Here is a 229,006-nt window from a genome sequence, read left to right on the forward strand (position 1 = left end):
GGCCTCGCGGCCAATGTCGTTCAGCCGTGGCACGGTGCCGAACAACGCCAGGCACAGGGCGTCGAGCAGGGTACTTTTGCCCGCCCCGGTAGGCCCGGTGATGGCGAACAGGCCGGCGCTGGCCAGCGGTTCGGCGGTGAAATCGATATCGACCGGGCCGGCCAGGGATGCCAGGTTCTTCAGGCGGATGGCGAGAATCTTCATGGCTGTTCCTCTTCCTGCTGCACGTCCTGCAACAGCAGGGCGAAGTCGGCCAGCGCCTGTTCGTCGGCGGGGTTGCCATAGGCTTGCTCCCAGGCGCGGCTGAACAGGTCCTGCGGGGTCATCTGGGCCAGTTCGACAAAGGCCAGGTCATCGTCTTCGGCATTGTTGCGGCCGGCGTATTCGGCGCTGATGCGGATCAGGCGCACGGCCTTGCCTTGCAGTGCGGTTTCGATCTGCTGGCGCAGGTCGGGTTGCGGCTCATCCAGTATCACCCGCACCTCCAGCCAGGGCTGGCGGTTGGGGTCTTCGAGCAGGTCGATCACTGGCAGCTCGGCCAACTGCTCCAGCAGTTCGCCCAGTGGTGCCGGGCCGACCCGTTGCAGGGCCACGGCGCGCGGTACCGGGCGCGGTTCGACGCTGACCAGGCCAGTGCCGTCCAGCTCCACTTCCAGCACTTGGTGCGGGTAGTTGATTTCGGCGAACGACAGCGGGATCGGCGAGCCGCTGTAGCGGATGCGTTCTTCGCGGTTGACCTTCTGCGGCTTGTGCAGGTGGCCCAGGGCGACGTAGCTGATGGCCTTGTCGAACAGCTTGGCCGGCAGCGCCTCGGCGTTGCCGATGATCAGGCTGCGCTCGGAGTCCTCCGACACCGCGCCACCGGCCATGTGCGCGTGGCTGATGGCGATCAGCGCCTGGTCCTTCTTGCGCTTCTTTTGCGCGGCGGCGATCAGCTGCTGGTGCACCTGGGTAATGCCTTGCAGGTAGTCGTCACCCAGTTGCGGACCGGTCACTTCGGCCGGGCGCAGGAAGGGCAGGGCCAGGCACCAGGCGGCGACCTTGCCGCGGCCGTTGGTCAGCGGAATCAGCAGGCGCTCGGCGTCCAGCTGGCCCTCGTCCAGCCAGTGCACACGGCCCAGGGCATGGGTGCGCAGGCGGCGCATCAGCGCCGCGGGCAGCTCGATGCGCGAGCCGGAGTCGTGGTTGCCGGCGATCATCACGATGTCCAGCTTCGGCTGTTGCTCGTGGGCCTGGACGATGAAGTCGTAGAGACGTTCCTGGGCTTTGACCGGCGGGTTGACCGTGTCGAAGATATCGCCGGCGATCAGCAGCGCATCCGGCTGGCGCAGGCGCAGCTGGCCGAGCAACCAGTCGAGGAAGCAGGCGTGTTCGAAGTCGCGTTCCTGGCCGTGCAGGCTTTGGCCCAGGTGCCAGTCGGAGGTATGAAACAGACGCATGGATGACCTGTTGGTGTCGAGTCGAGCAAGCGGGGGCTTGGCTTGGGTGATGGGTGTTCCGCAAGGGCGGTATGGTAACCCAAGCCTATGCGGCAAGGCAGTCGCTCCTGGCGGGTAAGTGCTTTCCTACAAGCAGGTCCGCGCACTGAACGCCTTGTTCATTGACGGCCTAACGGCGTTTTCCTAGCGTCCTTGGGTTTCAAGCCTCAAGGACGCAACAATGATCAAGGATCTGACCGAGCGCTCGCTGCTTCAGTCTTGTCGTTCATTCACGTTGCACAACTTGGCCGAACAGGAGTAACCCCTCATGTTCGAAGCGGCCAGGTTTGGCGACGAGATTTCACACACCGGCGCATTGGGCGGCTTTCTGCTGGGCGCTGCCCTGGGTATCGCACTGGTGGCCACGGTGGCCATCGCCACCTTCACCTGCGGGTTAGGCGTGGCTTTGCTGGCCGGCCTCGCAGCAGGTCTCGGGGGCAGCTTGCTGACCGCTGCCGGCGAGGCACTGGGAAGTCTGTTCTCATCCCCCTCAGGGACGATAACGACTGCCTCACCCAACGTGTTCATCAACAGCCGCAAGGCCGCCCGCGTCGAAAAAAGCATCGGCACCTGCGACAAACATCCTGGCCCGGTGCAGATCGCCGAAGGCTCGACCAATGTCTTCATCAATGGCGTCGCGGCGGCGCGCAAGGGCGACAAGCTGACCTGCGGCGCGACCATTTCCGGGGGTTCGAACAACGTCTTCATCGGCGGTGGCACTTACCGCTACCTGCCCGTGGATGACGAAGTCCCGGAGTGGCTGCGCACCACCGTGGATGTGCTGATGGCGATTGCTGGCGCAGCCAGTGGCCTCGCGAATGTGCTCAAGATGGGTACCCAGGCCGGTATGAAGGCCGCCCTACCTTGTGCCCTGAAATTCACGGCCGGCTTCATTGCCGGCGAAGTGGCCGCCCGCTACATGGTCGAACCCGTGGCACGCAGGGTTTTGGGTGGACTGGTTGGCAACCCGGTCGACCTCACCACCGGTCGCAAGCTGATCCCCGACGAGATCGACTTCAGCCTGCCCGGGCTGATGCCGATCGAGTGGTCACGTTTCTACGCCAGCGACCTTACCGTCGACAGCGTGCTCGGGCGCGGCTGGGTGCTGCCCTGGGAGCAAAGTCTGCGTCGGCGGGGCTCATTCATTTACCTCACCGACAACCAAGGCCGCAAAGTTCCGTTCGTGACCCTGCAACCGGGCGAACGGATCTACAACCCGCACGAGCAGGTGTACCTGGTGTGCACCGAGGGCGGCCACTACATCCTGCAAACGCTGGACAACCTGTTCTTCTACTTCGGCGAAGTGCCAGACACCAACACCGAAGTGCCGCTGCAACGCATCGAGAACGTTCTCGGTCACTTCCTGCATTTCACCCGCACGCCCGATGGTACGCTGACCGACATCAGCGCCACCGGCGGTACCCGCGTGCACCTGCACTACGACCACCCGCTGGGCCGCCTGACCGACATCAAGCGCGTGGTGAACGACCAGGCCGTCGAAACGCTCACCCAGTACCGCTACGATGAACACGGCCAGCTGAGCGCGGTGATCAACCGCAACGGCCACACCGTGCGCAGTTTCAGCTACGCCGAAGGCCTGATGGTGACCCACAGCAATGCGCTGGGCCTGGGCTGCCATTACCGCTGGGAAACCCTCGGCGGCCAGCCGCGGGTGGTCGAGCACTGGACCACCGATGGCGAACGCTTCCACTTCCGCTACGACCTCGATGCCCGTACCAGCTGGACCACCGACGTGCTCGGCCGCGAGCTGGAAGTGCAGTACAACCCCGACCACCGGGTGATCGCCAGCCGCGACTACGGCGGCGAACGCTACGCCGCCGAGCTGGACGACAATGGCAACATGGTCGACCTGACCTTGGCGGACGGTAGCTGCCTGCAATTCAAGTACGACGAATTCTCCCGTCTGCTCGAAGAGACCGACCCGCTGGGCCGCAAGACCACCTACGAATATCACCACCTGACCACGCTGGTGACCCAGGTCAGTTACCCGGATGGCAGCACCTGGCGGGCGCGCTACGACGCCAAGGGCAACCTGCTCGCCGAATTCGATGCCCTGGGTCAAATGACCGAATACCTGAACAGCGATGACGGCCTGCCGCACACCATCATCGACGCGACCTACAAGTCCAAGTACCTGTGGTGGAACACCTTGGCCCAGGTCGAGCGTTACCAGGATTGTTCGGGCAAGAACACCTGGTACCGCTACGACGAACGCCAGCACCTCGTCGCGGTAACCGATGCGCTGAACCAGACCACCACGCTGGAGCGCAAGCCTGACGGTGAGGTGCTGCGCATCAGTCACCCCGACGGCACGGCGGAAACTTTCACCTACAACGACCTTGGTCAGGTGCTCGACCACACCGATGGCAAAGGCCAGATCACCCGCCTGCTACGCACTTCCCGTGGTTTGCCGAGTAACCGCCGGGACCCGAAAGGAGGTGTGGTTCGTTACGAGTACGACAAGGCTTGGCGCCTGACCGGGTTGGTGAACGAGAACAACGCCACGTACCGCTTTGCCTATGACGCCTCGGACCGGCTGACTGAAGAAGTGCGGGTGGATAACCTGACCCGGCGTTTCAGCTACAACCTCGGCGGCCATCTGACCCGGCTGGATGAGATTGGTTATGGCGAAAATGCCGAGCGGCCGGAGCGGCATACGCTGTTCGAGCGTGACAGCATTGGCCGGTTGGTCGCCAAGATCAACCGCGATGCGAGCCAGACCTTCGCGTACGACGACGGAGACCGGTTGCTGAGCATCGAGCGGCAGCCGACCGGGATCGGCAAGCAGCTAGGGATCACGGAAGAGAAGCTGGAGTACGCCTACGATCTGCTGGGGCGGCTGACCAAAGAAATCACCCCCGACGGCACGCTCGGCTACGAGTACGATCCGCTCGGCAACCTGACTACGCTGACCCTGCCGGATGGTCGTAAGGTCAATCACCTGTACTACGGCAGTGGGCATCTGCACCAACTGAACCTGGACGGTCAGGTGATCAGCGACATGGAGCGTGATGACCTGCACCGCGAGGTTTACCGGACCCAGGGCAAGCTCACCAGTTGTTTCGGTTATGACGCGATGGGGCGCAAGGCGTGGCAATACGCATCGATGCTGCCGGCCGACAAGCTGTCGCAAGTGCACAACACTGGCATTAATACCTCGCTGTTGGTGGAGCATGCCTACAACCCGATTCACCGCCGTTATCAGTACGACCCGGCAGGTGAACTGGTGCGTACGCTCGACAAGCTGTGTGGCGAGATCAAGTACGAGTACGAAGCGAACGGCCAGTTGCGCAGCCGCGATACGGGCTCGCTGGTTGGCAGCGAAGAGTTTCGTTACGACCCTGCGGGCAACCGCCTGGATTTCAATGCCCGGCAATTTGCCAAGTCCAGGGACAACCGCATCACACACTGGCGGGACCAGGAGTACCGTTACGACCCGTGGGGCAACCTGATCGAAAAATGCTCGGAATATGGCAACCGGTTGCAGCGCTTCGGTTATGACGGTGAAAACCGGCTGGTGCGGGCGGAGACATGGGGCAATGGCAAGCTGGAGAGTGCCGGGCACTACCGTTATGACAGCCTGGGGCGGCGGGTGGCCAAGCTGGCTGAGATCAATGGGCAGGTCGAGCAGAAGCGCTTCCTCTGGCAAGGGCTGAGGATGCTGCGCGAGGAAACGCCCGGGCAGAGCATCCTGTACCTGTATGAGCCGGGTAGCTATGCGCCGTTGGCGCGGGTTGATCAGGCGGAAGGGGAGGAGCAGAAGCTTTATTATTTCCATACTGACCAGATTGGTACGCCGCTGGAGGTCACGGACAGTGACGGTAAGATCGTCTGGCAGGCGACGTATCGCTCGTGGGGGGCAATAGAGGGTCTGCCGATCAATGAGATCGAGCAGAATTTGCGTTTCCAAGGTCAGTACTTTGATAGCGAAACGGGACTGCACTACAACACGTTCCGCTACTATGATTCGGAGGTCGGTAAATATATATCGCATGACCCAATAGGCTTGTTAGGCGGAATAAACTTATATCAATATGCGCCGAACCCTGTTAGCTGGCTGGATCCTTTGGGATGGATTACCTATAATACGATGCCTGCGATAGATGGTTTCCAGAAGCATCATATTATCCCGCAGCAGCTATCTAATCATGCGGCCATGCAGGCGGGCGAGGTGAATATTCATAAGCTGTCCAATATTATTTATCTGCCTAAGTATGAGGAGAACCATCCGGTGCGAACGGTGCATCGTGGCTCTCACGCGCAATATAATTCGGCTGTAGAGAAGAAACTGGATATTATTCACGAATACGGCAAGAAAAATGGCTGGACCAAAGCGGACTACCAGAAGGCTATTCACGGAGTCATGGTTGATGAGAGAAAAGGTCTGCGTGCAGGTAAAACGATGCTGAATAAAAACTCTGTTCGGGGAGCGACTTGTGGCTAAAAATTTTATACTTTCTATTTCAGATGACTATCCTGAAAGTTATTGGCTGAAGACAAAGATGTTGTCTGGTGAGGATTCTGGGATTTTCAAAGAGTGCGTGGTTGTAAGCAAGGATATAAAAGTCTGTTTCGAGGGGTCGAAAAGGGTCAGTACTTCCAAGCTCCTTAGCTATGATTTTTTTTTCAGTGATGGGCCCAATTTGATTTCGCCGCGGCTCTACGAACTAATGAGGAGAGAAAGTATTTCTGGTGTTCAGTTTGTGGATGCGGATCTACTGATAGGTGAGGCTTCCTATACTGGTTACAAGATATTCAATGTTATAGGTAAATCACCAGCCTTTAACTTGAAAGAATCTGTTAGTGAGCCGTTACTTAGCTATATGCCAGATGGTCCGAGGTGGTTCAGTAAGATAGTTTTGGATAATGAGGCGGTGCTTTCTAGTGATGTCGTTAGGGCTGAAGAGGACAGCCCTACGATTGTGGTGACTGCTCGCGTCAAGTCTGTTTTGGAGAATGGCTTGGTGCGCGGGGTGCAGTTTAAGGATTAGATGCCTGTGCCGTCGAGTTTTCCCGAGAGTTATTTTCTGTGTAAATTTTTTGTTGTACGACTTTGATGGCGTGATCTTTAACAGTTAAAATAGACTGGCTCTGCCAAATTGCTGGCGGAGCCAAATATTTTTAGGGCAAATACGGTCAGCGCAACCCGCACGAGCAAGTGTACCTGGTGTGCACCGAGGGCGGCCACTACATCCTGCAAACGCGGGACAACCTGTTCTTCTACTTCGGCGAAGTGCCAGACACCAACACCGAAGTGCCGCTGCAACGCATCGAGAACGTTCTCGGCCACTTCCTGCATTTCACCCGCACGCCTGACGGTACGCTGACCGACATCAGCGCCACCGGCGGCACCCGCGTACACCTGCACTACGACCACCCGCTGGGTCGCCTGACCGACATCAATTGGTGAACAACGAATTTCTGATCGCGCCGATCTGGAAGCCTTGAGTGTTTCGTGACTTGGCTCTCGCTTTGCGGGAGGTATCAAGCTTGCCCTCAAAGGCATGCTGATTTACCCTCCGAACCGGCCATGATCATGGCTATTCGACACTCACGGACGACGATCACAGGAGTCACCAATGGAAGGCATCCCACAAACCCAATCCACCCCAGATAACCTCAAGCCAAAATGGCGGGAGCGTTTCGCTTTCTTCGATCAGTACGGCGCACCCACCTCCGAGCCCTACAAAGCCGCTTTCCGCGCCTTGCCATTTGGCAAGAAGCTGCTGATCAACAACAACTTCATCGCCTTTTTCTTCGGCCCGATCTACTGGTTCGTGCTGGGGCTGTGGAAGAAGAACCTGGTCATGCTGACCATCATGATCGCCATCGGCGTTCTCCTGAGCTACTACGAGATCGCGACGGGTAGCGAGATCCCGCGCCCGGTGGATAACGGCATCAGCATGGCGTTTGCGTTTCTGTACAGCTTCCTGACCAACCGTGCCTACTACCTGAAGCAGACCAAAGGGCAGCAGAGCTGGAACCCGTTCGAGGGGCAGCGGTTCATCTGAGCCGTCAGCCAGTTCAACCGGTGCTCGCAGGTTGATGAAGCCCTGATCACGGTCTCTGTAGGAGCGGCCTTGTGTCGCGAAAGGGCCGCAAGGCGGCCCCGGCGATTTTGCGGTGATGCGCAGATCCTGGGGGCGCTTCGCACCCCTTTCGCGACACAAGGCCGCTCCTGCAGGGGTCGCGCATGTCTTGGGGCTGTGTAGTCAGTGCCGGGTGATATCCCCGGTTTGCCGGTGCAACAGCAACTCGGCCAAGGCCTTGGTCATCTGTACGTGATGCACCGCGTTGACCAGCATGTTGATGCCGGGCTCGCCGGCATTGGCGCAGATGTATTCGTCCAGCGAGTCTTCGATGCCGGCCATCAGCTGGAGGGTGTGGATCAGGGCGTCAACCGAGGGTGTGTCCTGGTTGATGGTGTAGAAGGGACGGGCCGTTAGTTTTACGGGTGGATCGGGGACGATCCTTTTTTATGATTCAAACCCTTTGCTTGATCAGAGAATGCCACCACCGCAACCTTCTCACGGGTTTAGGTGGCAGCCGTGCGCGGGGTGAGAAACCGAGGAAGCAAAGGAAAACTCGGCCAGACCGAAGTCTGCCCGCGCGCGGCCGCCATGAAAGCTGACGGAATTTGCTTATCGTCGGGTTCTCACACCCGGTCACCGAAGCGCCCCGGAAGCTTTATCCGTGAGGTGTTTCCCCGACAACAGTGATAGTTCGGCAGCGCGCGTAGGATAATTCCTAAGCGGGTTGATCCTGAAGCATTGGGGGGCAGGTTCAGAAATATCTTACGGTGGCACCGGCTGCGCCGGTGTTCGCGGGCACGCCCGCTCCCACAGGGGGGGTGTAAGCAGCCAATGACTGTAGGAGCAGCCTTGTGCTGCGAAGAGGCCGGTATGACAGAAGACTGTCTGTGGCAGTCATGGCCTCTTCGCAGCACAAGGCTGCTCCTACAGGCCGGCGCGGTCACTGTGGGAGCGGGCATGCCCGCGAAGAGGCCTGCACAGGCAGCACATCACTTGGGATAGAGCGGCGGCAGGCTGCCGTTCTCGCCGGTCGGCAGCAATACCTGCTCAGCCGGGGGAATCGTACCGATCGCCCGCCACAAATCTTCACCCTGCCAATACTGCCCGCTCTCGCTATACAGCGCCCCATTCAACCCATCCAGTGCATCCGACAACGGCACGAACCGCGCCGCCATCTCGGCCAGGGTCTCCGGCTGCTGGCGGGCCCAGGCGTCCAGCGCCTGGCGGGTTGCCTGTGGGTCGTTGGCCTGGCACGCGCGCTTGAGATCATCCAGCAAGGTACGTGGGCTCGGCCCGGCCTGCGCGGCACGCAGCACCGCTGGCTGCGAGCGGGCGCGCCACCACAGGGCAAAGCCCAGCACGGTGGTGAGGGCGAACACCAGGGTGGCCAGCTGCCAGGGCCACAGCAAGCTGCTGGCACTGCTGTTGTCGCCGACCGGGGTGTCGGCGCTCAGCGCCGGGTTGTCCTGCACATTCAGCGTGCGCGCCGGCAGGCTGCTGTGCTCCAGGTGGTCTTCTCGGGTATTCCACCAGGCCACTTCCAGCGCCGGCAGGGCCAGCGCGCCGCTGTGGGTCGGCACCAAGGCTTCGCGCTCTTCGCGGTTGGCAATCATCCCTCGTTCGCTGATTTCGTTGCGCAGCAATGGCTGGTCGGGGTACCGGCGCAGGCCGGTGATTTCGGTGGCTGGCAGCGGTGGCAGCTGGGTGCTGGACAAGCCTTCGGCACGCAGGGTGATGTTGCGGGTCAGCGAGTCGCCAATCTGCACCTGCTGGTTGCCAGGGTCGGGGTTCCAGTGCTCTTCAAGTGTCAGGCTGCGGGCCGGTAGCCAGGGCACGCCAGCAGGCCAGGCCGCCGGAATCGGCCGCACGGCCAGGCGCAATGGCAACGAGCTGACCTGCACCTGGTGGCCGGCCCGGGCCGTGCCGTTGGCTTGCGGGGCCTCGTCCTGGCTGGCGGCGGCGGTGGCGGTGAAAGTCAACGGTGGGATGTCGAGGGTTCCGCTTTGTTGGGCATACACGGCATAGCGGGTTTCGATCACGCCGTGGCGGACGCCGTTGATTTCCTTTTCATAGGTGCGCGATTCACCCAGCGGTTCGACTTTGGCGTTTTCCAGTTGCAGCGGGCTGAGGCTGCTGTCGTCGTACAGTGCCACCGAATGGTAGATGCGCAGGGTGAGCACGGCCTGGGCCTGTACGTAGACCTCGCTGCTGTCGAGCGTGGCTTCGATGAACACCTGCGAGGCACTGTCCTGGCGGCTGGCATCGGCCTGCAGCACTTGCAGTTCGATGGCCTGGCTGTGCGACTGGCCCAGTTGCAGTTCGGGGATGCGCAGGCTGCCGCTGCGTCGCGGCAGCAGGGTGATGATCCAGCGGGTACTGGCGCGGGTTTCGCCGTCGAGGCTGTGCAGGCTGTTCAGCTGGCGCGTGCCGCGCACTTCGAAGTCACCCTCCAGCGCGCGCAGGTCGGGCTTGCCGAACTGGGTGACGTCCTGGCTTTCCAGAGTCAGCTCCAGGCTTTCGCCGGCTTCCAGGCGGGTACGGTCGACGCTGGCGCGCAGCAACGGTTCGGCCTGGGCCAGCACGGCCCACAGCAGACAGAGGAGAAAGACGCCGAAGCGACTCATCGTGAGGTTTCCTGATGCAATTGCTGTTCATACCAGAATTTGCGCCGCAGCAGCTCCGCCGGGTTGTCGGGGATCTCCCGCAGCCATTGTTCCAGGGCCTGGCGCTGTTCGGTATCAAGGCTGGTCGATACCGGGCGCTGCGGCGGCTGGATGACGCTGTCGTCCGCGCCCGCTTGGTTGCCGGGCGTTACCTGGCTGTTGCTGCTGCCTTCGCCGGGCTGTTCGGCGCTGGCCTGTTCGTCGTTGCCGGGCGTGCCCTGGGCCGGGCTGCTGGCCGAGCTGCTGTTGCCTTCGGTTTCGCTGCCGGGCGTGCCTTGGGTATCGCTGCTGGCCGGTTGTTCCTCGGCAGTGGCCTCGCGCTGTTGCAGCAGTTGCTGCACCAGTGCCTGGTTGTCCAGCGCCGCTTGCAGGTCGGGTTGGCGTTCCAGGGCTTGTTCGTAGGCGTCCAGCGCGGCTTCCAGCTCACCGCTGCGGGCCAGGGCGTTGCCTCGATTGTAGTGTGCGGCGGCGGTGTCGCCTTGGGAAAAGGCTTCGGCAGCGCCGGCATAGTCGCCGGCCTGGTACAGGGCCATGCCGCGCCATTGCGGGTCCTGGAACTGGCGCGCGGCGCTGGCCGGGCGGTTCTGCTCCAGCAGGCGCTGGCCTTGCTGGTCGGGGCGCAGCCACAGGTCGTTGAACTCGAAGGCCTGGCTGGGCTGGGGCAGGGCCAGCAGCAGCGGCAGGCAGAACAGCCAGCCGCGTCGGCCGGCACAGGCGGCCAGCAGCAACAGCGGCAGCAGCAGCCAGTACCCCTGGTCGGCCCAGCTGTCCAATTGCAGGGTCTGGCCATCATTGCGCCCGGTGCGCGGGCTGTCGAACAGGCCCAGGCCTCGCAGGTCGAGGTCGTCGATGCGAGCATGCCGGTAGCGCCCGCCGGTGCCGTTGATGAAGCCCTTGAGGCTGGCGCTGTCCAGGCGTGGCAACAGGATGCCGCCCTGGTCGTCCTTCAGGTATTCGCCATTGGCCTGGCGCACCGGTGCGCCTTCGCTGCTGCCGATGCCCAGCATCAACAGGCTCGGGCCCTGCCGGCCGAGGGCCTGGGCGATGCCTTCGCGCTCCGGGGCGCTGAGCGACGAGCCGATCAGCAGCAGGCGGCCCTGGCCCAGGCCGCTCTGGGCAAGCAGGGCGAGGCCTTTTTGCACGGCCAGGTCGGCGCGCTGGCCGGGCTTGGGCATGATCGATGGGTCGACCGCCTCGAGCAGGTTGCGGCTGGTGGCCAAGTCATCGGACAGCGGCACCAGGGTGTGTGCGGAGCCAGCGTAGACCACCAGCGCGGTCTGGCTGTCGCGGCGGTGCTCCAGCAGGTCGAGGATTTTGCGCCGCGCCTGCTCCAGGCGGTTGGGCGGGCTGTCCTCGGCGAGCATCTGCGGGGTCAGTTCGAGCAGGATCACCAGTGGGTCGGCCGGGCGCTGGCGGCTTTCTTCCACGCGCTGCCAACTCGGCCCGAGCAGCGCCAGGATCACCAGCACCCAGGCCAGGCCCAGCGCCACCCACGGCAGCTTGCTGGTGCTGCCGCTGCCACCGCCGAGCAGGACGCCATGGAACGCCGGTGGCAGAATCATCTGCCAGCGCCCGGCGCGCTTGCGCCGGTGCCACAGTTTGTACAGCAGCCAGGCGAGCAGGGGTACGGCCAGCAGCCAGAGCGGGCGCAACCATTCGGGCCACAGTTCGATCATCGCCGCCTCCTCAGGCGCAGGCGCTTCAGGCGCTGGCGCCATTCTGGGTGCGGTTGCAGGAAGCGCGGCTTGCGCAGCAGGCGGTGCAGCAGGTTGTCGGGCCATTGCACGGCCAGCACCAGCAGCACGCTCAGCAGCAGGGCAAGGGCCAGGGGCCAGGCATACAGGGCCTTGGCCGTGCGCGCCTGGGTCGGTTGCTGGGCCACCGGTTCGAGCTGGTCGAGGGTGTCGCCGATGGCGTCCAGTTCGGCGCCGTCATGGGCGCGGAAGTAGGTGCCGTGGGTGATATCGGCAATTTCCTTGAGCGAGGCTTCGTCCAGGTCCAGGCTCGGGTTCAGGCCGAGCAGGCCGGGGGTGCCACTGGCTTCGGGGTTGGCGCCGATGCCGATGGTGTAGATGCGCACGCCTTCCTGGGCGGCCAGGCGGGCGGCGGTCAGCGGGTGGATCTGCCCGCCGTTGTTGGCACCGTCGGTGATCAGCACCAGCACCCGGCTTTGTGCCGGCCGTTGACGCAGGCGCTTGACCGCCAGGCCAATGGCGTCTCCGATGGCGGTGTTCTTGCCGGCGATGCCGATCTGCGCTTCGTCGAGGAAGGTGCGCACGGTGCGCCGGTCGAAGGTGAGCGGCGCCTGCAGGTAGGCTTGGCTGCCGAACAGGATCAGGCCCACGCGGTCGCCCTCGCGCTCCTGCAGGAAGTCACCGAGCAGCGCCTTGACCAGGTCGAGGCGGCTGATTTCTTCGTTCTGCCACTGCATGTCGGGGAAGTCCATCGACCCGGACACATCCACCGCCACCAGCAGGTCGCGGCCGCTGGCAGCCACTGGCACCGGCTCGCCCAGCCATTGCGGGCGGGCGGCGGCGCACAGCAGCAGCAGCCAGATGACGACAAAGGGCGCCTGCTGGCGCCAGGTCGGCAGGTTGAGCCTTGCGCGGCGCCCGGCCAGGTCTTCCAGTTCGTCGAGGAAGCCCACCTTGAGCACCGGTTCGCCGCTGTCGGCGGCCGGCAACACCAGGCGCGCCAGCCACGGCAGCGGCAACAGGGCGAAGACCCACGGCCAGGCCAGTTCAAACATGCTTGCGAATCCAGGTTTCGACGGCTTGGCTGAGCCCGGCGATGGCCTTGTCGTCGAGCTTGCACTCGGGTTTGTAGGCGCCCTCTACCAGTACCATCCAGCGGGTCAGGCCGGCGGCCGGGCAGCGGTTGTCGAGAAACGCCAGCCACTGGCGGCCGTTGAGTGTATGGCTGTTGGCACCCGGGTAGTGGCTGCGGCACAGGCGCTTGAGCAGGGCGTTGATCTGTTGCAGCCACGCCCCGGCCGGGGCGCCGTCGTAGGGGCGCGGCAGGCGGGCCAGTTCGGCCAGTGCTTCCACGCGTACCGGGTCCAAGGGTTGTTCGGCACGCACGATACGGCGTTTGCCCGGGCGCCAGTGGCGCACCCGCCACAGGCCCCAGGCCAGCAGCGGCAGCACGGCCAGCAGCAGCCACCAGCCGGGTGCCGGTGGCCAAAGGCCGATCGGCGCGGGGGCGATCAGCGGCTGCAGTTGATCAAGCGGGTTCATTGGCCGCTGCTCTTCATGACGCGCTCCGTGGCCGCTGGGCGTTCAGGTATTCGCGCAGCTGCTCGATCATGTCGCTTTGGGTGCTCAGTGGCATCAGCAGCACGCGCAGCTTTTGCGCCATCAGCTCCCAGCGCTCGATACGCGCTTCGGCCTGCTGGCGGTAGGCCTGGCGCAGGTTGGCGTCCAGGGTGTCGAGCTCCAGCTGCGCGCTGCGCTGTGCGAAGCGCAGCAGGCCGGCGGCGGGCAGGGCATGATCGAGCGGGTCGGACACCGGCATCAACAGCAGGTCGCAATGGCGCGAGAGCATGGCCAGGTGCTGCTCCACCTGGGCAGTGAGCGAGCGCTCATCGCAGATCACGATGGCCAGGCTGCCGGGGCGCAGCACTTCGCGGGCGCGGCGCAGGGCCAGGCCGAGGCTGTCGGCACCGGGCGTGGCCTCGGTGTGCAGCGCCTGGTTGACCTTGGCCAGGCGGTTGAGCAGTTGCAGCAGGCTCTGCTTGCTGCGCCGGGGCTTGATTTCGTGGTGCTCGTTGTCGCCAAACACCAACCCGCCAATGCGGTCGTTATGGCCCAGCGCGGCCCAGCCGAACAGCGCTGCAGCCTGGGCGGCCAGCACCGACTTGAACATCAGCCCCGAGCCGAAGAACAGCCGTTGGCTCTGCTCGACAAGAATGAAGATGGGCCGTTCGCGCTCTTCGTGGAACAGCTTGGTATGCGGCTCCTGGGTACGCGCGGTAACCCGCCAGTCGATGTTGCGCACATCGTCGCCAGCCTGGTAGACGCGCACCTGGTCGAAGTCCACGCCGCGCCCGCGCAGCTTGGAGTGGTGTAGGCCCACCAGCGGGCTGCGCTGGCCGGGCCGGGAAAACAGCTGGATTTCGCGCACGCGGTGGCGCATGTCGATCAGCTCGGCAAGGCCGATGCGGATGCCGGGTTCGGCCAGCGATGCAGTGGGCATGGGCTCAGGCAACGGCGACGACGTCGAGGATGCGCTGGACCACGCGGTCCTGATCGATCCCTGCCGCCTCGGCCTCGAACGAGAGGATGATGCGGTGGCGCAGCACGTCGAACAGCACCGCCTGGATGTCTTCGGGGCTGACGAAATCGCGCCCGGCCAGCCAGGCGTGGGCGCGCGCGCAGCGGTCCAGCGAAATGGAACCACGCGGGCTGGCGCCGTAGGCGATCCAGTCGGCCAGTTCGGCATCGAACTTGGCCGGGGTGCGGGTGGCCATCACCAGTTGCACCAGGTATTCCTCCACCGCGTCGGCCATGTACAGGCCAAGGATTTCCTTGCGGGCGGCGAAGATCGCCTGCTGGCTGACCCGGCGCTCGGGCTTGGTCTCGCCGCCCAGGGCTTCACCACGGGCCTGCAACAGGATGCGCCGCTCTACCGCAGCGTCGGGGAAGCCGATTTTCACGTGCATCAGGAAGCGGTCGAGCTGGGCTTCGGGCAGCGGGTAGGTGCCTTCCTGCTCGATCGGGTTCTGTGTGGCCATGACCAGGAACAGCGGCGACAGGTCGTAGGTGCTGCGGCCCACGCTGACCTGGCGTTCGGCCATGGCCTCGAGCAGTGCGGACTGCACCTTGGCCGGGGCGCGGTTGATTTCGTCGGCCAGCACCAGGTTGTGGAAGATCGGCCCCTGCTGGAACACGAAGCTGCCGGTTTCCGGGCGGTAGATTTCGGTGCCGGTGATGTCGGCCGGGAGCAGGTCGGGGGTGAACTGGATGCGATGGAACTGCGCCTCGATGCCTTCGGCGAGCTCTTTGATGGCCTTGGTCTTGGCCAGGCCCGGCGCGCCTTCGACCAGCATGTGGCCGTCTGCCAGGAGCACGATCAACAGCCGCTCGACCAGTTTCTCCTGGCCTAGGATCTGGGAAGAAAGAAAGGTGCGCAGCGCGATCAGCGCTTCACGGTGTTCCATCGGTGACGGTTCCTGGTATGGGGCCGCAGGCGGCTGGAAGCAGCTGCCCTGGCAAGGGGTGATACTTTAATCCATCCGGGGGGGTGGCGACCAATGGCGGTAGGGAAATTTATCCTTGCCGGGGGCCATGCAGGTCCGGAAATGTCCTGTGTATCGCTGGCCATTGGCTGATGTTCCGCAGCAGCGTGCTGGCGCCTGCTTGTGCTTTTGGTACAAGCAGGAAGCACGACGATGGACCTGAACAGCTGTAGCACTGCACGCATCACGCCGGTCACCCTGCGTTTTGGCGTGTTCTTCGATGGCACCGGTAACAACCTGAGCAATGTGATGCCGGTGGATGCACCGGGGAACAAGGGGGGCAGTTATGCCAATGCCTTGAGCAATGTGGCCCTGTTGCATGCACTGTACCCGACGCAGGGGGCCAATGCTGATGGGACCATGGCGTTTCTGAAGCGCTATGTCGAGGGCGTGGGCACCCTGGCGGGGGAGGCGGATCATGCCTATGCCTCGGCCACCGGGTGTGGGCGTAGAGGGGCCGAGGCGCGGGTCACCGAGGCCTTGGCGGGGATTGCCGGGCAACTGCGGGACTGGCGCCAGGCGCACCCACAGGCAAGGCTCGAGCGGGTCGAGTTCGACTTGTTCGGTTTCAGCCGCGGCGCTGCGGCTGTGCGTCATCTGGCCAACCTGCTGCATGATGGCGGCAGCAGCCTGTTGGCTGTGCCCTGTGGCATCGTGATCAACTTCATCGGCCTGTTCGACACGGTTGCGGCAATCATCGCGCCGCTGCAGGGCGACTTCGATCCTGCCGACGACCGCCATGGTGGCTTGCGCCTTGGCCTGGGCGCGGGCATTGCCCGGCAAATGGTGCAGCTGGTGGCGGGGGACGAGCAGCGGCACAACTTCCCGCTGGTACGCAGCGGCCATGACATCGTGTTGCCAGGCGTGCACTCGAACATTGGCGGTGGTTACCCGGATACCACGCAGGAGCAGGTGCTGCTGTGCAAACCGCATTCTCAGCGGGTGCCGCTGAGAATGCGCGCCGAGCACACGCGTGTGCATGCCACAGTCAGTGCGTTGCTGGCGTCGTCGTTTGGCGAAATGGGCGCGCCCAGGCCGCGTGTGCTGGCCTGGGAGGTTCCGATTGCCGGTGGCCTGCCTAGCGAGGCGCAAAAACAGGTATATGCGGCGGTGTACCGCGAACGGGAAGTGGCGGGGCAGCTGTCGCGGGTGTACCTGAGCATCATGCGGGAGCTGGCGGTGCGCGCTGGTGTGCCGTTTGCGCAACTGGGCGGGCAGGTCGAGCACCGGCTGCCGGATGAACTGCTGGGCATCAGCCGCAAGTTGCATGCGTTTGCCCTGGGTGAATGCGAACAGCCTGGGTTGACCGAGGATGAGCAGCGATTGTTGCGAGACAGGTACGTGCATGCATCAGCGAACTGGAATGCGTTAAAGGGGTTGCACGGCAGTGTGCTGGATGTGTTGTTCGTCAATCGGCCGGGGGCAGGTGGGAGGGTGGTGCATGCCAATCCGGTCGCCTGAGTAGCCAGTGCGCAGATGAATCAATGGCCATGTGCTGTTCTGCTGGATCTGCCTTGCATTGCGAAAGGGCTGCAAAGCAGCCCTGGGGCTAGACAGGCTGTCGGTGCTTCCTGGCCAGGTAGGCCTCCTGTGCCAAGGTCAGCAGCACCGTCAGCAGCATGAACACGATCGATGCCACGAAGATGCCATGAGGCAGGCGTTGGTCGAGCATCCAGCCAAACGCCACCGGCCCGAGGGCACCGCCGATGCTGAAGCCGGTCGAGACCAGCCCGAACGCTTTGCCCTCGGCGCCGCTCGGTGCCGCCGCCTTCACCAGCATGTCCCTCGACGGGGCGATGATCCCGGTCAGCAAGCCAATGGCACCGAGAACCACCACCAACCCCCAGCCCCGAAGCAGCCCGAGGGCCACCAGCGTTGTCAACGCGGCAGCCAGGGCAAAGGCCGAGGCCGCCACCAGGCCGTGACGCCGGGTCCGGTCAGCCAGGGCCCCACCGCACAGTACACCTGCAGCGCTGCTGAGCAGAAAGGCCGTGAGTGCCGTGTTGGCCCAGGCCAGGGTCAGGTCTTGGCCCTGGACCAGGGCGGCCACGGAGAACTTCTCGATGGCACTGGTGCTCAGGTTGAGCAAGATGAACAGGACCGTCAGCAGCCCGAGCATGGGCGTGAACAGTCGCGCGCGACCTGCTGCAGTGGGGCCAGCGCCGCCTTTGCCAGGCTTGGCAACGTGGTGGATTCCATTGCCTGGAACCGATATCAACAGCAAGGCGGCAACCCCCGCAGCCGAGCCCGCCATCAGGGCAGCCTGCGTGCCGAATAGTGCAGCGATGCCGAGAAATATAGCTGGCGTTACCGCCGAGCCGAGGAAGCCGGCAAAGGTATGGATCGAGAACGCCCGCCCCAGGCGGCCTTGTTCGATGCCGTTGGCCAGCAGCGCGTAGTCGGCCGGGTGGTACACGCCATTGGCCAGGCCGGCCATGGCCATCGCCACCAACAGCAGGATGTAGCTGGGGCTGACAGCAACCAGCAGGAAACTGATGCTGCCCAGCAGCAAGCCCGCCTTGAGCACCTTGCGCGCACCGTAGTGGTCGACGGCATAGCCTAGCGGTGCCTGCACCAGGGCGGAGACGATATTGAACACGGCCAGGGCTGCGCCGAGTTCGACGAACCCTACCCCCAGCAAGTCGGGGAGCACGGGTAGCAGCGCCGGGATAAGCATGATGTGCACATGGCTGACGAAGTGTACGGCAGCAATTTGGGTAAGAAGCTTGGGGCCAGCTTTGGGCATGTCGATACCTGTTGTACGGCGTGCGCACCTGGCGCACGGCAGGATGGTGGAAAGCCCGCTTACCGGGAGAAGTGGCAGAAACCGGGTAGGCGGCCGTTCAGTACGGCATAGGCCAGCAAGCCAATGACCAGCCCCCAGAATGCCCCGCCAATGCCAAACAGGTTGATGTTGGCTGCCGCGGCCAGGAATGTGATCAGTGCCGCTTCGCGTGAACGGGCATCTGCCATTGCGTTGGCCAGGCTGGCGCCGATGGTGCCCAGCAGTGCAAGGCCGGCCAGCGTGGTGATGAAGGTGGCCGGCAGGGCCATGAACACACTGGCCAGGGTGACCCCGAATACCCCTACGAGGATGTAGCAGACACCGGCAGCGATGCCCGCGACCCAGCGTTTGCCCGGGTCTTCGTGGGCTTCCTTGCCAGTGCAGATGGCGGCGGTGATGGCAGCGATGTTGAAAGCGTGCGACCCGAACGGTGCCATCAGCAACGACCCCAGGCCAGTGACTGCCACGATCGGATTGGCGCTGGTCTTGAAGCCATCGTTGCGCAGCACCAGCATGCCTGGCATGTACTGACCGGTAAGGGTGATCAGGAACAACGGCAGGGCCACGCTCAGGGCGGCGTTGAGGGAGAAGGTGGGCGCGGTGAACAACGGCGTGGCGAATTCCAGCCTGAGCGCTGTCAGGTCCACCTGGCCCTGCAGTAGCAGGTAGCCCAGGCCCAGCAGCAGAATGCCTACTACGGCATAGCGGGCGGTAAAGCGTTTGAATGTTACATAGGCCGCGATCAACAGCCCGGCCAGGGCGGGGTCGACCGAGAGGCCGCCGAATGCACCAATGCCGAATTGCAACAGGATACCCGCCAGCAGGCCGGCGGCAATTCCGCCCGGGATGGCCCGCACCAGGCGCTCGAAGTAACCGGTCACTCCCAGCATCACGAAGCCGCCTGCCGACAGCAGGTAGGCACCGATGGCGTCGCTGTAGGGCACGCTGGCCAGCGCTGTGACCAGGAACGCAGCGGCCGGCGTGGACCAGGCGGTGATCACCGGCTCGCGGCTGTACCAGGACAGGACCAGGCCACTGAGCCCGACGCCGATCGACACTGACCAGACCCACGAGGAGGTCAGCGCCGGGCTCAGCCCGGCCAGCTTGGCGGCCTGGAACACCAGGATGAAGGTGCCGCCATAATTGACTATTACCGAAACGATCCCCGCCACCACGGGGTGAAGGATGTCTGTCAGCCGTATCGGGGTGGGAACAGTGTGTGCGGGCGTGTTCATCGAGGCCTCGGTCGTTCTGGCGCATAGGGTTGGAAAGGCTGGTTTTTATAGCGCTAGAATGGCCGGTATAGCCCCACCACTTTTCCACACATGGCCATACCAATGTTCAAGCATGCACAACTGGAGTCGGTGAAAGCCTGGATCGGCGACCCAGAGCGCGCGTCACTGCCTTTGCACGTAAGAATCCAGCGTGCGATACGCCAGCTTGTTCTCGAAGGGGCGTTGCCCGTGGGCAAGGCGTTGCCCGCCTCCCGTGCGCTGGCGGCCTCGCTGGCTGTGTCACGGGATACGGTCGAGGCTGCATATGGCCAGCTGCACGCCGAAGGCTTCATCGAGCGCCGGGTGGGCAGTGGCAGCTTCGTTTCACCCCGTGCGCAGTACCTGCCGGCCCAGCCCCGGGGCCGCAAGGTGAAAGCCCCGGACGAACCGCCGGCAATCAGCCGTCGTGGCCAGGCGCTGTGCCAGGAGGGCGGAGTGCACAATTTCTTCGTTTCTCGGCCGTTTGCGCCGGGGGTGGCGGAAACCCGCAACTTCCCGTTGCAGGCCTGGGAAAAGCTGCAACGGCAGGTGTTCAAGGAACATGGCTCCCAGGCATTGCAGCCCAGTAGCGCGCAAGGTACCGAGCCACTGCGGCGGGCTATTGCCGATTACGTCAATCTTGAACGTGGCGCACAGGCCACGGCTGACCGCGTGCTCATCCTTACCAGCTCACAGCAGGCGTTCAGCCTGTGTGCCCACGTATTGGCCGACGCGGGCGACCAGGTGGTTATCGAAGACCCGGCCTACCATGGGGTCAGGAAGGCGCTGGGTGCTGCTGGCCTGCATTGCATCGCCGTGGCCGTGGACACGGACGGCATGCAGGTCGAGCAGATAACACGGCTGGCTCCCCATGCCAGGGCTGTTTTCCTGACCCCTTCGCATCAGTTCCCTACTGGCGTGACCCTGTCCCTGGACCGGCGTCTGGCGGTGATCGAGTGGGCGCGGCAACAACGCGCCTGGATCATCGAGGACGATTACGACAGCGAGTTTCACTATGCCGGCAAACCCACCGCGTGCGTGCAAGGCCTGGATGCCCACGACCGTACGGTTTACATCGGCACGTTCACCAAGTCCCTGGTCGCCGGCTTGCGCATTGCCTACATGGTCTTGCCGCCGCAACTGGTCGAGCCGATGATCGCTGCGCGAACCTTGCAGGACGGGCATACGGCTTCGCTGGCGCAACTGACCTTGGCCAGGTTCATCGAAGGCGGGCACTTCGGCGCCCATGTGCGCTTGATGCGGGCGATCTATGCGGAGCGCCGCGATGCCCTGGCGGCATTGGTGCAGGCACAGCTGTCGGACTTTCTTGTCGCGCGTGTGCCCGCAGGCGGCATGCAGATGCCTTGTGTTTTCACCAGGCCGATGCCTGAAGAACAGGTCGTGAAGGCGGCGCAGGCCGCTGGTATCGACCTGCTGGGGCTAAGTGGCCTGTATGCGTCGACGAAAGGGGAGGCGGGATTGCTGATGGGGTTTGCGGCGCATACCCCTGGCGAGCTGGCGATGGCCGTGGCGAAACTGGCGAAGGTGTTGCGCCAGGTCGAGTCTGGCCAAGGGCGAGCAACGTCGCCAGGATGAAGCCCGGCAGCAAGACGCCGCCGGGCAGTTGTCACGGTCAGTCGGCCAGTTCTACCAGCATGCTCTTCAGGTAGTCGCTGCCTTGCGCATCCAGTGGTTGCAGGGGCAGGCGTGGAGCGCCGACATCCTGGCCGAGCAGTTTCAAACCGGCCTTGATGGTGGTGGGCAGGCCACGGCGGGTGATGTACTCCAGCAGTTCATACTGCCGGTAGAACAACGCGCGAGCTTCGGCCAGGTTGCCTTGCTGCACCGCGTCCCACAGCGCCAGGTTCAGCGCCGGGATCAGGTTGGGCGCGGCGGTGCACCAGCCGGTGGCACCGGCCACCAGGGCTTCCAGGGTGAGCGGGTTGCAACCGTTGTAGAAGGCCACCTGGCCATCGGTGGCCTTGAACAGGCGGTGCATGCGCTGGATGTCGCCGGTGCTTTCCTTGACCATGGTCACATTGGGCACTTCGCCGAGGATGCGCAGGATCAGCTCCACCGACAGGTCGGTACCGCTGGTGCCCGGGTTGTTGTAGAGCATGATCGGAATGTCGATGGCCGCGCCCACCGCCTTGTAGTGGGCGACCACTTCGGCTTCGGTGAGCTTCCAGTAGGAGATGGGCAGCACCATCACCGCCGTGGCGCCGCAGGCCTGTGCCAGGCGGGCGCGCTGCACGGTGCGTGCGGTGGTCAGGTCGGAGACGCTGACCACGCTGGGCACGCGGCCGGCGATGCGTGCCTGGCTGAAGCGCACCACCGTTTCCCATTCGCTGTCGGACAGGTAGGCGCCTTCGCCGGTGCTGCCCAGCGGTGCGATGGCGTGCACGCCGTCCTCTATCAGGCGGTCGATGGACAGGCCCAGGGCATCCAGGTCGAGCGCGCCGTCTGCCTTGAAGGGAGTGATGGTGTAGCCGATAACGCCGCGAATTACAGGTGTAGACATAACCAGGCACCTTTGCCGTTGTTGGGGAAAGAGTACAGCTTCAGTCAGCCCAGGCAGTCGCCATGGGCACGCAAGGCACGGCGCGCGTAATAGCTGAACGCGGCACCATGACGTTTGGGGGTGGAGATCCAGTCGTGGGCTTCCTTGCCCAGGGCATCCGGGATGGGGCGAATTTCACCGGCGCCCATGGCCAGCAGCTGCATCTTTGCCGCGCGCTCGAACAGCATGGCAAGGACGCAGGCTTCCTCGATCGAGCGGCCGGCGATCAGCAAACCGTGGTGGGAAAGCAGGATCGCGCGCTTGTCGCCGATCGCCCTGGAGATGATTTCACCTTCTTCGTTGCCCACTGGTACGCCGGGCCATTCCTTGAGGAACGCGCAGTCGTCGAACAGCGGGCACAGGTCCATGTGCGAGATCGCCAGTGGCACTTCCAGCATCGACAGGGCGGCACTGTGCAGTGGGTGGGTGTGGATGATGCAGTTGACGTCGGGGCGTGCGCGGTACAGCCAGCTATGGAAGCGGTTGGCCGGGTTGGCCATGCCGCGGCCTTGCAGCACGGTGAGGTCTTCGTCGACCACCAGCAGGTTGGAAGCGGCGATCTCGTCGAAGCCCAGGCCGAGTTGTTGCGTGTAGTAGGTGCCAGGCTGCTCGGCGCGGGCGGTGATCTGCCCGGCCAGGCCCGAGTCGTGGCCGCCGTCGAACAGGATGCGGCAGGTAAGGGCGAGTTTCTGGCGAGGAGTGTAGGTGTTGTCGGCCAGCGCCGTCAGCATCTGCTGCTGGGCGAGTTTGACGAGCTGATCCTTGGGGGTCTGCATGGTGGTCGTCATGGGCTGTACCTGCATGAAGGGCCTATAAAGGCTGATTGGCGCGAAGCGCTATCAGGACACAAAATCAATATTAATGACACAAGGTGTCATTTGCAAGCGATGTGTCATCACCACTGCCGCTCATGCGATGTGGTCCAGTGCAAACCGTTATGGCCTGCATACGTAACTGGTATTACTTGCTCCGACCGCACGCTGTTTAGCATCGACCGGGTCTTAACCGCGACGAGAACAACAACGTGAACCTCGCAACCCTAACCAGTCGAAGTGCAAGATACTGGCCTGAGCGCTTGGCGGTGATCGACCGCCACACCCGCCTCACCTTCGCGCAGCTTGAACAGCGGACCAATCAGTTGGCCTCGGCCTTGTTGGCCCACGGCATCACCAGCGGCGAACATGTCGCGATCCTGGCTCCCAACCGGGTCGAGCTGGTGGAGGCTGAGGTGGCTTTCTACAAGGCCGGCCTGGTCAAGGTCCCGGTCAATGCACGCCTGGCGCTGGATGAAGTGATCCAGGTACTGAATGACGCCTGCAGCGTCGCGCTGATCGCCGACCCGCAAGCTGCCGAGGCCTTGCTGGCGCGCAGGCAGGAGGTGCCTGCGCTACGCCTGATCGTTACCCTTGGCGAGCAGGGCGGCGATATCGGCTACGGCGCACTGCTGGCCCAAGGCAGCAGCCAGCCGGTCAGTTGCGATCTGCCTGACGATGCACTGGCCGTATTGCACTACACCTCGGGCAGTTCCGGTGTGCTCAAGGCAGCAATGCTCAGCGTCGGCAACCGCAAGGCGCTGATCCGCAAGAGCATCGCCAGCCCCACCCGGCGTGCCGGCCCAGGCGACATCATGGCCCATGTCGGCCCCATCACCCATGCCAGCGGCATGCAGCTGATGCCGCTGCTGGCGGTGGGTGCCTGCAGCCTGTTGCTGGAACGCTACGATGACCAGTTGCTGCTCGAGACCATCCAGCGCGAGGGCGTGACCCGGTTGTTCCTGGTGCCGGCCATGATCAACCGTCTGGTCAATTTTCCCGGGGTCGAGCGCTATGACCTGAGCAGCCTGCGCCTGGTGATGTATGGCGCAGCGCCAATGGCGCCAGCGCTGGTCAAGCGGGCTATCGAAGTGTTCGGGCCGATTCTTGCCCAGGGCTACGGCGCTGGCGAAACCTGCTCGCTGGTGACGGTGCTGACCGAGCAGGACCACCTGTGTGAAGGCGGCGACCACCGCCGGCTGGCCTCGTGCGGACGATGCTACTTCGAGACCGACCTGCGTGTGGTGAACGACGATTTCCGCGATGTCCAGCCAGGCGAGGTGGGCGAGATCGTGGTCAAGGGACCGGACATCATGCAGGGCTACTGGCGCGCACCGCATCTCACCGCCGAGGTTATGCGTGATGGCTACTACCTCACCGGCGACCTGGCCACGGTGGACCAGCAGGGCTACGTGTTCATCGTCGACCGCAAGAAGGAAATGATCATTTCCGGTGGCTTCAACATCTACCCCAGCGAAGTCGAGCAGGTGCTCTACAGCCTGCCGCAAGTGTTCGAGGCCGCCGTGGTGGGCGTGCCCGACGAACAGTGGGGCGAAGCGGTGCGGGCAGTGATCGTGCTCAAGCCTGGCATGCAGCTGCAGGAGCACGAGGTGATCGAGCATTGCGCCCAGGCTCTTGCCGGGTTCAAGAAACCGCGTGGGGTGGACTTCGTCAGCGAGCTGCCGAAGAACCCCAACGGCAAAGTGGTGCGCCGCCTGATTCGAGACGCCTACTGGCAAAACAGCGAACGCCGCATCTGACCTGAGGAATTGCCATGTACCAGCCAAGCGAAAAGGCCAAACAGATCATCGAGGCCATCGGCGGCTTCGTTCGCAACGAAATCCTGCCCCTGGAGCAACGCGCCGGCCTCAGCTGGGCCGAACCGCACCCGCGTGAGGTGCTGCAGCAGGTGTGGCAACGCTCGTGCGAGCAGGGCTTCTACAACATCATGCTGCCCGAAACGATTGGTGGTGCAGGATTGAGCGTGTCCGACCTGTGTGCGGTGAAGGAGGCCACAGTGCTGACGGGCTCTATGCTGGCGCCGCACATTCTCGGCGAGCTTTCCGGGCCGCCGCGTGTCGGCCACCTGTTCAAGGTGGCCAGCCCGGCCCAGGTCGAGGCTTTCCTGCAGCCGGTGTGCCGAGCCGAAAAGGCAGTGTGCTTCGCGCTGACCGAAAGTGAAGCCGGGTCCGATGCCACGGCGATCAGGACTACCGCTCGGCGCGACGGCGAGCATTACGTGCTGAGCGGGGCCAAGCGCTACATTTCCGGGGCGCCTTATGCCGATATCGCAATACTGCTCGCGGTCACCGGCCCCGGGCGTGGCGCCCAGGGGATCTCGGCATTCTTTGTCGAGCTGGATGCGCCGGGCGTGCGGGTGGAAAGCGATTACTCGGTCATGTCCGGTGGCGGCGCCCATGGCGACATCCTTCTCGATGAGGTACGAGTGCCGGTGGCCAACCGCATTGGCGAGGAGGGGCAGGGCTTCAAGCTGGCAATGGGGCGCATCACGCTCAATCGTCTGCTGCATTGCCCAACCATGCTGGGCATGGCGGGCCTGGCGCTGAACCTGACGGTGGACTACGCCCGCACTCGCAAGCAGTTTGGCCAGCCGATCGCGATGTTCCAGTCGATCAATCACATGATCGCCGACATGGCCACCGAACTGCATGCGGCACGCAGCATGGTCTATGCCACTGCCGCGGTGAATGACGCCGGTGGCGATATCCGCACCCAGGCGCCGATGTGCAAGCTGTTCGTATCGGAAACGGCCTTCCGTATCGCCGACCGCGCGGTGCAGATTCATGGGGGGGCCGGGCTGTTGCGGGGCAACCCGGTGGAGTGGATCTTCCGTGCGACCCGTATGATGCGCATTCTTACCGGGACCAGCGAAATCCAGCGCAACACCATTGCCAAGGGCGTGCTCATGCCCGAGCAGTGAAACTGCACGCCCGGCCTCGAGTGGCCGGGCTCTCCCACAAGAACAATAAGAGAGATCGACATGACTCATACTGACTCCCGCGCGCGTGCAGGCACGGCCTGGATGATTGCGGTACTGCTGGCACTGCTTATGCTGGTGAACTTCCTGGACAAGGTGGTCATCGGCCTTGTAGCGGTACCCATGTCCAGGGAACTGGGTTTGTCCCCGGCCGAGTTCGGCCTGGTGGGTGGCGCGCTGCACTGGTTCTTCGCCATCTCTGCAGTGGTCGGTGGCTTCATGGCCAACCGCCGGCCGACCCGCACCCTGCTGTTGGGCATGGGCGCGTTCTGGGCGCTGATCCAGCTGCCCATGCTGTTCGTCACCTCCCTGTGGGCGATTGTCGCTTGCCGGGTGCTGCTGGGCATCGGCGAAGGGCCGGCGTCACCGGTGGCAACCCATGCCTTGTACAAGTGGTTCCCCAACGACCGGCGCAACCTGCCGGTGGCGCTGTTGCATACCGGTAGTGCACTTGGGCTGCTGGTGGCAGGCGCAATGATTCCATGGATCAGCGTGCACTATGGCTGGCGCATGAACTTCATCGTGCTGGCTTTGATCGGCGCGGTATGGTGCGTGCTGTGGTGGGCATTGGGGCGCGAGGGTACTCTTGACCGCAGCCGCCCCGCCCAGCCCAGGGAAGAACAGGCGCACATCGCCTACCGCCGTCTGCTCGGCGACCGCACCGTGCTGGGCAATTACCTGTGCCACTTCGCCGCCAATTGGTCGCTGGCCCTGACCTTGACGTGGGTGCCGAGTTATCTGGAAACCGGGTTGGGCATCGACCCGATCATGACCGGTCGGGTGTTCGTGCTTTTCGTGGTGGTGACCACGCCGCTGAGCCTGTTCATGGCCTGGCTGTCGCAGCGCATGATGCGCGCCGGGGTGGCGACACGCTGGTCGCGCGGAGCCTTCGTGTCCCTGTGCCTGATTGCCAGCGGGTTGTTGTCGGCGGCATTGTTCCTGCCGGGCCTGGGGAATGTCGAGCGAATCATGAGCCTGACTTTCAGTGGCGGGCTGGCGCTGGTCATGTACTCGGTGGGGCCAGCCATGCTGGCGGAGTTCACGCCCAGCGGGCAGCGTGGCGGCATCCTGGCTATCGGCAATGGTATCGCTTCGCTGGCCGGGCTGGCGGCACCCGTAGTCACGGGGTTTCTGGTGCAGGGCGCCGGAGCCGACCACCCGGCAGGGTATGGCCAGGGCTTCCTGGTATGCGGGGCGGTGCTGGTCATTGCCGGGTTGACAGGGTTGGTATGGATGGACCCTCAGAAAACCCGCCAACGGCTGCTTCAGGTGGGCACGGCTGCGCTGGCCCGGGCCTGACCTGCGCTGCGTCAGAGGCTCTGCTGGGGGAGGGGGCACGCTCGATCAGGGTGCCTTTCCAGCGCTCGCTGCGCACCGCATCCACGAGCAGCCCGCGCACCAGGTCGCGCATGCAGGCGGCGGCGAACGACAATGGCTTGTGTTGCGAATGGGCCAGGGCAATCGTACGAGTGATGCGCGGCTCCACGATCAGCCGCGCGCTGGCCGGGGCGGCCAGGTCCAGCAATGGCGGCCAGTTGCTGATGGTCGCCGCCAAGCCGGCGCGTACCAGGCTGGCTATGCCGGGCGCAGACTGCTGTTCATAGCTTGAATCCAGGGCCACGCCGGTTTCCATGGCCGCCTGCTCGATGCGCCTGCGCAGGTGCAGGCTGCGCGGCGGCATTACCAGCCGGCTCGACGCGGCCTCGGCCAGGGTGATCGGTGAATCGTCCGGACCATGCGCAGGCAGGCCGACCCAGTACAGGTCTTCGGAGAACACGGGCTCGGCGACAATGTGCGCCAGCTCCTCGGCATTGGGCACCACACCGAAATCCACCTTGCCCAGCTCGATCGCCTGGCCGCCTTCGCGGCTAAGGCCGTCCCATACGGTGAGCTTGATACCAGGAAAGCGCGCCTGCGCCTGGGTGATGATGGCTGGCAACAACAGCGCCGAAGCCGTGGCCGGAATCGAGATGGCCACGTGGCCCTTGGGGTTGCCGCGGCTGGACTTGAGTTCGTCCTTCACCGAATCAAGCTTCTGTATCACCGAGCGTGCCACTTCGTACAGCTGGCGCCCTGCATCGGTCAGCTCGATGCCGTCATGCTGGCGCGCCAGCAACTGCATTTCCAGCTCGCTTTCCAGCAGTCCTATCTGACGGCTCAATGCTGGCTGGGCAATGAACGCGTGGCGCGCGGCGTTGGAGAAGCTGCCGGCTTCGACAATGGCAATCAGGTAACGCAGCTGTTTCAAAGTCATGGCAATTCTCAGGCTATGCCGAAGTGGTATGGCAACTATCGAGAGACGTTATTTGTTCAGCTCTAGTGGCCTACTTAGTATCGGGGAACACCGGATCGAGGATAACAGAAACTTTCACTTATTTACCCAGCCCCTTTTTACACAAGCCTTTGCGCCGTGTTTCGGCGCTAACTCGCAACTCACTCTCGAATAAACACAATAAGAGGTTAAGAGTGATGGCATTTCGTGCTTCTGGTCTTTCGGGACCGTTGTCGCTGCTTGCGTCGTCTGCACTTTTTTCTGTGCCTGCCCTGGCTGTTCAATTTAATCTGGGAGAGTTTGAAGGACAGTTTGATTCAGCGTTTTCGTTTGGCACCAGCATTTCCACTGCCAACCCGGACCCGGCTTTGCACAATAGTGCAAACAGTGATGACGGCCGCCTGAACTTTGCCTCGGGTGATGTATTTTCGGCAGTGTTCAAAGGTACCCATGATCTGGAGCTCAAACATGCCAACCTGGGTGTGTTCCTGCGTGGCACCTACTGGTACGACACGGCGCTGCGCGACCATGACCAGCGCTTCAAGCAGGTCGAGGACAACAACCGCAAGCGTTCGGCCAAGACCGCAGGTACCCAGCTGCTCGACGCCTTTGGCTACTACCTCTACGACATCGATGGCCAGCCAGGCTCGGCAAGGCTGGGCAAGCAGGTAGTGAACTGGGGCGAGAGCACCTTCATCCAGGGCGGGCTGAACGTCATCAATCCCTTCAACCTGGCGGCGCTGCGCCGCCCAGGTTCCGAGGTGAAGGACGCGCTGGTGCCGGTGAACCTGTTCTACTTCACGCAGAACCTGACCGAGGCGTTGTCGGTCGATGGCTTCTACCAGTTGGACTGGGACCAGACCCAGCTCGACAACTGTGGCACGTTCTTCTCCAACAACGACTTTCTGCCCGATGGTTGCGATGGCCTGGATGTGGGAGCCAGGTTGCTTGGCAACCCGGCTGCCGTGGCCGGCCTTGCACCGTTTGGCGTGAACCTGACCAGCGAAGGCGTGCGCATACCCCGGGGCAGTGACCAGGATGCCCGCGACGGCGGGCAGTGGGGTGTTTCGTTGCGCTGGTACGTGGCGGCGCTGGACACCGAGTTCGGTGCCTACGCAGCCAACTATCACAGCCGCACGCCTTATCTGGGGACGGTCAGCAGCCCTTATTTCGACAACAGCCGCTTCGCCCCCCAGTTGTGCGCCAACCTGGGTATCGGCCCGGCCGGCTGCGCCGGGTTCCTCGGCTCCGCTGCCGGTCAGTCGCTGGTCGGTGCATTGCGCCTGGGTACCTCCCAGTACCGTGTGCAGTACCCCGAGGACATCCGCATGTACGGGTTGTCGTTCGCCACCACCCTGCGCAGCGGTACGGCCCTGCAGGGTGAGCTGAGTTACCGGCCGAATATGCCCATGCAACTCAACGGTACCGACATCATCCAGTCGCTGCTCAACGTCGAGGGGCGTTCGCCTTTGCTGGGCGACGGGCTGCGGCCAGAAAGCGCCAGCACCCTGTTTGACGGCTACCGGCGCAAGGAGGTGACCCAGCTTCAGGTGACCGCCGTACATGCCTTCAGTCAGGTGCTGGGGGCCAACCAGATGCTACTGGTGGGCGAGGCCGGGGCCACCTACGTCGGCGGGCTGGAGGGCGGCGCAGGCCCGCGTTACGGCCGCTCGGGTACCTTCAACAGTGGCGAGCTGGCGGACAACAGCGTCTGCCGGGCGATTTCCAAGACGCCAGAGCACTGTAACGACCAAGGCTTCATGACCCCGTTCTCCTGGGGCTACCGGTTACGCGCGACCTTGACCTACCCCAACGTGATCGCCGGCTTCGACCTGCGGCCGAACCTGTCCTGGTCGCACGATGTGCACGGTACAGGCCCGGTGGAAGGCTCGGCTTTCAGCGAAGGCTCCAAGGCCATGAGCGTCGGGCTGGATGCGACGCTTGCCAGTACCTACAGCCTGAGCCTGTCGTACACCGACTTTATCGATGGCGACTATGGCACCCGTGGTGACCGGGACTTTGTCTCGCTGAGCCTGGGCGTCACCTTCTGAGGGCATGATGATGAATATGCGAATGGTGATGATCGGCCTGTTCTGGGCCAGCGGCGCGCTGGCTGCGACAGGCCTGCCAGACAACCTCACCCCTGTGGGCGCCGAACGCGCGGCCAGCCCGGACGGCCGTATCCCGGCCTGGCAAGGCGGGTTGAGCGTCGCCCAGCAGCGCCTGGGTGACAACGGCACGCCGCTGGATCCGTATGCCGCCGAACAGCCGCTGTACCGGATCACGGCGGCCAACTATCGGCGTTACCAGGGCCAGCTTTCCGACGGCCAGGTAGCCTTGCTCAAGCGCTTCCCGCACACCTTCGAGCTGCCGGTCTACCCCACCCATCGCAGTGTCGCGGTGCCTGCCGGCGTCGCCGCCTCGGCCGCCCGCAATGCAGCGCAGGCGCAGCTGGATGACCAGGGCAACGGCCTGCGCGGGTTCAATGGAGTGATTGCGTTTCCCCGGCCGGACAACGGGCTGGAAGTGATCTGGAACCATCTGACCCGGCACCGCAATGCCAGTTACATTCAGATGTCCGACAGCGTCACACCGTTCAAGAACGGCCGCTTCGTGCTGATGAGCGCGCGCCAGGATGTAGCCCGCCCGGAAGGCCTGGGTGGGCTGGGTGCAGGCAATGTGTTGTATTACTTCACCTACCGCATGACGGCACCATCACGGCTTGCCGGTGATGCCATGGTGGTTCACGAAACCCTTGACCAGGTAGCCGAGCCCCGCTTGTCCTGGGTCTACAGTGCCAGTCAGCGGCGTGTGCGGCGCGCGCCGAACATCGCCTACGACACCACGGGGCCTGGCACCGCAGGCCTGCGTACTGCCGACAGCCGCGACATGTTCAATGGCGCCCCCGACCGTTACCAGTGGAAGCTGCTGGGCAAGCAGGCCCTGCACGTGCCGTACAACAGCTACCGCCTGGCATCGCCCGAGCTGCGCTATGCCGAGCTGATCAGGCCTGGTCATGTCAATCCGGCACCCACACGCTACGAGCTGCACCGGGTGTGGGTGGTGGAGGCGACGCTGAAGCCCGGCGCACAGCACATCTATGCCAAGCGACGCTTCTATGTGGACGAAGACACCTGGGCCATTCTCGAAACCGACAGCTACGATGCTGGCGGCCATCTGTGGCGTACATCACAGGCCCACAGCTTCTACCACCCAGGCGGCGAGGTGGCGGTCAACGCAATGGAGGTCACCTATGACCTCAAGAGTGGCCGCTACCATGCGTCGGGGCTGATCAACGAGCAACGTCGCCCGTTCGACTTCAATGTTCGCACCAGCCTTTCGTATTTTTCTCCCGGCGCCCTGCGCAGCTTTGGCGTGCGCTGATGGACGCGTTTGAACCACGGCCGGACTGGGCTCGGCGTCTGCTGGGGCAGGGCGAGGCGCCCGACCCTCGCTTCACCTTGGCCAACGAGCGCACGTTCCTGGCCTGGATCCGTACCGCGCTGGCGTTGCTGGGAGGTGGCATTGCCATCGAGACCTTTGCCGGCCAGGCCCTGCAGGCGCCGCTTCGGCTCTGGCTTGTCGGCAGCCTGATGTTGCTGAGCATGTTGCTGAGCGCCGGCGCCTGCCTGCGTTGGCTGCGGGTGGAGCGTGCCTTGCGACAGCGCCGGCCATTGCCGCTGCCGGCGCTGGTGCCGCTGTTGGCACTGGGTTGCCTGATCGCGGCGTTGATGGCCGCTGTCGTGTTGTGGCCGCGCTGGCATGCCTGATCCGGGCTTGCAGGCCGAACGCACCGAACTGGCTTGGCGGCGTACCTGGTTGGCGCTGGTGGCGGTCGCGGGGTTGGCTTTGCGCCAGGGCGACCTGGCGCTGGCGGCAGTAGTCGGCTTCGCAACGCTGACGCTGTTGACCCGCCAGGGACGGCGCTACAGCGAGGGCCTGGCGATGTTGCGGGTCGAGCGCGGTCGGCCTGCGATTCTACCGGTAGTGGCACTGGGCAGCGCAGTGTGCCTGATGGCGCTGGCAGGGTTGTACCGGTTGGCGAACGGGGGCTGAAACCCCTCCCACAGGTACGATGTGAATCCAGACGCCATTGCGGTACCTGTGAGAGCGGGCTTGCCGGCGAAGATGCCGGCGCTCAAGGGGTCACGATGTTGAAACGCGAATCGGCGTTCTCCAGGCCGCCCATGAAACGCAGGAACTTCACCCGCTCACCTTCGATGGAGATCTCGCCCAGCGTGGCCTCCTTGAGGAACCCGGTCTGCTTCAGGGCAATGCGGTCCAATGTCTGTTTGCTCATGCTCACCTGCACATCGGCCTGGGCGTGACGAGCCAGGTCGCGATGGGTGAGCACGCCGTTGCGCAGGGTCAGGGCGTAGTCTTCACCCAGGTCGGTGAAGCGCCAGTTGATGCTCAGGTCGCTCTCCGCCGCCTTGAAGGCATCCACCCGTACCCCAAGGTAATCGAAGAACAGGCTTGGGGTCAGTGCCCGCACCATGTCGTCGGCATTGCCGCCACTGCCGGTGGCGGCGGCTATTCCGCCGCGCAGCTCCTGGGCGCCGCTGAGGTAGGCGTTGCGCCAGGTAGCGTTCTCGCTCTGGTAACCCAGCTGTTCCAGCGCATCGGCCTGCAGTTCGCGCGCTGCGGTATTGCCCGGTTCGGCGAATACCAGATGGTTCACCAACTGCGCGACCCAGCGGTAGTCACCTTCGGCAAAGGCTTGGCGTGCCTGGGCCAGCACCTGATCGGCGCCACCCATTGCCGCCACGTAGCGCTTGCCGGCAGCTTGCGGCGGCAGTGGGTCGAGGTTGGCCGGGTTGCCATCGTAAAAGCCCATGTAGCGTTGGTAGACCGCACGTACGTTATGGCTGAGCGAGCCATAGTAGTCGCGGCTGTACCACTTGCTGGCCAGGCGCGGCGGGAGGTTGGCCAGGCTCTGGGCGATTTCCATTGGTGTCTGGCCCTGGTTGATCAGGCGCAAGGTCTGGCTATCGATGAAGGCATACATGTCGCGCTGGTCGGCCAGGTACTCGCGGATTGCCGGCCCGCCCCAGGTCGGCCAGTGATGCTGGGCGAACACTACCTCGGCCTGGTCGCCGTAACGCAACAGCGATTGGTCCAGGTAGTGCGCCCAGACTTTCGGGTCGCGTACCAGCGCACCCCGCAGGGTCAGCACATTGTGCTGCACGTGGGTGGCGTTCTCGGCCATGCACAGAGCCTTGAGCCCAGGGAAGTAGATGTTCATCTCCGCTGGCGCTTCGGTGCCAGGGGTCAACTGGAACTCTACCTCCACGCCGCTGAGGGTCATGCGTTGCAGCGGCTGGCTGATTTCCAGCGTCGGCGCTATCAGGCTGACGGTGGCGTTGGCCGGCACCCCTTTGCCCAGCCCGGCATCCACCTGGCCGCGTGGCCCGCGGGGCAGGGGGGCACCGTACATGTACTGGGCGCGGCGCTTCATGGCCGGGCCGGCCAGCACGTTTTCGCCGATGGCATGCTCGAAGAAGCCTTCGGGTGCAATGACCTGGACCTTGCCGGCCTTTACGTCCGCCTTGTCGATCACCCCGCGCGCGCCACCGAAATGGTCGATGTGCGGGTGGGTGTAGATCAGCGTGGTCACCGGCTTGCGCGGGCGGTGCCGGAAATACAGTTCAAGGCCGGCCCTGGCGGTTTCGACGGCCAGCAGCGGATCGAGCACGATCAGCCCGTCCTGGCCTTCAACGATGGTCATGTTGGCCAGGTCCAGACCGCGGACCTGGTAGATGCCTTCGGTGACCTTGAACAGGCCGGCGATGGTGTTCAGCTGGGCGATGCGCCACAGGCTCGGGTTTACCGTGGCCGGGGCCTGCGTCGGGTCGAGAAAACGATACTGACCCAGGTCCCACACAGTCTTGCCATCGGCGGTCGCGACCGGCCCGTCGAAGCGTTCAAGCAGCCCGCGCCGGGCCGCTTCGAAATCCCCGTGGTCATCGAACGGCAGGCGTTGCAGCCATTGCTGGTTGCTGGCCTGGGTGGCCGGGGTGGCATCCTTTGCCGCCGTAGTGGCCAGGCTCGGGAGGGGCGCCAGCAGGGCGAGCGCCAGCATCGACAGTGGGAAGCGCATGGTGTGTCCTTGTTGTTATGGTGGCGGACCACTGTAGGGGACGGGTTCGGGCACCAGCCAATACCAGAGCGGCATGGTTGCCATCGCATTTGCTGATGGGCTCAGGCAGGCGGAAGCTCCATGATCTGCTCCACCAGCCAGGCCAGGGCGGGGTCGTGCCGACGATGGGTCAGGTGCACCAGTTCCAGCTCGAACGGCTCCAGGGCGAAGGGCAGTTCGTGCACCGCCAAGGGCAGCAACTTGGCGAACTGCTGCGCAAGTTGCCGCGGCAGCACCACGCACATCTCGGTGGCGGCTGCCAGATGCGCTGCTTGAAGGTAGTTGGGGGTGGTGTAGGCAATTTTCCGGGTCAGGCCTTGTTCGGCCAGCCATTGGTCGACCATGCCGCGGGTCTGGCCACCGTGTACCCAGATGTGCCGCAAACCAAGAAACGCCTGAAGATCCAGTGCCTGGTCCGGCGCCAGTTGCGGATGCTTCTGGCGCAGCGCGACTTGCAGGGTTTCACGCCTCCAGGGGCGGCGGCTGAAACGTGCCGGCACCTCATCGAAGCGCCCCAGCACCAGGTCGAGGTCGCCGCGGTCCAGCGCGTCGGCCGGCAGGTTGGGAGCCAGGTGCACCACATCGATGCGCAAGTGCGGGGCCAGTACCTGCAGGCGTGCCAGCAGCGGTGGCATGCACAACTGTTCGACGAAGTCGGTGAGGGCGATGCGCAGCTGACGGTGGCTGCGCCGTGGCTCGAAGGCATCGCCAGTGGCCAGGGTCTGCTCGATTTGTTGCAGCGCCGCTCGAATCGGCCCTTCCAGCGCCAACGCCCGTGGCGTAGGGCGCATGCGCCGGCCCACACGAACCAGCAGCGGGTCGCCCAGCTGGTCGCGCAGCCGCGCCAGGGCGTTGCTGACAGTGGGCTGGGTCAGGGCCAGGCGTTCAGCCGCCCGTGAGACGTTCTGCTCGCGCAGTAACATGTCGAAGACCCGCAGCAGGTTCAGATCGAAGTTGGAAATATTCATGGGCAGAATATATGGCATACGAAATTGAAATTTCAAAAATACCTGCGGCCTGCTTAGGGTGATGCCTGTCCTCATACCTACAACAAGCAGGAGCGTTGCGCGTGAATACCCCCTTTGCGATCAACCAGGTGGCCGTGATAGGCGCAGGTACCATGGGCCGCGGCATTGTCATCAGCCTCGCCAGTGCCGGGCTGTCGGTGCTGTGGCTCGACAGCAACGCATCAGCCCTGGACGCTGGCCTGAGCATGGTCAGCCAGGCCTGGACTCAGCAGGTGGAGAAGCAGCGTGTCACCCAGGCCGAGGCTGAAGCCTGCCTGGCGCGAGTGCAGGCGGTGGATGGCTACGCCGCCCTGGCCCAGGCCGATCTGGTGATCGAGGCAGTGTATGAAAGCCTTGAACTCAAACAGGAAATCTTCCGGGCCCTGGACCAGCACCTCAAACCGGAGGCGATCCTGGCCAGCAATACCTCGGCGCTGGACATCGACGCGATCGCGGCGGTGACCCGGCGACCGTCGCACGTACTGGGCCTACATTTCTTCAGCCCCGCGCATGTCATGAAGCTGCTCGAGATAGTGCGCGGCGCGCACACCGACCAGGCGGTGCTCCATACCGCCCTGGCGCTGGGCGAGCGCCTGGGCAAGGTGGCGGTAGTGGCCGGCAACTGCCCCGGTTTCATCGGCAACCGCATGCTGCGCAGTTATGTGGCCGAAGCGCGCAAGTTGCTGCTCGAAGGCGCGCTGCCGCACCAGGTGGATGCGGTGCTGCAACAGTTCGGTTTTGCCATGGGCCCGTTCCGCATGTACGACGTGGTCGGTATCGACCTGGAATGGCGTGCCCGCCAGCTGGCCAGGCAGGGCATGCACGATCCGCTGGTGCAAGTGGATAATGCGCTGTGTGATCTGGGGCGGCTGGGTCAGAAGACAGGGAAGGGCTATTACCGTTATGCACCTGGCAGCCGCCAGGCCGAGCATGACCCCGAGGTCGACGCCCTGGTGCTCAAGATTTCCAACGACCTGGGTTACCGACGCCGGGGCATCAGCGCCGAGGAAATCGTCGAGCGCTGCCTGCTGGCGCTGGTCAACGAGGGCGCGAAGATTCTGCAGGAAGGCATCGCTGCCAGCAGCGCCGACATCGACCGGGTGTGGCTCAACGGCTATGGCTTCCCTGCGGCCACAGGTGGCCCGATGCGCTGGGCCGATGACCAGGGTGCAGCATTCGTCCTGGCTCGGCTGGAATACCTGCAAAGCGTACTGGGCGAGCACTGGCGCCCGGCCGCTCTGCTCTGCACGCTGGTGGCCAACGGCAAGCGTTTCGAGCAGCAGGCGGAGGTTCAGGCATGAACTACCAGGCTCCCTTGCGCGACATGCGCTTCGTGCTGCATGAGCTGTTCGACGTTGCCGCCCATTGTCAGCAGCTGGGTATCGAACTGGACCGCGACACACTCGACGGCATACTGGAAGAGGCCGCGCGCTTTACCGGCGAGGTAGTCGCTCCGCTCAACCGCAACAGTGACGAGCAGGGCTGCCAGTTGGCTGATGGGGAGGTCATCACGCCCGATGGTTTCCGCGACGCCTACCGGCAATACGTGGCCCATGGCTGGGCCAGCATGACCGGGCCGCAGGCTTACGGCGGTCAGGGCCTGCCGCAAATGGCCTCGGCCAGCTTCCACGAAATGCTGATGGCCGCGTCGTTGTCGTTCCGCATCTACTCCGGCCTCACCGAAGGTGCCGTGCTGGCTTTGCATCGCCATGGCAGCCCGGCGTTGCAGCAGTCCTATCTGGCGCGCATGGTCAGTGGCGAGTGGGCCGGCACCATGTGCCTCACCGAGCCGCAGGCCGGCACCGACCTGGCCTTGCTGCGCACCCGCGCCCAGCCGCAGGTCGATGGTTCCTATCGCATCACAGGCAGCAAGATCTTCATCAGTGGCGGCGAACAGGACCTGACCGACAATATCGTTCATCTGGTACTTGCACGCCTGCCCGATGCGCCGGCCGGGGTGCGGGGCATCAGCCTGTTCCTGGTGCCCAAGCTGCTGCCGGGCGGCGAACGCAACGCGTTGGGCTGTGGCGCGCTGGAGCACAAGATGGGCATCAAGGGCGCCTCGACTTGCGTGATGAATTTCGACGGTGCCCAGGGATGGCTGGTAGGCGAGGCCAACCAAGGCCTGGCGTGCATGTTTACCATGATGAACGACGCCCGTTTCCAAGTCGGCCTGCAAGGGCTGGGCATTGCCGAAGCGGCCTTCCAGGGGGGGCTGGCCTATGCACGCGAGCGCTTGCAATCGCGCGCGCTGACCGGCCCGGCGGCGGCGGACAGGCCGGCCGATCCGATCATCGTCCACCCGGATGTGCGACGCATGCTGCTGACCCAGAAAACCCTTACCGAGGGCTGCCGAATGCTGGCCATCTATACCGCCCGGCAGCTCGACCTGGAGCACGCAGCGCCTGGCGATCAGGCACGCAAGGGCGCAACCCGGCGGGCGGCACTGCTGATCCCGATCGTCAAGGCGTTTTTCACCGATGTCGGGCAGGAGGTCGCCAGCCTTGGCGTGCAGCTATATGGCGGACACGGCTATATCCGCGAGTGGGGCATGGAGCAGTTGATGCGCGACAGCCGCATCACCCAGCTCTATGAAGGCACCAACGGCATCCAGGCTCTCGACCTGGTGCGCCGCAAGCTGCTGGGCGACGGCGGGGCCGAGCTGAACTTGCTGGTCGATGAACTGGCCCTGCATGTCGAGGCGGCTGGTGTCGGTGGTGGTCTGCATGCCATGGCGACAGCGGTCGGGCAGCGCCTGGAGGAATGGCGTGTGCTGGCAGGCCATGTAGTCGAGGCTTGCCAGCGTGACCCTCAGGAAATGGGCGCGGTCTCGGTGGACTTCCTGGCCTACTCGGCCTATGTGCTGCTCGCAGCGTTGTGGCTGCAGGCGGCCGTGCGTGCCGAGACGGCGCTGGCTGGCGGCAGTGCCGAAACTGATTTCTACCGGGCCAAGCTGCACGCGGCGCAGTTCTACTGGCGACGCGTCCTGCCCCGCGCCACCGCGCACCGCGAAGCCCTGCTGGGCGGTGCAGATTGCCTCATGGCACTGCCAGCGAGCGACTTCGCCTTCTGACGCAGGGCCAACGACGACAAGGAGAGCCAGATGCAGCCTTTCAGCTTTGCCACTACCGGGCAGATCCTCTGCGAAGCGGGCGCAGTGCAGCGCCTTGCCACTCTGTGCCGCGAGCGCGGCGCACGGCGCGTGCTGATCGTCAGTGACCCCGGTATCGCCCGCCTGGGCATGCTCGATGATCTGCTACCGGGATTCACGACGGCCAAGGTCGGCGTGGCGATCTTCAGCGAGGTTACCGCCGACCCCAGCGAAGCTTGTGTACTGGCAGCCACCCAGCGGGCCCGGCATATCGGTGCCGACCTGGTGGTGGGCTTTGGCGGCGGCAGTTCGATGGATGTTGCCAAGCTGGTCGCGCTGCTGGCCCACAGCGACTGCAACCAGCCGCTTGCCGAACTGTATGGCATGGACAAGGCCAAGGGCCGACGCCTGCCGTTGATCCAGGTGCCGACCACGGCCGGCACTGGTTCGGAGGTGACGCCGATCGCCATCGTCACCACCGGCGCCACCAGCAAGATGGGCATCGTCTCGCCGCTGCTGCTGCCGGACCTGGCGGTACTCGATGCCGTCTGCACGCTCGGCCTGCCCCCGGCGGTAACCGCCGCGACCGGTATCGATGCCATGGTGCATGCCATCGAAGCCTATACCAGCCGTCTCAAGCGCAACCCGCTGTCGAGCCTGCTGGCGCGCGAGGCGCTGCGGCTGCTGGCGGAAAACCTGGATCAGGCCGTGCACAATGGCGGCAATCTGGATGCGCGTCAGGCCATGCTGCTGGGCGCCTGCCTGGCCGGCCAGGCGTTTGCCAATGCCCCGGTGGCGGCGGTGCACGCGCTGGCTTACCCGTTGGGTGGGCACTTCCACATTCCCCATGGCCTGTCCAATGCATTGGTGTTGCCGCATGTGCTGCGTTTCAACCTGCCCGTGACGGTGACGGACTATGCCCAGCTGGCGGTGCCCCTGTTGGGCGCACGGTTGCAGCCTGGCGACCTGCACCGGCAGGCTGATCAGTTCGTCGAGGAACTGGCCGCGCTGGGCGCCCGCTGCGGTTTGCCTGGGCGGCTGCGTGATGCCGATGTTCCGCGCCTTCGCCTGCCGCAACTGGCAGAAGATGCCATGCAACAGCAGCGCCTGCTGGTCAACAACCCGCGTGAAGTCACCCAGGCCGATGCACTGGCCATCTACGAGGCTGCCTACTGATGAGCGTGCATCGGCAACGTGACTACTACCGGCACTACACGCCAATCGCCACCCGCTGGCATGACAATGACGCCTACGGGCACGTGAACAACGTGGTCTATTACGGCTTTTTCGACAGCGCCGTGAACCGCCTGCTGATCGAGCAGGGCGGACTGGATATCCACCATGGCGCGGTGATTGCGCTGGTGGTCAGTTCGGCCTGCGACTACCAGTCGCCTGTAGCGTTTCCGCAGGGCATCGAGGTGGGCCTGGCGGTAAGCCGGCTGGGCAACACCTCGGTGCAGTACCAGTTGGCCGTATTCATCCAGGGCCAATCCCTGGCTTGCGCCACCGGACGCTTCGTCCATGTATTCGTCGACCGGCAGGGCCGACGCCCGGTCCCGGTGCCTGCCCGCTTGCGGCAGGTGTTGAGCGAACTGCAGCCTTTACTCCCCGAGGAATTTCGACCATGAAAGACGCCGTGATCGTAGCCACTGCCCGCACACCCATCGGCAAAGCCATGCGTGGCGCCTTCAACGACCTGAAAACCCCCAGCATGACTGCCGTCGCCATTCGGGCAGCCGTCGAGCGGGCTGGTATCGAGCCGGCGCAGGTGGAGGATCTGGTGCTGGGTACCGCCATGCAGAGTGGTACCGCCGCGATCAACCCTGGCCGACTGTCGGCGCTGGCTGCCGGCTTGCCGCAATCGGTCAGCGGGCAGACCCTCGACCGCCAGTGTGCGTCGGGCCTGATGGCCATCGCTACAGCGGCCAAGCAGATCATTGTCGATGGTATGCAGGTGACCATCGGCGCCGGCCAGGAGCAGATCAGCCTGGTCCAGCAGGTGCACAACCAGCTGGCCAGCGAGGCCTATGACCCTGCCGTGCTGCGAATGAGCGAACACGCCTACATGCCGATGCTGCAAACCGCCGAGTTTGTCGCCCGCCGCTATGGCATCAGCCGGGAAGCGCAGGACGCCTACGCCTTGCAGTCGCAGCAACGCACTGCAGCGGCGCAGGCGGCGGGGTTGTTTGCCGATGAAATCGTGCCCGTCTCGGCACGCAGGAAGGTTGTCGACAAGCTGTCCGGTGCGGTGAGCCATGAGGAAGTCTGCCTCAGTCAGGACGAAGGAAACCGGCCGGCGACCACCCTGGCAGACCTGCAAGGGCTGAAGCCAGTTGTCGAAGGCGGCTGCGTGACGGCCGGCAATGCCAGCCAGCTGTCTGATGGCGCCAGTGCCTGCGTGCTGATGGAAGGCGCACTGGCCGCAAGGTCGGGCAAGGCGCCGCTGGGGCTGTATCGTGGTATCGCCGTGGCCGGACTGGCTCCTGAGGAAATGGGTATCGGCCCGGTGCTGGCGGTGCCCAGGTTGCTGCACCAGCACGGCCTGAACGTGGACGACATCGGTCTGTGGGAGCTGAACGAAGCGTTCGCCTGCCAGGTACTGTACTGTGCCCAGCGTTTGCAGATAGACCCTGCGAAGCTGAACGTCAATGGCGGTGCCATTGCCATCGGCCACCCCTACGGCATGAGCGGTGCACGGATGGTCGGGCATGCGCTTCTGGAGGGCAGGCGGCGCGGGGTGAAGTACGTGGTGGTGACCATGTGTGTTGGCGGCGGGATGGGCGCGGCAGGGCTGTTCGAAGTGCTGTAGGGCATCCGTCAGGCCAGCCCCGGCGCCTGCGGCTGGCCGCGGGGTGGCCTGCAAGTCAGAACGGCGGCTCGTTCGGGGGCTGCAGCCTGAGTCAGTCAAGGCGCGCCGAACAGCATCGTCCAGTACACGCCGTTATCGCTACGCGAGTTTTTGGCAAAGGCCGCCCCCACCTGGGTAAACATCGGGTTCATCAGGTTGGCGCAATGCCCGGGGCTGGCCAGCCAGCCTGCCATCGCCTTGCTCGGTGACCCTTGGCCTGCGGCAATGTTCTCGCCGATCTGCCGCCCACGGTAGCCGGCATCCCATGCCCGATCCGCGGGCAGATCACCGTCGAGGTCACGGTGCGCGAAGAAATTATCGTTGGCCATCGCCCGGCTGTGTCGCTGCGCCGCCGTTCCCAGGGCGGTGTTCCAGGCTAGCGGGCGTGCAGCGGCAAAGCGCTTGCGACCACACAGGCGTGGTTTCGCCCGTGCAGCGTTCACCTGTGCCAGCAACGCTTTGCTTGCCGATCGCCCATCGCCGAGCTGGGCATCGAGCAGGGGCCGAGCCAGCAGCACCCGCCACTCGTTGCGTGAGCGACTGACGCCGATATCGGCATATTGGCTATCGAGCAGGGCCGTGCAGTAGTCGCTGCGCAGCATGTCGAAGGCCTCCTCGGCATCTTGTGCGCCGACCAGACGGATGGCCCGCACCTTCACCGCCTGATACCCCGCAGCCTTCAATCCTTCCCGCAATGCCCCGCCGTAGCCGACCGGCAACGCCAGTTTCGGCTTCAGCACCAGCGGCGTCGAGCCCCGGATAATGCGCCGCTCGCAGCGTTGTGGCTGGGTGCGATAGTCGTTGATGGCTGCCACCAGTTGCCTTTCCCCGCTGGCATGGGCGGGGTTGGCGAACAGGTGGAAAAAAGGAATGAGGCAGAGCGAGACAAAGGGGGAGCGACGGACTGCGTGGCGCATGGGGTGAATGGCTCTGGTGAATGGCGGCGGCAAGGCCGAATTAAGGGCTCGGCTAAGACTGTGCGCCTCAATCCAGGTTCACTGGTGGCGGGTACAAATTTGTAGTTGGAGTTTCGGTACTCCAACGAAGGCAATCCGGGCCAAGGGGGCGTCCAAACTCTATCAAGCCGGTAACCCCGCCAACCTCAACCCTTCGGCAAATCGGGCCAGATCCTCATCGCGGTAAATCGGCAGCCACTGGCGCAAGGTCGACACCCTTAACCCTGGGTCTTGTGCCCGCAAGCGCTCCATCGCCCGGTGCGCGCTGTCCATCCGCCCACTCAGTGCATGGCTGGCCGCCAGCAGGGCCACCGCTGCCAGCAGGCTGGGCAGATTCCCCAGCGACTTCTCCGCCCACTCCACAGCCTCATCCAGCCGCCCGGCAAAGAAATGCGCCAACGCCATGCCCACCTGTATGCGAAACATCTCCGGGTCCAGTGGGCTCAGCCGTGTGGCGTGCTTGAGATTGTCGATGGCGGTCTGTGTCTCGCCGCGTAACGCCCTGAGTATCCCGCCCAGGTACCAGGCCGGCGCCAGGTTGGAGTTGAGCAGGCGCGCCCGGTCAAGCAGCGCTATCGCGCCGTCCAGGTCACCCGTCAGATGCCCCAAGGCATGGCCGCCGCGGGTCAACGCCACGGCATCGTCACGCCCCAGTTCCACTGCCAGGCGCGCAAGCCGGGCACCCTCGGTGATTTCCTGGGCACGATCATCCATCCAGCCATTGAGCTTGCGCCAGAAGTAGCACCACGCCGCCATGCCATAGGCCGAAGCGAACTCAGGGTCCAGTTCGATGGCGTGGTAGTACAGCGGTAAAGCCTGGGCGATGGCGTCGCGCGTTCCGTTATGCAGCTTGGCCGTGCCGCGCAGGTAATAATCGTAGGCGCACAGGTTGCCGGTGGGCTTGCGCTTGGCACGTTCGATCTCCGCCCTTTCCAGCTGCGGGGCGATGGCGCCCACCACGCTTTCGGTCACCTGGTCCTGCAACTCGAACAGATCGTCGAGCCGCCCCTCGAAACGCTCGGCCCACAGATGCTCGCCGCTGGTGGCGTCGATCAGCTGGCCCGTAATGCGTAGCCGCTTGCCAGCCTTGCGCACGCTGCCTTCGAGTACATAGCGCACGCCCAGTGCCTGGCCAACCTGCTGCACATCGATGCGCTGGCCTTTGAAGGTGAAGCTCGAGTTGCGGGCGATGACGAACAGCCAGCGAATGCGGGACAGGGCGGCGATGATGTCCTCGACCATCCCGTCGGCGAAATAGTCCTGCTCAGGGTCACCGCTGAGGTTCTGGAAGGGCAGCACGGTGATCGACGGTTTATCGGGCAGGGCGGGCCCACAGGCGACGGGAACAGGTTCTGATGGGGCCTGTGCCGCGCTGCTGGAAGGCTCGCGGACCAGGCCGACGAAGCGGTAGCCCTTGCGCGCGATCGTGCGTACCAGGCGCTGCTCTTCACCGGAATCGCCGATGGCTTTGCGCACGGCATTGATATGGCTGGTGATGGTCGATTCCGAGACGATCTTGCCGTTCCACACGCGCGCCAACAACTCGTCACGCCCCAGCACCTGGTCGCGGTGACTGACCAGTTGCAAGAGCAGGTCGAACACCTGCGGGCCGATGGCCACGGCCTTTCCGCACAGGGTCAGCTCCCTGCGCTGTTCGTCGAGCACATAGTCGTCAAACTCGAATGGCACGATGTATCCCCTCGCGCGCCCTAGGCTAGGTGTCCGAGGCGACTGTTCAGTGGTATGGGCCGATGATACGGCAGCGCAAAGCTGGCTGCATACGCCAGGGCGTGGATTGAACAGTTTGGACGGAAATTCAAGCACGCCTGGAGGCAAAACCAGCCGGTACGCAAGGACTCTGCACAGGCCGGCGGCGCATGCTTGAACCACCACGACGGCAATGGTTGCGGTCGTGAACGTGGAGACAGCCCCAATGAAAATCGTGGTGATCGGAGGCACTGGCCTCATTGGTTCGAAGCTTGTCGATGGCCTGCGCGAGCGCGGCCACGATGCCGTCGCGGCAGCGCCGAGCACGGGGGTGAACAGCATCACCCGCGAGGGCTTGGCAGAGGCGATGAACGGTGCGGATGTGGTTGTGGATGTGGCGAATGCCCCGTCCTGGGAGGACCAGGCGGTGCTCGATTTTTTCGAGACGTCCACCCGCAACCTGCTGGCAGCCGAGAAAGCTGCAGGGGTCAAGCATCATGTCGCGTTGTCTATCGTGGGCAGCGAGCGGTTGCCGGAAAATGGCTACTTCCGGGCCAAGGTCGCCCAGGAGGCGCTGATCAGGCAATCCGCGCTGCCGTACACCATTCTGCGCGCCACGCAGTTCTTCGAGTTCGTCGAAGGCATTGCCCAGGCAGGGACGGTGGGAGAGGAGATTCGCCTGTCGCCGGCGCTGTTCCAGCCTTTGGCCTCGGATGATGTGGTAGCGGCGCTGATCGATGTGGCGTTGGCGCCACCAGCGCTCGGCATGCTGGAGGTTGCCGGGCCAGAGGCCGCGCCACTGGATGAACTGGTGCGCCGCTTCCTGCGCCTGCGTGGAGATACACGCAAGGTGGTGGCGGATGTGCATGCCCGCTATTTCGGTGCCGAGCTCGATGACAAGTCGCTGACTCCCGGCAGCGGCGCGCGGCTTGGCAAGATCCGCTTCGAAGACTGGCTGGCTCGCCAGTGAGCGATTCAACCCCTATCCCGAACCGAAGGAGCATCACCATGTTCAGCCGCCCCCTCCTGGCCGCCGCGTTCACCGTGCTGGCCATAACCCCGCTAATCGCCGCCGAGCGGCCAGTCAGCAAAGTCACCGTGGTCTTCGACAGACCACTGCCCAACGTGCCAGGCAAAAGCATGCGCGGAGTGATCGTCGACTACGCCCCCGGGGCCGCGTCGCCCGCGCATCGGCACCCGAAATCCGCATTCATCTATGCCACGGTGCTGGAAGGCGAAGTGCGCAGCAGCGTCAATGGCGAGCCAGCCAAGGTCTACAAACCTGGCGAAAACTGGTACGAGGCACCGGGCGCTTTCCATGGCGTCAGTGCCAACGCCAGCGACAGCAAGCCGGCCAAGCTGATGGCCGTGTTCGTGCTCGACAGCAATGAGACGGTACTGGTCACGCCGAGCGAGAAGTAGGCCTTCGGCCCTGTTGGCAGTGCCATGCCACCAGGGCCGAATACAGGACAACGCATCATGAACACACATGAACCTGAGCAGGCCCGCGCGGCGGTGATGCCGCAGCCTGCACGGATGAAGATAGTGGGCGTCGTGCTGTGCGTGGCAGCCATACTGTTGCTGGCTGTGGGCTGGCTGACGTTGCGCTCTGCTGACGCCGCCTTTACCGACAACGCCTATGTGCGTGGAGATGTCACGTCGCTGGCGGCCAAGGTGTCGGGTTACGTGACGGCGGTGGAGGTCGGGGACAATCAGCAGGTCAGGGCCGGTGACGTGTTGTTCCGTATCGATGACCGCGACTACCGTGCGCACCTGGCCCAGGCGCAGGCCAACCTGAAGGCTGCCGAGGCGCGTCTTGGCGATGTCGACGCTCAGACACGCCTGTAGCAGGCGCAGGTCCGCCAGGCCGAGGCGCAGCGCCAGTCGGCCCAGGCCGAGCGGCAGCTGGCCAGCAAAACCCACGAGCGCAGCCGCAAGCTGATTCAGTACAGTGCAATCAGCCAGGCCTTGGTCGATCAGACCGACGCCGCCCGCAGCAGCGCCGAGGCCGCGCTGAAGGCTGCGGCGGCGACACTCGATGCTCAGCGTCAGCGTATCGCCGTGCTGGATGCCCAGCGCGAGGCGGCCGTGGCGGCTATCGCCCAGGCCAGGGCCGCGCGCGACCTGGCGCTGATCGAGCTTGAGCATACCGTGGTGCGAGCGCCGGTTGCCGGCGTGATTGGTAATCGCCAGGTGCTTCTACCCAGTGGCGTTGTGTTCATCGCCGTGCTGCTGGGGGTGGCGTACCTGATCCAGGTGCGTGGTATCGCGCCTTTTGCCACCGTGCCGTTTGGCATCCTGGCAATCATGGCGGCGATGTGGATGCTTTCGGGCTCGACCCGCGAGAGTGGCATGCACGACATGATGGCCGCGGTCATACTGCGCGGTGCCGGGCTGGGGTTGCTGTTTCTGTCGCTGACTCTGATTGCCTTTGGCAGGCTGGGCCGGCACAGCCTGGCCAGTGGTATCGGCCTTTTCAATACCGGGCGGCAGGTGGGTGGGCTTTTGGGGGTGGCAGGATTGCAGACGCTGCTCGACCAGTATGGCGTGCTCAATGCCCAGACGCTTGGTGCGCATGTGAGCACAGGCGCGACAGCGGTAAATGAACGGCTTGATTCGGTGACGTCGATGTTGCGGCTTGAGGGTATTGACCCGCCGGCAGCTGGACGAGTGGCCATGAGCCTGTTGTCGCAGGCAGTGACGGGGCAAGGGGCGGTGATCGCCTTCGACACGGCATTCATCGCTGTGGCGTTGCTGTTTGCCGTGGCAGCGCCGCTGCTGGTGTGCATCAAGTTGCTGTTGGCGCGCATGGCCGGGAAACAGGACGCCGGGCAATCTCATGAAGGTGAATTGCCGGTTTCACGTCGTGAGCTTTCGCTGTAAAACGGCGCTGTGCCTAATTTGAATGCAGCAGCAAGGTAAACCGCAATGACACAAGCTACCGATCAGGCTTTTTACGACCGCGCGGATGCGCATATCGAACTGGCGAACCAGCAGATCGAGAAAATCGAAGACCTGGGCAAGGTCAGTGCCTCACTGACCTTCGGCGCCTCGCGCTTCAATGCCTGGATGAGTGCCCGCAGTTTCAAGACCAGTGCCGAACTGGCTGCCGCGCGGGAGGAGCTGTTGAAGTATTTCTGCGAGCAGTACCGGATGATGCTCGAGGACAACCTGGACGAGCACATCGAGCATTTCGACCGGTATGTGCTGGGCAAAGGCGACTGAACTTTATGGGGCAGGCGGTCCCTTGTAGGAGCGGCCTTGTGTCGCGAACGGGCTGCGGAGCAGCCCCAGGACCTCAGCCGAAATGCATAAATTGCTGGGGCTGCTCTGCAGCCCTTTCGCGACACAAGGCCGCTCCTACAGGGTACGCGATGCGTGGATAAACCCGGTGACGGGCTATCGGGCCTTCTTCTCCAGAATCCGCGGCCCGGTACCTTCCTTGCCCAGCACATCCTCGGGGTTGCGCAGTGGGCAATCTTCCAGCGACAGGCAGCCGCAACCAATGCAGTTGTCCAGGCTGTCGCGCAACGCTTCCAGAGTACGAATGCGGGCGTTCAGGTCTTCGCGCCAGGCGGTCGACATCTCGCCCCATTGCGCTGCCGTGAGCTTACTGTTGGGCGCATAGCGGCTGAAGGCCTGCTTGATCTCGTCAAGCGGAATACCCGTGCGCTGCGCCACCTTGATGATGGCCAGCGTGCGCAGCACCAGTGAAGGATAGCGGCGCTGGTTACCCGCCGTACGGACGCTGGCGATCAGCCCCTTGGTCTCGTAGAAGTGCAGCGCAGAAACCGCCACGCCGCTGCGTTTGGCCACTTCCCCTACCGTTAGCATCCGTGTGTTGTCCGCTGCCATGCCTGTTGACCTCAAGTTAACTCGAGCTCTTATAGTCCTGCCCGATCTTCCCCGCAACCGCTTTCCCTGATGATCGGAGCACTGCATGAACAAAAGGACGTTACTGGCCTGGGCTGGCGCTGTTGCAGGTTTGCTGGCCGCTGCCTATGCATTGGTCGGCAGTGGCTCGGCGCCGCCGGCTGCGGCGGCATGGCCGGCGACCAAGGTGGCGCTGGCCACGGCCGAGCAAGTGAAGCTGGCACGGCAGAACTTTGCTTCGGGGGAGCTGGAGGCGGTCAACCAGGTACAGGTGGCGGCCGAGACGGCGGGGCGCATCACCCGCATCGCCTTCGAGTCGGGGCAATTGGTGAGTGCAGGGCAATTGCTGGTACAGCTGAACGATGCCCCGGAGCAGGCCCAGCGCGTGCAGTTGCGCGCCAGGCTGCGCAATGCCGAAGTGGTGCTGCAGCGCAGCCGCAAGCTGCGCGCGGTGAACGCCGTGTCACAGGAGCTGCTCGACAATGCGGCCACCGCCGTGGACGTGGCCAGCGGTGAGCTGCAGCATGTCGAGGCGCTGATCGCGCAGAAGGCAATTCGCGCGCCGTTTGCCGGCAAGCTCGGCATTCGCCGGGTGCATCAGGGCCAGTACCTGAGCGCCGGTGAGACCATCGCCAGTCTGGCCGACATCAGCCAGCTGCACGTCAATTTTTCCTTGGGCGAACAAGCCGCCCCCGAAGTGCACGTGGGGCAACTGCTGGCGCTGACGGTGGATGCGGTGCGCGGGCAGGACTTCCAGGCCCGGGTGGTCGCGGTGGACCCGGTGGTGAGCAAGGCGCGCCTGGTGCAGGTGCAGGCGGCCTTGCCGAACCCGGGCGGGCAGTTGCAGCCGGGCATGTACGCCGGCGTGCGCCTGGATGCCGCGCAGCCGTCAAGCGTGCTGGCCGTGCCGGAAACCGCGATCACCTACACCGCCTACGGGCAGACGGTGTTCGTCGCTACCCGGGACCCTGAACAGGGCACCCGGGTCAGCCGGGTGCGGGTGACTACCGGTGAGCGCTGGCAGGGGCGGGTGGAGATCACCTCAGGCCTGGCACCCGGTGACCAGGTGGTGGTTTCCGGCCAGTTGAAACTGAGCGACGGCATGCCGGTCGAGCCAGTGGCTCAGGACAGCCTGCAGGCCAGCCAGGGAGGGCGGCAATCGTGAAGTTCACCGACCTCTTTGTCCGCCGCCCGGTGCTGGCGCTGGTGGTCAGCAGCCTGATCATCCTGTTGGGGCTGTTTGCCATGGGCAAGCTGCCGATCCGCCAGTACCCGCTGCTGGAAACTTCCACCATCACCATCAGCACCGAGTACCCGGGCGCCTCTGCCGAGCTGATGCAAGGCTTCGTGACCCAGCCGATCACCCAGGCGGTGTCGTCGGTCGAAGGCATCGACTACCTGTCCTCGTCGTCGCAGCAGGGGCGCAGCCTGATCACCTTGCGCATGGTGCTCAACCGCGATTCGACCCAGGCGCTTGCCGAGACCATGGCCAAGGTCAACCAGGTGCGCTATCGCCTGCCGGAAAAGGCCTACGACCCGGTGGTGGAGCTGTCGGCAGGTGACTCCACGGCGGTGGCCTACGTGGGCTTTGCCAGCGAAACCTTGTCGATACCCGAACTGAGCGATTACCTGTCGCGGGTGGTGGAACCGCAGTTCTCCGGCATCGACGGTGTGGCCAAGGTGCAGTCGTTCGGCGGGCAGCGCCTGGCCATGCGCCTTTGGCTGGACAGCGAACAGATGGCCGGGCGCGGGGTGACGGCTGCCGACGTGGCACAGGCGGTGCGTGCCAACAACTACCAGGCGACGCCGGGGCAGGTGCGTGGGCAGTACGTGCTGGCCGATATCCAGGTGGACACCGACCTGACCCGGGTCGAGGACTTCCGCGAGCTGATCATCCGCAACGATGGCACCGACCTGGTGCGCTTGCGCGATGTCGGCACCGTCGAGCTGAGCGCGGCGGCCACCCAGACCAGCGCCACCATGGACGGCAAGCCCGCCGTGCACCTGGGGCTGTTCCCCACCCCGACCGGCAACCCGCTGGTGATCGTCGAGGGTATTCGCCAGCTGCTGCCGCAGATCCGCCAGACCCTGCCACCCGGGGTGGAGGTGGCGCTGGCCTACGAGACCGCACGCTTCATCGACGCCTCGATCGACGAGGTGCTGCGCACGCTGGTGGAGGCCATGGTGATCGTGGTGCTGGTCATCTGGCTGTGCCTGGGCTCACTACGCAGCGTGGTGATCGCGGTGGTGGCCATCCCGCTGTCGATGCTCGGTGCGGCGGGCCTGATGCTGCTGTTCGGCTTCAGCCTGAACCTGCTGACCTTGCTGGCGATGGTGCTGGCCATCGGCCTGGTGGTGGACGATGCCATCGTGGTGGTGGAGAACGTGCACCGTCATATCGAAGAGGGCAACTCGCCGATTGCCGCGGCGCTGGCCGGGGCGCGGGAAATCGCCGGGCCGGTGATCGCCATGACCCTGACCCTGGCCGCCGTATACGCGCCGATCGGCTTGATGGGCGGGCTGACCGGCACGCTGTTCCGTGAGTTTGCCCTGACCCTGGCGGGGGCGGTGATCGTGTCGGGCATCGTCGCGCTCACCCTGTCGCCGGTGATGAGTTCGCTGTTGTTGCAACCCGGCCAGCAGCATGGCGCCATGGCCAACATGGCCGACCGCCTGTTCGGCATGCTGACCGGGGTATATGGGCGAGTACTCGCCTACACCCTGTCGCATCGCTGGATCAGTGGTGGTGTGGCGCTTGTGGTGTGCCTGAGCCTGCCTTGGCTGTACCTGCTGCCGCAGCGCGAACTGGCCCCGCCCGAGGACCAGGCGGCGGTGCTGACGGCCATCAAGTCGCCGCAGCATGCCAGCCTGGATTATGTGGAGCGCTTTGCCCTGAAGCTGGACCAGGTGATGAAGTCCCTCGCCGAAACCACCGACACCTGGATCATCAACGGTACCGACGGCCCGGCCGCCAGTTTCGGCGGCATCAACCTCAGCGCCTGGCAGGCCCGCGAGCGTTCCGCCGCGCAGGTGCAGGCGCAGTTGCAGCAGGCCGTGGCGGACATCGAGGGCAGCAGCATCTTCGCCTTCCAGGTGGCCTCGCTGCCGGGTTCCAGCGGTGGCTTGCCGGTGCAGATGGTGTTGCGCAGCGCACAGGACTACCCCGAGCTGTACCAGACCATGGAAATGATCAAGCAGCGCGCCCGCGACAGCGGCCTGTTCAGCGTGGTGGACAGCGACCTCGACTACAACAACCCGGTGGTCAAGGTGCGCATCGACCGCGCCAAGGCGGCCAGCCTGGGCATCAGCATGCAGGCCATCGGCGAGTCGCTGGGTGTGCTGGTGGGTGAACAGTACCTCAACCGCTTCGCCCTGTTCGGGCGCTCCTACGACGTGATCCCGCAAAGCATCCAGGACCAGCGCCTGACGCCGGCAGCGCTGAACCGCCAGTACGTGCGCGCCGAAAACGGCACCCTGGTGCCGCTGGCCACGGTGGTGCACCTGGACATCGAAGTGGCGCCCAACCGCTTGCTGCAGTTCGACCAGCAGAACGCCAGTACCCTACAGGCGATCCCGGCGCCCGGTGTGTCGATGGGTAATGCCGTGGCATTTCTCGAACAGCTTGCCGCCGAACTGCCACCTGGCTTCAGCCATGACTGGCAATCGGAGTCGCGCCAGTACGTGCAGGAGGGCTTTGCCCTGATGTGGGCGTTTCTCGCCGCCCTGGTGGTGATCTACCTGGTGCTGGCCGCGCAGTACGAAAGCCTGGTGGACCCGCTGATCATCCTGGTGACCGTGCCGCTGTCGATCTGCGGTGCGCTGCTGCCGCTGGCGCTGGGCTGGGCCACGCTGAACATCTACACACAGATCGGCCTGGTGACCCTGATCGGCCTGATCAGCAAGCACGGCATCCTGATGGTGGAGTTCGCCAACGAGATCCAGGTGCGTGACAACCTCGACCGTGCCACCGCCATCGTCCGCGCCGCGCAGATACGCCTGCGGCCGGTGCTGATGACCACGGCGGCGATGACCTTCGGCGTGCTGCCACTGCTGTTCGCCAGCGGTGCCGGGGCCAACAGCCGCTTTGGCCTGGGGGTAGTGATCGTGTGCGGGATGCTGGTGGGGACCTTGTTTACCCTGTTTGTGCTGCCGACGATCTATGCCTTGCTGGCGCGAGACCATCGGGTGACCACGGTGCGGGGGCAGCAGTTGGTGGAGGCTGAGCGGGTGCTGGACATGTGAGGTAAACCTGGCCACTGCTTACAGGCATGCGCGATCCCTGTAGGAGCGGCCTTGTGTCGCGAAAGGGCTGCGCAGCAGCCCCAGGATTTCCGCGCAGGTGCATAAATTGCCGGGGCTGCTGCGCAGCCCTTTCGCGACACAAGGCCGCTCCTACAGGGATCGCGCAAGTTTTGGGATATCGAGCATGGCGCTGGTTTGATCAGCCAGGCGACCGGTCGCGGCGCATCTGGCTAACCAGGGTAAAGCGGTCATCCGGGTGCACCGTCTCGGACACCGCCATCAGGTCGCCGTTTTCCTCGCGGTAATGGCGAATGATCTTCAGCCCCGGCGCGCCTGTCTCGGCCTTCAGCACTCGGGCCATTTCCGCGCTCAGCAACACTGCCCGCACCTGCTGGTCGACCACCGCGATCGCCCGGCCATAGTGCTGCTCGATAAGCCCCGCAATCAGCTGGTCGGGGTGCTCGCGGGCCAACTCGATGACCTCGGCATGGTCGCGCTGCGCGTACACATCGGTCCAGCACAGCGGCGCCGCGTTGTGCACGCGGTCGACACGGATGCTCGACACGCAGAAGTAGTGCTCGCCTGGTACCAGCCCCAGCCGCGCCGCCTCGCTCAGGTCGGCGACGAAGTGGCGCACGTCCTGAATTTCCCGTTGCTGCGTTTCCGCCAGGTGCGCCAGGTCTGCCACGCTGGCCAGTGACTGCGAGTAGCCACCGCGCGGGCTGCTGGCCTCCACCCGGGTGCCTACGCGCTTGCGCCGCGATACCAGCCCTTGGTTGAGCAACTGGTTGATCGCCGCGCGCACCGTGTGTCGGCTCACATCGTACAGGTCGCACAGCTCGAACTCGGTCGGCAGCAGGCTGCCCACCGGGTAGCGGCCGCTGGCGATGCCTTCCATCAAGTCCTTGGCCACGGTGCTATAGCGCGTCGGGTTCATACCTTTGGTCTGTCTCGCGAATTTGTAACAGCGGCGGGGCGCAATGCGGCCCCGGAAATCAAGCCTGTGCGGGCAGGCTCATATGCAGCAAGGGGAACGGCCGGCCTTCGCCATCCAGCGGTGAACGGCCGGTCTGGATGAAACCATAGTGCCGGTAGAACCCCACCGCCTGCGGGTTCTGCTCGTTGACATCGACGCTCATCACGCTGTGCTTCTGGCGGCCGAAGTCCAGCAGCGCGCGGCCTACGCCCTGGCCATGGCGTTCGGGGGCGACGAAGAGCATTTCCACGTGGTTGCCATTGAAACCGATGAAGCCCAGCGGGCGGTCTTCGGTGTCAACCGCGACCCAGAGCTCGACGGCCAGAAGGTAGACGTCGCGCAATTGCGGCAGCAGCGCGTCGATGTCGGACGCTTGTAGAAAGTGGTGCGTGGCGCGCACGGCGCGCAGCCAGATATCGAGCAGTTGCGGGTGGTCTGCAGCGATACTTTGGCGAATGATCATGGAGTCATGCCTGGGCGGTGTATGGCCGGGGAGGCCGGGAGGAAGAAAAAGGGTACCCGGATTGTGTGGGGCGGGGCAATGGACGGTGGGGCAGGGCATCAGCTGATGTGTTGCCCGGGCCGGCCCTTTCGCGGGTAAACCCGCTCCCACAGGGTACGCGTACCGCTTGCGAATTCAGTTCTCTACGTGGCAGCGCAGCCCAACGCGCTGGGCAATCTGCCTGAAAAACGGTATCTAGATGCCCGCCTCCAGGCCCAGCAAGTCCTGCACCGTCTGCCTGCGGCGAATCATCCGTAGCGCTCCATCCTCGATCAGGAACTCCGGCAGCAACGGCCGGCTGTTGTAGTTCGATGACATCGACGCGCCATAGGCCCCGGCGTCGTGGATCACCAGCAGGTCACCCACCTGCGCCTGGGGCAGGTCGTGCGGGGTCAGTTCCTGGTCATCCTGGGTGAACACATCACCCGACTCGCACAGCGGCCCGGCCACCACGGTCGGCTGCCGTGGGCGATCCACCGGTTGGCCGTTGGCGTCGAGCAGGGTCATGCGGTGGTAGGCCCCGTACATCGCTGGGCGCATCAGGTCGTTGAAACCGGCGTCGATCATGACGAAGGTGTTGCGGCCCACCTGCTTCACGGCGCGTACCTCGGCCACCAGGTAGCCCGATTCCGCCACCAGGAAGCGCCCTGGCTCGATCTCCATGCGCACGGGGTGGCCCAGCATCGCTTCGATTTCCTTGCGGGCCACGGCCCAGGTCCGGGCGTAGCGTTGCAGGTCGACCGGCTTGTCGCTGCTGCGGTACGGGGTGGAAAGGCCGCCGCCAATGGAGAACGCCTCGATGTCCACGCCCAGGCGGCCGATCAGCTCGATCATCGAGCGGGCCACTTGCTCCAGGTGCTGGTAATCCACCCCCGAGCCGATGTGCATGTGCACCCCTACCAGGTGCAGGCCATGGGTTTTCACGCAGGCCAGCGCTTCGCCCAGCTCTTCGTGCCAGATGCCGTGTTTGCTGTTCTCGCCGCCGGTGTTGGTCTTGCGGCTGTGGCCATGGCCGAAGCCGGGGTTGATGCGGATCCACACGCGGTGGCCGGGCGAGCGTTCACCCAGTTGGCGCAGCATGTCGATGGAACCGGCGTTGACTTCGATCTTCGAGGCCACCACCCGCTCCAGGGTCGGCCGGTCCAGCGCGTCGCAGGTCAGCACCACGCCGGCAGGGTCGCCATCCACGCTGGCGCCCGCGGCGAAGGCCCGCTCCATTTCGCCCAGCGACACTGCGTCCAGCACCAGGCCGTGGGCGCGCATCAGGCGCAGCACATGCAGGTTGGGGTTGGCCTTCTGGGCGAAGCGCACGGTGTCGAACACCTTCAGCTGTTCGACACGCTCGGCGATGGTGCCGGCGTCGTAGGCCCACAGCGGCGAGCCGTGCTGGCGGACAGCCTCGGCCAGAAGAGTGAAGGGTGCAGTCATGGTGGCGCTACTCATATAAGGAAGGCCACGAGGATGAGCCAAAGCAGGAATTCAGAAAAATAGCTATTTTTCTGTCAGCCATTCATATCTGATATGACCATTGCCGACTTGCCAGGTGTTGCCCGTGAAACTGTCCGTCCGCCATATCGAAGTGTTCCGCGCCATCATGGCCGCTGGCAGCGTTACCGGTGCGGCGCGCCTGCTGTTCACCTCGCAGCCCACCGTCAGCCGCGAACTGGCGCGGCTGGAGCAGGTAACCGGGCTGAACCTGTTCGAGCGCGAAGGTGGCCGCCTGGTGGCGACGGCCCAGGCGCTGCTGTTGATCGAGGAGGTTGAGCGGGCCTACGTAGGGCTGGAGCGCATCGACCGCTTTGCCCAGGCCATCCGCAATTTCGAGCAGGGCCGGCTGGCCATTACCTGCCTGCCGCTGTTTTCCCAGACCTTGCTGCCCAAGGCTTGCCAGCGCTTTCACCAGCAGCACCGGGGCGTGAGCGTGAGTATCCTGGCGCAGGAGTCGCCGTTGCTGGAGGAGTCGCTGGTTGCCCAGCAGCATGACCTGGGCCTGACCGAGGTAGAGCAGATACCGCGTGGCGCCTACGGCGAATTGCTGTTCAGCGCCAACATGGTGTGCGTGCTGCCCGACGGGCACCCGTTGCAGGCCAGGGCCGAGCTGGAGCTGAGCGATTTCCACGAGGTCGACTTCATCAACCTGGCCAGCCTGGACACCTACCGGCAGCGCCTGGACCAGCACTTTCGCGCGGCAGGGGTGAACCGCCGCACGGTCATCGAGACCACCAGTGCTGCCTCGGTGTGCGCCATGGTGAGGCAGGGCCTGGGGGTGGCGATCATCAACCCGCTGAGCGGGCTGGAGGCGGCGCAGGGCGGGTTGCCGATCCGGCGGTTGCGGGTGTCGGTGCCGTACCAGGTGATGCTGATCAGGCCGGACCACCGGCCGGCGTCGGCGGCGGTGGAGCCGTTTTGCCAGGCGTTGCGGGTGCAGGCTCGGGAGATGCAGCAAGCGCTGGCATGATCGTTGTGGGGGAACTGCCTTGCACAAAACCTAAAAACTGGCGCGATCACTGTGGGAGCGGGCAAGCCCGCGAAGCAGGCGACGCGATGGATGGCACCGGCTGTGCCGGTGTTCGCGGGCATGCCCGCTCCCACAGGGGCAGCGCCGGTATTCAGTTTGTCACAGCTCGCAAACGAAGGTGCCGGTCCCGGCCAGGATGTTCTCCAGGGTTTCCTTCACTTCATCCATGTCACTCAACTCGCTGGTCAGGTTGATCTCCAGCACCTCATCCCCCTTCAGCGCATCCCGGTCGCCGGCCGCCACTTCGATCAGCAGGCGCTTGGCGCTCAGGGTTACTTTCAGGCCATCCAGCGTCGACGGCTCGTCATCCAGGGTCAGGTCGACGGTGTCTTCGTCCGGGTAGCGGGTCAGCAGGAACATCTGACCCTTGTCGCTGTGGCAGCACAGGGTCGCCATGTTGTCTTCCTCGTCATCGCAAGGGGTGGCGAACAGCAGGGCAGTATTGATTTGCATGGACAAGGCTCGGATCAAAGGAAACGGAAGGGAATTCTGACAGTCTTGCCGACAGGCATAAACGTAAAGTTACCCCCCCTTGACCGAAATTGTCGCAGCGCTGCAAGCCTTGATGACCGATCAGTCGTTAAGCTTCGGCGAGCCCTGGGCGTGCCTGCGCACGTTCAACGCCTGGTTTTACCGTCCGCCTTGCCACGGGTTGGCTATCGTTGATCCGTACACGGCGCACGCAGCGACGCTTCAATTATTACAAAGCCCAAGCGGAGTACCACAGATGGCGTTCTTCACCGCAGCCAGCAAAGCCGACTTCCAGCATCAACTGCAAGCGGCCCTGGCGCAGCACATCAGCGAACAGTCCCTGCCACAAGTCGCGCTGTTCGCCGAGCAGTTCTTCGGCATCATCTCTCTGGACGAACTCACCCAACGCAGGCTTTCCGACCTGGCCGGCTGCACCCTGTCAGCCTGGCGCATCATCGAGCGTTTCGACCCCGAATACCCGCAAGTACGGGTGTACAACCCCGATTACGAGCGTAATGGCTGGCAATCGACCCACAGCGTGGTCGAAGTGCTGCACCACGACCTGCCGTTCCTGGTCGACTCGGTACGCACCGAGCTCAACCGCCGCGGCTACAGCATCCACACCCTGCAGACCACCGTGCTCAGCGTGCGCCGCGGCGCCAAAGGCGAGCTGCTTGAACTGCTGCCCAAGGGCACCCAGGGCGAGGACGTACGCCATGAGTCGCTGATGTACATGGAGATCGACCGTTGCGCCAACGCTGCCGAGCTGACGGTGTTGGCCCGCGAGATCGAGCAGGTGCTGGCCGAGGTGCGGGTGGTGGTGGCCGACTTCGAACCGATGAAGGCCAAGCTGCGCGAAGTGGTGGCGGAGGTAGAGCAGACAGCCTTTGGCCCGGCGCAGAACGAAAAGGGCGAGGTCAAGGCTTTCCTCGAGTGGCTGCTGGACAACCACTTCACCTTCCTGGGCTATGAAGAATTCACCGTCAAGGGCGACGCCGATGGCGGCCAGATGGTCTACGACGAGCAGTCGTTCCTTGGCCTGCCGCGTCGCCTGCGCGTGGGCCTGACGAGCGACGAGCTGCGCATCGAAGACTACGCCGTGGCCTACCTCAACGAACCGCTGCTGCTGTCGTTCGCCAAGGCCGCGCTGCCAAGCCGCGTACACCGCCCGGCCTACCCGGACTACGTGTCGATCCGCCAGCTGGACGCCGACGGCAAGGTGATCAAGGAACACCGCTTCATGGGCCTGTACACCTCGTCGGTGTACGGCGAAAGCGTGCATGCCATCCCTTATATCCGGCAGAAGGTCACCGAAGTCGAGCGCCGCTCGGGCTTCGATCCCAAGGCCCACCTGGGCAAGGAACTGGCCCAGGTACTGGAAGTACTGCCGCGCGACGACCTGTTCCAGACCCCGGTCGACGAGCTGTTCAGCACCGTCATGTCGATCGTGCAGATCCAGGAACGCAACAAGATCCGCGTGTTCCTGCGCAAGGACCCATACGGCCGCTTCTGCTACTGCCTGGCCTATGTACCGCGGGAAATCTACTCCACTGAAGTGCGGCAGAAGATCCAGCAGGTGCTGATGGAGCGCCTGAAGGCCAGCGACTGCGAGTTCTGGACCTTCTTCTCCGAATCGGTGCTGGCACGTGTTCAGCTGATTCTGCGGGTAGACCCGAAAAACCGCATCGACATCGACCCGCAGCAGCTGGAACGCGAAGTGATCCAGGCCTGTCGTTCGTGGCATGACGACTACTCGGCACTGGTGATCGAGAACTTCGGCGAAGCCCAGGGCACCAACATCCTCGCCGACTTCCCCAAAGGTTTCCCGGCCGGCTACCGCGAGCGCTTCGCCGCGCACTCGGCGGTGGTCGACCTGCAGCACGTGCTGAACCTGTCGGAAAGCAAGCCGCTGGCGATGAGCTTCTACCAGCCATTGACCCAGGTCGGGGAACGCACCCTGCACTGCAAGCTGTACCACGCCGACACGCCGCTGGCGCTGTCCGACGTGCTGCCGATCCTGGAGAACCTTGGCCTGCGCGTACTCGGCGAGTTCCCGTACCGCCTGCGCCATGCCAGTGGCCGCGGCTACTGGATCCATGACTTCGCCTTCACCTACAGCGAAGGCCTGAGCCTGGACATCCAGCAGCTCAACGACACTCTGCAGGATGCCTTCATCCACATCGTCCGCGGCGATGCCGAGAACGACGCCTTCAACCGCCTGGTGCTGACCGCCGGCCTGCCATGGCGCGACGTGGCGCTGCTGCGCGCCTACGCCCGTTACCTGAAGCAGATTCGCCTGGGCTTCGACCTGGGCTACATCGCCAGTACCCTGAACAACCACACCGACATCGCCCGCGAGCTGACCCGGTTGTTCAAGACCCGCTTCTACCTGGCGCGCAAGCTCACCCAGGAAGACCTGGATGACAAGCAACTGCGCCTGGAGCAAGCCATCCTGACCGCGCTGGACGACGTGCAGGTGCTCAACGAAGACCGCATCCTGCGTCGCTACCTGGACCTGATCAAGGCCACCCTGCGCACCAACTTCTACCAGCCGGACGCCAACGGCCACAACAAGTCGTACTTCAGCTTCAAGTTCAACCCCAAGCTGATCCCCGAACTGCCTAAACCAGTGCCCAAGTTCGAGATCTTCGTCTACTCGCCACGGGTCGAAGGCGTGCACCTGCGCTTTGGCAACGTCGCCCGCGGTGGCCTGCGCTGGTCCGACCGCGAGGAAGACTTCCGCACCGAAGTGCTGGGCCTGGTGAAAGCCCAGCAGGTGAAGAACTCGGTGATCGTGCCGGTCGGCGCCAAGGGCGGCTTCCTGCCGCGCCGCCTGCCGCTGGGCGGCAGCCGTGACGAGATCGCCGCCGAAGGCGTGGCGTGCTACCGCATCTTCATTTCCGGCCTGCTCGACATCACCGACAACCTGAAGGACGGTGGCGTGGTGCCGCCGGCCAACGTGGTACGCCATGACGATGACGACCCGTACCTGGTGGTGGCGGCCGACAAGGGCACCGCGACCTTCTCGGACATCGCCAACGGCATCGCCATCGACTACGGCTTCTGGCTGGGCGACGCCTTCGCCTCGGGCGGCTCGGCCGGTTACGACCACAAGAAGATGGGCATTACCGCGCGCGGCGCCTGGGTGGGCGTGCAGCGCCACTTCCGCGAGCGCGGCATCAATGTGCAGGAAGACCCGATCACCGTCATTGGCGTCGGCGACATGGCCGGCGACGTGTTCGGCAACGGCCTGCTGATGTCCGACAAGCTGCAACTGGTGGCGGCGTTCAACCACCTGCACATCTTCATCGACCCGAACCCGGAGCCTGCGTCCAGCTTTGCCGAGCGCAAGCGCCTGTTCGACCTGCCGCGCTCGGCCTGGAGCGACTACGACACCAGCATCATGTCCGAAGGCGGCGGGATCTTCCCGCGCAGTGCCAAGAGCATCGCCATCAGCCCGCAGATGAAAGAGCGCTTCGCCATCGAAGCCGATCGCCTGACCCCGACCGAGCTGCTCAATGCGCTGCTCAAGGCACCGGTAGACCTGCTGTGGAACGGTGGCATCGGTACCTACGTCAAGGCCAGCACCGAGAGCCACGCCGACGTCGGCGACAAGGCCAACGACGCGCTGCGGGTCAATGGCAACGAGCTGCGCTGCAAGGTGGTGGGCGAGGGCGGCAACCTGGGCATGACCCAGCTTGGCCGGGTCGAGTTCGGCCTGCATGGCGGCGCCACCAACACCGACTTCATCGACAATGCCGGCGGCGTGGACTGCTCCGACCACGAGGTCAACATCAAGATCCTGCTCAACGAAGTGGTGCAGGGTGGCGACATGACCGAGAAGCAGCGCAACCAGCTGCTGGGCAGCATGACCGACGAAGTGGCCGGCCTGGTGCTGGGCAACAACTACAAGCAAACCCAGGCGCTGTCGCTGGCGGCCCGCCGCGCCCGCGAGCGGATTGCCGAGTACAAGCGCCTGATGGCCGACCTGGAAGCCCGTGGCAAGCTGGACCGTGCCATCGAGTTCCTGCCGTCCGAAGAGCAGTTGGCCGAACGCCTGGCCGCCGGCCAGGGCCTGACCCGCGCCGAGCTGTCGGTGTTGATCTCGTACAGCAAGATCGACCTCAAGGAACAGCTGCTCAAGTCGCTGGTGCCGGACGACGACTACCTGACCCGCGACATGGAAACCGCTTTCCCGCCGTCGCTGGTCAGCAAATTCGCCGAGTCCATGCGCCGCCACCGCCTGAAGCGCGAAATCGTCAGCACCCAGATCGCCAACGACCTGGTCAACAACATGGGCATCACTTTCGTCCAGCGCCTGAAGGAGTCGACCGGCATGAGCCCGGCCAACGTGGCCGGGGCCTACGTGATCGTGCGCGACATCTTCCACCTGCCGCACTGGTTCCGTCAGATCGAGGCTCTGGACTACCAGGTGCCGGCGGAAATCCAGCTGACCCTGATGGACGAGCTGATGCGCCTGGGCCGTCGTGCCACCCGCTGGTTCCTGCGCAGCCGCCGCAACGAGCAGGACGCCGGGCGCGACACCGCGCACTTCGGGCCGAAGATCGCGCAACTGGGGCTCAAGCTCGACGAGTTGCTCGAAGGCCCGACCCGCGAGCGCTGGATGGTGCGCTACCAAGGCTTCGTCGAGGCTGGTGTGCCGGAGTTGCTGGCGCGCATGGTGGCTGGTACTACCCACCTGTACACCCTGTTGCCGATCATCGAGGCTTCGGACGTTACCGGCCATGACCCGGCGCAGGTGGCCAAGGCGTTCTTCGCCGTGGGCAGCGCACTGGACCTGACCTGGTACCTGCAGGAAATCAGCAACCTGCCGGTGGAGAACAACTGGCAGGCGCTGGCCCGCGAGGCGTTCCGCGACGACATCGACCTGCAGCAGCGGGCGATCACCATCTCGGTACTGCAGATGGCCGATGCACCGGAAGACATGGACGCCCGCGTGGCGCTGTGGGCCGAGCAGCACCGGGTGATGGTGGAGCGCTGGCGCGCCATGCTGGATGACCTGCGCAATGCAACGGGTACCGATTATGCGATGTACGCGGTGGCCAACCGCGAGCTGGTCGACCTGGCCATGAGCGGGCAGGCGGCGGTGGTGCCGTCCTGAGCCATGAGCTGAAATGAAAAGCCCCGGCAGCGATGCCGGGGCTTTTTTATTCCTGTGCTGCTATCACAAGGCTTGAGCGTAGTGAGGCCCCTGTAGGAGCGGATTTACCCGCGAAGAGGCCGGTACAGGCTTACTTGAACCTGCGCTCCACCCCTTTCTCCACCAGGATCTTCGCCGAAATCTCTTCCACCGAAAAATGCGTGGAATTGATGTTGGGAATGTTCTCCCGGCGGAACAGGTTTTCCACCTCGCGCACTTCGAACTCGCACTGGGCAAAGCTGGAATAGCGGCTGTTGGGTTTGCGCTCGTGGCGGATGGCGGTGAGGCGGTCGGGGTCGATGGTCAGGCCGAACAGCTTGTTATGGTGCTTTTTCAGCACCGCCGGCAGCTGCAGGCGCTCCATGTCTTCCTCGGTCAGCGGGTAGTTGGCGGCGCGGATGCCGAACTGCATGGCCATGTACAGGCAGGTGGGGGTCTTGCCGCAGCGCGATACGCCTACCAGGATCAGGTCGGCCTTGTCGTAGTAGTGGGTGCGTGCGCCATCGTCGTTGTCCAGGGCGAAATTCACCGCCTCGATGCGTTCCATGTAGTTGGAATTGCCGCCAATGGAGTGCGACTTGCCGACGGAATACGACGAATGGGCAGTCAATTCTTGTTCAAGCGGGGACAAAAACGAAGAAAAGATGTCGATCATGAAGCCATTCGAGGTAGCCAGGATCTCACGGATGTCCTGATTGACGATGGTGTCGAAGATGATCGGGCGTACACCATCGCGCTCGGCCGCAGCGTTGATTTGCTGGACCATGGTCCGCGCCTTTTCCGGCGAATCGATGTAGGGACGGGTGAATTTATTGAACGGAATGCTCTCGAATTGAGCGAGCAGACTCTGGCCCAGGGTTTCGGCGGTGATGCCGGTGCCGTCGGAGATGAAGAACGCGGTTCGTTTCATTTGCGATCTGGGCCTTAAGCTGATGACGTTTCTTGGATATGATAAGTTCGGTTTGCCGAATGCGGCTGTCGGCATTCTCACTTATTTTCCAGGTACAGGCCACAAGCGTCCGGCCAAGTCAACGAAGGCAGGCGGGCGCCCTTGAGCTTTTCCAACACAGTTAGTGGAGAGATCACCTTGGTAGAGTACGTAGTTTCCCTCGATAAGCTCGGCGTCCATGATGTGGAGCATGTGGGGGGCAAGAACGCATCCCTGGGCGAGATGATCAGCAACCTCGCAGGTGCTGGTGTATCGGTGCCGGGCGGCTTTGCCACTACGGCGCAGGCGTACCGCGATTTTCTCGAACAGAGTGGTCTCAACGACCGTATCCATGCCGCGCTCGACGCACTCGATGTGGATGACATCAACGCCCTGACCAAGACCGGCGCGCAGATTCGCCAGTGGGTCATGGAAGCCGACTTCCCGGCACGTCTGGATTCGGAAATCCGTACGGCCTTCGCCGAAATGGCTGCCGGCAACGACAACATGGCCGTTGCCGTGCGTTCCTCGGCCACCGCCGAAGACCTGCCGGACGCCTCGTTCGCCGGCCAGCAGGAAACCTTCCTCAACATCCGCGGCGTCGACAACGTGATCCGCGCGGCCAAGGAAGTGTTTGCCTCGCTGTTCAACGACCGTGCCATCGCCTACCGCGTGCACCAGGGCTTCGACCACAAGCTGGTGGCCCTGTCCGCCGGCGTGCAGCGCATGGTCCGCTCCGAAACCGGCACCGCCGGCGTCATGTTCACCCTCGACACCGAGTCGGGCTTCCGCGACGTGGTGTTCATCACCGGCGCCTACGGCCTGGGCGAAACCGTGGTGCAGGGTGCGGTCAACCCTGACGAATTCTACGTGCACAAGAACACCCTGCAGGCAGGCCGCCCGGCCATCCTGCGCCGCAACCTGGGCAGCAAGGCGATCAAGATGGTCTATGGCGAAGAAGCCAAGGCCGGCCGTTCGGTCAAGACCGTCGAAGTGGACCGCGCCGAGCGCGCGCGCTTCTGCCTGACCGATGCCGAGGTCAGCGAGCTGGCCAAGCAGGCCATGATCATCGAGCAGCACTACCAGCGCCCGATGGACATCGAATGGGCCAAGGACGGTGACGACGGCAAGCTGTACATCGTCCAGGCGCGCCCCGAGACGGTGAAGAGCCGCTCCAGCGCCAACGTCATGGAACGCTACCTGCTGAAAGAAAAAGGCACCGTTCTGGTCGAAGGCCGCGCCATTGGCCAGCGCATCGGCGCCGGCAAGGTCCGCGTGATCAACGACGTATCGGAAATGGACAAGGTCCAGCCGGGCGACGTGCTGGTCTCCGACATGACCGACCCGGACTGGGAACCGGTGATGAAGCGCGCCAGCGCCATCGTCACCAACCGTGGCGGGCGTACCTGCCACGCGGCGATCATCGCCCGTGAGCTGGGCATTCCGGCCGTGGTCGGTTGCGGCAACGCCACCCAGGTGCTGAAAGACGGCCAGGGTGTGACTGTGTCCTGTGCCGAAGGCGATACCGGCTTCATCTTCGAGGGCGAGCTGGGCTTCGATGTGAAGCAGAACTCGGTCGACGCCATGCCCGACCTGCCATTCAAGATCATGATGAACGTCGGCAACCCGGACCGTGCCTTCGATTTCGCCCAGCTGCCCAACGCCGGTGTCGGCCTGGCGCGCCTGGAGTTCATCATCAACCGCATGATCGGCGTGCACCCCAAGGCGCTGCTGAACTACGCCGGCCTGCCAGCCGACCTGAAGGACAGCGTCGACAAGCGCATCGCCGGCTACAACGACCCCGTAGGCTTCTATGTCGAGAAGCTGGTCGAGGGCATCAGCACCCTGGCTGCGGCCTTCTACCCGAAAAAGGTCATCGTGCGCCTGTCGGACTTCAAGTCCAACGAGTACGCCAACCTGATCGGCGGCAAGCTGTACGAGCCGGAAGAAGAAAACCCGATGCTGGGCTTCCGTGGCGCTTCGCGCTACATCAGCGAATCGTTCCGTGACTGCTTCGAGCTCGAGTGCCGTGCGCTCAAGCGCGTGCGCAACGAGATGGGCCTGACCAACGTCGAGATCATGGTGCCGTTCGTGCGTACCCTGGGTGAAGCCAGCCAGGTTGTCGACCTGCTCGCCGAAAACGGCCTGGCCCGTGGCGACAACGGCCTGCGCGTGATCATGATGTGCGAACTGCCGTCCAACGCCATCCTCGCCGAAGAGTTCCTGGAGTACTTCGACGGCTTCTCGATCGGCTCCAACGACCTGACCCAGCTGACCCTGGGCCTGGACCGTGACTCGGGCATCATCGCCCACCTGTTCGACGAGCGTAACCCTGCGGTGAAGAAGCTGCTGGCCAACGCCATTGCCGCGTGCAACAAGGCTGGCAAGTACATCGGCATCTGCGGCCAGGGCCCGTCGGACCACCCGGACCTGGCCAAGTGGCTGATGGAGCAGGGTATCGACAGCGTGTCGCTGAACCCGGACTCGGTACTCGAAACCTGGTTCTACCTGGCTGAAGGCCAGGGCGCGGTCTGATGCAGTAAAACGCGGGGGTACGTCTGGCGTACCCCCGCCTGGTTTTTTCCAGGGCGAGCTCCAGCAATGGATCCCGCCCTTTTTTGTGCACCAAGCAACCTTATGCAAAGCAGCAGCACTCTATTCCCCGTGGCCCTGCTCAGTGCCGAACGCCGCGGCGACCTCAGCGAAGACGTGTACCGGATCAAGGCCGGCAACAGCCCTGACCCCAGCGTCGAGCTGGCTGTCACCCGCCTGGGGCTGGCCGATCAGGGCCAGGCCCAGGGCGTACCGGTCATTCTCCTGCACGGCAGCTTCTCCAACCGCCGCTTCTGGTATTCCCCCAAAGGGGTTGGCCTGGGCGCCTATCTCGTCCGCGCCGGCTTCGATGTGTGGATCCCGGAAATGCGCGGCCATGGCCTGTCGCCGCGCAACCATGACTGGAAGCACAACAGCGTTGCCGCCTATGCCCGCGATGACCTGCCGCTGATTGCCGCGTTCGTGCGCGAGCAGTCGGGCCAGACGCCGCACTGGGTCGGCCATTCCCTGGGTGGTACGACCCTGGCGGCAGCGCTGGGCGGTGGCTTTCTGCCTGCCGAGCAGGTGGCCAGCGTGGCGCTGTTCGGTACCCAGATCAGCCGCGTGTACTGGCCGTTGAAGGTGCCGCCCCTGGCCTGGGGGGCGAAGCTGCTGCTCAAGCGCTGGGGGCAGATTTCCGGGCCGCGTTTCAAGCGTGGGCCGGAGGATGAGCCGATCGGCCTGGCCCTGGAAAGCATGCGCTGGCATGGCCTGTTCGGGCGCTTTGGCGACAAACAGAGCGACTGGTGGGCGGGGCTGGCCAAGGTGGATGTGCCGCTGCTGGCCGTGGCTGGTGCGGGGGACTTCCAGGACCCGGTGTGGGCCTGCCGCAAGCTGTTCGAGCAATTTGGCGGTGAGCGCAAGCAGTTTCTGCGGCTGGGGCTCGAGGAAGGCTTCGACGCTTTCGGGCATGTCGACATGCTGGTGAGCAAGGCCGCGCAGGTGCAGGTGTGGCCGCTGGTGGAGCGTTGGCTGCGGGATCCGCTGGTGCCGGTGCATGAATCCACGGTGGTGGCGGAGCCTGTGCCCGCCAGTTGATTCTGCTGTATCTGTACTGGCCCTATCGCCGGCAAGCCAGCTCCCACAGGAGTACCACTAGCCTGAAGCCAGCGGGGTCCTGTGGGAGCTGGCTTGCCGGCGATAGGGCCGGTACAGGCAAAACATGACCGTTCGGTCCTGGATGACTGCAACGGGCTCTACGGTGTAGCCTTGGCCGATACCCGCTTTCGTTGTGACTGACAGGAGCTTCCCATGCAGCATTACGTTACGCCCGACCTGTGTGATGCCTACCCGGACCTGGTGCAGGTGCTGGAACCGATGTTCAGCAATTTCGGCGGCCGCGATTCGTTCGGTGGCCAGATCGTCACCATCAAGTGCTTCGAAGACAACTCGCTGGTCAAGGAGCAGGTCGAGCTCGATGGCAAGGGCAAGGTCCTGGTCGTCGATGGTGGCGGCTCGCTGCGTCGCGCACTGCTCGGCGACATGCTTGCCGAAAAGGCTGCCAAGAACGGTTGGGAAGGCCTGGTGATCTACGGCTGTGTGCGTGACGTCGACGTGCTGATCCAGACCGACGTCGGCGTGCAGGCCCTGGCCAGCCACCCGATGAAGACCGACAAGCGCGGCATCGGCGACCTCAACGTGCCAGTGACCTTCGCCGGGGTGACCTTCCGCCCGGGCGAGTATGTGTATGCCGACAACAATGGCGTGCTGGTCTCGCCAAGCCCGTTGAAAATGCCTGAGTAAGGCGCCGCCCGCGCTGATGGAGCTTTGATGTTCGAGGAAGACAACGCGCAGTGGGGGCTGGTGCACGCCCTGGTGCTCGATGGCAAAGGTGGCGCGCGCTCGATTGCCCGTACCGAACTGGACGACCTGCAGCTGCAACCCGAGCAAAGCCTGTGGCTGCACTGGGATCGCAGCCATCCGCAAACCCGCACCTGGCTGCTGCACGACAGCGGCCTGAGCGCGTTCGCCTGCGAGCTGCTGCTGGAAGAAAACACCCGGCCGCGCCTGCTGCCCATGGCCGATGAACAGTTGTTGCTGTTCCTGCGTGGGGTCAACCTCAACCCGGGTGCAGAGCCGGAAGACATGGTCTCGGTGCGTATCTTTGCCGAGGCGCAGCGGGTCATCTCGCTGCGCCTGCGGCCGTTGCGCGCCAGTGACGAGATTCTCCAGCAGCTGGAAGAGGGCAGGGGCCCGAAATCGGCTTCCGAGCTGTTGCTGCTGATGGGCGAACTGCTCACCGAAAAGGTTCAGGGCCTGGTCAGCGACCTGTCCGAACTGGCCGACATTGAGGAAGAAAAGGTTGAATCCGACGAACGGTATACCCCGGAGAACGGCAGCCTGCAGCAGATCCGCCGGCGTGCCGCCGGTCTGCGGCGTTTTCTTGCCCCGCAGCGGGAAATCTACGCCCAGTTGTCGCGCAGCAAATGGAGCTGGTTCGCCGATGCCGATGCCGATTACTGGAACGAGCTGAACAACAGCCTCATCCGCTACCTCGAAGAGCTGGAACTGACCCGCGAACGTGCCGCGCTGGTGCTGGAAAGCCAGGATCGCCGGCGTAGCGAGCGCATGAACCGCACCATGTACCGCTTCGGCATCATCACCTGCATCTTCCTGCCCATGAGCTTCATCACCGGGCTGCTGGGCATCAATGTCGGCGGCATCCCCGGGGCGGAAAACCCCTATGGTTTCCTGTTCGCCTGCATCGTCGTGCTGGGGCTTGCGGTGGGGCAGTGGTGGCTGTTTCGGCGGTTGCGGTGGGTATAGATGCTCATTGACCTGCACCGGCCCTATCGCCGGCAAGCCAGCTCCCACAGGTACACCACAGGTTTCAAGGCTTGTGGTACCCCTGTGGGAGCTGGCTTGCCGGCGATAGGGCCAGTGCAGGCAAGCGTCATTCATTTTGAAACACTCGTCCCAATGCGATGTGTGACCCATCGACCGGCCATCTCGTCTCTGACTGACACTGCGCGAGGTGCCCATGCACGATCCGTTTGAAGAATCCCTGCGCGACCTGCTCAAGGCGTCCCCCTCCGGCAATGACCGGGACGACCGGGACGACGCCGCTTGCCTGGGTCGCGTGCTGAAAACCGCCAACCGCCAGGTTGGCGCGGGCGATCTGTTCAGCCTGCTTGGCCGCTGGAGCCAGGCGCTGCTGATCGCCGTGAACAATGGCGCGGCGCATGTTGCGCCGGTGCGTCGACACTCTTCCCGCAACGCTGCCAACGGCAGCAAAGCAGATAAGGCCGATTGAATATGGAACTCGATCTCTGGACCCAGAGCCTGGTCACCGCCATGACTGCCCTTTGGACCAAGGTAGCGAACTTCATCCCCAACCTGTTTGGCGCGCTGGTCGTGGTGCTGCTCGGTTTCGTGGTGGCCAAGCTGCTCGACACGCTGCTGTCCAAACTGCTGGCCAAGTTCGGCCTGGACCGCCTGATGGCCGGCACCGGCCTGACCAAGATGCTCGGCCGGGTCGGCATCCAGGTACCCATCTCCACCCTGATCGGCAAGATCGTCTACTGGTTCGTGCTGCTCATCTTCCTGGTCTCGGCCGCAGAGTCGCTGGGCCTGGAGCGGGTTTCGGCAACCCTCGACATGCTTGCCCTTTACCTGCCGAAGGTGTTCGGCGCAGCCCTGGTGCTGCTGGCCGGCGTGCTGCTGGCCCAGGTGGCCAACGGCCTGGTACGCGGCGCTGCCGAAGGCATCGGCCTGGAGTACTCGGCAGGCCTGGGGCGTATCACCCAGGGCCTGGTGATCATCATCAGCATCTCGGTGGCCATCAGCCAGCTGGAGGTGAAAACCGACCTGCTGAACCATGTGATCGTGATCGGGCTGATTACCGTTGGTCTGGCCGTTGCGCTGGCAATGGGCCTGGGTAGCCGCGAAATCGCCGGGCAGATCCTGGCCGGCATCTACGTGCGCGAACTGTATCAGGTGGGCCAGCAAGTGCGAATTGGAGAGGTCGAAGGGCACATCGAGGAAATCGGCACGGTCAAGACGACGCTGCTGACCGATGATGGCGAACTGGTTTCGCTGTCCAATCGCGAGTTGCTTGAGCAGCGAGTCAATAGCCGCTAACCGCACAAAGCTGTTAATGTATGCCGCCGCGAAAATCGACCCACGGGGTCGCGCGGCGACATTGACCTGACTGTCGGCCAGATCCGTTTTGAATAAAGTTCATTCGCCGCCCATGCGTTATGACCCTCGCGAGCTCACCGACGAAGAGTTGGTGGCGCGTTCGCATGAAGAGCTGTATCACGTTACCCGCGCCTATGAGGAGCTCATGCGGCGCTACCAACGGACCCTGTTCAACGTCTGTGCGCGTTATCTGGGGAACGACCGTGACGCGGACGATGTCTGTCAGGAAGTCATGTTGAAAGTGCTGTACGGGCTGAAGAACTTCGAGGGTAAGTCCAAGTTCAAGACCTGGCTCTACAGCATCACCTACAACGAATGCATTACCCAGTACCGCAAGGAGCGCCGTAAACGTCGGCTGATGGATGCCTTGAGTCTGGACCCTGTCGAAGAGGCGTCCGAAGACAAGGCTCCGAAGCCGGAAGAAAAAGGCGGGCTGGACAAATGGCTGGTGCATGTGAACCCGATTGACCGGGAAATCCTGGTGCTGCGTTTTGTCGCAGAGCTGGAATTTCAGGAAATTGCCGACATCATGCACATGGGCCTGAGCGCGACAAAAATGCGCTACAAGCGCGCGCTAGACAAGCTTCGGGAGAAATTTGCCGGCCTCGATGAAACTTAGTGGCGTGCAAATATCTCTAACGAACCGGCGAGTTCTGCTAGACTTGCCGTCGAGTTGTCCCCCTTGTTTGTGGTGGGACTGCTTAACTATCACCAGATGGGGATTTAACGGATGAAATTGAAAAACACCTTGGGCTTGGCCATTGGCTCGCTCGTCGCTGCTACTTCGTTCGGCGTTCTGGCTCAAGGCCAAGGCGCTGTGGAAATCGAAGGCAACGTTACCAAGCAGTACTACGACAGCGAACGTAACTTCAAGAACGACGGCACCAATCCTGGTGTTCGCCTGGGCTACTTCCTGACCGACGACGTTTCCCTGGACCTCGGCTACAACGAGACCCACAACGCTCGTGGTGAAGTCTTCAACAAAGACATCAAAGGTTCCAAGGCCAAGCTCGACGCTACCTACCACTTCGGTACCGTTGGCGACGCTCTGCGTCCGTACGTTTCCGCCGGTTTCGCTCACGAGAGCCTGGGCCAGGCCACTCGTAGCGGCCGCGACCACTCCACCTTCGCCAACGTTGGCGCTGGCGCCAAGTGGTACATCACCGACATGTTCTTCGCCCGTGCTGGCGTAGAAGCCATGTACAACATCGACAACGGCAACACCGAGTGGGGCCCGACCGTTGGTGTTGGTCTGAACTTCGGCGGTAGCCCGAAGCAAGCTGAAGTCGCTCCGGCCCCAGTTGCCGAAGTGTGCTCCGACTCCGACAACGACGGCGTTTGCGACAACGTCGACAAGTGCCCTGACACCCCGGCCAACGTTACCGTTGACGCTGATGGCTGCCCGGCTGTTGCCGAAGTCGTTCGCGTTGAGCTGGACGTCAAGTTCGACTTCGACAAGTCGGTCGTCAAGCCAAACAGCTACGGCGACATCAAGAACCTGGCTGACTTCATGAAGCAGTACCCACAGACCACCACCACCGTGGAAGGTCACACTGACTCCGTCGGCCCAGACGCTTACAACCAGAAGCTGTCCGAGCGTCGTGCCAACGCTGTCAAGCAGGTCCTGACCCAGCAGTACGGCGTAGAATCCAGCCGTGTTGATTCGGTTGGCTACGGCGAAACCCGTCCGGTTGCCGACAACGCCACCGAAGAAGGCCGCGCTGTCAACCGTCGCGTTGAGGCTCAGGTAGAAGCCCAGGCCAAGTAATTGGTTTGAAGCTTCATGAAAAACCCGGCTTCGGCCGGGTTTTTCTTTGCCTGGGATTTATCCGGTCTCAAAGCCTGCACAATGCCTGTAGGAGCAGCCTTGCGCTGCGAAGAGGCCATTACAGCAACAGAATACCATTGCCCTTACCGGCCTCTTCGCAGCGCAAGGCTGCTCCTACAGGGATGGCGTTCAGCCCGCGACTGCGATCAGCCCCAGGGCCTGCTGTTCTCCAACCACCTCCCCAATCACCAAAATCGCCGGGCTACGCAAGCCAAACCCCCGCGCATCCTCGACCATCCCCCGCACATCGCTCCTGCATTCCCGCTGCTGCGGCAACGAGGCATTCTCGATCATCGCCACCGGCGTCGCCGGTGCCATGCCCCCGTCCAGTAACCCTTGGCGCACCTGCTCCAGCCTGGCCACGCCCATGTACACCACCAGCGTCGTCCCGCCCTGGGCCAAGGCCGCCCAGTTCAGTTCGCTGTCGTCCTGGGTATGGGCCGTGACCAGCGTCACGCCACGGCTTACGCCACGTGAGGTCAGGGAAATACCGCATTGCGTGGCGCCGGCCAGGCCGGCGGTAATGCCATTGACCACTTCCACCTCGATACCATGCCCCTGCAACCACAGCGCCTCTTCACCGCCGCGGCCGAAGATGCACGGGTCGCCGCCCTTGAGCCGCACCACGCAGCGCCCTTGCCGCGCATGGCGCAGCATCAGGCGCTGGATGAATGCCTGCGGCGTGGAGCGACAGCCGCCGCGCTTGCCCACGGCAATCACACGGGCCTGTGGGCAGTGCTCCAGCACTGCCGGGTTGACCAGGTCGTCGATCATCACCACAGCGGCTTGCTGCAAGGCGCGTACAGCCTTGAGAGTGAGCAGCTCCGGATCACCAGGGCCAGCACCAACCAGCCAGACTTTCGCATTCATCAGGGTTTCCTCATCGGCAAGGTGCGTTCAGCCCTTGAGCAGGGTGAGCAGCAAAATCAGGTTGAACAGCAAGGACAGCAGGGCCAGGGTGCGCCAGACCTTCAACGGTTCGCGCTCCAGCAACGGCCGTGGCCGGGTGGGCAGCTCCTGGCGGTCGCCACGTTCGAGCAGCAGTAGCCAGTGTTCGGCGGTTTCGAAGCGCTGCGCCGGGTCGGCTGCCAGTGCCTGCTGCAGGTTGTGCTGCAGCCATTCCGGCAGGTCAGGGCGGTAGCGCGCGGCGTTGACCGGCAGGCCGAAGCGTGGGCGCTGGAAGGCCTCCACCTCGCCGTAGGGGTAATGCCCGGTCAGCAGGTGATACAACGTCACACCCACGGCATACAGGTCCTGGCGTGGGTTGGGCGGCTGGCCGTCGAACGCTTCCGGGGCAATGTATGACGGCGTACCCGGCAACTCGTGCAGCGGGTCTTCGGACAGGCCCGGGCAGTAGGCCAGGCCGAAGTCCAGCAGGCGCAGCTGGCCATCGCTGCCCAGGTGCAGGTTCTCTGGCTTGATGTCGCGGTGCAGCAGGTTGCGCCGGTGCAATACGCCGACCGCCTGCAACAGTTGCCGGGCCAGCTCCAGCCACTGCGGCATGGGCAGCGGGCCATGCTCGGCCAGCAGCGCCGCCAGGCTCTGGCCGGGGTATTCGCGCATCACGTAGTACAGGTGCTGGCGCTGGCTGGCGGTGTGCAGCTCGGGGAAGTGCCGGCCAGCGACCCGGCGCAGGAACCATTCTTCCAGCAACAGCCCTTGCGCCGCACCGGGCTCCTGCCCGCGCGCGGGTGGCAGTGTCTTCAGCAGCCAGGCTCGGCCCTGACCATCGCGCACCCGGTACAGCAGCGACTGGCGACTTTGCGAAAGCAGCTTTTCGGCTTGCCAGCCATCGATTACCTGGCCTTCACGCAATGGGCCGGGCACCGGCCATTGCTGCAGTTGCGCCAGGGTGTCACCCAGGTTGGCAGTGCCCAATTGCTCGACCTGCACCAGCAAGGCACTGGCGTTGTCCTGGCTGCCGTTCAGGTGCGCGCTGGCGACCAGGGTATCGACGGCCAGTTGCAGGTCGGGTTGCTCGCGCAGCACCGCCTGGATGTGCTGGTCGCCCAGGCTGGCCCATACGCCATCGCTCAACAACAGGAAGCTCTCGCCTGGCTGCAGCTCGCCTTCCAGGTAATCCACCAGCAGGTGCTGGTCCAGGCCCAGCGCGCGCTTCAGTACATGCTGCATGCCAGGCTGGTCCCATACGTGATCTTCGCTCAGGCATTGCAGGCGCCCGGCGTGCCAGCGGTACACGCGGCAGTCGCCCACGTGGGCCAGGGTAAAGCGTCGGCCGCGCAGCACCAGCGCGCTGAGGGTGGTCAGCAGTGGCTGGCCACTGCCTTGGGCGCGCAGCCAGCGGTTTTGCGCCAGCAGCAGGCGGTCCAGTGCCTGGGCCACGCTCCAGGTCGCGGGGGTGGCGTAATAGTCCAGGGCCAGCGCCTGCAGGCTGGCACGGGCTGCCAGGCCGCCATCGGCACATTGGCTGACGCCGTCGGCGAGGGCGAACAGGTAGCCTTTGCTGGCGGCCAGCTCCGGCGCCGGGGTAACCAGGCGCAGGGCGTCCTGGTTTTCCTCGCGCGGCCCGGTGGCGCTGGCCTGGGCAAAGTTCAGTTGCAGGCTCATGGCTGTGCCTCAGACCCGTGCCGCGGTAACCGCAGCCGAGCCCCAGGTGGTGCGCCAGCGCTGTTTCACGCCGTGCAGGCCGAACCAGGCCAGCAAGCCCAGGCTGGCGAACAGCCACAGCCCCAGTTGGTAGTCACCGGTGTGCTGCTTGATGGTGCCAAGCCCGGCGGCCAGCAGGAAGCCTCCGATGCCGCCGGCCATGCCGATCAGCCCGGTCATCACGCCGATCTCCTGGCGGAAGCGTTGCGGCACAAGCTGGAACACCGCGCCATTGCCGGCCCCCAGGCCGAGCATGGCGCTGACGAACAGGGCCAGTGCGGCGGCGGCGCTAGGCAGGTTGAAGCCGACTGCAGCGATGCAGATGGCCGCCACGCTGTACATGCCCAGCAGGGTGCGGATGCCGCCGAAGCGGTCGGCCAGGGCGCCGCCGAGCGGGCGCATCAGGCTGCCGGCGAACACGCAGGCAGCGGTGTAGTAGCCGGCGGTGACCGGGCTCAGGCCATACTGGTCGCTGAAATAGCCGGGCAGGGCGCTGGCTAGGCCGATGAAGCCGCCGAAGGTGACGCTGTAGAAGAACATGAACCACCAGCTGTCACGGTCGCCCAGGGCCTTGAGGTAGTCGGCCATGGCTTTTGGCTTGGGCCGCTGCGGAGCATTACGTGCCAGCAGGGCGAACACCAACAGGGCCAGCGACAGCGGGATCAGCGCGAAGCCGAACACGTTGTTCCAGCCAAAGCCCGCAGCCAGCGCCGGGGCCAGCAGGGCGGCGAACACTGTGCCGGAGTTGCCGGCACCTGCAATGCCCATGGCTTTGCCTTGGTGCTGTGGCGGGTACCATTGCGAGGCCAGCGGCAGTGACACAGCGAACGAAGCGCCGGCAAAGCCGAGGAACACGCCCAGCAGCAGCGCTTGTTCATAGCTGCGCACGCCCAGGTGCCAGGCAGCGGCGAGGGCGACGATGACCACCACCTGGCCGATCAGCCCGGCGGTCTTGGGCGACAGGCGGTCGACCAGCACGCCCATGGCGAAGCGCAGGATCGCCCCGGCCAGGATCGGCGTGGCCACCATCAGGCCCCGTTGTTGTGCACTCAGCTGCAGATCGGCGGCAATCTGCACCGCCAATGGGCCAAGCAGGTACCAGACCATGAAGCTGAGGTCGAAGTACAGGAACGCGGCGAACAGCGTGGGCACATGCCCGGATTTCCAGAAGCTGGTACTCATCGAACACCTCACTCGGCAATGCAACGGAACGAAAAAGACGCCGCTACCCGCTCCACGTGCGTGGAGGGGAGAGCGACGTCTTTGTCGGGGATTAAGTGGGGCAACCGCCGTTGGCTACCGGTGATATTTGTTCAGCAAGAGATGGGCCAACTCTGAGAAGTTGCAGTCCCCTTGTAGGAGCGGCCTTGTGTCGCGATGGGCTGCGCAGCAGCCCCAGGATCTAAGCTTCGCGGCAGAGATTACCGGGGCTGCTGTGCAGCCCATCGCGACACAAGGCCGCTCCTACAGGGGACCGCTTGAAGCAGGTTGCTAGCCCAGCATCTCGTGCATGGCAATGATCTGCTCGGCCACCTGGATCAGCTTCTGCTGCCGGCTCATGGCCTGGCGGCGCATCAGGGTGTAGGCCTGTTCTTCGTTGCAGTCCTTCATCTTCATCAGCAAACCCTTGGCCTGCTCGATGCGCTTGCGCTCGGCCAGTTGTTGGTCGCGCGCAAGCAGCTGCGCCTTCAGCGCCTGGTCGCTTTCGAAGCGGGCCATGGCCACGTCCAGGATCGGTTGCAGCCGCGCGGCATGAATGCCTTCAACGATGTAGGCGCTGACCCCTGCCTGGATCGCCTGGCGCATCACCCCGGGGTCGTGCTCGTCGGTGAACAGCACGATTGGCCGTGGCTGGTCACGGCTGACCAGGACCACCTGTTCCATCACATCGCGGTCCGGTGAGTCGGTATCGATAAGCACCACGTCCGGGCGCACCGTTTCAACGCAGGCGGGCAGGTCGATGGTCAGGCCTGGGGCTTCGATGACCTCGAAGCCGGCCTCGCTCAAGGCCGCCTTGAGGCGGCCGAGTTTGCTCTGGGTGTCGTCGATCAGCAGGATGCGCAACATGAATGGTCCCCCTCACGCGCCGACACGGGCATCGGGCAGGTCGCCCAGCGCATGCAGGCTGAAGCTGCGGGCATAGCCGTAGGGGTCGCTGCCGTCCCAGCGGCTGCCATCTATCAGCAGGCTGCTGCGCATCGGCTGCTCGGGGCAGGCCACGCCGAGGCTTTGTGCCGCCTCGCCATACAGTGCCAGTTGCTGGACCTGGCGCGCCACGCCGAGGTAGTCGGGGTCATCGCGCAGCAAGCCCCAGCGGCGGAACTGGGTCATGAACCACATGCCGTCGGACAGGTACGGCAGGTTGGCCCGGCCGTGATCGTGCAGGCGCAGGGCGTGCGGATCTTGCCAGTGATTACCCAGGCCATCGTGGTAGCTGCCGAGCAGTCGCGGCTCGATACTTGCCAGCGGAGTGTCCACGTAGGCGCTGCTGCTGAGCAGTTGCGCAGTGCTGCGGCGGTTTTCCGGACTTTGCTCGATGAAGCGGCTGGCGGCGAGTACCGCCTTGATCAGCGCGCGGGCGCTGTTGGGGTATTGCTCAGCAAAGGCGCGGGCGCAGGCCAGGACTTTTTCCGGGTGGTCCGGCCAGATCGACTGGCTGGTGGCCAGGGTGAAGCCCTGGCCCGTGGCCACTGCGTCGGCAGCCCAGGGTTCGCCCACGCAGAAACCGTCGATGCGCCCGGCCTGAATATGCGCAGCCATTTGCGCCGGTGGTACCACCACGCTGTCGACGTCGCGCAATGGGTGGATGCCCTGGCTGGCCAGCCAGTAATACAGCCACATGGCGTGGGTACCGGTGGGGAAGGTCTGGGCGAAGGTGAGGCGTGCGCCATGCTGGTGCACCAGGCGCGCCAGTGCTTCAGGGTTGGTCACGCCTTTGCGCTGCAGGGCCGGGGACAGGTTTATGGCCTGGGCGTTCTGGTTCAGCCCCATGAGCACGGCCATGGCGCTGGCCGGTACACCGCCGATGCCCAGGTGCACGGCGTACACCAGGCCATACAGGCAGTGCGCCGCATCCAGTTCGCCGCTGACCAGCTTGTCGCGCAGCCCGGCCCAGGAGCCCTGGCGCTTGAGGTTGAGGGTAAGGCCGTGCTGCTGGGCGAAGCCTTGGGTGGCGGCGACTACCACCGAGGCGCAGTCGGTCAGGGCCATGTAGCCGATGTTCAGGCTGGGCTTTTCCGGCGCGTCGCTGCCGTTGACCCAGGCCAGGGGCGTTGCTCGGGGTGCAGTGTTCACAAGGTTCCTCGCCCGTACCGATAAGGCTGTGGGCTTTTCCGGTGCAACCGATGTGCCATCTGGCAGCATCCCTGTGGGGCAACTGCCCTGTGCCGCCTGCATTGGCCTCATCGCCGGCAGCCAGCTCCCACAGATACAGCACAGGTTTCAGCCCTTGTGTTGTACCTGTGGGAGCTGGCTTGCTGGCGATGGGCTGCGCAGCAGCCCCACGATTTGCTGTCATGCCGGCCCCACGCTGGCTATAATCGCCCCCTCATTCACCCCGAGCCTTGCCCGCCCATGTATACCCTGGCCCGCCAGCTGCTGTTCAAGCTTTCCCCGGAAACCTCCCACGACCTGTCCCTGGACCTGATCGGCGCCGGTGGCCGTCTCGGCCTCAACGGCATGCTGTGCAAGCAGCCGGCGGCTTTGCCGGTTACGGTCATGGGCTTGAACTTCGCCAACCCGGTGGGCCTGGCGGCCGGCCTGGACAAGAACGGTGCGGCCATCGACGGTTTCGCCCAGCTGGGCTTCGGCTTCGTCGAAATCGGCACCGTCACCCCGCGACCGCAGCCGGGCAACCCCAAGCCGCGGCTGTTCCGCCTGCCAGAGGCAACGGCCATCATCAACCGCATGGGCTTCAACAACCTGGGCGTTGATCACCTGCTCGGCCGGGTACGGGCTGCGCGTTACAACGGTGTGTTGGGCATCAACATCGGCAAGAATTTCGACACCCCGGTGGAGCGTGCCGTCGATGACTACCTGATCTGCCTGGACAAGGTGTACACCGAGGCCAGTTACATCACGGTCAACGTCAGTTCGCCCAACACCCCGGGCCTGCGCAGTCTGCAGTTCGGCGATTCGCTCAAGCAACTGCTCGATGCCCTGGCCGTGCGCCGCGAGCAACTGGCCGGCACGCATGGCAAGCGCGTACCTCTGGCAATCAAGATTGCCCCGGACATGAGCGACGAAGAAACCGCCCTGGTGGCCGCGGCGCTGATCGAGTCGGGCATGGATGCGGTGATCGCCACCAATACCACGCTGGGCCGTGAAGGTGTCGAAGGCCTGCCGTACGGTGGCGAGGCGGGTGGCCTGTCGGGTGCGCCGGTGCTGGAAAAGAGCACCCATATCGTCAAGGTGTTGGCGGGTGAGCTGGGCGGCAAGCTGCCGATCATTGCCGCTGGCGGCATTACCGAAGGCCGCCATGCCGCCGAGAAGATCGCTGCCGGGGCGAGCCTGGTGCAGATCTACTCCGGCTTCATCTATAAAGGGCCGGCGCTGATTCGCGAGGCGGTGGACGCTATCGCGGCAATGCCACGGGTTTGATCGGCAATAAAAAAGGGCCCCATCAAGGGGCCCCTGGGCCTTCGCCCGCCGCCCGGATAGGGCGTGCATGGTGAATCGAATTCAGTGTCCTCGTTCAGCCAACGGCGTGATTTTCGTTGAGTCTATGGATGCCAGCGGTGCCAGTCATTCCGTCCCAGTTATCACCGCGACCTTCACGCCAGCCGTTGATCCAGGCTTGGCGAACAGAAGGAAGATTGAAGGGGCAAAGTTCGCGGGATTTGCCGGTGACCCCGTATTGGTAGCCACGTGAATATGCTCTTTCCAACGGATCACGCTTAAGTCTTCTCATAGGGTGTTGCCCTCACTTGTTGACTGTAATGTCCCGTCGGCCTCTCCGAGGCCGGGCAGAGTCTTTCTGCCGGTGTGCGCTCGCTGCCGGCGTGGCGAGCTGAAAGTGCCACCTCGTTGCGAAGTGGCCTGAGACCAGTTCTATCGAATGCGAGTCACGGTGTGAATGATCGATTTGTCATAAGCACGTAACCTTTCCAAGGGTGAGGGGATAAGTAAATAAATGCGACTCAACCTTGTTTAGCGTTGAGCCCGCTATGATCAGGGTTTGCCGATCATTGACGTCATTTCGCCAGCGTTGCTTGCGGATGACAGAAATAATTTGAAATGCGACGAAGGGTCACATCGGCCCTGGTATCGCCAGAATTTTTCATACTGCCTGATGATCTAAGCTGTCTTTGCCACTGGGCCAAGCACAGATCGGTCAGGCGGCCCGGCCTTTCATCGCACGCTCGCGTGTCGGGAAGGGCCACCCGCACGCCTGCTGGAAAGGTGTGCGGGCAAACATCGCGGGGCGATGCGTCGCCCCGTCAGTCAAATAGCCCAAGGCGCTGGATTACTCATGTCGGACCGTTTCGAACTTTACCTCACTTGCCCTAAAGGCCTGGAAGGCCTGCTTGCCGAAGAGGCGCGGGGCCTCGGCCTGGATGACGTGCGCGAGCACACCTCGGCCATTCGCGGCGCCGCCGACATGGAAACCGCCTACCGTCTGTGCCTTTGGTCACGCCTGGCCAACCGGGTGCTGCTGGTACTCAAGCGCTTCTCCATGAAGAACGCCGACGACCTCTACGACGGCGTGCACGCGGTCGACTGGGCCGATCACCTGACAGCCGACGGCACCCTGGCGGTTGAGTTCAGCGGCCATGGCTCGGGCATCGACAACACCCACTTCGGTGCGTTGAAGGTCAAGGACGCGATCGTCGACAAGCTGCGCAACCGTGAAGGCCTGCGCCCGTCGGTGGAAAAGATCGACCCTGATGTGCGCGTGCACCTGCGCCTGGACCGTGGCGAAGCCATTCTCTCGCTCGACCTTTCCGGGCACAGCCTGCACCAGCGTGGCTACCGCCTGCAGCAAGGCGCCGCGCCGCTGAAGGAAAACCTGGCGGCGGCGGTACTCATCCGCGCCGGCTGGCCGCGCATTGCCGCCGAAGGTGGCGCGCTGGCCGACCCGATGTGCGGTGTGGGTACCTTCCTGGTCGAAGCGGCGATGATCGCCGCCGATATCGCGCCCAACCTCAAGCGTGAGCGCTGGGGCTTCAGTGCCTGGCTCGGCCACGTACCGGCATTGTGGCGCAAGGTGCATGACGAGGCGCAGGCGCGGGCACAGGCCGGTCTGGCCAAGCCACCACTGTGGATCCGTGGCTACGAGGCCGACCCGCGGTTGATCCAGCCAGGCCGCAACAACGTCGAGCGTGCCGGCCTGGGCGACTGGGTGAAGATCTACCAGGGCGAGGTCAGTACCTTCGAGCCGCGCCCTGACCAGAACCAGAAAGGCCTTGTCATCAGCAACCCGCCCTATGGCGAGCGCCTGGGTGACGAAGCCAGCCTGCTGTACCTCTACCAGAACCTCGGCGAGCGTCTGCGCCAGGCCTGCATGGGCTGGGAGGCGGCGGTGTTCACCGGCGCGCCGCAGCTGGGCAAGCGCATGGGTATTCGCAGCCACAAGCAGTACGCGTTCTGGAACGGCGCCTTGCCGTGCAAGCTGCTGCTGTTCAAGGTGCAGCCCGACCAGTTCGTTACCGGCGAGCGCCGCGAGGCGCAGCCTGAAGGCGCGGAAACCCGCCAGCAGGCAGCACCGGCCAGCGAGCCGGCGCGCCTGTCGGAAGGGGCGCAGATGTTCGCCAACCGCCTGCAGAAAAACCTCAAGCAACTGGGCAAGTGGGCCCGCCGCGAGCAGGTCGATTGCTACCGCCTGTACGACGCCGACATGCCCGAATATGCCCTGGCGGTCGACCTGTACCAGGACTGGGTGCACGTGCAGGAATACGCCGCGCCACGTTCGGTCGACCCGGACAAGGCCCAGGCACGCCTGCTTGACGCGCTGGCAGCCATCCCGCAGGCCCTGGGCATTTCGCCGCAGCGTGTGGTGCTCAAGCGTCGCGAGCGGCAGAGCGGCACGCGCCAGTACGAGCGCCAGGCGACCGAAGGCCGCTTCCAGGAAGTTAACGAAGGTGGCGTAAAGCTGCTGGTCAACCTCACCGACTACCTCGACACGGGCCTGTTCCTGGACCATCGCCCGATGCGCATGCGCATCCAGCGCGAAGCAGCCGGCAAACGCTTCCTCAACCTGTTCTGCTACACCGCCACGGCCACCGTGCACGCGGCCAAGGGCGGCGCGCGCAGCACCACCAGCGTCGACCTGTCGAAAACCTACCTGGACTGGGCGCGACGCAACCTGGCGCTCAATGGCTTCTCCGAGCGCAACCGCCTGGAGCAGGGCGATGTGATGGCCTGGCTGGAAGGCAACCGCGACAGCTATGACCTGATCTTCATCGACCCGCCGACCTTCTCCAACTCCAAGCGCATGGAAGGCGTGTTCGATGTGCAGCGTGACCACGTGCAACTGCTGGACCTGGCCATGGCCCGCCTGGCGCCGGGTGGCGTGCTGTATTTCTCCAACAACTTCCGCAAGTTCCAGTTGGACGAGCACCTGATGGCGCGTTATGCGGTGGAAGAGATCACGGCCCAGACCCTGGACCCGGACTTCGCGCGCAATAACCGTATCCATCGTGCCTGGCGTCTGCAGCTTCGTTGAGGCGACGAGGTACATTGCGCGGCTAATGGCCAATAGCTATAACTGAGGGCAGGGCAAGATAATCCGCAGGACGCTGACGTGACGAGATGGGTGTATGTCAAAGGGTGGCGTGCGTGCGCGGTTGCTTGGCCTGTGCACAGAGGCAGTGTCCGCCTGGGCGGTGGCCGTGGTCGCCCTGATCGTGGGTGGCCTGTTGACGGCCGTCCTGGCGTTAGCCACGCAAACCTTCTACAAGCAGCAACTGCGCCAGCGCTTCGAGCTGCTGGCCAGCGAGCGTTTCAGCCGTATCGCCGAGCGGTTTGATGAACAGCAGCAGCGCCTGGACGGGCTGCGGCGGTTTTTCAGCTTTTCCAACGAAATCACCCCACACGAGTTCGACGGCTACGCCCGGCCATTGCTGCAGCGGACCCTGGCCTACGCCTGGGCGCCGCGTGTCGAGGCCGCGCAACGCGCCGAGTTCGAGCGCCAGGCCAGTGTGCATTTCGGCCCGGGCTATGTGATCCGCGACCAGGATGAACAAGGCCAGTGGCACCCATCCCCCCAGCGCGACCATTACTTCCCGGTACTCTATACCCAGTCGGGTGAATTGCCCGGGCTGCCCTATGGTCTGGACCTCGCCGGCCAGGAAGTGCCCTTGGCGGCACTGGCGCGGGCGCTGGGGCCCGGCAGCATGGCGGTGTCCGAGCCACTGCCCATGTTCGATACCAGCTCGGATGCGCGTGGCCTGCTGATGGTGGCGCCAGTGTTTTCCGATGCCAACCCCCGCGGCGCGGCAATGGGCTATGTGATGGCCCTGCTGAGCATGCGTGAACTGGTCAGTGAGGGGCGCCCGGTTACGGCAGACGATAACCTGGTGGTGCGTATCGTCGACCCCACCGGGCTGCATGGCCCTGAGGTGATGTTCGATTCACAGAACCCGGTCGCACCTCTGCCGCTGGCCATCAACCAGTTGTTGCACCTGGCTGACCACCACTTCCAGCTGAGTATCCGGCCGAGCCTGGCCTTCGTGCGCGCCAACCGCTCCTCCGCGGTGCTGGCGGTAAGCCTGCTGGGCGGCTTGTTGAGCCTGCTGCTCAGTGTGTTGCTCTACAGCCTGTTCAGCCAGCGCCAGCGCGCCTTGGCCCTGGTAGAGCAGCGTACCGCCGAGCTGCGGGTCAGCGAGCAGTCACTGCGTGGTACCCATAACCAGCTGCGCAGCGTGCTGGATGCCGCAACCCAGGTGGCGATCATCGCCACCAACCTCAAGGGCTTGGTCAGCACCTTCAACGCCGGTGCCGAGCGCATGCTCGGTTACCCGGCCAGCGAGGCAATCGGCAAGCTGCGCCTGGAGGACCTGGTGTTGCCCGAGGAGTTGAGCCTGCGTGCCCATGCCTTGAGCCTGCGTTTCGGCCGGCCGATTGCAGGTGGCCAGGCCATGTTTGCCGAAACGGTGCAGGAGCATGGTGCCGAGCCGGGGGAGTGGACCTTGTTGCGCGCCGATGGCAGCCAACTGGTGGCCAACATGCTGGTCACCGCCATGCTTGATGAGCAGGGGTTATGGATCGGTTACCTGGCGATCTGCATCGATGTCACTGAACGGCGTCGGGTGCATGAGGCGCTGGCGGCGCGTGACCGCCTTCTGGAAAAACTCAGTGCCGAGGTGCCGGGCGGCATCTACCAGTACCGCCTGGATGGCAACGGCCATTCCTGTTTTCCGTACGCCAGCAAGGGCCTGTACGACATCTACGAAGTCGATCTGCAGCAATTGCGCGAGGATGCCACGGCGGTGTTCGAACGCATCCACCCGGATGACCTCGAGCGCGTGCGCCGCTCGGTGCGTTACTCGGCCGAACACCTGTCGCCCTGGCGTGAAGAATATCGGGTCTGCCTGCCGCGTGCCGGGCTGCGTTGGGTGCGTGGCGAGGCGACACCGGAGGTGGGCGAGCAGGGCTGCACGTTGTGGCATGGCTACCTGACCGATATCTCCGACCTCAAGGGTGTGGAGGAAGAGTTGCGGGCGCTGTCGGTGACCGATTCGCTGACCGGCATCCATAATCGCCGTTACTTTCAGGAGCGGCTCAAGCTCGAGCTGGAACGGGCCCAGCGCGATGGCCAGGCACTGGCGGTCATCATGCTCGATATCGATCACTTCAAGCGCATCAACGACCATTTTGGCCATGCTGTCGGCGATCGCGTGCTGCGCAGCCTGTGCCTGCGTATCAGCCAGCGTTTGCGCCGTACCGATGTTTTCTGCCGGTTGGGCGGCGAGGAATTCATGGTGCTGTGCCCGGGGAGCGATGCCGAGCAGGCGCGGCTGCTGGCGCTGGAGCTGTGGCATGGGGTGCGCAATGTGCCGGTGGAAGGCGTGGGCAGGGTGACCGCGAGTTTTGGTGTGGCGGGCTGGCGACCGGGGGAAGGGGCCGATGCCTTGCTGTTGCGGGCTGATGCAGGCGTGTATGCGGCCAAGCAGGCCGGGCGGGACCGGGTGGAGGGGGAGTTGGCCTGACAGCTTTCAGTTGCCAATGCCGGCCCGTTCGCGGCTAAAGCCGCTCCCACAGAGACATCACAGGTCTTGAACCCTGCACTGTACATGTAGGAGCGGCTTTAGCCGCGAAGAGGCCGGTACCGGCTAACGATCAGTTGGCCGCAGTACTGCCGGCCAGTTTCGGCTGGCGGTACAGGTCCAGCAGCACCTGGTCGAGCACCTGCGAGGCGCCCCACGGTTTCGGATCGTTGAGGATCGCCGCCACCGCCCAGGTATGGCCGTTGCTGTCGCGGCTGAAGCCGGCAATTGCCCGCACGGTATTCAGCGTGCCAGTCTTGATGTGCCCTTCGCCGGTCATGGCGGTACGCTTCAGGCGCTTGCGCATGGTGCCATCCATACCCACCAGCGGCATCGAGCTCATGAACTCGGCAGCATAAGGGCTCTTCCAGGCAGCCTGCAGCATCGCGGCCATCTCCCGGGTGCTGACCCGTTCGGCACGCGACAGGCCGGAACCGTTTTCCATTACCAGGTGCGGCGCGGTAATGCCCTTCTTCGCCAGCCACTGGCGCACCACACGCTGGGCGGCGCGGGCGTCGTCACCGTCGGCATCGGTGCGGAACTGCGCGCCAAGGCTCAGGAACAGCTGCTGGGCCATGGTGTTGTTGCTGTACTTGTTGATGTCGCGGATCACTTCCACCAGGTCTGGCGAGAAGGCTCGGGCCAGCAGGCGAGCGCCCTTGGGCACGTTCTCGAAGCGGTCGCCACCCTGGATGCTGCCACCCAGCTCGTTCCAGATCGCGCGCACGGCACCGGCGGCGTAGGTCTGGTGGTCGAGCAGCGACAGATAGGTCTGGGAGTTGCAGCCGTCACCCAGCTGGCCACTGACCGTTACGCTGATGCCATCGGCCTGCTGCACCGGGTTGTAGCGCACGTCACCCGAGCACTGTCTGGAGGCTACTGCCTTGACCTGGTTGTCGATGCGGATGCTGGCAATCGGCGGTTCGACCGCGATGGTGACCTTGCCGCCATCGTTGCGGGCCACGAAACGCAGGGCCTTGAGGTTGACCAGCAGCGAGTCGGGCTTGACCAGGAACGGCTTGTTCTCATCGCCACCGTCGTCGTTGAACTGCGGCAGGTTGGGCTGCACGAAGTGGCTGCGGTCCAGCACCAGGTCGCCGGTGATGGTGCGCACGCCATTGGCGCGCAGGTCACGCATCAGCAGCCACAGCTTTTCCATGTTCAGTTTCGGGTCGCCGCCACCTTTGAGGTACAGGTTACCGTTGAGTACACCGTTGCTCAGGGTGCCGTCGGTGTAGAACTCGGTTTTCCACTGGAAGGTCGGGCCGAGCAGTTCGAGGGCGGCGTAGGTGGTGACCAGCTTCATGGTCGAGGCCGGGTTGACCGAGACATCGGCATTGAACATGGTCGGTGTGCCGGGGCCGTCAAGCGGCAGCATCACCAGCGACAGGGCAGAATCCTGCAGCTTGTTGGCCTTGAGGGCCTGCTGCACCTTGGCAGGCAGCGTGGTGTTGACGGCGGCGGCCTGGCTGGGCAGGGCGAGTGGCAACAGCAGGCCGGCAAGAACGAGGGGACGAAGCGTTTTGATCATGATCGATAAATACCCTACGGCGAGGGAAAAGGGCATTGGGGCTGTAAGGAATGATGGCCCCAGGGTGAAAGAATACGCATTATGCCCCAAGCGCAGCGACGATGCGCCACGTTCGACGGAAAAGCACCCCCAATAAAAAAGGCCACCCCTGAGGGTGGCCTTTTCAGCGATCGAGCCGGGCCGGTATTACTCGGCCTTGTTGATCGGCTTTTCCGGGTACCAGGCGTCCAGCAGCGGGCTGACCTCGATCTTGGTCAGTTCGCTACGGCCTTTGAGCCAGGCTTCAACGGCTGCACGCTGTTCTTCGCTGACCGAGCCGCGTTTGACCGAGCACACCAGGCCGAAATCGTCACCGCCTACATAGTCCAGGCCATTGGCGTCCATGGCTTCTGCCAGGAACGCGTCGAGGAAAGCATCGATTGCCTGGTCATCCAGATCTTCCTTGAATTCCAGGTTCAGCTCGAAGCCCAATTCCTGAAACTCGTCGACACACAGCTTCTTGCGCAGACGACGGGAGCGGTTTGTGGCCATGAAACAATCCTCTTAGGTAATAACGCCGCGCAGTCTACCAGTTAACACGCCTGGCTGCCTGCCTGTGTGCAGGTACCTGTGGCCAGTTCCCTGGCCAGGGCACGTTCTACCCGGCACATATGCCGCGCCAGTGCCTGGCGCCGCAGGCGTAACTGGGTGGTAGGCAAGCCGCTTGCCTCGAGGGCTTCGCAAGCTTTCATCAGCTCGGGGGCTTCCAGCATCCGCGCGGCACTGAGCACCTTGTGCGCCTGTTCGGCAATGGCATTGCTGTCATGCTGCGGATGCAATGCCATCAAGGTGGCCAGGTCGGCCTGCAGGCTCTGCTGCAACGCCTGCAGGAAACGCTGGCGATCGTTCGGGTCATGCCCGACCACCGTCGCCAGGCCGTCCAGGTTATAGAGCTTGCGGCGCGGTTTCTGCTGGCGGCGTGGGCGGATACTGGCAAGACGCTGGCTGAGCGTGCCCAGGCTGATGGGCTTGAGCAGGCAGTCGTCCATGCCGGCGCTCAGGCACTTGCGGCGTACCTCCGGCTGTGCGTTGGCGGTGTAGCCGAGAATGGTGCAGCGCTGCCGCTTGCCATGGCGTTCCTCGGTACGTACGGCAGTGGCCAGCTGGTAACCGTTCATGTGCGGCATGTTGCAGTCGAGCACCAGCACATCGAAGTCGCCCGCCCGCCAGGTAGCCAGGCCTTCGCGACCGTCTTGGGCGCTGGTGTGCTCAAGCCCCAGGTAGCCAAGCTGCTGTGCCATCAGTTGCAGGTTGGCCGGGTGGTCGTCGATCACCAGCACGCTCAGCCGTGGGTCGGGCACGTCGAGGTTTTCGATCAGCGGGGCCGGCTGCGCTGCTGCGTCAACCCGCTGCAGCGGCATCTTCAGGCGCACCTGGGTGCCGACATCCTCCAGGCTCTTTATGGTCAGGCTGCCGCCCATCATCTCGCACAGGTTGCGACAGATGGCCAGGCCCAGCCCGGTACCTGCACGGGCGCTCTGGCTATGCGGGTTGGCCTGGATGAACGGGTTGAACAGGCGCTGCAGGTCGTCGGCGTGGATACCGATGCCACTGTCGCGCACTTCCAGCTCCAGCACTGCGGGGGTAGTGCTGCCGTCGTCCACCAGGCCGACGCATATGCGCACCTGGCCATGCTCGGTGAACTTGATGGCGTTGCTTACCAGGTTGGACAGGACTTGCTTGAAACGCAGGGGGTCGAGCAGGGCATGGCAGCGGGCGGCCGGTGCGATGATCACCTCCAGGGCCAGGCCTTTCTGCCGGGCCTGGCCCTCGAAAATGCGCCCCACCGACTCGACCAAGGCCGCCAGGTCAACGGCCTCCGGGGCGAGGGACAAATGCCCGGACTCGATGCGCACAATGTCGAGGATATCGCCGATCAGGCCCAGCAGGTCCTTGGCCGAATGGTGGGCCAGCTCCAGCGCACAGCGGTCTACACGGCCTTGGTCGGCGCGCTTGACTGCCAGCTCGAGCATGCCGATGACGGCATTCATCGGGGTGCGGATTTCGTGGCTGATGGTGGCCAGGAACGTGCTTTTGGCGCGGTTCGCATCATCGGCCTGCTGCTTGGCCTGGCGCAGCTCCATGACCAGATGGCGGCGCTCGCTGATGTCGATCCAGCCACCGATGATGCCCTGCACCTCACCCAGTGAGTCGCGGTACGGCAGAATCCAGTGGTAGATGGTCATCTCCCGGCCCTGGATCCGAAGTGGCCGGTCCATGATCAGCGGCGAGCCTTCGGCCATCACCTTCAGATAATCGGCGTGGATCTGCCGGGTCTGCTCGTAATCGGCGAACAGGCTCCCCTCCAGGTTTTTGCCGATGACCTCCTCGGAGCGGGCCTGCACGGCTTCCAGGTAGCTGTAGTTGCAGCTTTGCAGTCGGCCCTCGCGATCACGCACGTACATGGGGTGGGGCGTGCCGTTGAGGAGGGCGCGCATGAACGCCAACTGGTCGTTCAGCGCCCGTTCGGCGCGTTGCCGCTGGCGAATCTGCAGGCGCAGGCGGGCATTCCACAACAAGGCCAGCAGCAACAGCACGGCGGTGCCCAGTACCACCTGTATCGCCAGCCGGCGGTAGCCGTGGTCGTTGCCATCCTCGTGCAGGCTGAAGCCGCGCCAACGGTTGTTGATGACCCCCAGTTCTTCCGGCGAGATGCTCAGCAGCGCCTTGTCGAGGATCGACACCAGCGCTTGTGACGGGGCGCTGGTGGCCATGGCGAAGGTGGCGGGTTCGCTGCCGACGGTGGCCCGGATGACCAGTTCGGGATTGCCAGCCAGGGCGTGGTTGGCGTCGATCAAGGTGGTGATCACCGCATCGACGGCACCACTGTTGAGCAACGCCATGGAATAGAACGAGCTTTCGGTCTCGACCCAGCCGATTTGCGGATAGTGCCGCGACAGCATGGCGTCCATGGCACTGTAGCGGGTAATGGCGATGCGATGACCCTGCAGCTGTTCCAGCGAGGTGAAGGGTTGTTTGTCCTTGCGGCTGACCAGCACATAGGCGCTTTCCAGGTAGGGTTGGCTGATTTGCAGGTCGTCTTCGTTCATCCCGCCGCTGGCCAGTGCGGCAATGACATCGGCGCGGCCATCCTTGAGGCGGGCAATCATGTCGGCAAGGCCGCTGGCGCGCTGCACTTCGAAGCGCAAGCCGGTGCGCAGGCGAAGGAGCTCGAGCAGGTCGGCGGTGATGCCGCGAAAATGCCCCGAGCCGTCGAAATAGGAAACCGGTGCAGCGGTGTCATCGATTGCAACGCGCATCACCGGGTGTTCTTTCAGCCATTGTTCTTCGGTGTCGGTCAGTTGCAGCTTGCGGTCGGTCAGCAGCAGGTCGCTACCAGCACTCCAGCGCTTGAAGATGCTGGCGCGTATGGCCGAGGTCTGTCTGTCCAGGGTGGCGTTCACCAGATCCATCAGGACCCTGTCCTCGCGGCGCAGGGCAAAACCGAAGCCGATGGCCTCGTGCTTGCCGAAACTGGCCATGCGCAGGCGCGGCAGGTGGCCGCGATTGAGCTGGTAGTGGGTGGAAATGGTATCACCGATGAACACGTCGGCCTGGCCGAACGCCACGGCACTCAGGGCCTGGCTGGACGAGCCGAAGGCCAGAAGCTCGGCCTTGGGGTAGGCGCTGTTCACCTCCTGCCGGGGCAGGTAATGGTAGAGCATGCCCAGGCGCATGCCGCCCAGGCCCGTGTCCAGCGCCCGGCTTTCGTCCTCGCGCGTTACCAGCACCGGTTGGTCGATGGCATAGGGGGCCGACAGGGCCAGGCCATCGCTGGCCGCTTCGTAGCCGTTGGAGCTGCCAAGGAGGTCGATATCGCCCTGCCGGAGCGCCTCGACCGCCGCTTGCCGGCTGGAAAAGCGCAGCACCCGCACGGGCAACTGCAGGGCCTTGCCGATCAGGCTTGCGTACTCGGCGGTAAGGCCCTGGTAGTCGCGGCCCCCACTGGTGATGTCGAACGGCGGGTAGTCTGGTGCCGAGGTACCCAGCACCAGTTCCTGACGGCCTTCGAGCCATTGCCGTTGTTCGTCCGTGAGCGCTGGTAATGCCGGCCTGGCCGATGAGCGTGCCAGCAAGGTATAGGATGAAGCCTCGTGATGGGTAGCCTGTGCCACGCCGCTGAACAGGAGCAGGGTGAGCAGTAGGCGAGCGATACTGTGCGCCATGACTACCCTCAGACCAGCGCGTTGCGTTTGGCCATTTCAATCAGATCGACCAGCGTATTGACCTGAAGTTTGTGCATGAGGCGCTTCTTGTAGGTACTGACGGTCTTGCTGCTGAGGAACATGCCCTTGGCAATTTCCTTGTTGCTGCGGCCCTGGGCGAATAGTTGCAGCACCATCAGTTCGCGGTCATTAACCTGACGGAAAAGTTGCAGGTCGGCATCTACCGCCTGGTTATGCTTGATTGCCTGGCTGGGGAAATAGTTGTAACCAGCCAGCACGGCCTTTACTGCACTGAGCAGTTCGCTCAGGTCCTCCTGCTTGCACACATAGCCTGCGGCACCCGAGTGCATGCAGCGTACGGCAAACAATGCGGGAGATTGCGCGGTCAGTACCAGTACCTTCAGGGGCAAGGCCATGGCCTGGAACCGGGCAAGCACCTCCAGCCCGTCCAGTTTGGGGATGCTGATGTCGAGGATGACCAGGTCTGGGGCGGCTTCGCGAATCATCTGCATGGCGTCCACGCCGTTGTCCGACTCGCCGACAATCTTGTAATTCTGGTTTTCCAGCAACATACGAACGGCCAGGCGGATGACGGGATGGTCGTCGACGATAAATATGGAATGCATGTTCAACTTCCCTGCGGGCGATTGAGGGTGACAGGCGGCACCTTATCGCAGTTGAAAGTCATCGGGCATGCGAGGAAGGGCTATTAGCCCTATATGGGAAATGGCTTACAAGATAAAACAATTCGGGCTACGAAATAAGCGCGTTTAATTCATTGTCAAAGCGTGATTGGTAACTTTTCATTTACTTTTATTCGTGACGTTTAACTTGTCGCCAGTATATGTAGGAAGTTTCCCACAATGTGCGGTGCAGCTACGGGCGATGTCCGGGCTGCACCGGCAGGGCTCAGGTCGGGCTGGAGCGCCCGGTCATTTCCCGGGCCATTTCACTGGCATAGCTGTCGGTCATCCCCGCGATGAAGTCGATCATGCGCAGGAAGGCGCTGTGCAGCGAGCCGTGTGGGTCGGGGGCATTGTTGCCGATCAGGTCCAGTACCCGGCGGCTCTTGAACGAGGGCGTGCGTCCACCGTGCTGCTCGAGGGCGGCCCCGCAGAAGGTGTTCAGCAAGATTTCCAGCGTGGTGTAAGCGCCGATCTCGTGCAGGGTCTTGCGCTTGTCCTGGAAGATCTTGTTGCGTGCCATGTCCTTGGCCTGCAGCACGCAGCGCTTGGCCGGGCCGTGCATGTGTTCGACCAGGTCGCCCGCCAGCTGCCCGGCCAGCAAGGCCTGCTGCTGCTCGACGAAGGCACGGGCGGCAGCGTTGGTCAGGTGCTCGATGGCCTTACCGCGCAGGATCGCCAGCTTGCGCCGCCGGGAATCGCCAGGGCCGAGCTGGCGGTAGGTTTCCGGCAGGTCATCGCCGACCAGATCGAGCAGCAGGGCTTCGACTTCGGCGTATTGCAGCAGCTCCATTTCCAGGCCGTCTTCCAGGTCGATCAGCGCGTAGCAGATGTCATCTGCAGCCTCCATCAGGTAGACCAGCGGGTGGCGCGCCCAGCGCTGGTGTTCCAGTTGCGGCAGGCCGAGCTTGCGGGCGATCTGCTCGAGCAGCGGCAGTTCACTCTGGTAACTGCCGAACTTGTGCTTCTTGTAGCCCAGGGCGTCGGCGTGGCGTGCGCTCCACGGGTACTTCAGGTAAGTGCCGAGGGTGGCATAGGTCAGCCGGGTACCGCCGTCGAACTGGTGGTACTCCAGTTGGGTGAGTACGCGAAAGCCTTGGGCGTTACCTTCGAAGTTGAGGAAGTCGGCGCGCTCGTCGTCGCTCATGTCGTCCAGCCAGCCACGCCCGGCCGCCTGCTGGAACCAGTGCCGGATGGCGTCTTCGCCAGAGTGGCCGAACGGTGGGTTGCCGATGTCATGGGCCAGGCAGGCCGACTGCACGATCATCCCCAGGTCGCTGGGGGCGCACCAGTCCGGCAGGCTGTCACGCAGGGTTTCGCCGACGCGCATGCCCAGCGAGCGGCCGACGCAGCTGACTTCCAGCGAGTGGGTCAGGCGTGTATGGATATGGTCGTTGCTCGAAACCGGGTGCACCTGGGTCTTGCGCCCGAGGCGGCGAAAGGCACCGGAGAAGATGATGCGGTCGTGGTCTTTGTGGAAGGGGCTGCGCCCGAGTTCATCGGCGCTGTACAGGGCTTTGCCCAGGCGTTCGCGGGTGAGCAGGGTGTGCCAGTCCAAGGCGCGGTCTCCTGTAGGTCGAAGGCAGCAGCATATCCTGTAGGAGCAGCCTTGTGCTGCGAAGAGGTCCGTTTGATCGATACAAATTCCTTGCCGCTCCCGGCCTCTTCGCAGCACAAGGCTGCTCCTACAAGGATTGCGATGGTCAGGGGCGGCGGCTGCCTTGCAGGTACAGGCGCAGCAACGGCAGCAGGCTGGTGCCCAGGCGCAACAGCCGCGCCAGGTTGCCGCTGCGCACGCCCTTGCCGGTGAGGAAGCCCAGCGCCACCACGGCGCCAATCCCCCACAGCGGCGCATGCTTGATGCCCAGCCCGTCGTGCAGTGAGCTGCCCATGCCGCGCACGCGGCGCAGTGGCTCAAGCAACTGCGCGGACTCGTGGCGGATTTCCTGGCGGTGCATTTCCATGCGCAGGCGCAGCAGCGCCTTGCGCAGTTCCCGCGGGTTACGGGTGTTTGGCAGTTCTGGCAGGCTCATGGCAACAGGCGCTCCCGGTCCTTGGCAAGTTCCTCAAGGGTGGCGCCGAAGGGCGACGACTCGTCGAACACCGCGGCCTTCAGGCGCAAGCCGCAATACAGCGCGGCTATGCCGTAGAACACGCACAGGCCGATGATGCCGGCCAGGCGATAGCTATCCCACAGCAGCACCAGCAACAGCCCGGACAACGCCGTCAGCAGAAGCAGGGCGAACACCAGGGCGAGGCCGGCGAACAGCAGCAGGCTCAAGGTGCGGCCCTTCTGCTCCTGCAATTCGATGCCGAACAGTTCGATGTGGCTGTGCAGCAGCCCCAGGGCAGCCGCCCCCAGGCGTTTGCCCGAGGCGCTGGCGCCGTTGGCGTCGTTCTCCATGGAAACCCCTCAGCGCCGGTTGGCCAGCAGGCCGATCAACAGGCCGACACCAGCGGCAATGCCGATCGCCTGCCACGGTTTTTCCTGCACGTACTGTTCGGCACTGCTCAATGCTGCCTGGCCGCGTTCCCGCACCGAGTCCTGGGTCAGTTGCAGGGTTTCGCGGGCCTGGGTCAGGCGGTCGTGGATCTGTTCACGCAACTCGTCAGCCTGGTCGCCTGCCAGGTTGGCAGTGTCGGCCAGCAGCTTCTCGGTGTCGCGGACCAGTGCCTGGAAGTCAGCCATCAATATCTCTTGTGCAGTCTTTGCCGATTTGCTGGCCATGGGTATCTCCCTGTCGATGAGTGTTGGTAGTTCGAGTAATAGCACGCGCGGAAGGTTCAAGTACCGGCGCTGGTATGGGCCTTGCTAAGGCTTTGCCACGTTGCGGGGCGCCCTGGTCGGGTATTGCGCCGATTCAGGGCGTCAGCGCAGCGGATACCGATAAACCTTAACTCAATCCACGACAAACCCAAGAAAAAACCAAGCAGGCTCCGCCCGGTTCACCGAAACGGGGCAGGGAGCTGGCACCGATTCGGTGCAGGGATGCAGGTTCTTGAACTGTCCTGGTGCCTTTTTCAGCAGGTCTGCCTATTTCATGGAAAACATGCACAGCGCGATGGACTCTCTGGTCCACGGTTCAAACACCCTGTTCATTCTCATGGGCGCCATCCTGGTGCTGGCCATGCATGCCGGCTTCGCGTTTCTCGAAGTGGGCACTGTACGCCACAAGAACCAGGTCAACGCCTTGTCGAAGATTCTCAGCGACTTCGCTATTTCGGCATTGGTGTACTTCTTCATCGGCTACTGGATCGCCTACGGGGTCAGCTTCTTCCAGCCGGCGGCAGCGTTGGCGGCCGACCATGGCTATGCGCTGGTCAAGTGCTTCTTCCTGCTGACCTTCGCTGCGGCGATCCCGGCAATCATCTCCGGGGGCATCGCAGAGCGGGCGCGATTTGTGCCGCAGCTGTGTGCCACGGCATTGATCGTAGCGTTCATCTACCCGTTCTTCGAGGGCGTGGTGTGGAACGGCAACCTGGGCGTCCAGGCCTGGTTGCAGGCACGCTTCGGCGCGCCGTTCCATGATTTTGCCGGCTCGGTGGTGGTGCATGCCATGGGCGGCTGGCTGGCGCTGGCGGCGGTGTTGCTGCTGGGCGCGCGCCGTGGGCGCTACCGCGATGGCCGGTTGGTGGCGTTTGCCCCGTCGAGCATTCCCTTTTTGGCATTGGGGTCGTGGATCCTGATCATCGGCTGGTTCGGCTTCAACGTCATGAGTGCCCAGACCCTGCAAGGTGTCAGCGGCCTGGTGGCGATCAACTCGCTGATGGCCATGGTCGGTGGCACCCTGTCGGCCTTGCTGGCCGGGCGTAACGACCCGGGCTTCCTGCATAACGGGCCGCTGGCCGGGCTGGTGGCGGTTTGTGCCGGTTCCGACCTGATGCACCCGATTGGTGCGCTGGCCACCGGCCTGGTGGCGGGGGCGCTGTTCGTCTGGACCTTCACCGCGGCGCAGAACCGCTGGAAGATCGACGATGTGCTGGGTGTGTGGCCGTTGCATGGCCTGTGCGGCGTATGGGGTGGCATGGCCTGCGGCATCTTCGGCCAGGAGGTGCTGGGTGGCATGGGCGGTGTCAGCCTGGTCAGCCAATTGCTGGGCAGCCTGATGGGCGTGGTGGTGGCATTGGCCGGCGGTTTTGCCGTGTATGGTGCAATCCGCGCGCTGCATGGGCTGCGCTTGAGCCATGAGCAGGAGTTCCAGGGCGCGGACCTGTCGCTACACCGTATCGGCGCCACCAGCCAGGATTGAGCCAGGTCAGGTGCACTGTGGGCAGGACGGACCTAGAATAGGTTTCTCTCTGCCAAAGCGGACTTGCCCCCATGCTGCCTGAATGCCAACTGTTCGGCACCCTCGGCTGCCACCTGTGTGAAGTGGCCGAGGCCGTGCTGATGCCCTTCGTCGATCATGGCCTGCTGGTGGAACTGGTCGACATTGCCGAGAACGAAACTCTGTTCGAACGCTATGGCCTGATCATTCCGGTGCTGCGCCGTTGTGACAACGGCGCCGAGCTGCACTGGCCGTTCGATGCCGAACAGGTGGTGGCGTTTCTCGCGCAGTAATTGCGCAAGGGGAGGTCTGTCCCTGCTCCATGGGGTGTGCAGCGTTGTGATGATCCGCTGCCGGCACGTTGAGGCCGGCATCCTTCACCGGTCATCAGGAATCCAGCCATGCGCATTACCCCCCATTTCACCCTCGATGAAATGACTGTTTCGCAGCTCGCCGCCAGGGAAGGGCTCGACAACAATCCTCCAGCCGAGGCGCGTGCCAACCTGCAGTTGCTGTGCAATGCACTGGAGCAGGTGCGCGCGCTGTTCGGCGCACCGGTCATCGTCAGCAGTGGCTATCGCAGCCCCGCAGTCAACCAGCGTATTGGCGGGACGCTGACGAGCAAGCATCTGCAGGGGCTGGCGGCTGATTTCACGGTGATTGAAGTGACCCCGCGCGAGGTTGTGCGACGGATCAGCGAAAGCACCATCCCCTTCGACCAGCTGATCCTCGAATTCGATGACTGGGTGCACCTGGCCGTGTCGCGCGGCGTCCCTCGGCGCCAGGTGTTGACCATCCGTAAAGGCACCGGCTATCTGCCGGGCCTGCAATGAAGCGCATTGACGGCGGCAAGGGGATATTCGTATGCTGTATATAAATACAGTGTCGAGGTGAAGCCATGCTCAATGTCGAGCAACTCAAGTACAGCGTCAACCGCATGCCTGTCGAGCGGGTGGCCGACGCTGTTCTGGAACTGCGCCTCGAAGGCCTGGTGACCGACGACCGCACGCCGTTCGGCAAGGTCCACTTCAATACCTGCTTCGCCGAGATCGAGGCCCTGTTCCAGCGTGCCGGCTATCACCGCGGGCTGGATGTGGTGGGGTATCAGGGGTTGCTGTATGCCCTCTACGACCCTGGGCGCTGGGAGCCGGTGCAGGTGTTGCGCTGGCTGAGGGATCGCTGCGAGGCCATTGCCCAGGCTGGTTGAGGGCGCGGGCTTGGGGGATAATGCGCGGCCGTGAACGTTTCGAGCCCTGCCATGACCACGCCTTTCGACCCCGCCCGCCAGCAAGCCAGCACGGTGTGCCTGCCCCCCGGTAACTGGGCGACGGTGCTCGACTGCCTGTGTGACCATTTCAAGGCCATCGACCGCGCCCAGTGGCTCGATCGTTTTGCCCGTGGCCGGGTGCTTGATGCCGAAGGGCGGGCGGTTTCCGCCGAACTGCCTTACAAGCGCGGTATGCGATTGCACTACTTCCGTGAGGTGCCGAACGAGCGGCCGATCCCGGTGCAGGAGGCCATACTGCATGTGGATGAGCACCTGGTGGTAGCCGACAAGCCGCATTTCCTGCCTGTGACGCCGACTGGTGAATACGTCGAACAGACCTTGCTGCGCCGCCTGATCCGCCGCCTGGGCAACCCGCATCTGGTGCCGTTGCACCGTATCGACCGGCATACCGCCGGGCTTGTGCTGTTTTCCGCCAACCCGCAGAGCCGCAGTGCCTACCAGCGGCTGTTCCCCGAACGACGCATCGACAAGCGCTACCAGGCAATTGCGGCGGCCATGCCGCAGCACGATTTCCCGCTGGTGCACAAAAGTCGCCTGGTACATGGCGAGCCGTTTTTCCGCATGCACGAGGTAGAGGGGGAGGCCAACAGCGAAACCCTGGCCGAAGTGCTGGAGAAGAATGGCGAGCTCTGGCGTTATGGGCTGTCGCCGGTAACTGGCAAGACCCATCAGTTGCGCGTGCACATGGCGGCGCTGGGGGCGGGGATCTGCAATGACCCGTTCTATCCGCAGCTTCTCAACGACGAGGACGACTACCAGCGGCCGCTGAAGTTGCTGGCGCAGAGCCTGCGCTTTGCAGACCCGCTGAGCGGGGAAGAACGCTACTTCGAGAGCTGTTTGCAGCTGGATTGGTAGTCTGGACGGGGTCGTTGTAGGAGCGGCCTTGTGTCGCGATGGGCCGCGAAGCGGCCCCGGCATTTTTTGCATCACCGCTGAACTCCAGGGGCCGCTTCGCGGCCCATCGCGACACAAGGCCGCTCCTACAGGGCCCTAGCGGTTGAACCGCTCCACCAGCGAGTACTGGGTACCCGCCGTACTGGTCAGCTCTTCGCTGAGCAGCGCCGAGTGCTGGGCCTGTTCGGCAGTCTGGTCGGCCAGGTCGGCGATGGTGCTGATGTTGCGGCTGATCTCGTCAGCCACTGCAGTCTGCTCTTCGGTCGCTGCAGCAATCTGGGTGGCCATGTCGGTGATGTTGGCCACCGCTTCACTGATACCCACCAGCGCCTCGTCGGCCTGCATCACACGGTCGACGCCTTCCTGCGCCTGGCGATGGCCGGTTTCCATGGTCAGTACGGCATTGCTGGCGGTTTGTTGCAGCTTGGCGATCAGGCCGTGGATCTGCCCGGTGGATTCGGCAGTGCGCTGGGCCAGCTGGCGCACTTCGTCGGCCACCACGGCAAAGCCTCGGCCCATTTCACCGGCACGTGCCGCTTCGATCGCCGCGTTCAGCGCCAGCAGGTTAGTCTGGTCGGCGATGCCCTTGATCACATCGACCACGCCACCAATCTCGTCGCTGTCCTTGGCCAGTTGCGTCACCGTCTGGCCGGTTTCGCCCACCGCCGCCGACAGGCGCTCGATGGCCTCGCGGGTTTCACCGGCAATCTGACGGCCCTGGCTGGTCAGGCGGTTGGCTTCCTGGGTGGCATCGGCGGTGCGCTGCACGTGGTTGGCCACTTCCTGGGTGGTGGCGGCCATCTGGTTGACCGCAGCGGCAACCTGCTCGGTCTCCACTCGCTGGCGCTCCAGGCCCGAAGAGCTCTTGTGCGCAAGCGCGTCAGACTGGCGCGCCTGTTCGCTGAGGTGTTCGGCGCTGTCCTGCAGGCGGGTCAGGCAGGTTTTCATGCGCGCGTCCTGGCTGAGCATGGCCATTTCCAGGCGCGCCTGCACGCCCCGGCTGTCGGTGTACATCTGCGCGATCAGCGGGTCGGAGGTGGTTTGCTCGGCCAGGCGCAGCAGGCGCTTGAGGCCACGTTGCTGCCAGCTCAGGCCCAGCAGGCCCAGCGGTACGGAAAGCCCGGCAGCCAGGGCGAAGCCCCAGGAATGGCCCAGCCAGTTGCCGATCAGGAAGCCCACCTGGCTGATCAGGATGAACGGCAACCAGTCCTGCAGCACCGGCAGCCACTTGTCCCGGCGTGGTACCGGCGGCTTGCCCTGGTTGATGCGCTGGTACAGCGCCTCGGCGCGGCGGACCTGCTCGGCGGTAGGCTTGACCCGCACCGACTCGAAGCCGACTACCTGGTTGTTGTCGAAGATCGGCGTGACATAGGCGTTGACCCAGTAGTGGTCGCCGGACTTGCAGCGGTTCTTGACGATACCCATCCACGGCTGGCCCTGCTTGAGGGTTTGCCACATGTGGGCAAACACCGCTGGCGGTACGTCGGGGTGGCGCACCAGGTTGTGCGGCGCACCGGTTAGTTCTTCGCGGGTGAAACCACTGATCTCGATGAAGGCATCGTTGCAGTAAGTGATCACACCTTTGGCATTGGTGGTGGAGATCAACCGCTGCTGGGCAGGGAAAGTCCGTTCTCTCTGGGTAATCGGCTGGTTGTTACGCATGGGTTGATAGTCCGCAGGGCTTTCGACTGGTATCGGCAAGCCGCTGGTTTTATTGAATGAATAATTAATGTGCTTGACCTGTGGCAACTGGCCATCAGTCGATCTGGGTTAGCCAACGAGCACGTTCAAGCAATTTAGCGTCATTATTTCGTTTTTACTGCTGTTTCATGACGGATAAGTCGAATGATGACCGAATGGCTAGCCAAGAGCCAGCATCGGATAGCTGAACAGGGTGAAATGCACCAGGTTCAGGCCAAAATGGCAGAGCACCGCCGCCGCCACGCCGCCCCAGCGGTACGCCAGGCCGTAGCCGATACCGGCAAGGGTGGCCAGGTACATCCATTGCCAGCCGGCCCCCAGGTGTGCCAGGCCGAACAGCAAGGCGGCGGCGAACAATGCCAGCCCTTGGTGGCGCAGCAGCCGTTGCAGGCCGGCCTGGATGTAACCGCGGAACAACAGTTCTTCGGTCAGGCTTACCAGCAGCAGGTTGTTCAGCAGCCATAGCCAGGCCTGGTCGGGCCATTTCGGGGCCCAGCCCAGCATGCCCATTGCCCAGGCGCCTCCCAGGCAGGCAAGCAGGGTCAGGGGCAGGGCGTACAGCAGGCTGGTCGCCAGGCCCTGGCTACGCCACAGGAACAACCAAGGGCAGGCCAGCAGCAGCCAGGCGCCGATCAGCGGTTTGTCCAGGTTCAGGTACATCGTGAAGGGCAGGGCGCCAGGGCTGAGGACAACGCCGTCGATGACCTTGGCAGCGTTGAAGCCGGGCAGCCAGTGCAATGCCAGGGCGATGGCCAGTAGGATGAACAACGTGTGGCCGAGGGCTTGTTGCCAGCGCTGGGGGCGGCGAGCGAGCAGGGCGCTGGCAAGCAGGGCGAGAAAGGTGGGCAAGGTGGTGATGCCGAGGTTGCCGTGGCTCAGGGCGAGGGTGTAGCCGAGCGCCAGCAGAAGCAGGGTGAACAGGTTGGAACGGGGCACGAGTAGTCCTTCTCGGGTAAGCAGAAACGGGCCGCTACGCGTCGCTTGTAGGAGCGGCCTTGTGTCGCGATGGGCCGCATGGCGGCCCCAGATTTCAGCTCCGCCGCCGCTATCGAGCGGGGCCGCTGCGCGCCCCATCGCGACACAAGGCCGCTCCTACAGGCGATGGGCTGCACAGCAGCCCCAAGCATACGCGCCTCAACCAGCAATCAGCTGGCGCAACACATAATGCAATATCCCCCCTGCCTTGAAGTATTCCACTTCATTCACAGTATCGATCCGGCACAGCACCTCGATCTGCTCGTGCTGCCCATCCTCGCGGGTGATGCGCAAGGGCAAGCTCATGCCCGGGCGGATCTGTGTACCGTTCAAGCCCAGCACATCGATCTTCTCCTTGCCGGTCAGCCCTAGCTGCTTGCGGTTGTGCCCGGCCTTGAATTGCAGCGGCAGTACGCCCATGCCTACCAGGTTGGAGCGGTGAATGCGCTCGAAGCTTTCCGCCAGTACCGCTTTGACCCCCAGCAGGTTGGTACCTTTGGCGGCCCAGTCGCGGCTCGAGCCGGTGCCGTATTCCTGGCCGGCGATCACCACCAGCGGCGTGCCTTCCTGCTGGTAGCGCATCGCCGCGTCGTAGATCGACAGCTTCTCGCCACTGGGCACGTGCAGGGTGTTGCCACCTTCTTCGCCCGCCAGCATTTCGTTGCGGATGCGGATGTTGGCGAAGGTGCCGCGCATCATCACTTCATGGTTGCCACGCCGTGAGCCGTAGGAGTTGAAGTCGTGGGGCTCCACGCCCTGCTCACGCAGGTAGCGCCCGGCCGGGCTGTCGGCCTTGATGTTGCCAGCTGGGGAAATGTGGTCGGTGGTCACCGAGTCACCCAGTAGTGCCAGGATCCGCGCACCCTGGATGTCGGTGACCTGCGGGGGTGGCCCGCCGATGTCGTCGAAGAACGGCGGATGCTGGATATAGGTAGAATCGGCCTGCCAAACGTAGGTGGCCGCCTGCGGTACCTCGATGGCCTGCCACTGTGCATCGCCGGCGAACACTTCGGCGTATTCCTTGTGGAACATCGCCGTGTCTACCTTGGCCACGGCAGCGGCAATTTCCTGCTGGCTGGGCCAGATGTCGCGCAGGTACACCGGTTGGCCATCCTTGCCAGTGCCCAGAGGGTCGCGGGTCAGGTCCAGGCGTACGCTGCCGGCCAGGGCATAGGCCACCACCAGTGGCGGCGAGGCCAGCCAGTTGGTCTTGACCAGCGGATGCACACGGCCTTCGAAGTTGCGGTTACCCGACAACACAGAAGCCACCGTGAGGTCGGCGCTGCCGATGGCTTTTTCGATCGCTTCATCCAGCGGGCCGGAGTTGCCGATGCAGGTTGTGCAGCCATAGCCGACCAGGTCGAACCCCAATTGGTCCAGATAGGTGGTGAGCCCGGCGGCCTTGAAGTAGTCGGTGACCACCTTGGAGCCCGGCGCCAGCGAACTCTTGACCCAGGGTTTGCGTTGCAGGCCTTTCTCCAGGGCCTTTTTCGCCACCAGCCCGGCGGCCATCATCACACTGGGGTTCGAGGTGTTGGTACACGAGGTGATCGCGGCAATCACCACGGCGCCATCGCGCAGGGTGTGGGTCTGGCCTTGATGGCTGTAGTCGATCTCCCCGGCCTGGTCGGCATTGCCCACCGCCACGCCGCCGCCACCTTCGCTTTCCAGGCGGCTGACCTCTTTGGCCAGCGGTTTGGGTTGCAGTTCGATGAAGTGGTCGAAGGCCTGGCTGACCTGGCCCAGGGCTACCCGGTCCTGCGGCCGCTTGGGCCCGGCCAGGCTGGCCTCGACCTCTTGCATGTCCAGCGCCAGGCTGTCGCTGAACAGTGGCTCCTGGCCCGGCTGCCGCCACAAGCCCTGGGCTTTGCAGTACTGCTCGACCAGTTGCACGGTCGCCTCGGGGCGGCCGGACAGGCGCAGGTAGTCCAAGGTCACCTGGTCGACCGGGAAGAAGCCGCAGGTGGCGCCGTATTCCGGGGCCATGTTGGCGATGGTCGCACGGTCGGCCAAGGGCAGCTCGGCCAGGCCATCACCATAGAACTCGACGAACTTGCCCACCACGCCCTTCTTGCGCAGCATCTGGGTCACCGTCAGCACCAGGTCGGTGGCGGTGATGCCTTCGCGCAGCTTGCCGGTCAGCTTGAAGCCGATCACTTCAGGGATCAGCATCGACACCGGCTGGCCGAGCATGGCCGCCTCCGCTTCGATCCCGCCCACGCCCCAGCCGAGCACGCCGAGGCCGTTGATCATGGTGGTATGCGAATCGGTACCGACCAGGGTGTCGGGGAAGGCGTAGGTGCGGCCATCGGCCTCACGGGTCCAGACGGTGCGACCGAGGTATTCGAGGTTGACCTGGTGGCAAATACCAGTGCCCGGCGGTACCACGCGGAAGTTGTCGAAGGCGCTCTGGCCCCAGCGCAGGAAGGCATAGCGCTCGCCGTTGCGCTGCATTTCGATGTCGACGTTCTCGCTGAAGGCCTGCGGCGTGCCGTAGCGGTCGACCATCACCGAATGGTCGATCACCAGGTCCACGGGTGAAAGTGGGTTGATCCTCTGCGGGTCGCCGCCGGCCTTGGCCATGGCAGCGCGCATGGCGGCCAGGTCGACCACGGCCGGCACACCGGTGAAGTCCTGCATCAGCACCCGCGCCGGGCGGTACTGGATCTCGCGGTCGGAGCGTCGCTCGCCCAGCCATTGGGCGAGGGCGCGCAGGTCGTCGCCGGTGACGGTCTTGCCGTCCTCCCAGCGCAGCAGGTTTTCCAGCAGTACCTTCAGCGACATGGGCAGGCGCTGCAGGTCGCCCAGTTGGCGGGCGGCCTCGGTGAGGCTGAAGTAGTGGTAGGTCTGGTCGCCGACCTTGAGGGATTTGAGGGTATTCAGGCTATCGAGCGAGGGCATTGCCAACTCCTTCTGCGCCGGTGCCTGGCAAGATCTGCCGGTGGCACCGCTGTGTATCGATCCGCACGGCACGGACCTGGCTGAAAGGTCAGGTTAGACCGCTTTGCGCCACCTGACCCTTTTCTGGACCGGCGGGGCGTGTCGCAGGTTCCGATCTTCCTTTATCATCGCCGCCCTGCCGGCGCCTGTGGCGCGCCAGCCGTAGTGGAGTGAGAGATGAATACCCTGTTCATGCATTGCCGGCCCGGTTTCGAGGGTGAGGTGTGCGCCGAAATCAGCGAACATGCCGCCCGCCTGGGCGTTGCCGGCTATGCCAAAGGCAAGCCGCAGAGTGCCAGTGCCGAGTTTGTCTGTAGCGAGGAGGGCGGTGCCGAGCGCTTGATGGGGGAACTGCGCTTCAACCAGCTGATTTTCCCGCGGCAGTGGGCTCGTGGCGGTTATGTCGAACTGCCGGAAAGCGACCGCATCAGTGTGCTGCTGGCGCATCTGGCCGGGTTCCCGGTGTTCGGCAGCCTGTGGCTGGAGGTACTGGACAGTAACGAAGGCAAGGAACTGTCCACCTTCTGCCGCAAGTTCGAGGTGCCGCTGCGCAAGGCCCTGGAAAAGGCTGGCCGCCTGGTCGACGACGCCAGCCGCCCACGCCTGCTGCTCACCTTCATCAGCGGCCGCCGGGTATTTGCCGGTGTTGCTCTGGCCAGCAACAGTGCACTGTGGCCCATGGGCATCCCGCGTCTGAAGTTCCCCCGCGAGGCGCCCAGCCGCTCGACCCTCAAGCTGGAAGAGGCCTGGCATCAGTTCATCCCGCGCGAGCAGTGGGAGCAGCGCCTGGGCGATGACATGACCGGTGTCGACCTGGGAGCCTCGCCGGGTGGCTGGACCTACCAGCTGGTGCGCCGGGGCATGCTGGTGACCGCCATCGACAACGGGCCGATGGCCGAAAGCCTGATGGACACCGGGTTGGTTCAGCACCTGATGGCCGATGGTTTCACCTGGCAACCGAAGCAGCCGGTGGACTGGATGGTGTGCGACATCGTCGAGAAACCGGCCCGTACCACCTCGCTGATCGAGACCTGGCTGGGCGAGGGGCTGTGCCGTGAAGCTGTGGTCAACCTGAAGCTGCCGATGAAGCAGCGCTATGCCGAGGTACGCCGGCTGCTCGACCGCATGGAGGCGACCTTCAAGGCGCGCAAGATCAAGGTGTCGATTGCTTGCAAGCAGCTGTATCACGACCGCGAGGAAGTGACCTGCCATCTGCGCCGGTTGGACTTGAAGCGCTAGCACAGCGAACCGCTTTGCTCTTGCTTCGGCTTTTGCTTCTAAGCGCGCGATAGTTCAGGCGCCGCCGATTGCGACTTCAGGAGGCCGAGCGAAGGGACTGCGGAGGGAGGTGACGGGCATGGATGCCCGTCAAGCGCTGAGGCCCCATGGATGGGGCCTGCAGCGCGTACTCCCGGGAGCAGGCCCGTAGCGAGGGAACCCCGGAGCGCAGCGTAGGGGCCGGATGATAGGAGCCAGCGTTTTTTGGTTACTTTTTGTCGCGTTTGACAAAAAGTGACCCGCCGTAAGGGCGGAAAGGTGAATAAGCGCCACCTTCGAAAATGAATGTTGACCTTGTTGTTGATGCCCACGCTTGAAAGCGAAGAGCGAAGAGCGAAGAGCGAAGAGCGAAGAGCGGAAAAGTACTGGTCTTGATCTCGCGCATAGTCCATTTACGATGGCGACGCTTACTCACCTTTTCGCCCTTACGGCGAGTCACTTTTTGTCAAACGCGACAAAAAGTAACCAAAAAACGCTGCGCTCCCATCATCCGGCCCCTCCGCTACGCTACGGGGTTCCCTCGCGCCGGTCTTGCTCCCGGGAGTACGCGCTGCAGGCCCCATCCATGGGGCCTCAGCGCTTGACGGGCATCCATGCCCGTCACCTCCCTCCGCAAAACCTCTGCTCGGCCTCCTGAAGTCGCGAAGATCAAGATCAAGATCAAGATCAAGATCAAGATCAAGATCAAGATCAAGAGCAAGAGCAAGAGCAAGAGCAAGAGCAAGAGCAAGAGCAAGAGCAAGATCAAGATCAAGAGCAAGCTCAGGGCTTGTCTTCACAGGCGGTGCTTGGACCACGGCGCGCGATGCGCGACAATAGCGATCATTTGCGGAGTCCCCCATGACCGATTTCACCCCTGACGCCATCCTCGACGCCACCGGCCTGAACTGCCCGGAACCGGTAATGATGCTGCACCAGCACGTGCGCAACCTGGCCGCTGGCGGCCTGCTCAAGGTCATCGCCACCGACCCCTCGACCCGCCGCGACATCCCCAAGTTCTGCAACTTCCTCGGCCACGAACTGCTGCAGCAGCAGGAAGACGCCGGTACCTTCCTGTACTGGATCCGCAAGAAAGCCGACTGAACCGCTCTGGAACACGCCCGGCGTTGCGCCTACACTGCGTTCCCCAGACAGGAGAGCGCCATGCTGATAGTTGCCGACGAGAACATCCCGCTGCTCGATGCATTCTTCCAGGGTTTCGGCGAAATCCGCCGTTACCCCGGCCGAAGCCTCGATGCCGCCAGCGTAAGGGACGCCGACATTCTACTGGTGCGCTCGGTGACCAAGGTCGACCGACAGTTGCTCGAAGGCAGCCGCGTGCGCTTCGTCGGCACCTGCACCATCGGCACCGACCACCTCGACCTGAACTACTTTGCCGAAGCCGGCATCCACTGGAGCAGCGCACCGGGCTGCAATGCCCGCGGCGTGGTCGATTATGTGCTGGGCAGCCTGCTGACCCTGGCCGAGCTGGATGGCGTGGCACTGCCCGAGCGCGTGTATGGCGTGGTGGGCGCGGGTGAGGTGGGTGGCCGCCTGGTGCGGGTGCTGCACGGCCTGGGCTGGAAGGTACTGGTATGCGACCCGCTGCGCCAGGCCGCCGAGGGCGGTGACTACGTCAGCCTCGAGACCATCCTGCAACAGTGCGATGTGATCAGCCTGCACACCCCCTTGCAGCGTGGCGGCGACCACCCGACCTGGCACCTGCTGGGCCAGGCGCAGCTGGCACAGTTGCGCCCGGGTGCCTGGCTGGTTAACGCCAGCCGTGGCCCGGTAGTGGACAACGCCGCCCTGCGCGAATTGCTGCTGGACCGCGAAGACCTGCATGCGGTGCTGGATGTGTGGGAGGGTGAGCCGCAGGTCGACCTGCAACTGGCCGACCTGTGCACATTGGCTTCGCCGCACATTGCCGGCTACAGCCTCGACGGCCGCCAGCGTGGTACGGCGCAGATCTACCAGGCGCTGTGCCGCTTCCTCGGTGTGGATGAACAGGTGCAACTGGCCGACCTGCTGCCCCGGCCGCCGCTGGCGCAGATCGAGCTGGATGCCAGCGCCGACCCGGCCTGGGCCTTGGCCACCCTGTGCCGCGCGGTTTACGACCCACGCCGCGACGATGCCGATTTCCGCCGCAGCCTCAGCGACGACCCGCAGCAGCAGCGTGCAGCGTTCGACCAGTTGCGCAAGCAGTACCCGCCACGGCGCGAGATCGAGGGGCTGGCGGTGCGCTTGCGCGGGGAGTCGCCGCAGTTGGCGCAGCTGGTCAGTGCCTTGGGTGGGGTGTTGGTCTGACAGCCATTTGAACGCTGTGCCGGCCTCTTCGCGGGTACAGGATTCAGGCAAATAAAAACCCGGCGCAAGCGCCGGGTTGCAAGGAATTCGCCGATCAACCTTTGCGTACGCGCTCGACCCGGCTTTCTTCCAGGGCCTTGCAGGCCTGCTGGATCATCTGCTCGGTGATCGGTACTTCGCGCCCCTTCGCATCGATGATCGAACCGCACACCTGCGACGGTGGTGTGGTCCGGGGCTTCTGGTTGTCGCTGCCATGTTGCAAGCTCATGTATTGTCTCCTCATCAGGTTCAAGCGCAGGTTAACCCTGTGCCGTGACTGGCCTGTGACAGTACCTGCAGTGTCACGGCAGGCACAGTCCAACAGAAACGTCAGTAAAGCTCCATAGCCTGGTTAGACCGATAGGCTATAGCAACCCTGAAAGGGTTCCACAGGCGTGGATGAGTGGTAGGCTGCGGTTTCCCGCCAATGTGGTCAGCGCCATGCCCGAATCGGTTTCCCCGCGTCAACGCCGAGCCTTGCGCCTGGGTTGGCAGTTTGTCCGTCCGTACCGTCGCCAGGTGCTGCTGGCCTTGCTGGCCCTGGTAGTCACCGCCGCCATCACCCTGTCCATGGGCCAGGGCATCCGCCTGCTGGTGGACCAGGGCTTCATGACCCGCTCCGCGCATCAGCTCAACCAGAACATCGGCCTGTTCCTGCTGCTGGTGTTGGCCCTGGCGGTGGGTACCTTCAGCCGCTTCTACCTGGTGTCGTGGATCGGCGAGCGCTGCGTGGCCGATATCCGTCGGGCCGTGTTCGACCACCTGATCGGCCTGCATCCCGGGTTTTTCGAAGACAACCGCAGCTCCGAGATCCAGTCGCGGCTGACCGCCGACACCACCTTGCTGCAATCGGTAATCGGCTCTTCGCTGTCGATGTTCCTGCGCAACGCGCTGATGGTCATCGGTGGCGTGGTGTTGCTGTTCATCACCAACCCCAAGCTCACCAGCATCGTGGTGGTGGCCCTGCCGCTGGTGCTGGCGCCGATCCTGCTGTTTGGCCGCCGGGTACGCAGCCTGTCGCGGCAGAGCCAGGACCGGGTGGCCGATGTGGGCAGCTATGTGGCCGAGACCCTCGGGCAGATCAAGACCGTGCAGGCCTACAACCACCAGGCGCATGACCGCCAGCTGTTCGCCGGCACGGTCGAAGCGGCGTTTGCCGTGGCCCGGCAGAGGATTGCCCAGCGCGCCTGGCTTATCACCCTGGTGATCGTGCTGGTTCTGGGAGCGGTGGGGGTGATGTTGTGGGTTGGCGGCATGGACGTGATCGCCGGACGTATTTCCGCGGGCGAACTGGCCGCCTTCGTGTTCTACAGCCTGATCGTAGGCAGCGCTTTCGGCACCCTCAGCGAGGTGATCGGCGAGTTGCAAAGGGCGGCGGGCGCCGCCGAGCGCATTGCCGAACTGTTGGCGGCGCGCAGTGTAATCCTGCCGCCCGCCGTGGCGCAGGTGCTGCCGCAGCAGCGGGCCAGTGGGCGTATCGAACTGCAGCAGTTGGTGTTCGCCTACCCGTCACGGCCCTCGGTGGCGGCTGTCGATGGCCTGAGCCTGACCATCGAGCCGGGGCAGACCGTGGCGCTGGTGGGCCCGTCGGGGGCGGGCAAGTCGACCTTGTTCGATTTGTTGCTGCGCTTCTACGACCCCCAGCAGGGGCGCATCCTGCTCGATGGCCGGGCGATCACCGAACTCGACCCCGATCACCTGCGCCAGCAGTTCGCCCTGGTGGCACAGAACCCCTCGCTGTTTCGCGGCACGGTCGAGGCCAACATCCGCTATGGCCGGCCCGAGGCGACCCTGGCCGAGGTCGAGGCAGCCGCCCGGGGTGCCCATGCCGACGCATTCATCCGGCAATTGCCGCAGGGCTACCAGACACCGCTGGGCGAGGGCGGCATCGGCCTGTCCGGCGGGCAGCGGCAGCGCCTGGCCATTGCCCGTGCGTTGCTGGTCGATGCGCCGATCCTGTTGCTGGACGAAGCCACCAGCGCACTCGACGCACAAAGCGAACACCTGATCCAGCAGGCGCTGCCCAGCCTGATGGCCGGGCGCACCACACTGGTGATCGCCCATCGTCTGGCTACGGTCCAGCATGCCGACCGTATCGCGGTCATCGACAAGGGCCGGCTGGTGGCGGTGGGGACGCATCGCCAGTTGATCGAAGAGAGCCCGCTGTATGCGCGGCTGGCGGCCTTGCAGTTCACCACGGGGTAGCTTGTAGTGGCGTTGTAACATTTCTGTAGTATTTGCCTGAGAGTATCTAGCTCAACTGTTGCGTAAGTGCTCGACCTGGCTGCCATTGCTTGATGGCAGCCTTTTTTTGGCCTGCCCGCAACCGGGCTGCGTTGCGCCTTGTTGCCAGCTTGCGCGGCCCTCCGGTCTTCCTCCTGCTTTCCGAGATCCAAGATGTTGCGTAAATCCCTCAGAGTGCAAATTCTCTCCCTGCTCGGCGGCAGTCTGGTGGCGATGTTGCTGATCGCCCTGGTGTGCTTCCAGTTCCTTTCGTCCAGCGTGCGCGGCTATGCCGAGTTGGTCGATGGGCCGCTGCGGGCCTCGCAATTGATCGACGAAGCCAACCTGCAGTTCAAGATCCAGGTGCAGGAGTGGAAGAACGTGTTGTTGCGCGGGCGTCAGCCGGCTGACATGGACAAGTACTGGCAGCAGTTCCAGGCTCGCGAGCAGCAGGTGCAGCAACTGCTCGGGCAATTGATCGACAGCAGCGACGCCAGGCTCAAGGCGCCGCTGCAGCAACTGCGTGACAGCCACCGGCAGTTGGGCCAGGCCTATGCGCAGGGTCGCCAGGCATTCCTGGCGGCGGGCGGCGACCCGGTGGCCGGCGATCTGGCGGTCAAGGGCGTGGACCGCGCCGTCAGCGAGCAGATGAGCGAACTGGTCGAGCAACTGCGTGCCGAAGCTCGTCAGCACGCCGCCAGGCTGAGTGCCGGTGCCGAGCGCACGGTATGGCTGGGCCTGCTGGTGATGCTGGCCTCGGCCGTGTCGGTGGGGCTGCTCAGCCTGTGGCTGGTCAACCGCAGCCTGATCGAGCCGATCCGCCAGTTGATCGAGTATGTCGCGCAGCTGAGCCAGGGCCGCTTTGCCGCCCGGGTAGACAGCCGCCGTGAGGACGAACTGGGCCGTCTGGCGCGGGCCGCCAACACCCTGCGCGATTTCCTCGCCGACACGGTCGGCCGGCTGCAGGACAACGCCCAGGAACTGGAAGGGGCCAGCGGCCAGCTGCGCAGCATCGCCGGCGACATGGCCCGTGGTACCCACGACCAGTTCCAGCGCACCGACCAGGTGGCCACGGCCATGCACGAGATGTCCGCCACCGCCCAGGAAGTCGCCCGCCACGCCGCCGAGGCCGCCCGCGCGGCGGACGATGCCGATCACAGTGCCCAGGCGGGCGAGCAGGTGATGCAGCAGACCATCGACATCATCGGCGCGGTCAACCGCGAAATTGCCGGCACGGCGGCGGTGATTCGCGACCTTGAGCATGACAGCGCGCGCATTGGCAAAGTCCTTGAAGTGATCCGCGGCATTGCCGAGCAGACCAACCTGCTGGCGCTCAACGCGGCCATCGAAGCGGCCCGTGCTGGCGAGGCCGGGCGAGGTTTTGCGGTCGTCGCCGATGAAGTGCGCAGCCTGGCCCAGCGCACGGCGGCGTCGATCGCCGAGATCCACCAGATCATCGAGGCGGTGCAGTCGGGGGCGGTGGAGGCGGTCAAGGCCATCGAAAGCGGCCAGCAGCGCAGCGAGGAGGGTGCCGAGCAGGTGCAGCAGGCCGGGCAGATGCTGCAGCGCATCACCCTGGCAGTGGAAGCGATCCGCGACATGAACCGGCAGATCGCCACGGCGGCCGAAGAGCAGACCAGCGTGGCCGAGGACATCTCCTGCAACCTGATCGAAATCACCCGCATCGCCACGGCCAACCAGCAGGCGGTGCAGCATACCGAACAGGCGGGGCAGCGCCTGCATGGGTTGTCGGGGCAGCTGGGTGAAGTCACCTCCCGCCTCAGCGCCTGACGCCCTGTCATGCCTGACGCGGTCCCTGTAGGAGCGGCCTTGTGTCGCGATGGGCCGCAAGGCGGCCCCAATGTCTCGGCAACAGTGCTGATATCGCAGGGGGCTGCTTTGCAGCCCATCGCGACACAAGGCCGCTCCTACAAGGGCAGCGCAAGGCGGGGAAATCCGCCATTTCATTGCAGTGCATCCGGCCCCCCTGGCGGATTGTCGCCATGCTCCCCGTCGCCCGCCCCCTGTATTCACTGCTCCAGACCCAGTTGGCACGTTCCCTGCTCAAGGCGGCGCGCGTGTACACAACAACTGGATAACATCAATGAAGAAATTCCTGCTGACGTTCCTCTGCCTGGGCGTCATCGGCTGCTCCAAACCCGCGGAACCGGAAAAGACCGTCGACGTGCTGCTGATCGGCGGTGGCATCATGAGTGCCAGCCTGGGTACCTACCTCACCGAGCTGGAGCCCTCCTGGAAGATCGACGTCTACGAGCGCCTGGACCAGGTGGCCGAAGAAAGCTCCAATGCCTGGAACAACGCCGGCACCGGTCACTCCGCGTTCTGCGAGTTGAACTACACCAGTGTGGGCAAGGACGGCAATATCGATATCAGCAAGGCCGTGGGGGTCAACGAGCAGTTCGAGGTGTCCAAGCAGTTCTGGGCCTACCAGGTCGAGCAGGGCGTGCTGAGCAACCCGAAGTCGTTCATCAACAACGTGCCGCACATGAGTTTTGTCTGGGGTGACGACAACGTCGCCTTCCTGCACAAGCGCGTCGACGCCCTGCAGCACAGCTCGCTGTTCCGCGGCATGGAAATCTCCGAAGACCACGAGCAGATCCGCAAGTGGGCGCCGCTGGTGATGGAGGGCCGTGACCCGGGGCAGAAGGTCGCCGCCACGCGCATGGCCATCGGTACCGACGTGAACTTTGGCGAAATCACCCGCCAGTTGTTCGCCGCGATGACCCGCAACCCCAATGTGTCGCTGAACCTGCGTCATGAGGTGCGTGACATCGTGCGCAACGACGACGGCACCTGGCATGTGCGGGTGGTCGATCTGGCCAACGGCGGCGGGGAAAAGGCCGTCAACGCCCGCTTCGTGTTCATCGGTGCCGGTGGTGGCGCGCTGAAGCTGCTGCAGAAGTCGGGCATTCCTGAAGCCGAAGGCTACGCCGGCTTCCCGGTCGGTGGTCAGTTCCTGATGACCGACAACCCCGACCTGGTCGCCCGCCACCAGGCCAAGCTGTACGGCAAGGCCTCGGTTGGCGCGCCGCCGATGTCGGTACCGCACCTGGACACGCGGATGATCGATGGCAAGCAGGTGCTGCTGTTCGGCCCGTTCGCCACCTTCTCCACCAAGTACCTCAAGCACGGCTCGCTGCTGGACATGTTCGCCTCGCTGAACAGCCACAACGTGCTGCCGATGGTCAATGCCGGTATCGACAACATCGACCTCAGCACCTACCTGATGGGGCAGCTGATGCTCAGTTTCGATGACCGCATGAACGCGCTGCGCGAGTACTTCCCCAACGCCAAGAACGAAGACTGGAAGTTGCTGCAGGCCGGCCAGCGGGTGCAGGTGATCAAGAAGGACCCGGTCCTGGGCGGTGTGCTGCAGTTCGGAACTGAAGTGGTGGCGGCGCAGGACGGCAGCATCGCTGCGTTGCTGGGAGCTTCGCCGGGTGCCTCGACAGCGGCTCCGATCATGCTGACCGTGCTGGAAAAGACCTTCAAGGACCGTATCCAGTCGCCAGCCTGGCAGGCCAGGCTCAAGGAAATCGTACCGAGCTATGGGCAAAAGCTGAACAACAACCTGGCGCTGACCAACCAGACCCGGGCATGGAGCAGCGAGCGCCTGCAGTTGCTGTATGTGCCGGTGGAGGCCGAGCAAGCGTTATGACCGGTTGACGCAGCCCTTTGTAGGAGCGGCCTTGTGTCGCGAGAGGGCTGCGAAGCAGCCCCGGCGATATCAGCGATGCCGGAATCTGGGGCCGCTTTGCAGCCCATCGCGGCACAAGGCCGCTCCAGGGGGGGCGCGCTGGGGCGGGGCACTTTTCAATGCACAACAAAAAGCCCGCACTAGGCGGGCTTTTTGACGAGGATTTGGTCGGAGAGACATCGGCCGAACTATGTCCTACAAGCCCCGTACCTACTGACTTCGCTTAATGTGGCGCCTAGCATTTACCACGCTTTTTACCACTGGTCGGATACTGCCTGGGCTGGGCTAACTCGACCTTGGTCACTGTGGCGCCTGCTGATGCTACAATCAGTGGCACTGACTGGCTCATACCGTCATTGACGGGGCCAAAACAGCCACCAGCGAGGAGGAGATCAACATGGCTAGGAATTTCCTGGATTTGAAGACAAATCCAGAGCTGTTGTCTGCGCTCCGAGGGGCCGCGCAACACAAACAGACTGCTGCCGAGATGCTGGAACAGCGAGTGTCGTTCGTCTATGGGTCGGTGGACGCGCAGAACGGCGTAACGCGCGAGCAGATTCGCAAGCTGATCTTGGAGCAGGAAGGTGTCGAAGGGGCGAAACGTTGATCCTCTTCGAATTGTGCGGTAACACCGAGCATAATCCAGTCTATCAAGAACTGGAAGTATCCAATGGTAATCGGCAGTATGACTTCTTAAAGTCCATAGTGGGCGCTGCATTGGCTACGCAGCGCCCTTTCTTGTCGACCCACATCATCAAAGCATTGAACTTTCATGCGATCACTTGCCTGCATACCAATGCTGGCGAGTACCGTCCCTGTCCCGTCTACGTAGGCACCCACCAGCCCCCAGACCACTATCGTGTTGAGGCGCTCATGGATGATCTTGTGAACATGGTGAACAGGAACTGGGAGGTAACGGATGATGTGACGCTAACTGCATATGTGCTCTGGCGACTAAACCACATTCACCCGTTCATCAATGGCAACGGCCGGACTGCCAGGGCCGCTTGCTATTTCGTACTGTGCCTGAAATCAGGTGGCTGGCTACCGGGAACTACCATCCTCCCGGAGCTAATCCGTCGCGACCGACAGGACTACGTTGATGCACTGCAGCTCGTGGATGCGTCCTGGGCTCAAGGGGCGTTGGACCTAGGTCCGCTGCATCAGGTGCTATCTAAGCTCATCACCGAGCAACTCAGTACGCAACAACCCCTCGCTGGCCAGCAACCTTAACCTTCATACCTTTTCCTGGCACAGAATAGCCCCGCGTCGCCTTCCGATCTGATGCGACGCAGTGGTATGGTTCGGCTCCTACTGCTGAGGCAGGTGCTTCGGGTTTTCATGGAGATTCACATGAGCGTTGAGCAGCAAGTGTTAGAAGTTCTTATCAAAAATGGCAGCTTGGATGACGAGGACCAAAAGGTCCGAGGTATCGCCCAGCTGGCGGTAGACAAGGGTTACGAGCAATTGTCTGCCCTCCAACAAAAGGTGGTACAGCCTTTCCTGTCTCGCCCGTGCGACGGCGTAGAAAATCCGGGCGGATACCATAATGAGTGTGCAGTCACGCTTGAAGGAAAGGCTTTGGTTGAAGCCTTGAACAATGAGGCTTACTACGACGCCGCGCTGTGCGAAGACTGCGTTAACGAAGCCGAGCAATATGCCAGCGAATGGGCACGTATTCAGGCTGAGTAACGAGCTGTACCGGTCCAGCAGCAGCTGGCACCGATGCTAAACTGAAATTCGCGCCGATTTCCCATTTGCAGGGGCGCTTTCGAAATACCTGCTAAGTGTGGAGTGCCCCGCCATGCGCACCATTATCCCCATTCCCCTTCCCGACGACCAAGAGCCTAACCTTTTCGACCTGCCGCCCGGCCCTGCGCCTGAGCAGTTGGACCTGTTCGCAAAGGAAGAGCTAAAGGAGGTCGCACCGACGATGGACAGCCAAACGGAAAATTAGGTAGCTTTCGCTATTCCTCGCGACAAAAACACGGCATGGCATGCCGCCTAATGATAGTCACGGCCTGAAAATGACCCCAGAATATAGAATCGCAGTAGAAAAGCAGATCACATCCTACCTGTCAAAATATGACGTCAAAAATATTAAATATATGCAGGTTGAGCAAACATTCAGCGACTTGGGCGTGGAAATTCACGTTTGGAACGTGAAAGCAGAAGGCGGAAACTGGTGGGTTGTGGAAGGGGAAGGTGCCCCCATGAATCTCTATCCTCAGGACGCTTTTTATTTTTCCGCTGATGAGGCTTATTCTTTTCATATGGGTATAACCCAAAGACTACAAGCACGTCACCATAGTGAGTTCAAACATATAATTGATGAATTGCCATTAGACATTGACGAAATAAAATCAATCAGTCGAAGATTAAACCTAGCAGCGCAGGCCCTGAACGATGTTGCTGGCGTGGAAGACATTCAAAGTATCGGATTGACATGCAGAGAAAGCTTGATTGAGCTGGCTAAAGCGCTAGTAAGCGCTAATCCAACCATCTTGGAAGAGAATAATCTCAAAGCCGCAGATTTTAAAGGCATAGCAAAAGCAGTAATTTCAATATACGCAGAAGGGAAAAGTAACAGCAATCTGCGAAAGCATAGCCGCAGCATGGCAGAAATGGCTTGGGACTATTCGTCTGAAATTGTTCACTCGCCAAACAAAAATATTCCAGACGCCAAAATTTGCCTGCTATTTACATGCTCAATCGTTTCTATCTTCCAAAACCTTTACCTGAAACACTTGGGCTTTGATGCAGAGCCCAAATGCCCGGAATGCAAAAGCATGGATTTCAGCTTGCAAGCAACCGAGGATGATTCAATTGTCATCATGCTTTGTAATGACTGCGGCCACGAAGAAGCAGTGCAGGTAGAGAGCCAGGACGGTGAGTAAAACATAACAGCCTTATCACAGCAGATCGCGCCCGCGCCTGCTCATAATTGCCCGACATCGTTCACTAGGTGAAAGCTTGCGCGGCGCCGAACCTCCCGGTTGTTCGGCGGCAGAGCCCTGCCACAAGCGTGGCTTGATCGTCCGGCAAGCCGTAGTCGCCCAGGCGGATAGGCGTGCCGATGCTGGTAGGTGGCATGACTGCCTTGGCACTAACTGGTGTCAGCATGGGCCCCAGCTGCGCCTGTACGGCGTCGCTCAACTCCCCGAGGGGGTTGCACAGCCCTGGGCTAGAGAACGAAAAAGCCCGCACAAGGCGGGCTTTTTGACGAGGATTTGGTCGGAGAGACAGGATTCGAACCTGCGGCCTTCTCGTCCCGAACGAGACGCGCTACCTGGCTGCGCTACACTCCGATGAAGGAAATCCTACTGCATACTTTTTTTGCACGCAAGCCCTTGTTGTTAAAAGGGCCTTTGCAAAAAACAGGCTGCGATCAGAGCTCTTTGACGGTGCGGATCTGGTCCTTGTTCAGGCGCGTGCGCTTGCCGTCCAGCTGCTCGAATTCGTAGAAGCCCGAGTCTTCATCGTACTTCGGTGTGTCGGTGGCCTGAATTTCGCGACCGTCGTTCAGGGTAATGACGGTTGGCGATGCGCAGCCAGCGAGGGCGCCCAGGCCCAGGGCGAGCAGGAAGGCGGGTAGGGTCCGTTGAATCATCGTGTTTCTCCAGTGCGATGGTGCTAGATGACATTAAGACGCAGGGCGTCCACGCAAGTTCCGTCTACAGTGCAGCATAGCGGCAAACCTGTGGCATTGATCGAGGACAAGGGCCACGGGCGTCAAGCTGTGATGGGCGCGTGCTGTGTTATAACTGCGGCCATCCCATCTTCTTGTGACGGACCCCCATGAAAGCCAAGGCAGATACCCCCTTCGTGCCGCTGAACATCGCCGTGCTCACAGTCAGCGACACCCGCACCTTCGACACCGATACCTCCGGCCAGATGTTCGTCGACCGCCTGAGCGCGGCTGGCCATCGCCTGGCCGAGCGCGTGCTGCTCAAAGACGACTTGTACAAGATTCGCGCCCAGGTCGCCACCTGGATTGCCGATGACAGCGTGCAGGTAGTGCTGATCACCGGCGGCACCGGCTTTACTGGCCGCGACAGCACGCCCGAGGCCGTGGCCTGCCTGCTGGACAAGCAGGTAGAAGGTTTTGGTGAGCTGTTCCGGCAGATTTCCGTGGCCGACATCGGCACCTCCACCGTGCAGTCCCGCGCCCTGGCCGGGCTGGCCAACGGCACCCTGGTGTGCTGCCTGCCGGGTTCGACCAACGCGGTGCGCACCGGTTGGGACGGTATCCTCGCCGAGCAGCTGGATGCCCGCCATCGCCCGTGCAACTTCGTGCCGCACCTGAAGCAGGCAGCGGCCTGCGACAGCCGTGGCTGAGGTTACCCAGGCCCGGCCGCTGATGCCGGTAGAGCAGGCCTTGGAGCAGCTGCTGGCATTGGCCGAAGCGGCACCTATCCGTGACACCGAGAACCTGCCACTGGCCGAGGCCGAAGGCCGTGTGCTGGCCACCCACCTGGTGGCCTCGCTCGACCTGCCGCCTTGGCCGAACAGCGCCATGGACGGTTACGCCCTGCGCCTGGCCGACTGGCAGGGCGAACCACTGCCGGTCAGCCAGCGGATTTTCGCCGGCCATCCACCGCAGCCGCTGCAGCCGGGTACCTGCGCACGCATCTTCACCGGGGCACCGCTGCCCGAAGGTGCCGACTGCGTCGAGATGCAGGAAAACACCGAAGTGGCGGAGGATGGGCGGGTACGCTTTCTCGAAGCGCTGAAGACCGGGCAGAACATTCGTCCCCAGGGCCAGGAAACCCGCAAGGGCGAACAGGTGATGAGCGCCGGCACCCGGCTGGGGCCGATCGAGCTGGGCCTGGCCGCGACCTTGGGCCACGGCCGGCTGGATGTGGTGCGCAAGGTACGGGTGGCGGTGTTGTCCACCGGTGACGAACTGGTCGAACCTGGCCTGCCGCTGGGGCCGGGGCAGATCTATAACAGTAACCGCCGACTGCTGGTCAGCTGGTTGCAGCGGCTGGGCTGCGAGGTGGTCGATGCGGGCATCCTGCCGGATGACCTGGCACGCACCCGCACCTGCCTGGTCGAACTGGGCGATGTCGACCTGATCCTGTCAACCGGCGGTGTCTCGGTGGGTGAGGCCGACTACCTCGGTGCCGCCCTGCGCGAAGCCGGCGAGCTGGCCTTGTGGAAGCTGGCGATCAAGCCGGGCAAGCCGCTGACCTTCGGCCACTTCCAGGGCGTGCCGGTAATCGGCCTGCCGGGTAACCCGGCCTCGACCCTGGTCACCTTCGGCCTGCTCACCCGGCCTTACTTGTTGCGGCGTCAGGGCGTGACCGATGTTACGCCGTTGCGCTTCGACATGCCGGCCGGCTTTGACTGGCCCAAGGCCGGCACGCGCCGCGAGTACCTGCGTGCCCGCATCGAGCAAGGCCAAGTGCGCATCTACAAGAACCAGAGTTCGGGCGTACTGCGCAGTGCGGCCTGGGCCGAGGGGTTGGTAGAAGTGCGTGAAGGCAGTACACCGAAGCAGGGTGACAGCGTGCCCTTCATTCCCTTCAGCGAACTACTTGGCTGAGCGGCCCAGCCAGGCACTGGCCAGCGGCGCGGCCTCGACCGGTGCCGCCAGGGCCAGGCGCATGTGCACGTTCTCCAGTTGCTGGGCGGCCACGCTCCAGTCGTGGCGCTGGCGGGCAAACTGGCGCCCGGCGTCGCTCAACTGGCTCATGCGCCAGGGCTGGTTGAGCAACTGGGTGATCAGCAGCGCCAACTGGTCGCCATCCTCACTGCCCAGGTAGTGCTCACCGTTGTTCGCGGCCAGGCCTGAAACGCCCTTGCCGGTGGTGATTACCGGCAAGCCGGCGGCCATCGCTTCGAGGATTTTTACCTTGGAGCCACCGGCATAGCGCAGTGGTGCGAAGAACAGTGCCGAGCGCCGCTGCAGTTCACGCAGGTCGGGACGGTAGCCGAACCATTCGATGCGCGGGTCGTTCCAGTGCAGTTTCCAGCTGGCCGGCATGGCATGCCCGGCAATCGCCAGGCGCACCGCCGGGTTGCTCATCCAGACCTGCGGCATGATGTCTTCCAGCGCCCATTCGATGGCCTCCAGGTTGGCACCATACTCGAAGTTGCCAACGAACAGCAGGCGCTGGCTGTGCAGCGCGGGTTGCACATGCTGGTAGAAATCACAGTCCACGCCATTGACCACCACGTTCACCGGGCGCCCGCTGATCTGTGCGATCAATTCGGCATCGTGGGCGCTGACTGCCACCAGTTCGGTGGGTTGGTGCAATACCCGCTGTTCCCAGCGTCGATAACGCCAGCGGTCGAAGGCGTTGAGCGGGCGTAACCATAGCGGCAGGCGATCGTGGTTGGCGCCCCCCATCACTGATTCCAGGGTGTGCTCGCTAAGCATGTACGGCAGCCCGCGTGCCTGCAGGGCTTTTTCGAAGGGCTGGAAACTGTAGCTGTGCTCGATCTGGATCACGTCCCAGGGCTCGTCCAGCAATTGCTCGAAGCGGTGCCGCAGGCAAGGGGCCAGACCATTGATAATTGCGCGCATGGGGTAAGCGATAATCGGCGAGGCCAGCAGGTTGAGCGGGCTGTGCAGGGGCCGTCGGGGCAGCACGATCAGGCGCTCGAGCAGCGGCTCCAGGGCCTCGCGGGCGGCATCGTCAAGGGGGATCTTCGATTGCACCAGCAGGGTAATCCGGTGGCCCCGCTGTGCCAGTGCGCGTATCAGGTGGTATTGCCGGGTCTTGCTGCCGCTGGTGGTTGGCCAGGGCAGGTACGGCAGTGTCCAGAGAATGCGCATGACCCGGAATCCTCGCTAAAGGCTGCGGATAGCAAGACGCGCCCATGGGCAGCAGTGGTAGAACCACTGCCGGGGGCGCGTCCGTGGCAATAAAGTGTATCTGCTGAGCATAGCCGTGCATTGCCAGGCGTGTGGGAAAAGACAGGCCTACGCAATTAAATACTGGGAGCGGCCTAATGCCAGTCAGTTAAGGTTTCTACAGGCTTTACTGGGGCTGCAAAGCAGCCCCGAATTGCTTAACTGACAGGCACTGGGGAGCGGCCTGCTATTTTTTCGGGCGCATGCAACGATCCGCGACTGCAAAGGGTCGAGATCTGGGTTGATCACTTCACGGAGGCGCACAACATGCGAGCGGGCAAGGCAATGCTGATCCTGCATGGCAAGCAGGCGATGAACGAAGACTTGCGCAGCGCCGTGCATGACCTGCGCGACAGCGGCTGGGTCCTGGATGTGCGGGTTACCTGGGAGGCCGGTGACGCCCAGCGCCTGGTCACCGAGGCGCTGGCCGCCGGCTACGACCACATCGTCGCCGGAGGCGGGGATGGCACGCTGCGTGATGTCGCCGAGGCCATGGGGCTGGCAGGTACCAAGGCCAGCCTGGCGTTGTTGCCGCTGGGCACGGCCAACGATTTTGCCAAGGCCGCCGGCATACCCCTGGAGCCTGCCACGGCCCTGGCCTTGCTGAACATACCCGCACGGCCGATAGACCTGGGCCAGGCCGGCGACCAGCTGTTCCTCAACATGGCCACGGGCGGTTTTGGCAGCCAGGTCACGGCCAATACCTCCGAAGACCTGAAGAAAGTACTGGGCGCGGCCGCCTACCTGTTCACCGGGTTGTCGCGCTTTAGCGAACTGCAGGCCGCCTCGGTAGAGCTGCAAGGGCCAGGCTTCGACTGGCAGGGTGACCTGCTGGCGCTGGGGATCGGCAATGGCCGCCAGGCCGGGGGTGGGCAAGTGCTGTGCCCCGAGGCCCTGGTGAACGACGGCTTGCTCGATATCGCCATCCTGCCGGCACCTCAGGAGATGGTCGGGACGTTGCGTGAGCTGTTGGCCGGTAACGGTCTGTTCGTCAGGGCCAGGTTGCCCTGGGTGGAGATCAAGTGCTCGCAGGGGCTGGACATCAATCTTGATGGCGAGCCAGTGCAGGCCGAAAAGTTACGCTTCCAGGCCAAGCCCGCTGCACTGCGGCTACACCTGCCGGAGGGGTCTCCGTTGCTCAGTCGTCCAGGCTGATGATTTTCTCGCGCACGGCGAACAGCACCAGGCCGGCCACGTCATGGATTTGCAGGCGTTTCATGACTTGCGAGCGGTGGGTTTCCACTGTCTTGATCGACAGGCCCAGGCCGGTGGCGATTTCCCGGGTGGACTTGCCACGCACGATCAGGCGCAGGATCTCCAGCTGTCGCGCCGTGAGATTATGCCGCTCGCCAGCTGGTAGCTTGCCCTGCCTGGTGTGCTGCAGCGCCTGGTTGATGACCGTATGGGCGACGGCTGGGCTGAGGTAGCGCTCGCCGTTGCGCACCGCGGTCAGGGCCTGTTCCAGCTCGGTGGCGCTGGTGTCCTTGAGCAGGTAGCCGTGGGCGCCACTCTCCAGTGCCCGCATGATCAGGTCCGGGTCGGTGTGCATCGACAGGATCAACACCTTGCAGGTGCTGCCGCTGGCGCGCAGTTGGGTGAGGGCGTCCAGGCCGCTGGTCGAGCGCATGGAGATGTCCAGCAAGACGATGTCCGGCGCCAGCGTGCGCACCTGTTCGAGCAACTGGCTGCCGTCGTCGGCTTCACCGATCACGTCATAGCCGGGGATGTCGCACACCAGTGCGCGCACACCAGCGCGAATCAGCGAGTGGTCGTCTACCAGCAGCAGTCTACAGGTCATGGGTTGCAGTGCTCCTGGCGCGTTGCTGGGTGCGCGGTGGCCATGGGAACATCGCCTCGATGTGCGTGCCCAGGCCGAGCTGGCTGGTGATGTCCAGGCTGCCCTGCAACGCGGTTACCCGCTCCTGCATACCGGCCAAGCCCCGCTGGCCTGCTTCGGCCGGTTGCCTGGCGGGCACGAAGCCGCGGCCATCGTCTTGGATTGACAGCGCCAACCCCTCGGGGGTGCGCTGCAGGCGGATGACCAGATTGCGTGCCTGGGCGTGGCGCAGCATGTTGGTCACGGCTTCCTGGGTAATGCGGAACACCGCCATGGCCACGGCCTCGTCGATGCCCCCCAAGCGCTGGTTGCATGCCAGGCTCCAGTGAACGCCGCTGTTGCCCAGGGTGCGCACCAGGTGTGCGCGCAGGCTGGCTTCCAGGCCCAGGCTGGCCAACTGCCGCGGGTTGAGCAGGGCGGAGACATCGCGCACGTTGCCCAAGGTGTCATCCAGCGTGCTGCGCAGCGCGTCGCAGTGGCCTTGCAGCTCGTCGGGCATGCGCTTCTGCAGCCACTGCAGCTGCAGCTTGGCGGCGGTGAGCAACTGGCCGATGTCGTCGTGCAGTTCCCGGCTCAGGTGCTGGCGCTCGCCTTCCTGGACTTTGAGCATGCGCTCGGCCAGTTCCGCCGGGCGCAGGCTGATCGACTTGGCACCAAGGGCCAGGTGCACGGTAGCGCCCAGTGTGGCGGCCAGTTGCAGCACCAGCAGGCTGGCCGGAATCACCTGATCGGCCAGGTACAGCAACAGGTTGGCGACCAGCGAGGCAATGCACAGCCCGACAGTCGCCCAGCGCAGCAGGGTAGTACGGGAGCAGCACAGCAAAGAAGTCTTCAAGCGTGGAAGCATAGGTAGGGAAGCCACTGAAGTATTGCTGATGGAGGCCTTGCACAATCCATGTCAGAGGCTTTGGAGCAGTACTTGCCGTTTTCTTTCAAACACGTGATCTTGCGACCTTGCTGCAGGCCGCAAGCGTTTGTGGGGGCGCATATTACCACTTCGCAGTGCATCGGTCGCGGTCGGCTAACGCCATGAAACGCCGACGGGGCGGGTGCGGGAGGGTGGCAAAGTGCCGCTTTGCTTGATCGCGCAATATGCACTTGCCATCGAACTTGTGCGCTGTTGATTCAACTTGGCACCCCGCAACCTGAAAAACCTCGAGAATGTTCCAGGTTCGGCCAGGATGGGCCTGAATAAACGTGCCCGGCTGCATTTTGCGCCAGTTCAATAGGTGGCAGATGAGCGGCCGGAGTGCGTGCTGCCTGCCGTCTCGGAATGCGGGTGAATGCACACGCTGCCTTGCTCGTCGCAGGGTGTGCAAGGTTGTGCAAACGTTTGCTGCAAGGCCTTGGCCAGTTCACCCAGCAGCACCAACTGCTCGCCGATGTCCAGGTTAAGCCGTCCGGTGCAAGGGTCTACCAGTTCCAGCTGCCAGGCCAGCAAGGTCAGGCAGGCCCCTACCGCGGGCAGGGCTTCGCGCTGCAGGCAACCGACCTGGCAGGCCGGTGCCAGCAATTGCTGCAGGGCGGTGGTGTAATGGGCGACTTCGCGCAGGCCCAGATGTGCGGCCTGTCGAGCGAGGTTGTCGAGGGCATTTTCCAGGCAGTGGCAAGCATCCGGGTCGTTGTCGATCAGTTCCAGATGCTGCAGGCATTCCTGGGCCTGGGTCAGCAGTACCTGCGCATCCAGCAGGAACCCCTGCAGGGCGTTATCGAACGACAAGGCGCTGTCCATCATGATGCCCCCGCGCGTGGGGCTGGCACAGGGGACGGGCACGCCAAAACGATAGCTAGCAAAAGCCTGACTCCATTCATGCAATGAGAATGGCGTCACATTAATGGCTAAAGGATATCGCGAACATCAGGTCGCACCCGATTGTAGCTAAGGGTTTCCCTGATAAGGGCCTCAGGAGGGGAACTTTTGCTGTCCCGCTGAATCACCCGCGCTTCCCGCAGTAAAGCATGATGGTAAAGTGATATCAATTGCCTTCACGGCATTTTCCCGCAAGGGTCAAGGTGTGCGTGAAGCCGCCGATACAGGGTGGATGATTTCACTTTTTCCGACTCAAGCCTGGGGGCTTTCCAATGGCTGGCATTCTCGACACGGTAGACCAACGCACGCAACTGGTGGGTGAGAACCGCCTGGAAATCCTGATGTTTCGCCTGGCCGGCCGCCAGTTGTTCGCGATCAACGTGTTCAAGGTGCAGGAAGTGCTGCAGCTGCCCAAGTTGACCCTGATGCCCCAGCGCCACGCTTTCGTCTGCGGTGTGGTCAACCTGCGCGGCCAGACCCTGCCGGTGATCGACCTGTCCCAGGCGATCGGCATGCGCCCGCTGCAGCCGGGGCCGGACAGCACCATCATCGTCACCGAATACAACCGCTCGGTGCAGGCTTTCCTGGTGGGCGGTGTCGACCGTATCGTCAACATGAACTGGGAGGCGATCATGCCGCCGCCGTCCAGCGCCGGGCGCCAGCATTACCTGACGGCCATCACCAAGGTCGATGACAAGCTGGTGGAAGTGATCGACGTGGAGAAGGTGCTGGCCGAGATCGTGCCCTACAACGCCCGGGTTTCCGGCGACAAACTCGCCGACCCGGTGCTGGCCCGGGCCCGCGGCCGCGAAGTGCTGCTGGTGGACGATTCCAGCGTGGCCCTGGCGCAATTGCGCGACACCCTGTCCCAGCTGGGCGTGAAGCTGCACGTGGCCAGTGATGGCCTGAAGGCGCTGCGCATGCTCAAGGGCTGGGCCGACGCTGGTGAGGATGTGTGCGAGAAGCTGCTGATGGTGTTCACCGACGCCGAGATGCCGGAAATGGATGGCTACCGGTTGACCACCGAGATCCGTGGCGATGCCCGTTTGCGCCAGCTGTACGTGGTGTTGCACACCTCGCTGTCGGGTAGTTTCAACGAATCCATGGTGAAGAAGGTGGGCTGCGACAACTTCCTGTCCAAGTTCCAGCCCGATCGCCTGGTCGACGTGGTCAAGCAACGCCTGTTGCTGGATGCCGCTACCGCGTGATCCCGCCCCCTGCGGGGTATAAGCTTGGCGTTTTGGCATGACGCGAGGCGGCAGGGATGTTTCTTAGTGAGCTGTATCGGTACCCGGTGAAGTCCGGGCAGGCGCAACGCCTGCAGGCTTCAGCGGTTGGGTTGCTGGGGTTGCAGGGTGACCGGCGCTGGATGGTGGTGGAGGAAGAAAATGGACGCTTCCTTACCCAGCGCGCCTGGCCTCATCTAGGCCAGATCAAGGCAAGCGACGATGACAGCGGCCAGTTGCTGCTGGAAGCACCTGGGCAAACTCCCTTGTGGGTACCTGTGCCACCTGCCGATGACGCCCTGCGCGGCGTGACCATCTGGCGCGATACCTTGCGTGTGCCGGATGCGGGCGACGCGGCGGCGGCCTGGCTCAGCCAGTTGCTGGGCAAGGCCGTGCGCCTGGTGTATTGCCCGGAGCAGCGCGCGCGTTACCTGCCCAATGGCTATGGCTTCAACAGTGACCGGGCGGCGTTCCCCGACGGTTTCCCGTTGTTGCTGATCAACCAGGGATCGCTGAAAGAACTCGATCGCCGTATCGGCCGGCCCATGGAGGTGCTTCGCTTTCGACCCAACCTGGTGGTGCAGGGGGCTGAACCGTTTGCCGAAGATGGCTGGAAGCGGATTCGTATCGGCAGCTTGGAGTTTCGCGTGCTCAAGCCCAGTGTGCGCTGCATCTTTACCACCATCGACCCGGTTACCGGCGAGCGCAGCGAGGACCGCGAGCCGATGGCCACGCTCAGGACCTTCCGTGAGAAGGAGGGGGATGTGCTGTTCGGGCAGAACCTGGCGGTGGATGGCAGCGGGTGGTTGGAGGTAGGGATGCAGGTCGAAATCCTGGAGTAGCTGTGTTGCCTGTGCCGGCCTCTTCGCGAGTAAACCCGCGAAGAGGCCGGCACAGGCTCAGTAGCAATCACATGTCATCGAAATACCGCTCATGCCAATCCACCAGCGGCTGCGGCGAGTTCAGCTTCTGCCCGTAGATCACCGAATACGACAGTACGTTCTGCACATACTGGCGCGTTTCGTCGAACGGGATCGACTCCACCCACACATCGAAGCTCAGGTGCTTGGCGCCTTTGAGCCACTGCCGCACACGCCCGGGCCCGGCGTTGTAGGCTGCCGACGCGAGCACCCGGTTGCCGTTGAACTGGCTGTGCACCTGGCTCAGGTAGGCCGCACCCAGCTGGATGTTCTTGTCCGGGTTGAGCACCTGCGCCGGTGATGCCAGCGGGATACTGAACTTGCGCGCGGTTTCCTTGGCCGTGGCCGGCATCAACTGCATCAGGCCGCTGGCACCGACCGGGGAACGGGCATCCTCCATGAACGCACTTTCCTGGCGGGTAATGGCGAAGACCCAGCTCGAATGCAGGCCGCGGACCTTGGCCTCGCGCACCAGGGTGTCGCGGTGGGCCATCGGGAAGCGGATGTCCAGGTCGTCCCAGTACTGCGCCTGGCTGATGGTGCGAATGGCCGGGAAGTACCAGCGCAGGTCGTAGCCCAGGCGCGCCTGGGCGACCATTTCGTCGCGGCTGAAGTGGCGGCTGACGTGGTACCACTCGCGGCGACCTTCGACGATCTGGCCACGGGCGTGGAACTCCAGGGCACGGCGGATGCCCGGGGTGTTGCGGACCTTGTTGACCAGCTGTGGGCTGAGCACCAGCGGCTTGTTGTTCAGCTGGTAAGGGGTTTGTGCCCGGTCGGCAGCGAGGAAACCGTAGAAGTCACGCTCGCGCGCCACGGTCTTGTACAGCAGCGGGATCTGTGGGTTGTTCGGCTGCGCCAGCTCCAGGCTGCGCGCCTGCCAGTACTTCCAGCGGCTGCTGTTGGCCAGGTCCTGGGGCAGGCGGCGGGTCAGCTCGTAGGCGTCTTCCCAGCGGCCCAGGCGCAGTAGCAGGCGCAGGCGCCATTCGCTGACGGTGTTGTCACGCAGCTCGGGGTCGTAACGGGTCATCAGGTCGAGCGCGCGCGGGTCGTAGCGGCGCGCCAGCGTCAGGCCGATTTCGCGGGCGATGGCCACCTTCTCGTCGCGTGAAAAGTGCATGCGCTGGGCGTAGTCGTCGAGCAGCGCCAGGGCCCGCTCCGGGTCCTGTCGGGCAAGGCGGCGCAGGCCGAGGCTGACCACGTCGGACATGGCTTCGTTGGCCGGGGTGAAGCGCGACGGCTGGTTGAGCAGCTCGGGTTTCTGCGCCACCTCTACCAGCAGGCGCCCCTGCGGCGCGAGGGTGGTCAGGGTCTTGACCAGGCTGTTGGCCAGACCGTAATTGCGCGCCTGGGCCGCCAGCTTGGTGCGTTGCCAGCGCTTGGCCTCGGTCAGTTGGCCCTCGGCCGCCCACATGCCGAACAGTGTGTCGCAGGTAGCCGGCTGCGACTTGCCGACGTTCCACAGTTTGTCGGCCGTGGCAAAACCCTCGGCGCGCAGGCCGTGGCTGAGCTGGTACTGGCCGTTGAGGCAGTCCAGTTCGGTGAAGTTGAGCTTGGGGTCGTAGTACTTGACGAAAGTGTTCCATTCGCCGCGTTCGGCAAGCCAGCGCAACCAGCGTAGTTTCATCCAGTTGGCCTGGGGCAGGTCGCCATGCTTGGCAAGGAAACCTTCGATTTCCTGGTTGCTCGCGGTTTTCAGGCGGGCGGTGAGTTCGTCGTAGGCCAGGTAGGGCGTCAGCGGGTAGTCGCTGAGGGCCTGGGCATAGCGCAGATAGGGGCCTTTGTCGCCTTTGGCCAGCGCGCGCTTGGCCTCGTCATAGTACTGGCGTTGCAGGGTAAGATCGGCGGCCTGCGCCGCGCAGGTGGCGGCGGTGAGCAGCAGGCAGGATGCAATATGTAACAGGCGGCTGCGCATGATACGTCCGGGCAGTTGAACCATGGGGAAGTGACGGCGGAGCCAGCACTGTTGGAAGCTATTGCCTTAGCTTAGCTGTTTGCCAGCGGCGGGTGAAAGCACTGTGCTTGTATCGGGATATTAAGTTCGACCAGATGTCGCAAAGCCCTTGCCGGATGGCCAGGCGGATGCCGTCGGGGGCCAAGTCAGGTAGAATGCGCGCCCGATTTATGGAGACCAACATGACCCTGCTCAAATTCAGCGATGTGTCCCTCGCATTCGGCGCCATGCCGCTGCTGGACAAAGTGTCCTGGCAGATCGCTCGTGGCGAGCGGGTGTGCATCATCGGCCGCAACGGCACCGGCAAGTCGAGCATGCTGCGCCTGGTCAAGGGCGAGCAGAAGGGCGACGACGGCGAAATCTGGCGTGCCCCGGGCCTGAAGATCGGCGAGCTGCCGCAGGAGCTGCCGGTGGCCGACGAGCGCACGGTGTTCGACGTGGTGGCCGCAGGCCTGGATGGTGTGGGCGATCTGCTGGCGCAGTTCCATCACCTGAGCCTGAACATCCAGGGTGATGAAGACCTGGAAAAACTCATGCACGTCCAGCACGAGCTGGAAGCCCGTGACGGCTGGCGCCTGCAGCAGGTGGTGGAAAGCACTCTCAGCCGCCTGCAGCTGCCGGCCGACAAGACCCTGGCCGAACTGTCCGGTGGCTGGCGCCGCCGCGTGCTGCTGGCCCAGGCGCTGGTTTCGGAGCCCGACCTGCTGCTGCTCGACGAGCCGACCAACCACCTGGACATCGGTGCCATCGCCTGGCTCGAAGAGGCCCTGCGCGGCTTCAATGGCGCGGTACTGTTCATCACCCACGACCGTTCGTTCCTGCAGAACCTGGCCACCCGCATCCTCGAACTGGACCGCGGCGGCCTGATCGACTGGAACGGCGACTATGCCAGCTTCCTGGTGCACAAGGAGGCCGCGCTGGCCGCCGAGGAAACCGCCAACGCGTTGTTCGACAAGCGTCTGGCCCAGGAAGAGGTATGGATTCGCCAGGGCATCAAGGCCCGCCGTACCCGCAACGAAGGCCGCGTACGCGCGCTGAAGGCCCTGCGCGTGGAGCGCAGCGAACGCCGCGAGCGCCAGGGCAAGGCCAACATCCAGATCGAGGCGGCGGAAAAGTCCGGCAAGCAGGTAATGGTGCTGGAGAACGTCAGCTTCCATCACCCGGAAGGGCCTGTGCTGGTCAAGGACTTCTCCATGGTCCTGCAGCGTGAGGACCGCATTGGCCTGCTGGGCGCGAATGGTACCGGCAAGACCACGTTGCTAAAGCTGATGCTCGGTGACCTGGAGCCGACCGCAGGCAAGGTCGAGCGCGGCACCAAGCTGGAAGTGGCCTATTTCGACCAGATGCGCCACCAGCTCGACCTGGAAAAGACCGTTATCGACAACCTGGCCGAAGGCCGGGACTTCATCGAGATCGACGGCCAGAACCGCCATGTGCTGAGCTACCTGGGCGATTTCCTGTTCAGCCCTCAGCGTGCCCGTACGCCGGTCAAGGCGCTCTCGGGTGGCGAGCGTGCACGGCTGTTGCTGGCCAAGCTGTTCAGCAAGCCGGCCAACCTGCTGGTGCTTGACGAGCCGACCAACGACCTGGACGTGGAAACCCTCGAGCTGCTCGAGGAGGTGCTGTCCAACTACAAGGGCACCGTGCTGATGGTCAGCCACGACCGGGCCTTCCTCGACAACGTCGTCACCAGCACCCTGGTGTTCGAAGGCGAGGGCAAGGTGCGTGAATACGTCGGTGGTTACGAGGACTGGATTCGCCAAGGGGGCTCACCGAAGCTGCTGGGCGTGACCGAGAGCAAGGGCGGCAAGTCCGAGCTCAACAGCGCGGTGGTGGAGAAGGTAGAGGCCAAGCCGGCGCCTGCGCCGGTTGCAGTGGTGGCCGATGGTTCGAAGAAGAAGCTCAGCTACAAGCTGCAACGTGAGCTGGAAATGCTGCCGGGGCAGATCGACGAGCTGGAGCAGCGCATGGCCGAGGCCCAGGAAGAAGTGAATGCGGCGGGCTTCTATCAGCGGCCGATTGCGGAAACCTCGGCAGTGCTGGCCAAGATCGAGAAGCTGCAGAGTGAGCTGGATGTGCTGGTGGAGCGCTGGGCCGAGCTGGAAGGCTGATCGGCGTTAGCCTGACCCGGCCTCTTCGCGGGTTAACCCGCTCCCACAAGGACCGCACCGCTGTTGAGCGCGGTGCAGTACCTGTGGGAGCGGGTTCACCCGCGAAAGGGCCGGCACAGGTTGAATCATTCCTTCTTCTGCAATCGCACCGCCAGTACATCGCACGGCGCGCCATGCAGCACGTCATTGGCCGTGGAGCCCAGCAGCAATGCCAGGCCATGCCGGCCATGGCTGCCAACCACGATCAGGTCGCACTTCTGGTCCTTGGCCAACTGGTGGATTTCCTGGCGCGGCTGGCCATAGGTCAGGTGCGAGTCGCCGCGGTGGATGTCCGGGTATTTGTTGAACAGGCGGTCCATGCGTTCCTTGGCCTGGTCGAACTGCTGCTGTTGCAGCTGCGACAGGTCCATCGGCACGTCGCCGCCGAACGCCATGGCCATCGGCTCGACGATGTGTACCAGCGAAACCTTGGCATTCGACGGCGCGGCCAGCGCCATGGCGCGCTTGATCACCGGGTCGCATTCTTCGGTCAGGTCGACGGCGACCAGAAGATGTTCGTAGGACATGAGCGGAACTCCTGACAATCGCGATAGAAGAAGTATGGTCGCTTTCGGGCGGGTCTTCCGTGAAAAATGGCTAACCAGCTCATTTGCAACGTTTTATGGGAACTACTGATATGACGGTATTGCTGGTGGTGTCAATCCTCGCGCTGATTCTCAGCCCGCTTTCCTGGCTGCGCACATCGCGCAAGCAGAGCGAGCAGATGAAGCTGCGCCTGGAGGCTCGGCGCATGGGTTTGGCCATGCAGCTGGCGCCGCAGCAGTGGCCGCACTGGCTGGAAAAGGAGCCGCCAAGCCCATGCCCGCAATACCACCGGGCGCGTCGCCGCGGGCATGAGGACAGCTTCTGCTTCTGGCAGATCACCCCGGGGGTTTGGTGGAACCAGTGGCGTGAACCCTGCGAGGACCCACGCTTCATGGAGGCCTTGGCACGCTTGCCGGCGAGTGTCTACAAGGTCGAGGCCGATGCCCGGATGATCGCGTTGTACTGGACCGAGCGGGGCGATACGGCTGTGTTGCAGGATATTGCCCACGTCCTCGAAGCCCTGGCTTGAGAGCTGTCTTGCACGGGCCCTGTAGGAGCGGCCTTGTGTCGCGATCGGGCTGCGCAGCAGCCCCGGCAATCTTTGCTTTTCTCTCAAATCCCCGGGGCTGCTGCGCAGCCTGATCGCGACACAAGGCCGCTCCTACAGGGGTATGCGGTGCTTTTTAAGCCTCTATAACGACAAAGCGGCGGCTTGGCCGAACCCTGAAGGGGTGGGGTGCCAAGTCGCCGCTTTGCGTTCTGCTGCGCAGAAAAGGCCAGGCAGGCCGGGTATGCATTCAAGCAAGTGCCAGTGTAGCCGTTGGAGGCCGCCGCGCAAGGCAAAAGCTGCAGCATTCTTCTGCGGTTCATGGTCAATCGCCGACATGAATGGTCAGCAATCACTGTCATCATGTTTTGTACCGGGACGCTACAAAATGACCGGAAAGTCGTGTTTTCACCTTGCTCGCGAGCATTTGACAACGCCGATCTTTTCGGAGAATGTGTGCACACCCAAATCAAACGGGCGTATGAATTGAGCGTTTGTATGTCATGACGCCAAGCCATACTTCCGACTAGCGCGCTGACGGGTGTGCCTGGGGCAGGGCAGCTAGGCCTGCTTTTGCCGCAGCGATCGGCGTGTACAGTTCAGCTTCCATATCGTGGAGATCAGTTGATGATTTACGAAGGTAAAGCCATCACGGTTAAGGCTCTTGAAAGTGGCATCGTCGAGCTCAAGTTCGACCTCAAGGGTGAGTCCGTCAACAAGTTCAACCGCCTGACCCTGAACGAACTGCGCCAGGCCGTCGATGCCATCCAGGCCGACGCCTCGGTCAAGGGCGTGATCGTCAGCAGTGGCAAGGACGTGTTCATAGTCGGCGCCGACATCACCGAGTTCGTCGACAACTTCAAGCTGCCCGAGGCCGAACTGGTCGCCGGCAACCTGGAAGCCAACCGCATTTTCAACGCCTTCGAAGACCTCGAAGTGCCGACCGTCGCCGCCATCAACGGCATCGCCCTGGGCGGCGGCCTGGAAATGTGCCTGGCCGCCGACTACCGGGTCATGTCCACCAGCGCCAAGATCGGCCTGCCGGAAGTCAAGCTGGGTATCTACCCGGGCTTTGGCGGCACCGTGCGCCTGCCGCGCCTGATCGGTTCGGACAACGCCATCGAATGGATCGCCGCCGGCAAGGAAAACCGTGCCGAGGACGCCCTGAAAGTGGGGGCTGTCGACGCCGTGGTCGCGCCTGAGCTGCTGATGGCCGGTGCCCTTGACCTGGTCAAGCGCGCCATCAGTGGCGAGCTGGACTACAAGGCCAAGCGCCAGCCCAAGCTGGAAAAGCTCAAGCTCAACGCCATCGAACAGATGATGGCCTTCGAGACTGCCAAGGGCTTCGTCGCCGGCCAGGCCGGCCCGAACTACCCAGCCCCGGTCGAAGCCATCAAGACTATCCAGAAGGCTGCCAACTTCGGCCGTGACAAGGCCCTGGAAGTCGAAGCCGCAGGCTTCGCCAAGCTGGCCAAGACCTCGGTTGCCGAGAGCCTCATCGGCCTGTTCCTCAACGACCAGGAACTCAAGCGCAAGGCCAAGGCGCATGACGAAATCGCCCACGACGTGAAGCAGGCCGCCGTGCTCGGTGCCGGCATCATGGGTGGCGGCATCGCCTACCAATCGGCGGTCAAGGGCACCTCGATCCTGATGAAGGATATCCGCGAGGAAGCCATCCAGCTGGGCCTGAACGAGGCCTCCAAGCTGCTCGGCAACCGCGTCGAGAAGGGCCGCCTGACCCCGGCCAAGATGGCCGAGGCACTCAACGCCATTCGCCCGACCCTGTCCTATGGTGACTTCGCCAATGTCGACATCGTCGTCGAGGCCGTGGTCGAGAACCCGAAAGTCAAGCAGGCCGTGCTGGCTGAAGTGGAAGCCCAGGTGAAGGACGATGCGATCCTCGCTTCCAACACCTCGACCATTTCCATCAACCTGCTGGCCAAGGCGCTCAAGCGCCCGGAAAACTTCGTTGGCATGCACTTCTTCAACCCGGTGCACATGATGCCGCTGGTGGAAGTCATCCGTGGCGAGAAGTCCAGTGAAGTGGCGGTTGCCACCACCGTGGCCTACGCCAAGAAAATGGGCAAGAACCCGATCGTGGTCAACGACTGCCCGGGCTTCCTGGTCAACCGCGTGCTGTTCCCGTACTTCGGCGGCTTCGCCAAGCTGGTAAGCGCCGGTGTCGACTTCGTGCGTATCGACAAGGTCATGGAGAAGTTCGGCTGGCCAATGGGCCCGGCGTACCTGATGGACGTGGTCGGCATCGACACCGGCCACCACGGCCGCGACGTGATGGCCGAAGGGTTCCCGGACCGCATGAAGGACGAGCGCCGCTCGGCCGTTGACGCATTGTACGAGGCCAACCGCCTGGGGCAGAAGAACGGCAAGGGCTTCTACGCCTACGAAACCGACAAGCGCGGCAAGCCGAAGAAGGTCGCCGACGCCACCGTGCTCGACGTGCTCAAGCCGATCGTCTACGAGCAGCGTGAAGTCACCGACGAAGACATCATCAACTGGATGATGGTCCCGCTGTGCCTGGAGACCGTGCGCTGCCTGGAAGACGGCATCGTCGAAACCGCTGCCGAAGCCGACATGGGTCTGGTCTACGGCATTGGTTTCCCTCCCTTCCGCGGTGGTGCGCTGCGCTACATCGACTCGATCGGTGTGGCCGAATTCGTTGCCCTGGCCGATCAATACGCCGACCTGGGGCCGCTGTACCACCCGACCGCGAAGCTGCGTGAGATGGCCAAGAACGGCCAGCGCTTCTTCAACTGAGCGGTCAACGAGCTAGAGCGAGAGATTTGATATGAGCCTGAATCCAAGAGACGTGGTGATTGTCGACTTCGGTCGCACGCCGATGGGCCGCTCCAAGGGTGGCATGCACCGCAATACCCGCGCCGAAGACATGTCGGCGCACCTGATCAGCAAGCTGTTGGAACGCAACGACAAGGTCGACCCGAAAGAAGTCGAGGACGTGATCTGGGGCTGCGTCAACCAAACCCTCGAGCAGGGCTGGAACATCGCCCGCATGGCCTCGCTGATGACCCAGATCCCGCACACTTCCGCGGCGCAGACCGTCAGCCGCCTGTGCGGCTCGTCGATGAGCGCGCTGCACACCGCCGCCCAGGCGATCATGACCGGCAACGGTGATGTGTTCGTGGTCGGTGGCGTGGAGCACATGGGCCACGTCAGCATGATGCATGGCGTCGACCCCAACCCGCACCTGTCCTTGCATGCTGCCAAGGCTTCCGGGATGATGGGCCTGACCGCGGAAATGCTCGGCAAGATGCACGGCATCACCCGTGAGCAGCAGGACCTGTTCGGCCTGCGTTCGCACCAGCTGGCCCACAAGGCCACGGTCGAAGGCAAGTTCAAGGACGAAATCATCCCGATGCAGGGCTACGACGAGAACGGCTTCCTGAAGGTGTTCGATTTCGACGAAACCATTCGCCCGGAAACCACCCTCGAAGGCCTGGCATCGCTGAAGCCGGCGTTCAACCCGAAAGGCGGTACCGTCACTGCCGGTACCTCGTCGCAGATCACCGACGGTGCATCGTGCATGATCGTCATGTCCGGTCAGCGCGCCATGGACCTGGGCATCCAGCCATTGGCGGTCATCCGTTCCATGGCGGTAGCTGGTGTCGACCCGGCAATCATGGGCTACGGCCCGGTGCCGTCGACCCAGAAAGCCCTCAAGCGTGCTGGCCTGACCATGGCCGACATCGATTTCATCGAGCTCAATGAAGCCTTCGCTGCACAGGCCCTGCCAGTGCTGAAAGACTTGAAAGTACTCGACAAGATGGATGAGAAGGTTAACCTGCACGGCGGCGCCATTGCCTTGGGCCACCCGTTCGGTTGCTCCGGGGCGCGGATTTCCGGCACCCTGCTCAATGTCATGAAGCAGAATGGCGGTACCCTGGGGGTGGCGACCATGTGCGTCGGCCTCGGCCAAGGTATCACCACTGTCTTCGAGCGCGTCTGATCGCGTAGCGGGACAGCGACCGGGGCCTTGTGCCCCGGTTTTGTTTTTACAGGTTTTATTCAAGAGGGTGGAGCAACATGCAGATACAACCAGGCGTATACCGGCATTACAAAGGGCCTGAGTACCGTGTCTTCAGTGTTGCGCGGCACTCCGAGAGCGAAGAGTGGATGGTGTTCTACCAATGCCTGTATGGTGATTACAGCTTCTGGGTACGGCCACTTTCGATGTTCCGGGAGTCCGTCGAGGTTGACGGCGAGCAGGTGCCACGCTTTGCTTTGGTCAAGGCCGAAGAGGGGCTGCCCGGGGTGCTGGGCAAGTCGCACCAGTGATAGTCCGAACTTGACCTCACACTTTTGCCACTATATATAGCGGTGCCGCGTCTGGCACCTGACGCGTTTTTCATCTTCAGATTCAGGAATACTCCGATCCATGGGCAAATCGCTGGTCATTGTGGAATCCCCGGCCAAGGCCAAGACCATCAACAAGTACCTGGGCAACCAGTACGTGGTGAAGTCGAGTATCGGCCATATCCGAGACCTCCCCACCAGCGGTTCGGCCAGCGCCAGCAAAGAGCCAGCCGCCAAGCGTGGCAAGGCCGCGGGTGAGGCTCCGGCCCTGTCGCCGAAGGAAAAGGCCCGCCGCCAGCTGGTGGCACGCATGGGCGTCGACCCCGACCACGGCTGGAAGGCCAAGTACGAGATCCTGCCTGGCAAGGAAAAGGTGATCGAAGAGCTGCGCCGCCTGGCGAAGGACGCCGACACCATCTATCTCGCAACCGACTTGGACCGCGAAGGGGAAGCCATTGCCTGGCACCTGCGCGAGGCCATCGGCGGCGACGACACCCGCTACAAGCGCGTGGTGTTCAACGAAATCACCAAGAAGGCTATCCAGGAAGCCTTCTCGCAGCCGGGCGAGCTGGATATCGACCGGGTCAACGCGCAGCAGGCGCGGCGTTTCCTCGACCGCGTGGTCGGCTACATGGTTTCGCCGCTGCTGTGGGCCAAGATCGCCCGGGGCTTGTCCGCCGGCCGTGTACAGTCGGTCGCGGTGAAGCTGGTGGTGGAGCGCGAGCGTGAAATCCGCGCGTTCATCCCGGAAGAGTACTGGGAAATCCATGCCGACCTCGGCACCGCCAAGAACGCCAAGGTGCGCTTCGAAGTGGCCCGCGAGAAGGGCGAGGCCTTCAAACCGCTGAACGAAGCCCAGGCCATGGCCGCGCTGGAGAAGCTCAAGGCTTCCAGCTACAGCGTGGTCAAGCGCGAAGACCGCCCGACCAGCAGCAAGCCTTCGGCACCGTTCATTACCTCCACCTTGCAGCAGGCCGCCAGCAACCGCCTGGGCTTCGGTGTGAAGAAAACCATGATGATGGCCCAGCGCTTGTACGAAGCCGGCTACATCACCTACATGCGTACCGACTCGACCAACCTGTCGGCCGACGCCCTGGATATGGCGCGCAGCTACATCGAGCGCGAGTTCGGCAAGCAGTACCTGCCCGAGGCACCGCTGGTGTACGGCAGCAAGGAAGGCGCCCAGGAGGCGCACGAAGCGATTCGTCCTTCCGACGTGAACACCCACCCGAGCAAGCTCAGTGGCATGGAGCGTGACGCCGAGCGCCTGTATGAGCTGATCTGGCGCCAGTTCCTGGCCTGCCAGATGCCGCCGGCGCAGTACCTGTCCACCAGCGTCACCGTGGCTGCAGGCGACTTCGAGTTGCGTGCCAAGGGCCGTATCCTCAAGTTCGACGGTTACACCCGTGTGCTGCCGCAACAGAGCAAGCCTGGCGAAGACGACGTGTTGCCGGAAATGGTCCAGGGCGAAGCGCTGAAGCTGATCCAGATCGACCCGAGCCAGCACTTCACCAAGCCACCGGCGCGCTTCACCGAAGCCAGCCTGGTCAAGGAAATGGAAAAGCGCGGCATCGGTCGCCCGTCGACCTATGCGGCGATCATTTCGACCATTCAGGACCGTGGCTATGTGACCCTGCACAACCGCCGCTTCTATTCCGAGAAGATGGGCGACATCGTCACCGAGCGCCTGTCCGAAAGCTTCTCCAACCTGATGGACTACGGCTTTACCGCCGACATGGAAGAGAACCTCGACGACGTGGCCCAGGGCGAGCGTGACTGGAAGAACGTGCTCGACGAGTTCTACGGCGACTTCAGCAAGAAACTGCAGACTGCCGAGTCCAGCGAAGACGGCATGCGTGCCAACCAGCCGACCATGACCAACATTCCGTGCAAGGAATGTGGCCGGCCGATGATGATCCGCACCGCCTCCACCGGCGTGTTCCTCGGTTGCTCGGGCTACAGCCTGCCGCCGAAAGAGCGCTGCAAGGCCACCGTCAACCTGGTGCCGGGCGACGAGATTGCCGCCGACGACGAGGGCGAATCGGAATCCCGCGTGTTGCTGGGCAAGCACCGCTGCCCGATCTGCGCCACGGCGATGGATGCATACCTGCTGGACGAGAAGCACAAGCTGCACATCTGCGGTAACAACCCGGATTGCGCTGGCTACGAGATCGAGGAAGGCAACTACCGCATCAAGGGTTACGAAGGGCCGAGCCTGGAGTGCGACAAGTGTGGCAGCGAGATGCAGTTGAAGACTGGCCGCTTTGGCAAGTTCTTCGGTTGCACCAACCCGGCGTGCAAGAACACTCGCAAACTGCTCAAGAGCGGCGAGGCGGCGCCACCGAAGATGGACAAGGTGGACATGCCGGAGCTCAAGTGCGAGAAGGTCGACGATACCTACGTGCTGCGTGATGGCGCTTCGGGGCTGTTCCTGGCAGCCAGCCAGTTCCCCAAGAATCGCGAAACCCGTGCACCGCTGGTGCTGGAAATCGTTCCACACAAACACGAGATTGATCCGAAGTACCACTTCCTGTGCGATGCGCCGCAGAAAGACCCGGAAGGCCGCCCTGCAGTTATCCGCTACAGCCGCAAGACCAAGGAGCAGTATGTGCAGTCCGAGGTTGATGGCAAGCCGACCGGCTGGAAGGCGTTCTACGACGGCAATGCGTGGAAGGTTGAAGACAAGCGCTGATTCTTCATCAGTCTCTGACCTGCGCGCGCCCTTGTAGGAGCGGCCTTGTGTCGCGAAAGGGCTGCAAAGCAGCCCCAGGATTTCAGCGCAGATGCACAAATTGCTGGGGCTGCTTTGCAGCCCTTTCGCGACACAAGGCCGCTCCTACAGCTGACCGCGTTAACCGGTCAGGCGGGGCAAGCCTGCGTAGGGGCGCAAAGCGGCCCCAATCATTTATGATGCAGCTATCCGCCTTGCAGCCTTAGGGAGGTCACTGAAATGGCCCAGGAACTCTACACCCGCACCAATCAGAAACTGTTCTTTGCCGGCCTCGCCCTGGAGTCCATGGCCAAGGCCGAACAAAGCCAGGCCATGAATGCCCAGGGCCTGGTCCAGGCCGAACGCGAGTCGGCGCTGTTCCATCTCTACGGCGCATTGCTGGGCCTGTGTCATGAAATTGGTGGCTTCTACCGCCTGCCAGTTGTTGCAACTGTCGAGCAAGCACTGGCTGACGACGCCCTGAACGGTATCGCCATTCCGGAAGTGGCCGAGCTGCTGGAGCTGGCCCGCCAGCGCGAAACCTGGCTGGCACAAATGCTTGGTGCTTATGCCGATTTGTTCCGACCACCGGTCGCGAAAAAAACGCCGAAAACCGACGTTACCCAGCCATTGATTCAGGCGGTCAATCTCGATGAGCCCGAGCATCCGGCGCTGTCGCATGCCGAACTGGAACGCTGGCGCAGCGACCTCAAAGGCCTGGTGAGACGTTTCCGTGACGCGTTGAGTGAGTGCTGATAGCAGCTACGGCTGGTACAATGCCGGCCTTTCGCGGAGAACTGCCATTTATGTCTACGTCGTTTCTGGAAATTGTCGAGTTGCCTGATGGCCGCATCGAACTGCGTCGCGCCGAGGATGAGGGCTCTCTGGTAACCCTGGATTTCTCGGAAGACGCCAAGGCGTTCCTGCAGGGTCAGCATGTGGAAGTGGCCAAGGCCATGCTCAGCGTGGGCGTACAGATGGCCGGTCGCCTGATGGATGGCGAGCTTGAGCGTGATGAAGGGCCGCGAGTGCTGCACTGAGGTGCAGCAAGGCATTAGGTTTCATGCAGTGACAGGCAAAGCCTGAACATCAGCCGAGGCGGATGTTCAGACTTTGTGCGTTTCCGGCACTGGCAGCGCGCAGCAATTGCTGGCGCGCAGTGGCGTTGACATTGCCCAGCCAGCTGACGACGGTGTGGCTGCGGCCCAGACGCAAGGCTTCGCAGGCCAGTTGAAGCGGGCTTTGATTGCCGCGAGGTTGCAGCAGCAGGATGCGTTCACGGTTGAGCCCGGCATCGCGCAGCCAGGCCTGGGTCAGGCTCGACGGCGGGGCGATCAGGGTCAGCCAGCGGGTCTCGTCCTCTTCGCTCAGTTCGCGCAGCACGGGTGCCAGCAGGCTTTGGCAATGCCCGGGGGCTCCGCGCAGCGACAGTTCGCTGAACAGCTCGGGCTGGCTGTTCTTGCGTGCCACTTCGCTGGCTTTCAGGCCAGGCAGTACGGGCTGGGCGAGGAATGCTTCGAACAATGGCAACTGAGCTTGCTCGGGTACGTGAATGAACTGCTGCATGATGCCTCCTGGATCAGCGGCGAATGACGCCGACGCTCAAGCCCTCGATCACCAGCTCCTGTTCTTTCAGGTCGACTTCGATGGGGGCGAATTCGGGGTTTTCGGCAAGCAGCCACACCTTGCTGCCTTCGCGCTTGAAGCGCTTGACGGTGACTTCGTCGCCGATGCGGGCCACGACGATCTGGCCATTGCGGGCTTCGCGGCAGGTGTGTACCGCCAGCAGGTCGCCATCGAAGATGCCGACGTCCTTCATACTCATGCCGTGTACGCGCAGCAGATAGTCGGCCTGGGGGTGGAAGAAGTCGGGGTTGATGTTGCAGGATTGCTCGATGTGCTGTTCGGCAAGGATCGGCGCACCGGCGGCAACCCGGCCGATGATCGGCAGGCCGCTTTCTTCGGCCTTGGCTTCCAGGCCGGGGATGCGAATACCACGGGAGGCGCCCGGGGTCATCTCGATCGCGCCTTTGCGGGCGAGGGCCTTGAGGTGCTCCTCGGCGGCGTTGGGCGACTTGAAGCCCAGCTCCTGAGCAATCTCGGCGCGCGTCGGCGGGAAGCCGTTGTCTTCCAGGCAACGCTTGATGAACGCGAGAATTTCGGCTTGGCGTGGCGTCAGTTTCAACATGGTGAGCGCTCTGTCTTTTTGTACAGTGACTGGGATTATATACAGTACTGGATGCGCTGCAAGCCAAAACCCGCAATAAACAGTAGCAATGGCGCTTGCAGCCACCCGCCTGGCGTTTTTAAATGGCGACCGACCGGTCACCGAGCCTTGACAGAAACAGGGCTGAAACGTATGTTTCAAACACCTGTTTGTCTGGCGGAGTAGTCGGAGTAGTCATGGCCCAATCGGAAACCGTTGAACGCATTCTCGATGCTGCCGAGCAGCTGTTCGCGGAAAGGGGGTTCGCAGAAACCTCGTTGCGGCTGATTACCAGCAAGGCCGGGGTCAACCTGGCGGCAGTCAACTATCACTTCGGCTCCAAGAAGGCCCTGATCCAGGCAGTGTTTTCGCGCTTCCTCGGGCCGTTCTGCGCCAGCCTCGAACGTGAGCTGGAGCGGCGCCAGGCCAAGCCTGAGCACAAGCCGAGCCTCGAGGAGCTGCTGGAAATGCTGGTCGAGCAGGCTTTGGCCGTGCAGCCGCGCAGCAACAACGACCTGTCGATCTTCATGCGCCTGCTGGGTCTGGCCTTCAGCCAGAGCCAGGGCCACCTGCGGCGTTACCTGGAAGACATGTACGGCAAGGTGTTCCGCCGGTACATGCTACTGGTCAACGAGGCCGCGCCGCGCATTCCGCCGCTGGAGCTGTTCTGGCGCGTGCACTTCATGCTTGGCGCCGCCGCCTTCAGCATGTCTGGTATCAAGGCCCTGCGGGCGATTGCCGAAACCGATTTCGGCATCAATACCTCGATCGAGCAGGTAATGCGCCTGATGGTGCCGTTCCTGGCTGCGGGCATGCGTGCCGATAGCGGTGTAACCGACGACGCCATGGCCGCCGCGCAGCTGCGCCCGCGCACCAAGACCAGCGCAGGCGCGACCACCGCCAAGGCCTGAAGGCTGGGCGGGGCAGGGCGCTTCGGCTAAGCTAGCGCCCATGCCTGACCTCGACTTCCTGCACATTTCCCTCGCCGATCAGCGCCTTTATGGTTTTGCCGATGGCCAGCTGCGCGTACGCCTGCCGGTTTCAACGGCGCGCAACGGCGCCGGCGAGCGCAACGGCTCGGGTTGCACGCCGTGTGGCTTGCACCAGGTGCGAGCGAAGATCGGCGCGGGCTTGCCGCTGAAAGCGGTATTGGTCGGGCGGCGCTGGACCGGCGAGGTGTGGTCGCCGGCCTTGCATGCGCAATACCCCGGCCGGGACTGGATCCTCACCCGCATCCTCTGGCTTAGTGGCTGCGAGCCGGGTGTCAACCGCCTGGGTGCGGTCGACACCTTCCGCCGTTATATCTACCTGCACGGCACCCCGGATACGGAACCCTTGGGCGTAGCGCTGTCCCATGGATGCATACGCCTGCGCAACATCGATTTGCTAAGCCTGTTCGAGCAGGTGCCGGCCCATTGCCCGGTGCGCATCGAGCAGGCCGCCTGCCCCCAGTGGGCTTCTCTCAGTCTTCAATGAAGGATTACCCATGACTGTCAGCCTGCAAGGCTCCCTGATGGTGGATATCGCCGGTAAATGGCTGACCGCCGAAGACCGTCACCTGCTACGCCAACCTGAAGTGGCTGGCCTGATCATTTTTGCCCGCAACATCGACAGCCCGCGCCAGGTGCGTGAACTGTGCGCGTCGATCCGTGCCATCCGGCCCGACCTGATCCTGGCGGTGGACCAGGAGGGCGGCCGGGTGCAGCGCCTGCGCCAGGGCTTTGTGCGCCTGCCGGCCATGCGAGCGCTGGCCGACAATGACAACGCCGAGTACCTGGCCGAGCAGTGCGGTTGGTTGATGGCGACCGAGGTGCTGGCGGTTGGCCTGGACCTCAGCTTTGCCCCGGTACTCGACCTGGACCACCAGCGCAGCGCCGTGGTGGGCAGCCGCGCCTTCGAGAGTGACCCGCTGCGTGCCACGCAACTGGCCGGGGCGTTCATCCGTGGCATGAATGCGGCGGGTATGGCGGCTTGTGGCAAGCACTTCCCGGGGCATGGCTGGGCCGAAGCGGACTCGCATGTGGCCATCCCGACCGATGAGCGCAGCCTCGAACAGCTGCGCCAGGCCGACCTGGTGCCGTTCACCCGCCTGAGCGGGCAATTGGCGGCAGTGATGCCGGCGCATGTCATCTACCCGCAGGTCGACAACCAGCCGGCTGGCTTCTCACGGCGCTGGTTGCAGGACATCCTGCGTGGCGAGCTGGGTTTCGACGGGGTGATTTTCAGTGACGATTTGTCGATGGCCGGCGCACATGTTGTCGGGGACGCGGCGAGCCGCATCGAAGCAGCACTGAGCGCCGGTTGTGATATGGGGCTGGTTTGCAATGATCGGGCGGCGGCGGAGCTGGCATTGAGCGCGGCACAACGCATGAAGGTAAAACCTTCGCCACGCATCGCAGGCATGCGCGGGCAAGGGTTTGCGCGGACTGACTATCGTCAGCAGCCTCGTTGGCAGCAGGCATTGTCCGCGTTGAAGGACGCTCAACTGGTCGACTGACGAGGCTCCACCCTGCTCGGTCCGAGACAGGATCCTGCGTTTTCGATGTGCGTATTGCGTGAGTACACCGGGAAATGTGCCCCGGTGTACCAGGCGGCACGCATTCCAGAGACTCGGGCAAAGCGGAGATTTCTCCGCTTCGCCCGTAATGGGTTTCTGATATTCGATTAGAGGATTTTGTAATGACAGTTTGTATGCAGGGGGCCTTGATGGTCGATATCGAAGGCACAGGGCTGACGCCTGAGGATCGTCGGTTATTGCTCCAGCCTGAAGTAGCTGGTTTGATCATCTTTGCTCGTAATATTGCCCACCCGCGTCAGGTGCGGGAGCTGTGCGCTTCGGTACGTGCTTTGCGCCCTGACCTGATCATTGCGGTCGATCAGGAAGGTGGGCGGGTGCAACGCTTGCGTGAAGGGTTCGTCAGGTTGCCATCCATGCGGCAGATCGCCCAGAGCGATGATGCCGAGCGATTGGCCGGGCATTGTGGCTGGTTGATGGCAACCGAGGTGCTGGCGATCGGGCTGGATTTGAGTTTTGCTCCAGTGCTCGATCTGGATCATGGGCGCAGTGCAGTCATTGGTGCACGTGCCTTCGATGGTGATCCAGAGCGTGTCACTCAGCTGGGTGGGGCGTTCATCCGGGGCATGACTGCAGCGGGCATGGCAGCATGCGGCAAGCATTTTCCTGGGCATGGCTGGGCTGAGGCCGATTCGCATGTGGCCATTCCCGTAGATGATCGCAGCCTGGATGAACTGCGCAAGACGGACCTGGTGCCATTTACCCGATTGGCACGCCAGCTGTCGGCAGTGATGCCTGCACATGTGATCTATCCCCAGGTCGATAGTAAGCCCGCCGGTTTTTCGAGGCGCTGGCTTCAGGACATTCTCAGGGGGGAGCTTGGCTTCGATGGCGTGATTTTCAGTGATGATCTGTCCATGGCCGGTGCCCATGTGGTCGGAGATGTTGCTGGTCGCGTCGAGGCTGCTTTCGGTGCGGGATGTGACGTGGGCCTGGTATGTAATGACCGGGCTTCGGCAGAGCTTGCTCTGCTTGCTGCGCAGCGCTTGAAAGTCAAGCCATCGCCGCGCCTTGCTCGGATGCGAGGCTTCAGTTTTGCACGCACTGACTATCGCCAGCAGCCGCGGTGGCTGGAGGCGTTGAGGGCGTTGCGAGAGGCGCAGTTGGTCGATTGACCGCGCCGGCCCCTTCGCGGGCACGCCCGCTCCCACAGGTACGGCACCGCCCTTGAGGGCACTGATCTCCCTGTGGGAGCGGGTTTACCCGCGAAGAGGCCGGTACAGGCAGCGAAGGATTCTGGGCTACCGCCCGCGCTTCCCGGGCAGCGGCGCAAACAGCGCTTCGATCTCTTCATCCCCCAGCCGCCATTGCCCGGCCTGCCCGCCATCCAGCAGGCTCGCCGCAAGCGCGGCCTTCTCCTGCTGCAACAGCTGGATCTTTTCTTCCACCGTTCCCCGGGTGATCAGCTTGAACACGAATACCGGCTTGTCCTGGCCAATGCGGTAGGCGCGGTCGGTAGCCTGGTTTTCGCTGGCCGGGTTCCACCAGGGGTCGAAGTGGATCACCGTGTCCGCGGCTGTCAGGTTCAAGCCCACGCCACCCGCCTTGAGGCTGATCAGGAACACTTCGCTGTCACCCTGCTGGAACTGCTGCACCGGCGTGCGCCGGTCGCGGGTGTCGCCGGTCAGCAGGCTGTAGCGAATCTTGCGCTTCTCCAGTTCCTGCTCGATCAACGCCAGCATCGAGGTGAACTGCGAGAACAACAGCACCCGGCGCCCTTCGCTCAGCAACTCTTCGAGCATTTCCAGCAGCGCGCCCAGTTTGCCCTTGTCGGCTTGGTTGCCTTTGCTTTCCACCCCTTTGACCAGGCGCAGGTCGCAGCACACCTGACGCAACTTGAGCAGGGCGTCGAGGATGACGATCTGACTGCGCGCGGCGCCATTGCGGGCGATTTCATCGCGGACTTTCTTGTCCATGGCCACCCGTACGGCCTCGTAGGTGTCACGCTGAGCATCGCTAAGCTCGACCCAGTGCACCATCTCGGTCTTGGCCGGCAGCTCGGTCGCCACCTGCTCCTTGGTGCGGCGCAGCAGGAACGGGCGGATGCGGCTGGCCAGGTGGGCCATGCGCTCGCTGTCGCCGTGGCGCTCGATCGGTGTGCGGTAGTCCTGGTTGAAACGCTTCAGGTCACCCAGCCAGCCGGGCATGAGGAAGTGGAAAATCGACCACAGCTCGCCGAGGTTGTTTTCCATTGGCGTGCCGGTCAGGCAGACGCGCTGATTGGCCCGCAGCTCGCAAACTGCGAGGGCGGCCTTGCTGGTGCTGCTCTTGATGTTCTGCGCCTCATCCAGCACCAGCACATGCCAGGCATGGGCGCGCAGGTGCTCGAGGTCACGCGGCACCAGGGCATAGGTGGTCAGGACCAGGTCGTATTCGTGCAGTTTGGCGAAATGCTTGCTGCGCCCCGGGCCTTGCAGGGCCAGCACGCGCAGCCCGGGGGCGAAGCGCTGGGCTTCGTCCAGCCAGTTGGGTACCAGGCTGGTCGGCATCACCGCCAGGGCTGGAGCGCTCAGGCGGCCGGACTGTTTTTCCAGCAGCAGGTGTGCCAGGGCCTGCAGTGTCTTGCCCAGCCCCATGTCGTCGCCGAGGATGCCGCCGGTGCCCATCTCGCGCAGCGCCTGTAGCCAGTTCAGGCCCTGTTGCTGGTAAGGGCGCAGGCTTGCCTGCAACCCGGTCGGCGGTTCTACCTGCAAGTCACGGGCATCGCGCAGGCGTCGGCCCAGGTCGCGTACATGCTCGCCACCTTCCCAGTGCAAAGGAAGGCTGTCGATTTCATTCAGGCGTGCGGCATCGGCACGGTCCAGGCGCAGGGAGGGGCCAGCGGCGTCTTCGTGCAGGTACAGTTCGCCCAGGGTGCCCATCACTGCCTTGATACGGCCATAGGGCAAGGCAACGCGCAGGGCCGGGGCATCTAGGCGGCCACGGTTGAGGTCGATCAGCAGGTGCTCGTCGTCACTGCGCCGGGCCAGTTCGCTGGGGCGCAGCAGCTCCGGGTTGCTGCGCAGCAGTTGCAGCACGATCGGCAGCAGGCTGTGGCGCTGGCCATCGACCACGATGCCCAGCTCCAGGTCGAACCACTCATGGCCGGGCGCTTCGTCGATGGTGGCGTACCAGTCATCCACCTCCTGCAGGTTGAAAGCGAAGTCACGGTGGATGTCGATGTCCCAACCTGCTTCGCGCAGGCGCGGCAGGCCTTCTCGGGCAAAGCGCAGCCAGGCTTCGTCATCGGGCAACTGGAGCATCTCGCCGGCGCTATCAGGCAGGGCTTTGCTCTGCCGGGTGGCGGCCTTGAAACCGAGGTCGCGCAGCACCTTGCGCAGCGCCTGTTCGGCCTGGGGCTGGCGGCGGATGCGCTGGCAGGTATCGCCGACCAGGCGGGTCAGCGGCTTGTCGTCGCTGCCGCTGGCGCGCAGGCCGTCGTAGTCGAATGCCAGCGCGGCACGGTGTTGCATCTGCCGTTGCATGCGGCCGGTCTTGGGCATGTAGGCGCTGAATTCGAGACTGCCCAGGGCCAGGTGCGGCCTGGGCTGCAGGTCGTCAATGAGTTGTTCGTCCAGCGTGGTTGGGGTAGGGAGTTGGTGGTTCAAGGCGTTGAGCTTGTGGCTGAGGGGCACGACAAGGTGTTCCGGAACGTCAGGAGCGATGGTCAGTTGCAGGGCGATATGCGGATCGAGGCTGTGCTCGAGCTTGCCCACCACGCTGCCGGTGAAATCGAAATAGTAAAGTGGCAGCAGCGCAATCACGCAGTTCAGCGGCGTTTCACCGTGGTACCAGATGCCCCGATAGTGACCATTGTCCAGCCGCACCCAGCGGAACTCGGCCGCAAGCGTAGGGCCTTCGCGCAGCAGGGGCTTGTTTTCGTTACAGAGCATGCGGCCGGTATCCAGCGCGCGCTGGAACAGTTCGCCGCCTTCCCGGCCTTTGAGCTGGTAGCCGCGGTCCTGGCTGCCGGCCTGATTGAGCGCCGAAAGCAGGCGCAAGATGCGGATATCGTCTTCCTTGACGAAGCGCGGAGGTTCGTAAAGGAAATCGTAGAGTGACTGCACACGGCTATAGCGCAGCCCCTGGTCTTCGCGTGTGCCTTTGCGTATCCGCAGCGCGCAGCCTGGCTCGTCGGTCAGCACGAGTTGGTAGCAAACCATGCGCCCGCGTTTGTCTTGGTTTTCGGCAGGCTCCTGCGCAGGCTGTTCGAGACCTTTCAGCCAGCGCTGCAGGTTGGCCGGCAGTGCGTCACCGTCACTTTTCACCGTTGCCTGCTGTTCGCTCAGGACGAACAGCGCGGCGGCGCAATGCTTGCAGTTGTGCCCCACGGGGCAACTGCACTGGCCGCGTACATGACAGCGGCCAGCCAGGGCGGTGAGGGTGATCCTCTGCCGATAAGGGCTGCCCTCACTGCCACGACAGCTGGCTTCGACGAGCGTGCCGGTGCAGCTTTCGATCTCTACCCGGTCTTCCCGGGCGTAACGCTCGCCGCGTTGCAGGACCGGGCCGGTGAACGACTGGGTCCAGTTCGGGTACTCGCGCAGCAACTGGAGAGCGTCACGGCTCATTGCATCACTGCTCCATCATCTCCGGGTCCATTACCGGCATTTTAGGCGTACCTGGTGGTGTCACCTTCAGCAGCACCGCCAGGTGCCCGCCATCGAGGAAGGTCAGCTGGCCGCCCTTGACGTTGCTGTTGCTCTGCTTGAACTGCTCGCTTTGCAGCACGCTGCCGTTACCGTCCAGCTGGTTGACCCAGAAATTGGCCTCGACCGCGATGAAACGGCCCTCGGCGATGCTCAGGTTGCCTTCGATGGGGAAGTGGCCGAACTGCTCGGCGCCTTCACCCAAGGCGATGCGGCTGGGCTCGCTGCCCACTTGCTGCTGCCAGGCCTTGTGCATCAACACGGTGTAGTCGGCGGTGGCTTCCAGGCGGGTGGCTTCGTCTTCCAGCGCCAGGCGACGCTCGGCGTCCTTCTCCAGGCGCGGAGCGCCGGCGCTCCAGTCTTCGGGGGCAAACGGGCTGGTGAAGGCGGGCACGCTGTTCTGCCGCACCAGGATCATTTCTACCTGATACAGGCCTTCGGCGAAGGCGGCCGGGGCGAACAGCGCCAGCAGCAGGGTCAGGCAACGGATGGCACGCATGGGTCTTCCTTAGGCAGGCTGTGGGGTCAGGCGCTCGAACAGCGCCTCCAGGGTATTGAAACGTTCGTCGGCGCGCTCCATGGGCACCAGGAAACGGAACTGGGTGGCGCCTTCGAACTTGTAGCGTTTGGGCTGGCCCTGAATCAGCTTGATCAGGGTCAGCGGGTCGACCGGGGTCTCGGCCTCGAACTCGATCTTGCCGCCGTTGGGGCCGGCGTCGACTTTCTTGATGCCGAGCTTTTCCGCGTGCAGCTTGAGCGAGGTCAGGCGCATCAGGTTCTTGGTCGGCTCGGGCAGCAGGCCGAAGCGGTCGATCATTTCCACCTGCAGGTCCTTGAGGCCTTCTTCATCGGCGGCCGAGGCAATGCGCTTGTACAGGATCAGCCGTGCATGCACGTCGGGCAGGTAGTCCTCGGGGATCAGTGCCGGCAGGCGCAGGTTGATTTCCGGACCACCACCCAGCGGCTGCTCAAGGTTGGGCTGGGTACCCTTGCGGATCGCCTTGACCGCGCGTTCGAGCATTTCCATGTACAAGGTAAAGCCCACCGCCTGGATCTGCCCGCTCTGGCCTTCGCCCAGCAGCTCGCCGGCTCCGCGAATCTCCAGGTCGTTGGTGGCCAGCACGAAGCCGGCACCGAGGTCCTGGGTGTTGGCGATCGCCTCCAGGCGTTTTTCGGCGTCGGCGCTGACCTTCTGCCGGGTTGGCGTCAGCAGGTAGGCGTAGGCCTGGTGGTGGCTTCGGCCAACACGGCCGCGCAGCTGGTGCAGCTGGGCCAGGCCGAACTTGTCGGCGCGCTCGATGACGATCGTGTTGGCGCTGGGCACGTCGATGCCGGTTTCGATGATGGTCGAGGCCACCAGCACGTTGAAGCGCTTGTGGTAGAAATCGCTCATCACCTGTTCCAGCTCGCGCTCGCGCATCTGCCCGTGGCCGATACCGATGCGCGCCTCTGGCACCAGTTCGGCAAGGTCGGCGGCGCATTTCTCGATGGTTTTCACATCGTTGTGCAGGTAGTACACCTGGCCACCGCGCAGCAGCTCGCGCAGCAGCGCCTCCTTGACCGTGCTCTTGTTCTGCTCCATGACGAAGGTGCGTACCGACAGGCGGCGCGCTGGCGGCGTGGCGATGATCGACAGGTCGCGCATGCCCGCCACCGCCATGTTCAGCGTACGCGGGATCGGCGTGGCGGTGAGGGTGAGGATGTCCACTTCGCTGCGCAGGGCCTTGAGCTGTTCCTTCTGGCGCACGCCAAAGCGGTGCTCTTCGTCGATGATGGCCAGGCCCAGGTCCTTGAAGCGTACATCGTCCTGCAGCAGCTTGTGGGTGCCGATGAGGATGTCGATCTTGCCTTCGGCCAGATCGGCGGCGGCGTTGGCCACTTCCTTGGCCGACTTGAAGCGGCTCATCACCTCCACGGTCACCGGCCAGTCGGCAAAGCGGTCGCGGAAGCTGTTGTAGTGCTGCTGGGCGAGCAGGGTGGTGGGCACCAGCACGGCCACCTGGCGGCCGCTGTGTACGGCGATGAACGCTGCGCGCATGGCCACTTCGGTCTTGCCGAAGCCGACGTCGCCGCACACCAGGCGGTCCATCGGCTTGGGCGCCAGCATGTCGGCACGCACGGCTTCGATGGCAGCCTGCTGATCCGGGGTTTCCTCGAACGGGAAGCCGGCGCTGAAGGTGGCGTAGTCGGCGGACGGGTCGGCAAATGCATAGCCTTTGCGCGCGGCGCGGCGGGCATAGATATCGAGCAGTTCGGCGGCGACGTCGCGCACTTGTTCGGCGGCCTTGCGCTTGGCCTTCTGCCAGGCCTCCGAGCCCAGCCGGTGCAGCGGTGCCAGGGCATCGTCGCTCCCGGTGTAGCGAGCGATCAGATGCAGGTTGGCCACCGGCACGTACAGCTTGGCGCCCTCGGCGTATTCCAGGGTGAGGAATTCGGCGGCCTGGCCGTCGATTTCCAGGGTGGCCAGGCCCAGGTAGCGGCCCACGCCATGGTCGATGTGCACCACCGGCGCGCCTTCGCGCAGCTCGGTCAGGTTCTTGATCACCGCGTCGTTGGCGGTTTCGCCACGCTTGTCGCGGCGCCGGCGCTGCATGACTCGCTGGCCGAACAGCGGGCTTTCGGCGATCAGGGCCAGGCCTGGGTCGTCCAGCAGCAGGCCTTCGTCCAGTGGGGCGATGGTGATTGCCAGGCGTTCGCTGCCGGTGATGAAGTCGGCCCAGCCGTCGACGGTATGCGGGCGCAGTTTCAGCCGCTCGAGCAGCTCCAGCAGCACTTCGCGGCGGCCCGCCGATTCGGCGGTGAACAACACCCGGCCGGGGAACTGGTCGAGGAAGTTGGCCAGTTCGGCCAGGGGCTGGTTGGCCTTGGCTTCGATTGCCAGGTTGGGCAGGGCGCGTGCCGGGAAGCGCTCGCGACCCACGCCCGGGTCGAGGTCTTCGGTGCTGACCACTACCCGTGGCCATTGCTTGAGCCGGGCAAAGCAGTCTTCCACCGGCAGGAACAGCTCGGCCGGCGGCAGCAGCGGCCGGCTCAGGTCGCCACGGCGGTCTTCATAACGCCCGCGCACGTCGTTCCAGAAGTGTTCGGCGGCCTGTTCCACGCCGGGCAGCGAGAACACCTGGGTGTCGGCCGGCAGGTAGTCGAACAGGGTCGAGGTTTCTTCGAAGAACAGCGGCAGGTAGTACTCGATGCCGGCGGGGATGATACCGCTGGCCAGGTCCTGGAAGATCGCGCTGCGGCGGAAATCGACATCGAAGCGTTCGCGGAAGCGCGCCTTGAAGCGGGTCACTTCCTCTTTCTGCATCGGGAACTCGCGCGCCGGCAGCAGGCGCACCGAATCCACCTTGTCGATCGAGCGCTGGGTCTCGGGGTCGAAGGTGCGCAGCGTCTCGATCTCGTCATCGAACAGGTCGATACGGTAGGGCAGCTTGCTACCCATCGGGAACAGGTCGATCAACGCGCCGCGCACGGCGAACTCGCCATGCTCGTAGACGGTGTCGACGCAGCGATAGCCACTGGCCTCCAGGCGCAGGCGCATCTGCTCCACATCGATGGTCTGGCCCACGTCCAGCACCAGGCTGCTGCCCAGCAGGAAGCGGGTCGGCGCCAGGCGGTGCAGGGCGGTGGTGACCGGCACCACGAGGATGCCGTGGCTCAGCTCGGGCAGGCGGTAGAGGCTGGCGATGCGCTGGGAAATGATGTCCTGGTGCGGCGAGAACAGGTCGTAGGGCAGGGTTTCCCAATCGGGGAACGGCAGCACCGGCAGGTCCGGGGCAAAGAAGCGAAGTTCCTGTTCCAGACGATCGGCAGCCTGGCTGTCGGCTGTCAGCAGCAAAGTGAAGCGGCCCGCGCTGCTGGCGGCCTCGGCGATGGCCAGGCTGAGGGCGGCACCGGGTAGATTGCCCCAGGTTTGTTTGCCGGCCGTGGCCGACATTTGCGGTAGGCGCAGAACTGACACGGGAGATTGCACTCCAAGCGTTGCGGCAAAGAGATCGATTGTACCGGTGACGGTGCCGGCTGTCAGGTTCGAAAGGGCGTGAACGCTGGCTTGCGTGGCCGCGACAGGCGCTCATTGCCCGTAACGCGTTGGGGCGTCATAATGTAGCCCCTTTTTTCTGTCCCTACATGTGGAAGGTTCCCGTGACTCAGAAGCCCGACCAGTGTCTTGGTGAGTGGATCGATCGTGAAGCCCTGGCTGAAGCGATGATCCCGCTTATCGGTCAGCTCTACCGCAACAACAACGTGGTGAGCTCGATTTATGGCCGTAGCCTGATCAACCGTTCGGTTATCTCGATCCTCAAGGCGCACCGCTTTGCGCGTCATCGTCAAGCCGACGAAACCGAACTGTCCGTCCACGAGACATTCCCCCTGCTCAAGGCCATGAGCGAGCTGAAACTGGGCGCCGCTTCGGTCGACCTGGGCAAGCTGGCCAACAAGTTCAAGCAGGAAGGCAATGGCCGCACTGCCGAGCAGTTCGTCCGTGAAGAACTGGCCGCGGTAGTTGGCCAGCAGAACGCTTCGGCGCGCAAGGGCACCGACGTTGTGCTGTACGGTTTCGGTCGCATCGGCCGCCTGCTGGCGCGCATCCTGATCGAGAAGACCGGTGGTGGCGACGGCCTGCGCCTGCGCGCCATCGTCGTGCGCAAGGGCGCCGAGAACGACCTGGTCAAGCGTGCCAGCCTGCTGCGCCGTGACTCGGTGCACGGCCCGTTCGATGGCACCATCACCATCGACGAAGCCAACAACACCATCACCGCCAACGGCAACCTGATCCAGGTTATCTACGCCAAGAGCCCGAGCGAAGTCGACTACACCCAGTACGGCATCGAAAACGCGCTGATCGTCGACAACACCGGCGTATGGCGTGATGCCGACGGCCTGGGCCAGCACCTGGCCTGCCCGGGCGCTGCCCGCGTGATCCTCACCGCACCTGGCAAGGGCGCGCTGAAGAACATCGTGCACGGCATCAACCACGGCGACATCGCTGCCGATGACAAGATCATCTCGGCCGCTTCCTGCACCACCAACGCCATCGTGCCGGTGCTCAAGGCCATCAACGACCAGTACGGCATCGTCAACGGCCACGTCGAAACCGTTCACTCGTTCACCAACGACCAGAACCTGATCGACAACTTCCACAAGGGCAGCCGCCGCGGCCGCGCCGCGCCGCTGAACATGGTCATCACCGAAACCGGCGCCGCCACTGCTGCCGCCAAGGCACTGCCAGTGCTGAAGGGCAAGCTGACCGGCAACGCCATTCGCGTACCGACGCCGAACGTTTCGATGGCCATCCTCAACCTGAACCTCGAGAAGGCCACCAGCCGCGACGAGATCAACGAGTACCTGCGCCAGACCGCCATGCACTCGGAACTGCACAAGCAGATCGATTACGTCAGCTCGCAGGAAGTGGTTTCGACCGACTTCGTCGGTTCGCGCCACGCCGGTGTGGTTGACGCCGAAGCGACCATCTGCAATGACAACCGCGTTGTTCTGTACGTCTGGTACGACAACGAATTCGGTTACAGCTGCCAGGTGGTTCGTGTGATGGAAGAGATGGCCGGTGTGAACCCGCCAGCGTTTCCGCACTGATACGCTTGTAAGGCAATGAAAAAACGGGAACCTTCGGGTTCCCGTTTTTTTTCGCCTGATAAACCGATCGGGCATTTACTGTGTCTGTACTGGCCCTTTCGCGGGCACGCCCGCTCCCACAGGGATATCACAGGGCTGGAGGGCAGTGGGGTACCTGTGGGAGCGGGCGTGCCCGCGAAAGGGCCAGTACAGACATTCGAGATCTCGATATTGCGCGCATTTCTTTGTTTCTTGCTGATGCTGCTCACCGCCTGCAACCAGGGCCCCACCCTGGAGCGCCTGGGTGGCCCGACCATGGGCAGCAGCTACAGCATCCAGTACGTGCGCGAACCCGGCGGCCCGGCGCCGGTTCAGGTGCAGGCGGCAGTCGAAACCATCCTGCACGGCATCGACCAGCACTACTCGACCTACCGCGGCGACTCCACCATCAGCCGTTTCAACCAGTTGCCCGCCAACCAGTGCCAGGTACTGCCGCCCGACATGCTCGAACTGGTCAGCCTTGGTCAGCACCTGGCCGAGCAGAGCGGCGGCGCCTTCGACCTTACCGTCGAACCCTTGCTCGACCTGTGGGGGTTCGGCCCCCAGGCCCGTCACGAACAGGTGCCCGACCCGTCGGCCCTGGCCCAGGTGCGCCAGCGCGTGGGCTACCGGCATCTGCACATCGACGGCCAGGCCCTGTGCAAGGACGCCCCGGTGAAGCTCGACTTCAACAGCATCGCCGCCGGCCATGCCGTCGACCTGATCGCCGCGCGCCTGCAGGCCATGGGCGTGGCCAACTTTGTCGCCGAAGCCACCGGCGAGCTCAAGGCCGCCGGCCGCAAGCCCGATGGCAGCCCATGGCGCATCGCCCTGGAGCTGCCACGCGAAGATCGCCAGATAGCCCGCCAGATCATCCCGGTCAACGGCCTTTCGGTATCGACCTCGGGTGACTATCGGCACTATTTCGAGGAGAATGGCCGGCGCTATTCGCACACCTTCGATGCCCGCCTCGGGCGCCCGGTGCAGCACGACCTGGCCGCGGTCACCGTGCTCGATGCCTCGGCGCTGCAGGCCGACGGCTATTCGACGCTGCTGTTGATCCTGGGCCCGGAACGTGGCTGGGATTTTGCCGTGGCGCATGGCCTTGCCGCGGTATTGGTGACTCGGGCCGAGGGTGGCTTCGTCTCCCGAGCTACGCCCGCATTCGAACGGGCAGTGAAAGGCGAGTGAAAGCACAAGCAGGGATGATCGCCGCCAGGGAATGGTTCACACATGTAGTGCGGGCGAAATTGGCCTACGACGCGACCAAGGGTTAATGTGCGCGGCGTTCACGCTTGATTAGACTGCACCCGAATTTTCTCATGACGCCCCGGCGGCATGATCGCGCCCCGCGAGCGACCGTAGCTTGCGGGCCAGTTCTGAAGGAGTACGCATGGCTGTCTACAACTACGACGTAGTGGTGCTGGGTTCCGGCCCGGCCGGAGAAGGTGCGGCAATGAACGCCGCCAAAGCAGGGCGCAAGGTGGCGATGGTCGATAGCCGTCGCCAGGTCGGGGGCAACTGCACCCACCTGGGCACCATCCCGTCCAAAGCACTGCGTCACTCGGTGCGGCAGATCATGCAGTTCAACACCAACCCGATGTTCCGTGCCATCGGTGAGCCGCGCTGGTTCTCGTTCCCCGACGTGCTGAAAAGCGCCGAGAAGGTCATCGCCAAGCAGGTAGCGTCGCGCACCGGCTACTACGCACGTAACCGCGTGGACGTGTTCTTCGGCACCGGCAGCTTCGCCGACGAGCAGACCGTCGAAGTGGTTTGCCCGAACGGTGTGGTGGAAAAGCTCAACGCCAAGCACATCATCATCGCCACCGGCTCGCGCCCGTACCGCCCGGCCGATATCGACTTCCACCACCCGCGCGTCTACGACAGCGACACCATCCTCAGCCTCAGCCACACCCCACGCAAATTGATCGTGTACGGAGCCGGCGTGATCGGTTGCGAATACGCCTCGATCTTCAGCGGCCTGGGTGTATTGGTAGAGCTGGTAGACAACCGTGGCCAGTTGCTGAGCTTCCTCGACTCGGAAATTTCCCAGGCGCTGAGCTACCACTTCAGCAACAACAACATCACCGTGCGCCACAACGAAGAGTATGAGCGCGTCGAAGGCCTGGACAACGGGGTGATCCTGCACCTGAAGTCGGGCAAGAAGATCAAGGCCGACGCCTTGCTGTGGTGCAACGGCCGTACCGGCAACACTGACAAGCTGGGCCTGGAAAACATCGGCATCAAGGTCAACAGCCGCGGCCAGATCGAGGTCGACGAGGCCTACCGCACCAGCGTGCCGAACATCTACGGTGCCGGCGACGTGATCGGCTGGCCAAGCCTGGCCAGTGCTGCCCATGACCAGGGCCGTTCGGCAGCTGGCAGCATCGTGGACAATGGCAGCTGGCGCTTCGTCAATGATGTGCCGACCGGTATCTATACCATTCCGGAGATCAGCTCGATCGGCAAGAACGAGCAGGAACTGACCCAGGCCAAGGTGCCGTACGAAGTGGGCAAAGCCTTCTTCAAGAGCATGGCCCGTGCACAGATCGCCGGCGAGCCGCAAGGCATGCTGAAGATCCTGTTCCACCGCGAAACACTGGAGGTGCTGGGCGTACACTGCTTCGGCTACCAGGCTTCGGAAATCGTCCATATCGGCCAGGCCGTGATGAACCAGCCGGGCGAGCTGAACAACCTGAAGTATTTCGTCAACACCACATTCAACTACCCGACCATGGCCGAAGCCTATCGGGTAGCTGCCTACGATGGCCTGAACCGGCTTTTTTGAGCGGCTCCGACCGGTGGCCTGAGCCGGTCGGAGAGACCGATTTCAACCCTGCCCGAGGGTGGTCCTGGCCAAACCGGGAAAGTCTGTAATCAGGCTGTCCACACCGAAGTCAGCGAGCCGGCGCATCAGTGCCGGTTCGTTGACCGTCCACACCGACACGTGCAAACCCTGGGCCTGGGCTTTCAGCAGGCGCTCGGGGGTGCACAGCGTCCAGTTCAATGCCAGCAGGTTGCAGCCGTAGTTCTGTGCCACCTTCAATGGGTCGAGCCAGGCGTATTCGGCTACCAGCCCGCGTTTGACGTCCGGCACCAGCTCCAGGGCGGCACCCAGCACTTCGCGTGAGCTGGAGGTAATGGTCACCTTGTCCAGCAGGCCGTACTGCTGGGCCAGTTCGCGGATCGCCAGCACGGTGGTCGCGGCGCGGGTACGCGAGGCGCTTTTCACTTCCAGCTGCCAATGCTCGAACGGGCACTTCTGGAACAGTTCTTCCAGCCTCGGAATCGGGCAGGGCTGGACATGGCCCGGGCCGCCTTTGCGGGCATCTATCTTGACCAGGTCTGCGGCCGGGTGCTCGACCACCTTGCCGCGTTTGCCGGTGGTGCGCTTGAGGGTCGGGTCGTGGATCACCATCAGCTCGTTGTCGGCCGACAGGTGCAGGTCCAGCTCGCAGCGGGTCACGCCATGGGCGAGGCATTGCTGGAAGCTCTTCAGGGTATTCTCGGGCGCTTCGCCCTTGGCGCCGCGGTGGCCGTAGATCAGGGTCACGTTCGTTCCTTCAAATCAGAGAAAAATGGGCTCAGGAGGCGGGGTCGTTCTGTTCCAGCTGCTGGCGCCGTTGCTGCTGCTGGCGTTGCAGGATGTAGCGGGCCAGCAATTGCCGTTGGGCGTCGGTCATGTCGGTGAATTCGGTGCCGACCTCGAAGCCGCCCTCCGGGCGCGGGTCGCAATGGGTGACCTTGCCGCGCAGCAGCAGGCCGTGGGCGCGCGGCATCAGCACCATCTTCACCTTCACCCGGGTGCCGGGGGCAACCGCTGTGGCTTGTGCGAACTCGATGCCGCCCTCGGAAATGACCACCGGCTGGGGCTGGCCAACTTCGCCGAGCAGGGTCTGGGCAACTACTGCGCTAAGCAGGTCGAGGCGTTTGTTCTGTGCGCGCAGGAAAGCGGCGAGGGTGCGGTCCTTCTCGCTCAGCTGGCGCAGCAGGTGCTGCGACTCGAAGTCGGACAGGTGCAGCTCGCTGAGCAGGTTGAACAGAGGCGAATCATCTTGCAACACATCTGGGTCAAGGGCTTCGGCCGCGCTGAGGGGGCTGATTTGAAGTGCGATCCGATCTTCGATGCGGTAGTATTCGCGGCGATCTTCTTCGTCTAATGTCGTCATGGCGAACCCAAGGTAGCGGCGGTGGTCCGAGTGTAAAGCCGCCGTAGGCGCCTCGCCACAAGGACGTTCCCTTTCATCCGAACAAGCCCCGACATGTTCAGACCTCTTTTCGCATTCATCGGCACGCGTTATACCCGTGCCAAACGTCGCAATCACTTCGTCTCGTTCATTTCCCTGACCTCGATGATCGGCCTCGCCCTGGGTGTGGTTGTGATGATCGTGGTGCTCTCGGTCATGAACGGTTTCGACCACGAGATGCGTACCCGCGTGTTGGGCATGATCCCCCATGCCACGCTGGAGAGCGGCCAGCCCATTGCCGACTGGCCGGCCCTTGCCCAACAAGTAAAGCAGAATCCGCAGGTGGTGGCGGTTGCGCCCTTCACCCAGATGCAGGGCCTGCTGACCCACGAAGGCAAGGTGCAGAAGGTGCTGCTCAACGGCATCGACCCGGCCCGCGAGCGCGAAGTGTCGATCATCGACAAGTTCGTCCTGCAAGGCCGCCTGGACCAGCTGGCGCCGGGCGAGTGGGGCATCATGATCGGCGACAAGGCCGCGGCCAAGCTGGGCGTGGGCATCGGCGACAAGCTCACCTTCGTCGCCCCCGAGGTCAGCGTGACCCCGGCCGGCATGTTCCCGCGCATGAAGCGCTTCACCGTGGTCGGTACCTTCCACGTGGGCGCGGGCGAAATCGACGGCTACCTGGGCCTGACCAACATCAGCGACCTGTCCCGGCTGCACCGCTGGAAGCCTGACCAGGTCCAGGGCCTGCGCCTGAAGTTCGACGACCTGTTCCAGGCGCCGCGGGTGGCCTGGGACATCGCCCAGCGCCTGGGGGACCAGGAGTTCTACAGCCGTGACTGGACCCGCACCCACGGCAACCTGTACCAGGCGATCCGCATGGAAAAGGCCATGATCGGCCTGCTGTTGCTGCTGATCGTGGCGGTGGCGGCGTTCAACATCATTTCCACCCTGGTGATGGTGGTCAACGACAAGCGTGGCGACATCGCCATTCTGCGTACCTTGGGCGCCACGCCTGGGCAGATCATGCTCATCTTCATGGTCCAGGGCACGGTGATCGGGGTGATCGGTACCCTGATCGGCGCCGTGGTCGGGATCGTCGCCGCGCTGAACGTGAGCGCGGTGATCGCCGGCATCGAGAAACTGATCGGGCACAAGTTCCTCAACGCCGACGTGTACTTCATCGATTACCTGCCGTCGCAGATCCAGGCCCAGGACGTATACATGGTCTGTGGTGCGGCGCTGGTCCTGAGTTTCTTCGCCACCCTGTACCCGGCCTGGCGTGCGGCCCGCACCCAGCCTGCAGAGGCGCTACGTTATGAGTGAGTCGCGCATGAGTGATAAAGCCGTTCTGAGTTGCCGCAACCTGGGCAAGTCCTACGACGAGGGCCCGGAGTCGGTGCAGGTGCTGTCCGGGCTCAACCTCGAGCTGCACGCCGGTGAGCGGGTAGCCATCGTAGGTAGCTCCGGCTCGGGCAAGAGTACCTTGCTCAACCTGTTGGGCGGCCTCGACCGGCCGACCCAGGGCAGCGTCTGGCTGGCCGGCGAGGAGCTGTCGGCACTGGGCGAGCGTGCCCGTGGCCTGTTGCGCAACCGCGAGCTGGGCTTTGTCTACCAGTTCCACCACTTGCTGCCGGAATTCACTGCCATCGAAAACGTGTGCATGCCGTTGCTGATCGGCCGCACGCCGATCCCCGAGGCCCGTGAGCGTGCCGAGGCGCTGCTCAAGCGTGTTGGCCTGGCCCACCGCTTCAACCACAAGCCGGCCGAGTTGTCCGGTGGTGAGCGCCAGCGGGTAGCGATTGCCCGCGCACTGGTCAACCGCCCCGGCCTGGTAATGCTCGACGAGCCGACCGGCAACCTCGACCACCACACCGCCCAGGGCATCCAGGAGTTGATGCAGGAACTGTCCAGCGCGTCGCGCACGGCGTTCCTGGTGGTCACCCACGACCTCAACCTGGCGCGCCAGATGGACCGTGTATTGAAGCTCGACGACGGCCACCTGGTGGCGATCTGATCGACTGCACGGGGTGGCCGGTGCCGCCCCGTTTTCCTGTTTTCATTGGGTGTTTCCGTACATGTTCAGACCCTTGCCCATCTTCATCGGCGCGCGCTACACCCGAGCCAAGCGCCGCAACCACTTCATCTCGTTCATCTCGATGACCTCGATGATCGGCCTGTCGCTGGGCGTGCTGGCGATGATCGTGGTGCTGTCGGTGATGAACGGTTTCCAGCGCGAAATGAGTTCGCGCATCCTCGGCCTGGTGCCGCATGCCGCCATCCTCGGCGTGCAGCCACTGGACGACTGGCACAAGGTGGCCGACGCGGCCATGCGCGACCCGGCGGTGATGGCGGCAGCGCCGATTACCGAAATGGAAGGCATGCTGTCGTACAAGGGCGCGATGCAGCCGATCCAGGTCGGCGGTATCGACCCGGCCGAAGAGGGCAAGGTCTCGATCGTCGGCCAGCATATCGTCCAGGGCCGCCTGCAGGACCTGCAGCCGGGAGAGTTCGGCGTGGTCATCGGTGAGCTGACTGCGCGGCGCTTCCGTTTGAATACCGGCGACAAACTGACCCTGATCGTGCCGGAAATCAGCAAGGAGCCGGGCGGTATCACCCCGCGCATGCAGCGCCTGACCGTGGTCGGTATCTTCAAGGTCGGCGCCGAGCTGGACGGCTCGCAGGCTTACATTCACGTCGACGATGCCGGCGCCATGCAGCGCTGGGCGCCGGGCCAGGTGCAGGGCGTGCGCCTGAAACTGCACGACCTGTATGCCGCGCCGCAGGTGTCCAAGGCCATCGCTGCCGGGCTGGGCGATGCCTACCGTGCCGATGACTGGTCGCATACCCAGGGCAGCCTGTTCAGTGCCATGAAGATGGAAAAGACCATGATCGGCCTGCTGTTGCTGATGATCATCGCGGTCGCGGCGTTCAACATCATCGCCACCCTGGTGATGGTGGTGAACGACAAGGGGCCGGACATCGCCATCCTGCGCACCCTGGGCGCCACGCCGGCGCAGATCATGGGCACGTTCATGGTCCAGGGCAGCCTGATCGGTATTGTCGGGACGCTGATCGGTGGCGTGCTTGGGGTGGTTGCGGCGTTCAACGTCAGCCAGATCGTCGGTTGGCTGGAGCGGGTGAGCGGGCAGCACATCTTTACTTCGGATGTGTACTTCGTCAGCAGCTTGCCGTCGCAGTTGCAGTGGGGCGATGTGGCGATCATCTGCACTGCCGGGTTGGTGATGAGCTTCCTGGCGACCATTTACCCGGCTTATCGGGCATCGCAGGTGCAGCCGGCGATTGGCCTGGCAGTTTGAGTGACTGTTGAGGGCCTCATCGCCGGCAAGCCAGCTCCCACCCCGACCGCATCGGCCTCAAGCCCTGCGCAGTCCCTGTAGGAGCCTGGCTTGCCAGCGATGAGGCCAGTACAGGCAGTACAAGACGGTCGCCCCCACAGGATTGCATCAAGCTCAAGACCTGCGCTGTACCTGTGGGAGCTGGCTTGCCGGCGATGGGCTGCAAAGCAGCCCCGATGTCACTGGTCTTCAGTGAAATCGATCACGAATCGCGTCCACCCGTCCGCACACTCCGCCCTGATGCGCCCACCATGGGCCTGCACGATCGACCGGGTAATCGCCAACCCCAACCCGGCATGCTCGCTACTGCCTTCCCGCCGCGCCGGGTCCACCCGGTAGAAGCGGTCGAACAACCGTGGTAACACTGCCGGCTCGATAGCCGCCCCGGTATTGGCCACGCCAACCCTCGGCCCTGGCCCCAATGTCACCTTTATCTGCCCACCCGACGGGGTAAAGCGCAAGGCATTGTCCAGCAAGTTGGACAGCGCCCGGCGCAGCATATGCCGGTCGCCCTGCAGCAGCGCCTCACCCTCGCGCAGCATCTGCACGCCGCTGTCCTCTGCCAGCGGCGCGTAGTACTCCAGCAGCGCATCCACCTCCTCATGCAGCACCAGCGGTGCTTGCCCCGGCACCAGCAGGCCATGGTCGGCCTTGGCCAGGAACAGCATGTCGTTGATCATCTGCGCCATCCATTGCAGTTCCTCGAGGTTGCCGTGCAGGGCTTCGCGGTACTCTTCGAGGCTGCGCGGGCGGGTGAGGGTGACCTGGGTGTGGGTCAGCAGGTTGGACAGCGGCGTGCGCAGCTCGTGGGCGATGTCGGCAGAGAATGCCGACAGGCGCTGGAAGGCATCGTCCAGGCGCTGCAGCATGGCGTTCATGGCCGTCGCCAGCTCGGCCAGCTCTTCGGGCATCTGTGCCACCGGCAGGCGGGTGGTGAGCGAGCGCGCCGACACGCTGGCAGCCACCTGGCCCATCTGCCGCAATGGGCGCAACCCGCGGCGTGCAGCCCAGGCACCGAGCAGCGCCGTGGCCAGCGCCGACAGGCCCACCGTCAGCCAGATCAGCCGTTGCATGCCCTGCAGGAAGTGCTGGTGATGGGTGATGTCGAGGTACAGGGTCAGTTGTGGCGACTGCGGGGCGCCTTGCGCCAGGTGCACGGCCAGGCTGCGGTAGTCGGTGCCTTGCGCATGCAGGGTTGCCAGCCCGTCGGGCAGCGGTGTCCGGGGCAGGCCTGTGCGGCTTTCGAACCAGGTGGCGCCGTCGCTGCCGTTGATGCGCAGGGCCAGGTCGGCCTGGTGGCCCAGTTCATCGCGCAAGGCGGGCAGGCGCGCCTGCAGCTCGGCCGGGGTGGAGATGCCGGCCAGCTGGGTGCGGAACAGCGACAGGCGCGAGTCCAGCAGCTGCTGGTCCAGTTCCACGAAGTGCTGCTCGCTGGCCCGGCTGAATATCAGGCCCGCGCCGAGCGAGACAGCGGCGGTGCAGGCGGCGAACAGCAGGGCCAGGCGGCTGCCGAGGGAGACCTGGCGCATCACTCCGCGCGCTCTTCGAGTACATAGCCCATGCCGCGTACGGTATGGATCAGCTTGTTGGGGTGCGGGTCGTCGATCTTCAGGCGCAGGCGGCGGATCGCCACTTCGATCACATTGGTATCGCTGTCGAAATTCATGTCCCACACCTGCGAGGCGATCAGCGATTTGGGCAGCACCTCGCCCTGGCGGCGCAGCAGCAGTTCAAGCAGGGCGAACTCCTTGGCGGTCAGGTCGATGCGCTGGCCGGCGCGCTCGGCGCGGCGGCGGATCAGGTCCAGGCGCAGGTCGGCCAGCCCCAGGGTGGTGTCCTGGCTGGGGCTGGTGCCCCGGCGCAGCAGGCTGCGCACCCGCGCCAGCAGTTCGGAGAAGGCAAACGGCTTGACCAGGTAATCATCGGCGCCCAGCTCCAGGCCGTGCACCCGGTCCTCCACGGCATCGCGGGCGGTGAGAAACAGCACCGGGGTGTCCAGGCCGGCCTGGCGCACGGCCTGGAGGATCTGCCAGCCGTCACGGCCGGGCAGCATCACGTCGAGAATCAGCAGGTCGTGGTCACCGGTCAGGGCGAGGAACTGGCCGGTCTCGCCGTCGGTGGCCAGTTCGGTGGCGAAGCCGGCCTCGTTCAGGCCCTGGCTCAGGTACTGGCCGGTCCGGGCCTGGTCTTCGACGATCAGCAGTTTCATTGGGTGAATTGACTCCAGCAAACGGCACAAAACCCTGTGGGAGCGGGTTTACCCGCGAAGAATTCAACACGGTGCATGGCACCGGCTTTGCCGGTGTTCGCGGGTGAACCCGCTCCTACAGGGACCGGGTGATGCTGAGATGATACGTGACGATGCACCCGCTCGCCCCAAACTGACGAAGATGTAATACCGCTGACTTGCGCTCCAAGGTGGGGTGCAAAACCGGTAGACTAGGGGCAATTTCGAACCTTCAGGTCAGTTTCCATGCATCCCGCTGCCGAACATTCCCCGCTGGGCAAATCCAGCGAATACATTGCCACCTATTCCCCGGAGCTGCTGTTCCCGATCCCGCGTACCGCCAAGTGGGCCGAGCTGGGCGTTACCGCCCAGACCTTGCCGTGGCAGGGTGTGGATTACTGGAACTGCTTCGAGCTGAGCTGGCTGCTGCCTTCGGGCAAGCCGGTGGTGGCGATCGGCGAGTTCGCTATCCCCGCCGATTCGCCGAACATCATCGAGTCCAAGTCGTTCAAGCTGTATCTGAACTCGTTGAACCAGACGGTGTTCGCCTCGCTTGGCGAGCTGCAGGCGTGCCTGGAGAAAGACCTGTCCGCCGCCGCCGGCAAGCCGGTGGGCGTGAAAGTGCGCACCCTGGCCGAGGTCGAGGCCCAAGGCGTGGTGGCGTTGCCGGGGCAGTGCATCGATGCGCTGGACGTTGCCATCAGCAACTACGAACAGCCACAGCCAGAGCTGCTGCACTGCAACCCGGAGCGGCAGGTGGAAGAAACCCTGCACAGTCACCTGCTGAAGTCCAACTGCCCGGTCACCGGCCAGCCGGACTGGGGCAGCGTGGTGGTCGAGTACAAGGGCAGGGCGCTGGACCATGCCAGCCTGCTGACCTACCTGATCAGCTTCCGCCAGCATGCCGACTTCCACGAGCAGTGTGTGGAGCGGATCTACCTGGACTTGAAGAACCTGCTGCAGCCGGAGCATTTGACGGTGTATGCGCGCTATGTGCGCCGGGGTGGGCTGGATATCAACCCTTACCGCAGCACGAGGGCGATCAGCCCGGACAACAAGCGCCTGGTTCGGCAGTAAGGTTCGCAAGTACGCCGGGGGGCGCTTCGCGCCCCTATCGCGACACAAGGCCGCTCCTACAGGTACAGCGCAAGATTTGGGGCTTGCGCTGTACCTGTAGGAGCGGCCTTGTGTCGCGATAGGGCCGCAAAGCGGCCCCAGTATTTCTAGATCCCCATGCTGTGCAGCGAGTTGGCAATGCTGCGCAGGGTAGCGGTGAGGTCGGGGTGGTCGGCCTCGAAGCGTTCGATCGCCAGGTTCACGCCGTCCACCAGGTTATGGTCTGGCGTGGCTTCCTCAAGCTTCAGTTGCGCCTCGATCTGGCGCGCTTCTTCGTGCAGCGCGGCCAGTTCCTCGTCCGAAAGCGGCACGTTGCGGTCCAGTTGCTCGCGCAAGCTGTTCAGGCGCTCTTGCAATTCGCGGGCAGGCATTGGCAGTTCTCCATCAATGGCTTGGCAAGCCATGGACCTCAGCGAAGCGGCAAAGGTTCTGGCCTGTCTTCAGCGTAATCCACCTGCCGATGCTTTGCATGATCCGCGTCAATGGTGCTGTATCAGGGTTTTTCGCCCTTGCGCCGGCGTTGGGCGATGTCCTGCAGGCAGGTGTCCAGCGCTTCCAGGTGGTCGATGACCGAGTGCACGCCCAGGCTGAACAGTTCCAGCGTCGCCTTGCCACGGGCCAGGTCCTGCTCCTGCGGGGTCAAGGCTTGCCATTGCCGCGAGCTGCGGTCGCAGAACGGGCTGCAGGCAGCCAGCCCCACCGTCCACAGCCCCGCGTTCAGACCAGATTGCAGCAGGCGTGGGTCGCCGCTGACCAGCACGCAGCCGTCCAGGCGTTCGCTGTCCAGCGTCATCAGGGCCTGCCAGCAGGCGTTCGGCGCCGGCCAGCGCACGCCGTTCACCGAATGCCCCGGCAGCCAGGCGGGCAGTACGTGCGCCAGGCGCTTGCTTTGGGGGGCGTCGAGGTCGTCCAGCCAGATGCACGGCACCTGGCGCTGGCGCAGGCTGGCGAGGGTGGCTAGCGCGCCGGGGGCGGGCGAGGGGGTACCGTTGGCGGCTTGCACCAGGCAGCCGCGCAAGCCGAATAGCACAGCGGTGAAGGCGGGTGCATTGTCCATGGCAACTTCCCTCAAATAGTCCGCAGGCTATTCGGCGATTGTTACCGCCCTGTGACAACCGGCACCGCGCAACAGTTGTTCACAAAATATTGAGCAGAGATGTGTAAAGCTGTTTATCAGCCCGCAAGCCTCTATACTGCCGCCGTACAGCAGCGCACCCGTTTGCGCTTGCGGCCGAGAAATTCGATGGAGAAACACCTATGCGTAGGATCGGTGCCAGTGTGATCGAACGAGTCACCCAGGCCTGTGTCTGCGCCAGCATGCTGCTGGCGCCCGTGGCAGCCACTCAGGCAGCCACCGAGGAAGATCCCTGGGAAGCGGTCAACCGCCCGATCTTCCGTTTCAACGATACCCTCGACACCTATGCCCTCAAGCCATTGGCCAAGGGCTACCAGGCGGTCACCCCGCAGTTCCTCGAGGATGGCATCCACAACATCTTCCGCAACCTGGGCGACGTGACCAACCTGGCCAACGACCTGCTGCAGTTCAAGCCCCATGCGGCGGGCGTGGACACTGCGCGGCTGATCGTCAACACCACCTTCGGCCTGGGCGGCTTCTTCGACGTGGGTACCAAGATGGGCCTGCAGCGCAACGACGAGGACTTCGGCCAGACCCTCGGCTACTGGGGCGTGCCGAGCGGCCCGTACGTGGTCATCCCGCTGCTGGGCCCGAGCACCGTGCGTGACGGCGTGGCCAAGTACCCGGATACCTACACCAAACCCTACCGCTACATCGACCATGTGCCGACGCGCAATTCGATCTTTGCCCTGGACATCATCGACACCCGCGCCGACCTGCTGTCGGCAGAGAAGCTGATCCAGGGTGACAAGTACATCTTCATTCGCAACGCCTACCTGCAGAACCGCGAGTTCAAGGTCAAGGATGGCGAGGTCGAAGACGACTTCTGATCCTGCACGTGCTTGGTCCTGTGCAGTCCCCGTGTAGGAGCGGCCTTGTGTCGCGATAGGGCCGCAAAGCGGCCCCGGCAACTCATGCGGCGAAGCTGAATCCGGGGGCTGCCGCGCAGCCCATCGCGACACAAGGCCGCTCCTACAGGGGGGGGCCAGCAGGGCCATCAATGCATCGCCACAATCCGCAACCCGAACTTCTGCTGCCCGCCCGGCTGGTCGGCAATCCACACCACTTCCGTGCTGGCGTGCAGCCCTTTCAGCGCCGGATGCTCGGACTCGATCCGTACCTCGATATGGTCCCCCACCTGGAAGCGCTGCGGTGCCTGCACCTGCATGCCGCCGCTGGACAGGTCAAGGCACACTGCCGCGATCACCTGGCCTTCGTGCAGAAGGCTGACCTCGGTGTCAATGCGCATGCGGATGAAATCGCGTTTCTCGCCATGGCTGGAGGGCGTGTGGGGCATGCTGCATCCTTCCCGTCGGGTTGCGCTGGTCGACTTTCTTATAACTCTCGGTGATTTGCCCTGTAAAGTGCGCCGGGGTCGACCCTTGCATGCTTGAAACGCCTGCCGGATGGGAGTACCGTCTGCGCCTTACAAGGTAGCTCTCGCAGTTGCCAGACAGTTGCCGGGCAGGTGTTCTTGTCCTACAACTCAAGTAGAGTGTGACCATAAAGAATTCCCGTAGCTGGCCGTCTGCCTTGCCGACACCGCTGCACCAACCTAAATCGGCGCCGTTCGCCCACATGCAGAAAACCAGTGCAACGCTGCTGATCATCGATGACGACGACGTGGTCCGTGCAAGCCTCGCCGCCTATCTTGAAGACAGTGGCTTCAGCGTCCTCCAGGCCGGCAATGGCCAGCAGGGGCTTCAGGTCTTCGAAGAACACCAGCCCGACCTCGTGATCTGCGATCTGCGCATGCCGCAGATGGGCGGCCTCGAACTGATCCGCCAGGTCAGCGAGCGCGCCCCGCAGTTGCCGGTGATCGTGGTGTCCGGTGCCGGCGTCATGAGTGATGCGGTGGAAGCGTTGCGCCTGGGCGCTGCCGACTACCTGATCAAGCCGCTGGAAGACCTGGCCGTGCTCGAGCATTCGGTGCGCCGCGCCCTCGACCGCTCGCGTCTGGTGCTGGAAAACCAGCGCTACCGCGACAAGCTCGAAGCCGCCAACCGCGAACTGGAGGCCAGCCTGCACCTGCTGCAGGAGGACCAGACCGCCGGTCGCCAGGTGCAGATGAACATGCTGCCGGAAAGCCCTTGGGTGGCCGGCGAGTTCGCCTTCGAGCACCAAATCATCCCGTCGCTGTACCTGTCGGGTGATTTTGCCGATTACTTCCGGGTGGACGAACGGCGCATCGCTTTCTATCTCGCCGATGTCTCCGGGCATGGCGCGTCCTCAGCGTTCGTCACCGTGCTGCTGAAGTTCATGACCACACGGCTGTTGTTCGAATTCAAGCGCGGCAGCAAAATGCGCGAGTTCAAACCCTCGCAGGTGCTCAGCCACATCAACCGCGGGCTGATCAACTGCAAGCTGGGCAAGCACGTGACCATGGTTGGCGGGGTGATCGATGAAGACACCGGCCTGCTGACCTACGCCGTTGGCGGCCATCTGCCGCTGCCGGTGCTGCACACCCCCGAGCACACCCGCTACCTGGAAGGCCGCGGCCTGCCGGTAGGGCTGTTCGACGAGGCTACCTACCAGGACCTGGTAGTGGAGCTGCCGCCGCAGTTCAGCCTCAGCCTGATGTCCGATGGCATTCTGGACCTTTTGCCGGGTGATACGCTCAAAGATAAAGAAACCGCCCTGCCGGAAATCGTCAGGGCAGCAGGTGGCAGCCTGGATGGGCTGCGTCAACGATTCGGATTGGCTACGCTTGGGGAGATGCCGGATGATATCGCCCTATTGGTGTTGAGCAGGAACCTTCAATGAGTACCGGTAGAATCCAGTTCGCCGAGCAGAGCGGTACCTTCGTCCTGAAATTCGTCGGTGAAGTGCGCCTGACCCTGTGTTCGGCGCTGGATGCGACGATCGAGAAGATTTTCACCGCATTGAACTTCTCGGCGATTGTCATCGACCTGACCGAAACCGAGAGCATCGACAGTACCACCCTGGGCCTGCTGGCCAAGTTGTCGATCCTGTCGCGCCAGAAGGTGGGCCTGTTGCCGACCGTGGTCACCACCAACCCGGACATTTCCCGGTTGTTGCAGTCGATGGGCTTCGATCAGGTGTTCAACATCGTCGATCGGCCGATCCCGTGTCCGGAATGCCTGACCGACCTGCCGTCCCAGGACCAGAACGAAGACGTGGTGCGCTCCAAGGTGCTGGAGGCGCACAAGATCCTCATGGGCCTGAACGACTCCAACCGTGAAGCCTTCCATGACCTGGTCAATGCGCTGGAGCGGACCTGATCTTCAGCCTGTACCGGCCTCTTCGCGGGTAAACCCGCTCCCACAGGTTATGCACCAGTCTTGAGTCATGCACTCACCTGTAGGAGCAGCCTTGTGCTGCGAAGAGGCCAGCACTGCCACAGAATATCTTTTGTCATACCTGCCTCTTCGCAGCACAAGGCTGCTCCTACAGGTACTGCGTTGCATTCGAAACCTGTGTTGCCCCTGTGGGAGCTGTTTTACCCGCGAAGAGGCCGGCAAGGCCAACACAAGCATTACCTGCCTGATCACCCTCACCGCGCAAACTCGGTAGCCTCACCCCCACCCGCATCCAGCTGATACACCCGCGCCGGCCGCCCCTGTTCATCGAAGAACACCTGCCCCAACCCCGCACCATTCCACAACCGCTCGCCAGCCTTGCTATGGCTGGGCGTACGCGGCACCACCTCCATTTCCCGCCGCTTGGTAAACCAGTTGAGCGGCGAGCGTGGCGCATACAGCCAGCGGTTGAGCCGGTCGAGCACATCCAGCAGGCGCCGCGGGAATTCGTTCTTGATCCCGCTGCTGGTCACCTGCCACAAGTGCGGGCTGCGCTGGCGGTGGCGGATCAGCACTTCATAGACGAACGAGTAATGCACATCGCCGGACAGCACCACGTAGTGCCCCGGCGTGCGCGAGTGGCGGAAGATGTTGAGGATGACCTGCGCTGCGCCGCGGTGGGCCATCCAGTTCTCGGCATCCACCAGCAGCGGGTAGCCCAGCCAGCTGAACAGCTTCTGCACCGTCTCGATCAGCTTCACGCCAAAAATCGGCGCAGGTGACACGATGATCGCCGACGGGTGGTCCAGCAGTGCTTGCTGCAACTCGCTCAGCGCCTCCCAGTCGAGCAGGCCGGACGGCTTGGCCAGGCTGCTTTCGCTGCGCCAGCGGCGGGTGCGGGTGTCCAGCACCAGCAAGGGTGGGTTGGTGGGCAGGCTGAACTGCCAGCCCTGGAAGCGCAGCAGTGCGCCGATCAGCTCATCCTGGGTCTGGCTGTTCAACGCCTGGCATTGCCCGAGCAGTGGCTTGCAACCCTGCGGGTCGTTACCCCAGGCCTGGCACAGCAGGTAGCCGAGCAGGGCATTGCCGATGATCCGCCGCGAGAAGGGGTGGCCGTAGGCGGTTTCTTCCCATAGCGCCGATAGGTTCCAGTCGTCGGTGATGTCGTGGTCGTCGAAGATCATCAGGCACGGCAGGTGGGCCATCACCCGCGCTACCTGGCCGAGGTTGTCGGCAAACGCCTGGATCAGCGGCAGCTCCTGCCGGTAACGTGCCTGGCGCGGTGCGGTGAGCCCGTCGGGCATGTCCAGGTTCACCAGCTGCCAGGGCACCGGTGACCACACCAGCAGGTACATGGCCATGACCTCGGCGAAGGTCACCAGGTGGTTGTCGGCGTTGCTGGACGAGAATATCGGCTTGCGCTTGCCGCCGAAAAAGCGCTCGCGCAGGGTTTCGTTGCGTTCCTGCGCTGGCAGCAGGTCGGCGCGGTGGTAATAGCAGGCCGGGTGCTGGTACAGCGCCTGGCTGTCGGGCACCACAGCGCCCTCAAGTTGCTCATCGAACAGGCCCAGCCGCGCAATCAGGCTGTGGATGGCGCGCAGCATCGGGCCGGCAACGTCGTCGGCATAGACCTGGTCGCCGGTCATCAGCAGCACGGCGGGGCGGTCCGCGGGTTTTTCGCAGGCCAGCAGCAGGCGGTCGGCGCATAGCAGGCCATCGGCGGCCGGGAAATGCGGCTTGCGGCAGGAACCGTGCAGCAGGTGGTCGAGCCGATCACGCAGTACCAGGCTTGGGCGCCGGGCGCCGGGGTAAAGCAGGTGCGGCGCCCAGCCTGCGATGCCCTGGCCGTTGATGAGCAGGTCATAGTCGAGCAGCTGGTTGCAGGGCAGCGGCTGGGCGAAGTGGATGTCCAGCAGGTGGATGAAGGCGTGCTGGCCCACCGCGACCACCTGGCAATCGACCTGGGCCTCGCCTGCCGGGAAGATGAATTCGGGTTGCAGCGGTTGCGTGGCGACCAGCCAGATGGCCAGGCGCTGAGGTTCCAGGCGGCGCAGTACCGGGCCGGCGAGTACGAGGGGCAATGGGGTAGAGGAGGTCATCGACAGCTCTGAGGGCTAACCGGCCCTATCGCCGGCAAGCCAGCTCCCACAGGTACAGCGCTGATCTCGAAGGCTGTGCAGTAACTGTGGGAGCTGGCTTGCCGGCGATAGGGCCATTGAATTCAACAAACTGCTAAAGCCCGGCACTTGATGGGGCCAGACGAAAAACGGGCGGAAAATGCTGAACACTTCCCGCCCGTCAGGCAATCCCGAAATATATCAGGCCTTTTCAGCCATCAACTTCTCCAGCTTCTCCTGGTCCCGCGCGAACTGGCGAATGCCTTCGGCCAGTTTCTCGGTACCCATGGCATCTTCGTTCATCGCCCAGCGGAACTGGCTTTCGTTCAGCTGCTGCTTGGGCTCGCCGGCATTGCCCGGCTTAAGCACCTGTGGCAGGTCGCCCTGGTCATCGCTGAGCTGCTGCAGCAGTTCCGGGCTGATGGTCAGGCGGTCGCAGCCGGCCAGCTGTTCGATCTGGCCGATATTGCGGAAGCTGGCGCCCATGACCACAGTGCCGTAGCCGTTGGCCTTGTAGTAGTTGTAGATGCGAGTGACTGACTGCACGCCCGGGTCTTCGGCGCCCACGTATTCCTGGCCGGTGCTCTTCTTGTACCAGTCGTAGATACGGCCCACGAACGGCGAAATCAGGAACACCCCGGCATCGGCGCAGACCTGGGCCTGGGCGAAGGAGAACAGCAGGGTGAGGTTGGTCTGGATACCTTCCTTCTCCAGCTTCTCGGCGGCGCGGATGCCTTCCCAGGTGGAGGCCAGCTTGATCAGCACACGGCCGCGGCCAACGCCGGCGGCTTCGTACAGCTCGATCAGCTTGCGCGCCTTGGCCAGCAGGGCGGGTTCATCGAACGACAGGCGGGCATCCACCTCGGTGGAGATACGCCCCGGGATGACCTTGAGGATGCCCGAACCCACGGCCACCGCGAACTTGTCGCAGGCCAGGTCGACATTACCCTTGGCATCGGCCTTCACCTGCTTGAGCAGCTCGGCGTAACCCGGGATGGCCGCAGCCTTGAGCAGCAGCGACGGGTTGGTGGTGGCATCGACCGGTTTCAGGCGGGTGATGGCGTCCAGGTCCCCGGTGTCGGCGACCACGGTGGTGAACTGCTTGAGTTGTTCCAGCTTGGAGGTCATGGGCGTGCTCTGTCCTGTGCAATGACTCGACATTACCCGAGCCCCGGCGGCCACTCAAGGGCTCGCGAAGCGCGGTGCGAAAGGTGAGGATTCGAGTCGCAAGCGGCCCCTAGGTTCCGCATGCACACGTCTGAAGCTGTCGCGCCCCCTTGTAGGAGCGGCCTTGTGTCGCGAAAGGGCTGCAAAGCAGCCCCAGGGCTTCAGCGCTGGTGCCCAAATTGCCAGGGCTGCTTTGCAGCCCTTTCGCGACACAAGGCCGCTCCTACACCCGACCGCGTCAGATGCTCGGGCCGGGTTACCGCCCCTGCAACAGCTCCACCGCCTGGTCGAACACCGCCAAAGGCTCCGCCGCCTTGTGGATATCCGCCGACAGCAACTGGCGGAAGCGCCGCGCCCCCTTGAACCCTTGGGCCAGCCCCAGGATATGCCGGGTAACGTGGTGCATCGCGCCACCACTTTCCATGTGCTCGACGATATAAGGCCGCAACTGCGCCAGCGCCTCGCTGCGGCTGACCACCGCCGCCTCGCTGCCGAACAGCTGCTGGTCCACCTCGGCCAGCAGGTAAGGGTTGTGGTACGCCTCACGCCCCAGCATCACCCCATCGAAGGTTTCAAGGTGTGCCTGGCACTCGGCCAGGGTCTTTATCCCGCCGTTGAGCACGATCTCCAGGTCCGGGAAGTCCGCCTTCAACTGCGCCGCCACGTCATAGCGCAGCGGCGGAATCTCACGGTTCTCCTTCGGCGACAGCCCTTCCAGGATCGCGATGCGCGCATGCACGGTAAAGCTCCGGCAGCCTGCCTCGCGCACCTGGCCGACGAAGTCGCACAGCTCGGCGTAGCTGTCGCGGCCATTGATACCGATGCGGTGCTTGACCGTCACCGGGGTAGACACCGCATCGCGCATGGCTTTCACGCAATCGGCCACAAGTGCCGGGTGGGCCATCAGGCAAGCGCCGATCATGTTGTTCTGCACCCGGTCACTCGGGCAGCCGACGTTGAGGTTGACCTCGTCGTAGCCGGCCTCCTCGGCCAGGCGGGCACAGGCGGCCAGGTCGGCCGGCACGCTGCCGCCCAGTTGCAGGGCCAGCGGGTGCTCGGAGACGTCGTGGCGCAGGAAACGGTGGGCGTCGTTGTGCAGCAGGGCACCGGTGGTGACCATTTCGGTGTACAGCAGGGTGTTTTTGGAAAGCAGGCGCAGGAAGAACCGGCAGTGGCGGTCTGTCCAGTCCATCATGGGTGCAACGCTGAAGCGACGGGAAGGCTCAGGGCACGTGGTTGCTGGGTTAGAGCCTGGGTTTGTGGTCATATCGTTCAACGTGTCTTGTACCAAATTCAGCAGTTTCGAAGGTGTTTGTAGCAATCCGGTTGCGCGCCCTGGCAAAAGTCGACGGCAAGTGCTCGGTGATAGCCAGGGCAGGCAGCTAGTTTACCAAGAGAGCCGGGCATCCGTCTGGACTCGATCTATGCGCGGCCCAGCAGCCTTCTCCCCAGATTAGCCACCAGCCAACTTACTTGAGCGGCACGTAGATATCCGTTTGCCATTGCTCCAGCGGCGTTTCCGGATACACGCTCAAGTAGTGAAAGAACAACGGATGATCCCGCAGTTCCTCGTCGCTCGAAGGCAGCCAGTCCCGATAAAGCGGATAGATGGTTTCGCCAATGTAGTCAGGCGAGCCGGTATGCCGGATCACAGCGCAGCGGCCCGCCGGGATGATGCGTTCGTGTACGCCGAAATCGTTGGGCTGCACGGCTTCGCATATCTCGCCACACACGGCGAAGCGAAAGGCGTGCGCCGGGGTGGTGTCGGGGTTGTCGTAGGGGATGCCGAAGGTTCGGCTGCTGGCCACCGATGACTGGCGGCTCTGAATGCGCCATTGGCGAAAACGCGCAACGCTTTCACTGACCAGGCCGGGCGCCCCTTGGTGTTCGAGCGCGGCCACATGGGTTTCGGCGAAATCCACGATGCGGATCTGCATGGTGATACTCCTTGAAAGATGAGGAACAACGAAAACCGCACTCCAGGCCTGCCAGTTCGGGGCCTTGGCGAATACGCTCGGTGCCACGCCAAAAGCACGCTTGAAGGCCCTGGAAAAGGCTTCGGGGCTTTCGAAGCCGGCGCCGAAAGCTGCTTCCAGCACGGAGATGGCAGGCGAGGCAACCAGTTGGTGCGCCGCGCGTCGAAGCCTCATCAGTTGCACATACCGTGAAACCGAAACGCCCATGTATGCCGTGAACTGCCGATGGAAATGAAATGCCGAGAAGTGCGCGACGCGGCTCAGGGCATTTACCGACAGGTCACCTTCGAGGTGGCTGTCGATGTAGGCAAGCACGGCTTCGAACCGTTTCGCGTAAGTCGCTTTGTGCTGTGAATCAGTCAACGAACGGAATCTCCGGGAGGTGCGGTGAGCGCTAGCATCCGTTGTTCAGTCATGCAGGCGCCTAGCCGGGATTGCTGTATCGGGGATTGTCTTGACCGTGCCGTGGATGGCACCGGTGCTTTCGGTGTTCGCAGGGGAGGGCAGCAGGGTGAGTGCGGTCGCTGGCGCTTCCGTGCAAGGGGAAGCGCCAGCGTAACCGGCCCGGCATGATCGGTCGACTGGGCGAAGCGGGTCGTTCACGCTGATCAATGAACTCCGAGCATCGCCAGCGCACTTCGCCGCCACTTTCACTGCGGCAGTGCCTGCAGGCGGGAGCTGGTGAGGCAGCACCAGGCCATGCATAAAACCACTGGAGTAAATTAATCTGATTTACAATTGCGTCCCTTTTGCCGAGGCTGACGTTTCGTGGATGCCCTGTCGCTTGTCTTTGAGCACCTGACCGAGTGGGTAATTACGCCCGTTACCGACCAGTTTCTCGGCATTTTCAATATGAACGGCCGTTTCGGGGCCTTGTTCCTTTGCATCTCCTATGGCGCAGCCTACGGTCTGTTCCGTTTCAGGAAGCGGCGCGGCCTGAGCGACGCCCAGTCGTTCTGGCTATTCATCGGCGGCGCCCGGGTACATCTGCATCCCTCGGCGCTGCTGGACTACCGCTACTACTTCGTGCGGGCCATCCTCAAGGTTGCACTGGTGCTGCCCGTCGTCCAACTGGTCGACCCCTACATCCTGCGCTCCGGCGATTACCTGGCCTTTTTCAGCAACCTCTGGGGCGCGCGCCCGCGCCTGGGCGAAAACCTCGCACTGTCTTTGCTCTACGGGTTGGGGGTGTTCCTGCTCAAGGACTTCATCCATTACTGGGCGCACCGGGCCTTTCACTCCCGCTGGCTCTGGGCCTTTCACAAGGTCCACCATTCGGCGCCCGTGCTGGTACCGGCGACGGCGAGCCGGGTGCATTTCGTGGAAAAGATCGTCGAGAAACTGAGCACCGGCATTGGCATCGGCTTCTACGCCGGATGCTTCTGGTACCTTTGCGGCGGTGAAGTCAGCCGCTACACCCTGTTCGGCGTGACCTACCTGGTGTTCATCTTCAACAGCCTGGCGGCCAACCTGCGGCATAGCCATGTCTGGCTGTCGTTCGGCCCGCAGCTGGAACATGTGTTGAACAGCCCGGCCCAGCACCAGATCCATCACAGTGATGCCCCGCGCCATTTCAACCGGAACTTCGGCACCAACCTGTCCCTCTGGGACTGGATGTTCGGCACGCTCTATGTCACTACATCAACGCCCGAAAACATCCGCTTCGGCACCGGTGAGCAGGACCACCAGCGTTACCTGACGGTCTATAGCCTGATCGTCACGCCCTTTGTCGAAACCGGCCGTAAGGTCCTGATGAAATGCCAGCGCATGGCTGTGCTCGGCGCGTCTGGCAGGGCCGGCCGTTAGCTGATCCCGCGTTTGTTGCGAACCAGCGACCGCTCAGGCGGGGAACTGGGCTATCCAGTGCCTGGCAATCTCTTCTCGCCGGCAGATCCACACCTCGTTGTGGCCTTGCACGTAATCGAGAAAGCGCGCCAGCGCCATCGCACGACCAGGATGGCCACTGATCCGCCCATGCAGGCCCACGCTCATCATCTTCGGGTGGTGCGCGCCCTCCTGCCACAACAGGTCGAAAGCATCCTTCAGCAGCCGGAAGAAGTCTTCACCGCAGGCGAAGCCATTGGGCAGCAGATAGCGGGCGTCGTTGTTGACCAGTGTGTACGGAATCACCAGGTGGGCGGGCGAGCCTGGGAGCCAGTAGGGCAGATCATCGTTGTAGGCATCCGAGCTATAGAGAAACCCACCTTCCTCACGCAACAGGCGGCGGGTGTTCTGGCTGACCCTGCCTGTATACCAACCTACGGGGCGTTTACCGCAGATCTGCTCGATCACGTCGATGGTGAGGCGGATATGGCGCCGCTCCTGGTCTTCAGGCATGTCGCGATAGTCCAGCCAACGGTAGCCATGCCCGGCAATCTCATGCCCGGCAGCGCAGAGCGCATGGCCAACCGCCGGGGTCAGTTCCAGTGCTCGGCCAACGGCAAAGGCGGTCAGCGGCAGGCCCCTGGCGCCGAACAGCTCCAGAATGCGCCACACACCTGCGCGCGATCCGTATTCGTACATGCCCTCGACGCTCAGGTCCGGCTCCCCCACACGCGGCGGGCGGCCCGGTAGCTCATGAAGCCAGGCCTCCGACTGTGCGTCGCCATTGAGCATGCATGACTCCGCGCCCTCTTCGATGTTGAGTACGAACTGGACCGCGACGCGCGCCCCACCGGGCCATCGCGGGTGGGGTGGGTTGCCGCCATAACCGATCAGGTTGCGAGCCGACATCAGCCCAGCTCGAAGGTCGTGACGGCGAACACACGTTCGTGTGCGATCGCCGGAGGAGGGCCGAGGTACATGCATGCGCAGCCGAAAACCTCGATCATGCCCTGTTGGCGCACAAGCGCCATGGCGGCGGGGTTATTCTCGGGGGCATCCAGAAACAGCGGGCAACCTTGCGCAAATTCTGCCAGGCGCGCGTATAGGGCATTGGCTGCCAGGTCGTCATCGGCGAACAAGGGGCCGATCTTGTAGCCTTCCCGGCAGCGCCTTGCCACGCCATAGCCGCTAAGCCTGCCCTCGCGGCGGCAACCCACGGCGAGTGCATCGGCCTGGGCTATCCACCCGCTCAGAAAGGCTGCGCGCGCGGCAGGGAAGCAGGTGCGGTCGTAATCGACTACCTCATCGAACGGGAAGGTAGCCAACGGGACGATGTCCTGGTTGGCTACCTGCGAGCTCGCCGGGCATCCGGTGGCCTTGGCACGAAAACGCATGTTGCGATGGGAGAAGACGAACCCACCCTTGGCGTAGTAGTCCTGCATTGCGAACACGCCATCCATGCCAATGCTCGCGCCTGGGCGCAGGCGGGCGAGGAGTCGCTCGCGGCGTGCGTGCCAGAGGGTATTGCCCAGGCCTTGACCGCGATACTCAGGCCGGACGATGAAAAAACCCATGAAACCGAATTCGCCGTTGTAGGAAGTGATTGCACCGCCACCAATCAATTCGCCGCCCCGGGACGCTGCAATGAAGGCGGCAGGGTCCGTGGCCCAGAACAGCTCGGCATCGTGAACGCCGGGATTCCAACCCTCACGGGCAGCCCAATCGACGAGCTCGTCCAGTTCGGGACGGGTCATGTTGCGTATGACCAGCTGATTCGACACCGCGAAGTTCCCCCAGTCGCTAACAGGGCGGATGGTTCATCGCTACTCTGAACCCTTTGGGTATAGCTTCAACACGAGTATTGATCCAGGCCGTTACGACGCCTGCAGAACAGGCTCGTCGCCATTGAATGGTCCTGAGTGCCAGGGGTAGCTGTCGACCGATGCGGGTAAAAATCCTCAACCTATACTGACGCTTGAAAAGCGCCCGATATACGCATTGCAGGCCCTCCTTGCAGGGCAAGCGCATTGCCGTGAATTGCTCCAGCCCTGCCACTTTTAGGTGAGTCGTTGATCATGGATGAAGTCACTACCATGCCCGCGGATGATGTACCTGAACTTCAACCTGTGGTGCAGCGCAAGCTCGGACGCTGTCTGTTGCGTTTGCAACAATACGAACAGCTGCTGAAAGTCATAGTCGCGCATGCTGAGTTGAGCGGCCCTGTGGATCGGCTGCATGCCATCCGTGAGCAGAAGATCGCACGTACCAAGAAAAAAACCATGGGCATGTTGGTCAGGATGCTGACCGAAAGCTTTCTGATCCAGTCCCCAAAAAATGAGGAGTCACAGACGGACGCCGATGCTTGTGACCAGATCGGGTTCAGCTATCGAAACCAGTTGGAAATGCCAGTCGAGCATTATGAGGCAACGAAGGTGGTTACCAAGGCGTTGGTCGACCTGCGTAACAAGCTGGTTCACCACTTCATTGAGCATTTCGATCTCTGGTCAGAGTCAGGCTGCCAGGCTGCGGATGGTTATCTGGAGGAAAGCTACCAGACCATCAATCGGCATTGTTTGAACCTGCAATGTTGGGCCAGAACCATGGTTGAGGCACAAGTTAAAATGGCTTCGTTTATACAGAGCCAGGTATTTGAAGATGCGCTCGACGGCATACGGGAGGACGGCTCGGTCGATTGGCCTGGCAGTGGGATCTGCTCCTGTTTACGTGAGGCAGAAGCCAAGCTTGCCGAAGGTGGCTGGACTCGACTGGAAGCAGCGATCCGCTGGATTAGTGATACCTATCCGGAGCAGTCGCCCAAGCGCTACGGTTGCAATCGCTGGAGGCATGTCCTGCACGAATCACGACAGTTCGAAATACGAAAATCCCAAGCTGATAATGAACGGACTTCCGTTTGGTATCGCAGCAAGGTCAGTTGAAAGGGCAGCTGGACCGTCACTCTATTTGTCGGCGCTTAGGGAGACTGCTTCTGTTCGTTAGTTACCCTCCGCCAAGAGCCGCTCTGGGGCGAAAGCGCTCATCCACGACCGGCAGCTATCGACCCGAAGCGGTCGGTCGCGGAGGGCGGCTATCGGCCAGAAGCGGCGACCCACGTTGGCGAAGCTGAATTCAAATGACCGGAATGCGATTCAGCTTGTCGGGCAACTAATTCATACCGCTCGGACGAAACAGTTTTTGACAATTTTTTGCAGGTCTTCTGGCTCATAGCTATTAGCGGAGCAAAAAAGATTCGAGGACGCAAATTCCGAAGGTCTGGGCTTCTCTTAAGAGTTTTGCGATCATCTACTCATGGACGAACTGACATCAATTCTCTCTGCTTACGAGCAGGTGCAATCACGCAGAGCCCTCGGTGGTATTTATGCCTTAACTGGCTTTGACTACCAGCTACGCTGCTATCTGGCCGAGTTTGCAGAGTCTCTTGCTGGCGAAGGACAGGGGCTTGATGAGGCAGGCGGGCTATTTCTGGAAGCACTTTCAGATCTGGCTAAGCAAACCGAGGGGGGGCGCTTAGTCTGCATCCAAGTCAAGCGAACCTTAACGAAGGAGACTCTCAAGGATGCTGCAGCCGAGGTCGAGGCCATCGATTGCTTTCTTAGAAAACACCACCCAAGCTTGCGTGATCTGGTGAAATTCGAGCTCGTCGCGTCAAAAGGTGATGTCGCGTTGCAATGGAGAGAAATTCCGGAAAAACATGCAGCCCGTTCGATTATAGATACGCTTCTTCAAGAAGATCGGCTTTTGCCGCCACGCATCGAGCCCGACCCGTGGTGGAGAGCAATTGCCGCTGTATGGAAGCATTTGAAAGATCCCTACGGCTTCCTGCGCTTTGCGCTGGATCGTGCCTTGACTCGTGCGCCAACTGCTGCAGATGCACAGCGTATTCGTGACGATATTTGTGAGCGCTTCGCACAAGCTCGGCAGATGCACGAGCGTTCTGGGCAACTTCTGACTTCGGCAGATTTTCAATGTGTCGTTCATCCCAGCCCCTCGCTGGAAATCGGGCGTGAAATCACCCTAGCGCGACTGCGTGATCAGCAATACATGGCGCGCGCCCACCGCCTGGACGCTCTTTATGCCACGTTGCTCAAATGCAAGGATCTCAGTCAGCGCGACCTTAAGAGCGAGGCTCGCGTTTTTTGGTTGAGTGGTCGTTCCGGTGTCGGTAAGAGCGTGTTGCTACTCCAGACGGTTGAGCGACTTGTCGGGGAAGGCTGGCGGGTTTTATGGCTCAAAGGACAGGCCGAATTACTAGAGCCTGCCCTGCGTGCGATTATTGGTACGCCTAGCGAGTGGTGGCCGGATTTCATTGCTATCGATGATCTATATGATCGCGACGCTCGTGAACGGCTTGATCTTGCACGTTTGGGCGAATTCATCGACGAGCGCGGTCACCAGGCATGGCCAATGATCCTGACTTGTGGCCCAGCTGAATTTGCTGAGTCTTTTAAAGAAGATTCTGCTTTCGGTGGTTTCGAAGTTCATCGCGAAACAGTGGAAACCATTGCCGCGAGCGAGGCTGCCGAGATCGAAGCTTGGTATTGCGTTCGCACCGGCCAAGTGCCGAACCGCGGCGCTGCTTTTTCTCAGGCTTCGAAAGATGATGAGGGTCTATTCGTCTCGCTGGCAGTGGAATTGGCGCACGGCGATCTACAAGCCTTCGCAAAACGCTTTGCAGAGCGGGTTCGCCTCAACGGTCTAGAAGAAGCGCTACGCCTGCCTCTGGCAATGAATCGGCTCTACCTGCGTGCACCTTACGACTGGCTGACCGAAGATGACCGCGAAAAGCTTGCCACCTTAAATGGCGAAGGCGATTTCAGTCTGTTAGACGCGGACAACGAGTCGCAAATCGTTCGCCTGACGCATCCACATCTGGCCGATGCCCTGTATCGCTCACTACGCAAGCCAGCTAATGCTGATGCCTTTACCAACGATTTGATAGCCATCTTCCGGCGTGCGCTTGCCGACCGTAATACAGGCTTGGTTTTGCAACTGTTGCGGGTATTTTCTGCACGCGGGGAAGCTCTGACGAGTGAACGGTTGAGTATTGTGGACCGCACTCGCTTGGGACGCGAGTGTGCCAAGTTATGGACAAACGAGCAGGCGCTGCTGGCACTTGATGCGGACGGATCGGCGGAAGCCGCCACTAGTTGGGCTTGTTGGGCTGCGGCGATTCCCTGCATTGCCTCAGTTTTTGGAACAAATCTCCTCGACAATGCGCTGGCTCGCATGGAGTCAGCAAATAAGGTCTGGTCAGGTTGTTGGAGCCGTCTGGCCGGGAGCTACCCAAAGCACGACGAGCTTTTCGCTTGGGCTGCAGAGCATTTGGCGGACCCACTGAAGATATCGCACCCTACATGGTCTTTAGATTGGGAGCACTGCCTAGAGCATGATTCCGGACGTAGCTCTGTATGGCATCACATGGGGCTGGTTTGGCTGCAAAAACACTTCCGCCGCACTGATTGGCATTTTGTTTGGAAGAAACTCCTACCTGATAGCTGCAGACCAGATTGGAAAGCCGATCCTGTATTGACTCTTGGCCTTCATCGTGTGCGTGAGGAAAATGACGGAGCCGATTGGGCTTATGTATTTGGCGACCTTTATGCCCTAGCGCAACATAGCAGGCCACAACTGGATGATCTGGCTTTTTTGGGAAGAGCTTGGCTGGTCGGGCGCGAAGACCGGGCCGAGTGGAGTTTTGTCTGGCGGGCTTTGCTGACGCAGGGTGAGTCACTGCCGCAAGACATGCCGCTCGGTGGGCTGTTGCGCCTTGGTAGGGAGTGGCTGGCCGGACGCGAAGACCGGGCCGATTGGACGTATGCTTGGCGGGCTTTGCTGGCGAAGGGTAAGTCGCTACCAGAAGACATGCCACTCGGTGGTCTGTTGCGCCTTGGTAGGGAATGGTTGGCTGGCCGGGAAGACCGGGCCGAGTGGGCGCATGTCTTTCAAGAGTTGCTGGCACAGGGTGAGTCACTGCCGCAAGACATGCCGCTCGATGAGCTGCTGCGCCTTGGTACGGAGTGGCTAGCCGGGCGCGAAGACCGAGCCGAGTGGGCGTATGTCTGGCGGGCTTTGCTGACGCAGGGTGAGTCACTGCCGCAAGACATGCCGCTCGGTGGGCTGTTGCGCCTTGGTAGGGAGTGGCTGGCCGGACGCGAAGACCGGGCCGATTGGGCGTATGCCTGGCGGGCTTTGCTGGCGAAGGGTAAGTCGCTACCAGAGGACATACCGCTCGGTGAGCTGTTGCGTCTTGGTAAGGAGTGGCTGACCGGGCGTAAAGACCGGGCAGAGTGGAATTATATCTGGCAGGATTTGCTAGCGCAGAGTAAGTCACTACCAGAAGACATACCGCTCGGTGAGCTGTTGCGCCTTGGTAGGGAGTGGTTGACTGGGCGCGAAGACCGGACAGAGTGGACGTATATCTGGCGAGAGTTGTTGGCACAGAGTAAGTCCGAGTCTGAAGACATGCCGCTCGGTGAGCTGTTGCGCCTTGGTAGGGAGTGGCTGACAGGGCGCGAAGACCGGACAGAGTGGGTATTTATCTGGGAAGAGTTGTTGGCACAGAGTAAGTCGCCGCCGCACGACATGCAGCTCGGTGAACTGTTGTGCCTTGGTGCTGGGTGGCTGGCCGGGCGCGAAAACACTAAGGAATGGGGCTTTGTTTGCGAGGCGATGCTAGATCAGCGATTCCAGTCCAGTGATTTCATCGCGCAGGTCGCCACATGGCTTGAAAGTACCAAGGCCAAACCTGAATGGCCACTACTGGCGGCAAAGTTCATAGCCATAGCGCCCCACCACGCAGCATCGGCGGATTTTTCCGTGAACTTGACCGAGCGCATAAACGCCTGTCCCAATAACGGGCACTGGTTTAAAACTGTCAATATTATGAGCAATCTTACTGCCGGCATCGTGCTTCCGCCCGCAGTGCGCGATTGGTTGCAAGCCTTATATTCACGTAAAGAGTCACCGGCGTGGGGCGAAGCGTTTCGTTGTCTGGATGACTGTTTGCCGATAAAAGGCAAAGTGATAGCTGTCAAGAAAAATTATTGTTCGGTCGAGCTAGAGGTCGGGCTAGTGGCGGTATTGCCAAACAGGCACGATGGTTTTCGTAGGGCTAAAGGCTTTGAGGGTTACTTTTATGTAAGCTCGCTGAATCTCGATAGAGATTTTGTTCAGGTTTGTTTGGAGTCGCCTGCCTCTTTGATAAGTAAAAAAGTAGAAGGTCTAACCGTTGGCGGCACCTACGAAGGATATGTAACAGGCGTGAAAGACTTTGGGGTATTTGTGCGGGTTAACGGGCATAGCGGCCTTCTTCATCGCAGCAAGCTGCCTCTTAATACGGTTGTTATGGCTCACTTTCCATTGGGTAATTTAATCCGTGTTCAGATATCCAATTTTAGATCCGATGGAAAGCTTGAGCTCTCTTTGCCCATTGATTGATGAGTTGCAGATCAGTTGTTCATAGCTCTCTTGAAATGGCCACGCTGATCAAATTTATCGCTCTTAAACGGCTGCTTCTTTCCCGAGAGGCAGCTTTGGGTCGAGAGCGGCCGTTCGTGAGTGACCGCTATCTACCCATTGCGGACGTTCAAATCCCCAAGCTCGGTTCATTCAACATGACGCATCCTTTAATCTTGAGAAGCCCTGCTTCGGGTCAGAACCAGACTCCAGCAACCGACCGACAGGGCACACGCTCATCACCTAGTTGAATCGGTAACCTGTAGGCCCATGCCCGGCGAATTGCTCATGAACACTCGTAATTTATCCATCTGCGGTGCACTCAGGAAAAACGATGAGCCAGGCCGGGTTTCAAAGCTTCCAGGCCAAGTCCCGCAGCGTGCCGCACCTGCTCATCGGTATCCTGTGTTGCTAGGCGTAGCGCCTCGATGGCTCGAAGCGCGTCGTCGGGCAGCAGACCACGGTTATTCAATCCACTCACAGCATGACGACGAATGACTACGTGGGGTGAAATCAAACCGTGCAAGGCTTCGCTGACATCGGCGGCGGTGGTATTGATCTGGCCGTAGACTTCTTCAAGTGTCTCTTCAACAGCAGCCCGAAGCTCAGGACGCTGATCGAGTAGATGCTTAACGGGTGTGTAGTTAAGCACCGGTGGCTGCACGCCCCGCCGGCGGAAACCGTCGAAGTTAGCGCAAATACCCGCGACAACGACGTCGGGCGTTTGCTGCATAAGCCAGTCGAAATCCTCAAGGTAACCCAAGGCTTTTGCACTCCAGTTGCGGGTCGGTTGCTCACAGGCCTCAATCGCCTGTCGACGCAGGGCCTGGATGACGGGCTCATCAGCCATGCCGGCCAGTCCGAGAATACGCGCGGCAGTGGTAGGCTGTTTGTGCCCGTTTAGCTGCTCGATAAGCGCTGCCTGCGCGGGACGGCCGTTGGCAATTAGCCAGCGCTCTGCGTCTTCCCCCGAAATACCATCCGAACAATGTAAGCGGCTGACGTAGAACGCGACCTGCTCGGCTAGCGGCAAGGCAGCGACACCGCGCAGGGTGTTTTCAATGGCCAGTTCGACAGGGAAATTATCCTCGAATTGCTGGCGGGTCATGCTGCGCTTGGCCAAGGGCATATAGCCAGCAAAGTCATGAAAAATCACCACGAAGCCAGGCGTCACACCAGGATGCTGACTGAAATGGCGGCCCAGCGACCTGGCGGCACGGCTAACGGTGACCAGCAAGCGTTGCTCAGCCGCTTGCCATTGGCGCGGGCCAAGCCGATTGGCGTGGGCTTGCAGTTCATCATCGAGCTGCGTGAACGGCTCACCAGCGCAGATTTCCCAATCCCAGCGCCAGTCCGCCGGGTTCCACTTCACCGAACTGAAGCTTTCATCTTCCTCGTCGGGGTAGTCTTCGCAGAGTGCTTGCAAGCTGTTTGCGGCAAAGCTGGGCAGTGACAGAACCGCCTCTTCTTCTCGATAGCTCGCATGAAACGCTGCGGCGTACAAAGGGCTGCCCCCCTCATCGAGCAGCGTTTGCAATGTCTGTCTGGCGGCGTCGAACAGCGCCTGTTCCAGAGCCTTCCAATTCATCATTCAGTCCCTTGCTGACAAGTGAGTTCAGCCGAGCAGGTCGAGCATTCCCTCAAGGGTGCTTTCCAGACGGGCTAATTCAATGTGCGTTCCATCGCCACATTCAGCGATACGCAGCGCACAGTCAACGATCATCGTGAGCCCCAAAGGTACTCGATGGCCGGGGTATTTGCGCAGCGTTAGTTCGACCCGGGTCGGGCTTAGCCAGGTAATGAGATCTGCTGACCACAGAGGATCCTCGAAACCAAACACCACGTTTCCGTTTTGGGTATCTATGATTTGCGGCGGGAACAGCCAGTGCGAGTTGCCTGCTTCCCACGGGGTCGCCTGGACTTGGTAGCGACCGTCTGGGGACAAGGACAGTATTTCAATGTCGCTCATGCGCCGAACTTCGCCTCGTACCACAAGTGAACACGGGCCTGGTTGCGCACTTCCACGTTGACGCCCAGGTGCGCGCACGCCTGATGAACCCGGGCGATGACACGGTCCTCTGCCTCCCAGGACAAGTCGGCGTCGAAATAGGCGATGCCATAGTCCTTGATGCCCCTCTCCGAAGGTAGCCCGGCGCGGTGGTTCCAGAATGTCTGGAACAGGGCGCCTGCCGTCAACATGCAGTGCGGGATATCCAGCGCTGGCAGGGCGGCCAGCAATGCCCGGTTTATCGGGTTCTCGTGGATGATTGCCAGCACTTGTTCATTGGTCAGTGAATGCATGGGTACCGTCCTTGGTGGTTGCATTGCGCTGGGCTGAGCTTACCTGAATGACGCCTCGGTGATGTGTTCGTGGGAGCAGGTTTTGCCCTCGAACGGGCAGTCGGAAAAGGCCATGAAAGCGTTGGTTACATTGCTCTACGCCGTCCTGCGGTCGATGGGACCATAGTTCATGCGTGTTCCGGATCGCTGTCTTGAGCTGGCCGGGGTGCCATTGGTCGCCCGGGCTCGGCAAACGGTAGATTTGATTCGGGTTTTGTACGATGATTTTCGTATTGGCAGGGATGAGCTATGAAATTCGGCTTCAGGGAGGCCCAGCGAGCGGTGATAGCGGCGCTTGAGTCAGGGGAGTATCAACACGTTTCACGCAGGGATATCGATGTAAAGAACCTGCTGGCTACAGGGGAAGTGTCAGCCGGCGAGGTTGCCGAAGTCGTTCGCTCATGCAGGGGTATTCATCACGCCAGCACCCCTCACCATGCCGTCGCAGCCATCGAGGTGCATGTGCTCAAACGGGATGGTTGGTACATAAAGTTCTTTTTCATCGAGCCAGACACTTGGTTCATCAGCGTTCACCAGTGAGTACCCAGATCATGAAGATCTTTTTCGAAGGCGACAGAGGAAATGCGCTTTGCGAGCATTGCCAGGCAGTGGTGCCCACGCACTATGCTCGCCGGGATGTGCCGTTTAGCGATGGCCAAGGGGTGGCCAAGGACATTCTGGTGGGCGTGTGCGCTCGTTGTGATGGTGTGGTCGCCATTCCATCGCAATCCACGCCGGCCATCCGCGAGGCGCGCAAGCAGCAGCTCAAGTCGATTGAGGCGCGTTTGCCGGCGGTCTATCTGGATGTGCTCGATGCGGCCATGCATGCGGTCAGTAATGAGGCGGGGGCAAATTTGCGCAAGTTGTTTCTTGCCCACTATTTCCAACAGTTGGTGCAGGCGCAGCAGTGTGAGCAGTTGCATGCGGCGCATCAAACGTTCCTTCAGGCGCTGGATGAACAGCGAGAGCAGCGCGGGCTTGCGCGTTCCAATGTTACTCGGCGGTTGTCGATGAAGGTCAATCCGTACATGGCGGAGGACATGCTTGCGCTTCAGCAGCATACAGAGATGAACCAGACCGAATTGCTGAAGGCTGTGATCGCGCGTATTCAGGCGGATGTGCTGGAGAACCGGGATCAGGAGGTGATTCGAGCTTTGCAGCGACTGGCGCGGTTGGCGTTGTAGTGAGCATTTGAAAGAAGCACAGCGTACTGCCAAGCGCTGTGCTTCACACTCGGATCTTTGAGTCTTTTTAGAGAAACTCATATCAGTTCCTACAAGAACTAATCAGATTTTTCCCCTTCCTCGTAGTCCATTTCTGAATCATCCTTTTCAAGCCGTTTCACCATTGCGATGGAAACCTGAGCCCCCTAGTCTCGCCCTGTCGTTGCAAATTCAACGACCGGGTCTGCAAGCCTGGGGAAGTATCGAAAGCGTGCTCATCATCGAGCCGTTGGTCTGTGCCAATGGTTGTGCTTAATGGTGGCTGCGTACGGGTGACCTTCGGGTCAGCTGGGTTTTTCTCGATCTTCCCCGGTCTTGCAGGCCCGTACGTAGCCGCCACCCATTCTCTGCAAGGGATGGGGTGTGGTTTTCTCTCACGAAATCGAGATGTGACCATGCTCAAAATAGTCCCGGATCCCCCCATTTCCGACTCACCCCATCACCTGGAAGACACCCTGATCCAGGCCACGGAATACGTGCTCTGCGCCTTGTCCGTAGGCCATCACGCGATAGCCTCGCTCCCCAGATCTACCGCCACGATCATGACCCTGGCGGTCATGCATGAAATGGAGGCTGTGCGCACGCTGCTGGAGTCGGCGATTGCTCAGGTGCAGCTCCGGGGCGGGCAGCCGGTGCATACATTGCACTGATGAGCTGATTTTCAAATTTTGCCAGCCTGGGCGGTGTGGTTTTCCTGCCAGGGACTGCAACCGGGAAATCGCACTGGCCGGCAGATTCAAAAGAGGGTTTCAGATGGACAAGGAATTGGATGACGACACCGGCACACTGGGCCTGACCGTAGGCGCGGCCACGTTCCTGGATGGTGTGCTGGACGGCAAGAAACTGTTCCGCGTAGAACCGGGAAACTGCTGCGACCATGCCATCGAACAAGCGTCGGTCTTGATGGACTGCTCACGGCGAGCATCGTTTATCGGGGTGATGGACAACGAACCGGTGCTGGTCTGGGCTTCGCACTTTCTTTGCGACATGGCCAAGGCGCTGATGGATGACGCGCATATGGGCATGCGCAAGAACCGCTGACCTGCCCCGGGGCGGCGATGTTGTGCAGGCAACAGCGATCCAGCAGCTTGTTCGACCGCATGCAGCCAACATCGCCGCCAATTTCAGCTAACCCATTGAAATAAAAACACTTTAAAGCCTGGCATGTTTGCTGCTCCTGCCTCCTTGAACCCGAGGATCACCAAGGAGCCTTACCATGAGCCAAGCCCCGATCAAGTTCGCCTACTGGGTCCCCAACGTCAGTGGTGGCCTGGTGGTCAGCACCATCGAGCAACGCACCAGTTGGGACATCGACTACAACCGCAAGCTCGCGCAAATCGCCGAACAGGCCGGTTTCGACTACGCCCTGTCGCAAATCCGTTTCACCGCCGGCTACGGCGCCGACAATCAGCACGAGTCGGTCACCATCAGCCACGCGCTGCTCGCTGCCACGGAAAAGCTCAAGGTCATCGCCGCCATCCTGCCAGGCCCGTGGAACCCGGCGCTGGCGGCCAAGCAGCTGGCGAGTATCGACCAGTTCACCAACGGCCGCATCGCCATCAACGTGGTCTCGGGCTGGTTCAAGGGCGAGTTCCACGCCATCGGCGAACCCTGGCTGGACCACGACGAACGCTATCGCCGTTCCGAGGAATTCATCCGCGCGCTGAAGGGCATCTGGACCCAGGACAACTTCACCTTCAACGGCGACTTCTATCGCTTTCGCAACTACAACCTCAAACCCAAGCCGCTGCAGCAGCCGCACCCGGAGATTTTCCAGGGCGGCAGCTCGCGTGCCGCACGGGACATGGCGGCGCGCGTGTCGGACTGGTACTTCACCAACGGCAACAGCGTGGAAGGGATCAAGGCGCAGGTCGACGATATCCGCGCCAAGGCGGCGGCCAACGGCCATTCGGTAAAGGTTGGAGTCAATGCCTTCATCATCGCTCGCGACACCGAAGAGCAGGCGCGTGCGGTGCTGCAGGAGATCATCGACAAGGCCAACCCCGAGGCGGTGCGGGCGTTTGGCCAGGAAGTGAAGCATGCCGGTTCTGCCAGCCCGGAGGGCGAGGGCAACTGGGCCAGGTCCAGCTTCGAAGACCTGGTGCAGTACAACGATGGCTTCAAGACCAACCTGATCGGTACACCGCGGCAGATTGCCGAGCGCATCGTTGCGCTGAAGGCGGTGGGTGTGGATCTGATCTTGTCCGGGTTCCTGCACTTCCAGGAGGAAGTAGCGTACTTCGGCGAACATGTGCTGCCGCTGGTGCGTGAACTGGAGGCCGGGCGCAGCGTGGACAAGGCGGTAGCCTGAAGCCGGGGGCAGGGTGGGCTTGGCACCCTGCCAGTATTGTCTGATTGTCATGCAGGGGTTAGGTTGCTGGGCTCTTTTCAAGGAAGATGACCGATGAAACGGACCCTGCCGCTGGTATTCGCCTGCGCGCTTTTCCCCCTGCAAGCCTGGTCGGCGCTGGAAGTCGGCCAGTTCACCCTGGGCATGCCCAAGCCCCAGGCCATGGCCATTCTGCAGCAGCAGTTCGGTGAAGTTGAGCATTTCACCGGCTATCACTACCAGGTGCCCACCGAGTTCTTTCAGGGGAGCAACCCGAAGGGCGATTACAACCTGGGCGGTATTGCCATCACGCAAGTGAAGGCGTCGTTCAACGAGGCCGACCAGCTTCGCCAGGTGGAGGTGCGGCTGGCCAGTACCGACGAGGCGCGGGTCCAGCAACTGCTGCCGATGACCAGGCAGGCCAAGCCTGTGCCGAACAGTGGTGGCCGGCTCGAGGCGTTTTCCGCTGAAGGTGAGTTGGTGTACTGGGTGGCCAAGGACCGGGACTGGACGGTGGTGACCATCGCCGACAAGGCCAGCTCGGACCAGAACGTCAAGGCGCGGGCCAAGAGCGATGAGCGCTTTGCCCAGCTGAACCGCAAGTTCGACAAGCTGATCGAGACGGCCAAGGCGGTGGAAGGCAAGCACTGATCGACAAAGCCGTGCAGCTTTGAAGCCTTGCGCATACCATGCATTCATGGGACTGCACATAACTCATTGAATTAGCAGGGACCCTGTGGGAGCGGCTTTAGCCGCGAACACCGGCGCAGCCGGTGCCATGCACCGCGTTGGATTCTTCGCGGCTAAAGCCGCTCCCACTGGGTACGCGGACCGCTTGCGAATTCAGTTCTCTAAGCGACAGCGCAGCAGACTGCATAAGGCCAGAAACAACCCGCGTCGGTTTCAGGATGCGCCTGGTCGTTCGCACGCAACCCCCCGGCGCCACAAGTGCCATGCTTGCAGGATGCCTCGGACCAGCGCGCGCAGACGTGCGGCCGCAGGCAAGGAGGCCGCTGGTACCACGCAACCGTGACGTGGCCGGCGCGCCGCAGCAGAACACGCCGGATACCTGCCCTTACAACAATTCAGGCAGGGTCCGTGATGCCGAGGTCCGCTGTATGCCTGATGAATTGCTCCACCTGCCTGTGATCCACCGCATTCTGGCCCGTGACAAGGATACCCCCGGCGCGCTGTTGCCGATCCTGCATGCCATCCAGCACGACATCGGCTACATCCCCGATGCCGCTGTCGCCGAAATTGCCCATGCCCTGAACCTCAGCCTGGCCGAGGTGCGTGGGGTGATCAGCTTCTACCACGATTTCCGCACCACGCCACCGGCGCGCCACACCCTGCGCCTGTGCCGCGCCGAGTCGTGCCAGAGCCGGGGCGCCGAGGCGCTGGCCGCGCAACTGCGCGAACAACTGGCGCTGGACGACCACGGCACCAGCGCCGACGGCGCCATCAGCCTGCGCCCGGTGTACTGCCTGGGCGCCTGTGCCTGCTCGCCAGCGCTGGAACTGGACGGCCAGGTGCATGCGCGCCTTACCCCTGAGCGCCTGCGCGCGCTGGTCAACGCTTGCCGGGAGGACGCAGCATGCTGAAGCTGTACATCCCCTGCGATTCGGTAGCCCGTGCCGTGGGCGCCGACCAGGTCGCCGATGCCTTGCAACGTGAGGCCGAGCGCCGCCAGCTGCCGCTGGACATCCAGCGCACCAGTTCCCGCGGGCTCTACTGGCTGGAGCCGCTGCTGGAGTGCGACAGCGCGCAAGGGCGCCTGGGTTTCGGCCCGGTCACCCCGGAAGACGTGCCGTCCTTGCTCGACGCCTTTACCGGTGAACCTGGTGGCCACTCGCTGGCCCTGGGGCCGGTCGAGGACATCCCTTACCTCAAGACCCAGCAGCGCTTGCTGTTCGCCCGCGCCGGCATCACTCGCCCATTGTCGCTGGACGACTACCGTGCCCATGGCGGTTTCGCCGGCCTTGAAGCGGCCGTGGCCCTGGACGGTGCCGAGGTGGTCGCCGCCGTGCTCGATTCCGGCCTGCGCGGCCGCGGCGGTGCGGCGTTTCCGGCCGGCATCAAGTGGCGCACCGTGCGTGACGCCGGGGCCGGGCAGAAGTACGTGGTGTGCAACGCCGACGAGGGTGACTCCGGTACCTTCGCCGACCGCATGCTGATGGAAGGCGACCCGTTCCTGCTGATCGAAGGCATGATCATTGCCGGCCTCGCCGTGGGTGCCGACAAGGGCTACATCTATGTGCGCTCGGAATACCCCGACGCCATCCGCGTGCTCGACCAGGCCTTCGCCATCGCCCGTGACGCCGGCTATCTCGGCAGCGACGTGGCCGGCAGCGGCCAGGCCTTCGACCTGGAAGTGCGGGTCGGCGCCGGCGCCTATATCTGCGGCGAAGAAACCGCGCTGCTCGAATCCATCGAAGGCAAGCGCGGCATCGTCCGCGCCAAGCCTCCGCTGCCCGCGCTGCAGGGCCTGTTCGGCCTGCCGACGCTGGTGCACAACGTGCTCACCCTGGCCTCGGTACCCATCATCATGGCCAAGGGCGCGGCGTTCTACCGCGACTTCGGCATGGGCCGCTCGCTGGGCACCATGCCGTTCCAGCTGGCCGGCAACATCCGCCAGGGCGGCCTGGTGGAACGCGCCTTCGGCCTGACCCTGCGCGAGCTGGTGGAAGGCTATGGCGGCGGCACGGCCAGCGGCCGGCCGCTGAAGGCCGCGCAGGTTGGTGGCCCGCTGGGTGCCTGGGTACCGCCCAGCCACTTCGACACGCCGCTGGACTATGAAGCCTTCGCCGCCATGGGCGCGATGCTCGGCCACGGTGGTGTGGTAGTGGCCGACGACACCCTGAACATGGCCAGCATGGCGCGCTTCGCCTTGCAGTTCTGTGCCGAGGAGTCTTGTGGCAAGTGCACCCCGTGCCGCATCGGCTCGACCCGCGGCATGGAAGTGGTCGACCGGCTGATCGCCACCAGCGACATGACCGAACGGCATGACCAGGCTCTGTTGCTGCGCGACCTGTGCGACACCATGCAATACGGCTCGCTGTGTGCCATGGGCGGCATGACCGCCTATCCGGTGGCCAGCGCGCTGAAGTACTTCCCCGCCGATTTCGGGCTGACCCACACGGAGGCCGCGCAGTGATCAATTTCTTCGACCCCGCTTCTGATAAAAGCAGCGACCTCGGCACCCCGGCCCGTGACAGCGAGGTACAGGTCAGCCTGAGCATCGATGGCCGTGCCATCACTGTGCCCGCCGGTACCTCGGTGATGCGTGCCGCGGCCATGCTCGGCACCAGCATTCCCAAACTGTGCGCCACCGACAGCCTCGAAGCCTTCGGCTCGTGCCGCATGTGCATGGTGGAAATCGAAGGCATGCGCGGCTACCCGGCCTCCTGCACCACCCCGGTCAGCGAAGGCATGGTGGTGCACACCGAAACCCCACGCCTGGCCGGCCTGCGCCGCAACGTGATGGAGCTGTACATCTCCGACCACCCGCTGGACTGCCTGACCTGTTCGGCCAACGGCAACTGCGAGCTGCAGACCGTGGCCGGCCAGGTGGGCCTGCGCGAGGTGCGCTACGGCTACGACGGCGCCAACCACCTGGCCGAGAAAAAGGACGTATCCAACCCGTATTTCGACTACGAGCCGAGCAAGTGCATTGTCTGCAGCCGCTGTGTGCGCGCCTGCGAGGATATCCAGGGCACCTTCGCCCTGACCATTACCGGGCGCGGCTTCGAATCACGGGTGGCGGCGGCGGGTGGTGAAAACTTCCTCGCCTCCGAGTGCGTGTCATGCGGCGCCTGCGTGCAGGCCTGCCCGACCGCGACCCTGACCGAAAAGAGCCTGGTACAGCTGGGCCAGCCCGAGCGTGCGGTCATCACCACCTGCGCCTATTGCGGCGTCGGCTGCTCGTTCCGCGCCGAAATGAAGGGCGACCAGCTGGTGCGCATGGTCCCGGACAAGAACGGCGGCGCCAACCACGGCCACGCCTGCGTCAAGGGCCGCTTCGCCTGGGGTTACGCCACCCACCCGGACCGCATCACCAAGCCAATGATCCGCAAGCGCCTGGAAGACCCATGGCAGGAAGTCAGCTGGGACGAAGCGGTGACCTACGCCGCCAGCGAGTTCCGCCGTATCCAGCTGAAGTACGGTCGCGATTCCATCGGCGGCATCACCTCCAGCCGCTGCACCAACGAAGAAGCCTACCTGGTGCAGAAACTGGTGCGCACGGCGTTCGGCAACAACAACGTCGACACTTGCGCGCGGGTATGCCATTCGCCCACCGGCTATGGCCTGAAGCAGACCCTGGGTGAGTCGGCTGGTACACAAAGCTTCGACTCGGTGATGCAGGCCGACGTGGTGCTGGTGATCGGCGCCAACCCCACCGACGCCCACCCGGTATTCGGCTCGCAGCTCAAGCGCCGCCTGCGCCAGGGCGCGCGGCTGATCGTGATCGACCCTCGGCGCATCGACCTGGTCGACTCGCCGCACGCCCGCGCCGAGCTGCACCTGCAACTGCGCCCCGGTACCAACGTGGCCATGCTCAACGCCCTGGCCCACGTGATCGTCACCGAAGGCCTGCTGGCCCAGCGCTTCATCGATGCCCGCTGTGAAACCGAGGATTTCGCCCGCTGGCGCGACTTCGTCAGCCTGGCGGAAAACGCCCCCGAAGTGCTTGGCCCGGTCTGCGGCGTGCCTGCCGAGCAGATCCGCGCCGCAGCGCGCCTGTATGCCACCGGCGGCAACGCGGCCATCTACTACGGCCTGGGCGTGACCGAACACAGCCAGGGCAGCACCGCGGTGATGGGCATCGCCAACCTGGCCATGGCCACCGGCAACATCGGCCGTGAAGGGGTAGGGGTGAACCCGCTGCGCGGGCAGAACAACGTGCAAGGCTCGTGCGACATGGGCTCGTTCCCCCACGAACTGCCCGGCTACCGGCACATTTCCAACGAAGTTGTACGCGCCGAGTTCGAGCAGGCCTGGGGCGTGACCCTGCAGCCTGACCCGGGCCTGCGCATCCCCAACATGTTCGAGGCTGCGCTGGACGGCAGTTTCAAGGCCCTTTACTGCCAGGGCGAGGACATTGCCCAGAGCGACCCCAACACCCAGCACGTCACTGCGGCCCTGCTGGCCATGGAGTGCGTGGTGGTGCAGGACATCTTCCTCAACGAAACAGCCAAGTTCGCCCATGTGTTCCTGCCGGGCAGCTCGTTCCTGGAGAAGGACGGTACCTTCACCAATGCCGAGCGGCGTATTTCGCGGGTGCGCAAGGTCATGGAGCCGTTGGCCGGGAAGGCCGACTGGGAGGCGACCATAGCCCTGGCCAATGCCCTGGGCTACCCGATGAGCTACCGTCACCCGTCCGAGATCATGGACGAGATCGCCCGCCTTACGCCTACCTTCCACCGCGTCAGCTACGCCGAGATCGACCGCCACGGCAGCCTGCAGTGGCCGTGCAACGACGCAGCGCCGGATGGCACGCCGACCATGCACATCGACCAGTTCGTACGTGGCAAGGGGCGCTTCATGCTCACCGGCTACGTGCCCACCGAGGAGAAGGTCAACAACCGCTACCCGCTGCTGCTGACCACCGGGCGCATTCTCAGCCAGTACAACGTCGGCGCCCAGACCCGGCGTACCGGCAACGTCGCCTGGCATGACGCCGACCGCCTGGAAATCCACCCGACCGACGCCGAAAGCCGCGGCATCCAGGATGGCGACTGGGTCGGCATCGGCAGCCGCGCCGGGCAGACGGTGCTGCGCGCCAAGGTCAGTACGCGGGTGGCGCCGGGTGTGGTGTACACCACCTTCCACTTCCCAGAGTCGGGGGCCAACGTGATTACCACCGACAACTCCGACTGGGCCACCAACTGCCCTGAGTACAAGGTGACGGCGGTGGAGGTGGTGAAAGTGTTCCAGCCGTCGCAGTGGCAGAAGCGCTACCAGGACTTCAGTGACGAGCAGCGGCGGTTGTTGAAGGAGCGTCGTATTGCCGAGAAAACCGAGGTGCGCCGATGAGCAGTGAGAATCTGGTCAAGATGGCCAACCAGATTGCCCATTACTTCGACAGCGAGCCAGACCGGGCGCTGGCGGTGCAAGGGATACGGCAGCATCTGCAGAGCTTCTGGACGCCTGCGATGCGCCGGCAACTGGCGGAATGGGCCGAGGCCAATGCAGGGGAGGGGCTGGACCCGAAGGTGCAGGAAGCGTTGGCCTAGCGTTTGGTGTCGAATGGGGCTGCTGCGCAGCCCATCGCCGGCAAGCCAGCTCCCACAGGTACTGCACATGACTTGAGGTCAATGTGGTCGATGTGGGAGCTGGCTTGCCGGCGATGGGGCCCTGACAGGTTGAACTCAGCCGCGGGCCAGTTCCGCCAGATGGGCAATTGCCTCCTCGCTCTTGAGCACCAGCACATCCCCCTCCAGCGAATCCAGCACCACCTCCGCGGTATTACCAATCAACGCCCCGGAAATCCCCGTGCGGCACACCGTGCCGATCACCGTTACCACGGCATCGAGCTTCTTCTCGGTATACGGAATCAGCACATCCGCCGGCCCTTCGGCCACATGCAAGCGGTCTTCGCTGATGTCGTACTCTGCCTGGAATGCCTTGCACGCCTCGCGGTAGCGCTTTTCGATGGTATCGCTCAGCTGGTACACCGGGTCCGACGCCGACAGCATCGGCGACGGATGGGCGCTGATGACGTGAAGCTCGCCTTTGGCCAGCCCGGCAATGGCATAGCCATGGTCGATGATGCTGGCATGCAGGCGGCGGTGGTCCTCGTCCTGGTTGCCCACGTCCACCGCGGCCAGGATCTTGCCGCCGGTCCACGGCCGCTCGCTCTTGACCATCAGCACGGCACACGGGCATTGGCGCAGCAGCTTCCAGTCGCTGGGGGTGAGCAGGGCCTTTTTCAGCGGGTTGTCCGGGCGGTGTTCCTTGATCACCAGCTCGCAGCCCTCGGCCTGCTGCACGTAGATGATGGTGTCGTGCAGGTTGTCGCGCCAGGCCTCCTCATGGGTGACGCTGTCGTACCCGTCATCATGCAGCTGGCTGCTCAGCAGGCTCAGCAGCGCGCTGTGGTCATGCCTTTTGTCGCACATCAGCAGGTGCAGGCGGGCGCCGGTGACGCCGGCGATCAGCTTGGCCCGGGTCAGTGCCCGGCTGTGGGCGTGCTCGGGGTCGAGGACGACGAGGATGCTGCGGACGGCTTGCATGGGCGTTAACTCCCTTCAAAGGTGGCGACCAATGCCTGACTATAGTCGGCGCTTCCCCCGCTGGCGCTTGATGTACATCAAGCATAGTCACTGGCGCCGCCCGCCGCCGCCGGTATAATCGCCGGCCCTGCCAGTTCTTTGTGGTTGCACGCTCATGTCCCTGATCCCCGAAATCGACGCCTTTCTTGGTTGCCCGACACCAGACGCCTGGATCGAAGCGGCGCTCGCCGACCAGGAAACCCTGCTGATCGACCACAAGAACTGCGAATTCAAGGCTGCCAGCACCGCCCTGAGCCTGATCGCCAAGTACAACACCCACCTCGACCTGATCAACATGATGTCGCGCCTGGCCCGCGAGGAGCTGGTGCACCACGAGCAGGTGCTGCGCCTGATGAAGCGTCGTGGCGTGCCGCTGCGCCCGGTGTCGGCGGGGCGTTATGCGTCGGGGCTGCGGCGGCTGGTGCGCGCCCACGAGCCGGTCAAGCTGGTGGATACGCTGGTGGTGGGGGCGTTCATCGAGGCGCGCAGCTGCGAGCGCTTTGCCGCGTTGGTACCGCATCTGGACGAGGAACTGGGCCGCTTCTACCACGGCCTGCTGAAGAGCGAAGCGCGCCATTACCAAGGTTATCTGAAACTGGCGCACAACTATGGCGAAGAGGCAGACATTGCCCGCCGGGTGGACCCGGTGCGCGCAGCAGAGGTGGAGCTGATCCAGTCACCGGACCAGGAGCTGCGCTTTCACAGCGGTATACCGATGGCGCAGGCCGCCTGATTCGCACCAGGCAGCCCAGGCGTCAGTGACGGCGGCCCAGCAGCAGGCCGACCACCAGCCCGAGGCCAGCGGAAATGGCCACGGTCTGCCACGGGTGGCCACCGATATAGTCCTGGGTAGCGTCCATCACCGGTTGCGCCTTGCTGCGTACCTTGTCGGCGGCATTGCGCGCCTGACGTAGCTTGAGGCTTACCTGCGCGCGCAGGGTTTCCGCCTCGTCACCCACCAGGGCGGCGCTGTCGTTCAGCAGTTTTTCCGACTCTTCGATCAGCGCTTGCAGTTCGCTGAATACCTGGTCCTTGATCTGATCGCTGTCGGTCAGCGGGGCGTTTTTCCGGGCCATGAACTCGTCCTCGTCGATGGTGTGGCTTGAACAATGGATGCCGGCGCGTCGGGAAAGTTGCGGCGGCTTTGGGCTGTTGCAGTACCTGGGTGTAAGATAGCGGCCATTTTCAAACCTGCAGGTACCTTCATGAGTTTCAATCTGGCCAACATGAGCTTCGAGGAACGGGCGCAGATCGAGGCAGAGAAGGCCCGGCTGTTCGAGCTGTGGCAGAACAACCTGGGCAAGGCCAAGGGCGAAGCGGCACGGTTGATCGCCGAGAAACCACGGCGCAAAGGCAAATGGGCCGAGTGGGTGCGCGCCGAGCTGGATGGCATGTCGCCGCCCGAATACGCCAACATGGTGCGCAGCGAAGTCAACAAGCTGATGGCCGCAGCCAGCGCCAGCCGCTGATCACACCCCGCCAGGCGCCTACCAGTAGGCGCCCTTGGGCAGGTCCAGCTTGCCCTCGTCGGTAAAGCGCACGGTCCCCAGCAGCCCGCCGGCCAGCTTGCCGCGCAGCACATAGGGCAGGCCTTGCAGCGAGTCCACCTGGCCCAGCCCATAGGCCTGGCGCAGGAAGGAAAACGCCGTGATGCTCACCGGCACCACGATCACCGCTTCGCCATAACGGCCGATGTGCCCCTGCTGGTCGCTCACCCCGGCAGCCAGCGGCTGGCCGTTCACCTCCAGGTTCAGGGCGATGCCGTTGTAGTCGATCGGCGCCTCGTTGGGGTTTTGTACCCGCATCTTCACCGCCATGCGCAGTTCCAGCTCCTGCCCGGGCAGCGGCTCGATACCGATCACGCTGATATTGACCGGGTCGCGTGCCTGGAACAGCGCACAGGCTCCCAGGCCGCAGGCCAGCAGCAGGACCAGGAACAGGCGGGCGTAGCGGTGCAGACGGGCAGCCATGGAGTGCGACCTTGCCAGAGTGGGCGAATGGGCAGTGTGGCAAATACGCGTCGGCGTTGAAAGTCACCGTCCAGATGAAAGATACTGTTTCTCATTAACGCCCGATAACTTCTCCTACTGGCCGTTCCCGAACCCATGCTGACTTCTCCCGCGCCGGGCCTGCTGGCAAGCTTCCAGGAGCACTACGACGACCTGCTTCAGTTCCTGACCCGGCGCATGAGCGACCGTCAGCGCGCTGCCGATGTCGCGCAGGAAACCTACCTGAAGCTGGTCAACATCGACCAGCAGGCGGTGCCGGTGCTGCACGCGCGCAGTTTCATCTTCCGCGTGGCCGGCAACCTGGCGATCGATGCCTTGCGCCGCGAGCAGCGCATTGCCGCCAGCCACGACGACAGCGAGCGGGCAGGTGAGGTCGCCTGCCCGGCGCCGGCCCCGGAAGCGGCCTTGCTGGCCCGGGAGCGCTTGCAGATCCTCGACCAGGCGCTGCTGCAGCTGTCCGACAATGCCCGCCAGGCGCTGTTGCTCAACCGCGTCGACGGCCTGACCCAGGCGCAGATCGCGCAGCGCCTGGGGGTTTCCGAAAGCATGGTGGCGAAATACATCGGCCAGGCCCTGCGCCATTGCCGCAACTGGCTCAAACAGGCAGGGGTGGCTGCTGCACTGGTGTTGGCCGTTGGTGTGGCGGGTTGGCAGAAGGCGCCAATGCTGCTGGCGGATTACCACACCGGGGTAGGTGAGCGACAGGTGATTACTTTGGCAGATGGCACGCGGGTGACGCTGAACAGTGCCACAGCCCTGAGCGTGGTGTTCAGCGACCGTGAGCGGCGGGTGGTGCTGGAATCTGGTGAGGCCTTGTTCGAGACCACCGATGATTCACGGCCCTTTGTGGTCGATACGGCCGGTGAGCGGGTGCAGGGGAGTGCGGCCACCTTCAGCGTGCGTCGCGATGGCCGCGTGGTATTGGCCCATGGCGAAGCCAAGGTTGGCGAACATGAACTGGCAGTAGCGGCCGATGCCGGCACGCAGATGGCCTGGCAGCGCGGCAAGCTGATCTTCAACGGCAAGCCGCTGGGGCAGGTGCTGGCGGAGCTTGAGCGTTATCGGCATGGGCGGATCGTGTTGTCCGATAGCAAGCTGGCGGCGATGCAGGTCAGCGGGGTGTTCGACCTCGATGAGCCGGAGGCCCTGTTGCGGACCCTTGAGCAGCGTTATGGGCTGAAGGTGACCTACCTGCCGTGGTTGGCCGTGGTTCATTGATTCGCCTGTGCCGGCCTCTTCGCAGCACAAGGCTGCTCCTACAGCGAACTGTGATCCCTGTAGGAGCAGCCTCGTGCTGCGAAGAGGCCGGCACAGAAATAAAAATATTTTCCATTTGGCACTGCAAGTTCCTGCAAGCCAGATCGTCGTAGTGGGACTGATCAGCAACCAATTCTCATTTACGACTTGTCAGGAAGCTCATTCGTGCCTCTGATGCTCAAGCCCTTGCACCGCCGCCGCGGTCCGCTTCACCATGCCCTGATGTCCTGCAGTGCCCTGGCCATGCTGGTCGGCCCGCTGCAGGCATTTGCCTCGACCGCCACCGAACAGGCCCAGACTCAGGCCCGCCAGGTCCAGCTCGACCTGCCGGCCCAGCCGCTGGACCACGCCCTGACGACGTTCGCCGACCAGGCCGGCCTGCACCTGCTGTACACCACCGGCGACGTCGCCGGCCAGGCCAGCCCGGCCTTGCAGGGCAGCTACAGCATCGAGCAGGCGCTGCAGCAGTTGCTGGCCGGAAGTGGCATGGTTTGGCACTTCAGCGATGCCCGCACGGTGACCCTGCGCAAGGCCGACGCTGCGCCGCAGGCGATCAATCTCAAGCCGATCGAGGTCAGCGTGGCCTCGCGCACCAGCACCGCGATCAGTGAAATCCCCGGCACCGTGTGGGTGGTCGACCAGCAGCAGTTGCGCGAGCAGATCGACAGCGGCGTCAGCCTGAAGGAAGCCATCGGCAAGCTGGTGCCAGGCCTCGACCTGGCGCCGGAAGGCCGTACCAACTACGGCCAGAACATGCGCGGGCGCAATGTGCTGGTGATGATCGACGGGGTCAGCCAGAACAGCTCGCGCGGCCTGTCACGCCAGTTCGACAGCATTTCGCCGTTCAACGTCGAGCGCGTCGAAGTGCTGTCTGGCGCCAGTGCCATCTACGGTGGTGGCGCCACCGGCGGCATCATCAACATCGTGACCAAGAAGGGCGAACCCGGCCCGGCGCGTTTCGAGACCCAGCTCGGTGCCAGCAGCGGCTTCAACAACAGCGACGACCTGGCCACCCGCTTCGCCCAGTCGATCAGTGGCGGCAACGAACGGTTCAACGCCCGCCTGGGGGTTTCCGGAGAGCAGAACGAAGCCTTCTACGACGGCGCCGGCGACCAGATCTTCATCGACAACACCCAGACCGACCTGCAATACAACCGCACCATCGACGTGCTCGGCACCTTGGGGATGCAACTGAACGACCAGCAGAGCCTCGACCTGCTGGCCCAGTACTATGACTCGGGCAACCACGGCAGCACCGGCATTTACTTCCCTAACCTGAACTACAACGCCCCATCCGACCTGGAAGACGCCGAGCTGCGCAGTGGCTACTCGTCGGACCTGGAGCCGCGCACCCGGCGCCTGCTGCTGAACGCCAACTACCACCACACCGACGTGCTGGGGCAGGACTTCTACCTGCAGGCCTCGTACCGCAAGGAAGACGACAACTTCTACCCGTTCCCGTACTACAACCGCGCCACGCCCACCGGCTCGCGCGGGGTGTACTTCGCCGCCTCGCAGCAAAACTTCGAAGTCACCAGCCTCAAGGGCCTGTTCGCCAAGCAGTGGGACGCGCTGAAGCTGACCTACGGCGTGGACCTGGACCGCGAGCGCTTCAACGCCGAGCAGACCACCTTCAACGCCCAGACGTCGTCCGAGTCGGGTGGCCTGGAGCTGGAAAAGGAAAGCAAGGCCGCACGCTACCCCAGCTACCGGGTCGATGGCGTGTCGGTATACGCGCAGCTGGACTGGCATGCCACCGATAACCTGACCCTGTCCGGCGGCGCCCGGCGCCAGCAGATGGATGTGGACGTCAGCAACTTCAAGGGTGTGCCGGGTGGCAGCAACGATTACCAGGTCAACCTGTTCAACGTCGGTGCCATCTACGACTTCAAGAATGGCCACCAGGTATGGACCAACTACGGCGAAGGCTTCGACCTGCCCGACCCGGCCAAGTACTACGGCAAGCCCGGATTGAGCGTGGCCGACAACCCGCTGGCCGGCATCAAGAGCCGCCAGGTGGAACTGGGCTGGCGCTATGCCGACCTGGACTGGGATGCCCAGGCGGCGCTGTACTACATCTGGTCGGACAAGATCATCAACGTCGATTCGCAGACGCTGACCATCAATGTGGAAGACCAGAAAAGCCGTGACTTCGGTTTTGAGGGCGCTCTGACCCGACACTTCCAGACAGGCTGGGAAGCCGGTGGCACCCTGCACCTGACCCGCTCCGAGGAGGAGGATGTCGATGGCGGCTGGATCAAGCGCGATGCCCGCTATGCCTCGTTGTCCAAGGCTACCGCGTTCGTCGGCTGGAAGGGCGATGGCCGCAGTGCGCGGCTACAGGCCAACCATGCCTTCAGCCTGAAGGACGATGCCGACCACGAGATCGACGGCTACACCACCTTCGACCTGCTGGGCAGCCAGGATACCGGCTTCGGCACCTTCAGCGCCGGCATCCAGAACCTGCTGGACAAGCAATACAGCACGGTCTGGGGGCAGCGTGCGACGCTGTTCTACTCGCCGACCTACGGGCCGGCTTACCTGTATGACTACCAAGGGCGCGGGCGTACCTACACGCTGACCTGGAGCATGGCTTACTGATTGATGTTGTCTGACCTGGCCTCTTCGCGGGCTTGCCCGCTCCCACAGGTACGGCGCCGCCCTCAGGCATTGTGAGGCCCCTGTGGGAGCGGGCAAGCCCGCGAAGAGGCCAGGTCAGGCAAACGACGCCAGCAAATCCTGCGCAAACGCCTGCTGTGCCTCGCCAACCGCTTGCGCCCGGTGCCTGGCCAGGGTAAACGGCACCACAAAGTCCAACCCCGGGTCCAGCGCCCATAACAGCCCCTCAGCCTCCCAAGCTTGCGCACAATGGCATGGCAGATAGCCAATATGCCGCCCCGACAGAATGAACGTCAGCACGCTCTCGATCTGCTCCGCCACCGCCATGCTGCGCTGGCTCTGGAACGGCTCACCGCCCTTGAGAAACCGGTACGGATGGCGCACCTGGTCCATCGCCAGCAACCGCTCCCGGCCAACACCAGCCTCACCGAACAGCACATGGCCCTTGCCGCAATACAGCCGTTGCCGCTCCTGGAACAGCGGCTGGTAGTCGAAGGCTGCCTGGTTGCCGGAAAAGTAGCTGATGGCGTAATCCAGCCGCTGCTCCAGCAACAAGCGCTCCAGCTCTGCCGGTGGCGCACTGATCAGTTCCAGCTGCACCGCCTCCTCGCGCCTGCGAAACGCCGCAATGGCCGCCGCCAGCTTCAGGCTCACCGCCTTGTCCTGGTTCTCCGCCATGCCTATGCGCACGGTCCCCAGCAGCCGCCCGGCAACGCCATTGGCCTGCTGGCGAAACTGTTCGATGTTCAGCAATAGCCCACGGGCGGCGTCCAGCAACAACGCGCCCTTTTCCGTCAGGTGAAAGCCACCTTTGCCGCGGCTGCACAGGCGGTAGCCCAGCCGCGCTTCCAGCTGCGCCATGCGCTGGCTGATGGTGGGCTGGCTCAGGCCCAGCACGCCTTGCGCGGCGCTGAAGCCACCGGCCTCGACTACAGTGACGAACAGCCGCAGCAGATGCAGGTCGGGGTCGTGCACTTGTCCGAGCATTACATTGCTCCTGATGAATGTCAGCTTTGCAAACTTGCCATTCCTGCAATGTAACCCGGCTGGCATGCTCGCGGCATCCACCCATTTGCCGAGGTGTTCGCCATGCGTCGATCGTTGTGCCTGCTGTCCCTGGTCCTGGCCTTGCCGCTGCAGGCCGAAGAAAAGGTCGTCAACCTCTACAGCTGGGCCGACTATGTCGCCCCGCAAACCCTCCAGCGCTTCGAGCGGGAAACCGGCTACAAAGTGCGCTATGACACCTTCGACACCACCGAAGTGCTGGAAACCAAGCTGCTGACCGGTGGTAGCGGTTATGACGTGGTGGTGCCGTCGTCAACCGTACTGGCCCGGGCGCTCAAGGCAAATGCCCTGCAGCCGTTCGATCCCCAGGCCATGCCCGGCTATGCCAACCTCGACAAGGACCTGCTGGCCAAGCTCGCAGAGGCCGACCCCGGCAACCGCCATGCCGTGCCCTACACCTGGGGCACCCTGGGCCTGGGGGTGAATGTGGAAGCGGTGCGCCAGCGCCTGGGTGATGTACCGCTGGACAGCCTCGACCTGCTGTTCAAGCCCGAGTACGCCAGCCGGCTGAAGGACTGCGGCATCGCCATGCCCGACTCGCCCCAGGAGGTGATCGGCGTGGCCCTGAACTACCTGGGCAAGGACCCTTACAGCCAGGACAAGGACGACCTGGCCGCCGCGCAGAACCTGCTGAGCCAGCTGCAGCCGTCGATCAGCTACGTCGCCAATGGCCGGCAGATCAGCGACCTGGCCAACGGTAGCGTGTGCCTGGCGCTGACCTACAACGGCGATGCGGCGATGGCCGCCGACCAGGCGCGTCGCGCAGGCAAACCGTTCGAGCTGATCTACCGCATCCCCCGCGAAGGCACGCTGGTGTGGCAGGACAACCTGGTCATTCCCAAGGACGCCCCGCACCCCGAGGCCGCGCGGGCGTTCATCGCCTTCATGCTCAAGCCCGAGTCGGTCGCCGCGCTGACCAACACGCTGTTCTTCGCCAACGCCAACCAGGCGGCCACGCCGCTGGTGGACGAAGCAGTGCGCAACGACCCGGACATCTACCCGTCGGCCGCGGTGCGCCAGCGCCTGTATGCCGACCGCAGCATGGCCCTGGCCGACCTGCGCCAGCGCAACCGCCTGTGGACCGCGTTCCGCAGCCGCCAGTAACCGATAACGACAAAGGAGCTCGACCGTGGAGCAAGCCGTAAACAACGACCAGGCCATGACCCGCGACAGCCTGTATGGCACCGCTGCGGAAAGTACCTACGCCGGTATTACCAGTTTCTCTCGCCGCCGCTACAGCCGCGACCTGCGTGGTGTCGATGTGGTGGTCAGTGGTGTGCCGTTCGATACTGCCACCAGCAACCGCCCCGGTGCGCGCTTCGGCCCGCGGGCGATCCGCGCCGCCTCGGTGCAGCAGGCCTGGGCCCGGCACTGGCCATGGGCGTTCGACCCGTTCGACCACCTGGCGGTGATCGACTATGGCGATTGCGCCTTCGACAGCGGCACCCCGCAGTCGGTACCGGACAGCATCGAGGCCCATGCCACGCATATTCTGGAAGCAGGCTGCGCCATGCTCACCCTGGGTGGCGACCACTTCATCAGCTACCCGCTGCTCAAGGCCCATGCCCGTCGCCATGGCCCGCTGGCGCTGATCCACTTCGATGCGCACAGCGACACCTGGCCGGACGAGGAAGGCAAGCGCATCGACCACGGCACCATGTTCTGGCATGCCGCCCGCGAAGGCCTGGTGGACCCGGCCAGCTCGGTGCAGATCGGCCTGCGCACCACCAATGACGACAGCCAGGGCTTTGCCATCCTCGACGCCCGCCAGGTGCACCGGCAGGGCACCGAGGCGGTGATCGCGGCGATTCGCCAGCGGGTGGGCGAGCGGCCGGTTTACCTGACCTTCGATATCGACTGCCTCGACCCGGCGTATGCGCCCGGTACCGGCACGCCGGTGTGCGGTGGGCTGAGCACGGTGCAGGCGCTGGAGATCCTTGGCGGGCTGCGCGGCATCAACCTGGTGGGCATGGACCTGGTGGAGGTGGCGCCAGCCTATGACCATGCCGACATCACCGCGCTGGCCGGGGCGACCCTGGCGATGGAAATGCTGTGCCTGTATGCGGCGCGGCACAAGGTGGACAAGGGCCAGTAATTCGGCGTCCGTAGGGGGGTTGTGGGAGCGGCCTTGTGTCGCGAAAGGGCTGCGCAGCAGCCCCCAAGGCCCATACTGAAACATCAGGAATCATCTCCACCCGCATTCACACTTTTGCCGCGAACCCTTCGCGCCTTAGGCTATCAAACCCACCAGGCGCGGCATTTTCGTACAGGAGGTGAAGCATGACCCCGACCTTGCCCATCCTGGCCCTCGGCCTGGTGCTGTGCCTGCCCGCGCAAGCGGCCCCCGAGCCGCCCTTGCAACTCGCCGCCGGCAACAACAACCCCTACAACAGCCCGATCCAGCGCGCCAACCCCAACAGCCGACAGGGCAGCATGCCGGCCACGCCTCCCGTGCGCGGCCCGTCCACCGACCCGTACCAGCGCACGCCCACCCTGGACAACCGCGGCATCGGCAATGGCGACAACCTGCGCCGCCAGCAACAAACCCCGAACCTGGAGCCCAGCCGACCACCCCGCGACAACCCGCGCGCGCCATGAGCGGCCTACGAAAGGAATCCTGCATGCTTCGAGCACCCTGGCTTGTAACCCTGACCGCCGCCGCAGTCCTGCCCCTTTTGGCGCAGGCGGCGGCCGAACAGCAGTTTCGCAGTGAAGAAGGCACCTTGACCGTCAGCACCCTGGCCGACGGCCTGCGCAATCCCTGGGCCCTGGCGTTCCTGCCGGGCGGCAAGGACATGCTGGTCACCGAGCGTGCCGGCAACTTGCGGGTGGTCAATGCCGAAGGCAAGGTCGGCCCGCCGATCAGCGGTGTGCCCAAGGTCTGGGCCGAGGGCCAGGGCGGCTTGCTGGATGTGGTGCTGTCGCCGGAGTTCGCCAAGGACCGCACCGTCTACCTGTCCTACGCCGAAGAGGGCAGTGACGGCAAGGCCGGTACGGCGGTCGGCCGTGGCCAGTTGTCCCAGGACCGCGCCCGGCTGGAAAACTTCAACGTCATCTTCCGCCAGCAGCCCAAACTGTCGGAGGGCAACCACTTTGGCTCGCGTCTGGTGTTCGACCGCGACGGCTACCTGTTCATCGCCCTCGGTGAAAACAACCAGCGCCCGACTGCCCAGGACCTGGACAAGCTGCAAGGCAAGATCGTGCGTATCTTGCCGGACGGCGAAGTGCCCAGGGACAACCCCTTCGTCGGCAAGGACAATGTGCGGCCGGAGATCTGGTCGTTCGGCCACCGCAATCAGCAAGGCGCCGCACTCAACCCCTGGACCGGCAAGCTGTGGACCCACGAGCATGGCCCGCGCGGCGGCGACGAGATCAACATTCCCGAACCCGGCAAGAACTATGGCTGGCCGATTGCGACCCACGGCATCAACTACTCGCTGCTGCCGATCCCCGAGGCCAAGGGCAAGCATGTACAGGGTATGGTCGACCCGCACCATGTATGGGAGAAGTCGCCGGGTATCAGCGGCATGGCGTTCTACGACAGCCTTAGGTTCAAGGCCTGGGACCACAATCTGTTCATTGGCGCGCTGGCCACCCAGGATCTGATCCGCCTGCAACTGGATGGCGACAAGGTGGTGCATGAAGAGCGTTTGCTGGGTGAGCTGAAGGCGCGTATCCGCGATGTGCGGGTGGGGCCGGATGGCTACCTGTATGTGCTGACCGATGACAAGGACGGCGCGCTGCTGAAAGTTGGATTGGGAGATAGCTGAGCCAAAGTCACTTGCACCGGCCTCATCGCCGGCAAGCCAGCTCCCACCTCGACCGCATTGGCCCCAAGCCATGCGCTATCCCTGTGGGAGCTGGCTTGCCGGCGATGAGGCCGGTGCAGATAATGCCGCATGGCTATCGATCCCCATTCCCTCTACCAGCAGGCCCTGACCACCCAGGGCTATGTCGCCGACCCCGCCCAGGCCCGCGCCGTCGAAGCCTTGCAGGCCTGTTTCCAGGCCGTCGAACAGGGCCGCCCCACCCAGGGTATCTACCTCTGGGGCCCGGTCGGCCGGGGCAAGACCTGGCTGATGGACCAGTTCCACCGCTGCCTGCGGGTACCCAGCCGGCGCCAGCACTTCCATCACTTCATGGCCTGGGTCCACCAGCGCCTGTTCCAGCTCAACGGCACCGCCGACCCGCTGCTGGCGCTGGCCGGGGAACTGGCCGGGCAGATTCGCGTGCTGTGCTTCGACGAGCTGTTCGTCAACGACATCGGTGACGCGATCATCCTCGGCCGCCTGTTCCAGGTACTGTTCGACCAAGGCGTGGTGATTGTCGCCACCTCTAACCAGCCACCCGAGCAGCTGTACCGCGACGGTTTCAACCGCGAGCGGTTCCTGCCGGCCATCGCCGCCATCCAGCGGCACATGCAGGTGCTGCCGGTAGCCGGCGAGCAGGACCACCGCCTGCACCCCGGCGCCGAGCGCCAGCGTTACTGGGTGGCGCAAGCGGGGCAGGCCAGCCAGCTGGGCGAGGTGTTCCGCCAGCTCAGCCCCGGCGACGAAGGCCACGATCAGCCCTTGGCGATCGGCTCCCGGCAGGTGCAGGTGGTGCGGCGCAGCGCGCAGGCCATCTGGTGCCGTTTCACCGACCTGTGCGAACAGCCGCTGGCGGCCATGGAGTTCATGGCCCTGTGCGACCGGTTCCCGGCCATCCTGGTGTCGGGCATTCCGGCGCTGGGGGGTGAACAGCGGGCCGGGCGTATTGCCCGGGGCACCGAGGATGCTGCGGCGCGGGTGGCAGCGGGCGACCGCGAGCTGCCGGCGCTGTCGCCCAAGGACGACGCGGTGCGCCGCTTCATAGCCCTGGTCGACGAATGCTACGACCGCCGGGTGGCGTTGTACCTGGAGGCACAGGTGCCGCTGGATGCCCTCTACACTCAAGGGTATCTGGCGTTCCCGTACCAACGGACCCTGAGCCGGCTACGGGAGATGCAACTGCAACGCTTCGCCTGAAAAGGAGCCGAACCATGGAGCCGCTGTCGCATCATCTGCTGACCCAGGCCTACAACAATGGCTGGGCCAACCACCGTCTGTACAAGGCCTGCCTGCAACTGACCCAGGACGAATTCGTCGCCCCCCGCTGCAGTTTTTTCCCGTCGATCAAGGCCACCCTCAACCACCTGCTGACGGTGGACTGGTTCTACCTGCACATGCTCGAGTGCGAGCAGCGTGGCGAGCAGCCCGACGCCGACGGCGAGCGCTTCTTCGACCCCGAACAGCCGTTTGCCACCTGCACCGACCTGCACGCCGAACAGGCCCAGGCCGATCACCGGCTGATCGCCTATTGCCGGGGCCTGCGCGATGGTGAGCTGGCGCGCTATGTGAGCATCGTGCGCCCCGAGCGGGTACAGCGCGAGCAACGGCTGCGGTTGTTGGCGCACCTGTTCGAGCACCAGATACATCATCGTGGGCAGGTGCATGCGATGCTCAGTGATACGGCAGTGAGGCCGCCGCAGCTGGATGAGTTTTTCTGCGAGGAAGAGGCGAGGTTGCGGGTGGCGGATTTTGCCGAGCTGGGCTGGACCGAGGAGCAGGTCTGGAAGATGTGACGGGCCAAAGGGGCTGCTGCGCAGCCCATCGCCGGCAAGCCAGCTCCCACCTCGACCGCGCTACGCTCAAGAGCTGGGCAGCTTCCACAGGTGTTGAACAAAGCTTGAGGTTGATGCGGTCAAGTGGGAGCTGGCTTGCCGGCGATGGGCCGCAAAGCGGCCCCCAAATTAGATCTAGCGCCCTAACCACTCGACCAGCGTACGGTTGAACCGCACCGGCTCCTCGATCTGCGGCGCATGCCCCATGCCTTCAAAGGTAATCAGCTCACCCTTGGGGATCAGCTTGGCCACCTGCGGCCCCAGCACTGCATACTTGCCCAGCTTCGCTTTCACCTCCGGCGGCGCGATATCACTGCCGATGGCCGTGGTGTCCTGGTCACCGATCAGCAGCAGGGTGGGCATCTGCAGGTCCTTGAACTCGTGGTACACCGGCTGGGTGAAGATCATGTCGTAGATCAGCGCCGAGTTCCACGCCACTGCTTCATGCCCCGGCCCCTTGTTCAGGCCCACCAGCATCTGCACCCAGCGCTCGTACTCCGGCTTCCAGCGCCCGGCGTAGTAGGTCTTGCGCTCATACTCGCGCACGCCGTTGGCATCCAGCTTGAGCTCGCGCGCATACCACTGGTCCACCGTGCGGTAGGGCACGCCCAGGGCTTTCCAGTCTTCCAGCCCGATGGGGTTGACCATCGCCAGGCGCTCCACCTGCTGCGGGTACATCAACGCATAGCGGGTGGCGAGCATGCCGCCGGTGGAGTGGCCGAGCACGATGCTTTGCTTCACCCCCAGCTGTTCGAGCAGGGCATGGGTATTGCTCGCCAGTTGCTGGAAGCTGTACTGGTAATACGCCGGCTTGCTGGAGCTGCAGAAGCCGACCTGATCGGGGGCGATGACCCGGTAGCCAGCCTTGCTCAAAGCATCGATGGTGGTTTCCCAGGTGGCGGCGCAGAAGTTCTTGCCATGCATCAGCACCACGCTGTGACCGTTGGCCTGGCCCTGGGCGGGCACGTCCATGTAGCCCATCTGCAGGGCCTGACCCTGGGACTTGAAGTCGAAATGCTTGAGCGGATGCGGGTAGCTGAAGCCTTCCAACTGAGGACCGTAGGTGGGCGATTCGGCGGCGATGGCCGAACTGCCGGCGAGGCAGGCCAGGGCCAGGGCGGTTGCGCGCAGCATGGGGGCACTCCGTGTAGGGCCATGTAGGAAGGGGCGACTGTAGCAGTCAGTGGACCACGCGGAACGTGAAAGGTGTTACCAGGCGTGAAACCAGCCCAGGGTAATCATCGCCAGCACCCCATAGCGGCCGGCCTTGGCCAGGGTCACCAGCAGCAGGAAGCGCCAGAACGGCTCACGCATGATGCCGGCGATTAGCGTCAGCGGGTCACCGATCACCGGCATCCAGCTGAGCAGCAACGACCATTGCCCCCAGCGCTGGTAGCGCTGCTGCGCGCGCTCCAGCTGGGCAGGGCTGAACGGGAACCAGCGCTTGTCACGCAGATGCTCGATGGCCCGGCCCAGCACCCAGTTGACCACCGAGCCCAGCACATTGCCCAGGGTCGCCACCAGCAGCAGGGTGGCCCAGGCCTCGGGCTGGCGCAGCAAAAGGCCGACCAGCACGGCCTCCGATTGCAGCGGTAGCAGGGTGGCGGCGCCGAAGGCGCTGAGGAACAGCGCCCACAGGCTGAGCATCAGTAGTTGGCGACCACGGTGTCCTTGCCGTCCTGGGTCACGCCGATGACCTGGTAGGCATCCTTGTGGTCACCCATTTCCATGCCGGGCGAGCCCATGGGCATGCCCGGCACGGCCAGGCCCTTGAGGTCGTTGCGCTTGGCCAGCAGGCGCACCTGCTCGGCCGGCACATGGCCTTCGACGAACTTGCCATCGATCACCCCGGTATGGCACGACGCCAGGCGTGGCGCCACGCCCAGGTGTTGCTTCACCTCGCTCATGTTCGGCTCGACATGGTCGTTGACGGTGAAGCCGTTGTCGCGCAGGTGGCTGATCCAGGCCTTGCAGCAGCCACAGTTGGGGTCGCGGTAGACGTCGATGGTCTCGGCAGCCTGGGCCAGGCCGGTGATGGCCAGCAGGCCCAGGGGCAGCAGGTGTTTACGCAGCATCATGAAACACTCCTTCAAAAACGTGGGCGGATACCGGCGACCAGGCCTGTGCCTTGCTCGCGCCCGGTGTCGTTGCGGCCCCAGGGGCGGTCCGGTATCCAGCGGTTGGCCAGCAGCATAGCGCAAGCGGCCTTCAGGCGCAGCGCGGCCTGTTGCCCTTCACCAGCGTTGCCAGGCAGCCAGTCTACCTGCCAGGTACTGGTTCCGGATGCCGGCCTGTCATCACGCTGGCTAACGTGCGGCACACCTATCTGAGAGCCTGCTTGATCATGACCCTACCACTGGACTGCCTGTTGTACTCCAAGACCAATCTGATCGGCATCGGACCAAACCTGTCCGAAGAGGAACGCCTGGACGTGCAAACGTTGCTGGACCATGCCGATGAGTTCGCAAGCCGCTTTCTCGACCGGGACGAACTATGGAAAAGCTGGTTCGACCGCTTCCGCAATCGCCTGGAGAAACATGGCTGCGTAAGGACGGCCGCCCTGGAGTTACCGCCCCAGGTCATCAGGGACCATGACGATTTCGATACCAGGCTCGAGCCCATCGGCACAGGCAGCACACCGACGCTGTTGGCCCAACTGGCGCGCGCATCCATGCAGGAACTGCGAATCAGTGCACACGCCAGCAAGTTCCTGCAGTCGGGTTGGCAGAACGACGTCGCCTCATCCTTTCTGATCACACCCTGCCAGAAGGACGAGGAGGGCCAGATCCATCTGGCGGTCTACTCGTTTCGCTTCAATGGCACCGTGGAGATGCGCGACTTCGGATTCTGGAGCGAGACCCAGCGTGACATCGTCGTGTGGAACACCGGCACTGTTTATCGTTTTGACGTGGAACGTTTTGCCGGTTTCCGTCAGCAGATTCGTAAAGAGTTGGGCGACCGACGGCTTGGTGCCGTTACCAGGATCGAGCTCTAGCCACAGCCACCTTGCTCAAGCTGGCAGGTCACGCATCAGCAGGCCATATGCCAACGGCACCTGCTCGGGAACAGGAAGGTAGATGGTGTGGCCATCGCCTGGGGCGACCTGAAGCGGTTGCTGCTGGCCGTTGCTCATGTGCTCGAGATCGAAGTGGTAGTTGCCGCGCGGGGTCATCAGTTCCAGGTGGTCGCCCACGGCGAAGCGATTCTTCACCTTGACCTCGGCCAGGCCGTCGACGCGTGCCCCGGTCAGCTCGCCAACGAACTGCTGGCGCTCGGACACCGAGTTACCGCGCTGGTAGTTCTGGTATTCGTCGTGCACATGGCGGCGCAAGAAGCCTTCGGTGTAACCGCGTTGGGCCAAGGATTCGAGGTTGTCCATCAGCGAGCGGTCGAATGGTCGCCCGGCCACCGCATCGTCGATCGCCTGGCGGTACGACTGCACGGCGCGGGCGCAGTAGAAGTGCGATTTGGTACGGCCTTCGATCTTCAGCGAGTGCACGCCCATGGCGGCCAGGCGCCCGACGTGCTGGATGGCGCGCAGGTCCTTGGCATTCATGATGTAGGTGCCGTGCTCGTCTTCGAACGCCGGCATTTCGGTGCCGGGGCGGTTGCTTTCCTGCAGCAGGAATACCTGCTCGGTCGGTGCACCCAGGCCCAGGGTCGGCTGCACTTCGCGCACGATGTCGCCGGTGGCGTTCTCGGTGGCCGGTGTGGCGTCGTACTTCCAGCGGCAGGCGTTGGTGCAGGTGCCCTGGTTGGCATCGCGCTTGTTGAGGTAGCCCGACAGCAGGCAACGGCCGGAGTAGGCCATGCACAGGGCACCGTGGACAAACACCTCCAGCTCCATGCCCGGCACCTGCTGGCGGATTTCCTCGATCTCTTCGAGCGACAGTTCGCGCGACAGGATTACCCGGCTCAGGCCCAGTTGCTGCCAGAATTGCACGCTGGCCCAGTTGACCGTGTTGGCCTGCACCGACAGGTGCACCGGCATTTGCGGAAAGTGCTGGCGTACCAGCATTATCAGGCCTGGGTCGGACATGATCAGCGCGTCCGGTGCCATCTCGATCACCGGCGCCAGGTCCTTGAGGAAGGTCTTGAGCTTGGCATTGTGCGGGGCAATGTTGACCACCACGTAGAAGCGTTTGCCCAAGGCATGCGCCTCCTGGATGCCCAGGGCCAGGTTGGCATGGTCGAACTCGTTGTTGCGCACCCGCAAGCTGTAGCGTGGCTGGCCGGCGTAGACCGCGTCGGCGCCATAGGCGAAGGCGTAGCGCATGGTCTTGAGGGTGCCGGCGGGGGCCAGCAGTTCGGGCTTGGCGATAGGGTTCATGTGCGCACCGGAGCAAAAGGCGCGGATGCTAGGGCTGGCAGATACGGCGCGTATTGATTTGCATCAAGGAAATGGCGGCACTTTTGCCAAGGCGCGGTGCACTAATAACGCATAAGCCATGCGAGGACCCGCGATGAACCAGACCGCCCTGCAGAACAAAGCCCTGGCAGTACTGCTGGCGCTGGTGACCATTGCCTTCATCTGGATCCTGCTGCCGTACTACGGTGCGATCTTCTGGGCGGTGATACTCGGCATCCTGTTCGCCCCGCTGCAGCGCCACCTGCTGCTGCGTTTCGGCCGAAGGCGCAACCTGGCTGCGGCGGCCACCTTGCTGGTGTGCCTGCTGGTGGCGATCCTGCCGGTGATCATCACCAGCGCGTTGCTGGTGCAGGAGGGAGCCGCCCTGTACCAGCGCATCGAGCACGGGGAGCTGGATATTGCCGGCTATGTCGAGCGCGGCAAGGACATGCTTCCGGCGTTTGCCCAGCAGGGCCTGGACAGCATGGGCATGGGCAACCTCGACGGGCTACGCGACAAGATCAGCAAGTGGGCCACCCAGGGCAGCCAGGTGCTGGCCAGCCAGGCGTTCAACTTTGGGCAGGGCACGTTCGAGTTCGTGATCAGCTTCGGCATCATGATGTACCTGTTGTTCTTCTTCCTGCGCGAAGGCGCGGATGTCGCCCGCCAGGTGCGTCTGGCAGTGCCGTTGCCCGAACACCAGAAGCGCCGTTTGCAACTGAAGTTCAACCGTGTGGTGCGGGCGACGGTAAAAGGCAACGTGCTGGTGGCCATTACCCAGGGGGCGCTGGGCGGTTTCATTTTCTGGGTGCTGGATATCCCGAGTGCGCTGGTATGGGCGGTGCTGATGGCGTTTCTGTCGCTGTTGCCGGCGGTGGGGGCGGGGATCGTGTGGGCACCGGTGGCGGCGTATTTCCTGCTGACCGGTGCGATTTTGTCGGGGGTGATACTGACCGCGTTCGGTGTGCTGGTGATCGGTCTGGTGGACAACTTGTTGCGGCCGATCCTGGTGGGCAAGGACACGCGCATGCCGGACTACCTGATTTTGGTGTCGACGCTGGGCGGGCTGGCGGTGTTCGGGCTCAACGGCTTCGTGATCGGGCCGTTGATCGCGGCGCTGTTCGTGTCGAGCTGGGCGATCTTCGCGGCAACCAAACCCCGGGTGCAGTTGCCGGAGTAGGGGCGGGCCTTGCTGGGGCTGCTTTGCAGCCCATCGCCGGCAAGCCAGCTCCCACAAGTACAGCGTTGTTCTCAAGATTGTCGCTGGACCTGTGGGAGCTGGCTTGCCGGCGATGGGCCGCAACGCGGCCCCCATGGCCGGGTCAGGATGTTTGCGGCATCTCACCCTTGGCCAGGCGCCGGTTGATGTCGGCGATCACTTCGGGCAGTTCGTTGATGGTGTCGATCAGGTAGTGCGGGCGGGAGCCGGCGAACAGGGCGTGGATGCGCTGGCGCTCGCTTTCCAGCTTCTCGGCGCTCAGCGCGCGGTAGCCTTCCCAGGTCAGCCCCAGGGCATTGCCCGAGCACACCAGGGCCACGGTCCACATGCCGGCACGGCGGCCTTCGAGAATGCCCGGCACGGTATCGTCGACCTTCACGCACGCCGCCACGTCGTCGATACCCAGCGCGATCACGTTGGCCAGGGCCTGGGCCGGCCATGGGCGGCCGTTCGGGGTTTCGTCGGTGGCCACCACATGGTCGGCCACGTAGCCGTTCTGCGCGGCCAGCTCCACCACCTTGTCCATCACCACCTTCGGGTAGCCCGAGCAAGAGCCGATCTTCAGGCCGTCCTGGCGCAGCCCGGTGAGAGTGTCCAGGGCGCCGGGGATCAGCGCCGAGTGCACGGCGATCTTCTCGATCTGCAGCGGCATGAAGCGGTTGTAGATGGCGGTGACATCATCGTCGGTCGGGGTACGGCCGAACACCTTGCGGTAGCGCTCGGCAATTTCCGGCACATCGCACAGGGTGCGGATGTGGTCCCACTTGCCCATGCCCATCGGGCCACGGGCTTCTTCGATGGACACCTGCACATCGAATTCGGCAAAGGCTTCGACAAAGATCTGGGTCGGGGCGAAGGAGCCGAAGTCGACCACGGTGCCGGCCCAGTCGAGGATGGCGGCTTGCAGCTGGGTAGGGTTGCTGTAGTTCATGTGCGCTTGTTCCTGAAATTGGGTGGGCAAAGGGTCAGATGTCCAGCACTTCCATTTCCCGCAGCACCTCGGCCACGGCATTCACGGCGGCCTGCATGCCATCCGCTCCGACCACGCCGATGCAGCCGACACGGAAGGTTTCCACCTGGGTCAGCTTGCCCGGGTAGAGGATGAAGCCCTTGGCCTTGACCCGCTCGTAGAAGTCCTTGAACTGGTAGCGGGGATCGTTCGGTGCGTGGAAGGTGACGATGATCGGCGCCTGGATCTCGGCGGGCAGGAAGCTGCGCAGGCCGATGGCGGCCATGCCGTCGAGCAAGGTCTTGCAGTTGTCGGCATAGCGCCGGTGGCGTGCCGGCAGGCCTCCCTCCTCGTTGTATTGCTGCAGCGCTTCGTGCAGGGCAGCGACCACGTGGGTCGGCGGGGTGAAGCGCCATTGGCCGGTCTTGGCCATGTAGGTGTGCTGGTCGTGCAGGTCCATGGCCAGCGAGTGGGCGTTGCCTTCGGCAGCGGCCAGGGCGGTTTTCTCGGCAAACACGAAGCCCATGCCAGGTACCCCTTCCAGGCATTTGCCGGAGGCGGCGATCAGCGCCTCGAAGGGGATGGCGCGGGCATCGATCGGCAGTGCGCCGAACGAGCTCATGGCGTCGATGATCAGGCGCTTGCCGTGGCCTTTGACCACTTGGGCGATCTCGGGCAGCGGGTTGAGGATGCCGGTGCTGGTTTCGCAGTGGATCAGCGCGACATGGGTGATGGCCGGGTCGGCGGCCAGCAGGCGGTCGACGTCGGCGGCGGTGGTCGGCTGGTCTTCGGCGGTTTCGAAGGTGCTGTAGGCACGGCCCAGCACTTTGCAGATCTTCGCCAGGCGCTGGCCATAGGCGCCATTGATCAGCACCAGGACCTTGCCGTCACGCGGCACCAGGGTGCCGATGGCCGCTTCCACGGCGAAGGTGCCGCTGCCTTGCAGGGGCACGCAGTGGTGGCTGGCGCTGCCATCGATGATGGCCAGCAGTTGCTCGCAGACACTGGCAGTCAGTTGGTTGAAGTCGCGGTCCCAGGAGCCCCAGTCCACCAGCATGGCTTGGCGGGTGCGGATTGATGTGGTCAGGGGACCGGGGGTCAGCAGAATCGGGGCGTTGCTCATTCCGTTATTCCTCACAAGCGGTGGGCTGAAACTACGGGGCCTAGGTTGCAATTGGCGCTGTCATCAATCAAATTGTTTGTTGTTATCCGAGCTATAAGTAAGGCCGATAAATATGAACCTGTTCCAGTTGCGTGCCTTCGATGCCGTGGCCCGTGAGGGCAGCTTCACCCGTGCCGCCGCACGCCTGTTCATCAGCCAGCCGGCAGTGACCGGGCACGTGAAGGCGCTGGAGGAGCACTACCAGATCACCTTGCTGCGGCGTACCGCGCGGCGGGTTGAGTTGACCGAAGAGGGCACCCGCCTGGCAGCCATCACCCGCGCCATGTTCGGGCTGGCCGAAGAGGCGCAGGCCATGCTCGAGGCTAATCGCCAATTGCTGACCGGGCGCCTGGAGGTGGCGGCCGATGGCCCGCACCGGGTCATGCCGATGCTGGCGCTGCTGCGCGAGCGCTACCCGGGCATTACCGTCAACCTGCGCTTGGGCAATGCCCAGGAAACTTTGGCGGCATTGCTCAGCGAACATGCCGACGTGGCCGTGCTGACCGAGATCGAGCCGCGCAAAGGCCTGCATTTGCAGAACCTGTGCGAGTCGCGGTTGTGCGCCTTGCTGCCGGCGGGGCATGCCTGGGCCAGCGGCGAAGGTGATTTGCCGCTGGCCGAGCTGCACCAGCAGATCATGGTGTTGCGCGAGCCCAGCTCCACCACCCGGCGCACCTTCGACAAGGCCTGCAGCAAGGCCGCCGTGCAACCTCGGGTGCTGCTGGAGCTGGATAGCCGCGAGGCGGTGACCGAAGCGGTGGCCTCGGAGCTGGGCATTGGCGTGGTGTCGTCCACCGAAGTCGCCAATGACCCGCGGGTAGTGGCGCGCCCGCTGGCCGGTGACGGCCTGGTCAACCAGCACCTGATCGGCTGCCTGGAGCGCCGCCGTGAGCTGCGCCTGATCCAGGCGTTCCTCGGCCTGGCGGCAGGGCTGTGATGGCTGTTTTCAACGGGGCGGCCTAAGATGGCCGGCATTGAGCCGACAGGACCGTTGATGAGCGAGAAAGACACCATTTCCATGCAGCTGGTACGCGAGGCGCTGTTGCAGACCTGCCCCGCTGGCGAGCCCGATATCGGCTTGCTGGCCCGGGCGGGTATCGCCGTCGAACAGCTGCACCTGCCTGCGGCGCGAGTCAGCGCCGAGTCCTATGCCCGGCTCTGGCGCCTGCTGGCGCGGCGCTGCAACGATGAGTTCTTCGCCATGGACCCGCGCGGTCTGCGCAGCGGCAGCCTGGCGTTCATGTGCCGTGCCAGCATGGGCCAGCCGACCCTGGGCGCTGGCCTGGAAACCGCGCTGGCGTTTCTGTCACTGATGCTTGAAGACCTGCAGCCAAGCCTGGTGCGCCAGCAGGGCCTGGCCGAAATCGTCATCAATGAACCGCGTGACACCCCGCGCCGCGCTTTCACCTATTTCACCTTCTGGATGATCGTGCACGGTGTGACCTGCTGGCTGGCCGGGCGACGTATCCCGATCCTGGCCATCGATCTGCGCTGTGCCGAACCGCCGTTCTGCGATGACTACCGGGTGATGTTTTCGGAAAACCTGCAGTTCGAGCGCCCGCGCACACGCATGATCATCGCTGCCGAATGCCTTGAGCTGCCGCTGCGGCGCAGCGAAGAAGAACTGCAGCGTTTTCTGGCCGAGGCGCCGGGCAACATCCTGGTCAAGTACCGTGACCCGGCCAGCCTCGGGCGGCGCATTCGCACCGACCTGCTGCGCCTGGATCCGGGGCAGTGGCCCGATGGTGACAGCCTGGCGCGGCAGTTGTGCCTGTCGCCCTCTACCCTGCGCCGGCGGCTGGCCGAAGAGGGTCAGAATTACCAGGGGTTGAAGGACAGTGTGCGGCGTGAGCTGGCGATTGCCTGGCTGAGCCAGGAAGACGCAGCCATGAGCGAAATCGCCGAACGCCTGGGCTTTGCCGACAGCAGTTCGTTCTACAAGGCGTTTCGCAAGTGGTTCGGCTGCAACCCCGGGCATTACCGTGCGCTGATCCTCAAGCGCGGCAGTGGCGGCTAGGGGACCACGCCTTCCCGCTGCCGGCCGCCGCCGCTGGCAAGCATCGTGACGAGTCGATCACTGACCAGGAAATCGACGATGTCTCAACCTGCCTTGCATCCCAAGTTGCTTCACCCCGCCGAAGACTTCATCGCCCAAAGCTTGCCCGCCTGGTTGAAGGCGGCCAAGCCCAAGCAGCTTGCCAGGCTGCAACTGCGTTTCAATGCCTATCTTGCGAGTCAGAGGCAGATGGCAGGGTTCGCCGACCGCCTGCAGCCTCTGGACCGGTTTGCCAAGCAACTGTTCGAGCCTGCCTTGCGTCAGGACAGCCAGCTGAAGCTGCAGGTTGACCTGGACAAGCTGGTGTGGCGCGAAACACGCGCACGGCTGGATGTGAGAACCGGCTTGATCCCTGATTATCAACCGTACTTCGTGCGCATGCCGGCCTTGCAAAAGCTGTTGCAGAACTTCAAGGCCAACGAGTCCTTCTTCCTCGGCACCGCCTTGACCCTCCCGGGAGCCCACCAGGACGAGCAGGTGGTGAGCGAAGACATCGACCGGATTGTCAGCCTGTGCCGCCAGGTGGATGTCGGCAGCGCCTACCAGCGGCACCTGGCGCAGGTATTGACCCCTGACTATGAAAAAGCCCTGACCACCGACCGGCGCCTGGAACTGGCCGTGGCGGTCGAGATCGCGGCCATCAAGCAGCAGCTGGATCCGCAAGACCTGCTGCTGCTGCGTGTCGCGTGCAAGGATGAACACGCCGTGATCAAGGGGCCGCTGCAGCTGGAGATCGGTGCGCTTCAGGTCCTTGGCTGCCGGGTGGATGGCGCGCTGGCGGTTGAATTGATCGAGCAGTCCCGCCACCAGTCCACGTTTCCCTTCGGGGTACCTGGGCGCTTGAAAAGAGTGATCCTGTACACCCCTGACGATCAGGCGCAACCCCTGCGCGCGTTCACCAACTGGGATGAGGCGAACCGCGTCCTGGCCACGGCGATGGGCAACCAGGACTATCGGCAGGCATTCGTGCGGCGCATTGCCTTGGGTGATCGCGCCACTTGTGAGCAGGCCCTGGCCACCCGCTTGCAGGATGCACAACCTGACCTGGAACCCCGCAGGGTGTTGGAAGCGGGGGACGGTTTTGCGTCGATGGCCGCCTGGCACATTCAGCGAATCAAGGCCGATGGACGTTTCCTAGCGGTGCCCACCGCCCAGGCCGATGACGCGGCTTCGGAGCAGCGCCTGGACGAGCTCAAAGGCGCCGGCCTGGTATTGCTCAACCTGGCGGGCCTGTTCGTGCCGGTCATCGGGGCTTTGCTGCTGGCGGACCTTGCCAGGCAACTGTTGACCGAAACTTTCGAGGGCGTGCGTGACTGGCAGTTGGGCCATCAGCATGAGGCCTTGATGCATATGCTTCAGGTGGCATTCAGCGTGGCAACCACCGGTGCGGTGGTTGTCGGTGCCCACCTGGCCCGCAGCGCATTCGTCGAAACCCTGGAGCCGGTCATCACCGAAGATGGCCGGCAACGGCTGTGGCGCAATGAGCTGGCGCCTTACCAGGACACTACTCCACCCGTTCAGCTGACGGAGCTCGACAACGGCTTGCTCGCCGAGGGTGAGCGCCATTGGTGGCGGTTGAATGGAGCCTTGTATCGGGTAAGGCAAACCGCCAATGGCGTCTGGCGCTTGCTGCATGCCGACGGTGAGGCAGCGTTCGGGCCGGTGCTGGAACGCTGCTCTGCGCGTGGCTGGCGGCTGGCTTATGAGCGGCCACTGGAATGGCAGGGCGCCGCGCTGTTGCTCGGGCGGCTCTGGCCGGCTGCGGCCGCGATGGACGCTGTGCGGGTGGAGCAGGTGCTGAAAGTCGCGGATGTCGACGAGGCCTACCTGCGTGGCCTGCTGGTGGAGCGGCGAGCGATGCCAGTGCAGCTGCGCGATACCTTGCAGCGCTTTGCCGTGGACGCGCGCGCGCAAGCCTTTTTCAGCCGGCTGGAAGCGGGGGAGGCCGATACCGATTCCGACTTGTGGCAATGGTGCATCGAAAGGCTGCAGCTGCAGGATGAAACCGTCGAAGAACAGGCGCTGTCGATCGGTGACGCGGCAATCGAGTTGCGTGAGGCGATGCTCGAGCATTTCTCCGGGCTTTACCTGGCTGACGACCCGCTGCTGGGCTTGATCCAGCGCGACTTCCCGACGCTGCCAGAAGCCTATGCCCTCGATGTGCTGGAGCAGGCCACCGAGGCTGTGCGCTTGCGCATGCAGGCAGAGTCCCGTCTGCCGCTGGCGTTGGCTGAGCAGGCGCGGGTGGCCCTGCAACTGGCGCGCCTGACCCGCATGCGCGAAGCGTTGTACCTGCAAGGCAGTTACCGGCCGGAAGTGGTGGCGCTGGCCTTTGCCCTGCTGCGTCGGCATGGCCCCGGCGCTGCCGGGTTCAACCTGGTGTTGCGTCGTGACCCGTATGCTGGGGCGGCGATGGAACGGCTGTTCGCCGAGACCGACCTTGAGCAGGACGTGGTGCTGGTCAGGCGGGAAGGGCGCTTCCAGCTCTACAACGACAGAGGCTTGCCGGATGAGCGCGAGGTCGCCGCCCCCGAGGGGCTGTTCGAGGTGCTGGCCGCTTGCCTGCCCGTGGAATACCGGGTGCGACAGGGTTGGAATGGCACCGATGCGCCGACCAGAATCCGCGAGCAGATGCAGGCCTGGCTACCCGGTGACCGGCAGGCCCTGCTGCGCCTGCTCGGCTGGCGGGAGGCAAGGCCCATGGCATCGCCCATGCAGCGTTTGGCCGATGGCCGAGCGGGCTATCCACTGGGTGGCTGCCAGTCGTGCATCGGCTCGCCGGAGCTTGTGGTGCGGCAGCGGGTGCGCGCCTTGTACCCCGGTATCGGGGATGTCGGCGTCGATCGCTATGTCCAGAGCCTGTTGGACATGCGCGGGGGCCTGTTCGAGAACCTGCTGCGTGTCGAGCAGGAGTACCGCCGCCTGGATGACAGCTTGCTGGCCTGGGTTGCAGAGGTGGCGGGCAGCGCCAGCCGCGCACGCCGACGCGTCGCAGATTCGTTGCGGCGTGCCTGGCAGATGCGCAGCGACCGCGCCGTCGGGGCTATCGGCAACGATGCGGTGCTCAGCCTGAGCATCGTCGCCGTACCGGTGGGCAGCCTGCCTGTATTGCCGATCGGGACGGACTTCTCGCACGTGTCGGAATTGACCCTGTCGGCGCTCGGTCTGGATGCCATCCCGCCGGGGTTCCTCGCCTGCTTCCCCGATCTGCTGTGCCTGGACATGAGCGACAACGCCTTGCGCGCGCTACCTGCGGGGCTGGAGCGTTTGACCGCCTTGCGCCAGTTGCTGATGCCGCGCAACCGTATTCGTATCTCGGAGCCGCAGGCCAATGTGCTGACTGGCCTGGCGCTCTTGCGTTCGCTGGACCTGAGTGACAACCCGCTCGGCGACATCAGGCTACAGTTCGAGCGGTTGCCCAGCCTGCGGATCCTGCGTTTGAACCGGGTGCAGATGACGGCGCTGCCCTGGGGCCTGGAGTGGTGTGGCCTGTTGGTGTTCGCCGACCTTCGCAACAACCAGATAGCCGAGTTGCCGGCAGCCTTGTTTCAGGCCCCGTTGCAGTTGCGCCGTGCCATGCACCTGGAGGGCAATGCACTGCCAGTGCAGGATCTCGATCGCCTTTATGCCGCCGAACGCCTGCTGGCCACGCCCCGCCCGCAACGGCACGCCCCGGCCCGGGAACAATGGCTGCAGACCCTGGACCCAGCGGCGCGGCAGGAGCAGCAAGGGAAATGGGATGCGCTGAATGCCGAGCCCGGCAGCCTGGCTTTCTTCGAGCTGCTCAGGCAACTGACGAGCACGGCCGAATTCAGCAAGGCGCCGGCCGAACTCGGGTTCAGGGTATGGGCAATGCTGGATGCCGCCCATGCCGATACCACCACGCGCATGGCGCTGTTTGACCTGGCAGCGGAGCCCACCACCTGTGTGGACAGCGTTTCCACGGTGTTCAGCCGCCTTGAGGTGCGCATGCATGTCGAGCAGGCCACCCGCGGCGGCGACCCGATCTCGACCCGCTCGGCACGCCTGCAGCTGGCCAAGCGGCTGTTTCGCGTGCACTGGGTGGAGAAAATCGCCCGGCGCGAAATCGACGCCCGCTACCAGGATGGACGCTGGAGCCACGGGAACCACGATGAAGAGGAGGTGGAGGTCAACCTTGCCTACCTCAGCGGCTTGGCCCAGCGCCTGGACCTGTTGGGCCAGCCTCGCCATATGCAGTTTGGCAGGCTGGCCAACGTGTCGCCCCTGCAACTGGACGAGGCCTCCAAGGAAGTGCTGGAGGTGGAGGCGGGCGAGCAACGGATCGTGTTCATCAGCGAGCGTGATTTCTGGTTGCCGGTACTGCGGGCAGAGCATCCGGATGACTTCGAAAACCTGGAAACGCAATTCACCGTTCGGCTGGAGGCATTGGACGAGCAAAGGGAAGCTTTGACCAGTGACGAGTACTGGAACCTGAGCAACGCTCTGCGCGACGAGCGCGAGCAGGCCCTGGCCAGCCTTGCCCAGCGCCTTACGCGCGAAGCGTTCATGGTGCCAGAGGCAAAGTGACGGCCCTTCAGGGGCGGCACGCAGTGTGCCGCCCTGCTTCTACCGCAGGGGTTCCCTCTGCGCAAGCACCGGCAGGTTGCACACCATGCGTGGCTTTCGACAGTCATCCAGGGACCTGCCATGACCCGCGAACCACACGCCCCACAGCCCGCCTCTGCATCTTCCAGCCACTTGCACGACGGTTTCATCGGTGACCGGTTGCCTGCCTGGCTCAAACAGGCCACGCAAAGCCAGATACGCACCTTGCGCGAAAGCCTGGAAGCCCATCATGCCACCCAGGCCCGGTTGCGCGGGATCACCCTGGCGCTGCCGTCACCACAGCAGTTCGCCGAACGGCAATTCGCCAGTTTGTTGCGCGAGCCGCTGCCGGGTGACGTAGCGTTCTGGCAGCTGGAGTGGCTGGAAGTTTCCCATCGTTTTTCGTCCACGCCCGGCGCTGAGCCGCCATTTCCCACTTACGGGCAACGGCGTGAAAACGGCTTGCTCCGCCTGATGCGCAACTTTGCCGTCAGCAACGATTTCTACCTGGGAACCGGGTTGGTCGCGCCGGGGCAGGAACGGGTACTTTCGCGAGGCACCGATGAACTGGTCGAGGCGTGCCGCAAGCTCGATGCCGGGCGCCTGTACCAGCAGGAACTGGACCGCACATTCGATGCCGCGGCACAGCGCATCTTGTGTGAAGACAAACGCTCCGGGCTGCGCCTGGCCGTGCAGGTTGCCGCGCTGAAAGGCGAGATTACCGAGCCGGTCAAGGAGGCATTGCACGCCCTGGTGGATAAACCCGCAGATCGGCGATCCGCCAGCCTCACGGGCCACCCGGGCCTGTTCGAAGCCCTCGGTTGCCCAGTGGCGGATGGTGTGTGGATTCAACTTCGCGACACGCATGGGCAAACGCAGGGTGGCGTGCTCTACCTGCCCAGCGACCCGGTACAGGCGTTGCGACACTTCGACAGCCATGCCTCGATCAACCGCACGCTGGTGGCCGAGCTGCGCCATGAACCCTATCGCCAGGCGTTCAGCCAGTTGATCGGCCTGGATCAGCGTGCCGGGTTCATGCGCAAGCTGCAGGCCCGCCTGGCGGATGACCAGCCGGACCTGGAGCTCGATGGCAGCGTGCCACAGCATGACATTTTCCAGGCGCTGGCTGCGCAGCAGACAAACCGGGTGAAGCAGGATGGCCGCCTGTTGCTGGTGCCGACCGCCGATGCCGATGAAGCCGCGTCGCGTGAACGGCATGAGGCGTGGAAGGCCGCCGGCCTTGATGTGCTCAATCTCGCGGGCCTGTTCATTCCGGTGGTGGGTGGCTTGCTGCTTGGGCAACTGGTGGCCCAGACCCTCTCGGAGGTTTTCGAGGGCGTGCAGGACTGGTCGCGAGGCCATCAGCACGAGGCGCTGGAGCACATGCTGGGCGTTGCCGAGATACTGGCGGGCACCGCCGCGACGGTGGCCGGCGTCACCTTCGTGCGCAGCGCGTTCGTCGCGGCGCTGGAGCCGGTAAGGCTCGCCAATGGGGCGGGGCGTTTGTGGTCCCGAGATCTGGCAGCTTTTGCCTCGACCCCTGAGACGATCACCTTGGGTACGGACGGGGCCTATGCTGATGGCGAGCGCCGCTGGATGAAGGCCGACGGGGTCTTCTACGAAGTTCATCGGCCTGACCCCGATGGCCCCTGGCGTCTGCGCCACCCCGGTCGCGAAGAGGCGTACGGCCCGGTCGTGCTGCACAATGGCGAACGCAGTTGGCGCCTGATGCACAATGAGCCGCAGCGCTGGCGCGACCCTGCGAAGATGCTCGACACCCTTTGGCCGCGCAATCAACCTTTCGATAGCCAGCAGGCGCAGCAGATCTTGCGCATGGCCGGCCTCGATGAGGATGAGCTGCGCGGCCTGCTGGTGGAAAACCGGCGAACGCCTGCCACCTTGCGGGAAACCCTCAGGGCATTCGATGCCGATGCCCGGATCGACACGTTCTTCCGCAACCTGGAGCGCGACACTGTCTCCGATCAGGACTTGCAGCTGCTGGCCTGGTGCGAGGCCCGACCGGGCAGTAAAAAAGGGCGTGCCGCAGTGCTTGCGGACCGACCAAGGTCAAGCGACCTGCTGTTCGCTCGGCTGACACGCCTGCCAGAATCGGCTGAGCCTTTGCTCAAGCCGCTGATGGCGCTGGGGTTGCCTGAACCCTATGCGCGCGATCTGGCCGATGGGGCAAGTCACGAGGCCCGTCAGCAGTTCGTCAACAGTGGGCAGCTATCGCACAGGTTGGCCATCCAGGCCAGGTCGTTGTGTTCGGTGGCGAAGGTGAGCAGGGCGATGGCAGGGCTTTATCTGCCGAGCGCGTATAGCGATGAAACGGGAATGCTGGTGTTGGCATTGCTGAATGTCGAGGCCATGGATGCGTTCAGCCTGGCATTGAGAAAAGCTGTTTCCGATGCCGTGGAGCTGAAGCGCATCGGTTCGGTTGCTGACGTGGTCGACCAGCGGGTGCTGGTGCGTGAGCAAGGGGTTTTTGCCCTGTACGACGGGCGAGGCCGAAAACTCGCGATGCAGCCACCTGGGTCCTCGGACGTTTTCCAGGCCGTGCTGGCCGCGCTCAAGTCGCGCAACCTGCTGGGGCGGTTGGGCCTGGCCGAGAACGCCAATGCCGAGCGCCTGCGCGAAAAACTCATGGCGCACCTGGGTACCCACGGGGAAATCGCCCGCATGCTGGGCTGGGCGCCGACGGAACGCTGGTTCAACCCTGGGCAGCGTCTTGCCGATGGCCGCGTCGGCTACCTGCTCAGCGGGCGCGCGGCACTGCCCACTACGCCCAGGGAACAACTGCGTGCAGGCCTCAGGCGATTCTTCCCTGGGCTGGGCGATTCGCTGGAAACGCAAGTTGATCGCTGGCTGCTGCGGAATGTGCCGGTCGCCGATGCGCTCATGGCGCTGCAGGATGATTACGAGCAGTTGAACCGCGCGCTCAATCGCTGGGTGTCCGCTGCGCTGGGTGACACATCGCGGGCGCGGCGTCAGTTGTTCGCCGAACGAATGCTGCGTGCCTGGCAGGCGCTTGGCGACCATGTGGAGATCGACAGTGACGGCAAGCGCCAGGGGTTGCGCCTGGTCCTGAATGACTTGCCAACCGATTCGTTGCCGGTCATGCCTGCACCTATCGATTTCTATCACGTAACCACCCTGGTACTGAGCGAGACGACCATCGGGGTGGTGAACGAGGAGTTTCTGCGGGCATTCACCTACCTGCAGGAGCTGGACCTGAGCCACAACCAGCTGTTGCGCTGCCCGCGCGGGCTTGGCTACCTGACCAACCTGCGCCGGTTGCGCCTGGGGCATAACCGCATTCGCCTGGATACCCATGCCATCGAAGCACTGAACGGGTTGCCGCTGCTCAGTCACCTCGACCTGAGCTACAACAGCCCGCTGGGGGTGTACGAAATGCGCTTCCATCACTTGCCCCACCTGATCGAGCTGAATTTGCGTCGCTGCGGGCTCAGCGAGTGGCCCAGAGGGCTCGAATTGTGTGGCTTCCTGCAACGAGCCGACCTGCGTGACAATTTCTTGCGGGGGGTGCCTGACGGCGTGCTGGCCATGCCGCTGGAGTTTCGCCAGCGCATCCTGATTGATGGCAACCGCCTGACCATGGCCGATTACGGCAAGCTGTATGCCTTGGAGCCGCTTCTGGAAGAGCCGCAGGAAGAGATCGGCCGAGCCTGGTGGGTCGGTTCCGACTCCGCCAGCCATGGGCGCGGCGAGCTTTGGGACCGGCTGAGCACCCGGGACGAAAACGCCCGCCTGTTCGATCTGCTGGAGCTTTTGCAAGGCTTGGCGGACTTCAGCTGGCCCAAGGCTTATCTGCTGCGCATGGGCTGGCAATGCCTGTCGATGCTGGAGACAGACGTCGAGTTCGCTCGCCAGGCGCAACTGGCGGCCGACGATGTGGTGATGGATGACAACGGTGCCATCGACCTGTTCAGCCGACTGCTGCGTCTGCATGCCGAGCGCGACGCGGCAGGCGATGGTGCGCAGTCCCGAGGCCCGAAGTTGCTGGCGTTGGGGCGCGCCTTGCACCGCCTGGACCGCCTTGACGAGTATGTCGAGACCGAGCGGCAAAACCTTGAAGGCTTCGCCGAGCCTGCAGTACTGGCGACGTTGGCAATGCGCTACAGGGTGCGCTTGCGGACCAGGCTCAGGTTGCCGTTCCAGCCTGCCAGAATGCGCCTCAGGGCGGCCGCCGTAGGGTTGAGCGAGCATCGGCTGCAGGCGGCAGAGGCAGCCGTGGGAAGGGCGGACGTTCTCGATGATGTAGTGGCCGACTTGTGCACGCGCGCGTTCTGGCAGCGCTTTGTGCAACAGCACTTTGCGCAGCCGTTCAACGACCTGGAGCAACTCGCCGCTGAGCAGCGGGCGGCCCTGGCGGTAAGGCGCGATGAACTGGGTGAAGCACAGTATCTGAACCAGGTACAGGCGCTGGATGCGCAGCTGCAGGCCGATCGGCTGACGTTGCAACTGCAACTGACCCGGCACTACGTGATCAGTCTGGAGCGCGCACCGGGCTGATGGCCACCGGCCAAACCGGTCATCCAGTTTGACAACTTAGGCCATTGCCGCGACGCCAGCGCGGCGCGAACATCGTCGGACCGATGGTTCAACTCCAAAAACAAGAAACCAGGAGTCCGACGATGCGCGATTACACCGAGGCCGCTCGTGCGTTCGACCATGGCCAGGCTGCTGCGGCGGCGCTACATGGCAACCTCGAAGCCCTCAATGCCTGTGTCGAATGTTGCGACCGCCATGCCGGTGAGGGCAAGACCGCACTGGTCTGGGAAGACCGCGAGGGCAACAGCGTGCGCTTGAGCTTCGACCAGTTGCAGGCACTGGCGGCCCGTTTCGCCAATGTGCTCGAAGCGCAAGGCGTGGGTGCGGGTGACCGGGTCGCCGGCCTGATGCCGCGTACCCCCGAGCTGCTGGTCACCATCCTCGCCACCTGGCGTCTCGGCGCGGTGTACCAGCCACTGTTCACCGCGTTCGGTCCCAAGGCCATCGAACATCGCCTGGAGCAGTCCCACGCCCGGGTGGTCGTTACCGACAGCCACAACCGCGCCAAGCTGGACGATGTGCACGCCTGCCCGACCATCATTACCGTCAATGCCCGCAATGGCGAGCTGGACTTCCAGCAGTGCCTGGACAAAGCCGCAGACAAATGCGAGCCGGTCATGCGCTCGGGCAACGACCCGTTCCTGCTGATGTTCACCTCCGGCACCACCGGCCCGGCCAAGCCACTGGAAGTGCCGCTGCGGGCCATCGTCGCGTTCCAGGGCTACATGCGCGATGCCATCGACCTGCGCCCCGAGGACAACTTTTGGAACCTGGCCGACCCGGGCTGGGCCTATGGCCTGTATTACGCGGTCACTGGCCCGCTGTCGCTGGGCCATGCCACCACCTTCTACGATGGCCCGTTCAGTGTTGAAAGCTGCGCACGGGTGATCGACAAGCTGGGCATCACCAACCTGGCCGGCTCGCCCACCGCGTACCGCCTGCTGATTGCCGCCGGGGATGACTTCTCGGCACCGATCAAGGGCCGCCTGCGGGTGGTCAGCAGTGCCGGCGAACCGCTCAACCCGGAAGTGATCCGCTGGTTCGCCGACGAACTGGGCGTGACCATCCATGACCACTACGGGCAGACCGAACTGGGCATGGTGCTGTGCAACCACCATGGCCTGCAGCACCCGGTACACCTCGGCTCGGCCGGCTTCGCCATCCCCGGCCACCGCATCGTGGTGCTGGACGAGCAGGGCAACGAACTGCCCTCCGGCCAGCCGGGCATCCTCGCGGTCGACCGCGAGCAGTCGCCGCTGTGCTGGTTCGCGGGCTACCACGGCCTGCCGACCAAAGCCTTCGTCGGCAAGTACTACCTCAGCGGCGACACCGTCGAGCTGAACCAGGACGGCAGCATCAGCTTCGTCGGCCGCAGCGACGATGTGATCACCACCTCCGGCTACCGGGTCGGCCCGTTCGACGTCGAGAGCGCACTGATCGAGCACCCAGCGGTAATCGAAGCGGCGGTGATTGGCAAACCGGACCCGGAACGTACCGAGCTGATCAAGGCCTTCGTGGTATTGGCCAGCGGTTACCAGGGCAGCGCCGAGCTTGAAGAGGCTTTGCGCCAGCACGTGCGCCAGCGCCTGTACGCCCATGCCTACCCAAGGGAAATCGAATTCGTCAGCGAGCTGCCCAAGACCCCGAGCGGCAAGCTGCAACGCTTCATCCTGCGCAACCAGGAAGTCGCCAAACAACAAGCGCAACAGGCCACCCCTGCCAGCGCCTGAAAGGAACCGATCATGCAGATAGCCAACAAACACTTCATCGTCAGCGGCGCCGCCTCCGGGCTGGGTGCTGCCACCGCGCAGATGCTGGTCGAGGCCGGCGCAAAGGTCATGCTGGTCGACCTCAATGCCCAGGCCGTTGAAGCCAAGGCCCGCGAACTCGGCGAAAACGCCCGTTTCGCGGTGGCCGACATCAGCGACGAGCAGGCCGCCCAGGCGGCGGTCGATGCGGCCGTCAGCGCCTTTGGCAGCCTGCACGGGCTGGTCAACTGCGCCGGCATCGTCGGTGCCGAGAAAGTGCTGGGCAAACAGGGCCCGCATGGCCTTGCCAGCTTTGCCAAGGTCATCAACGTCAACCTGATTGGCAGCTTCAACCTGCTGCGCCTGGCCGCCGCGGCCATGGCCGAAGGGGCTGCCGATGAGGGGGGCGAGCGCGGGGTGATCATCAACACCGCCTCCATCGCCGCCTATGACGGCCAGATCGGCCAGGCGGCCTACGCTGCTTCCAAGGGCGCCATCGCCAGCCTGACCCTGCCGACCGCCCGCGAACTGGCGCGCTTCGGCATCCGTGTGATGACCATCGCCCCGGGCATCTTCGAAACGCCGATGATGGCCGGCATGACCGAGGAAGTACGCGCCTCGCTGGCCGCCGGCGTGCCATTCCCTCCGCGCCTGGGTCGCCCGCAGGAGTACGCCGCGCTGGCCCGCCACATCATCGAGAACAGCATGCTCAACGGCGAGGTGATCCGCCTCGACGGCGCACTGCGCATGGCTGCCAAGTAAGGAGAGTGAACATGACCCTCGCCAATGACCCGATCGTTATCGTCAGCGCCGTGCGCACGCCCATGGGCGGCCTGCAGGGCGACCTCAAGAGCCTGACCGCGCCGCAGCTGGGCAGCGCCGCCATCCGTGGTGCCGTGGAGCGTGCCGGCATCGATGCTGCCAGTGTCGAGCAGGTGCTGTTCGGCTGCGTGC

At 63.5% G+C, this 229,006-nt stretch carries 191 protein-coding genes, 1 tRNA gene and 4 pseudogenes (2 of these 196 running past the window's edge); 114 read left to right on the forward strand and 82 right to left on the reverse strand.

Going from position 1 to position 229,006, the window contains the following annotated elements; translation table 11 throughout:
• Both ACK56M_RS08290 and ACK56M_RS08295 read right to left on the reverse strand, forming a co-directional pair.
• Positions 1–204, reverse strand: the 5' portion of a protein-coding gene (locus ACK56M_RS08290; protein WP_100413400.1) for an AAA family ATPase. Its footprint begins 3,441 nt before the window's first position; only the first 204 of its 3,645 coding nucleotides appear in the window; the start codon lies at positions 202–204; its stop codon lies beyond the left edge, outside the window.
• Positions 201–1,439, reverse strand: a complete 1,239-nt coding sequence (locus tag ACK56M_RS08295; RefSeq protein ID WP_013971635.1) for an exonuclease SbcCD subunit D C-terminal domain-containing protein — start codon at positions 1,437–1,439, stop codon at positions 201–203. Before ACK56M_RS08295 ends, ACK56M_RS08290 begins: the two co-directional genes overlap by 4 nt.
• A gap of 307 nt (positions 1,440–1,746) precedes the next feature.
• Here ACK56M_RS08295 and ACK56M_RS08300 point away from each other — a divergent pair, with 307 nt between their 5' ends.
• The 4 genes and pseudogenes from ACK56M_RS08300 to ACK56M_RS08315 all read left to right on the forward strand — a co-directional run bounded on the left by ACK56M_RS08300 (position 1,747) and on the right by ACK56M_RS08315 (position 7,510).
• Positions 1,747–5,943, forward strand: coding sequence for an RHS repeat-associated core domain-containing protein (locus ACK56M_RS08300; RefSeq protein WP_411959358.1), 4,197 nt, complete (start codon positions 1,747–1,749; stop codon positions 5,941–5,943).
• Positions 5,936–6,490 carry a hypothetical protein gene (locus ACK56M_RS08305; protein ID WP_224765875.1) on the forward strand — a complete coding sequence of 185 codons (555 nt, stop codon included), beginning with the start codon at positions 5,936–5,938 and terminating at the stop codon, positions 6,488–6,490. Before ACK56M_RS08300 ends, ACK56M_RS08305 begins: the two co-directional genes overlap by 8 nt.
• A gap of 143 nt (positions 6,491–6,633) precedes the next feature.
• A pseudogene (locus ACK56M_RS08310) lies at positions 6,634–6,900 on the forward strand (hypothetical protein); the annotation flags it as partial.
• A gap of 178 nt (positions 6,901–7,078) precedes the next feature.
• The gene (locus ACK56M_RS08315; protein WP_191471875.1) at positions 7,079–7,510 is read left to right on the forward strand and encodes a DUF2628 domain-containing protein; all 432 of its coding nucleotides are present in this window, start codon (positions 7,079–7,081) and stop codon (positions 7,508–7,510) included.
• Positions 7,511–7,711: 201 nt separating this feature from the next.
• Here ACK56M_RS08315 and ACK56M_RS08320 read toward each other — a convergent pair whose 3' ends face one another.
• The 7 genes from ACK56M_RS08320 to ACK56M_RS08350 all read right to left on the reverse strand — a co-directional run bounded on the left by ACK56M_RS08320 (position 7,712) and on the right by ACK56M_RS08350 (position 15,352).
• A complete protein-coding gene (locus ACK56M_RS08320; protein ID WP_015269457.1) occupies positions 7,712–7,870 on the reverse strand; it encodes a hypothetical protein in 159 nt (52 codons plus the stop codon).
• 650 nt (positions 7,871–8,520) lie between these two features.
• Entirely contained in the window at positions 8,521–10,155 is a 1,635-nt protein-coding gene (locus ACK56M_RS08325; RefSeq protein WP_015269458.1) for a BatD family protein, read from the reverse strand.
• The gene (locus ACK56M_RS08330; protein WP_054573348.1) at positions 10,152–11,870 is read right to left on the reverse strand and encodes a vWA domain-containing protein; all 1,719 of its coding nucleotides are present in this window, start codon (positions 11,868–11,870) and stop codon (positions 10,152–10,154) included. The genes ACK56M_RS08325 and ACK56M_RS08330 overlap by 4 nt, the downstream gene beginning before the upstream one ends.
• On the reverse strand, positions 11,867–12,943 hold the full coding sequence (locus ACK56M_RS08335) for a vWA domain-containing protein (RefSeq protein ID WP_100413402.1): 1,077 nt from the start codon (positions 12,941–12,943) through the stop codon (positions 11,867–11,869). The genes ACK56M_RS08330 and ACK56M_RS08335 overlap by 4 nt, the downstream gene beginning before the upstream one ends.
• Positions 12,936–13,430: a DUF4381 domain-containing protein gene (locus ACK56M_RS08340; protein WP_015269461.1), complete on the reverse strand. Its 495-nt coding sequence runs from the start codon at positions 13,428–13,430 to the stop codon at positions 12,936–12,938. The genes ACK56M_RS08335 and ACK56M_RS08340 overlap by 8 nt, the downstream gene beginning before the upstream one ends.
• A 13-nt stretch (positions 13,431–13,443) precedes the next feature.
• On the reverse strand, positions 13,444–14,388 hold the full coding sequence (locus ACK56M_RS08345) for a DUF58 domain-containing protein (RefSeq protein WP_013971643.1): 945 nt from the start codon (positions 14,386–14,388) through the stop codon (positions 13,444–13,446).
• 4 nt (positions 14,389–14,392) lie between these two features.
• On the reverse strand, positions 14,393–15,352 hold the full coding sequence (locus ACK56M_RS08350; RefSeq protein ID WP_013971644.1) for an AAA family ATPase: 960 nt from the start codon (positions 15,350–15,352) through the stop codon (positions 14,393–14,395).
• Between the two features lie 231 nt (positions 15,353–15,583).
• Between ACK56M_RS08350 and ACK56M_RS08355 the strand changes: the two genes are divergently transcribed.
• Positions 15,584–16,891: a T6SS phospholipase effector Tle1-like catalytic domain-containing protein gene (locus ACK56M_RS08355; protein ID WP_096009981.1), complete on the forward strand. Its 1,308-nt coding sequence runs from the start codon at positions 15,584–15,586 to the stop codon at positions 16,889–16,891.
• Positions 16,892–16,979: 88 nt separating this feature from the next.
• Here ACK56M_RS08355 and ACK56M_RS08360 read toward each other — a convergent pair whose 3' ends face one another.
• The gene (locus tag ACK56M_RS08360; RefSeq protein ID WP_054573347.1) at positions 16,980–18,176 is read right to left on the reverse strand and encodes an MFS transporter; all 1,197 of its coding nucleotides are present in this window, start codon (positions 18,174–18,176) and stop codon (positions 16,980–16,982) included.
• 59 nt (positions 18,177–18,235) lie between these two features.
• Positions 18,236–19,450, reverse strand: coding sequence for a benzoate/H(+) symporter BenE family transporter (locus ACK56M_RS08365; RefSeq protein WP_100413403.1), 1,215 nt, complete (start codon positions 19,448–19,450; stop codon positions 18,236–18,238).
• Positions 19,451–19,552: 102 nt separating this feature from the next.
• Here ACK56M_RS08365 and ACK56M_RS08370 point away from each other — a divergent pair, with 102 nt between their 5' ends.
• Positions 19,553–21,064, forward strand: coding sequence for a PLP-dependent aminotransferase family protein (locus tag ACK56M_RS08370; RefSeq protein ID WP_411959359.1), 1,512 nt, complete (start codon positions 19,553–19,555; stop codon positions 21,062–21,064).
• 37 nt (positions 21,065–21,101) lie between these two features.
• Here the strand turns inward: ACK56M_RS08370 and ACK56M_RS08375 are convergent, their stop codons facing one another.
• Together ACK56M_RS08375 and ACK56M_RS08380 are read right to left on the reverse strand one after the other, a co-directional pair.
• A complete protein-coding gene (locus ACK56M_RS08375) occupies positions 21,102–21,989 on the reverse strand; it encodes a dihydrodipicolinate synthase family protein (protein WP_054573345.1) in 888 nt (295 codons plus the stop codon).
• 44 nt (positions 21,990–22,033) lie between these two features.
• Positions 22,034–22,816, reverse strand: coding sequence for an aldolase (locus ACK56M_RS08380; RefSeq protein WP_015269467.1), 783 nt, complete (start codon positions 22,814–22,816; stop codon positions 22,034–22,036).
• A 236-nt stretch (positions 22,817–23,052) separates the two neighbouring features.
• Between ACK56M_RS08380 and ACK56M_RS08385 the strand changes: the two genes are divergently transcribed.
• From ACK56M_RS08385 to ACK56M_RS08395, 3 genes are all read left to right on the forward strand, one after another.
• Positions 23,053–24,600 carry an AMP-binding protein gene (locus ACK56M_RS08385; RefSeq protein ID WP_054573344.1) on the forward strand — a complete coding sequence of 516 codons (1,548 nt, stop codon included), beginning with the start codon at positions 23,053–23,055 and terminating at the stop codon, positions 24,598–24,600.
• A 14-nt stretch (positions 24,601–24,614) separates the two neighbouring features.
• Positions 24,615–25,781, forward strand: a complete 1,167-nt coding sequence (locus tag ACK56M_RS08390) for an acyl-CoA dehydrogenase family protein (protein WP_054573343.1) — start codon at positions 24,615–24,617, stop codon at positions 25,779–25,781.
• 102 nt (positions 25,782–25,883) lie between these two features.
• Positions 25,884–27,137 (forward strand): MFS transporter, encoded by a 1,254-nt coding sequence (locus ACK56M_RS08395; protein ID WP_411959614.1) that lies wholly within the window; start codon positions 25,884–25,886, stop codon positions 27,135–27,137.
• On the opposite strand, the gene ACK56M_RS08400 is transcribed toward ACK56M_RS08395, so the two are convergent.
• On the reverse strand, positions 27,043–28,092 hold the full coding sequence (locus tag ACK56M_RS08400) for a LysR family transcriptional regulator (RefSeq protein WP_015269471.1): 1,050 nt from the start codon (positions 28,090–28,092) through the stop codon (positions 27,043–27,045). The two genes, ACK56M_RS08395 and ACK56M_RS08400, sit on opposite strands and share 95 nt — an antisense overlap.
• Before the next feature lie 215 nt (positions 28,093–28,307).
• Between ACK56M_RS08400 and ACK56M_RS08405 the strand changes: the two genes are divergently transcribed.
• Genes ACK56M_RS08405 through ACK56M_RS08420 form a run of 4 tightly spaced genes read left to right on the forward strand, consistent with a single transcriptional unit; the run spans position 28,308 to position 32,166 of the window.
• Positions 28,308–30,161, forward strand: coding sequence for a DUF1302 domain-containing protein (locus ACK56M_RS08405; RefSeq protein WP_043935454.1), 1,854 nt, complete (start codon positions 28,308–28,310; stop codon positions 30,159–30,161).
• 22 nt (positions 30,162–30,183) lie between these two features.
• Positions 30,184–31,494 carry a DUF1329 domain-containing protein gene (locus tag ACK56M_RS08410; RefSeq protein ID WP_015269473.1) on the forward strand — a complete coding sequence of 437 codons (1,311 nt, stop codon included), beginning with the start codon at positions 30,184–30,186 and terminating at the stop codon, positions 31,492–31,494.
• Positions 31,494–31,880, forward strand: a complete 387-nt coding sequence (locus ACK56M_RS08415; protein ID WP_015269474.1) for a YidH family protein — start codon at positions 31,494–31,496, stop codon at positions 31,878–31,880. Before ACK56M_RS08410 ends, ACK56M_RS08415 begins: the two co-directional genes overlap by 1 nt.
• A complete protein-coding gene (locus ACK56M_RS08420; RefSeq protein ID WP_015269475.1) occupies positions 31,873–32,166 on the forward strand; it encodes a DUF202 domain-containing protein in 294 nt (97 codons plus the stop codon). Before ACK56M_RS08415 ends, ACK56M_RS08420 begins: the two co-directional genes overlap by 8 nt.
• Before the next feature lie 82 nt (positions 32,167–32,248).
• On the opposite strand, the gene ACK56M_RS08425 is transcribed toward ACK56M_RS08420, so the two are convergent.
• Positions 32,249–34,210, reverse strand: coding sequence for an alkyl/aryl-sulfatase (locus tag ACK56M_RS08425; protein WP_015269476.1), 1,962 nt, complete (start codon positions 34,208–34,210; stop codon positions 32,249–32,251).
• Positions 34,211–34,311: 101 nt separating this feature from the next.
• Complete coding sequence (locus ACK56M_RS08430) at positions 34,312–35,235, reverse strand: LysR family transcriptional regulator (protein ID WP_047595252.1); 924 nt, start codon at positions 35,233–35,235, stop codon at positions 34,312–34,314.
• An 83-nt stretch (positions 35,236–35,318) separates the two neighbouring features.
• On the opposite strand from ACK56M_RS08430, the gene ACK56M_RS08435 reads away from it, so the two are divergent.
• Genes ACK56M_RS08435 through ACK56M_RS08455 form a run of 5 tightly spaced genes read left to right on the forward strand, consistent with a single transcriptional unit; the run spans position 35,319 to position 41,156 of the window.
• Positions 35,319–36,557, forward strand: coding sequence for a 3-hydroxyacyl-CoA dehydrogenase (locus ACK56M_RS08435; RefSeq protein ID WP_015269478.1), 1,239 nt, complete (start codon positions 35,319–35,321; stop codon positions 36,555–36,557).
• Complete coding sequence (locus tag ACK56M_RS08440; RefSeq protein ID WP_100413409.1) at positions 36,554–38,329, forward strand: acyl-CoA dehydrogenase C-terminal domain-containing protein; 1,776 nt, start codon at positions 36,554–36,556, stop codon at positions 38,327–38,329. Before ACK56M_RS08435 ends, ACK56M_RS08440 begins: the two co-directional genes overlap by 4 nt.
• Before the next feature lie 30 nt (positions 38,330–38,359).
• Positions 38,360–39,523, forward strand: coding sequence for an iron-containing alcohol dehydrogenase (locus ACK56M_RS08445; protein WP_015269480.1), 1,164 nt, complete (start codon positions 38,360–38,362; stop codon positions 39,521–39,523).
• Entirely contained in the window at positions 39,523–39,975 is a 453-nt protein-coding gene (locus tag ACK56M_RS08450) for an acyl-CoA thioesterase (protein ID WP_003260181.1), read from the forward strand. The genes ACK56M_RS08445 and ACK56M_RS08450 overlap by 1 nt, the downstream gene beginning before the upstream one ends.
• Positions 39,972–41,156: an acetyl-CoA C-acyltransferase gene (locus ACK56M_RS08455; RefSeq protein WP_023663031.1), complete on the forward strand. Its 1,185-nt coding sequence runs from the start codon at positions 39,972–39,974 to the stop codon at positions 41,154–41,156. Before ACK56M_RS08450 ends, ACK56M_RS08455 begins: the two co-directional genes overlap by 4 nt.
• 95 nt (positions 41,157–41,251) lie before the next feature.
• Here the strand turns inward: ACK56M_RS08455 and ACK56M_RS08460 are convergent, their stop codons facing one another.
• Both ACK56M_RS08460 and ACK56M_RS08465 read right to left on the reverse strand, forming a co-directional pair.
• On the reverse strand, positions 41,252–42,112 hold the full coding sequence (locus ACK56M_RS08460; protein ID WP_015269482.1) for a CAP domain-containing protein: 861 nt from the start codon (positions 42,110–42,112) through the stop codon (positions 41,252–41,254).
• Between the two features lie 162 nt (positions 42,113–42,274).
• Positions 42,275–43,840, reverse strand: a complete 1,566-nt coding sequence (locus ACK56M_RS08465; RefSeq protein WP_411959360.1) for a winged helix-turn-helix domain-containing tetratricopeptide repeat protein — start codon at positions 43,838–43,840, stop codon at positions 42,275–42,277.
• A gap of 244 nt (positions 43,841–44,084) precedes the next feature.
• On the opposite strand from ACK56M_RS08465, the gene ACK56M_RS08470 reads away from it, so the two are divergent.
• The 5 genes and pseudogenes from ACK56M_RS08470 to ACK56M_RS08490 all read left to right on the forward strand — a co-directional run bounded on the left by ACK56M_RS08470 (position 44,085) and on the right by ACK56M_RS08490 (position 47,083).
• A complete protein-coding gene (locus tag ACK56M_RS08470; protein ID WP_100413410.1) occupies positions 44,085–44,828 on the forward strand; it encodes an SDR family oxidoreductase in 744 nt (247 codons plus the stop codon).
• Positions 44,829–44,866: 38 nt separating this feature from the next.
• A complete protein-coding gene (locus tag ACK56M_RS08475) occupies positions 44,867–45,280 on the forward strand; it encodes a cupin domain-containing protein (RefSeq protein ID WP_100413411.1) in 414 nt (137 codons plus the stop codon).
• Between the two features lie 57 nt (positions 45,281–45,337).
• Complete coding sequence (locus ACK56M_RS08480; protein WP_371857136.1) at positions 45,338–45,706, forward strand: HlyD family secretion protein; 369 nt, start codon at positions 45,338–45,340, stop codon at positions 45,704–45,706.
• 345 nt (positions 45,707–46,051) lie between these two features.
• Positions 46,052–46,741 (forward strand): annotated as a pseudogene (locus tag ACK56M_RS08485) (MFS transporter); the annotation flags it as partial.
• 45 nt (positions 46,742–46,786) lie between these two features.
• Complete coding sequence (locus tag ACK56M_RS08490; RefSeq protein WP_015269483.1) at positions 46,787–47,083, forward strand: DUF3144 domain-containing protein; 297 nt, start codon at positions 46,787–46,789, stop codon at positions 47,081–47,083.
• Between the two features lie 174 nt (positions 47,084–47,257).
• On the opposite strand, the gene soxR is transcribed toward ACK56M_RS08490, so the two are convergent.
• A complete protein-coding gene (soxR, locus tag ACK56M_RS08495; protein ID WP_039614512.1) occupies positions 47,258–47,713 on the reverse strand; it encodes a redox-sensitive transcriptional activator SoxR in 456 nt (151 codons plus the stop codon).
• 85 nt (positions 47,714–47,798) lie between these two features.
• Here soxR and ACK56M_RS08500 point away from each other — a divergent pair, with 85 nt between their 5' ends.
• Together ACK56M_RS08500 and ACK56M_RS08505 are read left to right on the forward strand one after the other, a co-directional pair.
• The gene (locus ACK56M_RS08500; protein WP_096009976.1) at positions 47,799–48,896 is read left to right on the forward strand and encodes an efflux RND transporter periplasmic adaptor subunit; all 1,098 of its coding nucleotides are present in this window, start codon (positions 47,799–47,801) and stop codon (positions 48,894–48,896) included.
• Positions 48,893–51,973 (forward strand): MexW/MexI family multidrug efflux RND transporter permease subunit, encoded by a 3,081-nt coding sequence (locus ACK56M_RS08505; protein WP_054573331.1) that lies wholly within the window; start codon positions 48,893–48,895, stop codon positions 51,971–51,973. Before ACK56M_RS08500 ends, ACK56M_RS08505 begins: the two co-directional genes overlap by 4 nt.
• A 199-nt stretch (positions 51,974–52,172) precedes the next feature.
• On the opposite strand, the gene ACK56M_RS08510 is transcribed toward ACK56M_RS08505, so the two are convergent.
• The 3 genes from ACK56M_RS08510 to lysA form a co-directional block, all read right to left on the reverse strand.
• Positions 52,173–52,910 (reverse strand): GntR family transcriptional regulator, encoded by a 738-nt coding sequence (locus ACK56M_RS08510; RefSeq protein ID WP_015269487.1) that lies wholly within the window; start codon positions 52,908–52,910, stop codon positions 52,173–52,175.
• A 58-nt stretch (positions 52,911–52,968) separates the two neighbouring features.
• Positions 52,969–53,412 carry an acetyltransferase gene (locus ACK56M_RS08515; protein WP_015269488.1) on the reverse strand — a complete coding sequence of 148 codons (444 nt, stop codon included), beginning with the start codon at positions 53,410–53,412 and terminating at the stop codon, positions 52,969–52,971.
• Positions 53,413–53,646: 234 nt separating this feature from the next.
• On the reverse strand, positions 53,647–54,879 hold the full coding sequence (gene lysA, locus ACK56M_RS08520) for a diaminopimelate decarboxylase (RefSeq protein WP_054571881.1): 1,233 nt from the start codon (positions 54,877–54,879) through the stop codon (positions 53,647–53,649).
• 124 nt (positions 54,880–55,003) lie between these two features.
• On the opposite strand from lysA, the gene ACK56M_RS08525 reads away from it, so the two are divergent.
• Positions 55,004–55,909, forward strand: coding sequence for a LysR family transcriptional regulator (locus ACK56M_RS08525; protein ID WP_015269490.1), 906 nt, complete (start codon positions 55,004–55,006; stop codon positions 55,907–55,909).
• A gap of 159 nt (positions 55,910–56,068) precedes the next feature.
• On the opposite strand, the gene ACK56M_RS08530 is transcribed toward ACK56M_RS08525, so the two are convergent.
• Positions 56,069–56,422: a hypothetical protein gene (locus ACK56M_RS08530; RefSeq protein WP_013971664.1), complete on the reverse strand. Its 354-nt coding sequence runs from the start codon at positions 56,420–56,422 to the stop codon at positions 56,069–56,071.
• Positions 56,423–56,696: 274 nt separating this feature from the next.
• Between ACK56M_RS08530 and ACK56M_RS08535 the strand changes: the two genes are divergently transcribed.
• Positions 56,697–61,562 carry an NAD-glutamate dehydrogenase gene (locus tag ACK56M_RS08535; protein ID WP_015269491.1) on the forward strand — a complete coding sequence of 1,622 codons (4,866 nt, stop codon included), beginning with the start codon at positions 56,697–56,699 and terminating at the stop codon, positions 61,560–61,562.
• Positions 61,563–61,692: 130 nt separating this feature from the next.
• Here the strand turns inward: ACK56M_RS08535 and ACK56M_RS08540 are convergent, their stop codons facing one another.
• Positions 61,693–62,511: a pyruvate, water dikinase regulatory protein gene (locus tag ACK56M_RS08540; protein WP_015269492.1), complete on the reverse strand. Its 819-nt coding sequence runs from the start codon at positions 62,509–62,511 to the stop codon at positions 61,693–61,695.
• A 177-nt stretch (positions 62,512–62,688) separates the two neighbouring features.
• On the opposite strand from ACK56M_RS08540, the gene ppsA reads away from it, so the two are divergent.
• From ppsA to ACK56M_RS08580, 8 genes are all read left to right on the forward strand, one after another.
• Positions 62,689–65,064: a phosphoenolpyruvate synthase gene (gene ppsA / locus ACK56M_RS08545; protein WP_015269493.1), complete on the forward strand. Its 2,376-nt coding sequence runs from the start codon at positions 62,689–62,691 to the stop codon at positions 65,062–65,064.
• 102 nt (positions 65,065–65,166) lie between these two features.
• A complete protein-coding gene (locus tag ACK56M_RS08550; protein WP_411959361.1) occupies positions 65,167–66,159 on the forward strand; it encodes an alpha/beta fold hydrolase in 993 nt (330 codons plus the stop codon).
• A 213-nt stretch (positions 66,160–66,372) separates the two neighbouring features.
• Positions 66,373–66,864 (forward strand): ribonuclease E activity regulator RraA, encoded by a 492-nt coding sequence (gene rraA, locus ACK56M_RS08555; protein ID WP_015269495.1) that lies wholly within the window; start codon positions 66,373–66,375, stop codon positions 66,862–66,864.
• Between the two features lie 27 nt (positions 66,865–66,891).
• Positions 66,892–67,887, forward strand: a complete 996-nt coding sequence (locus tag ACK56M_RS08560) for a zinc transporter ZntB (RefSeq protein WP_013971669.1) — start codon at positions 66,892–66,894, stop codon at positions 67,885–67,887.
• Positions 67,888–68,101: 214 nt separating this feature from the next.
• Positions 68,102–68,374 carry a hypothetical protein gene (locus ACK56M_RS08565; RefSeq protein ID WP_004376140.1) on the forward strand — a complete coding sequence of 91 codons (273 nt, stop codon included), beginning with the start codon at positions 68,102–68,104 and terminating at the stop codon, positions 68,372–68,374.
• Positions 68,375–68,376: 2 nt separating this feature from the next.
• Positions 68,377–69,201, forward strand: a complete 825-nt coding sequence (locus ACK56M_RS08570; protein ID WP_004376138.1) for a mechanosensitive ion channel family protein — start codon at positions 68,377–68,379, stop codon at positions 69,199–69,201.
• A gap of 112 nt (positions 69,202–69,313) precedes the next feature.
• On the forward strand, positions 69,314–69,880 hold the full coding sequence (sigX, locus tag ACK56M_RS08575; protein WP_003248665.1) for an RNA polymerase sigma factor SigX: 567 nt from the start codon (positions 69,314–69,316) through the stop codon (positions 69,878–69,880).
• A gap of 111 nt (positions 69,881–69,991) precedes the next feature.
• Positions 69,992–71,029, forward strand: a complete 1,038-nt coding sequence (locus ACK56M_RS08580; RefSeq protein ID WP_004376136.1) for an OmpA family protein — start codon at positions 69,992–69,994, stop codon at positions 71,027–71,029.
• Positions 71,030–71,218: 189 nt separating this feature from the next.
• Here the strand turns inward: ACK56M_RS08580 and cobA are convergent, their stop codons facing one another.
• From cobA to ACK56M_RS08605, 5 genes are all read right to left on the reverse strand, one after another.
• Positions 71,219–71,959, reverse strand: a complete 741-nt coding sequence (gene cobA, locus ACK56M_RS08585; RefSeq protein WP_054573504.1) for a uroporphyrinogen-III C-methyltransferase — start codon at positions 71,957–71,959, stop codon at positions 71,219–71,221.
• A 27-nt stretch (positions 71,960–71,986) separates the two neighbouring features.
• A complete protein-coding gene (locus ACK56M_RS08590; RefSeq protein WP_411959362.1) occupies positions 71,987–73,657 on the reverse strand; it encodes a protein kinase domain-containing protein in 1,671 nt (556 codons plus the stop codon).
• A gap of 9 nt (positions 73,658–73,666) precedes the next feature.
• Positions 73,667–74,878, reverse strand: a complete 1,212-nt coding sequence (locus ACK56M_RS08595) for a nitrate/nitrite transporter (protein ID WP_054573503.1) — start codon at positions 74,876–74,878, stop codon at positions 73,667–73,669.
• Positions 74,879–75,187: 309 nt separating this feature from the next.
• On the reverse strand, positions 75,188–75,763 hold the full coding sequence (locus ACK56M_RS08600; protein ID WP_013971673.1) for an ANTAR domain-containing response regulator: 576 nt from the start codon (positions 75,761–75,763) through the stop codon (positions 75,188–75,190).
• 12 nt (positions 75,764–75,775) lie between these two features.
• Entirely contained in the window at positions 75,776–76,990 is a 1,215-nt protein-coding gene (locus ACK56M_RS08605) for a CmpA/NrtA family ABC transporter substrate-binding protein (RefSeq protein ID WP_015269499.1), read from the reverse strand.
• 279 nt (positions 76,991–77,269) lie between these two features.
• On the opposite strand from ACK56M_RS08605, the gene ACK56M_RS08610 reads away from it, so the two are divergent.
• A complete protein-coding gene (locus ACK56M_RS08610) occupies positions 77,270–78,295 on the forward strand; it encodes a quinone-dependent dihydroorotate dehydrogenase (RefSeq protein WP_015269500.1) in 1,026 nt (341 codons plus the stop codon).
• Positions 78,296–78,389: 94 nt separating this feature from the next.
• Here ACK56M_RS08610 and rmf read toward each other — a convergent pair whose 3' ends face one another.
• Positions 78,390–78,605, reverse strand: a complete 216-nt coding sequence (gene rmf, locus ACK56M_RS08615) for a ribosome modulation factor (protein WP_003248687.1) — start codon at positions 78,603–78,605, stop codon at positions 78,390–78,392.
• A gap of 561 nt (positions 78,606–79,166) precedes the next feature.
• On the opposite strand from rmf, the gene rlmKL reads away from it, so the two are divergent.
• Positions 79,167–81,359 carry a bifunctional 23S rRNA (guanine(2069)-N(7))-methyltransferase RlmK/23S rRNA (guanine(2445)-N(2))-methyltransferase RlmL gene (gene rlmKL, locus ACK56M_RS08620; protein ID WP_015269501.1) on the forward strand — a complete coding sequence of 731 codons (2,193 nt, stop codon included), beginning with the start codon at positions 79,167–79,169 and terminating at the stop codon, positions 81,357–81,359.
• A 94-nt stretch (positions 81,360–81,453) separates the two neighbouring features.
• Positions 81,454–83,844, forward strand: coding sequence for a diguanylate cyclase (locus ACK56M_RS08625; RefSeq protein ID WP_264209832.1), 2,391 nt, complete (start codon positions 81,454–81,456; stop codon positions 83,842–83,844).
• Positions 83,845–83,974: 130 nt separating this feature from the next.
• Here the strand turns inward: ACK56M_RS08625 and dacB are convergent, their stop codons facing one another.
• The 8 genes from dacB to ACK56M_RS08665 form a co-directional block, all read right to left on the reverse strand.
• Complete coding sequence (gene dacB / locus ACK56M_RS08630; protein WP_322492119.1) at positions 83,975–85,432, reverse strand: D-alanyl-D-alanine carboxypeptidase/D-alanyl-D-alanine-endopeptidase; 1,458 nt, start codon at positions 85,430–85,432, stop codon at positions 83,975–83,977.
• A gap of 186 nt (positions 85,433–85,618) precedes the next feature.
• Entirely contained in the window at positions 85,619–85,963 is a 345-nt protein-coding gene (locus ACK56M_RS08635) for a YggL family protein (RefSeq protein WP_004376110.1), read from the reverse strand.
• Positions 85,964–86,004: 41 nt separating this feature from the next.
• Entirely contained in the window at positions 86,005–89,637 is a 3,633-nt protein-coding gene (locus ACK56M_RS08640; RefSeq protein WP_182328507.1) for an ATP-binding protein, read from the reverse strand.
• 8 nt (positions 89,638–89,645) lie between these two features.
• Positions 89,646–90,263: a response regulator transcription factor gene (locus ACK56M_RS08645; protein ID WP_015269505.1), complete on the reverse strand. Its 618-nt coding sequence runs from the start codon at positions 90,261–90,263 to the stop codon at positions 89,646–89,648.
• A 283-nt stretch (positions 90,264–90,546) separates the two neighbouring features.
• Entirely contained in the window at positions 90,547–91,878 is a 1,332-nt protein-coding gene (locus ACK56M_RS08650; RefSeq protein WP_013971681.1) for a deoxyguanosinetriphosphate triphosphohydrolase, read from the reverse strand.
• A 145-nt stretch (positions 91,879–92,023) separates the two neighbouring features.
• Positions 92,024–92,353: a hypothetical protein gene (locus ACK56M_RS08655; RefSeq protein ID WP_013971682.1), complete on the reverse strand. Its 330-nt coding sequence runs from the start codon at positions 92,351–92,353 to the stop codon at positions 92,024–92,026.
• Positions 92,350–92,724, reverse strand: coding sequence for a phage holin family protein (locus ACK56M_RS08660; protein ID WP_013971683.1), 375 nt, complete (start codon positions 92,722–92,724; stop codon positions 92,350–92,352). The genes ACK56M_RS08655 and ACK56M_RS08660 overlap by 4 nt, the downstream gene beginning before the upstream one ends.
• A 9-nt stretch (positions 92,725–92,733) precedes the next feature.
• Entirely contained in the window at positions 92,734–93,048 is a 315-nt protein-coding gene (locus ACK56M_RS08665; RefSeq protein ID WP_013971684.1) for a DUF883 family protein, read from the reverse strand.
• 313 nt (positions 93,049–93,361) lie between these two features.
• Here ACK56M_RS08665 and ACK56M_RS08670 point away from each other — a divergent pair, with 313 nt between their 5' ends.
• From ACK56M_RS08670 to ACK56M_RS08690, 5 genes are all read left to right on the forward strand, one after another.
• On the forward strand, positions 93,362–94,570 hold the full coding sequence (locus ACK56M_RS08670; RefSeq protein WP_015269506.1) for an ammonium transporter: 1,209 nt from the start codon (positions 93,362–93,364) through the stop codon (positions 94,568–94,570).
• Between the two features lie 71 nt (positions 94,571–94,641).
• Positions 94,642–94,881 carry a glutaredoxin family protein gene (locus ACK56M_RS08675; protein WP_004376101.1) on the forward strand — a complete coding sequence of 80 codons (240 nt, stop codon included), beginning with the start codon at positions 94,642–94,644 and terminating at the stop codon, positions 94,879–94,881.
• Between the two features lie 108 nt (positions 94,882–94,989).
• Positions 94,990–95,421: a D-Ala-D-Ala carboxypeptidase family metallohydrolase gene (locus tag ACK56M_RS08680; RefSeq protein WP_015269507.1), complete on the forward strand. Its 432-nt coding sequence runs from the start codon at positions 94,990–94,992 to the stop codon at positions 95,419–95,421.
• Positions 95,422–95,486: 65 nt separating this feature from the next.
• A complete protein-coding gene (locus tag ACK56M_RS08685) occupies positions 95,487–95,795 on the forward strand; it encodes a hypothetical protein (protein ID WP_015269508.1) in 309 nt (102 codons plus the stop codon).
• Positions 95,796–95,846: 51 nt separating this feature from the next.
• Positions 95,847–96,731 carry a pseudouridine synthase gene (locus ACK56M_RS08690; RefSeq protein WP_015269509.1) on the forward strand — a complete coding sequence of 295 codons (885 nt, stop codon included), beginning with the start codon at positions 95,847–95,849 and terminating at the stop codon, positions 96,729–96,731.
• 135 nt (positions 96,732–96,866) lie between these two features.
• Here ACK56M_RS08690 and ACK56M_RS08695 read toward each other — a convergent pair whose 3' ends face one another.
• The 3 genes from ACK56M_RS08695 to acnA form a co-directional block, all read right to left on the reverse strand.
• Positions 96,867–98,432: a methyl-accepting chemotaxis protein gene (locus ACK56M_RS08695; RefSeq protein WP_015269510.1), complete on the reverse strand. Its 1,566-nt coding sequence runs from the start codon at positions 98,430–98,432 to the stop codon at positions 96,867–96,869.
• Between the two features lie 198 nt (positions 98,433–98,630).
• The gene (locus tag ACK56M_RS08700; protein ID WP_054573499.1) at positions 98,631–99,407 is read right to left on the reverse strand and encodes a CPBP family intramembrane glutamic endopeptidase; all 777 of its coding nucleotides are present in this window, start codon (positions 99,405–99,407) and stop codon (positions 98,631–98,633) included.
• Between the two features lie 198 nt (positions 99,408–99,605).
• Positions 99,606–102,347 carry an aconitate hydratase AcnA gene (gene acnA / locus ACK56M_RS08705; RefSeq protein WP_015269511.1) on the reverse strand — a complete coding sequence of 914 codons (2,742 nt, stop codon included), beginning with the start codon at positions 102,345–102,347 and terminating at the stop codon, positions 99,606–99,608.
• A 216-nt stretch (positions 102,348–102,563) separates the two neighbouring features.
• Here acnA and rlmM point away from each other — a divergent pair, with 216 nt between their 5' ends.
• The 3 genes from rlmM to pdxB all read left to right on the forward strand — a co-directional run bounded on the left by rlmM (position 102,564) and on the right by pdxB (position 105,950).
• Positions 102,564–103,625 (forward strand): 23S rRNA (cytidine(2498)-2'-O)-methyltransferase RlmM, encoded by a 1,062-nt coding sequence (gene rlmM / locus ACK56M_RS08710; protein ID WP_100413419.1) that lies wholly within the window; start codon positions 102,564–102,566, stop codon positions 103,623–103,625.
• Between the two features lie 879 nt (positions 103,626–104,504).
• Positions 104,505–104,747: a sulfurtransferase TusA gene (tusA, locus tag ACK56M_RS08715; protein WP_003248727.1), complete on the forward strand. Its 243-nt coding sequence runs from the start codon at positions 104,505–104,507 to the stop codon at positions 104,745–104,747.
• A gap of 60 nt (positions 104,748–104,807) precedes the next feature.
• The gene (gene pdxB, locus ACK56M_RS08720; RefSeq protein WP_015269513.1) at positions 104,808–105,950 is read left to right on the forward strand and encodes a 4-phosphoerythronate dehydrogenase PdxB; all 1,143 of its coding nucleotides are present in this window, start codon (positions 104,808–104,810) and stop codon (positions 105,948–105,950) included.
• A gap of 94 nt (positions 105,951–106,044) precedes the next feature.
• Here the strand turns inward: pdxB and ACK56M_RS08725 are convergent, their stop codons facing one another.
• Entirely contained in the window at positions 106,045–106,218 is a 174-nt protein-coding gene (locus ACK56M_RS08725) for a PA1571 family protein (protein ID WP_015269514.1), read from the reverse strand.
• Positions 106,219–106,430: 212 nt separating this feature from the next.
• Here ACK56M_RS08725 and ACK56M_RS08730 point away from each other — a divergent pair, with 212 nt between their 5' ends.
• From ACK56M_RS08730 to ACK56M_RS08770, 9 genes and pseudogenes are all read left to right on the forward strand, one after another.
• Positions 106,431–108,194, forward strand: a complete 1,764-nt coding sequence (locus ACK56M_RS08730; protein ID WP_411959363.1) for an ABC transporter transmembrane domain-containing protein — start codon at positions 106,431–106,433, stop codon at positions 108,192–108,194.
• Positions 108,195–108,959: 765 nt separating this feature from the next.
• Positions 108,960–109,070 (forward strand): annotated as a pseudogene (locus tag ACK56M_RS08735) (hypothetical protein); the annotation flags it as partial.
• 228 nt (positions 109,071–109,298) lie between these two features.
• A complete protein-coding gene (locus ACK56M_RS08740; RefSeq protein ID WP_371053073.1) occupies positions 109,299–110,003 on the forward strand; it encodes a methyl-accepting chemotaxis protein in 705 nt (234 codons plus the stop codon).
• A gap of 313 nt (positions 110,004–110,316) precedes the next feature.
• Positions 110,317–111,891, forward strand: coding sequence for a malate dehydrogenase (quinone) (gene mqo, locus ACK56M_RS08745; RefSeq protein ID WP_100413506.1), 1,575 nt, complete (start codon positions 110,317–110,319; stop codon positions 111,889–111,891).
• A gap of 436 nt (positions 111,892–112,327) precedes the next feature.
• Positions 112,328–112,537: a hypothetical protein gene (locus tag ACK56M_RS08750; RefSeq protein ID WP_217190927.1), complete on the forward strand. Its 210-nt coding sequence runs from the start codon at positions 112,328–112,330 to the stop codon at positions 112,535–112,537.
• Positions 112,534–113,163: a Fic family protein gene (locus tag ACK56M_RS08755; protein ID WP_217190928.1), complete on the forward strand. Its 630-nt coding sequence runs from the start codon at positions 112,534–112,536 to the stop codon at positions 113,161–113,163. The genes ACK56M_RS08750 and ACK56M_RS08755 overlap by 4 nt, the downstream gene beginning before the upstream one ends.
• A 120-nt stretch (positions 113,164–113,283) precedes the next feature.
• A complete protein-coding gene (locus ACK56M_RS08760; RefSeq protein WP_217190929.1) occupies positions 113,284–113,622 on the forward strand; it encodes a hypothetical protein in 339 nt (112 codons plus the stop codon).
• 112 nt (positions 113,623–113,734) lie between these two features.
• On the forward strand, positions 113,735–113,887 hold the full coding sequence (locus tag ACK56M_RS08765; protein WP_217190930.1) for a hypothetical protein: 153 nt from the start codon (positions 113,735–113,737) through the stop codon (positions 113,885–113,887).
• A gap of 70 nt (positions 113,888–113,957) precedes the next feature.
• Complete coding sequence (locus ACK56M_RS08770; RefSeq protein WP_411959364.1) at positions 113,958–114,827, forward strand: hypothetical protein; 870 nt, start codon at positions 113,958–113,960, stop codon at positions 114,825–114,827.
• Positions 114,828–115,161: 334 nt separating this feature from the next.
• Here the strand turns inward: ACK56M_RS08770 and ACK56M_RS08775 are convergent.
• Together ACK56M_RS08775 and ACK56M_RS08780 are read right to left on the reverse strand one after the other, a co-directional pair.
• Positions 115,162–115,238, reverse strand: a tRNA-Pro gene (locus tag ACK56M_RS08775).
• An 80-nt stretch (positions 115,239–115,318) separates the two neighbouring features.
• Positions 115,319–115,540: a YgdI/YgdR family lipoprotein gene (locus tag ACK56M_RS08780; protein WP_013971697.1), complete on the reverse strand. Its 222-nt coding sequence runs from the start codon at positions 115,538–115,540 to the stop codon at positions 115,319–115,321.
• Between the two features lie 188 nt (positions 115,541–115,728).
• Here ACK56M_RS08780 and moaB point away from each other — a divergent pair, with 188 nt between their 5' ends.
• Both moaB and glp read left to right on the forward strand, forming a co-directional pair.
• Positions 115,729–116,268, forward strand: coding sequence for a molybdenum cofactor biosynthesis protein B (gene moaB / locus ACK56M_RS08785; RefSeq protein WP_013971698.1), 540 nt, complete (start codon positions 115,729–115,731; stop codon positions 116,266–116,268).
• 22 nt (positions 116,269–116,290) lie between these two features.
• Positions 116,291–117,478, forward strand: a complete 1,188-nt coding sequence (gene glp, locus ACK56M_RS08790) for a gephyrin-like molybdotransferase Glp (RefSeq protein ID WP_085721163.1) — start codon at positions 116,291–116,293, stop codon at positions 117,476–117,478.
• On the opposite strand, the gene ACK56M_RS08795 is transcribed toward glp, so the two are convergent.
• Entirely contained in the window at positions 117,467–118,714 is a 1,248-nt protein-coding gene (locus ACK56M_RS08795; RefSeq protein ID WP_015269519.1) for a glycosyltransferase family 4 protein, read from the reverse strand. The genes glp and ACK56M_RS08795 overlap by 12 nt on opposite strands.
• A gap of 345 nt (positions 118,715–119,059) precedes the next feature.
• Here ACK56M_RS08795 and yegS point away from each other — a divergent pair, with 345 nt between their 5' ends.
• A complete protein-coding gene (gene yegS / locus ACK56M_RS08800) occupies positions 119,060–119,947 on the forward strand; it encodes a lipid kinase YegS (RefSeq protein ID WP_015269520.1) in 888 nt (295 codons plus the stop codon).
• On the opposite strand, the gene ACK56M_RS08805 is transcribed toward yegS, so the two are convergent.
• The 3 genes from ACK56M_RS08805 to ACK56M_RS08815 form a co-directional block, all read right to left on the reverse strand.
• Positions 119,931–120,590 (reverse strand): response regulator, encoded by a 660-nt coding sequence (locus tag ACK56M_RS08805; RefSeq protein WP_015269521.1) that lies wholly within the window; start codon positions 120,588–120,590, stop codon positions 119,931–119,933. The two genes, yegS and ACK56M_RS08805, sit on opposite strands and share 17 nt — an antisense overlap.
• Positions 120,580–121,476, reverse strand: a complete 897-nt coding sequence (locus ACK56M_RS08810; protein WP_043935470.1) for a sensor histidine kinase — start codon at positions 121,474–121,476, stop codon at positions 120,580–120,582. Before ACK56M_RS08810 ends, ACK56M_RS08805 begins: the two co-directional genes overlap by 11 nt.
• A 375-nt stretch (positions 121,477–121,851) precedes the next feature.
• Positions 121,852–122,361, reverse strand: coding sequence for a hypothetical protein (locus ACK56M_RS08815; protein ID WP_015269523.1), 510 nt, complete (start codon positions 122,359–122,361; stop codon positions 121,852–121,854).
• Positions 122,362–122,711: 350 nt separating this feature from the next.
• Between ACK56M_RS08815 and ACK56M_RS08820 the strand changes: the two genes are divergently transcribed.
• Both ACK56M_RS08820 and ACK56M_RS08825 read left to right on the forward strand, forming a co-directional pair.
• Positions 122,712–123,647, forward strand: a complete 936-nt coding sequence (locus ACK56M_RS08820) for a chemotaxis protein CheV (protein WP_015269524.1) — start codon at positions 122,712–122,714, stop codon at positions 123,645–123,647.
• 56 nt (positions 123,648–123,703) lie between these two features.
• Positions 123,704–124,507, forward strand: a complete 804-nt coding sequence (locus ACK56M_RS08825; RefSeq protein WP_061302841.1) for an MOSC domain-containing protein — start codon at positions 123,704–123,706, stop codon at positions 124,505–124,507.
• A 67-nt stretch (positions 124,508–124,574) separates the two neighbouring features.
• Here the strand turns inward: ACK56M_RS08825 and ACK56M_RS08830 are convergent, their stop codons facing one another.
• Positions 124,575–126,500: a transglycosylase SLT domain-containing protein gene (locus ACK56M_RS08830; RefSeq protein WP_411959365.1), complete on the reverse strand. Its 1,926-nt coding sequence runs from the start codon at positions 126,498–126,500 to the stop codon at positions 124,575–124,577.
• Between the two features lie 221 nt (positions 126,501–126,721).
• On the opposite strand from ACK56M_RS08830, the gene ACK56M_RS08835 reads away from it, so the two are divergent.
• On the forward strand, positions 126,722–128,650 hold the full coding sequence (locus ACK56M_RS08835) for an ATP-binding cassette domain-containing protein (protein WP_096010220.1): 1,929 nt from the start codon (positions 126,722–126,724) through the stop codon (positions 128,648–128,650).
• Between the two features lie 125 nt (positions 128,651–128,775).
• Here the strand turns inward: ACK56M_RS08835 and ACK56M_RS08840 are convergent, their stop codons facing one another.
• Entirely contained in the window at positions 128,776–129,216 is a 441-nt protein-coding gene (locus ACK56M_RS08840; protein WP_013971709.1) for a universal stress protein, read from the reverse strand.
• 110 nt (positions 129,217–129,326) lie between these two features.
• Between ACK56M_RS08840 and ACK56M_RS08845 the strand changes: the two genes are divergently transcribed.
• From ACK56M_RS08845 to ACK56M_RS08875, 7 genes are all read left to right on the forward strand, one after another.
• Positions 129,327–129,764, forward strand: a complete 438-nt coding sequence (locus tag ACK56M_RS08845; RefSeq protein ID WP_015269528.1) for a hypothetical protein — start codon at positions 129,327–129,329, stop codon at positions 129,762–129,764.
• 645 nt (positions 129,765–130,409) lie between these two features.
• Positions 130,410–132,557: a fatty acid oxidation complex subunit alpha FadB gene (gene fadB, locus ACK56M_RS08850; RefSeq protein ID WP_411959366.1), complete on the forward strand. Its 2,148-nt coding sequence runs from the start codon at positions 130,410–130,412 to the stop codon at positions 132,555–132,557.
• A gap of 31 nt (positions 132,558–132,588) precedes the next feature.
• Positions 132,589–133,764 (forward strand): acetyl-CoA C-acyltransferase FadA, encoded by a 1,176-nt coding sequence (gene fadA, locus ACK56M_RS08855; RefSeq protein WP_013971712.1) that lies wholly within the window; start codon positions 132,589–132,591, stop codon positions 133,762–133,764.
• Positions 133,765–133,841: 77 nt separating this feature from the next.
• Complete coding sequence (locus tag ACK56M_RS08860; RefSeq protein WP_015269530.1) at positions 133,842–134,093, forward strand: DUF1653 domain-containing protein; 252 nt, start codon at positions 133,842–133,844, stop codon at positions 134,091–134,093.
• A 100-nt stretch (positions 134,094–134,193) separates the two neighbouring features.
• Positions 134,194–136,803 carry a type I DNA topoisomerase gene (gene topA / locus ACK56M_RS08865; RefSeq protein ID WP_015269531.1) on the forward strand — a complete coding sequence of 870 codons (2,610 nt, stop codon included), beginning with the start codon at positions 134,194–134,196 and terminating at the stop codon, positions 136,801–136,803.
• Between the two features lie 258 nt (positions 136,804–137,061).
• Positions 137,062–137,577, forward strand: a complete 516-nt coding sequence (locus tag ACK56M_RS08870; RefSeq protein WP_043935471.1) for a DUF6586 family protein — start codon at positions 137,062–137,064, stop codon at positions 137,575–137,577.
• A 50-nt stretch (positions 137,578–137,627) separates the two neighbouring features.
• Entirely contained in the window at positions 137,628–137,861 is a 234-nt protein-coding gene (locus tag ACK56M_RS08875; RefSeq protein ID WP_004376430.1) for a hypothetical protein, read from the forward strand.
• A 49-nt stretch (positions 137,862–137,910) separates the two neighbouring features.
• Here ACK56M_RS08875 and sulA read toward each other — a convergent pair whose 3' ends face one another.
• Together sulA and lexA are read right to left on the reverse strand one after the other, a co-directional pair.
• Positions 137,911–138,387 (reverse strand): SOS-induced cell division inhibitor SulA, encoded by a 477-nt coding sequence (gene sulA / locus ACK56M_RS08880; protein ID WP_015269532.1) that lies wholly within the window; start codon positions 138,385–138,387, stop codon positions 137,911–137,913.
• Positions 138,388–138,400: 13 nt separating this feature from the next.
• Positions 138,401–139,009, reverse strand: coding sequence for a transcriptional repressor LexA (lexA, locus tag ACK56M_RS08885; protein ID WP_004376420.1), 609 nt, complete (start codon positions 139,007–139,009; stop codon positions 138,401–138,403).
• Between the two features lie 215 nt (positions 139,010–139,224).
• Here lexA and ACK56M_RS08890 point away from each other — a divergent pair, with 215 nt between their 5' ends.
• From ACK56M_RS08890 to nagZ (ACK56M_RS08905), 4 genes are all read left to right on the forward strand, one after another.
• Positions 139,225–139,938: a TetR/AcrR family transcriptional regulator gene (locus ACK56M_RS08890; protein WP_013971718.1), complete on the forward strand. Its 714-nt coding sequence runs from the start codon at positions 139,225–139,227 to the stop codon at positions 139,936–139,938.
• Positions 139,939–139,978: 40 nt separating this feature from the next.
• Positions 139,979–140,503, forward strand: a complete 525-nt coding sequence (locus tag ACK56M_RS08895) for a L,D-transpeptidase (protein WP_015269533.1) — start codon at positions 139,979–139,981, stop codon at positions 140,501–140,503.
• A 22-nt stretch (positions 140,504–140,525) separates the two neighbouring features.
• Positions 140,526–141,524, forward strand: coding sequence for a beta-N-acetylhexosaminidase (gene nagZ, locus ACK56M_RS08900; RefSeq protein WP_170976293.1), 999 nt, complete (start codon positions 140,526–140,528; stop codon positions 141,522–141,524).
• Between the two features lie 194 nt (positions 141,525–141,718).
• Positions 141,719–142,717, forward strand: coding sequence for a beta-N-acetylhexosaminidase (gene nagZ, locus ACK56M_RS08905; protein ID WP_161551239.1), 999 nt, complete (start codon positions 141,719–141,721; stop codon positions 142,715–142,717).
• 126 nt (positions 142,718–142,843) lie between these two features.
• Here the strand turns inward: nagZ (ACK56M_RS08905) and ACK56M_RS08910 are convergent, their stop codons facing one another.
• The 3 genes from ACK56M_RS08910 to mfd are packed head-to-tail and all read right to left on the reverse strand — an operon-like array spanning position 142,844 to position 150,188.
• Positions 142,844–146,152 (reverse strand): SNF2-related protein, encoded by a 3,309-nt coding sequence (locus ACK56M_RS08910; protein ID WP_411959367.1) that lies wholly within the window; start codon positions 146,150–146,152, stop codon positions 142,844–142,846.
• 4 nt (positions 146,153–146,156) lie between these two features.
• The gene (locus ACK56M_RS08915; protein ID WP_015269537.1) at positions 146,157–146,729 is read right to left on the reverse strand and encodes a CsiV family protein; all 573 of its coding nucleotides are present in this window, start codon (positions 146,727–146,729) and stop codon (positions 146,157–146,159) included.
• 9 nt (positions 146,730–146,738) lie between these two features.
• Positions 146,739–150,188, reverse strand: a complete 3,450-nt coding sequence (gene mfd / locus ACK56M_RS08920) for a transcription-repair coupling factor (protein WP_100413501.1) — start codon at positions 150,186–150,188, stop codon at positions 146,739–146,741.
• A 167-nt stretch (positions 150,189–150,355) separates the two neighbouring features.
• Between mfd and ACK56M_RS08925 the strand changes: the two genes are divergently transcribed.
• The 3 genes from ACK56M_RS08925 to sthA all read left to right on the forward strand — a co-directional run bounded on the left by ACK56M_RS08925 (position 150,356) and on the right by sthA (position 154,625).
• Complete coding sequence (locus tag ACK56M_RS08925; RefSeq protein ID WP_043935474.1) at positions 150,356–151,819, forward strand: glyceraldehyde-3-phosphate dehydrogenase; 1,464 nt, start codon at positions 150,356–150,358, stop codon at positions 151,817–151,819.
• 210 nt (positions 151,820–152,029) lie between these two features.
• Positions 152,030–153,028, forward strand: coding sequence for an FAD:protein FMN transferase (locus ACK56M_RS08930; RefSeq protein WP_085721164.1), 999 nt, complete (start codon positions 152,030–152,032; stop codon positions 153,026–153,028).
• Positions 153,029–153,230: 202 nt separating this feature from the next.
• Entirely contained in the window at positions 153,231–154,625 is a 1,395-nt protein-coding gene (gene sthA, locus ACK56M_RS08935) for a Si-specific NAD(P)(+) transhydrogenase (protein WP_013971726.1), read from the forward strand.
• Between the two features lie 42 nt (positions 154,626–154,667).
• On the opposite strand, the gene ACK56M_RS08940 is transcribed toward sthA, so the two are convergent.
• Together ACK56M_RS08940 and ACK56M_RS08945 are read right to left on the reverse strand one after the other, a co-directional pair.
• A complete protein-coding gene (locus ACK56M_RS08940) occupies positions 154,668–155,390 on the reverse strand; it encodes a glycerophosphodiester phosphodiesterase (protein ID WP_013971727.1) in 723 nt (240 codons plus the stop codon).
• 31 nt (positions 155,391–155,421) lie between these two features.
• Positions 155,422–156,006: a PilZ domain-containing protein gene (locus tag ACK56M_RS08945; RefSeq protein WP_013971728.1), complete on the reverse strand. Its 585-nt coding sequence runs from the start codon at positions 156,004–156,006 to the stop codon at positions 155,422–155,424.
• Positions 156,007–156,099: 93 nt separating this feature from the next.
• Between ACK56M_RS08945 and ACK56M_RS08950 the strand changes: the two genes are divergently transcribed.
• The 3 genes from ACK56M_RS08950 (at position 156,100) to ACK56M_RS08960 (ending at position 159,344) form a co-directional block, all read left to right on the forward strand.
• The gene (locus tag ACK56M_RS08950) at positions 156,100–157,350 is read left to right on the forward strand and encodes a lipoprotein-releasing ABC transporter permease subunit (protein ID WP_015269543.1); all 1,251 of its coding nucleotides are present in this window, start codon (positions 156,100–156,102) and stop codon (positions 157,348–157,350) included.
• Positions 157,351–157,357: 7 nt separating this feature from the next.
• On the forward strand, positions 157,358–158,041 hold the full coding sequence (gene lolD / locus ACK56M_RS08955) for a lipoprotein-releasing ABC transporter ATP-binding protein LolD (protein ID WP_169774647.1): 684 nt from the start codon (positions 157,358–157,360) through the stop codon (positions 158,039–158,041).
• 61 nt (positions 158,042–158,102) lie between these two features.
• On the forward strand, positions 158,103–159,344 hold the full coding sequence (locus ACK56M_RS08960) for a lipoprotein-releasing ABC transporter permease subunit (RefSeq protein ID WP_015269544.1): 1,242 nt from the start codon (positions 158,103–158,105) through the stop codon (positions 159,342–159,344).
• A gap of 218 nt (positions 159,345–159,562) precedes the next feature.
• Here the strand turns inward: ACK56M_RS08960 and ACK56M_RS08965 are convergent, their stop codons facing one another.
• The gene (locus tag ACK56M_RS08965) at positions 159,563–160,915 is read right to left on the reverse strand and encodes a heavy metal sensor histidine kinase (RefSeq protein WP_043935476.1); all 1,353 of its coding nucleotides are present in this window, start codon (positions 160,913–160,915) and stop codon (positions 159,563–159,565) included.
• On the reverse strand, positions 160,912–161,592 hold the full coding sequence (cinR, locus tag ACK56M_RS08970) for a two-component system response regulator CinR (RefSeq protein ID WP_015269546.1): 681 nt from the start codon (positions 161,590–161,592) through the stop codon (positions 160,912–160,914). The genes ACK56M_RS08965 and cinR overlap by 4 nt, the downstream gene beginning before the upstream one ends.
• A 264-nt stretch (positions 161,593–161,856) precedes the next feature.
• Between cinR and queF the strand changes: the two genes are divergently transcribed.
• Positions 161,857–162,687, forward strand: coding sequence for an NADPH-dependent 7-cyano-7-deazaguanine reductase QueF (queF, locus tag ACK56M_RS08975; protein ID WP_015269547.1), 831 nt, complete (start codon positions 161,857–161,859; stop codon positions 162,685–162,687).
• A gap of 146 nt (positions 162,688–162,833) precedes the next feature.
• Here queF and ACK56M_RS08980 read toward each other — a convergent pair whose 3' ends face one another.
• The gene (locus tag ACK56M_RS08980; RefSeq protein ID WP_015269548.1) at positions 162,834–163,097 is read right to left on the reverse strand and encodes a DUF4404 family protein; all 264 of its coding nucleotides are present in this window, start codon (positions 163,095–163,097) and stop codon (positions 162,834–162,836) included.
• Positions 163,098–163,219: 122 nt separating this feature from the next.
• Positions 163,220–163,783 carry a phosphonoacetaldehyde phosphonohydrolase-related protein gene (locus tag ACK56M_RS08985; protein WP_085721134.1) on the reverse strand — a complete coding sequence of 188 codons (564 nt, stop codon included), beginning with the start codon at positions 163,781–163,783 and terminating at the stop codon, positions 163,220–163,222.
• Between the two features lie 200 nt (positions 163,784–163,983).
• Between ACK56M_RS08985 and ACK56M_RS08990 the strand changes: the two genes are divergently transcribed.
• Positions 163,984–164,691 (forward strand): VacJ family lipoprotein, encoded by a 708-nt coding sequence (locus tag ACK56M_RS08990; RefSeq protein WP_015269550.1) that lies wholly within the window; start codon positions 163,984–163,986, stop codon positions 164,689–164,691.
• A 167-nt stretch (positions 164,692–164,858) separates the two neighbouring features.
• Here the strand turns inward: ACK56M_RS08990 and ACK56M_RS08995 are convergent, their stop codons facing one another.
• Positions 164,859–165,158 (reverse strand): PilZ domain-containing protein, encoded by a 300-nt coding sequence (locus ACK56M_RS08995; RefSeq protein WP_013971739.1) that lies wholly within the window; start codon positions 165,156–165,158, stop codon positions 164,859–164,861.
• 281 nt (positions 165,159–165,439) lie between these two features.
• Here ACK56M_RS08995 and rssB point away from each other — a divergent pair, with 281 nt between their 5' ends.
• Together rssB and rssC are read left to right on the forward strand one after the other, a co-directional pair.
• Positions 165,440–166,624: a two-component system response regulator RssB gene (rssB, locus tag ACK56M_RS09000; protein ID WP_015269551.1), complete on the forward strand. Its 1,185-nt coding sequence runs from the start codon at positions 165,440–165,442 to the stop codon at positions 166,622–166,624.
• Complete coding sequence (gene rssC, locus ACK56M_RS09005) at positions 166,621–167,103, forward strand: anti-sigma factor antagonist RssC (RefSeq protein WP_013971741.1); 483 nt, start codon at positions 166,621–166,623, stop codon at positions 167,101–167,103. Before rssB ends, rssC begins: the two co-directional genes overlap by 4 nt.
• 272 nt (positions 167,104–167,375) lie before the next feature.
• Here the strand turns inward: rssC and ACK56M_RS09010 are convergent, their stop codons facing one another.
• The 4 genes from ACK56M_RS09010 to ACK56M_RS09025 form a co-directional block, all read right to left on the reverse strand.
• The gene (locus ACK56M_RS09010; protein WP_100413497.1) at positions 167,376–169,220 is read right to left on the reverse strand and encodes an alkaline phosphatase D family protein; all 1,845 of its coding nucleotides are present in this window, start codon (positions 169,218–169,220) and stop codon (positions 167,376–167,378) included.
• A 219-nt stretch (positions 169,221–169,439) separates the two neighbouring features.
• Complete coding sequence (gene tal, locus ACK56M_RS09015) at positions 169,440–170,366, reverse strand: transaldolase (protein ID WP_411959368.1); 927 nt, start codon at positions 170,364–170,366, stop codon at positions 169,440–169,442.
• 295 nt (positions 170,367–170,661) lie between these two features.
• Complete coding sequence (dusA, locus tag ACK56M_RS09020; RefSeq protein ID WP_411959369.1) at positions 170,662–171,672, reverse strand: tRNA dihydrouridine(20/20a) synthase DusA; 1,011 nt, start codon at positions 171,670–171,672, stop codon at positions 170,662–170,664.
• 202 nt (positions 171,673–171,874) lie between these two features.
• Positions 171,875–172,744 (reverse strand): AraC family transcriptional regulator, encoded by an 870-nt coding sequence (locus tag ACK56M_RS09025; RefSeq protein ID WP_015269611.1) that lies wholly within the window; start codon positions 172,742–172,744, stop codon positions 171,875–171,877.
• A gap of 405 nt (positions 172,745–173,149) precedes the next feature.
• Between ACK56M_RS09025 and ACK56M_RS09030 the strand changes: the two genes are divergently transcribed.
• A complete protein-coding gene (locus ACK56M_RS09030; protein WP_191471860.1) occupies positions 173,150–174,187 on the forward strand; it encodes a sterol desaturase family protein in 1,038 nt (345 codons plus the stop codon).
• 33 nt (positions 174,188–174,220) lie between these two features.
• Here ACK56M_RS09030 and ACK56M_RS09035 read toward each other — a convergent pair whose 3' ends face one another.
• Positions 174,221–175,114, reverse strand: coding sequence for a polysaccharide deacetylase family protein (locus ACK56M_RS09035; protein WP_411959370.1), 894 nt, complete (start codon positions 175,112–175,114; stop codon positions 174,221–174,223).
• Positions 175,114–175,986, reverse strand: a complete 873-nt coding sequence (locus tag ACK56M_RS09040; protein WP_411959371.1) for a GNAT family N-acetyltransferase — start codon at positions 175,984–175,986, stop codon at positions 175,114–175,116. The genes ACK56M_RS09035 and ACK56M_RS09040 overlap by 1 nt, the downstream gene beginning before the upstream one ends.
• Before the next feature lie 294 nt (positions 175,987–176,280).
• On the opposite strand from ACK56M_RS09040, the gene ACK56M_RS09045 reads away from it, so the two are divergent.
• The gene (locus ACK56M_RS09045; RefSeq protein WP_052329208.1) at positions 176,281–177,141 is read left to right on the forward strand and encodes an OST-HTH/LOTUS domain-containing protein; all 861 of its coding nucleotides are present in this window, start codon (positions 176,281–176,283) and stop codon (positions 177,139–177,141) included.
• A gap of 370 nt (positions 177,142–177,511) precedes the next feature.
• Positions 177,512–181,660 (forward strand): S1 RNA-binding domain-containing protein, encoded by a 4,149-nt coding sequence (locus ACK56M_RS09050; protein ID WP_102059576.1) that lies wholly within the window; start codon positions 177,512–177,514, stop codon positions 181,658–181,660.
• A gap of 340 nt (positions 181,661–182,000) precedes the next feature.
• Here ACK56M_RS09050 and ACK56M_RS09055 read toward each other — a convergent pair whose 3' ends face one another.
• The 3 genes and pseudogenes from ACK56M_RS09055 to ACK56M_RS09065 all read right to left on the reverse strand — a co-directional run.
• Positions 182,001–183,269 (reverse strand): DUF4303 domain-containing protein, encoded by a 1,269-nt coding sequence (locus tag ACK56M_RS09055; protein WP_411959372.1) that lies wholly within the window; start codon positions 183,267–183,269, stop codon positions 182,001–182,003.
• A gap of 24 nt (positions 183,270–183,293) precedes the next feature.
• Positions 183,294–183,647 carry a hypothetical protein gene (locus tag ACK56M_RS09060; RefSeq protein ID WP_015269617.1) on the reverse strand — a complete coding sequence of 118 codons (354 nt, stop codon included), beginning with the start codon at positions 183,645–183,647 and terminating at the stop codon, positions 183,294–183,296.
• 2 nt (positions 183,648–183,649) lie between these two features.
• Positions 183,650–183,979, reverse strand: a pseudogene (locus ACK56M_RS09065) (nucleotidyltransferase family protein); the annotation flags it as partial.
• Positions 183,980–184,267: 288 nt separating this feature from the next.
• Here ACK56M_RS09065 and ACK56M_RS09070 point away from each other — a divergent pair.
• The 10 genes from ACK56M_RS09070 (at position 184,268) to ACK56M_RS09115 (ending at position 193,803) form a co-directional block, all read left to right on the forward strand.
• Positions 184,268–184,558: a hypothetical protein gene (locus tag ACK56M_RS09070; RefSeq protein ID WP_015269619.1), complete on the forward strand. Its 291-nt coding sequence runs from the start codon at positions 184,268–184,270 to the stop codon at positions 184,556–184,558.
• Positions 184,559–184,569: 11 nt separating this feature from the next.
• Positions 184,570–185,202 (forward strand): hypothetical protein, encoded by a 633-nt coding sequence (locus ACK56M_RS09075; RefSeq protein ID WP_043936103.1) that lies wholly within the window; start codon positions 184,570–184,572, stop codon positions 185,200–185,202.
• Positions 185,203–185,636: 434 nt separating this feature from the next.
• On the forward strand, positions 185,637–185,891 hold the full coding sequence (locus tag ACK56M_RS09080) for a hypothetical protein (RefSeq protein ID WP_411959373.1): 255 nt from the start codon (positions 185,637–185,639) through the stop codon (positions 185,889–185,891).
• Between the two features lie 103 nt (positions 185,892–185,994).
• Positions 185,995–186,282: a DUF3077 domain-containing protein gene (locus tag ACK56M_RS09085; protein WP_015269622.1), complete on the forward strand. Its 288-nt coding sequence runs from the start codon at positions 185,995–185,997 to the stop codon at positions 186,280–186,282.
• A gap of 175 nt (positions 186,283–186,457) precedes the next feature.
• On the forward strand, positions 186,458–187,552 hold the full coding sequence (sfnG, locus tag ACK56M_RS09090; RefSeq protein WP_015269623.1) for a dimethylsulfone monooxygenase SfnG: 1,095 nt from the start codon (positions 186,458–186,460) through the stop codon (positions 187,550–187,552).
• A 93-nt stretch (positions 187,553–187,645) separates the two neighbouring features.
• A complete protein-coding gene (locus tag ACK56M_RS09095) occupies positions 187,646–188,221 on the forward strand; it encodes a hypothetical protein (protein ID WP_015269624.1) in 576 nt (191 codons plus the stop codon).
• 467 nt (positions 188,222–188,688) lie between these two features.
• Entirely contained in the window at positions 188,689–189,171 is a 483-nt protein-coding gene (locus ACK56M_RS09100) for a formate dehydrogenase subunit gamma (RefSeq protein WP_015269625.1), read from the forward strand.
• Complete coding sequence (locus ACK56M_RS09105) at positions 189,165–190,724, forward strand: formate dehydrogenase beta subunit (RefSeq protein WP_191471858.1); 1,560 nt, start codon at positions 189,165–189,167, stop codon at positions 190,722–190,724. Before ACK56M_RS09100 ends, ACK56M_RS09105 begins: the two co-directional genes overlap by 7 nt.
• The gene (gene fdhF, locus ACK56M_RS09110) at positions 190,721–193,603 is read left to right on the forward strand and encodes a formate dehydrogenase subunit alpha (RefSeq protein ID WP_054572332.1); all 2,883 of its coding nucleotides are present in this window, start codon (positions 190,721–190,723) and stop codon (positions 193,601–193,603) included. The genes ACK56M_RS09105 and fdhF overlap by 4 nt, the downstream gene beginning before the upstream one ends.
• The gene (locus ACK56M_RS09115; protein WP_013971803.1) at positions 193,600–193,803 is read left to right on the forward strand and encodes a formate dehydrogenase subunit delta; all 204 of its coding nucleotides are present in this window, start codon (positions 193,600–193,602) and stop codon (positions 193,801–193,803) included. The genes fdhF and ACK56M_RS09115 overlap by 4 nt, the downstream gene beginning before the upstream one ends.
• Before the next feature lie 135 nt (positions 193,804–193,938).
• On the opposite strand, the gene ACK56M_RS09120 is transcribed toward ACK56M_RS09115, so the two are convergent.
• Positions 193,939–194,802 carry a universal stress protein gene (locus ACK56M_RS09120; protein ID WP_039614154.1) on the reverse strand — a complete coding sequence of 288 codons (864 nt, stop codon included), beginning with the start codon at positions 194,800–194,802 and terminating at the stop codon, positions 193,939–193,941.
• A 154-nt stretch (positions 194,803–194,956) separates the two neighbouring features.
• Between ACK56M_RS09120 and ACK56M_RS09125 the strand changes: the two genes are divergently transcribed.
• Complete coding sequence (locus ACK56M_RS09125) at positions 194,957–195,574, forward strand: tRNA-(ms[2]io[6]A)-hydroxylase (RefSeq protein ID WP_411959374.1); 618 nt, start codon at positions 194,957–194,959, stop codon at positions 195,572–195,574.
• Between the two features lie 22 nt (positions 195,575–195,596).
• Here the strand turns inward: ACK56M_RS09125 and ACK56M_RS09130 are convergent, their stop codons facing one another.
• A complete protein-coding gene (locus ACK56M_RS09130; RefSeq protein ID WP_003256286.1) occupies positions 195,597–195,917 on the reverse strand; it encodes a DUF883 family protein in 321 nt (106 codons plus the stop codon).
• Positions 195,918–196,046: 129 nt separating this feature from the next.
• Between ACK56M_RS09130 and ACK56M_RS09135 the strand changes: the two genes are divergently transcribed.
• Positions 196,047–196,310, forward strand: a complete 264-nt coding sequence (locus ACK56M_RS09135; RefSeq protein WP_003256287.1) for a hypothetical protein — start codon at positions 196,047–196,049, stop codon at positions 196,308–196,310.
• Between the two features lie 18 nt (positions 196,311–196,328).
• Here the strand turns inward: ACK56M_RS09135 and ACK56M_RS09140 are convergent, their stop codons facing one another.
• Positions 196,329–196,811 carry an LEA type 2 family protein gene (locus ACK56M_RS09140; RefSeq protein WP_013971807.1) on the reverse strand — a complete coding sequence of 161 codons (483 nt, stop codon included), beginning with the start codon at positions 196,809–196,811 and terminating at the stop codon, positions 196,329–196,331.
• 135 nt (positions 196,812–196,946) lie between these two features.
• Between ACK56M_RS09140 and ACK56M_RS09145 the strand changes: the two genes are divergently transcribed.
• Entirely contained in the window at positions 196,947–198,068 is a 1,122-nt protein-coding gene (locus tag ACK56M_RS09145; RefSeq protein WP_015269632.1) for a sigma-70 family RNA polymerase sigma factor, read from the forward strand.
• A gap of 213 nt (positions 198,069–198,281) precedes the next feature.
• Positions 198,282–200,708 carry a TonB-dependent receptor gene (locus ACK56M_RS09150; RefSeq protein ID WP_015269633.1) on the forward strand — a complete coding sequence of 809 codons (2,427 nt, stop codon included), beginning with the start codon at positions 198,282–198,284 and terminating at the stop codon, positions 200,706–200,708.
• A gap of 114 nt (positions 200,709–200,822) precedes the next feature.
• On the opposite strand, the gene ACK56M_RS09155 is transcribed toward ACK56M_RS09150, so the two are convergent.
• Positions 200,823–201,713 carry a LysR family transcriptional regulator gene (locus ACK56M_RS09155; protein ID WP_015269634.1) on the reverse strand — a complete coding sequence of 297 codons (891 nt, stop codon included), beginning with the start codon at positions 201,711–201,713 and terminating at the stop codon, positions 200,823–200,825.
• A gap of 102 nt (positions 201,714–201,815) precedes the next feature.
• Here ACK56M_RS09155 and ACK56M_RS09160 point away from each other — a divergent pair, with 102 nt between their 5' ends.
• The 6 genes from ACK56M_RS09160 (at position 201,816) to ACK56M_RS09185 (ending at position 207,393) form a co-directional block, all read left to right on the forward strand.
• Positions 201,816–202,895 (forward strand): extracellular solute-binding protein, encoded by a 1,080-nt coding sequence (locus ACK56M_RS09160; RefSeq protein ID WP_015269635.1) that lies wholly within the window; start codon positions 201,816–201,818, stop codon positions 202,893–202,895.
• A gap of 25 nt (positions 202,896–202,920) precedes the next feature.
• Positions 202,921–203,886: an agmatinase gene (gene speB / locus ACK56M_RS09165; protein ID WP_015269636.1), complete on the forward strand. Its 966-nt coding sequence runs from the start codon at positions 202,921–202,923 to the stop codon at positions 203,884–203,886.
• A 185-nt stretch (positions 203,887–204,071) separates the two neighbouring features.
• A complete protein-coding gene (locus ACK56M_RS09170; protein WP_003256290.1) occupies positions 204,072–204,389 on the forward strand; it encodes a hypothetical protein in 318 nt (105 codons plus the stop codon).
• A gap of 23 nt (positions 204,390–204,412) precedes the next feature.
• Positions 204,413–205,561, forward strand: a complete 1,149-nt coding sequence (locus tag ACK56M_RS09175; RefSeq protein WP_015269637.1) for a PQQ-dependent sugar dehydrogenase — start codon at positions 204,413–204,415, stop codon at positions 205,559–205,561.
• A gap of 129 nt (positions 205,562–205,690) precedes the next feature.
• Complete coding sequence (gene zapE, locus ACK56M_RS09180; protein WP_054573656.1) at positions 205,691–206,797, forward strand: cell division protein ZapE; 1,107 nt, start codon at positions 205,691–205,693, stop codon at positions 206,795–206,797.
• Between the two features lie 14 nt (positions 206,798–206,811).
• Complete coding sequence (locus ACK56M_RS09185) at positions 206,812–207,393, forward strand: DinB family protein (protein WP_100413486.1); 582 nt, start codon at positions 206,812–206,814, stop codon at positions 207,391–207,393.
• A 174-nt stretch (positions 207,394–207,567) separates the two neighbouring features.
• On the opposite strand, the gene ACK56M_RS09190 is transcribed toward ACK56M_RS09185, so the two are convergent.
• From ACK56M_RS09190 to ACK56M_RS09205, 4 genes are all read right to left on the reverse strand, one after another.
• Positions 207,568–208,566, reverse strand: coding sequence for an alpha/beta fold hydrolase (locus ACK56M_RS09190; protein ID WP_015269640.1), 999 nt, complete (start codon positions 208,564–208,566; stop codon positions 207,568–207,570).
• Positions 208,567–208,641: 75 nt separating this feature from the next.
• Positions 208,642–209,079: a YqaA family protein gene (locus ACK56M_RS09195; protein WP_013971818.1), complete on the reverse strand. Its 438-nt coding sequence runs from the start codon at positions 209,077–209,079 to the stop codon at positions 208,642–208,644.
• The gene (locus ACK56M_RS09200; RefSeq protein WP_100413507.1) at positions 209,079–209,507 is read right to left on the reverse strand and encodes a DUF411 domain-containing protein; all 429 of its coding nucleotides are present in this window, start codon (positions 209,505–209,507) and stop codon (positions 209,079–209,081) included. Before ACK56M_RS09200 ends, ACK56M_RS09195 begins: the two co-directional genes overlap by 1 nt.
• A 14-nt stretch (positions 209,508–209,521) precedes the next feature.
• Positions 209,522–209,752 carry a hypothetical protein gene (locus tag ACK56M_RS09205; protein ID WP_015269642.1) on the reverse strand — a complete coding sequence of 77 codons (231 nt, stop codon included), beginning with the start codon at positions 209,750–209,752 and terminating at the stop codon, positions 209,522–209,524.
• A gap of 24 nt (positions 209,753–209,776) precedes the next feature.
• Here ACK56M_RS09205 and ACK56M_RS09210 point away from each other — a divergent pair, with 24 nt between their 5' ends.
• A complete protein-coding gene (locus tag ACK56M_RS09210) occupies positions 209,777–210,427 on the forward strand; it encodes a hypothetical protein (RefSeq protein ID WP_015269643.1) in 651 nt (216 codons plus the stop codon).
• A gap of 15 nt (positions 210,428–210,442) precedes the next feature.
• Here the strand turns inward: ACK56M_RS09210 and yegQ are convergent, their stop codons facing one another.
• Positions 210,443–211,762 carry a tRNA 5-hydroxyuridine modification protein YegQ gene (yegQ, locus tag ACK56M_RS09215; RefSeq protein WP_015269644.1) on the reverse strand — a complete coding sequence of 440 codons (1,320 nt, stop codon included), beginning with the start codon at positions 211,760–211,762 and terminating at the stop codon, positions 210,443–210,445.
• 133 nt (positions 211,763–211,895) lie between these two features.
• Between yegQ and ACK56M_RS09220 the strand changes: the two genes are divergently transcribed.
• Positions 211,896–212,960 carry an AI-2E family transporter gene (locus ACK56M_RS09220; RefSeq protein ID WP_061302789.1) on the forward strand — a complete coding sequence of 355 codons (1,065 nt, stop codon included), beginning with the start codon at positions 211,896–211,898 and terminating at the stop codon, positions 212,958–212,960.
• A 142-nt stretch (positions 212,961–213,102) separates the two neighbouring features.
• Here ACK56M_RS09220 and phnX read toward each other — a convergent pair whose 3' ends face one another.
• The gene (phnX, locus tag ACK56M_RS09225) at positions 213,103–213,930 is read right to left on the reverse strand and encodes a phosphonoacetaldehyde hydrolase (protein ID WP_015269646.1); all 828 of its coding nucleotides are present in this window, start codon (positions 213,928–213,930) and stop codon (positions 213,103–213,105) included.
• A 34-nt stretch (positions 213,931–213,964) separates the two neighbouring features.
• Complete coding sequence (locus tag ACK56M_RS09230) at positions 213,965–215,071, reverse strand: 2-aminoethylphosphonate--pyruvate transaminase (RefSeq protein WP_015269647.1); 1,107 nt, start codon at positions 215,069–215,071, stop codon at positions 213,965–213,967.
• Positions 215,072–215,183: 112 nt separating this feature from the next.
• Between ACK56M_RS09230 and ACK56M_RS09235 the strand changes: the two genes are divergently transcribed.
• From ACK56M_RS09235 to ACK56M_RS09265, 7 genes are all read left to right on the forward strand, one after another.
• Positions 215,184–216,047 (forward strand): LysR substrate-binding domain-containing protein, encoded by an 864-nt coding sequence (locus ACK56M_RS09235; RefSeq protein ID WP_015269648.1) that lies wholly within the window; start codon positions 215,184–215,186, stop codon positions 216,045–216,047.
• A gap of 57 nt (positions 216,048–216,104) precedes the next feature.
• Positions 216,105–217,127 carry an AraC family transcriptional regulator gene (locus ACK56M_RS09240; protein ID WP_015269649.1) on the forward strand — a complete coding sequence of 341 codons (1,023 nt, stop codon included), beginning with the start codon at positions 216,105–216,107 and terminating at the stop codon, positions 217,125–217,127.
• Between the two features lie 78 nt (positions 217,128–217,205).
• Positions 217,206–221,714 carry an NEL-type E3 ubiquitin ligase domain-containing protein gene (locus tag ACK56M_RS09245; protein ID WP_411959375.1) on the forward strand — a complete coding sequence of 1,503 codons (4,509 nt, stop codon included), beginning with the start codon at positions 217,206–217,208 and terminating at the stop codon, positions 221,712–221,714.
• A 120-nt stretch (positions 221,715–221,834) separates the two neighbouring features.
• Positions 221,835–226,265: a dermonecrotic toxin domain-containing protein gene (locus ACK56M_RS09250; RefSeq protein ID WP_253230576.1), complete on the forward strand. Its 4,431-nt coding sequence runs from the start codon at positions 221,835–221,837 to the stop codon at positions 226,263–226,265.
• A gap of 122 nt (positions 226,266–226,387) precedes the next feature.
• Positions 226,388–228,034: an acyl-CoA synthetase gene (locus tag ACK56M_RS09255; protein ID WP_411959376.1), complete on the forward strand. Its 1,647-nt coding sequence runs from the start codon at positions 226,388–226,390 to the stop codon at positions 228,032–228,034.
• A 12-nt stretch (positions 228,035–228,046) separates the two neighbouring features.
• Entirely contained in the window at positions 228,047–228,814 is a 768-nt protein-coding gene (locus ACK56M_RS09260; RefSeq protein WP_013971831.1) for an SDR family NAD(P)-dependent oxidoreductase, read from the forward strand.
• Between the two features lie 11 nt (positions 228,815–228,825).
• A protein-coding gene (locus ACK56M_RS09265) for an acetyl-CoA C-acyltransferase (RefSeq protein WP_024086601.1) crosses the window boundary here: on the forward strand, positions 228,826–229,006 show its beginning. The gene runs 1,013 nt beyond the window's last position; only the first 181 of its 1,194 coding nucleotides appear in the window; the start codon lies at positions 228,826–228,828; its stop codon lies off the right edge, out of view.

It is taken from the genome of Pseudomonas sp. s4 (assembly GCF_046764235.1).
GTDB lineage: Bacteria > Pseudomonadota > Gammaproteobacteria > Pseudomonadales > Pseudomonadaceae > Aquipseudomonas > Aquipseudomonas asiatica.

Excerpts from the sequence above, each read along its gene's own strand:
- ACK56M_RS08825 (WP_061302841.1), top strand. The coding sequence starts at position 123,704 with ATGTTTCTTAGTGAGCTGTATCGGTACCCGGTGAAGTCCGGGCAGGCG.
- ACK56M_RS08780 (WP_013971697.1), bottom strand. The coding sequence starts at position 115,540 with ATGATTCAACGGACCCTACCCGCCTTCCTGCTCGCCCTGGGCCTGGGC.
- ACK56M_RS08360 (WP_054573347.1), bottom strand. The coding sequence starts at position 18,176 with ATGCCCAAAGCTGGCCCCAAGCTTCTTACCCAAATTGCTGCCGTACAC.
- ACK56M_RS08690 (WP_015269509.1), top strand. The coding sequence starts at position 95,847 with ATGACCACGCCTTTCGACCCCGCCCGCCAGCAAGCCAGCACGGTGTGC.
- ACK56M_RS08665 (WP_013971684.1), bottom strand. The coding sequence starts at position 93,048 with ATGGCCAGCAAATCGGCAAAGACTGCACAAGAGATATTGATGGCTGAC.
- ACK56M_RS09035 (WP_411959370.1), bottom strand. The coding sequence starts at position 175,114 with ATGTCGGCTCGCAACCTGATCGGTTATGGCGGCAACCCACCCCACCCG.
- ACK56M_RS08730 (WP_411959363.1), top strand. The coding sequence starts at position 106,431 with ATGCCCGAATCGGTTTCCCCGCGTCAACGCCGAGCCTTGCGCCTGGGT.
- ACK56M_RS08400 (WP_015269471.1), bottom strand. The coding sequence starts at position 28,092 with ATGACTTTGAAACAGCTGCGTTACCTGATTGCCATTGTCGAAGCCGGC.
- ACK56M_RS08635 (WP_004376110.1), bottom strand. The coding sequence starts at position 85,963 with ATGGCCACAAACCGCTCCCGTCGTCTGCGCAAGAAGCTGTGTGTCGAC.
- ACK56M_RS09045 (WP_052329208.1), top strand. The coding sequence starts at position 176,281 with ATGGATGAAGTCACTACCATGCCCGCGGATGATGTACCTGAACTTCAA.
- ACK56M_RS09150 (WP_015269633.1), top strand. The coding sequence starts at position 198,282 with ATGCTCAAGCCCTTGCACCGCCGCCGCGGTCCGCTTCACCATGCCCTG.
- ACK56M_RS08725 (WP_015269514.1), bottom strand. The coding sequence starts at position 106,218 with ATGAGCTTGCAACATGGCAGCGACAACCAGAAGCCCCGGACCACACCA.
- ACK56M_RS08860 (WP_015269530.1), top strand. The coding sequence starts at position 133,842 with ATGCAGATACAACCAGGCGTATACCGGCATTACAAAGGGCCTGAGTAC.
- ACK56M_RS08925 (WP_043935474.1), top strand. The coding sequence starts at position 150,356 with ATGTGGAAGGTTCCCGTGACTCAGAAGCCCGACCAGTGTCTTGGTGAG.
- ACK56M_RS08990 (WP_015269550.1), top strand. The coding sequence starts at position 163,984 with ATGCGTAGGATCGGTGCCAGTGTGATCGAACGAGTCACCCAGGCCTGT.
- ACK56M_RS08770 (WP_411959364.1), top strand. The coding sequence starts at position 113,958 with ATGACCCCAGAATATAGAATCGCAGTAGAAAAGCAGATCACATCCTAC.
- rssB (WP_015269551.1), top strand. The coding sequence starts at position 165,440 with ATGCAGAAAACCAGTGCAACGCTGCTGATCATCGATGACGACGACGTG.
- ACK56M_RS08950 (WP_015269543.1), top strand. The coding sequence starts at position 156,100 with ATGTTCAGACCTCTTTTCGCATTCATCGGCACGCGTTATACCCGTGCC.
- ACK56M_RS09085 (WP_015269622.1), top strand. The coding sequence starts at position 185,995 with ATGGACAAGGAATTGGATGACGACACCGGCACACTGGGCCTGACCGTA.
- ACK56M_RS08550 (WP_411959361.1), top strand. The coding sequence starts at position 65,167 with ATGCAAAGCAGCAGCACTCTATTCCCCGTGGCCCTGCTCAGTGCCGAA.
- ACK56M_RS08760 (WP_217190929.1), top strand. The coding sequence starts at position 113,284 with ATGAGCGTTGAGCAGCAAGTGTTAGAAGTTCTTATCAAAAATGGCAGC.
- nagZ (WP_161551239.1), top strand. The coding sequence starts at position 141,719 with ATGCAGGGGGCCTTGATGGTCGATATCGAAGGCACAGGGCTGACGCCT.
- ACK56M_RS08345 (WP_013971643.1), bottom strand. The coding sequence starts at position 14,388 with ATGCCCACTGCATCGCTGGCCGAACCCGGCATCCGCATCGGCCTTGCC.
- rraA (WP_015269495.1), top strand. The coding sequence starts at position 66,373 with ATGCAGCATTACGTTACGCCCGACCTGTGTGATGCCTACCCGGACCTG.
- ACK56M_RS08895 (WP_015269533.1), top strand. The coding sequence starts at position 139,979 with ATGCCTGACCTCGACTTCCTGCACATTTCCCTCGCCGATCAGCGCCTT.
- ACK56M_RS08795 (WP_015269519.1), bottom strand. The coding sequence starts at position 118,714 with ATGCGCATTCTCTGGACACTGCCGTACCTGCCCTGGCCAACCACCAGC.
- ACK56M_RS09125 (WP_411959374.1), top strand. The coding sequence starts at position 194,957 with ATGTCCCTGATCCCCGAAATCGACGCCTTTCTTGGTTGCCCGACACCA.
- ACK56M_RS08750 (WP_217190927.1), top strand. The coding sequence starts at position 112,328 with ATGGCTAGGAATTTCCTGGATTTGAAGACAAATCCAGAGCTGTTGTCT.
- ACK56M_RS09195 (WP_013971818.1), bottom strand. The coding sequence starts at position 209,079 with ATGCTCAGCCTGTGGGCGCTGTTCCTCAGCGCCTTCGGCGCCGCCACC.
- ACK56M_RS09245 (WP_411959375.1), top strand. The coding sequence starts at position 217,206 with ATGTCTCAACCTGCCTTGCATCCCAAGTTGCTTCACCCCGCCGAAGAC.
- mqo (WP_100413506.1), top strand. The coding sequence starts at position 110,317 with ATGAAGAAATTCCTGCTGACGTTCCTCTGCCTGGGCGTCATCGGCTGC.
- ACK56M_RS08685 (WP_015269508.1), top strand. The coding sequence starts at position 95,487 with ATGCTCAATGTCGAGCAACTCAAGTACAGCGTCAACCGCATGCCTGTC.
- ACK56M_RS08740 (WP_371053073.1), top strand. The coding sequence starts at position 109,299 with ATGTCCGCCACCGCCCAGGAAGTCGCCCGCCACGCCGCCGAGGCCGCC.
- ACK56M_RS08645 (WP_015269505.1), bottom strand. The coding sequence starts at position 90,263 with ATGCATTCCATATTTATCGTCGACGACCATCCCGTCATCCGCCTGGCC.
- ACK56M_RS09130 (WP_003256286.1), bottom strand. The coding sequence starts at position 195,917 with ATGGCCCGGAAAAACGCCCCGCTGACCGACAGCGATCAGATCAAGGAC.
- ACK56M_RS08295 (WP_013971635.1), bottom strand. The coding sequence starts at position 1,439 with ATGCGTCTGTTTCATACCTCCGACTGGCACCTGGGCCAAAGCCTGCAC.
- ACK56M_RS09235 (WP_015269648.1), top strand. The coding sequence starts at position 215,184 with ATGAACCTGTTCCAGTTGCGTGCCTTCGATGCCGTGGCCCGTGAGGGC.
- ACK56M_RS08405 (WP_043935454.1), top strand. The coding sequence starts at position 28,308 with ATGGCATTTCGTGCTTCTGGTCTTTCGGGACCGTTGTCGCTGCTTGCG.
- ACK56M_RS09230 (WP_015269647.1), bottom strand. The coding sequence starts at position 215,071 with ATGAGCAACGCCCCGATTCTGCTGACCCCCGGTCCCCTGACCACATCA.
- rlmKL (WP_015269501.1), top strand. The coding sequence starts at position 79,167 with ATGTCGGACCGTTTCGAACTTTACCTCACTTGCCCTAAAGGCCTGGAA.
- ACK56M_RS08695 (WP_015269510.1), bottom strand. The coding sequence starts at position 98,432 with ATGCGTAACAACCAGCCGATTACCCAGAGAGAACGGACTTTCCCTGCC.
- ACK56M_RS08660 (WP_013971683.1), bottom strand. The coding sequence starts at position 92,724 with ATGGAGAACGACGCCAACGGCGCCAGCGCCTCGGGCAAACGCCTGGGG.
- ACK56M_RS09175 (WP_015269637.1), top strand. The coding sequence starts at position 204,413 with ATGCTTCGAGCACCCTGGCTTGTAACCCTGACCGCCGCCGCAGTCCTG.
- sulA (WP_015269532.1), bottom strand. The coding sequence starts at position 138,387 with ATGCAGCAGTTCATTCACGTACCCGAGCAAGCTCAGTTGCCATTGTTC.
- ACK56M_RS08600 (WP_013971673.1), bottom strand. The coding sequence starts at position 75,763 with ATGTTGCGCATCCTGCTGATCGACGACACCCAGAGCAAACTCGGCCGC.
- rmf (WP_003248687.1), bottom strand. The coding sequence starts at position 78,605 with ATGAGAAGACTTAAGCGTGATCCGTTGGAAAGAGCATATTCACGTGGC.
- ACK56M_RS08535 (WP_015269491.1), top strand. The coding sequence starts at position 56,697 with ATGGCGTTCTTCACCGCAGCCAGCAAAGCCGACTTCCAGCATCAACTG.
- fadB (WP_411959366.1), top strand. The coding sequence starts at position 130,410 with ATGATTTACGAAGGTAAAGCCATCACGGTTAAGGCTCTTGAAAGTGGC.
- ACK56M_RS08675 (WP_004376101.1), top strand. The coding sequence starts at position 94,642 with ATGCTGCCTGAATGCCAACTGTTCGGCACCCTCGGCTGCCACCTGTGT.
- ACK56M_RS08820 (WP_015269524.1), top strand. The coding sequence starts at position 122,712 with ATGGCTGGCATTCTCGACACGGTAGACCAACGCACGCAACTGGTGGGT.
- ACK56M_RS08300 (WP_411959358.1), top strand. The coding sequence starts at position 1,747 with ATGTTCGAAGCGGCCAGGTTTGGCGACGAGATTTCACACACCGGCGCA.
- pdxB (WP_015269513.1), top strand. The coding sequence starts at position 104,808 with ATGCTGATAGTTGCCGACGAGAACATCCCGCTGCTCGATGCATTCTTC.
- soxR (WP_039614512.1), bottom strand. The coding sequence starts at position 47,713 with ATGGCAGCGGACAACACACGGATGCTAACGGTAGGGGAAGTGGCCAAA.
- queF (WP_015269547.1), top strand. The coding sequence starts at position 161,857 with ATGCATCCCGCTGCCGAACATTCCCCGCTGGGCAAATCCAGCGAATAC.
- yegS (WP_015269520.1), top strand. The coding sequence starts at position 119,060 with ATGCGAGCGGGCAAGGCAATGCTGATCCTGCATGGCAAGCAGGCGATG.
- ACK56M_RS09095 (WP_015269624.1), top strand. The coding sequence starts at position 187,646 with ATGAAACGGACCCTGCCGCTGGTATTCGCCTGCGCGCTTTTCCCCCTG.
- ACK56M_RS09155 (WP_015269634.1), bottom strand. The coding sequence starts at position 201,713 with ATGCTCGGACAAGTGCACGACCCCGACCTGCATCTGCTGCGGCTGTTC.
- ACK56M_RS08355 (WP_096009981.1), top strand. The coding sequence starts at position 15,584 with ATGGACCTGAACAGCTGTAGCACTGCACGCATCACGCCGGTCACCCTG.
- sigX (WP_003248665.1), top strand. The coding sequence starts at position 69,314 with ATGCGTTATGACCCTCGCGAGCTCACCGACGAAGAGTTGGTGGCGCGT.
- ACK56M_RS08330 (WP_054573348.1), bottom strand. The coding sequence starts at position 11,870 with ATGATCGAACTGTGGCCCGAATGGTTGCGCCCGCTCTGGCTGCTGGCC.
- ACK56M_RS09160 (WP_015269635.1), top strand. The coding sequence starts at position 201,816 with ATGCGTCGATCGTTGTGCCTGCTGTCCCTGGTCCTGGCCTTGCCGCTG.
- rssC (WP_013971741.1), top strand. The coding sequence starts at position 166,621 with ATGAGTACCGGTAGAATCCAGTTCGCCGAGCAGAGCGGTACCTTCGTC.
- ACK56M_RS09145 (WP_015269632.1), top strand. The coding sequence starts at position 196,947 with ATGCTGACTTCTCCCGCGCCGGGCCTGCTGGCAAGCTTCCAGGAGCAC.
- ACK56M_RS08840 (WP_013971709.1), bottom strand. The coding sequence starts at position 129,216 with ATGTCCTACGAACATCTTCTGGTCGCCGTCGACCTGACCGAAGAATGC.
- ACK56M_RS08580 (WP_004376136.1), top strand. The coding sequence starts at position 69,992 with ATGAAATTGAAAAACACCTTGGGCTTGGCCATTGGCTCGCTCGTCGCT.
- lolD (WP_169774647.1), top strand. The coding sequence starts at position 157,358 with ATGAGTGATAAAGCCGTTCTGAGTTGCCGCAACCTGGGCAAGTCCTAC.
- ACK56M_RS09250 (WP_253230576.1), top strand. The coding sequence starts at position 221,835 with ATGACCCGCGAACCACACGCCCCACAGCCCGCCTCTGCATCTTCCAGC.
- ACK56M_RS08560 (WP_013971669.1), top strand. The coding sequence starts at position 66,892 with ATGTTCGAGGAAGACAACGCGCAGTGGGGGCTGGTGCACGCCCTGGTG.
- ACK56M_RS08460 (WP_015269482.1), bottom strand. The coding sequence starts at position 42,112 with ATGCGCCACGCAGTCCGTCGCTCCCCCTTTGTCTCGCTCTGCCTCATT.
- ACK56M_RS09080 (WP_411959373.1), top strand. The coding sequence starts at position 185,637 with ATGCTCAAAATAGTCCCGGATCCCCCCATTTCCGACTCACCCCATCAC.
- ACK56M_RS09060 (WP_015269617.1), bottom strand. The coding sequence starts at position 183,647 with ATGAGCGACATTGAAATACTGTCCTTGTCCCCAGACGGTCGCTACCAA.
- ACK56M_RS08340 (WP_015269461.1), bottom strand. The coding sequence starts at position 13,430 with ATGAACCCGCTTGATCAACTGCAGCCGCTGATCGCCCCCGCGCCGATC.
- phnX (WP_015269646.1), bottom strand. The coding sequence starts at position 213,930 with ATGAACTACAGCAACCCTACCCAGCTGCAAGCCGCCATCCTCGACTGG.
- ACK56M_RS08875 (WP_004376430.1), top strand. The coding sequence starts at position 137,628 with ATGTCTACGTCGTTTCTGGAAATTGTCGAGTTGCCTGATGGCCGCATC.
- ACK56M_RS08565 (WP_004376140.1), top strand. The coding sequence starts at position 68,102 with ATGCACGATCCGTTTGAAGAATCCCTGCGCGACCTGCTCAAGGCGTCC.
- ACK56M_RS08335 (WP_100413402.1), bottom strand. The coding sequence starts at position 12,943 with ATGTTTGAACTGGCCTGGCCGTGGGTCTTCGCCCTGTTGCCGCTGCCG.
- moaB (WP_013971698.1), top strand. The coding sequence starts at position 115,729 with ATGAAAGCCAAGGCAGATACCCCCTTCGTGCCGCTGAACATCGCCGTG.
- ACK56M_RS08810 (WP_043935470.1), bottom strand. The coding sequence starts at position 121,476 with ATGCTTCCACGCTTGAAGACTTCTTTGCTGTGCTGCTCCCGTACTACC.
- ACK56M_RS08845 (WP_015269528.1), top strand. The coding sequence starts at position 129,327 with ATGACGGTATTGCTGGTGGTGTCAATCCTCGCGCTGATTCTCAGCCCG.
- ACK56M_RS08625 (WP_264209832.1), top strand. The coding sequence starts at position 81,454 with ATGTCAAAGGGTGGCGTGCGTGCGCGGTTGCTTGGCCTGTGCACAGAG.
- ACK56M_RS08570 (WP_004376138.1), top strand. The coding sequence starts at position 68,377 with ATGGAACTCGATCTCTGGACCCAGAGCCTGGTCACCGCCATGACTGCC.
- rlmM (WP_100413419.1), top strand. The coding sequence starts at position 102,564 with ATGAATACCCTGTTCATGCATTGCCGGCCCGGTTTCGAGGGTGAGGTG.
- ACK56M_RS08445 (WP_015269480.1), top strand. The coding sequence starts at position 38,360 with ATGCAGCCTTTCAGCTTTGCCACTACCGGGCAGATCCTCTGCGAAGCG.
- ACK56M_RS08670 (WP_015269506.1), top strand. The coding sequence starts at position 93,362 with ATGGAAAACATGCACAGCGCGATGGACTCTCTGGTCCACGGTTCAAAC.
- ACK56M_RS08830 (WP_411959365.1), bottom strand. The coding sequence starts at position 126,500 with ATGCGCAGCCGCCTGTTACATATTGCATCCTGCCTGCTGCTCACCGCC.
- ACK56M_RS09200 (WP_100413507.1), bottom strand. The coding sequence starts at position 209,507 with ATGCTGCGTAAACACCTGCTGCCCCTGGGCCTGCTGGCCATCACCGGC.
- ACK56M_RS08410 (WP_015269473.1), top strand. The coding sequence starts at position 30,184 with ATGGTGATGATCGGCCTGTTCTGGGCCAGCGGCGCGCTGGCTGCGACA.
- sfnG (WP_015269623.1), top strand. The coding sequence starts at position 186,458 with ATGAGCCAAGCCCCGATCAAGTTCGCCTACTGGGTCCCCAACGTCAGT.
- cobA (WP_054573504.1), bottom strand. The coding sequence starts at position 71,959 with ATGAATGCGAAAGTCTGGCTGGTTGGTGCTGGCCCTGGTGATCCGGAG.
- ACK56M_RS09240 (WP_015269649.1), top strand. The coding sequence starts at position 216,105 with ATGAGCGAGAAAGACACCATTTCCATGCAGCTGGTACGCGAGGCGCTG.
- ACK56M_RS09115 (WP_013971803.1), top strand. The coding sequence starts at position 193,600 with ATGAGCAGTGAGAATCTGGTCAAGATGGCCAACCAGATTGCCCATTAC.
- ACK56M_RS09010 (WP_100413497.1), bottom strand. The coding sequence starts at position 169,220 with ATGACCTCCTCTACCCCATTGCCCCTCGTACTCGCCGGCCCGGTACTG.
- ACK56M_RS09185 (WP_100413486.1), top strand. The coding sequence starts at position 206,812 with ATGGAGCCGCTGTCGCATCATCTGCTGACCCAGGCCTACAACAATGGC.
- ACK56M_RS09255 (WP_411959376.1), top strand. The coding sequence starts at position 226,388 with ATGCGCGATTACACCGAGGCCGCTCGTGCGTTCGACCATGGCCAGGCT.
- ACK56M_RS08640 (WP_182328507.1), bottom strand. The coding sequence starts at position 89,637 with ATGGCGCACAGTATCGCTCGCCTACTGCTCACCCTGCTCCTGTTCAGC.
- ACK56M_RS08370 (WP_411959359.1), top strand. The coding sequence starts at position 19,553 with ATGTTCAAGCATGCACAACTGGAGTCGGTGAAAGCCTGGATCGGCGAC.
- ACK56M_RS08365 (WP_100413403.1), bottom strand. The coding sequence starts at position 19,450 with ATGAACACGCCCGCACACACTGTTCCCACCCCGATACGGCTGACAGAC.
- ACK56M_RS08960 (WP_015269544.1), top strand. The coding sequence starts at position 158,103 with ATGTTCAGACCCTTGCCCATCTTCATCGGCGCGCGCTACACCCGAGCC.
- ACK56M_RS08430 (WP_047595252.1), bottom strand. The coding sequence starts at position 35,235 with ATGCCATATATTCTGCCCATGAATATTTCCAACTTCGATCTGAACCTG.
- ACK56M_RS08915 (WP_015269537.1), bottom strand. The coding sequence starts at position 146,729 with ATGCGTGCCATCCGTTGCCTGACCCTGCTGCTGGCGCTGTTCGCCCCG.
- ACK56M_RS08610 (WP_015269500.1), top strand. The coding sequence starts at position 77,270 with ATGTATACCCTGGCCCGCCAGCTGCTGTTCAAGCTTTCCCCGGAAACC.
- ACK56M_RS08765 (WP_217190930.1), top strand. The coding sequence starts at position 113,735 with ATGCGCACCATTATCCCCATTCCCCTTCCCGACGACCAAGAGCCTAAC.
- ACK56M_RS08420 (WP_015269475.1), top strand. The coding sequence starts at position 31,873 with ATGCCTGATCCGGGCTTGCAGGCCGAACGCACCGAACTGGCTTGGCGG.
- ACK56M_RS09170 (WP_003256290.1), top strand. The coding sequence starts at position 204,072 with ATGACCCCGACCTTGCCCATCCTGGCCCTCGGCCTGGTGCTGTGCCTG.
- ACK56M_RS08350 (WP_013971644.1), bottom strand. The coding sequence starts at position 15,352 with ATGGAACACCGTGAAGCGCTGATCGCGCTGCGCACCTTTCTTTCTTCC.
- sthA (WP_013971726.1), top strand. The coding sequence starts at position 153,231 with ATGGCTGTCTACAACTACGACGTAGTGGTGCTGGGTTCCGGCCCGGCC.
- ACK56M_RS08415 (WP_015269474.1), top strand. The coding sequence starts at position 31,494 with ATGGACGCGTTTGAACCACGGCCGGACTGGGCTCGGCGTCTGCTGGGG.
- ACK56M_RS08805 (WP_015269521.1), bottom strand. The coding sequence starts at position 120,590 with ATGACCTGTAGACTGCTGCTGGTAGACGACCACTCGCTGATTCGCGCT.
- ACK56M_RS08815 (WP_015269523.1), bottom strand. The coding sequence starts at position 122,361 with ATGGACAGCGCCTTGTCGTTCGATAACGCCCTGCAGGGGTTCCTGCTG.
- ACK56M_RS08655 (WP_013971682.1), bottom strand. The coding sequence starts at position 92,353 with ATGAGCCTGCCAGAACTGCCAAACACCCGTAACCCGCGGGAACTGCGC.
- ACK56M_RS08440 (WP_100413409.1), top strand. The coding sequence starts at position 36,554 with ATGAACTACCAGGCTCCCTTGCGCGACATGCGCTTCGTGCTGCATGAG.
- lexA (WP_004376420.1), bottom strand. The coding sequence starts at position 139,009 with ATGTTGAAACTGACGCCACGCCAAGCCGAAATTCTCGCGTTCATCAAG.
- ACK56M_RS08945 (WP_013971728.1), bottom strand. The coding sequence starts at position 156,006 with ATGACGACATTAGACGAAGAAGATCGCCGCGAATACTACCGCATCGAA.
- tal (WP_411959368.1), bottom strand. The coding sequence starts at position 170,366 with ATGACCTCCAAGCTGGAACAACTCAAGCAGTTCACCACCGTGGTCGCC.
- ACK56M_RS09055 (WP_411959372.1), bottom strand. The coding sequence starts at position 183,269 with ATGATGAATTGGAAGGCTCTGGAACAGGCGCTGTTCGACGCCGCCAGA.
- ACK56M_RS09105 (WP_191471858.1), top strand. The coding sequence starts at position 189,165 with ATGCTGAAGCTGTACATCCCCTGCGATTCGGTAGCCCGTGCCGTGGGC.
- ACK56M_RS08540 (WP_015269492.1), bottom strand. The coding sequence starts at position 62,511 with ATGAAACGAACCGCGTTCTTCATCTCCGACGGCACCGGCATCACCGCC.
- topA (WP_015269531.1), top strand. The coding sequence starts at position 134,194 with ATGGGCAAATCGCTGGTCATTGTGGAATCCCCGGCCAAGGCCAAGACC.
- ACK56M_RS08995 (WP_013971739.1), bottom strand. The coding sequence starts at position 165,158 with ATGCCCCACACGCCCTCCAGCCATGGCGAGAAACGCGATTTCATCCGC.
- ACK56M_RS08490 (WP_015269483.1), top strand. The coding sequence starts at position 46,787 with ATGACACAAGCTACCGATCAGGCTTTTTACGACCGCGCGGATGCGCAT.
- ACK56M_RS09135 (WP_003256287.1), top strand. The coding sequence starts at position 196,047 with ATGAGTTTCAATCTGGCCAACATGAGCTTCGAGGAACGGGCGCAGATC.
- ACK56M_RS08680 (WP_015269507.1), top strand. The coding sequence starts at position 94,990 with ATGCGCATTACCCCCCATTTCACCCTCGATGAAATGACTGTTTCGCAG.
- fadA (WP_013971712.1), top strand. The coding sequence starts at position 132,589 with ATGAGCCTGAATCCAAGAGACGTGGTGATTGTCGACTTCGGTCGCACG.
- ACK56M_RS08390 (WP_054573343.1), top strand. The coding sequence starts at position 24,615 with ATGTACCAGCCAAGCGAAAAGGCCAAACAGATCATCGAGGCCATCGGC.
- ACK56M_RS08470 (WP_100413410.1), top strand. The coding sequence starts at position 44,085 with ATGAAAATCGTGGTGATCGGAGGCACTGGCCTCATTGGTTCGAAGCTT.
- ACK56M_RS08510 (WP_015269487.1), bottom strand. The coding sequence starts at position 52,910 with ATGAACCCGACGCGCTATAGCACCGTGGCCAAGGACTTGATGGAAGGC.
- ACK56M_RS08835 (WP_096010220.1), top strand. The coding sequence starts at position 126,722 with ATGACCCTGCTCAAATTCAGCGATGTGTCCCTCGCATTCGGCGCCATG.
- ACK56M_RS08425 (WP_015269476.1), bottom strand. The coding sequence starts at position 34,210 with ATGCGCTTCCCACTGTCGATGCTGGCGCTCGCCCTGCTGGCGCCCCTC.
- ACK56M_RS08590 (WP_411959362.1), bottom strand. The coding sequence starts at position 73,657 with ATGAGCCTGCAACTGAACTTTGCCCAGGCCAGCGCCACCGGGCCGCGC.
- ACK56M_RS08475 (WP_100413411.1), top strand. The coding sequence starts at position 44,867 with ATGTTCAGCCGCCCCCTCCTGGCCGCCGCGTTCACCGTGCTGGCCATA.
- ACK56M_RS09100 (WP_015269625.1), top strand. The coding sequence starts at position 188,689 with ATGCCTGATGAATTGCTCCACCTGCCTGTGATCCACCGCATTCTGGCC.
- dacB (WP_322492119.1), bottom strand. The coding sequence starts at position 85,432 with ATGATCAAAACGCTTCGTCCCCTCGTTCTTGCCGGCCTGCTGTTGCCA.
- ACK56M_RS08980 (WP_015269548.1), bottom strand. The coding sequence starts at position 163,097 with ATGCCTGCCCGCGAATTGCAAGAGCGCCTGAACAGCTTGCGCGAGCAA.
- ACK56M_RS09120 (WP_039614154.1), bottom strand. The coding sequence starts at position 194,802 with ATGCAAGCCGTCCGCAGCATCCTCGTCGTCCTCGACCCCGAGCACGCC.
- lysA (WP_054571881.1), bottom strand. The coding sequence starts at position 54,879 with ATGACTGCACCCTTCACTCTTCTGGCCGAGGCTGTCCGCCAGCACGGC.
- ACK56M_RS09260 (WP_013971831.1), top strand. The coding sequence starts at position 228,047 with ATGCAGATAGCCAACAAACACTTCATCGTCAGCGGCGCCGCCTCCGGG.
- ACK56M_RS08375 (WP_054573345.1), bottom strand. The coding sequence starts at position 21,989 with ATGTCTACACCTGTAATTCGCGGCGTTATCGGCTACACCATCACTCCC.
- ACK56M_RS08595 (WP_054573503.1), bottom strand. The coding sequence starts at position 74,878 with ATGAGTACCAGCTTCTGGAAATCCGGGCATGTGCCCACGCTGTTCGCC.
- tusA (WP_003248727.1), top strand. The coding sequence starts at position 104,505 with ATGACCGATTTCACCCCTGACGCCATCCTCGACGCCACCGGCCTGAAC.
- ACK56M_RS08890 (WP_013971718.1), top strand. The coding sequence starts at position 139,225 with ATGGCCCAATCGGAAACCGTTGAACGCATTCTCGATGCTGCCGAGCAG.
- ACK56M_RS09075 (WP_043936103.1), top strand. The coding sequence starts at position 184,570 with ATGAAGATCTTTTTCGAAGGCGACAGAGGAAATGCGCTTTGCGAGCAT.
- ACK56M_RS08870 (WP_043935471.1), top strand. The coding sequence starts at position 137,062 with ATGGCCCAGGAACTCTACACCCGCACCAATCAGAAACTGTTCTTTGCC.
- zapE (WP_054573656.1), top strand. The coding sequence starts at position 205,691 with ATGGCTATCGATCCCCATTCCCTCTACCAGCAGGCCCTGACCACCCAG.
- ACK56M_RS09140 (WP_013971807.1), bottom strand. The coding sequence starts at position 196,811 with ATGGCTGCCCGTCTGCACCGCTACGCCCGCCTGTTCCTGGTCCTGCTG.
- acnA (WP_015269511.1), bottom strand. The coding sequence starts at position 102,347 with ATGCCCTCGCTCGATAGCCTGAATACCCTCAAATCCCTCAAGGTCGGC.
- ACK56M_RS08450 (WP_003260181.1), top strand. The coding sequence starts at position 39,523 with ATGAGCGTGCATCGGCAACGTGACTACTACCGGCACTACACGCCAATC.
- ACK56M_RS08395 (WP_411959614.1), top strand. The coding sequence starts at position 25,884 with ATGATTGCGGTACTGCTGGCACTGCTTATGCTGGTGAACTTCCTGGAC.
- ACK56M_RS08380 (WP_015269467.1), bottom strand. The coding sequence starts at position 22,816 with ATGACGACCACCATGCAGACCCCCAAGGATCAGCTCGTCAAACTCGCC.
- ACK56M_RS09220 (WP_061302789.1), top strand. The coding sequence starts at position 211,896 with ATGAACCAGACCGCCCTGCAGAACAAAGCCCTGGCAGTACTGCTGGCG.
- ACK56M_RS08515 (WP_015269488.1), bottom strand. The coding sequence starts at position 53,412 with ATGATCATTCGCCAAAGTATCGCTGCAGACCACCCGCAACTGCTCGAT.
- ACK56M_RS08910 (WP_411959367.1), bottom strand. The coding sequence starts at position 146,152 with ATGAGCCGTGACGCTCTCCAGTTGCTGCGCGAGTACCCGAACTGGACC.
- ACK56M_RS09190 (WP_015269640.1), bottom strand. The coding sequence starts at position 208,566 with ATGCTGCGCGCAACCGCCCTGGCCCTGGCCTGCCTCGCCGGCAGTTCG.
- ACK56M_RS08530 (WP_013971664.1), bottom strand. The coding sequence starts at position 56,422 with ATGCAAATCAATACTGCCCTGCTGTTCGCCACCCCTTGCGATGACGAG.
- ACK56M_RS08325 (WP_015269458.1), bottom strand. The coding sequence starts at position 10,155 with ATGAGTCGCTTCGGCGTCTTTCTCCTCTGTCTGCTGTGGGCCGTGCTG.
- ACK56M_RS08315 (WP_191471875.1), top strand. The coding sequence starts at position 7,079 with ATGGAAGGCATCCCACAAACCCAATCCACCCCAGATAACCTCAAGCCA.
- ACK56M_RS08985 (WP_085721134.1), bottom strand. The coding sequence starts at position 163,783 with ATGGACAATGCACCCGCCTTCACCGCTGTGCTATTCGGCTTGCGCGGC.
- ACK56M_RS09070 (WP_015269619.1), top strand. The coding sequence starts at position 184,268 with ATGAAATTCGGCTTCAGGGAGGCCCAGCGAGCGGTGATAGCGGCGCTT.
- ACK56M_RS09210 (WP_015269643.1), top strand. The coding sequence starts at position 209,777 with ATGACCCTACCACTGGACTGCCTGTTGTACTCCAAGACCAATCTGATC.
- ACK56M_RS08500 (WP_096009976.1), top strand. The coding sequence starts at position 47,799 with ATGAACAAAAGGACGTTACTGGCCTGGGCTGGCGCTGTTGCAGGTTTG.
- dusA (WP_411959369.1), bottom strand. The coding sequence starts at position 171,672 with ATGACCACAAACCCAGGCTCTAACCCAGCAACCACGTGCCCTGAGCCT.
- ACK56M_RS09050 (WP_102059576.1), top strand. The coding sequence starts at position 177,512 with ATGGACGAACTGACATCAATTCTCTCTGCTTACGAGCAGGTGCAATCA.
- ACK56M_RS08320 (WP_015269457.1), bottom strand. The coding sequence starts at position 7,870 with ATGGCCGGCATCGAAGACTCGCTGGACGAATACATCTGCGCCAATGCC.
- ACK56M_RS08480 (WP_371857136.1), top strand. The coding sequence starts at position 45,338 with ATGAACACACATGAACCTGAGCAGGCCCGCGCGGCGGTGATGCCGCAG.
- cinR (WP_015269546.1), bottom strand. The coding sequence starts at position 161,592 with ATGAAACTGCTGATCGTCGAAGACCAGGCCCGGACCGGCCAGTACCTG.
- ACK56M_RS08455 (WP_023663031.1), top strand. The coding sequence starts at position 39,972 with ATGAAAGACGCCGTGATCGTAGCCACTGCCCGCACACCCATCGGCAAA.
- yegQ (WP_015269644.1), bottom strand. The coding sequence starts at position 211,762 with ATGAACCCTATCGCCAAGCCCGAACTGCTGGCCCCCGCCGGCACCCTC.
- glp (WP_085721163.1), top strand. The coding sequence starts at position 116,291 with ATGCCGGTAGAGCAGGCCTTGGAGCAGCTGCTGGCATTGGCCGAAGCG.